Annotated in this window: 156 protein-coding genes, 2 tRNA genes, 2 rRNA genes, 3 pseudogenes and 1 riboswitch (1 of these 164 only partly in view); of the genes and pseudogenes, 64 read left to right on the forward strand and 99 right to left on the reverse strand. The window is 64.0% G+C overall.

Features of this window, described 5'->3' with window-relative positions:
* The 6 genes from H7F36_RS01670 to H7F36_RS01695 form a co-directional block, all read left to right on the forward strand.
* Positions 1–1,446, forward strand: the 3' portion of a protein-coding gene (locus H7F36_RS01670; RefSeq protein ID WP_187053049.1) for an autotransporter assembly complex protein TamA. 459 nt of this gene lie to the left of the window's left edge; only the last 1,446 of its 1,905 coding nucleotides appear in the window; its start codon lies off the left edge, out of view; it ends in the stop codon at positions 1,444–1,446.
* A gap of 23 nt (positions 1,447–1,469) precedes the next feature.
* Positions 1,470–5,609, forward strand: coding sequence for a translocation/assembly module TamB domain-containing protein (locus tag H7F36_RS01675; RefSeq protein ID WP_187053050.1), 4,140 nt, complete (start codon positions 1,470–1,472; stop codon positions 5,607–5,609).
* 58 nt (positions 5,610–5,667) lie between these two features.
* Positions 5,668–5,742: transfer RNA gene (locus tag H7F36_RS01680), tRNA-Arg, on the forward strand.
* 89 nt (positions 5,743–5,831) lie between these two features.
* Entirely contained in the window at positions 5,832–6,023 is a 192-nt protein-coding gene (locus tag H7F36_RS01685; RefSeq protein ID WP_187053051.1) for a hypothetical protein, read from the forward strand.
* A complete protein-coding gene (locus tag H7F36_RS01690; RefSeq protein WP_187053052.1) occupies positions 6,020–6,259 on the forward strand; it encodes a hypothetical protein in 240 nt (79 codons plus the stop codon). The genes H7F36_RS01685 and H7F36_RS01690 overlap by 4 nt, the downstream gene beginning before the upstream one ends.
* A gap of 110 nt (positions 6,260–6,369) precedes the next feature.
* Positions 6,370–7,467 carry a bifunctional nicotinamide-nucleotide adenylyltransferase/Nudix hydroxylase gene (locus H7F36_RS01695; RefSeq protein ID WP_187053053.1) on the forward strand — a complete coding sequence of 366 codons (1,098 nt, stop codon included), beginning with the start codon at positions 6,370–6,372 and terminating at the stop codon, positions 7,465–7,467.
* 6 nt (positions 7,468–7,473) lie between these two features.
* On the opposite strand, the gene H7F36_RS01700 is transcribed toward H7F36_RS01695, so the two are convergent.
* Genes H7F36_RS01700 through H7F36_RS01735 form a run of 8 tightly spaced genes read right to left on the reverse strand, consistent with a single transcriptional unit; the run spans position 7,474 to position 14,575 of the window.
* On the reverse strand, positions 7,474–8,766 hold the full coding sequence (locus tag H7F36_RS01700; RefSeq protein ID WP_187053054.1) for an MSMEG_0569 family flavin-dependent oxidoreductase: 1,293 nt from the start codon (positions 8,764–8,766) through the stop codon (positions 7,474–7,476).
* An 18-nt stretch (positions 8,767–8,784) separates the two neighbouring features.
* Entirely contained in the window at positions 8,785–9,069 is a 285-nt protein-coding gene (locus tag H7F36_RS01705; RefSeq protein WP_187053055.1) for an MSMEG_0570 family nitrogen starvation response protein, read from the reverse strand.
* A gap of 30 nt (positions 9,070–9,099) precedes the next feature.
* A complete protein-coding gene (locus H7F36_RS01710) occupies positions 9,100–10,320 on the reverse strand; it encodes an MSMEG_0565 family glycosyltransferase (RefSeq protein ID WP_187053056.1) in 1,221 nt (406 codons plus the stop codon).
* The gene (locus tag H7F36_RS01715; protein WP_187053057.1) at positions 10,313–11,326 is read right to left on the reverse strand and encodes a sll0787 family AIR synthase-like protein; all 1,014 of its coding nucleotides are present in this window, start codon (positions 11,324–11,326) and stop codon (positions 10,313–10,315) included. Before H7F36_RS01715 ends, H7F36_RS01710 begins: the two co-directional genes overlap by 8 nt.
* Positions 11,327–11,333: 7 nt before the next feature.
* Positions 11,334–11,939, reverse strand: a complete 606-nt coding sequence (locus H7F36_RS01720; RefSeq protein ID WP_187053058.1) for an MSMEG_0567/Sll0786 family nitrogen starvation N-acetyltransferase — start codon at positions 11,937–11,939, stop codon at positions 11,334–11,336.
* A gap of 30 nt (positions 11,940–11,969) precedes the next feature.
* A complete protein-coding gene (locus H7F36_RS01725) occupies positions 11,970–13,040 on the reverse strand; it encodes an MSMEG_0568 family radical SAM protein (protein WP_187054754.1) in 1,071 nt (356 codons plus the stop codon).
* The gene (locus H7F36_RS01730; protein ID WP_187053059.1) at positions 13,003–14,079 is read right to left on the reverse strand and encodes a Nit6803 family nitrilase; all 1,077 of its coding nucleotides are present in this window, start codon (positions 14,077–14,079) and stop codon (positions 13,003–13,005) included. Before H7F36_RS01730 ends, H7F36_RS01725 begins: the two co-directional genes overlap by 38 nt.
* Before the next feature lie 13 nt (positions 14,080–14,092).
* Positions 14,093–14,575: an MSMEG_0572/Sll0783 family nitrogen starvation response protein gene (locus H7F36_RS01735; RefSeq protein ID WP_187053060.1), complete on the reverse strand. Its 483-nt coding sequence runs from the start codon at positions 14,573–14,575 to the stop codon at positions 14,093–14,095.
* Positions 14,576–14,997: 422 nt separating this feature from the next.
* Here H7F36_RS01735 and H7F36_RS01740 point away from each other — a divergent pair, with 422 nt between their 5' ends.
* Positions 14,998–16,398 carry a PLP-dependent aminotransferase family protein gene (locus H7F36_RS01740; protein ID WP_187053061.1) on the forward strand — a complete coding sequence of 467 codons (1,401 nt, stop codon included), beginning with the start codon at positions 14,998–15,000 and terminating at the stop codon, positions 16,396–16,398.
* A 278-nt stretch (positions 16,399–16,676) separates the two neighbouring features.
* Here H7F36_RS01740 and H7F36_RS01745 read toward each other — a convergent pair whose 3' ends face one another.
* From H7F36_RS01745 to H7F36_RS01770, 6 genes are read right to left on the reverse strand one after another with little or no spacing between them, the layout of a single operon-like run.
* On the reverse strand, positions 16,677–17,420 hold the full coding sequence (locus tag H7F36_RS01745; RefSeq protein WP_187053062.1) for a lysophospholipid acyltransferase family protein: 744 nt from the start codon (positions 17,418–17,420) through the stop codon (positions 16,677–16,679).
* A 16-nt stretch (positions 17,421–17,436) separates the two neighbouring features.
* Positions 17,437–18,705 (reverse strand): dihydroorotase, encoded by a 1,269-nt coding sequence (locus H7F36_RS01750; protein WP_187053063.1) that lies wholly within the window; start codon positions 18,703–18,705, stop codon positions 17,437–17,439.
* The gene (locus tag H7F36_RS01755; RefSeq protein ID WP_187053064.1) at positions 18,702–19,664 is read right to left on the reverse strand and encodes an aspartate carbamoyltransferase catalytic subunit; all 963 of its coding nucleotides are present in this window, start codon (positions 19,662–19,664) and stop codon (positions 18,702–18,704) included. The genes H7F36_RS01750 and H7F36_RS01755 overlap by 4 nt, the downstream gene beginning before the upstream one ends.
* Positions 19,664–20,161: a bifunctional pyr operon transcriptional regulator/uracil phosphoribosyltransferase PyrR gene (pyrR, locus tag H7F36_RS01760; RefSeq protein WP_187053065.1), complete on the reverse strand. Its 498-nt coding sequence runs from the start codon at positions 20,159–20,161 to the stop codon at positions 19,664–19,666. Before pyrR ends, H7F36_RS01755 begins: the two co-directional genes overlap by 1 nt.
* Positions 20,158–20,613, reverse strand: a complete 456-nt coding sequence (ruvX, locus tag H7F36_RS01765; RefSeq protein WP_187053066.1) for a Holliday junction resolvase RuvX — start codon at positions 20,611–20,613, stop codon at positions 20,158–20,160. The genes pyrR and ruvX overlap by 4 nt, the downstream gene beginning before the upstream one ends.
* Before the next feature lie 11 nt (positions 20,614–20,624).
* Positions 20,625–21,224, reverse strand: coding sequence for a YqgE/AlgH family protein (locus H7F36_RS01770; RefSeq protein WP_187053067.1), 600 nt, complete (start codon positions 21,222–21,224; stop codon positions 20,625–20,627).
* On the opposite strand from H7F36_RS01770, the gene H7F36_RS01775 reads away from it, so the two are divergent.
* From H7F36_RS01775 to H7F36_RS01790, 4 genes are all read left to right on the forward strand, one after another.
* Positions 21,225–22,718, forward strand: coding sequence for a cryptochrome/photolyase family protein (locus tag H7F36_RS01775; protein ID WP_187053068.1), 1,494 nt, complete (start codon positions 21,225–21,227; stop codon positions 22,716–22,718).
* A gap of 159 nt (positions 22,719–22,877) precedes the next feature.
* Complete coding sequence (locus H7F36_RS01780; RefSeq protein ID WP_187053069.1) at positions 22,878–23,486, forward strand: helix-turn-helix transcriptional regulator; 609 nt, start codon at positions 22,878–22,880, stop codon at positions 23,484–23,486.
* Positions 23,487–23,570: 84 nt separating this feature from the next.
* Positions 23,571–25,772 carry a carboxypeptidase regulatory-like domain-containing protein gene (locus H7F36_RS01785; protein ID WP_187053070.1) on the forward strand — a complete coding sequence of 734 codons (2,202 nt, stop codon included), beginning with the start codon at positions 23,571–23,573 and terminating at the stop codon, positions 25,770–25,772.
* On the forward strand, positions 25,769–26,683 hold the full coding sequence (locus H7F36_RS01790; protein WP_187053071.1) for a hypothetical protein: 915 nt from the start codon (positions 25,769–25,771) through the stop codon (positions 26,681–26,683). Before H7F36_RS01785 ends, H7F36_RS01790 begins: the two co-directional genes overlap by 4 nt.
* 33 nt (positions 26,684–26,716) lie before the next feature.
* Here the strand turns inward: H7F36_RS01790 and H7F36_RS01795 are convergent, their stop codons facing one another.
* From H7F36_RS01795 to H7F36_RS01820, 6 genes are all read right to left on the reverse strand, one after another.
* Positions 26,717–32,896: an Hpt domain-containing protein gene (locus H7F36_RS01795; protein ID WP_187053072.1), complete on the reverse strand. Its 6,180-nt coding sequence runs from the start codon at positions 32,894–32,896 to the stop codon at positions 26,717–26,719.
* Between the two features lie 57 nt (positions 32,897–32,953).
* Entirely contained in the window at positions 32,954–35,308 is a 2,355-nt protein-coding gene (locus H7F36_RS01800) for a methyl-accepting chemotaxis protein (RefSeq protein WP_187053073.1), read from the reverse strand.
* Positions 35,309–35,343: 35 nt separating this feature from the next.
* Positions 35,344–35,877, reverse strand: a complete 534-nt coding sequence (locus tag H7F36_RS01805) for a chemotaxis protein CheW (protein WP_187053074.1) — start codon at positions 35,875–35,877, stop codon at positions 35,344–35,346.
* Between the two features lie 16 nt (positions 35,878–35,893).
* Complete coding sequence (locus H7F36_RS01810) at positions 35,894–36,259, reverse strand: response regulator transcription factor (RefSeq protein ID WP_187053075.1); 366 nt, start codon at positions 36,257–36,259, stop codon at positions 35,894–35,896.
* Positions 36,259–36,657: a PleD family two-component system response regulator gene (locus H7F36_RS01815; RefSeq protein ID WP_187053076.1), complete on the reverse strand. Its 399-nt coding sequence runs from the start codon at positions 36,655–36,657 to the stop codon at positions 36,259–36,261. Before H7F36_RS01815 ends, H7F36_RS01810 begins: the two co-directional genes overlap by 1 nt.
* 80 nt (positions 36,658–36,737) lie before the next feature.
* Positions 36,738–36,908, reverse strand: a complete 171-nt coding sequence (locus H7F36_RS01820; protein WP_187053077.1) for a rubredoxin — start codon at positions 36,906–36,908, stop codon at positions 36,738–36,740.
* A gap of 110 nt (positions 36,909–37,018) precedes the next feature.
* On the opposite strand from H7F36_RS01820, the gene H7F36_RS01825 reads away from it, so the two are divergent.
* Positions 37,019–37,999 carry a hydroxymethylpyrimidine/phosphomethylpyrimidine kinase gene (locus H7F36_RS01825; RefSeq protein ID WP_187053078.1) on the forward strand — a complete coding sequence of 327 codons (981 nt, stop codon included), beginning with the start codon at positions 37,019–37,021 and terminating at the stop codon, positions 37,997–37,999.
* 24 nt (positions 38,000–38,023) lie between these two features.
* Complete coding sequence (gene hemL, locus H7F36_RS01830) at positions 38,024–39,316, forward strand: glutamate-1-semialdehyde 2,1-aminomutase (protein ID WP_187053079.1); 1,293 nt, start codon at positions 38,024–38,026, stop codon at positions 39,314–39,316.
* 68 nt (positions 39,317–39,384) lie between these two features.
* Here the strand turns inward: hemL and H7F36_RS01835 are convergent, their stop codons facing one another.
* The 4 genes from H7F36_RS01835 to dusB all read right to left on the reverse strand — a co-directional run bounded on the left by H7F36_RS01835 (position 39,385) and on the right by dusB (position 42,816).
* A complete protein-coding gene (locus H7F36_RS01835; RefSeq protein WP_315971437.1) occupies positions 39,385–39,639 on the reverse strand; it encodes a c-type cytochrome in 255 nt (84 codons plus the stop codon).
* Positions 39,640–39,813: 174 nt separating this feature from the next.
* Positions 39,814–41,421, reverse strand: coding sequence for a bifunctional phosphoribosylaminoimidazolecarboxamide formyltransferase/IMP cyclohydrolase (gene purH, locus H7F36_RS01840; protein ID WP_187053081.1), 1,608 nt, complete (start codon positions 41,419–41,421; stop codon positions 39,814–39,816).
* A 52-nt stretch (positions 41,422–41,473) separates the two neighbouring features.
* On the reverse strand, positions 41,474–41,710 hold the full coding sequence (locus tag H7F36_RS01845; protein WP_187053082.1) for a Fis family transcriptional regulator: 237 nt from the start codon (positions 41,708–41,710) through the stop codon (positions 41,474–41,476).
* Between the two features lie 29 nt (positions 41,711–41,739).
* Entirely contained in the window at positions 41,740–42,816 is a 1,077-nt protein-coding gene (dusB, locus tag H7F36_RS01850) for a tRNA dihydrouridine synthase DusB (protein WP_187054755.1), read from the reverse strand.
* A 222-nt stretch (positions 42,817–43,038) separates the two neighbouring features.
* On the opposite strand from dusB, the gene H7F36_RS01855 reads away from it, so the two are divergent.
* A complete protein-coding gene (locus H7F36_RS01855) occupies positions 43,039–43,509 on the forward strand; it encodes a YqaA family protein (RefSeq protein ID WP_187053083.1) in 471 nt (156 codons plus the stop codon).
* A gap of 8 nt (positions 43,510–43,517) precedes the next feature.
* Here the strand turns inward: H7F36_RS01855 and H7F36_RS01860 are convergent, their stop codons facing one another.
* Together H7F36_RS01860 and ychF are read right to left on the reverse strand one after the other, a co-directional pair.
* Positions 43,518–44,192, reverse strand: a complete 675-nt coding sequence (locus H7F36_RS01860) for a glutathione S-transferase (RefSeq protein WP_187053084.1) — start codon at positions 44,190–44,192, stop codon at positions 43,518–43,520.
* 83 nt (positions 44,193–44,275) lie between these two features.
* Positions 44,276–45,367, reverse strand: coding sequence for a redox-regulated ATPase YchF (gene ychF, locus H7F36_RS01865; protein WP_187053085.1), 1,092 nt, complete (start codon positions 45,365–45,367; stop codon positions 44,276–44,278).
* A gap of 201 nt (positions 45,368–45,568) precedes the next feature.
* Here ychF and H7F36_RS01870 point away from each other — a divergent pair, with 201 nt between their 5' ends.
* From H7F36_RS01870 to rbsD, 6 genes are read left to right on the forward strand one after another with little or no spacing between them, the layout of a single operon-like run.
* Positions 45,569–46,522, forward strand: coding sequence for a sugar ABC transporter substrate-binding protein (locus tag H7F36_RS01870; RefSeq protein WP_187053086.1), 954 nt, complete (start codon positions 45,569–45,571; stop codon positions 46,520–46,522).
* A gap of 7 nt (positions 46,523–46,529) precedes the next feature.
* A complete protein-coding gene (locus H7F36_RS01875; protein ID WP_187053087.1) occupies positions 46,530–48,107 on the forward strand; it encodes a sugar ABC transporter ATP-binding protein in 1,578 nt (525 codons plus the stop codon).
* A gap of 19 nt (positions 48,108–48,126) precedes the next feature.
* Complete coding sequence (locus H7F36_RS01880) at positions 48,127–49,143, forward strand: ABC transporter permease (RefSeq protein WP_187053088.1); 1,017 nt, start codon at positions 48,127–48,129, stop codon at positions 49,141–49,143.
* Between the two features lie 14 nt (positions 49,144–49,157).
* Positions 49,158–50,174: a LacI family DNA-binding transcriptional regulator gene (locus H7F36_RS01885; protein ID WP_187053089.1), complete on the forward strand. Its 1,017-nt coding sequence runs from the start codon at positions 49,158–49,160 to the stop codon at positions 50,172–50,174.
* Complete coding sequence (rbsK, locus tag H7F36_RS01890) at positions 50,171–51,124, forward strand: ribokinase (RefSeq protein ID WP_187053090.1); 954 nt, start codon at positions 50,171–50,173, stop codon at positions 51,122–51,124. The genes H7F36_RS01885 and rbsK overlap by 4 nt, the downstream gene beginning before the upstream one ends.
* Complete coding sequence (gene rbsD / locus H7F36_RS01895; protein ID WP_187053091.1) at positions 51,121–51,519, forward strand: D-ribose pyranase; 399 nt, start codon at positions 51,121–51,123, stop codon at positions 51,517–51,519. Before rbsK ends, rbsD begins: the two co-directional genes overlap by 4 nt.
* 21 nt (positions 51,520–51,540) lie before the next feature.
* Here rbsD and H7F36_RS01900 read toward each other — a convergent pair whose 3' ends face one another.
* Positions 51,541–52,464 carry an MOSC domain-containing protein gene (locus H7F36_RS01900; RefSeq protein WP_261802466.1) on the reverse strand — a complete coding sequence of 308 codons (924 nt, stop codon included), beginning with the start codon at positions 52,462–52,464 and terminating at the stop codon, positions 51,541–51,543.
* Between the two features lie 90 nt (positions 52,465–52,554).
* On the opposite strand from H7F36_RS01900, the gene H7F36_RS01905 reads away from it, so the two are divergent.
* From H7F36_RS01905 to H7F36_RS01915, 3 genes are read left to right on the forward strand one after another with little or no spacing between them, the layout of a single operon-like run.
* The gene (locus tag H7F36_RS01905) at positions 52,555–53,673 is read left to right on the forward strand and encodes an FAD-dependent monooxygenase (RefSeq protein WP_187053092.1); all 1,119 of its coding nucleotides are present in this window, start codon (positions 52,555–52,557) and stop codon (positions 53,671–53,673) included.
* Between the two features lie 45 nt (positions 53,674–53,718).
* The gene (locus tag H7F36_RS01910; protein WP_187053093.1) at positions 53,719–54,447 is read left to right on the forward strand and encodes a DsbC family protein; all 729 of its coding nucleotides are present in this window, start codon (positions 53,719–53,721) and stop codon (positions 54,445–54,447) included.
* On the forward strand, positions 54,447–56,279 hold the full coding sequence (locus H7F36_RS01915) for a M61 family metallopeptidase (RefSeq protein WP_187053094.1): 1,833 nt from the start codon (positions 54,447–54,449) through the stop codon (positions 56,277–56,279). Before H7F36_RS01910 ends, H7F36_RS01915 begins: the two co-directional genes overlap by 1 nt.
* Positions 56,280–56,317: 38 nt before the next feature.
* Here the strand turns inward: H7F36_RS01915 and H7F36_RS01920 are convergent, their stop codons facing one another.
* Positions 56,318–56,782, reverse strand: coding sequence for a CopD family protein (locus H7F36_RS01920; RefSeq protein ID WP_187053095.1), 465 nt, complete (start codon positions 56,780–56,782; stop codon positions 56,318–56,320).
* Positions 56,783–56,915: 133 nt separating this feature from the next.
* On the opposite strand from H7F36_RS01920, the gene H7F36_RS01925 reads away from it, so the two are divergent.
* The gene (locus H7F36_RS01925) at positions 56,916–57,695 is read left to right on the forward strand and encodes an enoyl-CoA hydratase (protein ID WP_187053096.1); all 780 of its coding nucleotides are present in this window, start codon (positions 56,916–56,918) and stop codon (positions 57,693–57,695) included.
* A 39-nt stretch (positions 57,696–57,734) separates the two neighbouring features.
* Here the strand turns inward: H7F36_RS01925 and H7F36_RS01930 are convergent, their stop codons facing one another.
* Both H7F36_RS01930 and H7F36_RS01935 read right to left on the reverse strand, forming a co-directional pair.
* Positions 57,735–59,129 (reverse strand): hypothetical protein, encoded by a 1,395-nt coding sequence (locus H7F36_RS01930; protein WP_187053097.1) that lies wholly within the window; start codon positions 59,127–59,129, stop codon positions 57,735–57,737.
* Positions 59,126–59,806: a sigma-70 family RNA polymerase sigma factor gene (locus H7F36_RS01935; protein ID WP_261802467.1), complete on the reverse strand. Its 681-nt coding sequence runs from the start codon at positions 59,804–59,806 to the stop codon at positions 59,126–59,128. The genes H7F36_RS01930 and H7F36_RS01935 overlap by 4 nt, the downstream gene beginning before the upstream one ends.
* A 90-nt stretch (positions 59,807–59,896) precedes the next feature.
* Between H7F36_RS01935 and H7F36_RS01940 the strand changes: the two genes are divergently transcribed.
* The 3 genes from H7F36_RS01940 to H7F36_RS01950 all read left to right on the forward strand — a co-directional run bounded on the left by H7F36_RS01940 (position 59,897) and on the right by H7F36_RS01950 (position 60,916).
* Positions 59,897–59,973 (forward strand) — tRNA-Met (locus H7F36_RS01940).
* Between the two features lie 344 nt (positions 59,974–60,317).
* Positions 60,318–60,527 (forward strand): hypothetical protein, encoded by a 210-nt coding sequence (locus tag H7F36_RS01945; protein ID WP_187053098.1) that lies wholly within the window; start codon positions 60,318–60,320, stop codon positions 60,525–60,527.
* Complete coding sequence (locus H7F36_RS01950) at positions 60,524–60,916, forward strand: DUF4149 domain-containing protein (RefSeq protein ID WP_187053099.1); 393 nt, start codon at positions 60,524–60,526, stop codon at positions 60,914–60,916. The genes H7F36_RS01945 and H7F36_RS01950 overlap by 4 nt, the downstream gene beginning before the upstream one ends.
* 307 nt (positions 60,917–61,223) lie before the next feature.
* Here the strand turns inward: H7F36_RS01950 and H7F36_RS01955 are convergent, their stop codons facing one another.
* The 3 genes from H7F36_RS01955 to H7F36_RS01965 all read right to left on the reverse strand — a co-directional run bounded on the left by H7F36_RS01955 (position 61,224) and on the right by H7F36_RS01965 (position 65,108).
* Entirely contained in the window at positions 61,224–62,516 is a 1,293-nt protein-coding gene (locus H7F36_RS01955) for a solute carrier family 23 protein (RefSeq protein WP_187053100.1), read from the reverse strand.
* Positions 62,517–62,526: 10 nt separating this feature from the next.
* Positions 62,527–63,984 carry an NCS1 family nucleobase:cation symporter-1 gene (locus H7F36_RS01960; protein WP_187053101.1) on the reverse strand — a complete coding sequence of 486 codons (1,458 nt, stop codon included), beginning with the start codon at positions 63,982–63,984 and terminating at the stop codon, positions 62,527–62,529.
* A gap of 221 nt (positions 63,985–64,205) precedes the next feature.
* Positions 64,206–65,108: a LysR family transcriptional regulator gene (locus H7F36_RS01965; RefSeq protein WP_187053102.1), complete on the reverse strand. Its 903-nt coding sequence runs from the start codon at positions 65,106–65,108 to the stop codon at positions 64,206–64,208.
* 104 nt (positions 65,109–65,212) lie between these two features.
* Here H7F36_RS01965 and H7F36_RS01970 point away from each other — a divergent pair, with 104 nt between their 5' ends.
* A complete protein-coding gene (locus tag H7F36_RS01970; RefSeq protein WP_187053103.1) occupies positions 65,213–66,241 on the forward strand; it encodes an NAD-dependent epimerase/dehydratase family protein in 1,029 nt (342 codons plus the stop codon).
* A gap of 368 nt (positions 66,242–66,609) precedes the next feature.
* On the opposite strand, the gene H7F36_RS01975 is transcribed toward H7F36_RS01970, so the two are convergent.
* From H7F36_RS01975 to H7F36_RS02005, 7 genes are all read right to left on the reverse strand, one after another.
* Positions 66,610–67,851: a hypothetical protein gene (locus tag H7F36_RS01975; RefSeq protein ID WP_187053104.1), complete on the reverse strand. Its 1,242-nt coding sequence runs from the start codon at positions 67,849–67,851 to the stop codon at positions 66,610–66,612.
* 29 nt (positions 67,852–67,880) lie between these two features.
* Positions 67,881–68,630 carry a hypothetical protein gene (locus tag H7F36_RS01980; protein WP_187053105.1) on the reverse strand — a complete coding sequence of 250 codons (750 nt, stop codon included), beginning with the start codon at positions 68,628–68,630 and terminating at the stop codon, positions 67,881–67,883.
* A 29-nt stretch (positions 68,631–68,659) separates the two neighbouring features.
* Positions 68,660–69,235 (reverse strand): hypothetical protein, encoded by a 576-nt coding sequence (locus H7F36_RS01985; protein WP_187053106.1) that lies wholly within the window; start codon positions 69,233–69,235, stop codon positions 68,660–68,662.
* A gap of 6 nt (positions 69,236–69,241) precedes the next feature.
* Complete coding sequence (locus H7F36_RS01990) at positions 69,242–69,517, reverse strand: DnaJ domain-containing protein (protein WP_187053107.1); 276 nt, start codon at positions 69,515–69,517, stop codon at positions 69,242–69,244.
* Positions 69,518–69,886: 369 nt separating this feature from the next.
* Positions 69,887–70,201, reverse strand: a complete 315-nt coding sequence (locus tag H7F36_RS01995; RefSeq protein ID WP_187053108.1) for a type II toxin-antitoxin system RelE/ParE family toxin — start codon at positions 70,199–70,201, stop codon at positions 69,887–69,889.
* Entirely contained in the window at positions 70,198–70,485 is a 288-nt protein-coding gene (locus H7F36_RS02000; protein WP_187053109.1) for a YlcI/YnfO family protein, read from the reverse strand. The genes H7F36_RS01995 and H7F36_RS02000 overlap by 4 nt, the downstream gene beginning before the upstream one ends.
* 111 nt (positions 70,486–70,596) lie before the next feature.
* Positions 70,597–71,823, reverse strand: a complete 1,227-nt coding sequence (locus H7F36_RS02005; protein WP_187053110.1) for a PQQ-dependent sugar dehydrogenase — start codon at positions 71,821–71,823, stop codon at positions 70,597–70,599.
* Positions 71,824–72,091: 268 nt separating this feature from the next.
* Here H7F36_RS02005 and H7F36_RS02010 point away from each other — a divergent pair, with 268 nt between their 5' ends.
* The 5 genes from H7F36_RS02010 (at position 72,092) to H7F36_RS02030 (ending at position 75,373) form a co-directional block, all read left to right on the forward strand.
* Positions 72,092–72,664 (forward strand): DUF2239 family protein, encoded by a 573-nt coding sequence (locus H7F36_RS02010; RefSeq protein ID WP_187053111.1) that lies wholly within the window; start codon positions 72,092–72,094, stop codon positions 72,662–72,664.
* A 91-nt stretch (positions 72,665–72,755) separates the two neighbouring features.
* Positions 72,756–74,159: an MATE family efflux transporter gene (locus H7F36_RS02015; protein WP_187053112.1), complete on the forward strand. Its 1,404-nt coding sequence runs from the start codon at positions 72,756–72,758 to the stop codon at positions 74,157–74,159.
* Positions 74,160–74,172: 13 nt separating this feature from the next.
* The gene (locus H7F36_RS02020) at positions 74,173–74,451 is read left to right on the forward strand and encodes a GIY-YIG nuclease family protein (RefSeq protein ID WP_261802468.1); all 279 of its coding nucleotides are present in this window, start codon (positions 74,173–74,175) and stop codon (positions 74,449–74,451) included.
* The gene (locus tag H7F36_RS02025; RefSeq protein ID WP_187053114.1) at positions 74,448–74,795 is read left to right on the forward strand and encodes a hypothetical protein; all 348 of its coding nucleotides are present in this window, start codon (positions 74,448–74,450) and stop codon (positions 74,793–74,795) included. The genes H7F36_RS02020 and H7F36_RS02025 overlap by 4 nt, the downstream gene beginning before the upstream one ends.
* 191 nt (positions 74,796–74,986) lie before the next feature.
* Positions 74,987–75,373, forward strand: coding sequence for a hypothetical protein (locus H7F36_RS02030; RefSeq protein WP_187055161.1), 387 nt, complete (start codon positions 74,987–74,989; stop codon positions 75,371–75,373).
* Here H7F36_RS02030 and H7F36_RS02035 read toward each other — a convergent pair.
* Positions 75,292–76,089, reverse strand: coding sequence for an SDR family NAD(P)-dependent oxidoreductase (locus H7F36_RS02035; RefSeq protein ID WP_187053115.1), 798 nt, complete (start codon positions 76,087–76,089; stop codon positions 75,292–75,294). The genes H7F36_RS02030 and H7F36_RS02035 overlap by 82 nt on opposite strands.
* Positions 76,086–77,285, reverse strand: coding sequence for an MFS transporter (locus tag H7F36_RS02040; RefSeq protein ID WP_187053116.1), 1,200 nt, complete (start codon positions 77,283–77,285; stop codon positions 76,086–76,088). Before H7F36_RS02040 ends, H7F36_RS02035 begins: the two co-directional genes overlap by 4 nt.
* A gap of 155 nt (positions 77,286–77,440) precedes the next feature.
* On the opposite strand from H7F36_RS02040, the gene H7F36_RS02045 reads away from it, so the two are divergent.
* Complete coding sequence (locus H7F36_RS02045) at positions 77,441–78,376, forward strand: LysR family transcriptional regulator (RefSeq protein WP_315971438.1); 936 nt, start codon at positions 77,441–77,443, stop codon at positions 78,374–78,376.
* 114 nt (positions 78,377–78,490) lie between these two features.
* On the opposite strand, the gene H7F36_RS02050 is transcribed toward H7F36_RS02045, so the two are convergent.
* From H7F36_RS02050 to argE, 9 genes are all read right to left on the reverse strand, one after another.
* A complete protein-coding gene (locus H7F36_RS02050; RefSeq protein WP_187053117.1) occupies positions 78,491–79,210 on the reverse strand; it encodes an ABC transporter ATP-binding protein in 720 nt (239 codons plus the stop codon).
* Positions 79,207–80,001: an ABC transporter ATP-binding protein gene (locus tag H7F36_RS02055; protein ID WP_410003060.1), complete on the reverse strand. Its 795-nt coding sequence runs from the start codon at positions 79,999–80,001 to the stop codon at positions 79,207–79,209. The genes H7F36_RS02050 and H7F36_RS02055 overlap by 4 nt, the downstream gene beginning before the upstream one ends.
* On the reverse strand, positions 79,998–80,861 hold the full coding sequence (locus H7F36_RS02060; protein ID WP_187053118.1) for a branched-chain amino acid ABC transporter permease: 864 nt from the start codon (positions 80,859–80,861) through the stop codon (positions 79,998–80,000). The genes H7F36_RS02055 and H7F36_RS02060 overlap by 4 nt, the downstream gene beginning before the upstream one ends.
* A complete protein-coding gene (locus tag H7F36_RS02065; RefSeq protein ID WP_187053119.1) occupies positions 80,861–81,742 on the reverse strand; it encodes a branched-chain amino acid ABC transporter permease in 882 nt (293 codons plus the stop codon). The genes H7F36_RS02060 and H7F36_RS02065 overlap by 1 nt, the downstream gene beginning before the upstream one ends.
* Before the next feature lie 185 nt (positions 81,743–81,927).
* The gene (locus tag H7F36_RS02070; RefSeq protein WP_187053120.1) at positions 81,928–83,076 is read right to left on the reverse strand and encodes an ABC transporter substrate-binding protein; all 1,149 of its coding nucleotides are present in this window, start codon (positions 83,074–83,076) and stop codon (positions 81,928–81,930) included.
* Between the two features lie 69 nt (positions 83,077–83,145).
* Complete coding sequence (locus tag H7F36_RS02075; protein ID WP_187053121.1) at positions 83,146–84,159, reverse strand: ornithine cyclodeaminase family protein; 1,014 nt, start codon at positions 84,157–84,159, stop codon at positions 83,146–83,148.
* A 30-nt stretch (positions 84,160–84,189) separates the two neighbouring features.
* On the reverse strand, positions 84,190–85,194 hold the full coding sequence (locus H7F36_RS02080) for a threonine/serine dehydratase (protein WP_187053122.1): 1,005 nt from the start codon (positions 85,192–85,194) through the stop codon (positions 84,190–84,192).
* Positions 85,191–86,480 carry an MFS transporter gene (locus tag H7F36_RS02085; protein ID WP_187053123.1) on the reverse strand — a complete coding sequence of 430 codons (1,290 nt, stop codon included), beginning with the start codon at positions 86,478–86,480 and terminating at the stop codon, positions 85,191–85,193. Before H7F36_RS02085 ends, H7F36_RS02080 begins: the two co-directional genes overlap by 4 nt.
* Before the next feature lie 22 nt (positions 86,481–86,502).
* Positions 86,503–87,696 (reverse strand): acetylornithine deacetylase, encoded by a 1,194-nt coding sequence (gene argE, locus H7F36_RS02090; RefSeq protein ID WP_261802469.1) that lies wholly within the window; start codon positions 87,694–87,696, stop codon positions 86,503–86,505.
* A 41-nt stretch (positions 87,697–87,737) separates the two neighbouring features.
* On the opposite strand from argE, the gene H7F36_RS02095 reads away from it, so the two are divergent.
* On the forward strand, positions 87,738–88,352 hold the full coding sequence (locus H7F36_RS02095) for a helix-turn-helix domain-containing protein (protein WP_187053125.1): 615 nt from the start codon (positions 87,738–87,740) through the stop codon (positions 88,350–88,352).
* On the opposite strand, the gene H7F36_RS02100 is transcribed toward H7F36_RS02095, so the two are convergent.
* The 4 genes from H7F36_RS02100 to H7F36_RS02115 form a co-directional block, all read right to left on the reverse strand.
* Complete coding sequence (locus tag H7F36_RS02100; protein ID WP_187053126.1) at positions 88,353–89,237, reverse strand: UDP-2,3-diacylglucosamine diphosphatase; 885 nt, start codon at positions 89,235–89,237, stop codon at positions 88,353–88,355.
* A gap of 86 nt (positions 89,238–89,323) precedes the next feature.
* The gene (gene ruvB, locus H7F36_RS02105) at positions 89,324–90,385 is read right to left on the reverse strand and encodes a Holliday junction branch migration DNA helicase RuvB (protein ID WP_187053127.1); all 1,062 of its coding nucleotides are present in this window, start codon (positions 90,383–90,385) and stop codon (positions 89,324–89,326) included.
* Positions 90,386–90,478: 93 nt separating this feature from the next.
* Positions 90,479–91,051, reverse strand: a complete 573-nt coding sequence (ruvA, locus tag H7F36_RS02110; RefSeq protein ID WP_187053128.1) for a Holliday junction branch migration protein RuvA — start codon at positions 91,049–91,051, stop codon at positions 90,479–90,481.
* 36 nt (positions 91,052–91,087) lie between these two features.
* The gene (locus H7F36_RS02115) at positions 91,088–93,160 is read right to left on the reverse strand and encodes a trypsin-like peptidase domain-containing protein (protein ID WP_187053129.1); all 2,073 of its coding nucleotides are present in this window, start codon (positions 93,158–93,160) and stop codon (positions 91,088–91,090) included.
* A 94-nt stretch (positions 93,161–93,254) separates the two neighbouring features.
* On the opposite strand from H7F36_RS02115, the gene H7F36_RS02120 reads away from it, so the two are divergent.
* Together H7F36_RS02120 and ybeY are read left to right on the forward strand one after the other, a co-directional pair.
* Entirely contained in the window at positions 93,255–94,205 is a 951-nt protein-coding gene (locus H7F36_RS02120; protein ID WP_187053130.1) for a PhoH family protein, read from the forward strand.
* 1 nt (position 94,206) lies between these two features.
* Positions 94,207–94,659, forward strand: coding sequence for an rRNA maturation RNase YbeY (ybeY, locus tag H7F36_RS02125; protein WP_187053131.1), 453 nt, complete (start codon positions 94,207–94,209; stop codon positions 94,657–94,659).
* Positions 94,660–94,697: 38 nt separating this feature from the next.
* Here ybeY and H7F36_RS02130 read toward each other — a convergent pair whose 3' ends face one another.
* Positions 94,698–95,669: a cation diffusion facilitator family transporter gene (locus H7F36_RS02130; RefSeq protein WP_410003061.1), complete on the reverse strand. Its 972-nt coding sequence runs from the start codon at positions 95,667–95,669 to the stop codon at positions 94,698–94,700.
* Between the two features lie 113 nt (positions 95,670–95,782).
* On the opposite strand from H7F36_RS02130, the gene H7F36_RS02135 reads away from it, so the two are divergent.
* Positions 95,783–96,271: a FecR domain-containing protein gene (locus H7F36_RS02135; protein WP_187053132.1), complete on the forward strand. Its 489-nt coding sequence runs from the start codon at positions 95,783–95,785 to the stop codon at positions 96,269–96,271.
* The gene (locus tag H7F36_RS02140) at positions 96,268–96,876 is read left to right on the forward strand and encodes an OmpA family protein (protein WP_187053133.1); all 609 of its coding nucleotides are present in this window, start codon (positions 96,268–96,270) and stop codon (positions 96,874–96,876) included. Before H7F36_RS02135 ends, H7F36_RS02140 begins: the two co-directional genes overlap by 4 nt.
* Positions 96,877–96,912: 36 nt before the next feature.
* Here the strand turns inward: H7F36_RS02140 and tyrS are convergent, their stop codons facing one another.
* A complete protein-coding gene (gene tyrS, locus H7F36_RS02145) occupies positions 96,913–98,145 on the reverse strand; it encodes a tyrosine--tRNA ligase (protein ID WP_187053134.1) in 1,233 nt (410 codons plus the stop codon).
* Between the two features lie 161 nt (positions 98,146–98,306).
* On the opposite strand from tyrS, the gene H7F36_RS02150 reads away from it, so the two are divergent.
* Entirely contained in the window at positions 98,307–99,656 is a 1,350-nt protein-coding gene (locus H7F36_RS02150) for a M23 family metallopeptidase (RefSeq protein ID WP_187053135.1), read from the forward strand.
* A 41-nt stretch (positions 99,657–99,697) separates the two neighbouring features.
* Positions 99,698–100,822: an anhydro-N-acetylmuramic acid kinase gene (locus H7F36_RS02155; protein ID WP_187054761.1), complete on the forward strand. Its 1,125-nt coding sequence runs from the start codon at positions 99,698–99,700 to the stop codon at positions 100,820–100,822.
* Between the two features lie 94 nt (positions 100,823–100,916).
* On the opposite strand, the pseudogene H7F36_RS02160 reads toward H7F36_RS02155, so the two are convergent.
* From H7F36_RS02160 to rplM, 4 genes and pseudogenes are all read right to left on the reverse strand, one after another.
* Positions 100,917–101,123 (reverse strand): annotated as a pseudogene (locus H7F36_RS02160) (MFS transporter); the annotation flags it as partial.
* A 184-nt stretch (positions 101,124–101,307) separates the two neighbouring features.
* Complete coding sequence (erpA, locus tag H7F36_RS02165) at positions 101,308–101,688, reverse strand: iron-sulfur cluster insertion protein ErpA (protein WP_187053136.1); 381 nt, start codon at positions 101,686–101,688, stop codon at positions 101,308–101,310.
* 142 nt (positions 101,689–101,830) lie between these two features.
* Positions 101,831–102,223, reverse strand: a complete 393-nt coding sequence (gene rpsI / locus H7F36_RS02170; protein WP_187053137.1) for a 30S ribosomal protein S9 — start codon at positions 102,221–102,223, stop codon at positions 101,831–101,833.
* Positions 102,220–102,690: a 50S ribosomal protein L13 gene (gene rplM, locus H7F36_RS02175; RefSeq protein ID WP_187053138.1), complete on the reverse strand. Its 471-nt coding sequence runs from the start codon at positions 102,688–102,690 to the stop codon at positions 102,220–102,222. Before rplM ends, rpsI begins: the two co-directional genes overlap by 4 nt.
* Before the next feature lie 161 nt (positions 102,691–102,851).
* Here rplM and H7F36_RS02180 point away from each other — a divergent pair, with 161 nt between their 5' ends.
* Positions 102,852–103,748 (forward strand): 23S rRNA (adenine(2030)-N(6))-methyltransferase RlmJ, encoded by an 897-nt coding sequence (locus H7F36_RS02180; RefSeq protein ID WP_187053139.1) that lies wholly within the window; start codon positions 102,852–102,854, stop codon positions 103,746–103,748.
* Positions 103,749–103,787: 39 nt separating this feature from the next.
* Here the strand turns inward: H7F36_RS02180 and H7F36_RS02185 are convergent, their stop codons facing one another.
* From H7F36_RS02185 to ahcY, 4 genes are read right to left on the reverse strand one after another with little or no spacing between them, the layout of a single operon-like run.
* Positions 103,788–104,522 (reverse strand): septal ring lytic transglycosylase RlpA family protein, encoded by a 735-nt coding sequence (locus H7F36_RS02185; protein WP_410003062.1) that lies wholly within the window; start codon positions 104,520–104,522, stop codon positions 103,788–103,790.
* Positions 104,519–105,343, reverse strand: a complete 825-nt coding sequence (gene metF / locus H7F36_RS02190; RefSeq protein WP_187054763.1) for a methylenetetrahydrofolate reductase [NAD(P)H] — start codon at positions 105,341–105,343, stop codon at positions 104,519–104,521. Before metF ends, H7F36_RS02185 begins: the two co-directional genes overlap by 4 nt.
* Positions 105,321–106,163 (reverse strand): TlyA family RNA methyltransferase, encoded by an 843-nt coding sequence (locus H7F36_RS02195; RefSeq protein ID WP_187053140.1) that lies wholly within the window; start codon positions 106,161–106,163, stop codon positions 105,321–105,323. Before H7F36_RS02195 ends, metF begins: the two co-directional genes overlap by 23 nt.
* 6 nt (positions 106,164–106,169) lie before the next feature.
* Entirely contained in the window at positions 106,170–107,624 is a 1,455-nt protein-coding gene (gene ahcY / locus H7F36_RS02200) for an adenosylhomocysteinase (RefSeq protein ID WP_187053141.1), read from the reverse strand.
* A gap of 76 nt (positions 107,625–107,700) precedes the next feature.
* Positions 107,701–107,769, reverse strand: a riboswitch (S-adenosyl-L-homocysteine riboswitch).
* A gap of 103 nt (positions 107,770–107,872) precedes the next feature.
* On the opposite strand from ahcY, the gene H7F36_RS02205 reads away from it, so the two are divergent.
* The 4 genes from H7F36_RS02205 (at position 107,873) to H7F36_RS02220 (ending at position 111,770) form a co-directional block, all read left to right on the forward strand.
* Entirely contained in the window at positions 107,873–108,565 is a 693-nt protein-coding gene (locus tag H7F36_RS02205; protein WP_261802470.1) for a hypothetical protein, read from the forward strand.
* A gap of 169 nt (positions 108,566–108,734) precedes the next feature.
* Positions 108,735–109,205 (forward strand): phasin family protein, encoded by a 471-nt coding sequence (locus H7F36_RS02210; protein WP_187053142.1) that lies wholly within the window; start codon positions 108,735–108,737, stop codon positions 109,203–109,205.
* A 126-nt stretch (positions 109,206–109,331) separates the two neighbouring features.
* Entirely contained in the window at positions 109,332–110,960 is a 1,629-nt protein-coding gene (locus tag H7F36_RS02215; RefSeq protein WP_187053143.1) for a peptide chain release factor 3, read from the forward strand.
* A 12-nt stretch (positions 110,961–110,972) separates the two neighbouring features.
* The gene (locus H7F36_RS02220) at positions 110,973–111,770 is read left to right on the forward strand and encodes an HAD-IIB family hydrolase (protein ID WP_187053144.1); all 798 of its coding nucleotides are present in this window, start codon (positions 110,973–110,975) and stop codon (positions 111,768–111,770) included.
* A 77-nt stretch (positions 111,771–111,847) separates the two neighbouring features.
* Here the strand turns inward: H7F36_RS02220 and H7F36_RS02225 are convergent, their stop codons facing one another.
* The 14 genes from H7F36_RS02225 to H7F36_RS02290 all read right to left on the reverse strand — a co-directional run bounded on the left by H7F36_RS02225 (position 111,848) and on the right by H7F36_RS02290 (position 132,473).
* Complete coding sequence (locus H7F36_RS02225; protein ID WP_187053145.1) at positions 111,848–112,921, reverse strand: Fic family protein; 1,074 nt, start codon at positions 112,919–112,921, stop codon at positions 111,848–111,850.
* A 363-nt stretch (positions 112,922–113,284) separates the two neighbouring features.
* Positions 113,285–119,128: an excinuclease ABC subunit UvrA gene (gene uvrA / locus H7F36_RS02230; RefSeq protein WP_187053146.1), complete on the reverse strand. Its 5,844-nt coding sequence runs from the start codon at positions 119,126–119,128 to the stop codon at positions 113,285–113,287.
* Positions 119,129–119,275: 147 nt separating this feature from the next.
* Positions 119,276–120,952, reverse strand: coding sequence for an MFS transporter (locus tag H7F36_RS02235; protein ID WP_222620424.1), 1,677 nt, complete (start codon positions 120,950–120,952; stop codon positions 119,276–119,278).
* A gap of 180 nt (positions 120,953–121,132) precedes the next feature.
* Entirely contained in the window at positions 121,133–121,771 is a 639-nt protein-coding gene (locus H7F36_RS02240) for a 2-hydroxychromene-2-carboxylate isomerase (protein WP_187053147.1), read from the reverse strand.
* Positions 121,768–122,022, reverse strand: a complete 255-nt coding sequence (locus tag H7F36_RS02245; protein WP_187053148.1) for a DUF1289 domain-containing protein — start codon at positions 122,020–122,022, stop codon at positions 121,768–121,770. The genes H7F36_RS02240 and H7F36_RS02245 overlap by 4 nt, the downstream gene beginning before the upstream one ends.
* Positions 122,019–122,546, reverse strand: coding sequence for a YbaK/EbsC family protein (locus H7F36_RS02250; protein ID WP_187053149.1), 528 nt, complete (start codon positions 122,544–122,546; stop codon positions 122,019–122,021). The genes H7F36_RS02245 and H7F36_RS02250 overlap by 4 nt, the downstream gene beginning before the upstream one ends.
* Entirely contained in the window at positions 122,546–123,466 is a 921-nt protein-coding gene (locus H7F36_RS02255) for a hydroxymethylglutaryl-CoA lyase (protein ID WP_187053150.1), read from the reverse strand. The genes H7F36_RS02250 and H7F36_RS02255 overlap by 1 nt, the downstream gene beginning before the upstream one ends.
* Before the next feature lie 17 nt (positions 123,467–123,483).
* Positions 123,484–124,422 carry a 2-hydroxyacid dehydrogenase gene (locus tag H7F36_RS02260; RefSeq protein ID WP_187053151.1) on the reverse strand — a complete coding sequence of 313 codons (939 nt, stop codon included), beginning with the start codon at positions 124,420–124,422 and terminating at the stop codon, positions 123,484–123,486.
* A 2-nt stretch (positions 124,423–124,424) separates the two neighbouring features.
* Complete coding sequence (locus H7F36_RS02265; RefSeq protein WP_187053152.1) at positions 124,425–126,476, reverse strand: acetyl/propionyl/methylcrotonyl-CoA carboxylase subunit alpha; 2,052 nt, start codon at positions 126,474–126,476, stop codon at positions 124,425–124,427.
* Positions 126,469–127,140, reverse strand: coding sequence for a DUF4126 domain-containing protein (locus tag H7F36_RS02270; RefSeq protein WP_187053153.1), 672 nt, complete (start codon positions 127,138–127,140; stop codon positions 126,469–126,471). The genes H7F36_RS02265 and H7F36_RS02270 overlap by 8 nt, the downstream gene beginning before the upstream one ends.
* Before the next feature lie 24 nt (positions 127,141–127,164).
* On the reverse strand, positions 127,165–127,956 hold the full coding sequence (locus H7F36_RS02275) for an enoyl-CoA hydratase/isomerase family protein (protein WP_187053154.1): 792 nt from the start codon (positions 127,954–127,956) through the stop codon (positions 127,165–127,167).
* Positions 127,957–128,001: 45 nt separating this feature from the next.
* Positions 128,002–129,630, reverse strand: coding sequence for a carboxyl transferase domain-containing protein (locus H7F36_RS02280; RefSeq protein ID WP_187053155.1), 1,629 nt, complete (start codon positions 129,628–129,630; stop codon positions 128,002–128,004).
* Complete coding sequence (locus H7F36_RS02285) at positions 129,627–131,291, reverse strand: AMP-binding protein (protein ID WP_187053156.1); 1,665 nt, start codon at positions 131,289–131,291, stop codon at positions 129,627–129,629. The genes H7F36_RS02280 and H7F36_RS02285 overlap by 4 nt, the downstream gene beginning before the upstream one ends.
* A 9-nt stretch (positions 131,292–131,300) precedes the next feature.
* The gene (locus H7F36_RS02290; RefSeq protein ID WP_187053157.1) at positions 131,301–132,473 is read right to left on the reverse strand and encodes an isovaleryl-CoA dehydrogenase; all 1,173 of its coding nucleotides are present in this window, start codon (positions 132,471–132,473) and stop codon (positions 131,301–131,303) included.
* Positions 132,474–132,569: 96 nt separating this feature from the next.
* On the opposite strand from H7F36_RS02290, the gene H7F36_RS02295 reads away from it, so the two are divergent.
* A complete protein-coding gene (locus tag H7F36_RS02295; RefSeq protein WP_187053158.1) occupies positions 132,570–133,661 on the forward strand; it encodes an AraC family transcriptional regulator in 1,092 nt (363 codons plus the stop codon).
* 5 nt (positions 133,662–133,666) lie between these two features.
* On the opposite strand, the gene H7F36_RS02300 is transcribed toward H7F36_RS02295, so the two are convergent.
* The 8 genes from H7F36_RS02300 to H7F36_RS02335 all read right to left on the reverse strand — a co-directional run bounded on the left by H7F36_RS02300 (position 133,667) and on the right by H7F36_RS02335 (position 140,113).
* On the reverse strand, positions 133,667–133,999 hold the full coding sequence (locus H7F36_RS02300) for a thioredoxin family protein (protein WP_187053159.1): 333 nt from the start codon (positions 133,997–133,999) through the stop codon (positions 133,667–133,669).
* A gap of 55 nt (positions 134,000–134,054) precedes the next feature.
* Entirely contained in the window at positions 134,055–134,753 is a 699-nt protein-coding gene (locus tag H7F36_RS02305) for an HAD family hydrolase (RefSeq protein WP_187053160.1), read from the reverse strand.
* A gap of 14 nt (positions 134,754–134,767) precedes the next feature.
* Positions 134,768–135,187, reverse strand: a complete 420-nt coding sequence (locus H7F36_RS02310; protein WP_187053161.1) for a YchJ family protein — start codon at positions 135,185–135,187, stop codon at positions 134,768–134,770.
* Positions 135,188–135,254: 67 nt separating this feature from the next.
* Positions 135,255–136,385, reverse strand: coding sequence for an acyl-CoA dehydrogenase family protein (locus H7F36_RS02315; protein ID WP_187053162.1), 1,131 nt, complete (start codon positions 136,383–136,385; stop codon positions 135,255–135,257).
* A gap of 19 nt (positions 136,386–136,404) precedes the next feature.
* Positions 136,405–137,649, reverse strand: a complete 1,245-nt coding sequence (locus tag H7F36_RS02320) for a glutamate carboxypeptidase (RefSeq protein ID WP_261802471.1) — start codon at positions 137,647–137,649, stop codon at positions 136,405–136,407.
* A gap of 12 nt (positions 137,650–137,661) precedes the next feature.
* Positions 137,662–138,846: an acetyl-CoA C-acyltransferase gene (locus tag H7F36_RS02325; protein WP_187053164.1), complete on the reverse strand. Its 1,185-nt coding sequence runs from the start codon at positions 138,844–138,846 to the stop codon at positions 137,662–137,664.
* 120 nt (positions 138,847–138,966) lie between these two features.
* Entirely contained in the window at positions 138,967–139,677 is a 711-nt protein-coding gene (gene can / locus H7F36_RS02330) for a carbonate dehydratase (protein ID WP_187053165.1), read from the reverse strand.
* A 40-nt stretch (positions 139,678–139,717) separates the two neighbouring features.
* Positions 139,718–140,113 carry a MerR family transcriptional regulator gene (locus tag H7F36_RS02335; protein WP_187053166.1) on the reverse strand — a complete coding sequence of 132 codons (396 nt, stop codon included), beginning with the start codon at positions 140,111–140,113 and terminating at the stop codon, positions 139,718–139,720.
* 97 nt (positions 140,114–140,210) lie between these two features.
* Between H7F36_RS02335 and H7F36_RS02340 the strand changes: the two genes are divergently transcribed.
* The 4 genes from H7F36_RS02340 (at position 140,211) to H7F36_RS02355 (ending at position 144,453) form a co-directional block, all read left to right on the forward strand.
* Positions 140,211–141,293: an MBL fold metallo-hydrolase gene (locus H7F36_RS02340; protein WP_187053167.1), complete on the forward strand. Its 1,083-nt coding sequence runs from the start codon at positions 140,211–140,213 to the stop codon at positions 141,291–141,293.
* Positions 141,294–141,325: 32 nt separating this feature from the next.
* Positions 141,326–142,672 carry a leucine-rich repeat-containing protein kinase family protein gene (locus H7F36_RS02345; RefSeq protein WP_187053168.1) on the forward strand — a complete coding sequence of 449 codons (1,347 nt, stop codon included), beginning with the start codon at positions 141,326–141,328 and terminating at the stop codon, positions 142,670–142,672.
* A complete protein-coding gene (locus tag H7F36_RS02350) occupies positions 142,669–143,568 on the forward strand; it encodes a pseudouridine synthase (RefSeq protein ID WP_187055162.1) in 900 nt (299 codons plus the stop codon). The genes H7F36_RS02345 and H7F36_RS02350 overlap by 4 nt, the downstream gene beginning before the upstream one ends.
* A 114-nt stretch (positions 143,569–143,682) precedes the next feature.
* A complete protein-coding gene (locus H7F36_RS02355) occupies positions 143,683–144,453 on the forward strand; it encodes an SDR family oxidoreductase (protein ID WP_187053169.1) in 771 nt (256 codons plus the stop codon).
* Between the two features lie 9 nt (positions 144,454–144,462).
* Here H7F36_RS02355 and H7F36_RS02360 read toward each other — a convergent pair whose 3' ends face one another.
* The 7 genes from H7F36_RS02360 to H7F36_RS02390 all read right to left on the reverse strand — a co-directional run bounded on the left by H7F36_RS02360 (position 144,463) and on the right by H7F36_RS02390 (position 151,585).
* Complete coding sequence (locus H7F36_RS02360) at positions 144,463–145,425, reverse strand: M48 family metallopeptidase (RefSeq protein ID WP_187053170.1); 963 nt, start codon at positions 145,423–145,425, stop codon at positions 144,463–144,465.
* Positions 145,426–145,436: 11 nt separating this feature from the next.
* Complete coding sequence (locus tag H7F36_RS02365) at positions 145,437–146,189, reverse strand: lysophospholipid acyltransferase family protein (protein WP_187053171.1); 753 nt, start codon at positions 146,187–146,189, stop codon at positions 145,437–145,439.
* Positions 146,189–146,770, reverse strand: a complete 582-nt coding sequence (gmhB, locus tag H7F36_RS02370; RefSeq protein WP_187053172.1) for a D-glycero-beta-D-manno-heptose 1,7-bisphosphate 7-phosphatase — start codon at positions 146,768–146,770, stop codon at positions 146,189–146,191. The genes H7F36_RS02365 and gmhB overlap by 1 nt, the downstream gene beginning before the upstream one ends.
* Positions 146,767–147,141: a hypothetical protein gene (locus tag H7F36_RS02375; RefSeq protein ID WP_187053173.1), complete on the reverse strand. Its 375-nt coding sequence runs from the start codon at positions 147,139–147,141 to the stop codon at positions 146,767–146,769. The genes gmhB and H7F36_RS02375 overlap by 4 nt, the downstream gene beginning before the upstream one ends.
* Positions 147,142–147,226: 85 nt before the next feature.
* Positions 147,227–149,374 (reverse strand): glycine--tRNA ligase subunit beta, encoded by a 2,148-nt coding sequence (gene glyS, locus H7F36_RS02380; RefSeq protein ID WP_187053174.1) that lies wholly within the window; start codon positions 149,372–149,374, stop codon positions 147,227–147,229.
* 3 nt (positions 149,375–149,377) lie between these two features.
* Entirely contained in the window at positions 149,378–150,289 is a 912-nt protein-coding gene (gene glyQ, locus H7F36_RS02385; protein WP_187053175.1) for a glycine--tRNA ligase subunit alpha, read from the reverse strand.
* Positions 150,290–150,517: 228 nt separating this feature from the next.
* The gene (locus H7F36_RS02390) at positions 150,518–151,585 is read right to left on the reverse strand and encodes a type II asparaginase (protein ID WP_187053176.1); all 1,068 of its coding nucleotides are present in this window, start codon (positions 151,583–151,585) and stop codon (positions 150,518–150,520) included.
* A 220-nt stretch (positions 151,586–151,805) separates the two neighbouring features.
* Between H7F36_RS02390 and H7F36_RS02395 the strand changes: the two genes are divergently transcribed.
* The 8 genes from H7F36_RS02395 to H7F36_RS02430 all read left to right on the forward strand — a co-directional run bounded on the left by H7F36_RS02395 (position 151,806) and on the right by H7F36_RS02430 (position 158,814).
* On the forward strand, positions 151,806–152,444 hold the full coding sequence (locus H7F36_RS02395) for a TetR family transcriptional regulator C-terminal domain-containing protein (protein ID WP_187054766.1): 639 nt from the start codon (positions 151,806–151,808) through the stop codon (positions 152,442–152,444).
* A 115-nt stretch (positions 152,445–152,559) separates the two neighbouring features.
* Positions 152,560–153,147: an NAD(P)H-dependent oxidoreductase gene (locus H7F36_RS02400; RefSeq protein ID WP_187053177.1), complete on the forward strand. Its 588-nt coding sequence runs from the start codon at positions 152,560–152,562 to the stop codon at positions 153,145–153,147.
* A 61-nt stretch (positions 153,148–153,208) separates the two neighbouring features.
* Entirely contained in the window at positions 153,209–154,105 is an 897-nt protein-coding gene (locus tag H7F36_RS02405; RefSeq protein WP_187053178.1) for a creatininase family protein, read from the forward strand.
* Positions 154,106–154,172: 67 nt separating this feature from the next.
* Positions 154,173–155,177 carry an ABC transporter substrate-binding protein gene (locus tag H7F36_RS02410; protein ID WP_187053179.1) on the forward strand — a complete coding sequence of 335 codons (1,005 nt, stop codon included), beginning with the start codon at positions 154,173–154,175 and terminating at the stop codon, positions 155,175–155,177.
* 26 nt (positions 155,178–155,203) lie between these two features.
* The gene (locus H7F36_RS02415; RefSeq protein WP_187053180.1) at positions 155,204–156,037 is read left to right on the forward strand and encodes an ABC transporter ATP-binding protein; all 834 of its coding nucleotides are present in this window, start codon (positions 155,204–155,206) and stop codon (positions 156,035–156,037) included.
* Positions 156,034–156,954 carry an ABC transporter permease gene (locus tag H7F36_RS02420; RefSeq protein WP_410003063.1) on the forward strand — a complete coding sequence of 307 codons (921 nt, stop codon included), beginning with the start codon at positions 156,034–156,036 and terminating at the stop codon, positions 156,952–156,954. The genes H7F36_RS02415 and H7F36_RS02420 overlap by 4 nt, the downstream gene beginning before the upstream one ends.
* Before the next feature lie 10 nt (positions 156,955–156,964).
* Positions 156,965–158,326 (forward strand): FAD-binding oxidoreductase, encoded by a 1,362-nt coding sequence (locus H7F36_RS02425; protein ID WP_187053181.1) that lies wholly within the window; start codon positions 156,965–156,967, stop codon positions 158,324–158,326.
* Positions 158,327–158,331: 5 nt separating this feature from the next.
* A complete protein-coding gene (locus tag H7F36_RS02430) occupies positions 158,332–158,814 on the forward strand; it encodes a RidA family protein (RefSeq protein WP_187053182.1) in 483 nt (160 codons plus the stop codon).
* Here H7F36_RS02430 and lnt read toward each other — a convergent pair.
* The 3 genes from lnt to H7F36_RS02445 form a co-directional block, all read right to left on the reverse strand.
* A complete protein-coding gene (gene lnt, locus H7F36_RS02435) occupies positions 158,793–160,400 on the reverse strand; it encodes an apolipoprotein N-acyltransferase (RefSeq protein WP_261802472.1) in 1,608 nt (535 codons plus the stop codon). The genes H7F36_RS02430 and lnt overlap by 22 nt on opposite strands.
* 7 nt (positions 160,401–160,407) lie before the next feature.
* Positions 160,408–161,286, reverse strand: coding sequence for an HlyC/CorC family transporter (locus H7F36_RS02440; protein WP_187053183.1), 879 nt, complete (start codon positions 161,284–161,286; stop codon positions 160,408–160,410).
* An 86-nt stretch (positions 161,287–161,372) separates the two neighbouring features.
* Positions 161,373–162,101: a GNAT family N-acetyltransferase gene (locus H7F36_RS02445; protein ID WP_187053184.1), complete on the reverse strand. Its 729-nt coding sequence runs from the start codon at positions 162,099–162,101 to the stop codon at positions 161,373–161,375.
* Positions 162,102–162,249: 148 nt separating this feature from the next.
* Between H7F36_RS02445 and H7F36_RS22100 the strand changes: the two are divergent.
* The 5 genes and pseudogenes from H7F36_RS22100 to H7F36_RS02470 all read left to right on the forward strand — a co-directional run.
* Positions 162,250–162,382: pseudogene (locus H7F36_RS22100) on the forward strand (4-hydroxyphenylpyruvate dioxygenase); the annotation flags it as partial.
* 27 nt (positions 162,383–162,409) lie between these two features.
* On the forward strand, positions 162,410–163,243 hold the full coding sequence (locus H7F36_RS02455; protein ID WP_187053186.1) for a transporter substrate-binding domain-containing protein: 834 nt from the start codon (positions 162,410–162,412) through the stop codon (positions 163,241–163,243).
* Positions 163,244–163,330: 87 nt separating this feature from the next.
* A pseudogene (locus H7F36_RS22430) lies at positions 163,331–163,703 on the forward strand (phenylalanine 4-monooxygenase); the annotation flags it as partial.
* Positions 163,704–163,937: 234 nt separating this feature from the next.
* Entirely contained in the window at positions 163,938–165,509 is a 1,572-nt protein-coding gene (locus H7F36_RS02465) for a cryptochrome/photolyase family protein (RefSeq protein WP_187053188.1), read from the forward strand.
* On the forward strand, positions 165,496–166,695 hold the full coding sequence (locus H7F36_RS02470; RefSeq protein WP_187053189.1) for an FAD-binding domain-containing protein: 1,200 nt from the start codon (positions 165,496–165,498) through the stop codon (positions 166,693–166,695). The genes H7F36_RS02465 and H7F36_RS02470 overlap by 14 nt, the downstream gene beginning before the upstream one ends.
* Positions 166,696–166,772: 77 nt before the next feature.
* On the opposite strand, the gene rrf is transcribed toward H7F36_RS02470, so the two are convergent.
* A 5S ribosomal RNA gene (gene rrf, locus H7F36_RS02475) occupies positions 166,773–166,885 on the reverse strand.
* Positions 166,886–167,005: 120 nt separating this feature from the next.
* Positions 167,006–169,880: ribosomal RNA gene (locus H7F36_RS02480) — 23S ribosomal RNA — on the reverse strand.
* Positions 169,881–169,889: the final 9 nt, after the last annotated feature.

The following is a 169,889-nucleotide window of genomic DNA, read 5'->3' on the forward strand; positions in this document are numbered from 1 at the left end:
CAGATCGGCTTTGCCGGCCCTGTCGAAAACGACCCAACGTCGCAAGCGCAGCGCGACGCGGTACGGGTCGGTTGGTCGCTGCGTGCCGGGCAGCCGTTCAACCAACTGGCCTGGGACAACGCCAAGGCCGTGGCATTGCGCAACCTGACGGCCAAGCGCTACCCGACCGGCAGCATTCTGAAGAGCGTGGCCGATGTCGACGCCGACCGGCAGGAGGCGAAGTTGTCGGTTGAATACCAGTCCGGCCCGGCTTACCGCTTTGGCCCGCTGCAGGTGCGCGGAAGCGAACGCTACGACGCCGACGGCGCCCGCCGCATTGCCCGCGTGCCGACCGGCGCCGATTACGACCAGCAAAAACTGCTCGATGCGCAGCAACGTCTCGCCAGCAGCGGCTACTACGACTCGGTGTTCCTGACGCTCGACACCGAGTCATTGAACCCGCAGGCAGCGCCTGTGATCGCGCAGCTGCGCGAAGCGCCCCTGCAAAAGATCGTCCTCGGCGCGGGCTTCACCACCGACAGTGGACCGCGACTTTCCGTCGACCACATCGACAACAAGATGCCAGTGCTCGGCTGGCGTGCCGTGTCGCGGCTTTCGGTCGACCGCGAGACCCGCTCGCTGGGCTCGGAATGGAACAGCATCCCCGGCGACAACGGGTGGCGCTGGTTCGCGAGCGGTGAGCTCAAGCGTGAAACCGCCGGCACCTACGACGTGGACAGCGGCCGATTGCGCAGTGGCCGCAGCAAAGCAGGCGACCACATCGACCGCAGCTATTTCCTGCAATACGACTACGCACAAAACCGCGGCTACGACGCACCGCCGTCAGCTTCGGCGATCAGTGCCAACTGGGGATGGACCGGCCGCTACTTCGACAACAACACCGCACCTGCGCGCGGCCAGGCGCTGGCGCTCGAAGTCGGCGCCGGCTACACGCTGACCGGCGAACAGACGCCGTTCGTGCGTACGTATGCGCGGTGGCTTGGCATCGTGCCGATCGGCACGGTGCCAGAGGACGGCACGCAGGCACGTCGCAGCCGACTGCAGTTGCGGCTCGAAGGCGGCGTGGTCGCGGCCAAAGACAGCGCGCAGATCCCGTCGACGCTGCTGTTTCTGACCGGTGGCGACACCACGGTGCGTGGCTACAGCTACCGCCAGATCGGCACCGTACGCAGCGACGGCACCATCGTCGCCGGTCGCTATCTCGCGGTGGCCAGCGTCGAATGGCAACGCCCGGTCGTCTATGGCGGCAAGCTAACCGATTTCGAGAGCGTGACCTTCGTCGACGCCGGCGCCGTGGCCGACAAGCCCGGGTTGTTGAAAGCCAAGGTCGGCGTGGGTGCCGGCGTGCGCTGGCGCAGCCCGGTAGGTCCGGTGCAGGCCGACGTCGCGTACGGCGTCGACACCAAGAAGTTCAGGCTGCATCTGCGGCTCGGCTTTACCTTTTGAGATCGCGCTAGCCGACAAGCACGATGAGCAGCGAAGCCGAAACCCCTTCCTCAAACGCAACGACGGCCGCCTTGCCGCCCGAAGCGCCGGCGGTACGCCGCTCGCGCACCCGTCGTGCGCTGCGCGCGCTGGCGTGGAGCTTCGTCGGGCTGATCGCGCTGGTGCTCGTGCTGACCGCAGGCGCCTGGTGGTGGCTCGGGTCGAACCAGTCGCTGGCCTTCGCACTCACGCAAGCGGCGAATCATCTGCCGGCTGGCCAATCACTTGAAAGCCGCGACGTCAGCGGCTCGCTGCGCACCGGTGGGCGTATCGGCTGGCTGCGCTGGCAAGGCCCGACGTTGGCAGTCGAAGTGCACGGGGCCCAGATCGGTTGGGCACTCGCGCCACTCTTGAAACGCAAGGTGCAACTGGGTGAAGTTCATGCGGCGCAATTGCTGATCGAGCGTCGCGGTCCACCGAGCACAACGCCGACCGAACCATTGGAGCAACTGGCACTGCCGATCGATGTCGAGTTTCCATTTCGCATCGACGATTTGCGCTGGACCGGGCCACCTGCGCTTCAGGCCACGAATCTGTCGGGCCTCTACAAATACGCCGACGCGCAGCATGCGCTGGACGTCACCGGCGTCGACATCGCCGACGGGCATTACAGCGCCCGCGTTGCACTGCAAGGCCCGGCGCCGATGGCGATCGATGCGGCACTCGATGGTCGCGTGAAGGCGCCGCTGGCCGAAGGCCGCAGCATCGACGTGGCGGCCGATGCGACGATCAAGGGCACGCTGAGTGGCGCAGCCGCACGCCTGCGGGTGGGCGCGCAATTGAAGCCGGCCGATGCCACGACGCCTGTTGCGGGTGAGCTCATGCAAGCCGCCCTGCAAGCCCAGATCGCGCCATGGCAAACGCAGCCGGTGATCGATGCGCATGTCGATCTGCGAAACGTCGACGCCGCGAGCCTCTGGCCCGGCGCACCTCGAACACAGCTGACCGGCACCATCGCGCTGCAACCCGACGCCGCCGTCGGCCCAGCCGCATGGCAGGCGCGGGGCAACATCCGCAACGCGCTGCCCGGCGCCTGGGACCTCGGCAAATTGCCGGTCGAACAGGTGGAGGCCGACGTCGGTTTCGATGGCACCGCCTGGAAGATCGCCGACGCCACGGTGCACGCGGGCGGCGGTCGCATCGATGCCGAAGGCGCCTGGGCTCCTGCCCCGGCGCCATGGCGAGCCACTGCCACAGTGAGCGGCGTAAAGCCCGGCGAGCTGCATACCCAGCTGGCCGGCGCGCCCATCAATGGCCGCGTTACTGCCGAGCAAAATGGCGATGCGCTGACCTTCGACGTGGCGCTGCAAGCCGAAGGCGGCGCCGGTACCAACTCGCTCAAGGGCTTGAAGCTCGATCGCGCCGTGGCCCGAGGTCAGTGGCTCATTCAAAACCAGATACTCGACTTGCGCATGCTGCGCATCAATGCCGAGCGCGCGAGCGTCGACGGCAAGCTGCAATGGCGTGTGGCCGAGCAGGCGGGCAGCGGTAACCTGAACGTCGTCTTGCCAGGCGCCAGCGCGGAACTGCAGGGACGCATCGCGCCGAACCAGGGCGACGGCGAACTCAAGGCACGCATCGACGATGCGGCGACGCTGCAGAAGTGGATCGAAGGACTGCCCGGGCTTGCATCGGCTTTTGCCGGCAGCAGCGCGCAAGGTGCCGCACGTCTCGATGCCAGCTGGCAAGGTGGCTGGCTGGCCGTGCAACGGCGCTTGCAAAGCGCAACGACGCCGTCGCCGCGCGGCACTGCGGAGCCGACCGTGCAAGCCACGCTGATCGCGCAGAAGCTCGATCTTCGATTACCGGCGCCCGCTTCTGCTTCTGCTTCGCCGACCATTCAACTGCGCGGCATCCGCGCAGAGCTGGCCGGCAGCCTGGCGCAAGCCACCTTGTCGCTGCAAGGCGAGGCCAGCACCGGCACGCAAAAGATCACGCTCGACACACGCGCCAGCGGCGGCCTCGAGCGCGCCGATCAATGGCGCGCCACGATCGCCAGCGTGCATCTGCAGGCGCAGGACAGCACGCGGCCCGGCCCCTGGACGCTGGAGCTGAGCCGCGCCATCAGCGCCACCATCCGCAGCACGGCCGCGAATGGCAAGACGGCCGCGCGGCTCGACGTCGAAGCTTCGGCCGCAGGCGCGACGCTGCGCGGCCCGGTGCCGGGCACGGTGCGCATCGACTGGCAACCATTGCGCTTCAGCCAGAGCGGCACGTCGGCCAACCGCGTGTACCGCCTGCAATCGCAAGGCAAGCTGCAGGGCCTGCCGATGGCTTGGGCGAGCGCACTGGGCGCCAACACGGCACTGGCCGATGCCGGCGTCACCGGCGACTTGTTGTTCGACGGCGATTGGGACATCGACGCCGGCGACGCACTTCGCGCCCATGCGCGGCTTGCTCGGCAAAGCGGCGACATCCGCGTGCAGGCCGGCGAAGCGGCGCTCGTCACGCGCATCACGAGCCATGGCACCGGCACGGCCAGCGAGCGCACCATAACGGCGTCCGATGGCGACGCGGTCGGCCCCAGCACACCGGCTGGCCTACGGCAGGCCGAACTCAAAGTCGACGCACAAGGCGACGCGATCAAGGCGACGCTGGCATGGGACAGCGAGCGTGCCGGTCAGCTCAACGCCGAAGCGTCGAGCCGCGTGGTGCAGCACGACGGCGGCTGGCAATGGGCTGCCGACGCGCCCCTCGCCGGCCGGCTCACGGCCAAACTGCCGAGCCTGGGCGTGTGGTCGATTCTTGCGCCGCCCGGCTGGCGCGTGGCCGGCACGCTCGAGGCCGATGCCACGCTGTCGGGGAATCGCGAAGCACCGCGCTGGAACGGGACATTGAGCGCAGACCAGCTCGCCTTGCGCGCGCCCGTCGAGGGACTCGATTTGCGCGATGGGCGCTTGCGGGTCGCGCTCTCGGGCGACCGCGTCGAGATCACGGATTTCACGCTCAAGGGCGGCGCCGGCAGCACGGCACGCATCGCAGGCCAGAGCGGCAACCGAAGCACGGCCGCCAGCGAGGCAGCGAGCGATGGCGGCAGCTTGTCGGCCCGCGGCGAAGTCCGCTGGAGCAGCGACGCGACCACCTCAGGGTCTGGCATCCGCATGTCGGTGCAAGGCAAGTTGACGCGCTTGCGTGTGTTGGTCCGCACCGATCGACAGGTAACAATTTCCGGTGATGTGCAGTCGCGCCTCGATAACGGCCAGTTCACCGTGCGGGGCGACCTCAAGACCGATCGCGCAGTGATCATCCTGCCAGACGAGACCGCGCCAAGTCTCGGCAGCGATGTGGTGGTTCATTCAGCCGCCAAAGACCGCGAGGCGGCTGAGCAGCAAACCAAGCGCGACGCTGCCGCGCGCGCTGCCGAAACGACGGCGGCAAGCAACACCGCCCGACCGCAAACTGCCAAGCCACCCGACATCGCAGTCACCTTCGACCTCGGCGATGACTTCGCGGTCCAGGGCCGCGGCATCACGACGCGACTCGAAGGCAAGCTCGACATCCGCAGTACCTCGCTTACAGCGCCGCCGCGCATCACCGGCGAGGTGAAAACCGTGCGCGGCCGCTATCGTTCTTATGGACAGGAACTCGACGTCGAGAGCGGCCTGGCGCGCTTCAACGGTCCGTTCGACAACCCGTCGCTCGACATCCTGGCCATCCGGCCGAACATCACCCAGCGCGCCGGCGTGCAGATCACAGGCACTGCGCAATCACCGCGCGTGCGGCTCTATTCCGAGCCCGCGCTCTCCGACGCGGAGACGCTGTCATGGGTGATCCTCGGACGCGCCCAGGCCAGCAGTGGCGGCGAATCGCTGCTGCTGCAGCAGGCCGCGTTGGCGGTGCTCGGCGGGCTGGGCAAAGGCGGCACCGGCGGCAGCCTTGCCAGCCGCTTCGGACTCGACGAAATCGGCTTCAAAGGCCCTGGCAGCGGTGGCGACCTGCGCGAATCGGCGGTGACGCTCGGCAAGCGGCTGTCGTCGGACTTCTACGTGACTTACGAGCGCAGCATCGGAGGCACCTTCGGCACGCTCTTCATCTTCTACGACCTGACGCGGCGCCTGACCCTGCGCGGCCAGGCCGGCCAGAAGAGCGGGCTCGACCTGATCTACACGCTCAAATACGACTGAACTGTTAAAGTCGCCGCCGCTGCCCGAAGCCCCGAAACAAGCAAGTTTCGCGCGCTCAGTCCTCGTAGTTCAATGGATAGAACGGGGTCCTCCTAAGACTCAGATACAGGTTCGATTCCTGTCGAGGGCACCAAGGCCTCGGGCTTGAGATTTGTTTTTTTGTGTACTTAAGTGTGACCTAGTTCCTCCCGTCAAAAGGATGACGTAGGCACAATTGCTTACATGACACAGCGCGCACAAACCCCTCACGAATGGTGGAAAGACAAGTCCGATTCGACCGAAAGGGCTGCTTTTACCCAGTCTTACCGTTCCGGCCAACGCGAGCAGCACGCCGCTGGCTGGCGCCGCAACGTCATGCTCGGGTTCCTGGTTGTCGCCATTCCCGTGCTGATCCGCCTGTTGATCGCAACATGATGTTCAACGTTTCCCCTCGCCCCGAGCGCCTGAGCATCGAGCAGATTCATGGGCTCGCAGACTCACTGCGAAGCGAATCGGCACACGATGGCCGCACGGCAGCTGCCGTCGCCGACGCACTGGAATCGGTTGCCCGCGAACGCGCATGCCGGGCGGCGCGACTGCAGCGCCAGTTCGGCCTGCGAAATTCGGCGTCGGTCCGTCGTGTCGCCGAGTGGGCCGTCACGAACTTCTGAGGAGCTCCACCGCTCGGCCACCACGCGATCCAGCGCGCTGGCTACTTCACCGAACCCGCCCACTGGCGGGTTTTGCTTTTTGCGCTCCGCTCGGGCATTACATTCGAGCGATGCATCATCTCGCCGTCTTCGTCGGCCGCTTCCAACCCTTCCACAAAGGTCACCTCGCCCTGTTGCAGCACGCGCTCTCTGAAGCGCAGCGCTGCATCGTGGTCATCGGCTCGGCCTTTCACGCGCGTTCGCCGCGGCATCCTTTCAGCTGGCAGCAACGTGCCGAGATGATTCGACGCGCTTTGCCTGAATCGGATCGAGAGCGGGTCAGTTTTGTGCCGGTGCGCGATCACCACGAAGACGCGCCGTGGATCGCCGAAGTTCGCCAGGCGATAGCCAGCGCAAACAAGGCGAACACAGCGAAAGCGGCAACGACTTTCACGGCTGGTTCGACGGGCTCGACCGATGCGACCGGCTCCGCGCCGACCACGGTGCTGCTGGTCGGTCACCGAAAGGACGCGACCACCGCCTATCTCGACTGGTTTCCCGAATGGCAATTGACGACGCTGTCGGTCGCCTCGACCGCAACAGCCCGTGCGGCGCGAGACGCCTTGTTCGGCGCGACAGACGACGGCCCTCTGCGCGCAATGGTGCCGCTGCTGGCGTTCGACTTCCTGGCAATCTGGCGCAACGAGCCGACCTTCGCCGCGTTGCAAGAAGAGTGGACGATGCTGCGGGACTACCGTGCCACCTGGGCCGCGGCGCCCTGGCCGCCCACGCTGGTCACGGTCGATTGCGTGGTGAAGTGTCGCGGCCACGTGCTGCTGATTCGCCGCGGCGAAGCGCCGGGCAAAGGACTGCTCGCCGTGCCGGGCGGCTTCATCGAGCAGCGCGAGACCACGCATCGTTCCGCCCTGCGCGAACTGGAAGAAGAAACGCACCTCGACGTGCCAGACGCCGACCTGCGCGCCTGCCTGAGGGGCACTGCGGTATTCGACGCCCCCGATCGCAGCGAGCGCGGCCGCACGATCACGCACGCGCACTACTTCGACCTGGGCGATCGCCCTTTGCCGACGGTGCGCGCCGACGACGATGCGGCCTCGGCCAGTTGGACGCCCATCGCTGCACTCGTGGCGGAAGAAGCCCAGTTCATGGACGACCACTTCGCCATGCTGCACCACTTCCTGCGGTTCGACTTGCCCGCCCCGCCCACCTGACCCGTATCAGCTCACCGAAGCCAGGCTCTCTTCTCGCGACAGCGCCGAACCTTGCACGTTCTTGCGCCGCCCATCGATCTGCTCTGCGAGGTAGTGCGCGTCTCGCGCCACACCTGAGAACCGACCCGATCCCCAGGTGTGCAGCCACGGCAAGCCGAGGAAATACAACCCCGCCTGATGCGTCACGCCCCGCAGATGCACCGGCTCGCCCTTGCCGTTGAACACCGGCGCATCGACCCATGCGAAGTCCGGCAAAAAGCCGATGCACCACACCACGCTGGTGATACCCGAGGCACGCAGGCTGACTGTCGTGCGCTCCTCTTTCGGCTCCCACACCGGCACGTAGCGCTCCGGCGGCGGCGCATCGATGCGGTTGATTTCGATGTATTTGTCGATCGACGCGTTGATGCCGTTGTAGATCTTGTCGGCGTGGTCCAGGTGCTCGCGCAGGTTGGGCTGGAACTGCAGCGCATCGCCTTCCATGCCGGTCAGCAAACCATAGAGCTCCATGCCTTCGTTGGCGAACGCACGCAGGTCGATGTCGCGTCCACCGTCACGCCCGGTGAGGTAGTGGTTGGTGTTGTCGCGCACGCCTTCGCGCAACGGATGTGCAGTGACCGGCATGTCGTAGTACTTCATGTCGGCGAGCCAGTCGACCGCGTCCTTGCCGCGATAGAAGCGCGCGCAGCGCGGCGCGTTGCCCGTGGCGAGAAACACCTTGCGGCCGGCCAGATGCAGGTCTTCGGCGATCTGCGAACCCGACTGTCCGCAGCCCACCACCAGCACCGCACCCTCGGGAAATTGCGCGGGGTTACGGTATTGAGCCGAGTGGTATTGCACGATGCCGGCAGGCAGGCGCTCGGCCATCCGCGGGATCACCGGCTTGTGATAACCGCCCGACGCCACCACCACCTGGTCGGCAGTGAACTGGCCGGCGCTGGTGTCGACCGTGTACCGGTCGGACTCGCCCGCGCGCGACACCTTGTTGACCGTGACGCCTTCCAGCGCCGGCGCCTGCACCTGCTCGACGAAACCGGCCAGCCACGCGTTGATCTCGTCCTTGACCATGAATCCGTGCGGATCGGCGCCCTTGTACGGCCACCCCGGAAGATCGCACTGCCAGTTGGGCGTGACGAGGCAAAACGAGTCCCAGCGCTGCGTGCGCCAGCTGTGCACCAGGCTTCGTTTTTCGATGACCAGATGGTCGATGCCGCGCTGCTGCAAACAGTGGCTGAGCGACAGGCCGGACTGGCCGCCGCCGACGATGACGACGCTGTAGTGAGTGGTCTTGGTGAGCATGGTGTTTCTTTTATTCAATCAGTCGAAGGCGATGACGGTCACCTGCGCATCGGGTTGCGCGTCGAACCGGGTGGCGATGTGCTCGATCTCGGCCAGTTGGTCCATCGCCTGCGAACAGGCGAAGCCGTACTTGGCGCGCACGCGCTCCGACGCGATGCCGAGTGCGTCGCGCGTGCGCTGCATGAAGTCCGGTAGCGGGTAGCTTTGGCCGACGGCGAGGAAGTCCTCGACGACCAGCGACGGCGAGTAGCAGCGCGTCTCGCTGAGGTCGGGCCATCGAACATTGAAGTGCATCACGGGCATACGGATTTCCTTGTGGTGTCGAGCGATTGCTCAACAGGTCACGGCAGCGCGTTGCATTGCCGACGCCGGCTCGGCGGACAGGCCCTGCCGGTACAACGTCGCGTGTCGCTCGGCACTGGCGGCCCAGCTGAAGCGGGCGATGAGGCGCTCGGCGGAGCGGGCAATCGCAGCCGGGTCGCGGTTTTTCAGCGCGCGATCGATCGCGTCGGCAATCGATGACGGTTGCTCCGGATCGGCCCACTGGCAATCGGCCTCGGTGAGGTATTCCGTGAACGGCGCGATGCGCGACACCACCACCGGCGCGCCGCTCGCCAATGCTTCGAGCACGACCAAACCGAAACCCTCGTTGAGCGACGGCATGGCCACGACATCGGCCAGGCGATAGAGACCGGGCATGTCCGCATCGTCCAGCGGACCGGTCAGCACCACCGGCTGGTTGCGGCCGATGCGCAGTCCACTGGCATCGGCCAACGCCTTGAAGTCGCGCGTGTAGTGCGCGTGGTCGAGCAAGCTGGCACCGCCTGCGATCATTAGTTGCGCATCCGGCCTGCGCGCGCGCAGCAGCACGAAGGCTTCGAGCAGCCGCAGCGTGTTCTTGCGCGCTTCGACGCCGCCCACCGCCAGCACGACTGGCGCCCCCGTGCGCACGCCGAGCCGACGTGCCAGCGCCGCATCGGTGTCATGTGCGGTGGCGCTGAAGCGCTCGCTGTCGACGCCATTGCTCACCTCGGACGCATCGATGCCGTGCTGGCGCCGCAGGATGTCTTGCCACAACCGGCTCACGCAAAACACCTGGCGCGCACGACGAAAGCCGCGCGCCTGCCAGAACATCAACTGCGGCGATGCGAAGACTTCGAGGTGATGCACCGTCCGCGCGAAGCCATCGATCAGCCCTTCGTCCTGCAGGTTGGCCAGCGCGTTGCCGCCGATCGGGTCGTGCGTGTGCAGCACGTCGAACGGCTTCTTTTCGATCAGCGCAGACAAATGGGTGGTGAAGGCCTCGATGCGGCCGCCGACCATCTCGACCATGTCGTGGGGCGTGCCACCGACCGGCACGAGTTGCGTGGCGCATCGCACCGGCCTGAAGAAACGTTGACCCGGCGTCGCGGGTGCCATCACCGTTACGTCGTGGCCGGCATCGTGCAGGGCATGCGCCAACTCGATGGTGTGGACCACGCCGCCGCGCGGGTTCACCGAGTGCGTCAACAGGCCGATGCGAAGCGGCTTCTTAAAGTCGAACGCTTCACGCATGGGCCACCTGCACGTCGGACTCGGAGTCGGAGTCGGCAGCCTCGCAGATGAACGCGTCGCGCTGCAAGTCCCACAGCTCTTCGTGTTGCGAGCCCTGGCGCAACATGAGCTTGCGTGTGGCGTCGACATCGCCAACGACGGTAGCGGCCAGATCGCGCGCTGCAAAACGCGCGAGCACCGCGTCGACCTTGTCGGGCCGAACGCTGAGCACGAAACCGTAGCTGGGGAACGATGTCAGCCAGCGCAGCAGCGGCACGCCGGCAGGCCGCGGAATGGCATCGATGTCGATCGTCGCGCCGACGCCGGAGCATTCCAGCAGCATCAACGCCGTGCCGATGGCGCCGGCCATGCTGATGTCCTTGCCGGCCTCGCACAGCCCGTCTTCGGCCAGCAGCGGCAGGATTTCGAGATCGCCGCGCAGGCGCTCGCCGGGCGTCGCGGTCGAGGCATTCCAGTAGGGGAAAGGCTCTTCATAAGCGCCGCGCAAGTCGATCGCCATCACGAGGCGATCGCCTGGCCGCGCATCGAAACTCGTCAGTAATTTCTTCGCGCGACCAAGGATGGACACGGCCAGCTGGGGACGCTCGCTTCGGTTGTTGCTGTGACCGCCGACGATCGGCACGCCGTACTTCGCCGACGCCACCGCCATGCCCTTGAGCATTTCGTCCGCAGGCTGCATGCCCGCACTCCACAGCGCGTTGACGACGGCCGTCGGCCGGCCGCCCATCGCGTAAATGTCGCTCACGTTGACCATCACGCCGCAGTAGCCCGCGAACCACGGCATGCGGGTGATGAAGTCTTCGACCAGGCCCTCGATGGCGAAGAGAAGGTAGCCGCCATTGCCGTCGGGTATGGCGGCACAGTCGTCGCCGATGGGCACGGCTTGCGACAGGTCGGTCGTCCCGCCCGGAAGCGCCCGGCCGAGTGCGGTGACGATGTCGCTGATGTCGCGCTTGTGCGCGAAGCCGCGCGAGTCGCGCAATGCAGCAACGATGGCGTGCAGCATGGGGGCCCTATTCAAGGCTGCGGCCCTCACCCTGCCCTCTCCCAGACGGAGAGGGGGAAGACGGACGACCCGCGCGGGAGACGAAGCCGCTGACCGGGTCATGGCAGGGCGGATAAAAGCACAAGTCCGGCTGCATCTCCACATGGGGTCTTCCATGAATCATCAGCGCGCCCGTCGTATGCCAGTGCAGCTTCTGAAACAGCGCCTCGTTCTGCGACTGCACATGCGCCATGAACGTGTTGCACCCCTGCGCACGTGCGCGCGTCACCGCCAGCTTGATCAGCGTCGCGCCCAGATGGCCCTGGTTCCTGAACGCCGCGTGCACCGCAAGTCGCGAGCCCCACCAAACACCGGGCGATGCTTCATGGATGCGCACCGTGCCGACCACCTGATCCGGCATGCCACCGATGCACGACATCGCAACCAGCAACTGCGCGTGCTCATCGATGCCATCACGATCGTCGCCGATGAAGATGCCCTGCTCGATGCAAAACACGGCGCGGCGCAAGGCATGCGCCTCGTCGCGCTCCCAGCGCTGCGCAGCCTCGCGCACGAGGAATTCGACCGGCGCGTAGTGCACCACAGGGTCGACGATGTCATCGATGCAGCTCATGGTGGGCTCCTTCTTTCGAATGGTTTCGAGTCAGGACTCGTACACCGACAGCGAGGAGCAGGCGCCGCATTTTCCGCAGCCGGCCTTGATGTCGCTCGAACGCAGGTTGTGGGCAACGACGCGCTGGCCCAGCGGCTGGAGGATCGACTTCATGAACTCCGGCGTCGGCGCGGGATGGTCTTCCAACGGGGTGCCACTGATCGGCACGAACGGCACCACGAACGGGTACACGCCCATCGTGAGCAGCGTGTCGCAGATCTCGAGGATGGCTTCGCGCGTGTCGCCGAGCCCGGCCAGTATGTAGGTGCTGACCTGGCCACGCCCGAACACGCCGACCGCTGCCTCGAACGCGCTCATGTAGCGCGAGATCGGCACGCTGGCCTTGCCCGGCATGATCTTCTCGCGCACCGACTGCGTCACCACTTCGAGGTGCATGCCGAGTGTGTCGATGCCAGCCGCCTTCATGCGGTGGAACCACTGGTCGTCGTCCGGCGGTTCGCACTGACCCTGGATCGGAATGTCGACCGCGGCCTTGATCGCGAATGCGCTCTCGCACAGGATGGCCGCACCGCGGTCGGTCGCATTGGGCGTGCCCGTCGTCAGCACCATGTGCTTGACGCCGTCGAGCAGCACCGCGGCGCGCGCCACTTCGGCCAGCTGCTCGGGTGTCTTGCGCGCCACCGTGCGACCGGCTGCCAGCGACTGCCCGATCGCGCAGAACTTGCAGGTCTTCTTGCGGCTCTCGTAGCGGATGCAGGTCTGCAGCACCGTTGTCGCAAGGACGTCGGAGCCATGCAGCGTCGCGATGTGCGAGTAGGGCACGCCGTCGAAAGTCTGCATCGAATAGAAGCGTGGTTGCTTCGGGAAGCTGATGCTCGCGATGGGAATCGCACCGCGCGTGATGGTGCTCATACCCTGCGCGTCGGGTGCCTGCGCGGTGAAGGGCGAGTTCCACGCGGTCGACGTATGCACCGGCACCATGATCGTGTGACCGTCCACCGTGACGGCCTTGTGGTCCGATGGGCCGGCACCGCCGCGGCGGCTGGCCGCGCCGGCCGAAGGATCAACCAGCCGCAACCCGAAGGACTGCAACTCGGTCATCAGTTGCCGGCTCGACGGAGAGGTTGGCGTTGCGGTCGGTGTAGTCATGGCGATGTCCGGTGGAAGAAGAAGAACCGAAAGAACCGTTGGAAAGCTCGGCGGCGGCCGGCATGGCGAACGTGGTCGTGGCAGGACGCTCGTTGATCGCCAGGCTCAGCAGTTCGGGCCGCGCGTAGTGACCGACCGAATCCATCATTCGTTTGCGCTTGGTGATCAGCGCCATGTCGAGGTCGGCGATGACCATGCCTTCGCCGTCGGTCAGCGGCGCTGCGAGGTGCTTGCCTTCGGGCGAGACGATGGCCGTGTGGCAACCGCCGCGCAGCGCCTTTTGCAAACCGGTGTCGGGCGTGATCGCGACGATCTGTTCATCGGTCAGCCAGCCGGTCGCGTTCACCACGAAGCAACCCGACTCGAGCGCGTGATGGCGGATGGTCACTTCCATCTGCTCCGCGAAGATCGGCCCGACCAAGGAGCCGGGGAACTGCGCGCAATGGATTTCTTCGTGCTGCGCCATCAGCGCATAGCGAGCCAACGGGTTGTAGTGCTCCCAGCAGGCCAGCGCGCCGACGCGGCCGACGGCGGTGTCGACCACCTTGAGGCCGGCCGCATCGCCCTGGCCCCAGATCATTCGCTCGTGGTACGTCGGCGTGATCTTGCGGCGCTTGAGCGCGAGCGTGCCGTCGGCGTCGAACACCAGTTGCGTGTTGTAGAGGCTGCCATGGTCACGCTCGTTGACGCCGAGCACCACTACCACGCCGCGCGCCCGCGCCCGCTCCGCCACGGCCAGCGTGACCGGGCCCGGCACCACCACCGACCGCTCCATCAGCCGGATGTGCGCCGGCCCCTGCTGCACCGGTGGCTGCACGAAGGAGAAGTACGGGTAGTACGGCACGAAGGTCTCCGGAAAGACCATCAGCTGCACGCCCTTGCCCGCGGCCTCGTCGATCGCCTCGCACACCTTGTTCAGGGTGCCGTCATGGCTCTCGAAGTCGGGCGATATCTGTACCGCTGCGGCGCGGACGATGCGTGGCGATGTCATGGCAGCGCGACGCTTACAGGGTCCAGGTGTCGAGGATGAAGGCGTTGGCCTTGCGGTGCAGCAGCACGATGTCGAGCACGTCGAGCGGGCTGATCGGCACGATGCCCGGAATCAGCGAGCCTTCGCCATGGCCGTACAGGGCCTGCAGCGCAAAGCGGCAGGCGTAGACCTTGCCGCCCTCTTCCATGAACTTGGTGATCTGCTTGTTGAAGTTCTGATGACCGGGGAAAGCCTCGTCGCCCAGCGTCGGGAAACCGCGCTGCACGCCGAGCGTGACGCCGGGGCCGTACAGCAGGATGGTGGTGTCGAAACCCTTGCGCTTCAGCCGTGTGGCCTGCAGCAGATTGACGAAACCGATCGAGCCTTCGAAGGCGACGGTGTGGAAGGTGACCAGGGCCTTCTCGCCCGGTTCGGCCTTGACGTCTTCGAAGACTTTTTCTTCGTAGTCGACAAGGTGATCGCCAGTGACGTTCGGTGCTTTGGTGACTTTGGGCATGGTGTGTTCCGGTTGAAAAGTGGACTAAAAAACGAGAGGGACGATGTGCTGCTCGCCCTTCGAATTCGCACGCTTTGTGCCACTCGAAACCCGTGTGGATGCGATCAACCTGCAATCAATCAATCGCAGTGCGCCATCCGGGACCTCGAAAGAATTTCAGGCGCTCTTTTCAATGGCTGGGTGCGCCCTGCAGACAGCCTTCGAGGCCTCGCCATGCACACCGTTGATGCGCTTTCGATGCGATCAATGCACCCGATCAATGGACTTGAATGCACACGTTCGAGGCATTGATCGCTCGCCTGCGCTCCATACGGCTCGTTTTGGTCGGCACGGAACCTGCGTTCACCAATCGCAATCACCGATCGCATCCGATGCGATCAATGGATGCGATCAACTCACAGTGAACCCGCCATGAGCAACACATGACCAAACTCTCGCATCATTGGCAGCGCAAGCTCGACACGAGCAGCAAGCCCGCCTACCTGTTGCTCGCCGATCTGATTGCCGACGACATCCGCACAGGCCGGCTGACGGCGCGCGACCAGCTCCCCACGCTGCGCGACCTCGCGGTCGATTTGCGGCTCAACTACACGACGGTGGCGCGCGGCTACGCGGAGGCGCGCAAGCGCGGCCTCATCGACTCGCGCTCGGGCACCGGCAGCTTCATACGCGGCAGCAGCCCCGCGCTGCCCTTGCGCGGCGGCAGCGGTGCCGAGATGACGATGAACCTGCCGCCCGAGCCGCAGGACGCCGGCCTGCTCGGACGCATGCATGAGAGCGCCGCTCGCGTGATGGCCGATTCCGACCTGTGGGATCTGCTGCGCTACCAGGACTTCGGCGGCTCCGTGCGCGACCGCGAGGCCGGCATGCAGTGGCTGCGGCCGCGCGTACCCGATTGCCGGCTCGACCAGATGCTGGTATGCCCCGGCATCCACAGCGTGCTGGCGGCGGTGTTCTCGCAACTCGCACGACCGGGCGAACTGATCTGCGTCGAGGCGCTGACCTATCCGGGCGTGAAGGCGATCTCGACGCAGTTGGGCATCCAGCTGCATGCGCTGCAGCTCGACGAAGAAGGCCCGATGGGCGATGCCTTCGAGCACGCCTGCAAAACGCTCAAGCCCAAGGCGCTCTACGTCAACCCGACCCTCAACAACCCGACCACCGCGACGATCTCTCGCGCGCGTCGCGAAGCGCTGGCCGACATCGCCTTGCGCTACGCCATTCCGATCATCGAAGACGACGCCTACGCGATGATTCCGCGCCAGGTGCCACCGACCTTCGCCAGCCTGGCGCCCGACCTCACCTACTACATCACCGGCTTTTCGAAGACGCTGGGTGCGGGGCTGCGCAACGCCTACGTGCGCTCGCCGAACGCGCGGCAATCGCAACGCCTGGCTGGCGCACTGCGCGCCACCACGGTCATGGCGTCGCCCATCACCAACGCGCTCGCCACGCTGTGGGTCGAAGACGGCACCGCCGACGAAATGCTGGTCGCGGTGCGCAACGAATCGAACGCGCGCCAGGCGCTGGCGGTCAAGCACCTGGCCGACCACGGCATCAACGGCTCCGATCAACAGACCGAGGGCTTTCATTTGTGGCTGCCGTTGACCTCGGCGTGGAGCACCGTCGAATTCGCCTCGTATCTGCGCAGCCAGAACGTCGGCGTGGTCGCGAGCGCGGCCTTCTCTACCGATGGGGCGCCGCCGGACGCGGTGCGCATCTGCCTCGGCGGGCCGATGTCTCGCGAAGAGTGCGATCAGGCCCTGCGACTGGTCGCCGATACGCTGACGCATCCCCTGCATCCGCACGCAACGGTGACATGAGGCACGGACTCGCGCCCAGCCCTGACCGCCTGTAGGCACACGCCCACGTGCGCGAGATGCGTTATCCGGCAGCAAAGTCCCAGGGCAAACCATTAAGGTCATGACTCACCAACATACGGAGACCTTCATGAAAAGCATCATTCTTTGGCTGTGCGGCGTCCCGCTCATCGTCATCATCGGTCTGAAGGTTTTCGGCGTCTTTTGAGATTCGACAGGTTCCTCCTCCCGGCGCCTCTCTGGCGTCGTTCCATAGCGCCCTTCGGGGCGCTTTTTTTTGGTCAGAACGTTTCGCGACGAAGTTGTTGAACGTCTTCATGCAGCGACTTCGCCCAACTGCGCCGCTCCCGTCCGTACGCCGATTGCGGCTCGCCGAACCGGACGATGGCCAGCAACGGCGGTGCCGTCAGCGTGTTCCACAACGAGGTGACGAGGTTGTCGTCGTCGATGTAGCGCGGCGCCTGGCTGGTCTCGCCGGTGGCGGCATCGGCAAAGCGAATCGCAGCGGGCTGGATCGGCGCATCGGCTGAAATAGCGGCCTGCATGAGGTTGGCATGGAACGGCAACAGCCCGTGGCCATCGCTGGTCGTGCCCTCGGGAAAGATCGCGATCAGGTCGCCTTGGCGCAACGCGTCGGTCATGTGATGCACCACGCGCAGCGCGTCGCGTCGCCGCTCACGCTCGATATAGAGCGACCCCGCGCCGGTCGACAACATGCCGATGAGCGGCCAATGCCTGACGCCGGCTTTCGAGACGAAGCGCACGTGGCGTGCCGCGTGGATCGCGAGGATGTCGAGCCACGACAGGTGGTTGCACACCAGCAGCACCGGCCCGCCCGCAGGTGGCGTGCCCTGCACCGTGAGCTGCACTCCCATGAGTGCCAGCATGCGCGTTGCCCACTGCTGCACGGCCGCCTCGCGTTGCGCCGGGGTCATTGCCGGAAACTTGAAGCGGATAGTCCACCAGCCGCCGAGCGCATGGCCGACGGCGCGAAGCAATTTCCAGGAAGCGGAGAGTTGACGCATGCGCGAAGTCGGCGCTTCAGCCGTGAACGAGGCGACCGGCGACGAGCGTATGGCGCGCCCGTCCTCGCAGCGCGTAGCCGGCAAACGGTGTGCTCTTGCCATGGCTGCGCAGCGTCTCGGGCTGCACCTGCCATTCGATCTCGGGGTCGATCACGCAGACGTCGGCCACACCGCCGGTCGTCAACTGGCCGGCGCCGGCTGCAGTCAGCAGTCGGGCCGGCGCCGATGTCACGACACGCAACGCGCGCATGAGCCCGACACCACTCTGCTCACCCCATTGCAGCGCCAGCGGCAGCAGCAATTCGAGCCCGGTCGCGCCCGCTTCGCTCTCGGCGAAGGGCAGCGTCTTGGCATCGGCATCGACCGGAGTGTGGTCGGACACCAGCGCATCGATGGTGCCGTCGGCCAGCCCTGCCGACAACGCATCGCGGTCGCGTTGCTGGCGCAGCGGCGGGTTGAGCCGCGCGCGACTGTCGAAGTAGCCGATGTCGGTGTCTATCAGCAGCAGCGAATTGATGCTGACGTCGCAGGTCAGCGGCAGGCCGGCCGCCTTGGCTTCGCGCACCAGTTGCACACCGGCCGCACTAGAGAGCCGGCACAGGTGCACGCGTGCGCCGGTGCTCTTCATGAGTTCGACGATGGTGAAGATCGCGATGGTCTCGGCCGCCACCGGCACTCCGGCCAGGCCGAGCCGCGTCGCGAGCGGGCCGCTGGCCGCGACACCCTTGCCGAGGTCGCGGTCTTGCGGGCGCAGCCATACGGTGTAGCCGAAGGTGCTCGCGTAGAGCAACGCGCGCTGCAGCACTTGCGTGTCGGCCAGGGCCACGTCGGCCTGGGTAAAGCCGATGCAGCCGGCTTCGGTCAGCGCGGCCATCTCGGTCAGCACTTCGCCGGCCAGGTTGCGGGTGAGGGCGCCCAGCGGAAACAGGCGCGCGCCGTTTTGTTTGGACGCGCGAAACCGCAGCATCTCGATCAGGCCAGGCTCGTCGAGCACCGGGTCGGTGTCGGGCAGGCAGACCAGGCTGGTCACTCCGCCCGCGACCGCGGCGGCCATCTCGCTTCCGAGCATGCCCTCGTGCTCATAGCCGGGCTCGCGCAGGCGCGCTGCGAGATCGACCAGGCCCGGTGCCACGATGCAGCCTGCGGCATCCAGGATGCGATCGGCCTTGAAGCCGGAAACGTCGCCGATGCCGAAGACCTTGCCGTCGGCCAGCGCGACGTCGGCCCGCTGGTCGAAGCCCGCTGCCGGATCGATCACGCGGCCGTTTGTTATGAGGATGTTCACGCTTCATTGCCCGCGACGATGCTCATCACCGCCATGCGTACCGCGATACCGAAAGTGACCTGCGGCAGGATCACGCTCTGCCTGCCGTCGACCACAGCGGAGTCGATTTCGACACCGCGGTTGATCGGCCCCGGATGCATCACGATGGCGTCCGGCTTGGCCAGTCGAAGCTTCTCGGGTGTCAGTCCGTAGGTCTTGAAGAACTCCTGGCTCGACGGCAGCAGCGCGCCGCTCATCCGCTCGTTTTGCAGGCGCAGCATGATCACGACGTCGCAATCCTTGATGCCTTCTTCGAGCGTGTGGCACACGCGCACGCCCATCTGGGCCATGTCGTCGGGCACCAGCGTCCGGGGGCCGACCACCCGCACTTCGGCACAACCCAGCGTGGTGAGGCCGTGAATGTCGGAGCGCGCCACGCGCGAGTGCAGCACGTCACCGACGATCGCAACCGTGAGGTTGGTGAAGTCTTTCTTGTAGTGACGGATCGTGTACATGTCGAGCAGCCCCTGCGTCGGATGCGCATGGCGGCCGTCGCCGGCGTTGATCACATGCACATGCGGCGCGACGTGTTGCGCGATGAGGTACGGCGCGCCCGATTCGCCGTGCCGCACCACGAACAGATCGGCCGCCATCGCGCTCAGGTTGGCGATGGTGTCGAGCAGCGACTCGCCCTTGGTCGCCGACGAGCGCGCGATGTCGAGGTTGATGACGTCGGCGCTCAGTCGCTTGGCCGCGATCTCGAAGGTGGTACGAGTGCGCGTCGAGTTCTCGAAGAACAGGTTGAACACGCTCTTGCCGCGCAGCAACGGCACCTTCTTGACCTCGCGGTCGCTCACGCTGGTGAAGTTGGCGGCGGTGTCGAGGATGTGCGCAAGGATGCTCTTGGGCAGCCCTTCGATCGACAGCAGATGGATGAGTTCGCCGTTCTTGTTGAGCTGCGGATTGCGTTTGTAGAGCATCAGCGAGTGGCCTCTACTTGCAAGCTGAACACGCCCGATTCGCTGCGTGCCAAAGCCAGGAGTTGGGTGTCCGGCAACGTCAAATGCGTCGCTGCGAAGTCGGCTGCCACCGGCAGTTCACGCCCACCGCGGTCGACCAGCACCGCAAGCCGCACGCAAGCCGGACGCCCGAAGTCGAACAGCTCGTTGAGCACCGCGCGGATGGTGCGGCCGGTGTAGAGCACGTCGTCGAGCAGCAGCACATCGGCACCGTTCACTTCGAACGGCAACGCGGTTTGCGCGCTCGCAGCCAGGCCGCGGCGCGCGAAGTCGTCGCGGTGCATGGCCGACGAGATCACGCCGGGCGCGCCGGGCAGGCCCAGGTCCTTTTGCAGCCGCTCCACCAACCAGGCGCCGCCGGAAGTGATGCCGACCAGCCGCGTCTCGGGCCGCATCAGCTGCTTTACGCCGGATGTGAGCGCGGTGTAGAGCGCCTCGGCGTCGGGGATCGTGTTCAAGAAAGACTCCTCAGGAATTGCTCCAGGATGATGCAGGCGGAGGCGGCATCGGCATCGCGCGCGCCGGACGCAAGCGCCTCGGTCGTGCTGTAGCGCTCGTCGACTTCGTACACCGGCAGCTTGAAGCGTCCGTGCAGTTGGCGTGCGAACTTTTGTGCGCGGCGCGTGTTTTCGTGTGCTGCGCCATCGGGATGAAATGGCACGCCGATGACCAGTGCATCGGGCTGCCATTCGCGGATGCGGGCTTCGACCTGAACGAAGCGGGCATCGCCTTCGGCCTTGATGGTGGCCTGCGGCGACGCGGTCTTGAGCAGGCGATTGCCGGTAGCGACGCCTGTGCGCTTCAAGCCGAAATCGAAGGCCAGGAAGCTCTGAAAATGCGAGGGGACCGGGGCAGCAGAAGGAGCGGAAACGTCACGGGATGAGGCTGTGTTGGCTGGCTCGTTCGACATGACCAAAGCGCTCAGGCGTGACCGGCGTCGGGCGACAGCTTCCAGGCTTCCAGCCCCAGCAACAACAGCGCGCGGTCGTAGCGCTGCTCGATCGGCGTGTCGAAGATGACCGCCGGATCGGCATCGACGGTAAGCCAGCTGTTCTCGGCCAGTTCGGATTCGAGCTGCCCCTGCTCCCAGGCCGCATAACCGAGCGACACCAGCACCTTGCGCGGCCCGGCGCCGGTCGCCAGCGCTTCGAGCACGTCTTTCGACGTCGTCATTTCAAGGCCACCCGGAATCGTCATGGTCGATGCATAGACCGACTCCTCGGGCTTGTCGCCTTCCGCGAACACCGGCTCGTGCAGCACGAATCCACGTTCGGTCTGCACCGGGCCACCCTGGAAAACCGGCGCATCACCCAGTTCGGGTCGACTCAGATGCAGCTCGATCTTTTCGAACAGACCCTTCAAATTCATGTCGCTGGGCTTGTTGATCACGAGGCCCAGCGCGCCGCGTTCGCTGTGTTCGCACAGGTAGATCACGCTGCGCCTGAATGCCTTGTCTGCCAGACCGGGCATCGCGATCAGGAAATGATGCGTCAGGTTCATCGGGGCAGAATCAGAAGCCATATGCCTCCCATTTTACTGGCCGTCGACAAAGCCTATCCCAAAGGGCTGATGTGGTTCCGTCGCGATCTGCGCGTGGACGACAACGCAGCGCTCTATCACGCACTGCGCAGCTGCCGGCAGGTGCTGTGCGTGTTCATATTCGATCGGGCCATCCTCGACGCCTTGCCGAGCGCCGATCGACGGGTCGAATTCATCCGCGAATCGCTGGTGGAGCTCGATGCGGAGCTGCGTACCCTGGGCAGCGGGCTGATCGTTCGGCATGCGGTCGCGGCCGACGAAATCGCGGCGCTGGCCCACGCACTCGAAGTGCAGGCCGTGTTCGCGAATCGCGACGATGAGCCCGCAGCGCTCGAACGTGACGCCAAGGTGTTCGGCGCACTGGCCAACGCCGGCGTCACGTATCACACCTACAAAGACCAGACCATCTTCGAGCGCGACGAGGTGCTTACCAAGACCGGTCAGTCCTACACCGTGTTCACGCCCTACAAGCGCGCCTGGCTCGCCAAGCTCGAAGCTTTCTATCTGAGGCCGTATCCGGTTCGCCACTACGCCGATGCACTGGCACCGCCGCCCGAATCGCATCGTGCCGGCGTACCGACGTTGGAGGCCATCGGCTTCGAAAAGACCAACCTCGCCGAGCTCGAAATCCCCACCGGCACCCAGGGCGGCGCGGCGCTGTTCGACGACTTCTTTCAGCGCATCGACCGCTACGACGCGTCGCGCAATTTTCCGGCGGTGCGCGGCCCGAGCTACCTGAGCGTTCATCTGCGCTTCGGCACGGTGTCGATCCGGCAACTGGCCGGCGTGGCGCATCAACTCGCGCTGCAAGGCGACGTCGGGGCCGCGACCTGGCTCAGCGAACTGATCTGGCGCGACTTCTACTTTCAGGTGCTGGCGTTCAACCCGCGCATTGGCGAGGGCAAGAGCTTCAGGCCCGAGTACGACAAGATCATCTGGCATCACGGCAAGCATGCCGACGGGCTCTTCGACGCCTGGTGCCAGGGCCGAACCGGTTACCCGTTGATCGACGCGGCCATGGCGCAGATCAACCAGACCGGCTACATGCACAACCGGCTGCGCATGGTGGTCGCGAGCTTTCTGTGCAAAGACCTGGGGCTGGACTGGCGCCGTGGCGAGGCCTATTTCGCGCTACACCTGAACGACTTCGAGCTGGCGTCGAACAACGGCGGCTGGCAATGGGCAAGTTCGAGCGGTTGCGATGCGCAACCTTACTTTCGAATCTTCAATCCGGTCACGCAGAGCGAACGCTTCGACCCGGAAGGCAAGTTCATCCGGCGTTATTTGCCTCAGATTTCAAAGCTATCGAACACGTCGATCCACGCGCCATGGAATGCCACGCCAGTGGAGCTCGAAGCCGCCGGCATCGTGCTGGGCGAGGGCTATCCGAAACCCGTCGTCGACCACGCCGAGGCTCGCGAACGCACGCTGCAGCGCTACGGCGTGGTGCGCAGCAAGGCCACTGCCGCGAACTGAGGCAGTCAGAGGCAACCGGAGCCAGCAGAGCTGGTGGGTCGCCCGGCAAGGCCACCTCACTGTGTGCGGGTGCTTACCTATGTCGTACGAAAGATTGCATATCAGGCGATCCCAAGGTAATTTATCGGCCAGAGGAGATACAAAAACCGAGGAGATTTCATGGCGATGCTGTCCGCGTATCGACGCGCAGCGGCTGACCAGTGGCTGGCCTCCGCCGACGCGGCCTTCGGCGCACTCGACGAGGCCATTTGTCTGGTCAGCGGCAACGGCGCGCTCCTGCATCTCTCCGCCAAAGCGCGCGAGTGGCTGGAGCCGACGGGAGGCCTTCAAGTGCGGCAAGGTCGGCTCTGGCATCCAGTCGCAGGCATGCGCGACGCCTTGCAGGGCGCACTGCGACAGGTTGCAACGCGGCCCACCACCTCCCATCTCGCGACAACCGGAAGCCGCGACGGCGCATGCCTCCACCTGGACCTCGCGCGCGCCGATGTGAGCTTGCGCATGGGCGATGAATCCATGGTGTTCGTTCGCATGCGCCGCGGCCGTCCCTCTGCCCTTGCGAGTGCCGACGGGCTTTGCATGACCTTCAACCTGACGCCGGCCGAGGGCCGCGTGCTTGCAGCGCTGATCGATGGCGAATCGCCAGCCGACCATGCGCGCTCCTATGGCACATCCATCCACACGGTGCGAAAGCAGATCGCGGTGCTGATGGAAAAGATCGGCTGCACGCGCCAGATCGATCTGGTGAGGACCGGGCTGGGGGCTCTTTAGCTACGCATTCGGCGTCATCAGTTTGCGGGATGCCAGCGGCGGGTCGCAGCCCTAATGTGAGCCTCCCGACAAAGGAGAAGATGCATGACAACCGTTCGCCCTCTGGCCGCCTGTCCACGCGCGCCTGCCCGCTCTGATCGCTCCGGCGCCTTCGCCGAACCATCGCATCTCCGGCGCCTCGGATGGGCGGTCACCGGCGCTGCAGCGCTGGCAGTTTCCGGATGCGGCGGCGGTGGCGGTGGCTACAACTTCCCGGTGATCGGCGCGACGCCGGCACCCTCTCCTGCACCTTCGCCAGCTCCCGCACCGGCACCGGCCCCTGCCCCTGCCACGTCCAGCCTGAGCGGCGTTGCCGCCACCGGTGCCGCATTCGCCGGCGCGCATCTCACGGTGGTCGACAAGACCGGCACGACCGTGTGCGACACGACCACCACGCCGCAAGGCACCTACAACTGCACCCTGCCGGCGACGACGCAGGCGCCACTGGTCATCACCGCGCGACGCGGCGATCAGGTGCTCTACAGCGTGACCGCCAGCACCACGGGCGGCAATGCCAACGTGACGCCGCTCACCACCATCGTGGTATCGCGCCTGTCGCCTGCGGGGGATCCATCTCAATTGGCGGCGGCGATCAAGGCTGCCACCCGGGTGGTCGACGAGGCCAGCATCAAGGCCGGCGTTTCCGAGTTGCTTTTGTTGTTGAAGCCGCTGCTCGATGTGCTCGGCGACAAGATCGACCCGATCACCGGCGCATTCAGCGCCGACGGAACTGGGCACGACCGCGTGCTCGATTCCGTATCGGTTAGCGTTCGGCCCGACGGCACTGCGGCCAACATCGAGATTACGCTGCGGCTGGTGCCGACCGGCGGCACCGACGCGGCGCCGGTGTCGATCACCTTCCGCAGCAGCGACGCGACACCACCCACGTTGCCTCCCGTCACCCCGTCGCAACTGCCGACACCGGGCGTGGCCGAGGCCATCGCTTCGCTGCTGACGCGCTTGACCGCCTGCTACGCGCTGCCGCTGTCGCAACGTGTGAATGCACCCAACGACACGGCTGCAGTGACGGGTGGACCGGCCAACGTCATCGCGCCGGCGTGTCGCACCGTGTTCTTAGGCGACGACCCGGCCAGCTACCTCAGCGGCAGCAGCAAAGTCGGGCGCGACATCAATAACGCCGGATCGTTCGCGGGCCTGTTTCGCCCCGGTGCCACCGGCGTGGTGTTCGACCAGGGCGCCATCGGCTTCTACCGCCCCAACGGCGACGTGGTGCTGAAATACCACACGATTGACGTGCTGGGCAACGCGACCTTCGACACGCTGGTCGCACGCCCGGTCGGTGGTGTGCTGAAGCTCATCGGCAACCAGTATGTCTACAGCGCCAGCGTGCGGCCGTCCGTCGAAGACAGGGAGTTCATCAACTCGCCGGCCTTCGATTACGTGGCGACGGGCTACAACCTGTTCGTCGCCAACATCAACGACAGCGGTGGCAATCCACTGTTCGCCAAGGTGCTGGTCACCGCGCCCGATGGCCAGGTCTACACGCTGAAACCAACCGTCGGCAACTCATACCTGGGGCTGACAAACTCGGCGGGCGTCCTTGTCAGCGTGACCTCGATCCTGCGTCTGGCAGCGCTGTACAGGAACAGCGCAACGGCAGGCAATCCGGCGGACAGGGAAGGCAGTGTGTTCCTCGGCCCGGCGCAACTGAACGACGCGCAACTGGTCGCGCTGCGCGACGAAGGCGTGTGGTCGATGGAGTTCTTCCACGTCGATGCGACCAAGCCGAACGTGGTGCAGAGCTACCGCACCCTCAAGCGTGCGCCGACGCGGGGCGAAACCCTGCAGATCAGGTTCCTCGCGCTAACGCCGGAGGCGCGGTCCACGCTGGTGTCGATCACGTCGGTCAGCAAGTCGCTCACCTTCGGTGCAACCAGCGCGACGGTGCCCAACGTGTTCGACTTCAGCATCGCCGGACAACCCGCCTGGTCTGTTCCCGAAGGCAGCGTGCCAGCCATCAACTTCGCGATCTTTGGCCGCGCTCCGACCGTGGGCGGAGTAGCTGGCGCCCGATTCGACGATGGTGCAGGCCTAGCGTCCCAGGCACGCACGGCCAAGGTGCTCTGCACGCCGCAAAGCATTGGCGATCCACATTGCGATACCGCCGCCACCGGCGTATTGCAGTACGCGCAGGGCACAAGCTTCAACTACATGCAACTGAACTCGCGCAGTCGGGACCAGCTCGAGCTGTTCAAGGGCATCGCGTTCTATACGTACACACCATGAAAGTTGCCATGCGCGCACCTTCGAATTCACCGCTCCAGATGGCCGGCCTCGCGCTGCTGTGGGCGCTGGGCGCTGGCGCCGCAGCAGCGGCCGAACCAATCGTCAGCGCGCAGGAACTCATCGATAAAGGCGCTCTTCGGCTGCCGGCCGATGCGGTGAAGGCTCTACTGGCAGCAGGGGCGGGCATCGAAACGATCGCGCCGGCCAGCGGCAATACGCGGCGCTGGACCAACGAACCCGACGGCAACTTCGTTGCTTCGAGCAGGGGAAAGCTGGGAACGAACTCGACCGCCCAAGGGACCTGGAAGGTGACCGACGGCGGCCTCTACTGTGTCGAAATTGCGTGGAAGGGCGGCGGCGAGCAGTGGTGCCGTGCCGTCTATCGACTCGACTCCGCGACCTATCTGGCGCCAGCGGATCTGCCAAAGAACGCTGACAAACAGTACGGGATGTTGACGGTCGCTGGACAGGCCGGCGCGGTCGCTGCCGCAATGGCCAGCGCGCCCATCTCGGTTGCCGCGCCCATCTCGGTTGCCGCGCCCGTCGCGGTTGCCACGCCCGCCTCCACCGCACCGTCGGCCGCAGCAGCGGCCAAGGGCGCGCGAAGCTACCTGGACAAGGCACAGGTCGAACAGACATTCATCGGCAAGTCGATGGTCTTCAAACGCGGCAACGAAATGGTGCAATGGGAGCTGCGGGCCGACGGCCAGCTGTTCGCAACCAATCGCACACGCGGGAGCCGGGACGCAGCCGCATGGCAGCTCGCCGACGACGGCAAGCTGTGCGTCAAGTGGCGCGGCAGCTCGCAGGACGGCTGCCGCTACTACTACAAAGAGGGTGACAAGTTTTCGATCACCGAAACCAATCAGCCCAATGCCGCAGCCGTAGCCGAGATACAGGAAATTCAGTAGCCGCGGCCGAGGCCGGGCGACCCAAGCGCACGCTCAGACCGCACCCGCCAGCGCAGGCTCGCTGGTGTAGCTGCGCACCAGCCGCAGCAACTCGTCTTCGGAATATGGCTTGCCGAGGTAGTGATTGACCCCCAGTGTGCGAGCGTGGTCGCGGTGCTTCTCGGCGATGCGCGAGGTGATCATGATGATCGGCAGGTCGGCCAGCGACGCGTCGGCGCGAATGTTGCGCGCCAGGTCGAAGCCGTCCATCCGCGGCATCTCGATGTCCGACAGCACGACCGAGGGCCGCTCCTGCTGCAATCGTTCGAGTGCCTGCAGACCATCGGCCGCCAGCGCGACCCGATAGCCTTCGCGTTGCAGCAGGCGCTGCGTCACGCGGCGCACGGTGATCGAGTCGTCGACCACCAGCACCAACGGCACTTGCGCGGGTGCTTGCGGCAACATGACGACCTGCGCCGTACCGCCTTCGGCCGAGCCCGCCACACGGGCTGCTTCCGCACCGACGCCACCCGCAGCCTGCAGCTGCCGTGCCAGCTCGCCATGCACCGCCGCCAGCGCGACCGGGTTGTAGAGCAGCGCGACCGCGCCCGATGCCAGCACAGAGATGCCCGCCATGCCCGGCAACCGCGAGAGTTGCGGGCCAAGGTTCTTGACCACGACTTCCTGGTTGCCCAGCACTTCGTCCACATGCAGCGCCACGCGTTGCGCCGCGCTTCGCACGATGACGATGGTGTTGTGTTTGCCCGGCGCCCGCTCGCTGCGTGCCGACGATTGCAACAACGCACCCGCCCAGTAGAACGGCACCTGCTCGCTACCGAACGGGTAGCTCTGCGACAGGTAGGCCGACTCGACGTCGGAACCACTCACGCGCTGCACCAGTTCGACCAGGCTCGACGGCACGCCGATCGACACCGCGCCGGCCCGCATCATCACCACGTGCGTCACCGCGGTGGTGAGCGGCAGCACCAGCTTGAAGCTCGTGCCGGCGCCCGTCGCGGTGCGCGTTTCGATGCGACCGCCGAGCGCGGCGACATTCGCGCGAACCACGTCCATGCCGATGCCCCGGCCCGCCAGTTCCGACACCTGATCGGCCGTGGAGAAACCGGCCTTGAAAATCATCTCGGACGCTTGGTCCACCGTAAGCTGTTGGCCTTCCTCGATCAGGCCGAGTGCGCGAGCGCGAGCAGTGATGCGCTCGTGGTCGAGGCCCGCACCATCGTCCTTGAAGGTGACCGACACGTCGTTGCCTTCATGCTGCAAGTCGATGAGGATCAGGCCGCTGGCTTCCTTGCCGGCCTTTTCTCGCACGGCAGCGTCTTCGATGCCGTGGGCCACGCAGTTGCGCAGCAAATGTTCGAACGCCGGCGTCATCCGTTCAAGCACGCCGCGGTCCATCTCGATCGTGCCGCCGGTGATGTCGAGGCGCACCTGCTTGCCGGTGTCCTTGGAGGCCTGCCGCACCACGCGGTAGAGGCGGTCGGACAGACCCTCGAACTCGACCATGCGCGTGCGCAAGAGTCCGCGTTGCAGCTCGCGGGTTTGCCGTGCCTGCGCGCTCAGGTCGTCTTCCGTCGCCTGCACGGTTTTCTGCAGCGTGCGCTGCACCGTGGCCACGTCGTTGACCGACTCGGCCATCATGCGGGTCAGTTCCTGCACGCGGGTGAAGCGGTCGAACTCGAGCGGATCGAAGCCCTGTTGCGAATCCTTGGCCTGGGCCAAGCGAGACTGCATCTGGCTTTCGGCCTGCACTTCGATGTCGCGCAACTGCTGGCGCAGGCGGTCCAGGTTGCCGGTCAGGTCGCCGAGCGAACTGCGCAGCTGGCCCAGCTCGGCTTCCAGCCGCGAGCGCGTGATGATGACCTCGCCGGCCTGCGCGACCAGCCGATCGAGCAGTTGCGTACGGATGCGAACCTGCTGGGTCGACGAGGCGCGCAACGGCACCAGCGCAGACGGCGTAGGCAGTGCAGCCTTGGTTTTGGCGAGCGCAGGCGTTTCGACCGCATCGACCGCATCGACCGTATCGATTCCTTCGGAGAACAGATCCGCGTCCGCTTCCTCAGTTGCGTTCGGCAACGGCTCGGCGGGCTTGGCAGCGCTGACCAGCGGCATCGCAGCAGCGGTCGCGGCCTTCTGCGCGATCTCCGCCTGCGTTGCCGCATCGTCCGCGCGCAGGGCATCGAAGGTAGCTTGCAGACCATCGAAGCGACCCAGCAAACGCTCGACCGATGCGGTATCGGCGCCAGCGCTGCCGACGTACTCGATCTCCGATTCCATGCGGTGCGCGCGCTCGCCCAGGCGCATGGCGCCAGCCAGACGCGCGCTGCCCTTCAGGGTGTGCAGCGTGCGCAGCACCGACGCCCGCGGCGCCGTGTCTTCAGGCCGCTGAGCCCATTCGCGCAGCGCGGTACCGAGTTGCGGAAGAAGCTCTGCCGCCTCTTCTTCGAAGATGGGGAACAGGTCGACATCAACCGCGTCGGCCAGATCGATCGCGTCTTCCGAATCCTCCATCGCGACGTTGGGCACATGGGCTGCTGAGTCGGCTTCGGTCGAGGCCGAGAAGCCGGAGGGGCGATCGGCGTGCTCTGCTGGAGCCAAGACCTGTTCGACCCTGGCCTCAACAGGCTCTACCGACATCAGCGACTCGGCCACTTCGCGCAGCGCCTTGACGGTTTCATCGGCAGGCTCTTTGAGGAAGCCGGCAGCGAATTGATGAAGCAGGCGCCGGAGCTCTTCGGCCGCAGCGACCAGCACCGCGCCTTGTGCCTCGGTGCCGCTGCCTTGCATGTGCAGATGCTGCAACGCCGCTTCGAACAGGCGAGCCATGCCGGACAGGCTCTGAAAGCCGACGGTGGCCGAACTGCCCGCGAGCGAATGCGCCAATCCGATGGTCGAGTCGGCCACTTGCGTGTGCGGCTCCATCGCCCACTCGCCGACCTGGTTGGCGAGCTGGCGCGACCACTCGTCGGCTTCGTTCAGATAGACGTTGTAGAGCGCGATGCCGATGCGCAGCGGGCCGATCGCCTTGACCGCATCGTCGGCGCCCGAGGCATTGGCCGCATCGATATAGATGGAAGGCGGCACGATCTCAGGCAGCACCTCCGGCGCTTCGACCTCTGCCACGGGCTGGACGACCGGCTCGACTGGCAGCGCCATGGAGGGCTCGCCGGCCGACTTGAACAACGGCTCGTCGGACGGCCCGGACAGCAATGGACTGAACACGGGTTCGACGCCGCGCTCGAATTCCGCCGTCGATGATTCGCCGAACTCGCGGGGCGCCGAGAAAGCCGTCGTTTCGCGGCTCGGCTCCAGCGGCGACTGGGCTGTCGCGAAGAAATCGATCTCGTCGTTGCCGAGGAGGAAAGCCGGGTCGGCAACCCGATCGCGATCGCGATCGCGCTCTGGCGCCGGATCGAACTGCGTCGGCTTGGCGTCGAAATCGAGAAAGTCGGTGGATGCGAAGTCGTCGTCGGAGTGGTCGAGCCGCGGTGCAGCCGGATGATCTTCGGCGGCGTCCTTGGCTTCTTTGCCAGCTTCCTTGGCAGACGCAGGCTTCGAAAAATCGAACTCCGGCGGCGCGTCGTAGGCCGTCGTGAGGAAGTCGAGATCCGGCAATTCCGGCATCAATGCGTCGGGCTCGCTCGGCGTTGCTGTCGCTGCAGCCGGCGGCTCGGCAGCGATCTGTCGCGCCGCGATAGCCAGCGCATCGGCGTCGGCCGTACGCGTCGGCATTGCCGCGATCGGCTCGCCGGAACGCAGCGCCTCGGCCATCGTCCGGAAAGGAACAGCTTGCCAGTTGTGCGGTTCGCCGGAGGCAACGGCCTCGACCCACTTCGCGAAATCCTGCAGCGCCCTGCCGGTGCCTTCGATCAATTCCGGCGTTGCGGCGCGCTGGTCGGCGAGCCAGGTGTTCATCACCTGCTCGAAGGCCCACGCGGCTTCACCGAAGTCCATCAACCCGACCATGCGCGAGCTGCCCTTGAGCGTATGGAACGCACGGCGCAGCACTGTCAGCTCTCCGCCTTCGGCCGCGTCGCGGCGCAATGCAGACACCGCGGCCAAGCCGTTGTGCAGCACCTCGCGCGCCTCGTCCAGAAAGATGTTTTGCAGGTCTTCTTCTTCGAGCTCGGTCACCTCGGTGTCTGGCATCGAATGTTCGAGCGGCGCCGGTCCGGTGATCTTCGAGGTCCAACTGACGGTAGCGAGGCTGAACTCTTCGAGCGGGGAAACTTTCTTGCGGCTCGGCGCTGCGAGTGCGGCCAGTTTGGCCGCAATTTGTGCGTCCACTTCTTCCACGCTGAGCTTGGCGTCGTACGCGGCTTTGGCGGCGATCGGCGCTGCAGGAAGCGTTACGGAGGGCGTTGGCGAATGCGACGGAACGTCGTGCAGCACGGGCGCAGCAGCAGGCGCGATCGACACCGGCACCGGCGCTTCGGGCACCGATTCGGTTCCTTGGCGGCCCATCAACGGCTTCAGCTCGCCGGTTGCCGCGTCGAACACGAACAAACGCTTTGCCAGCGCCGGCTGGTAGCCCAGCATGTCGATCAGAAAACCGAGCGCGCCGAGGTTGTTGCCGAGCGAATCGAAGCTGCGCGTCTCTTCGGCCGACGATTCTTCGATGGTGGAATCGCGGGCCATCAGGTTGTCGACGTTGTCCCGCATGCGCTGCACGGTTTGCGCAGCCTGGTCGAGCCCGAGCACCGAGAAGACACCGCGCATTTGCAGCAGCTGGCTCGGCACGGTGCGCAACGAACTCTTGTCGCCCGGCCGACGGAAAAACTGGTCGAGCGATTTTTCAAGCTCGCTCAAATGGGAGCGCAACTCATCGACCACGGTGCCCATGGTCTGCCGATCGCTCACGCGTCGGTAGAGCTCTTCCATCCACGGTTCGAGCGGCTCCGAACGGCCGCCTTCACGCGCGCGGTCGATGCGACCTGCGAGCTGCACCGTGCGCGCGGTCAGTTGCCGATCATGCGGGTCGAGGTCTTCGAAAGCCGCTTCCAGGTACAGCACCGAGGTCGCGACTTCCATGGCGAGTTCGGTGGCCGGCGGTTGCCCGGCGCGGAGCGAATCTTCGACCGCGTTGTTCAGCGCCTGCACCATCGGTGCGCTGGGCGGATGCAGCTTGCCGAGCGACTCTCCCAACTGCGCGAAGGTGTCTGCCACCTGCCGCATGCGGGTCATGTCGCCGCCCGACAGGGCCGACCACATTTCCTTGGCGGCCTCGATGCGTTTGCGCGCCTGGACCAACACCAGCGGGTCGAAGCGACCGAACTGCTCGACGGTGTAGTCGACGTGTTGCTCGGCTTCAAGGCCCCAGGCCGCACGCACGGCGCGCAAGGTCAGGGCCTCGTCGCGGGCGGTGGGCACGGCCTGTCCGCAGAAAAACAGCAGGTCTTGCCCAAGTCGGTCCGACACGGTGTTGTCACCGCGGGCGAGCGTGGCGTACTGCAGCAGCACACGCGAGGCGGCGCGCTTGACGTACACATCGGCGGGCATCAAGGCCAGGGAAAGCGATTCGAAAAATGCGGCGGCCAACGTCCAGAAACTTCGGACGCGGGAAATGGTGGCGCCGCGCGCGAGCCCGAGGCACAGCGCACTCAAGCGACGCGCAGCAGCGTCGTCGCCGGTCTTGACGACCTTGAGCACTTCGCGGTCGAGCTTGGATCGCACCGCCGGGTCGTAAACCAGCGTGGGCTGCCGGTCGGACGCCTCGATGTCGACCCAGCGAAACGGCAGGCTCCAGAGGTCGGCCGGATGAACACGTTCGTTGCCCACCAATTCGAGCACGTCGCGGTATTGCGGAAACAGCGCGATCGGCGACACCGTCTTGCCCGACAACATGGCACTCAAAAAGTCGGTGACAGCAAAACCGGCCTTGTCGATTTTTTGTACCGCGGCTTCGTTGCAGCGCGTCGGCTCCGCGACGAAGCTCTGCACGGCGAACTCCATCGCGCCCAGCACCAGCGCCGGCGCGGCATGACCGACCATCTGCAACGCGCCCACGGCTTGATGCAGTTGCTGGCGTGCCAGCCGCAACGGCCCGGCATCGAGCTCGGGCACCGTGCCCGATTCGCGCGAGAAACGGCGCAGCGATTTGCTGACGCCGTCGATCGATTTCTGGATTTCACCCAGGACCCAGGCCAGCGGTCCAAGGTCTTCGGTGGCCGGCGCGTTGCCGGCGACATGAGCGGTGGCGGGGCTTAGAGTCGACACGATTTTTTCTCGGCGTGTATTTTTTTAACGGGCGTCGGACGTCGAACGTCGGACTGCTTAAGCGATCTTGAAACGCGACACCGACTGGCGAAGTTCTTCGGCCATGTGCGACAGCTCGCGCACCTGTTGCGCGGTGGTGCGCGTGCCTTCGCCGGTTTGCTCGGTCACCGCAAAAATGTGCTGGATGTTGGCAGCCACCACGTTGGCCGAATCGGCCTCGCGCGATGCCGATTGGGAGATCTGCTCGATCAGCTCGGCAAGGCGACGCGACACGCGGTCGATCTCCGACAGTGCGGTGCCGGCGTTGTCGGACAACTTGGCGCCTTCGACCACACCCTGCGTGGAGCGCTCCATGGCGCCCACGGCATCCTGCGTGTCGGTTTGAATCGCCTTCACCAGCGCCGAGATCTGACGCGTCGCATCGGCCGACCGCTCGGCCAGCCGCTGCACTTCTTCGGCCACTACCGAGAAGCCGCGGCCGGCTTCACCGGCCGATGCCGCCTGAATGGCCGCGTTGAGTGCCAGCACGTTGGTCTGCTCGGTAATGTCGGAAATCAGCTCGGTGATTTCACCGATCTCCTGCGACGATTCGCCGAGCCGCTTGATGCGCTTGGACGTTTCCTGGATCTGGTCGCGAATCGAGTTCATACCGCCGATGGCGTTCTGCACCGCCTGCAAGCCGGACGATGCAGCTTGCAGCGATTGCCGCGCCACCGTGGCCGACTCTTGCGCCTGCGCCGACACGCCGTTGATTCGCTCGGCCATCGTCAGCACCGACTGCCCGGTCTCGCGAATCTCGCGCAGCTGCTCGGTCGAAGCTGCCAGCAGTTCGGTCGACGTGCTTTCCACTTGCGACGTCGTTGCGGCCACGCGGGTCGCCGTGTTCTGCACGTTGCCCACCAGCAAACGCAGTTCTTCCACCGTGTAGTTCACCGAATCGGCGATGGCGCCGGTGATGTCCTCGGTCACCGTGGCTTCTTGCGTCAAGTCGCCCTCGGCCACCGTTTGCAGCTCGTTCATGAGCCGCAAAATTGCCGCCTGGTTGGCGGTGTTCACGCGGCTCGCGTCCTCGCGCATGCGCTCGGCCTCGACCCGTTCGTTCTCGGCCAAAGCAGCACGTTCGCGCCCTTCTCTCACTTGAACGAAACCGATCGCGCCAGCGAGCAGCAGTGCCGCCAGCGCCAGCACGAACAGCATTACCAGGGTGCCGGCGCCGAGGCCGGTGCGTTGCGACAGCTTGTCTTGCAGATCGCCGAGCGCGAGGCGCAGCGGTTCGCTGTCGGTCAGGATCATCGATTGCGCTTCGCGCGCCGCCACCAGGCCCTGCAGGTTTCCGAGAATGGCGCCGGCCTGGCCGCGCGTCTGCTCATACGTCTTCAGGATGGCTTCGAGTTGCTGGCGGGTCTGCGCATCGCGCGAGCCGGGCAAGCGTTGTTGCGCATTGCCGTCGAGCAGGCCGCGCGTAATTTCCTGGAAGGTGTTCAGGTCCTTGCCGAGCAGGAACACCGCATCGGGGCTCACGCCTTCGACCGTCAGAAATTCATTGGCAGACTTGCCGATCCGCTGCGTCAGCATGACCAGCTGACCGGCAGCAGAGATCTCCGGCACGGTCGCGTTCTGCTGCATCTTGAGCGACGCCACCGTCTCGGTCATTTCGAGCAAATCGGACGACTGGCGGTTGATGTTGCGAAGCGCGGCACCGACCTGCGTCAGGATCTGCTGCTGCGCCAGCACGGCTTTGGCGCTCTTGTCGGCGCGGTCGACCAGCGGATTGATTTTTTCGAGTTCGGCGTCGTACTGAGAACCGACACGCTCGAGCTTGAGCGAGTCGTCACCGGCCGTCAGGCCTTGTGCGCGACGCGCCAGATCGTCCGAACTTTCCTTCACTTCCGTGAAGGCCGGCACGTTCCCCACCAGCGCCTGCGAAACCGACTTGGCCAGACGCTGAGATTGCATCAGCGCCTGACCAGTCGAAGCCACCTGTTGCGCCAAACGCTCTGCGCGAAGAATGGCGGAACCCGCCACGAGAAGCAGCAGCAACACGACCGCCGCCAGCACGCCGGCCAGCACGCGCTGTTGGCGCTGCAGCCCACCGCGTGCCGCCAACGGCGCACCGGTGCCACTGCCCGCCGATGCCGCCAGGGGCTCAGGCACATCGTCGAAATTACGGCTGGGCGCAAAGTCGGCGTGACCATCCGGAGACACCACGGTATCCGGAGGTTCGGGCGCGTGTGCAGGCACCGCAGCCGCCTCGTTCGCGGACTCACGGCGCAACAGCACCGTTCGTTCTTCCGGCGGCTGAACCGTCTCGGTGTGCTCGAGCGACATGGCCGCGGCGTTGCTGGCGTGAACGGTCACGCCGTCTTCCCGCAAAGGTAGAAACTTCTTGAACTTGTCGGCGATCGAACTCACGGTCGGTCCTTCAGGTTGTTGTCTGGTCGACGCCCTCAGGCGCCAATGCTCAAAAACTGGGGTTGCTGCGACAGCGCCTGCAGGTTGACTTCCTGCCAGCGCTCTCCTGCAACGTCTGTGTACGCATGCCCGAGCCACGCGGGCGCGTCAGGCCCCGGCAACTCGGCAGCGGTAAATGCTTCAACGCCACGCAACCCGATCAGGCGGTCGACGAGCAATGCGCAATTGACTTCGAGCAACTCGTTCAAGGCCACCATGCGCGACTGCGCACGGGCCGATTCGGTAGCGGCCAGCGGCGTCGCAACGCCCGATGCAAAACTCGACAACTGCACCACGCCGTACAAACCGCCGCGCAAGTTGGCGACGCCGAGGAACCACGGCTCGGTATAGGGCACTGCTTGCGGTGGCGTCCAAGGAAAAATCTCGCCGGCATGGGAGAGGGGAAACAGGTACTTGCGGTCGCCTGCTTCGACTGCGAGCCACGAGGCAGACACACCCGATGTGCGCGCTGCCTGCAGACGACTGGCAAGGCGGGACTGGAAAGCGCGCAGGGCGTCGCGGTTGGCCATGGACTCGTCGGGACGATCAGGCCAGCGCGCTGATCTTTGCCATCAGTTCGGCCGCGTTGACCGGCTTCACGATGTAGTCGCGAGCGCCCTGACGCATGCCCCAGACGCGGTCCGTTTCCTGGTTCTTGCTGGTGCACAGAATGATGGGCACGGATGCGTATTGCGGATTGCGCGCAATGGCGCGGGTCAACTGGAAGCCGTTTTGACCGGGCATCACGACGTCCATCAGGATGAGGTCGGGTTGTTCTTCTTCGAGGCGGCGCATCGCGTCGTCCGCGTTCTCTGCGGTTTTGACGGCGAACCCATTCTTCTGGAGCAGGTCGGTCAAAAACAGCAACTCCGTCTTGGAGTCGTCGACGACCAGCACTTTGTGAATCGGCATTAAGGAGCTTCCTGTTGAACCAGACCGAACTGCTGCACGGCTTGCAGCAACTGGTCCTTGGTGAACGGCTTGGTGAGATAGTCCTGCGAGCCGACCATGCGGCCGCGCGCCTTGTCGAAGACGCCGTCTTTGGAAGACAGCATCACGACAGGGACGTTTGAGAAATGCGCGTTGCGCTTGATGATGGCGCAGGTCTGGTAGCCGTCGAGGCGCGGCATCAGAATGTCGCAAAAGATGAGGTGCGGCTTGTGGTCGTTGATCTTCGAGAGGGCATCGAAGCCATCTTCGGCGAGCAGCACTTCATGACCGCCTTGCTTCAGGAAGATCTCGGCACTGCGCCGAATGGTGTTGCTGTCATCGATGACCAGCACCTTGTAACCGGACCCGCTCGTGCTCATTCGCACTCCTCGTTGCACCCACACCGGGAAGACGACTGCGCCGACTTTTCAGCGCAGGAAGCACGACCCTATGCCATGCTTCACATCTCAACCATTTCGAAGTCTTCCTTGCGCGCCCCGCACTCCGGGCAAGTCCAATTCATTGGAACCTCTGCCCACGCCGTACCTGGCGCAATACCATCTTCTGGTACTCCCACCGCTTCGTCATAGATCCACCCGCAAATCAGGCACATCCAGGTTTTCGTATTCATCGCAGCTTAAAGTCCCTGTACATAGAATGCAACGATTGTATCTAGGCGTATCACGATTACACGTGACCAACGTCTCACATATGCCACCATCGCGTGACACCAAACGGCGTATGAAAACTTACTTACTACCGCCCGAGAACGCCCGCCTTAAGGACGATCTTAACGACCCTCCAACAACCGAAGAAGACGAGGGGCTGGAGGTCGAAGGCCTGGATCCCCCCTGCGTGCTGGTTTTTAACGCGAGCGACCCCAGCGGCGCGGGTGGATTGGGATGCGATGCACTCGCCATGGCCTCCGTCGGCGCCCACATGTTGCCGGTCGTAACGGGCGCCTACGCACGCGACACCGCCGAAATTTTCGATCACTTTCCGTTCGATGAAGAAGCCGTTGCCGAACAAACGCGTGCCATCCTGGAAGACGTCGAGGTGCAGCTGATCAAGGTCGGCTTCGTCGGAACGCCGGAGATCCTGAGCACAGTTGCCGAAACCGCGACCGACTATCCCGAGGTACCACTGGTGGCGTACATGCCCAACCTGTCGTGGTGGGACGAGAACCTCATCGAGCCGTACCTCGACGCTTTCCGCGAACTGCTGTTGCCGCAGACGACGGTTCTGGTCGGAAACCACAGCACCCTGTGGCGCTGGCTGTTGCCTGACTGGTCCGGCGACCGGCCACCCGGCGCGCGCGACATCGCCAAGGCCGCGGGCGAGTTCGGCGTGCCCTACACGCTGGTGACCGGCATCATGCTGCCCGACCAGCACATCGACAACGTGCTGGCGTCACCGCAATCGGTGCTCGCGAGCGAGAAATACGAGCGGCTCGAAGCCGTGTTCTCCGGTGCTGGCGACACGCTGTCGGCTGCGCTCGCGGCACTGCTTGCCAGCGGTACCGACCTGGTCGCAGCCACTGGCGAAGCGCTGAGCTATATGGATCGCTGTCTCGACGCAGGCTTCAGGCCGGGCATGGGGCACGTGATTCCCGACCGCCTGTTCTGGGCGCAAGAAGAAGAAGAAGAAGATCTCGACGACGACCCTCCCGAAGTCGGAGACGCCTCCGATTTCGGCCTGCCTCCGCATGACACCCGACACTGATCTCTGGCACTGAAAAGCACTGACATGGCTACCGACCTCAACGAAACCCTTTTCGAGCGCGCTCGCGCCGTCATCCCCGGCGGCGTCAATTCGCCGGTCCGCGCATTCAAGGCCGTGGGCGGCACGCCGCGCTTCGTCAAGCGCGCGCAAGGCGCTTACTTCTGGGACGCCAACGACAAGCGTTATGTCGACTACATCGGCTCGTGGGGGCCGATGATCCTCGGACACGGACACCCGGCAGTGGTCGAAGCGGTGCAAAAGGCCATGCTCGACGGCTTCTCTTATGGCGCACCGACCGAACGCGAAATCGAATTGGCAGAGGCCATCCTCGCGCTGGTGCCGTCCATGGAAATGGTGCGCCTCGTGAGCTCCGGCACCGAAGCGGCGATGAGTGCGTTGCGGCTCGCGCGCGGTGCCACCGGCCGCAAGTACATCATCAAGTTCGAAGGCTGTTATCACGGCCACGCCGACGCGTTGCTGGTCAAGGCTGGCTCCGGTCTCGCAACCTTCGGGCATCCGACTTCCGCCGGCGTGCCGCCCGAAGTCGTGCAGCACACGCTGGTTCTCGAATACAACAACATCACCCAATTGGAAGAGGCGTTCTCGCTGCACGGCCACGAACTCGCTTGCCTGATGATCGAAGCGATCGCCGGCAATATGAACTTCGTGCGCGCCACGCCCGAATTTGCGAAGCGCTGTCGCGAACTCTGCACTCAGCACGGCGCGCTGCTGGTGTTCGACGAAGTGATGACGGGTTTTCGCGTTGGCCTGCATGGCGCGCAGGGCGTGCTCGGCGTCACGCCCGACCTCACCGTGCTGGGCAAAGTGATCGGCGGCGGTATGCCACTGGCTGCGTTCGGCGGGCCGCGCGCCATCATGGAGCAGCTGGCGCCGCTCGGCCCGGTGTACCAGGCGGGCACGCTGTCGGGCAACCCGGTCGCCACCGCATGCGGTTTGGCGACGCTCAAGGAAGTGGCCAAGCCCGGCTTCTTCGAAGGGCTCGGCCGGAGGACGCGTTCGCTGACCGACGGCCTGCGCGCCGCTGCGAAGGCAGAGGGCCTGCCCTTCAACGCCGACAGCGAAGGCGGCATGTTCGGTTTCTTCTTGATGGATGCACTGCCGCAAAACTACGCGACGGTGATGACGACCGACAACGCCAAGTTCAACGCGCTGTTTCACGGCCTGCTCGACCGCGGCGTCTACATCGCGCCGGCTTTGTATGAAGCCGGGTTCGTCAGCGCGGCGCACAGCGAAGAAGACATTGCCGCGACCATCGCGTCTGCGCGCGAGATCTTCAAGACACTGGCAAATCGGTAAGCGCGCCAGCCGCTGCAGCTAAGCGCTGGCTCCTGTGCATCGGCCAACGGTGCCGATGTCCGCCTTGCTCACTGCTGCGACGGCTGCGACGGCTGCGACAGCACCCATTTTGCGAGGAGCGCCGCATCGGCTTCGCTCACCTGCGGTTGCCGCGGCATGATCAGGCGACCCCAGACACCGACGCCGCCGCTGCGAATCTTGGCAGCCAGATGCAAAGGTGCGCCTGCATCGTCGCGGTAGCGCGCCGCGACCTGCGCGAAGCCCGGGCCGACCTGCGTGTGGACCAGCCCGTGGCACGACAGGCAGCCGGATTTGTTGGCCAACGCCTGTCCTTGAACTGACGCGGTCGCGACCGTGGTCGCCGCTGTCTGCGCCCACACCGCCGACCCGCTGCCTGCCACCACAACTGCAACTGCAACCGCAACTGCGCCCCACCATCGCCCGGCTATCGGCCGCACTCGACACCCCCGCCAGTGGCGCATGTTTTCAATGCCGCTTCAATGCCGAAAGTGCCGCACGCCGCTGAGCACCATCACCACGCCGCGCTCGTCGGCTGCATCGATCACTTCCTGGTCGCGCATCGAGCCACCGGGTTGAATGACGCTGCTCGCACCGGCATCGACAACAACATCGAGCCCGTCGCGGAACGGGAAAAAGGCATCACTCGCAACCGCAGATTTCTTCAACGACAGCCCTGCATGCTCGGCCTTGATGCTCGCGATGCGTGCCGAGTCGAGGCGGCTCATCTGGCCCGCGCCGACGCCCATCGTCATGCCACCAGCACAGAACACGATCGCGTTGCTCTTGACGAACTTGGCGACCTTCCATGCGAACAGCAGGTCTTCGAGTTGCTCGGCGGTCGGCTGCTTCTTGCTGACCACCTTGAGTTCGCTCGCGGCGAGAACGCGGTTGTCGGCGGTCTGCATCAGCAGGCCGGAGCCGACACGCTTGACGTCGACCGCGTTGCGCCCATTGTCCCAATCGGTCGCGCCGCCCGGCGGCAGTGCGATCTCGAGCACGCGCACGTTGAGCTTGGCCTTGGTCGCCTGAAACACGGCGAGTGCTTCGGCCGTGTAGCCGGGCGCCATCAGCACCTCGACGAACTGCTTGTTGATTTCTTGCGCGGTGGCTGCGTCCACTGGGCGATTGAACGCGATGATGCCGCCGAAGGCCGAAGTCGGATCGGTCTTGAACGCCTTTGCATAAGCCTCGGCCGCATCCTTGCCGACCGCCACGCCGCAAGGATTGGCGTGCTTCACGATCACGCATGCAGGAACGTCGAAGCTCTTGACGCATTCCCAGGCCGCATCGGCATCGGCGATGTTGTTGTAGCTCAACTCCTTGCCTTGCAACTGCTTCGCGCTGACCAGCGATCCCGGCGCCGGGAACAGGTCGCGGTAGAACGCGGCCTGCTGGTGCGGGTTCTCGCCGTAACGCAGATCCTGCAGCTTGACGAAGCGGCCGTTGGTCTGCGCGGGGAACAGCGCACGCGTCGGCGCGGGCTGGCCGATGCTGGCGTCGAAGTCGATGGCAGAGAGATAGTCACTGATCGCGCCGTCGTACTGGCTGATGCGATTGAAGGCGGCCACCGAGAAAGCGAACCTGGTCTTGTCGGTCAGCTTGCCGTTGGCCCTGAGTTCGGCCAGTGCCTGCGGGTACTGCGCGGCATCGGTCAGCACGCCGACGTCTTGCCAGTTCTTGGCCGCGCTGCGCACCATCGCCGGCCCGCCGATGTCGATGTTCTCGATCGCGTCTTCCAGCGTGCAGCCGGGCTTGGCGACGGTCGATTCGAACGGGTAAAGATTGACCACCAGCAAATCGATCGCCTCGATGTCGTGCGCGTCGATGGCCGCCACATGCGCCGGCACATCGCGGCGCGCGAGCAAGCCACCGTGGATCTTGGGGTGCAGTGTCTTGACCCGGCCATCGAGCATCTCGGGAAAGCCCGTGTGGTCGGCGACTTCCGTCACCGGCAAGCCGGCATCGGCAAGAAGCTTGGCGGTGCCGCCGGTCGAGAGCAGCTTGATGTCGAGCGCGTGCAACGCCTGGGCGAATTCGAGGATTCCGGTCTTGTCGGAAACGGAGATCAGTGCGGTGAGTGCCATGAGGTGCTTTGTTGCTTCGTGTTTTTTCTTCTGCTACGGTGTGCTTGCGCACTTACTTAAGCAACTTGTGTTCGACCAGTTTCTTGCGCAGCGTGTTGCGATTGAGACCGAGCCACTGCGCGGCGCGCGACTGGTTGCCCTCGGCCCGCGTCATGACGACGTCGAGCAATGGCTTTTCGACCACGCGCACGAGCATCTCGTACATACCGTCGGGCTCGGTGCCGCGCAGATCGCGAAAGTAACTGTCGAGGCTGGTGCGCACGCAGTCTTCAATGTGTTTTTTGCTCATGCTTGTTCTCTGCTTCTCTTCTTCTCTTCTCATTCAGCGGTGGTGACCGCTTCCTCGTTCCCCATCGTCCCCATTGCGTCGGTCTGCCCTTCGGCAAGGCGGTACGTCGGCATGCGGTCCATGCGGACCCCAAGCTCATCGAAATATTCGCCGACCGCGCGCAGTTGCAATGCGCTGTCTTCGATCGTATTCATGCGGGCCCGGAACGCCTCGCCATCCGGCAGGCCGCGAACGTACCAGCCGATGTGTTTGCGGGCAGTGCGCACACCGCTGTACTCACCGTACAAACCATGGTGCTCTTGAAGATGGTCGAGCAGCAATCGCCGTACTTCGGCAACGAGCGGTGGCGCAAGGTGCGTTCCGGTTTCCAGGAAGTGCGCGATCTCGCGAAAGATCCATGGGCGGCCTTGCGCGGCGCGGCCGATCATCACCGCATCGGCACCGGTCGCTGCCAGCACGTCGCGTGCTTTCTCCGGGCTGGTCACGTCGCCGTTGGCAACCACGGGCACACGCACCGCGGCCTTCACTGCCGCGATGGTGTCGTACTCGGCGGCACCCTTGTAGCCCTGCTCGCGCGTGCGGCCATGCACCGTCAGCATCTGCACGCCGGCTGCTTCGAAATCACGCGCCAGCTTCACTGCGTTGCGACGATCGTCGCTCCAACCGGTTCGCATCTTGAGCGTGACGGGCACGCCATGCGGCGCTGCAGCAGCCACCACCGCTTCGACGATTTCGAGAGCGAGCGGCTCGTCGCGCATCAATGCGGAGCCCGCCCATTTGTTGCACACCTTCTTGGCGGGGCAACCCATGTTGATATCGATGATCTGCGCGCCGCGATCGATGTTGTATTGCGCTGCTTCGGCCATCATTGCCGCATCGGTGCCAGCGATCTGCACCGAGATCGGACCGGGCTCACCCACATGATCGGCACGGCGCGACGTCTTGAGCGAGCCCCACAGATCCCTTCGCGAAGTGACCATCTCGCTCACTGCATAACCGGCACCGAGTTGTCGGCACAGCATGCGAAACGGCCTGTCGGTCACGCCGGCCATGGGCGCGACGAACAGGCGGTTTTCCAGCGTGATGTTGCCGATCTGCATTGTCATGAAAGTGGAAGCGGGTGTGCTGTCGGCTGCTGAAAAATGAGGCACGATTGTAGCCATGCCGCGTTTCAGTGACTGAAACGATTTGCACGAATATTTGCCTCGGGTTTGCGAGCCCGTTCGCGACGTTGGTCGCCCGTTCTTCAGCCGTCCTGACCGGTGCCCGCCCGATCGCGCATTTTTCCCACAACGTGGACAAAGCACCGCTTCCTATACTGCGCGACCATGCAAGCCTGGCTCGACTCTCTTCTCGCACTGCTCGCGCTCCCGCAATACGGGCTGTCGACGCTTTTCATCGCCGCTTTCGTATCGGCCACGCTGGTGCCGGTCGGGTCCGAGCCGTTTCTATTCGGCCTTCTCAAGTTGAACCCGTCGATGTTCTGGCCGGCCATCGGCGTCGCGACCCTTGGCAACACTTTGGGCGGCGCCGTCGACTGGTGGATGGGTTATGGCGCTCACCAGGTCGCCGACAAGTATTCGAATTCCAAGCACCACACGCGCGTGCTCAAGTGGCTTGAAAAGCTCGGTCCCAAAGCGTGCCTCTTGAGTTGGCTGCCGCTGGTCGGCGATCCGCTGTGCGCGGTCGCCGGCTGGCTCAAACTTTCATTCTGGCCATGCGTTTTCTATATGGCGGTCGGCAAATTTGCGCGCTACATCACGATGACGGTCGCGCTGCTCTACATCTGGCCAGAGTAAGGAAGCGCTCAGCTCGCCAGGGCGTACGGCCCGCCCCGTTCGAGTGCGCGCTTGTATGCAGGGCGCGCATGGATGCGATCGAGATAGGCCATGAGCTTGGGGCGGGTCGCATCGAGGCCGCCGCGCGCTTTTGCAGCTTCGACCGGGAAACTCATCTGGATGTCGGCACCGGTAAAGTTCTCTCCAGCGAACCAGCGGCTCTTGCCGAGCTCGCCTTCCATGAAGTCGAGATGCGCCTTGATGTTCGGTGTGATGAAGCCAGCCTTGGCCCTGGCAGCGATGGATTTGGCGATCGGCTTCACGAAGAAAGGCATCTTGCCGTTCTCGATCTTGTCGAAGATCAACTTCAACAGCAGCGGCGGCATGGCAGAACCCTCTGCGTAGTGCAGCCAGTACCGATAACGCAGTGCTTCCGGCGTTCCCGCGGCAGGTGCCAATCGGCCTTCACCAAAACGCTCTATCACCGTCTCGACAATCGCTCCGGACTCTGCCAACGTCAACCCATCCTCGGTCGTCACGACGGGCGATTTGCCCAGCGGATGTACGGCGCGCAACTCGGGTGGTGCCAGCATCGTCTGCGGGTTGCGCTCGTAGCGAACGACTTCGTATGGCAGTGCGAGCTCTTCGAGCAGCCAGAGCACGCGTTGCGAGCGCGAATTGTTGAGATGGTGAACGGTGATCATGAGAGTCGCAAGATGCGAACGAATTCTGGAAGGACCGGCAGTCTAACGACGCTGCTGGCGTCAGGGCTCGCGTTCGATGCGACTCAGGAACTGAACAGGAAGTTCATCACGTCGCCATCCTTGACGACGTATTCCTTGCCTTCGCTGCGCATCTTTCCGGCGTCCTTCGAGCCCTGCTCGCCCTTGAAGGTGATGTAGTCGTTGAAGGCGATGGTCTGGGCGCGGATGTAGCCCTTTTCGAAGTCGCCATGGATCACGCCCGCCGCTTGCGGGCCGGTGTCGCCGATATGAATGGTCCAGGCGCGCACTTCTTTCACGCCGGCGGTGAAATAGGTTTGCAGGCCGAGCAGCTGGTAGGCCGCGCGAATCAGCCGGTTCAGGCCCGGCTCTTCCTGGCCGATTTCGGCGAGGAACATCTTCTTGTCCTCGTCGTCCATCTCGGACAGGTCGGCTTCGATCTTGGCGCAGATGGCCACCACCGGCGCCTTCTGCTTGTCGGCGTATTCACGCAGTCGATCGAGGTACGGATTGTTCTCGAAGCCGTCTTCGGCCACGTTGCCGACGAACATCGCCGGCTTGGCGGTGATGAGCGTGAACGACCTGACCAGCGGTTGTTCGTCTTTCGTGAATTCGAGCGCGCGCACCGGAATGTTTTCGTTCAGGGCGGCCTGGCATTTCTCGAGCAGGGCCACCAGCTTGATGGACTCCTTGTCGCCCGAACGCGCCGTTTTGCCGTGGCGATGCAGCGCCTTCTCTACCGTGGCGAGGTCGGCCAGGCACAGCTCGGTCTGGATCACTTCGATGTCGGAGATCGGATCGATCTTGCCCGCCACATGAATCACGTTGTCATCGTCGAAGCAGCGCACCACGTTCACCGTGGCGTCGGTTTCGCGAATGTGCGCCAGGAACTTGTTGCCCAGTCCTTCACCGGTGCTGGCGCCGGCCACCAAGCCCGCGATGTCGACGAATTCGACGATGGCCGGAACGATGCGCTCCGGCTTCACGATCTCGCTCAGTTGCGCCAGCCGCGGGTCGGGCACTTCGACCACGCCGACATTCGGCTCGATGGTGCAGAAGGGATAGTTTTCCGCTGCGATACCGGCCTTGGTCAACGCGTTGAAAAGGGTGGATTTACCGACGTTGGGCAGGCCGACGATGCCGCATTGCAAACTCATGGAGGTCCTCTGGAATCAACCCGCGATTTTAGGCGAGGACCTCGACGCTTCGACGTCGCGCAACTTCCGACGGATTCCGGGCGCTTCGCATGCCGCATAAGGGTAAAACCCGACGCGCAAACGTTTGCGCAAACGTTTGCTTTGACTACGATCGGAGTCCCGGCAACAGACCGGAGCCCATCCATTTTCAGGAGACACACCGTGAAATTCACTCGCCGCACCATTCAATCCACCGCCGTTCTGGCACTGCTGGGCGCCCTCGCCGCGACGCCTGCGCTCGCACAGGACAAGCCCAAGGTCGCATTGGTCATGAAGTCGCTGGCCAACGAGTTCTTCCAGACCATGGAAGACGGCGCCAAGGCGCATCAAAAAGCACACGCATCCAACTACACGTTGATGGCCAGCGGCATCAAGGACGAAACCGACACCGCCGCCCAGATCAAGATGGTCGAGCAGATGGTGGCGCAGAAAATCAATGCGCTGGTGATCGCCCCGGCCGACTCGAAAGCGCTGGTACCGGTGATCAAGGCAGCCATCGACAAGGGCATCCTCGTCGTCAACATCGACAACCAGCTGGACGCCGCCGCGCTGAAGGAAAAGTCGATCCAGGTGCCCTTCGTCGGCCCCGACAACCGAGCCGGCGCCAAGCTGGTCGGCGACTACCTGGCCAAGAGCCTGAAGGCCGGAGACAAGGTCGGCATCATCGAGGGCGTCTCGACCACGTTCAATGCGCAGCAGCGCACGCTCGGCTACCAGGATGCAATGAAAGCCGCCGGCGCCACCGTCGTCGGCGTGCAATCCGGCCAGTGGGAGATCGACAAGGGCAACACCGTGGCGGCCGGCATGATGCGCGAGCATCCCGACCTCAGAGCACTGCTGGTCGGCAACGACAGCATGGCGCTCGGTGCCGTGGCGGCGGTCAAGGCCGCCGGCAAGACCGGCAAGGTGCTGGTCGTCGGCTACGACAACATCGGTGCCATCAAGCCCATGCTGGCCGACGGCCGCGTGCTGGCCACAGCCGACCAGTTCGCAGCGAAGCAGGCGGTGTTCGGGATCGAGACCGCGCTCAAGGCGCTGGCCGCCAAGCAGCCCCAGTCCTCGATGCCCGCCGAGGTCAAGACCGACGTGGTGCTGGTCACCAAGACGACCAAGTAACCACGCCATGCCGCTGGCCGCCGTCGCACCGCTCCTGACGCTGGAGTCACTTGGCAAGGACTACGCCACGCCCGTGCTCGACGACGTGTCGCTCGCGTTGCACGCGGGTGAGGTGCTGGCACTGACCGGCGAGAACGGTGCCGGCAAGAGCACTTTGTCGAAGATCGTCTGCGGCCTGGTGACCGCGACGCGTGGGACGATGGCCCTGGACGGCAACGTCTTTTCACCGGCATCGCGGCGCGACGCGGAACGCCAGGGCGTCCGTATGGTGATGCAGGAACTCGGCCTGGTGGCAACGCTGTCCGTCGCCGAAAACCTGCTGCTCGATCGCTTGCCCCATCGCGCCGGCTGGGTCCGACGCAGCGAACTGCACGCACTCGCTGCGCGCCAGTTGGCCAAGATCGGGATGCAGGGCATCGATCCTGGCACGCCGGTCGCGCGCCTGGGCATCGGCCAGCAGCAAATGGTCGAGATCGCACGCAACCTGCAGGACGACACGCGCGTTCTGGTGCTGGACGAACCGACGGCGATGCTGACGCCGCGCGAAACCTCGCACCTGTTCGAACAAATCGATTTGCTCAAAGCACGTGGCGTTGCCATCGTCTATGTGTCGCATCGATTGGAGGAGCTGCAGCGCATTGCCGACCGGGTCGCCGTGTTGCGCGACGGCCGGCTGGTCGACGTGCGCGCGATGGCGGGTGTGCGTGAATCCGAACTGGTGCAGCGCATGGTCGGCCGCGCGGTCCATGAACACGAAGGACGTCCACGCCGCCCGGCCGGTCGGGTGCTGTTGCAGGCGACCGGCCTCGGCCGCGCGCAGACGGTGCGCGACGTCGATCTGACGCTGCATGCCGGCGAAATCATGGGGCTTGCCGGATTGGTCGGCTCGGGCCGAACGGAACTGGTGCGCCTGCTGTTCGGCGCAGACAAGGCCGACCGCGGCGAGATCGCCTTGCACGGCGAGACGCCGGCATCCGGCGGCACAGCACCGGTGCAGCACATCCGGCCCGGTTGGCGTTCGCCGATGCAGGCCATTCGCGCCGGCATCGGGCTCGTGACCGAGGACCGGAAATCGCAAGGGCTGCTGCTGCCGCAATCGATCCGCGTCAACATGACCTTGAGCGACCTGCGCGCCGCGTCGCGAGGCGGGTGGCTTCAGCCGGCCAAGGAACGATCGATCGCACAGCGGTGGGTCGACGTGCTGCGCATACGCTCGCGCAGCGTCGAACAGCCGGTGGCCACGCTGAGTGGCGGCAATCAGCAGAAGGTGGTGTTCGCGCGCTGGCTCCATCGCGAATGCCGTGTGCTGCTGCTCGACGAGCCGACGCGCGGCGTCGACGTGGGCGCCCGCGCCGACCTGTATACCGAACTCGACCGCATGACCGACGCCGGCAAGGCGTTGCTGATGGTGTCGAGCGATTTGCGCGAGCTGATGGCCATGTGCGATCGCATCGGCGTGATGAGCGCGGGCCGGCTCGTCGCGGTTTTCGAGCGTGGTCAGTGGACCGAACAGTCGTTGCTCGCTGCTGCGTTCAGCGACGCGACGGCAAAGCCCGTCACACAACCTTCCAGCCTGCCGGCTTGACCGGTCTTCCCTGAACGCCATGAATCCGATTGCATCCAAACCCGTTTCTGCGCCTGACGCGCAGCCCGCCGCCACGGCAGCGACCCGCGGCGCCACGCTGCGCGGCCAGCTCGGCACCTACCTCGGCCTCGCTGCGGTGCTGGTCGGCATGGTCGCCCTGTTCGGCAGCCTGAGCGAGTATTTCCTGACACGCGAAACCTTCATCACCATCGCCAACGAAATACCGGCATTGCTCGTGATGGCGGTGGGGATGACCTTCGTGCTCATCATCGCGGGCATCGACCTGTCGGTCGGCTCGGTGCTGGCGCTGAGTGCTGCGATCACCACCGCGGCGATCCTGCAATGGCACTGGCCCGTTCCGGCCGCTGCGGCGCTGGGGCTCTTCGCCGGTCTGGCCTGCGGCGCGATCACCGGCTCGGTCTCGGTCGCGTGGCGGTTGCCGTCGTTCATCGTCTCGCTCGGCATGCTCGAAGCGGTCCGCGGCGGCGCCTATCTGGTCACCAACTCGCGCACCCAGTACGTCGGCGATGCGATCTCGGGGCTCGCGACTCCCTGGATCGGCGGCATCTCGGCGGCGTTCGTGATAGCCGTGGTGCTGGTCGCGATCGCACAGGCGGTGCTGACGCGGACCGTGTTCGGTCGCTACGTGGTCGGCATCGGCACCAATGAAGAGGCGATGCGGCTGGCAGGCATCGACCCGCGGCCGATCCGCATCATCGTGTTCGCACTCACCGGGTTGTTCGCAGGTCTGGCAGGACTGATGCAGTCGGCCCGCCTCGAGGCCGCCGATCCGAACGCGGGCGTCGGCATCGAGCTGCAGGTGATCGCCGCCGTGGTCATCGGGGGCACCAGCCTGATGGGCGGTCGGGGGTCGGTGGTCAATACCTTCTTCGGCGTGCTCATCATCGCGGTGCTCGAGGCCGGGCTGGCCCAAGTAGGCGCGAGCGAGCCGAGCAAACGCATCGTCACCGGGTGCGTGATCGTGGTCGCCGTCATCATCGACACGCTGCGCCAGCGCCGCGCCGGCGCGGTCTGACGGCAGAAACGACCATGGCCACCATCAAAGACGTTGCGCTGCACGCCGGGGTATCGATCACCACGGTGTCGCACGTGCTGAACGACACCCGCCACGTCAGCGAGCAAGGCCGCGAACGCGTGCAGGCCGCCATACGCGCGCTGGGGTACGTGCCGAGCGCCGTTGCGCGCAGCCTGAAAAGCAACACCACCTCCACGCTCGGGATGCTGATCCCGAACAGCTCCAATCCGTACTTCGCCGAGATCGTGCGCATCGTCGAAGACCGCTGCTTCGCCGCCGGCTACACGCTGATTCTCTGCAACACCGACGATGAGCCGCATCGGCAGAGCGTGTACCTCAAGGTGCTGGCCGAACGACGTATCGACGGCCTGATCGTGGTGTCCACCGGAGACGACGATTCGCTGGTCACCCAACTGCGTGGCATCAGGTTGCCGATCGTGCTGGTCGATCGCGAGATCGCCGATCCGACGTGCGACCTCGTCGAGACCGCACACATGCAGGGCGGGTTGCTCGCCGTGCGGCATTTGCTGTCGCTCGGCCATCGGCAGATTGCCTGCATCGGCGGCCCAGCCGGCGTGATGCCGAGCGAGCAGCGCATCGAGGGTTGGCGCATGGCGTTGGCGGAGAGCGGTGCGGCGCCCGGCGCCACCACGCTGTTGTGGCGCGGCGGCTTCACCAGCCAGGGCGGCTACGAGGCGATGCATGCGATCCTGCGCACCGACCAGCCGCCTTCCGCTGTCTTCGCATGCAACGACCTGATGGCGATCGGCGCGTTGCGCGCCGCGCACGAGACCGGCGTCCGGGTACCGGACGAACTGTCGATCGTCGGCTTCGACGACATCGAACTGTCGGGCTACACCAGCCCGCCGCTCACCACCGTCGCCCAACCCAAGGATCACATCGGCGCTCTGGCGGTAGACATGCTGCTGGAGCGCGTCAGCCAGCGCCGACAGGAGCCACGCAAAGTGGTGCTGCAGCCCGAGTTGCGCGTGCGGGCATCGACGGCCCGGATGCAGGCCGGCCCGCCATGAATCCGACGTCATCCTCAGCACCACCGCGCATCGTCGTGCTGGGCAGTCTCAATATGGACCTGGTGGTGCGAGTGCCGCACGCGCCCGCTGCAGGCGAGACGCTGCAGGGCCGTTCGATCCACAGCATTCCCGGTGGCAAAGGCGGCAATCAGGCAGTGAGTTGCGCGCGCCAGGGTGCGCTTGTCAGCCTGGTCGGCTGCGTCGGTGCCGACGCGAACGGCGAGGCGTTGCGCCAGGCGCTGCACCTGGACGGCATCGACACCTCGGCGGTCACCACCGATGCCTCGGCGCCCACCGGCACCGCACTGGTCATGGTCGAGGACACGGGCCAGAATCGCATCGTGGTGATTGCCGGCGCCAATGCGCACGTCGAGATCGACGACATGGCGCTGGCAGCCCAGCTGCACGGTACGGCGTTCCTCATTGCACAGTTCGAGACCCCCATCGCGCAAGTCGCGCGTGCGATGACTGCGGCCCATCGCGCCGGTTGCCGCGTGCTGCTCAACCCGTCGCCGGTGCAACCGATCGATGACGCGCTGTGGCCGCTGATCGACACGCTGGTGGTCAACGAGGTCGAGGCGCAAACGCTTTCGGGCCGACTGGTCGAGAGCCCGCGCGATGCCGCCCTGGCTGGCGAGTCGATGCGTTCACGCGGCGTTGCACGCGTGGTCGTCACGCTGGGCGCCAGCGGCGCCGTGGCCGTCGATGCGGACGGTGCGCGCCACCATCCGACACTCCCCGTGGAGACGGTCGACACCACCGCAGCCGGCGACACTTTTCTAGGTGCGCTGGCGGTAACTCTCGCCTCCGGCGCGTCACTGGACGAGGGCGTTAGCCTGGGCATCCGGGCCGCAGCGCTGTGCATCGCGCAGCCCGGCGCTCAACCTTCCATCCCGCTGCGCAGCGCCGTGTTGCGCAGTGCCTTGCCACCCGCCTGGACACCACTTTGAAACGCACTTTGCTCCTCCATCCCGAACTGTCGCAATCGATCGCCCGCCTGGGTCATGGCGACATGGTCGTACTCGCCGACGCCGGTCTGCCGATTCCCGATGGCCCGCGCCGCATCGACCTCGCGGTCACACCGGGCGTGCCCCGACTCGCCGACGTGCTCAAGGCCGTGCTGTCGGAGATGCAGGTCGAGCGCGCCATGATCGCGCGTGAAACGATCGACGCCGGTGCAGGCCACGTGCTGCCAGCCTGGTGTGCCGGTCAATTGGCCATCGCGCCCGAAATGATCTCGCACGAGGAGCTCAAGCGCTTGTGTGCGCGTGCCAAGGTGGTGGTGCGCACGGGTGAGTGCACGCCTTACGCCAACATCGTGCTGTGTGCCGGAGTGACGTTCTGAGTGGTCGAGGCTGCGCCCGACCTATCCGAAGACGTAGTTGGCACCGACCGGCTGGCCCACTTTCAGCACCTGCTCGGCGCCCTCGGTCCCGCCCTGCAGCACGATGCAATTCATGCCGAAAGTGATGGCGCCGTCGACCCGGTCGTTTTGCCGGTAGGTCGATAGCGTGTCGACAACCTCGTGCGTCGACACGGCGGTGGCGGGATCGATGTCCGGAATGGGACAGCGCGGGCACGGCTTCGCGGGCTGCAGCAAGGCCTGCGCATCGGGTGCGGTAGCGACATGGAAAATGTCGACCCGGTCTTCGTCCTGCGCCTCGATGCCGGCCAGCACGATATTCGGGCGGAATCGCTCCATGCCGATCGCGCCATGCCCGGCGGCCACCAGCTTCTCGTTCAGTTCGGCAAGCGATGCTTCGCTGGTGATCAGCAGCGGGAAGCCGTCGGCGAACTGGTTGGTCGCTTCCACGCCTCGGGTCCACTTCATGTTGGACAGCCGCTTTTGCTCGGGGTCGAAGCGGACCATCCTGAGTTGCCGGGGCTTGCCGGGCTCCGACAGGAAGTCGCTGAACCACTGCGCAGCGATATCGCCCATGTCGTAGGCGGCCACCTCGTCGTTCCAGACCGTGACCCGCACCGGACCTTCGACCCGATCGAATGCGATGTGGAGTGCCAGCATCCCGGGGGCGCGGAGCACCATTTCCATCTGCTTCATCTGCGGCCTGACGAGCGCCATCCGCGGCAGCTCGCGCTGTGTGACGAACACACCGGCGGCATCGACCACCATCCAGGCGCGGTCGAATTCGAGTCCCGCTTCGGTAAGCAGGACTTCGGGGAGTTCGACGCCGGCACAGGATTTGATCGGATAGACGAACAGGCGCGAGATGGTGGCGCGAACGTCGAAAGCCGCCAGGTCGGCAAGCGGAGCGGCGTTGGGTGGAGTCACGGCGGTTTCCTTGAAAACGTCACGAAAAGACGCGAATCTGCGATTGTCCCGCAGCGCACGGCAGCGGGAGGCAACTCCTACAATCCGCCGATGTCTCTTCCCCCCGAAGTCTGTATTCGCGGCGCCGGCATCGTCGGCCGCACGCTGGCGCTGTTGTTGGCGCGCGAACGCGTCAGGGTGGCGCTCGTGTCGCCGCAACTGCCGAACCCCCACGAAGACGTGCGCGCCTATGCGCTCAATGCCGCCTCCCGGACCTTGCTCGAAGGACTCCGCGCCTGGCCCGATGCGCAGCACGCGACCGAAGTCCGCGAGATGCAGGTCAACGGCGACGCAGGTGGTCGCGTGCAGTTCAGCGCCCCGAGCCAAAAGGTCGATGCGCTGGCCTGGATCGTCGACGTGCCGGCGCTGGAACGCCAGCTGAGCGATGCGGTCCGCTTTCAGCCACGCATCGACGTCGTGGCCGAGCCGGTGCCGGCGGCGCTCACCGTGGTGTGCGAGGGCAAGGTCAGCACGACACGTGACGCACTCGGCGTGCGATATGAGGTCACGCGCTACCCGCAACATGCGATCGCCGCGCGACTCGAAGCCGAACAACCGCATGGGGAGATCGCGCGCCAGTGGTTCGACGACCGCGGCGAGGTGCTGGCATTGCTTCCGGTCGGCGGCTCCGGTAGTCGCTCGCTGGCGCTGGTCTGGTCGGTCGACCAACTGCGCGCGCCGGCGTTGCTGGCCCTGAGCGCAGACGACTTCGCCGCGGCGGTGCGCGAAGCCAGTCAAGACGCGTTGGGTGCTTTGACGCTCACGAGCGAGCGTGCCGCCTGGCCCCTGCAACGCGCCATCGCCGATCGCTGGAGCGGCACGATGGCCGACGGCAAGGCATGGGCGCTGGCGGGTGACGCGGCGCACACTGTGCATCCGCTCGCGGGCCAAGGCCTCAATCTGGGCCTGGCCGATGCGGCCGAACTGGCCTCGGTACTGAAGGGCCGCGAGTATTGGCGGGGCGTCGGCGATGCGCGTCTGCTGCGCCGCTACGAGCGCGCCCGTCGCACCGACGTGCTGTCGATGAGCCTCGCGACCGACGCGCTACAACAACTCTTCGCGCATCGCACCGAGCCGCTGCCGGCACTGCGCAACTGGGGCATGCGTGGCTTCGATCGCACGCGGTTCGTCAAACAGTGGATCGCCCGGCAGGCCATGGGCCTTCCCTGACGCCTTCCGGCATCACACTCACTCAACGATTTAAACGGTCCTCTCATGAAACTCGCTTGCAAACTTCTTGCCGTCTTCGGCTTCGGGGCTGCCCTGCTCACCAGCTTCAATGCGCTGGCCGGCGAAGCCGAAATCCGAAAGAACCTCGCGGCGCGCATTCCGCAGTTCGCGAAGATCGACGAGGTTTCCAAATCGCCGATCGCCGGCGTGTACGAAGTCCGCATCAACGGCGCCGAAATCTTCTACACCGATGAGCAGGGCAACTACCTGCTTCAAGGCAATCTCATCGATGTGAAGGCGCGTAAGAACCTGACCGAAGCGCGGGTCGAAAAGCTCAGCGAGGTCGCATTCGACAAGCTGCCGGTGAACGACGCTTTCAAGATCGTGCGCGGCAACGGCAAGCGCAAGCTCGCAGTTTTCGAAGATCCCAACTGCGGCTACTGCAAGCACTTCGAGCGTGACCTGAAAACGGTCGACAACGTGACGGTCTATCTCTTCCTGTACCCGGTGCTCGGTGCGGATTCGACTGCCAAGGCGCGCAATATCTGGTGCGCCAAAGACAAGGTCAAAAGCTGGAACGACTGGATGTCGAGCGAGGTCAAGCCCGATGCGGCCAGCGCGGATTGCGATGTCGCCGCCGTGCAACGTAATGTCGAATTCGGCCGCAAGTACAACATCACCGGCACGCCGACGTTGATCTTCAGCGACGGCTCGCGCGCACCGGGCGCGATTCCTGCAGCCCAGGTCGAGCAGAAACTCAGCGCAGCCAACTGATGGGCGCGCCCCGGAGCGCGGCAAATGCAACTGCAACTGCAACTGCAGCGGCCATTCACTATCGCGTCGAATGCGCCGACCGCAATGCACATCTGTTTGCGGTCACCCTCACCATCGATCGGCCGGCACCGCATCAACGCGTGTCGCTGCCGGTGTGGATTCCGGGCAGCTATCTGGTTCGTGAGTTCGCCAAGAACCTGCAAGGCCTCAACGCGAAGCAAGGTCGCCGCAACATCGGCATCGCGCAACTCGACAAGTGCACATGGGAAGTCGATTGCACGCCTGGTCAGCCATTGGTGCTTCGCTATGAAGTGTGTGCATACGACAACTCGGTGCGCACCGCGTGGCTCGACGTCGACCGCGGCTTTTTCAACGGCACGAGCCTGTGCCTGCGGGTCGATGCCCAGACCGATTCGGCGCATGCGATCGAAGTCGTGGCGCCCAAAGTGTTGCCGGGCCACGCCCGTTGGTCTTGCGTTACTGCACTCTTCGGCGCCAAGGTCGACAAACAGGGCTTCGGCGTCTACTGGGCTGCCGACTATGACGAGTTGGCCGACAGCCCCTTCGAAATGGGCGCGTTCTGGAGCGGAGAGTTCGAAGCCTGCGGCGTGCCGCACCGCTTCGTCGTCGCAGGCGCTACCGCTTCGTTCGACAGCGAGCGCCTCATCGCCGACACCAAAGCCATCTGCGAAACCGAGATGCGTTTCTGGCACGGCGACAAGGTCGGCAAGCGGGGCGGCGCGAAGCTTCCGTTCGACCACTACGTCTTTATGCTGAACGCGGTCGACGATGGTTATGGCGGCCTCGAACACCGGCACTCGACCGCATTGATCTGCACGCGCCGCGATCTGCCGCAACTCGGCGCGAAGAAGCAGCCCGAGGGGTACACCACGTTGATGGGGCTCATCAGTCACGAGTACTTCCACACCTGGAATGTGAAGCGCATGCGCCCCGCCGAGTTCGCGCGCTACGACTACACCCGCGAGAACCACACGCAGTTGCTGTGGCTCTTCGAAGGTTTCACCAGCTACTACGACGACCTGCTGCTGCGCCGCGCTGGCCGCATCGACGACGCGACCTATCTGCGCCTCATCAACAAGACCATCAACCAGGTCATGCAGACGCCGGGGCGACTGGTTCAATCGGTCGCGGACGCCAGTTTCGACGCCTGGGTCAAGTACTACCGGCAGGACGAGCAGACACCCAATGGCACGGTCAGCTACTACACCAAGGGCGCGCTGGTCGCGATGTGCTTCGACCTGACGCTGCGCAGCGAAGGCAAGGGCACGCTCGACGACGTGATGCGTTTGCTGTGGACGAAAAGTGCTGGCGGCCCGATCGAAGAAGCCGATGTGGCGAAAGCGCTCGAATCAGTGGGCGGCCGTTCGTATGCGAGCGAGATCGCGCAATGGGTGCACTCGACTGACGAGTTGCCGCTGTCGGGCTTGCTGCGCGCACACGGCATCGCCACGCTCGATGACCCGGCGCAACGCGCGCAGGAACTCGGCCTGCGCGTGACGGAGACCAACGGCAGCGTGCAGGTCAAGGTGGTGCTGCGCGGCGGCGCTGCAGAAGCCGCCGGCTTCGCGGCGCACGACGAATGGATCGGCATCGAATTACCGACGCGCAAAGGGCAGCCGACGCAGGCCTGGCGCATCACGAAGATCGAAGACCTGGCGCTCTACCTCGGGCCGCAGAAAAAGATGATCGCCATCGTCGCGCGTGACCGTCGCCTGCTGCGTCTGCCGCTCACGCTGCCGACAGGCGTGACGACATGGCGCCTCTTCGCCAAGGATGCCGCGTTGACGACGAAGTGGCTGACCGGAAACTAGGCGAACCGTCGACTTGAGTCGACCACGGCCAGCGTCGCCTACAAAACGCGGCCGACCACCGCGATCACGAACACGAGCACGCCCAGCGCGAGGTTGATCGCGACGAGCATGCGGATGGTGGCGAGCGCCTTGCCGGCGGCCGGCCAATCGCGTGACGCCACGAAACGCGCCAGCTTCGGAAATCCGGCGAAGCGGATGTGGCCGTACATCGCCATCATCACCAGCCCCAACGCCAGCATCGCGTGAACGCTCCAGTGCACCCGCGCGAAACCGCCGGCCATGGCGACCATCGCGAAACCGGTGAGCAGCAACAACACGATCGCGCCACCGACCCAGCCCAGAAAACGCTCGAGCGCTGCCGCCATGAACGGCAAGCGCAGCGGTGGTTCCAGCACGGCGACGGCGGCAGGACGGACGGCGAAGTGCATCGTCGCCATGCCGCCGACCCAAAACGCGGCGGCGAGAAGATGCACGCAAAGCAGGGAAGAAATAAGCAGGTTCATCGTGGGTCGGTCTTGGTTGCCGGAGTGGTCTGGCAGTGTCGCACCCCGCGCGCCTTCGCACCAATTTGCAGGGGCTTCGCTATAGTGAGCCGCAGCCATTTCCCAAAACTTTTTCATTGCCAACGGAGACACCATGAGCTACGAAAACATCGAAGTCCGCACCGAAGCCGGCAAGGTCGGCATCGTCACGCTGAACCGCCCCAAAGCCCTCAACGCGCTGAACGACGCGCTCATGACCGAACTCGGTGCTGCGCTCAAGGCCTTCGATGCCGACGAAGCCATCGGCTGCATGATCATCACCGGCAGCGAGCGAGCGTTCGCGGCCGGCGCCGACATCGGCGCCATGGCCAAATTCAGTTTCGTGGACGCCTACAAGGGCGACTACATCACGCGCAATTGGGAAACCATCCGCACCATCCGCAAGCCGGTGATCGCGGCAGTGAGCGGCTTTGCACTCGGCGGTGGCTGCGAGCTCGCGATGATGTGCGACTTCATCATCGCGGCCGACAACGCCAAGTTCGGTCAGCCTGAAATCAAGCTGGGTGTGATTCCCGGCGCGGGCGGCACGCAGCGTCTGCCGCGGGCGGTCGGCAAGAGCAAGGCGATGGACATGGCACTGACCGGCCGCATGATGGACGCGACCGAAGCCGAGCGCGCCGGGCTGGTAAGCCGCATCGTGCCGTTCGACAAGCTGGCCGACGAAGCACTCGGCGCCGCGTTGGTCATCGCCGATTTCTCGCAGATCGCGGTGATGGCAGCCAAGGAATCGGTCAATCGCGCTTTCGAGAGCGGGCTGTCGGATGGCGTGATGTTCGAGCGCCGACTGTTCCATGCGCTGTTCGCGACGAACGATCAGAAAGAAGGCATGGACGCCTTCGTCGGCAAGCGCAAGGCCGACTTCAAGAACGCCTGAAGTCGGTACCGCCCGCGCCCGAAGCCAGTGCTCCGCCGCTTATCGCGGCGCTTCCGCTGATGTCGCACCGGGCGGTGACCCTGCCGCAGGAGCAGCCGGAGGTGCCGGATCGGCTCGCGGCGCTGGCGCAACCGCCTCCGCTAATGAGCGCACCAATGCCGCGAGCGACCCTGCCGACGGCGCACCCGTGGCCGGTGGTGCCGTACCTTCACGCCAACGCACCTGCTCTCGGGCGAGTTCGAGCACCGCCAATACTTTGCCGTCACGCTCGAACGTCAACCGCCACTCGGCCCCACCAACGAATCGCTGCGCGCCCACGGCAGTGATCGCCGCAGAGCCGATCAGCGGCAGCAACTCACGTCCTTCGGCGCGCGACAGGCTGTGCGTTTCGCCACCGCTTTGCGCGATGGTGAGCCGCGTCCACTGCGACAGCGCGGCGAAGGTCGGCGGGTCGGTGGCTTCGGTGCGTACGGTCGATGTCGGTGCGGCTTTGGCCGCGCGTGCGGGAGGCGCTGCGGCTGCACCGGGCGTACCGGGCAGCCCGGGTGCTGCTGCACCGGCAGGCGGTGAGGCGCCTGCCGCCGGCTGATCGGCGGCGCTGGAATCCCGTGACTTCGCGGCAGCGGCAGGTGTTGCTGTTGGTGCAATGGATTGCGCCGGTGCCGTCGGTATCGGCTCCAGTTTGAGCACCGAGCGCGGCGGCGCTTGCTCAGCCTCCGCGCGCTTGGACGAACTCTCAAGGTCGGCCGCCGCCGCTTTCGGCTCGCGAGCCCGCTCCGGTGCGGGTGCGGGTGCGGGTGCCGGTGCCGGTGCCGGTGCCGGCGAAGCTTCGACTTTGGGTGGCGCAACGACTGCAGGCGCAGGCTCGGAAATCGCTGGTGGCGCAGGCGTCGCATTTGCTGCGGCCGTCTCGGTCGCCGTGCCCGGCGTCGGGGCCGGAACAGACGTCGTCGAAGGCTCCTGATGCGCCTCGACCGTGGGTAGCGCGGGCGCCGCGTTGCGAGGCTCCAGTCCCGGCATCGGCGTGGTGTCTATGGGCTCCGGTGGAAGCGTGTTTGCAGCTTCACGGGCCGTCGGCGCCGCACTCGACTGCGCTTCGCTATCGAGCCGCGCCTCGGGCACCGGCTCGTGCTGCCACAGCGCCGTCACGATAACGCCCACCAGCACGGTCGCGAACGCCGCATTCCACGGCATGCGGCTGCGACCGCTTTCGCCACCGATACCCAGCAGGCGCTTCCACAGCGGAACCATCGGCGCCAGCGAAATGTCTTCGTCGCGCGGCTCGACCGCCTCCCGCGCGCGCTGCTGAATGGTCCGGCGAATGCGCCAGTCCGGCGCGACAGCGGCATCGGGAGCGTTCTGCAGCGCACGCCGGAGCACCGGATCATCGAACTCGTCGGGGAAGGCCACATTGCCCATCGGTTCGTCGCTCATTTGCGAACCCTCAGCACGGACAAGTAGCGCTCCATGCACTCCCGCAATTTCTTGATGCCATAGCGCAATCGACTCTTCACCGTTTCGAAATGCGTGTCGAGCGCATCGGCCAGCGCCTCGACCGTGAAGCCATCTTCGTGATGCAACAAAAACGCAGCGCGCTGATCGTCGGGCAACTCATCCAGGCAGGCCAGCAGACGCCGGCCCGCAGCACGCCAGAAAGCGATTTCTTCGGCCGACGGATGGGCCGCATCGGACGGCGACGCACCTTCGTTCAGCAAGCCGCGGCTGAACAGCCGTCCGGCTTCGAGGCCATCACCGTCTTCGTCGTGGGCATAGAACTGCACCTCGCGTCCGCTCACGCGCAAGCGGTCCATCGCGAGGTTGTGGGCGATGGTGAAGGCCCAGGTACGCCACGCCGCGCCTTGCGGAGAAAAGCTGGCGCGCGCCGTCACTATCCGCAGCCACGTGTCTTGAAACACCTCGTCGACCTCGGCCGACAAACGCAACCCCAGCAAGCGCTTGACGAAGCGATACAGCGCGTTTTCATGACGTGCATAGAGCATGTCGAAAGCGGCCGCGTCGCCTGCCGCATAGGCGAGCATCAATTGATCGTCCCCCATGGCGTCGGGGGTGGTCGGGGTAGCGGGGTCCGCTTCGAGGGTGGGAGCGAGCATCGGGCGATTTTCACCTGAGCTTGTACGGACGGCGATGCCGTTCGGGGTCGATTGTCGAAGAGTTCACGGGCCGGCTATAATCTTGGGCTCGGCTCTTTAGCTCAGTCGGTTAGAGCGATGGAATCATAATCCACAGGTCCGCGGTTCGAATCCGTGAAGAGCCACCAGACCCAGCAACGGAAGCCCGCTATCGAACTGATAGCGGGCTTTTTTATTTGCGGACGCTTGTAGGCAATCTGTAGACGACGTCCAAGCGTCTCCTTGAAGGGACGATCACGTTTTGGCACCGTCTATTGCAGCGGACTCACATTCATGGGGCAGGCAACCTGGTATCTGCCCGATGCGGCGTTCACCGGCACAGCCAGCTTCGGCCAAGGATTGGCATCGACGGAACGCCTTTGGCATCCAAACTGCCGCCCGTGCACTGCGAACCGTGTGAACCACAGGTCTTTAGCGTGGCGATCCGGCCGCCAGCCTGCAAGCCTGCGCGCCCTCGGGCAGACTAGAAAACATGCCACGACGCAATTCCCCAAACGACATCCGCGACCTCGATGACCTGAGCCGCCTGGCCGACGTGGTGGTCGACAAACGCCAGGGTCAGCGCGCCGCGGCGAAGAAGAACCGCCGCAACCGGCACTACGAGAAGCAGTTCACCCGCAATGCGCTCGCACATCTGCCTAGCGGTAAGGCTGTTGCGGACCATGGCGCCGAACCCGCATGATCCAGGCGCTGGCGGTTCTCACCACGGCCCTGCTGTTCGGCGGCATGGCTCTGTATTCGTTCGGCTTCGCGGCCTTCCTGTTCACGGCCTTGCCCCCCGACGTTGCAGGCGCCACATTGCGGCGCGCGTTTCCAGCGTTCTATCTGTTCGTGATTGCGGCCGCGGCAATCGGCGCGGGCCTGCTGTGGCCTCTGGATGCGGTGGCTGCCGGGCTGATGGCGGCCATTGCCATCACGACAGTGCCCTCGCGCCAGTTGCTGATGCCAGCTATCAATGCCGCCACCGACCAAGGGATGCGCCAGCGCTTCAAGTGGCTGCACGGCATGTCTGTAGTAATTACGCTGGCGCACATCGTGGCTGCTGGCGCTGTGCTGGTGCGGCTGGTCTGAGTGAATCACGCCCTCAGAACTGATGGACGAAACGCTCATGCAGCTGCGCGAGATTTCCACGCGCAATGACGGAGTGGTCGCGCCTCGCTCCAGACTTCGATTTCGAAGGGCCGCAAGATCTTAATGACGACCGCGGCCAACCAGTGCGACACCAGTACGGTGACCAGAATACCTATGCCCGCCCGCCGGACGGCACGCAGCCAATCACGTGAATCGACACGTGCGCGGGCCGGCCAGAACTGGGCGATGAACTCACGGACTTGATCGGAGAACGACCTGCGGCGCGGTCCCAAGGCGCGGCTCGACTTCACGCATTGCGCGCGCGACCAAGCAATGCATACAGCAGGATCGCGCCGAAGGTCGCCGTACCGATCCCGCCCAGCGCGAACTGACCAAACTTCAAAGTGAAATCACCGGTGCCGATGATCAAAGTAATGGCCGCGACGATCAGATTGCGGTTCTGCGAAAAGTCGACCTTGTTGTCGACCCAGATCTTGGCGCCGGCCACCGCAATCAACCCGAACACCACGATGCTCACACCGCCCATAACCGGCAACGGAATCGCCTGGATCAGCGCGCCGAACTTCGGCGAGAAGCCCAGCAGCAGCGCGATCAGCGCGGCCACCACGAACACCGCCGTCGAGTAGATGCGCGTGGCCGCCATGACGCCGATGTTCTCCGCATACGTCGTGACGCCGGTGCCGCCGACGGAGCCGCTCACCACGGTCGCGATGCCGTCACCGATGAAAGCGCGGCCCATATAGCGGTCGAGATTACGACCCGTCATGGCGGTCACGGCCTTCAGGTGGCCGAGGTTCTCGGCGACCAGGATGATCGCAACCGGCGCGATCAGCAGCATGGCGTTGCCGGTAAACACCGGCGCAGTGAACGCCGGCATACCGAACCACGCCGCGCTCGCGATGCCGCTCAAGTCCACCGGCTTGCCCAGACCCAAACCATTGGTCAGAACGGCATAGACCAGCGTGGCGAGCACCAGCCCCGCGAGGATCAACAGGCGTTGCAGCATGCCGCGCCCGAACACCGCGACCAGTCCGACGCACAGGAAGGTGGCGGCCTGCATCCACGCATCGAAGTTGCCCGCCGCCATGTTTTTGATCGGCACGCTGGCCAGGTTGAGCCCGATGACGGCGACCACGGCGCCAGTGACGACCGGTGGCATGAAGCGCTCGATCCAGCCGGTGCCGACCCATTGCACCAATGCGCCGATAGCGATGTAGACGACGCCGCACGCAACGATGCCTCCGAGCGCGACGGCGAGATTGTCGTTCGGGCCCTTGCCTGCGTAGCCGCTGGCCGCGATCACCACGCCGATGAAGGCGAAGCTCGAGCCCAGGTAGCTCGGCACGCGCCCGCCGGTCACGAAGAAAAAGATCAGCGTGCCGACACCGCTCATCAAGATCGCGATGTTCGGGTTGAAGCCCATCAGGATCGGCGCCAGAACGGTGGCGCCGAACATGGCGATGACGTGCTGCACGCCCATGGCCGCGGTTTGCGGCCACGGAAGACGCTCGTCGGGCGCGACGACGCTGCCGCTGATGGCCTGGACTTCGCGCCAGCGCGGAAAGTAGGAATCGGACATACGGTTTCCTTCAAACGAGCACGGTCGCCACGGCGGCTCGTGGACGCAGTGTCGCCATGATCAGATACGTGCCGCCACCGATGAGCACCCCGAAGAACCAGCCGTACGTGTTCCACCAGGCCGGCAGCAGATTGGTGAAGTTGGGCAGGATGGTCGAGAAGATCGAACCGATCGCCACCGCCACAAGAGCGTTCACGTTCCAACCGCCCTCGTAGCGGTATTCGCCAAACTCCTGATAGAGCGCCGCCACATTGATGTTGCCCTTGGCCACGAGGTAATAGTCGACCAGGATGATGCCGAGCAGCGGGCCCATCGTGGCGCCGATGGCATTCACGAAGTGCGCTGCATTGCCTTCCCACGGTGCGAAGGGATACAGCACGAGCGCGATGGCGGCAGCGATGTAGCCGCCCTTCTTGAAGTTGATCTGCTTGGGGAAAACGTTGGAGATGTCGAACGCGGCCGACACGAAGTTGGCCACCACGTTGATGCCGAGCGTCGCGACGGCGAACGTCATGGCAGCGATCAGCGCCAGCACCCAGCTGTCGAACTTGGCTGAAATCTGCTCCGGGTGCAGCAGCACTTCGCCGTAGACCTTGAAAGCCGCGATGGTGGTCACGCCAGCGACCAAAGAGAAAGCGATCAGGTTGACCGGCAGGCCCCAAATGTTGCCCTTCTTCACCGCATCCTTGTTCTTCGCGTATCTGGAAAAGTCGCAGAAGTTGAGGTAAAGCGCTGCGAAGTAAGTGATCCACGTGGCAGCGACCGCCATCAACGCCCAGAACGAACCGGGCTCGCCGTTGACGCCGGCGTCCTTGGTCTTGGCCAGCAAGACATCCATCGGAATGCCGTGGTCGAAAGAGAAGCCTCCCGCTTTCACGCACAGGCCGATCGCCAGGATCAGCATGGCAACCCACACGGCCGGCCCCGCCCAGTCCTGGAACTTGCGAACGGTTTCCATCCCACGCTGGATGATGAGCAGTTGCAACGCCCAGATCACCACGTAGCAAATCACCTCCAGCCCCGAATGGCCGAGGAAGTGCGTGCCCTTGTGAAATTCCATCAGGGCGTCGCTGCGGATCAGCAGTGCGACCATCGCGCCCGAGGCTGCAGCGGTTTGCGCGCCGTACCAAAAACAGGCGACCACCGCGCGCACGACGGCAGCCAGGTTGGCGCCCCATACCCCGAACGAGGCGCGCGCCAGCACCGGATACGGCACCCCCGTCTTCTCGCCCGCATAGCCGATCAGGTTCATAAGGGCGAAGATCACCAGCGAGCCCAGCCCGATCGCTACGACGAAGTTGACGAAGCTGCCACACAAGAGAAAAAGACTTGCGGCAAGGTAGTACCCCCACAGGCTGTGCACGTCAGACGTCCACACGTTAAAGATGCTGAAAGCACCCCAGTTGCGCTCTTTGGCCGGCGCCAGGTCCTCGTTGTAGAGGCCTGGGGAAGGGTTCTTGATTTCCATGGTGGCGGCTCCTTTGTTTTTGCCAGCGCAATGCCACTCACGCTGATATGCAAGAACTGTATGCACTTTTGCATGGAATCATGAACAGGGTTTTTCCGGGTTCTGGAAAAAGCGTCGGTCGCCATCAGCAAGAGGCAGCTTCGATGGCGCACTCGCAGGCTTCTAACGACAGCGATCGAGCGAGCACCAGTCGTTCAGACGGGTAACCGAGGCAATGGAGTTCAAACGTTTGCGTAAGCCGCCATGCCTTCGACTAGCGCGTCGAAGGTGACGCGGCAACGTGGGCTGCCACGCAAGTCTTCATGCATCGTCACCCAGGTCTCGAGCGGCAGCGAGAACACCTTTGGCATCACGCGGACCAAAGCGGGATCTCGTTTGGCCAGCGGCACCTGGCACATGCCGATGCCTGCACCAGCGCGAATCAGCGCCAGTTGGGCAAGGTTGCTGTCGCTTCGCAAAGAAAATTGGTCACGTCGCAATCCCTTGAGCGACTTCTCGGCCTGGCGCAGATAGCCCGTCATCTGGTCGTAGCCGATGGAGGAATGACCGTGCAGCTGACCGACGTTGCGAGGGGTACCGTGGCGGTCGAGATAGTCGCGTCGGGCATGCAGGCCGAGCTCGATCCGGCCGATGCGCCGTGCCACCAACTGCTCTTGTCTAGGCGCCGCCATCCGCACAGCGATGTCGGCCTCGCGCAGCAACAGGTCCTGCACCCGATCTGTCAGCACCAGTTCGATCTTCAGGTCGGGATGTGATTCGCGCAGCCGGGCCAGCACCGCCGGCAGCACCTCGACCCCCACCACGTCGCTGCAACTGACCCGCACGATCCCTTTGATGGCGACTCCGTCTCCGCCCTGGCTCCCGGCCGCACGCTCGAGTGCCGCTGCCGTGCTTTCCATCGCCTGCGCATGGCCGCGCAACGAGGTAGCCGTCTCGGTCGGCAGGAGGCCTGCCTGCGACCGGGTGAACAGCACCACGCCGAGCGCCTTCTCCAGCGCCGCAATGTGACGCCCGACGGTAGGCTGCGTGATGCCGAGCGTGCGCGCCGCTCCCGACAGCGAGCCTTCCGTCAACACGCCCAGAAACGAACGATAGAACTCCCAGCCGATGGTCGTCGAAGTCATACGTAAATGTATGGCCGTTGGGCGATGCTGGCTAATTCCATTTGTACCGACCTCCGCTCAGACTTCGCTCATCGACGAACAATCGTTGAAACAAGGAGCACGAAATGGGCAACGACAGCAACAACGGCATGACGGCTCTGGTACTGGGGGCGACAGGAGGCATCGGGGGCGAGGTAGCCCGGCAGCTTCGAGACGCAGGATGGAGAGTTCGCGCGCTGACGCGAGGGACCGCTGGCACCGCACCTCGCGATGAAGGTCTGACATGGCTGAACGGCGATGCCATGAGCCATGAGGACGTGATGCGGTGCGCCGAGGGTTGCAAAGTCATCGTGCACGCGGTCAACCCGCCCGGCTACCGCAACTGGGAGACGTTCGTGCTGCCGATGCTCGACAACACGATTGCCGCCGCCGCGGCGCACGGCGCCACCATCGTCCTGCCAGGAACCGTCTACAACTTCGGACCGGACGCATTTCCGCTCCTCGACGAAGAGTCTCCGCAGCATCCGGTGACACGCAAGGGCATGATTCGCGTCGAGTTGGAGCGGCGCCTGGAGGCGGCGAGCCGACGGGGTATCCGCTCCATCATCGTGCGCGCCGGTGATTTTTTTGGGCCCAAGCCCGGCAACAGCTGGTTTGCTCAAGGCTTGCTGAAGTCCGGTCAGCCGGTTGCCTCGATCGCCAACCCTGCCGAAGCAGGCGTTGGTCACCAGTGGGCGTACCTGCCGGATGTAGCACGGACCATGGTTGAACTGTTGGCCCGCCGCGAGGCACTGGGCGCCTTTGAGCGCTTCCACATGGCGGGACACTGGGACGCCACCGGATTGCAGATGGCACAGGCAATTCAGCGCGTCGTCGCACGCCGCACCGCAAAGGCTCCGCCCATCAAAAGAACGCCATGGTGGCTGATGCGGGTGGCCGCGCCGTTCGTACCGACGCTGCGCGAACTGCTGGAGATGCGGTACTTGTGGAAAGAGCCGGTACAGATGGTCAACAGCCGGCTGGTCCAAGTACTGGGACGCGAGCCGCACACGCCCCTGGATCAGGCGGTCGAGGCTTCGCTGATCGGCATGGGTTGCGTGCACGTCTCGTCATCACCGGGCGTGCAGCCCGTCAGTTGTCCAGATGCTGTGTGAGGGGGATACAGTCGCGAAATATTGAATGCTGTCGCGGGCCATCAGGGCTTGTCGATCTACGCCATTGCCAAGCTCGCGGATGTGCCGTACCGGCGGGCCCACGCCCACCTTGGCGGGTTGATTGATTGAACGACAACTATCGGGCGGCTGATTCACCGGGTTGATGCAGCACACTGTCTGCGCCGGTTGAATCTTGACCCACCGGGGATGCGGATGAAGTCTTGGACTGTCAGGAGGTGAACTGACTTCCAAGAGTTGGACAAACTTCAAGGGGAGCGCTGTTGCGAAGTCTTTATGCAGCAAAGGGCAGGACAAATTCAGATGTTGCGATGGTCTGACATCCATCAGCCAGCGCCCTCGCTCTATGCCTACTCAGTGATATTGCACTCTTGGCGCAGCAGCGCCAACGCATCCTCGGTGGCTTGCACCCCGTCGCTGCGCAGCACAGGCTCGGCCTCGTCGATGAAGGCGTTCCACAGGTGCAGGTAGTCGCGCCGCAGCGACACCGGGGCGTGCTGCAGCACGAACTGCCGGGGCAGATCGGCATCCAGGCCTGAGGTCCGGATCTTCTTGACCAAGGTTGCTGCGGTCTTTCTGGTCAGCAGCGTGGCGTGTTTGCCATGCGTGGCGATGCGCAGGAACAGTGTCAGCAGCGAACTGTCGTCGCTGTGGCCCGTGGTGGCCTTCTGCCACAAGAGGCTGTCGCTGCGCTCGAAATGGTCCAGGTCAGCCATGGTGTCCTCGGACCAGAAATAGCGGCCCAGGAGGGCCGGCGTCTGGTCGAAGAGCTTGCGCACGCTGAGCGTGGTATCCAGAATCCGGGGCATGTCCTGCACGACAGAAGCTCGCACGGACTGCACCACCGCCAGGTACTTCGCCGGCAGGTCTTTGGGCAAGCCCATGGAGACCGGCGCCGCCTGGTCATCGGCCCGCGACGCGTATTTCGTACGCAGGCCCAGCACCATTTTCTCGAACGCGGTCCAATCCGGCATGGCGCTGCGCCGGCATGCGCGCACCAGCAGCGCTGTGCGCATTACGGCCTCCGCGTCCTTGCCGGCATCCTCCAGGTCATCGGCATCCAGGCCCAGCTGGGCCGCCATCCAGACGGCTGCTTCCACCAAGGTGGTAGCGAGACTGCGCGCGGCGCGCTCGGCCTGGTACTCGGGCAGGCTGCGCAGGGACCATTTGGCAAGCAAGGGGATGTGCTTGTCCTTGAAGACTCCGTGCTCCTGCATGCCGAAATGGCTGCTCTGGGGCATGGCGATCAGCGCCTTGAGCATGTCTGAGCCGCCCTTGGAGCGCGACAGCAAACTGTGGTCGCGCAGGGACTCGGCGGCCTGAGTCAGGTCGCCGCCGGTCGAATGTTCCAGGTACAAGCTCACCAGGTTGATCAGCCGGTCCCTGGCTCTTTCCAGGTCGGGACGCAGGTACTCGGTGCCGAAATAGCGCGCGATCTGCACCATGCCCTTGGGCGCTTCCTGGGACATGGCGGCCAGCTTGGCGGACGCGATGATGCCGTGGCGCACGCCGTGCTGCAGGGCCTTCTCGAAGAAGGGCCGCTCGTCGAACAGAGCGACGGGCTGGGGAGCGGTGTGCGAGGGCGTGGACATCGTGGATTCAGGCGCTGTGGATGGGGCCGTCAGATCGCCGACTCTTCCTCGTCGTCGCGCGCCGCCGGTGTGCCGTGGCCGCGGTCGGTGTCGCGGGTCTCCACGCGCGTATCTTCATCATCAGCCTCTTCTTCCTCGTTCCCCACGCCGAGGTTGTGGGCGCGTGCCTGTGCACGCAAGACGAGCAAGGTCTCGGTGAACAGGTCGGGGCACTCGTAGCGCATGCGCCAGGCCAGCTCCATCCAGTCCTGGTCGGCCACCTCGTCCAGATGGACCCTGGGGTTGAGGTAGGCCGACGCCAGCAGCTCGGACTCGGACATCATCTCGCCGTCTTCTTCATCGGTGTCGAAGTTCCCGCTGCGGGCGAAGGATTCGATGCGCGCCCACTTCTCGGCGAAGTAGTTGGCCATGGCTTCGCTGCCGCCCTCCAGATCGCCCACGGCGGTCAAGAACGCCACCGGGTCCGCGTCCTCCCGGAAGACGATGGCGTTCACCATGCCGCGCAGGTGCGTGTGGGTGAGATCCTTGTAGCGCTTCTCAATGACGATGGCGTGCGCGAACTGCGCGGGGGTGACCAGCAGGCTCACAACCGACTCGCGGGACGGGTCGTACTCGCGCATCACTGCCAGGATGTCCTTGGGCTCCAACTGGTCCAGCACCACCATCAGTGCGCTGTCGCCCTCGGTGTCGGCCAGTTCGGTGAGAGCGGACTCGGCGCCGGCAATGTCGCCTGCGGCAATCAGGCTCTGGGTCTTCGTGATCAGGGCGAGGTGGTTCATTGCGGTGGGTGCTTTGCGCGCGGGGCCATTCAGTCTTTGCGGTCGAAGCCGCGCTCGGCCATCCAGTCAGCGCGGGCGTCCTCGCGGGTCTGGCCATCGGCGTCGTCCAGGTCATCGGCCGACAGCGGATGGCGATCGTCCGTGTCGTGCTCGGCATCGGGGTTGTCCGCGTCTTCTTCGCTGTCGTCCTGGTCGCCTGCAAGGACTGGCGCATGCCGAGTGCTGCCCGCCATGTATTCCAAAGCGGCTGCCACGCTCAGGAAGTTGTCACCGGCGGCCTGCTCACGCAGCAATTGCACGGTGGCCTTGGCCCAGGGGGCGATGTCGATGCTTTCCCGCAGGCTCTCCCACGCGGTCAGGTCTCCGGACTCGCAGGCCAGCAACTGGTCCATAGCCGGCGTGGACGTGAAGTGGAAGGCCTTGTGCAGCAAGACCGCCACCATCTCGGGAGCGACTTCAAGCATGTTGACCAGGAACGCCATCTCGCTGCGCCGCTCGGCCAGCCGCCGGTCCAGCACGAACTGCCCATCGGAGTCGTGGCGCATGTCGTCGAGTTCTGCCAGGTAGGAGGAATGCAGATTGCGGAAGAAGGGAGATACGTGCATCGAGGCCTAAATGAGCCGTTGGAAATAGTCTGACCAGATCCCGCGCGCCGTTTCCATCGGATCGTCGAGAAGATTACGCTTGCGGTTGTTGTCGTAGGTCTCACGCTTGGCCTGGTCGCCGAGGATTTCATAAGCCTCCTGTACAGCGCGGAAACGCGTAGCGGCATCCGGCGCAGAGTTGCGGTCCGGGTGGTGCCGGGCGGCTTGACGGCGGTAGGCCTTCTTGATGTCCGCCAGACTCGCGCTGCTACTGACACCCAGGGCGAGATAGTGGTCTTGCATGCGGTGCGCTCCTGCGTTACGGGTGTGACGGCGAACCGCAAAAGGCGACGATTCTGCATGATCTTTGGTCAGAAGCCCGGTGCTGGGTGACACGGCATTGGCTTCCCCTTGATGCCAGGCCTTCTTTCAAGGTCCATTGATGCCTCGGTCTCGCGGATGCGCTGGCGACGCTCGTCGGTCGTCGACCCGATAGACCGCGGAGGTATCGCAGGCTGGGTTCGGAGGTCGGTACAGCTGGTGAAGTTAAAAAATCAGTCGCGAGGGCGATGAATTCACCTGCTGAACCCTTTTGAACAGAACCTGGCAGGTCTGGAAATTTGCCAATTTCGACGCCGGTTGGACGCTTGCCGGCGGGACGGTGGCGGAGCGTCAGTGATAGTCATCTTCGCGCTGGTGCCTGATGGCAGCGATCACCACCGAGTCGCTCGCTTCGATCTCGAACAGTGCGACGTACCCGCTGCCACCAAAAGGAATCACCAGCTCACGAACGAACGGATCGTCGCTCGCCTTGCGGCACGTGAATGGAGAGAAACTGAGCATCGCGATCGCATTTCTGATCGCGGCCAACGCGCGGTCTGCCACGGCGAGGTCCCCGTTTCGACTCAGTTCGCGCTCGAGGATGAAATCGAAAAGACGCTCCAGATCGTCAGCAGCTTGCTGCGTGAACCTTATCTGATAGCTCACCCGTGCGCCGCTTGCGCTTTGGCCCTTGCCTTTGCACCTGCCAACTTCGCCTCGAGGCGGTTCAGCACCATGGTCGCATCGACGTAGACGCCGCTTTTCTTTGCGTCTGCCAAAGAGCGCTTGCCGCGTACCAGAAACTCGGCTTGGTCGCGCCGCTGACGCACCGAAGCGCGTAGGGCCGACTCAACGAATTCGGAGAGTGACTCGCCCTCGCCAAGCACCTGCTCGACCTCGCTTCGGAAGGCAGGATCCACGCGGACAGATGGGATGGTTGCTGTCTTCATGATCAAACTGTATCGCATTTGCGCTACAACACTAACGGCTGTCGTGGTCAAGAACCTGTTTGGTCACAGGAAGAAACAGCGTTCTCCACGCGCACCATTGCTTTGGCATGACTACTTCGGAGTCAGCCGGTACAAGCCGCCCGCGTGGTCGTCCTCAATCAACCACAGCGCGCCATCCGGCGCCTGCTCGACGTCGCGGACACGGAAGCCGACTCCCCAGTGCTCGGCCGGTGTCGCGATCGCGCCGTGCACCTCGATCCGGTGCAGGGCGCGGCTTACGAGGCCGCTTGCGAAGGCAGAGCCCTTCCAATTCGGGAACATCGCGCCGCTGTAGAACATCAGGTTGCCGGGCGCGAGGACGGGTGTCCAATAGATCACGGGTTTGGCAAGGTCGGCGCGCGTGTCGGGGCTTGCAATGGGTACGCCGTCGTAGTTCACCGCATAGGAGACAAGGGGCCAACCGTAGTTCTTACCCGGCTCGATCAGGTTGAGTTCGTCGCCGCCGCGCGGCCCGTGCTCGAGTTCCCAAAGCCGGCCATCCGGCGCGAATGCGAGGCCGTAGGGCGTGCGATGCCCCGAGGTCCAAGTCTCGGAAGGCGTCAGATTGGGGCCGTCGAAAACATAGGTGCCCACGACCGGCGCGGTTTTAGCGGACTCCGTATCTCTTGGCGGATCGATCACTGGGACCGACCGTGCGCCGGTCTTGCCCTCCATCGGGTTGCCGGGTGCGGGCTTGCCGTCCAGGGTCAAACGCAGGATCTTGCCTGCCGGTTGGTTCGGGTCCTGGGCGGGAGTAAATCGCTGTCGATCGCCCGCTGTGAGGAAGAGAAAGGTCTGGTCCGGCGAAAAGGCCACAGCGGCGCCGACCTGGCCCCCCCTGCCCTTGATCGGGTCGCGCCAGACAACCTTCAGGTCCCCCAGCGAGGCGGTGCCAGCGCCAATCTTGAGCGTCGCGCGGGCGAGCGCCAGGCTCGAAGTCCCCGGGTCCTGACCGGGCTCTGAATAGGTCAGGTAGATCGCCCCATTGCTGGAATATGCCGGGGCCAAGTAGACGCCGAGCAGGCCGTTCTGCCCTTCGTGCAGCACGGGCGGCACGCCAGTGACTTCGAGCTTCTGCCCGGATTGGGTCACGAGAAAGAGCTTGCCGCTCTTCTCGGTGATCAGCATGCGTCCGTCCGGCAGAAATGCGATGCGCCACGGCAGATCGAATTGCGCGAACTTCGTGAGCTTGAACGGAGGTGATGGGGTGGGAGGCAGAGATCCGGCGTTGATCTGCGCCACAACGGGCGTTGCACAGACGATCAACCAGGGGATGAGTCCGAACTTCGGGAATTGCATGCTTCGCTCGCCAGTGGCCAAGCAGGAGAGTATCCGGCGGGCGTGAAAGCAGCGCCGTGCACCGGGCTATCGGCGCGATGAGCGATGAGCCGTTCATCAACACCAGCGTGTGTTGCCAAGCTGCCGTGTCGTGCGCCGGCTCCAGACTGATTGCAGACGTTCAATCGCAGGATGCCGCTACTGTGCGAGCGATGGAAGGTCCGTGTTGCCAAGTTAATTTACCCGGGTGTTATTGACCCTTTAATTTAACCCGGATAAAATTCTCGGCATGGATCCCGCGAAACCACTCACTTACACAGCCTTCCTGGAGGGGCGCCGCCTAATTACCGGGCCCTTGCACGAGGTCGCCGTGGCCGTTCTACGGGCGCAGCAGAGGCAACCTGACGGACATCCACTGGTTTTTAACGATGCCAGCGGTCAGTCTGCCGACCTCGACCTGCGCGGCGACGAAGAAGCCGTCGCGGCGCGCTACACGATGGCTGCGCCGACCCCAACACCCAAAGGCCGCGGTCGGCCGAAGCTCGGCGTGGTCGCGCGGGAAGTGACACTGCTGCCAGAACACTGGGACTGGCTTGCCGCGCAACCGAGCGGCGCCTCAGTGGCCTTGCGTAAGCTCGTGCACGAAGCGCGGCGCAACGGCGGCGAACGGGACCGGACGCGCCAGGCGCGTGACCGCGCGTATCACGCCATGTCCACACTGGCCGGCAGCCTGGCCGGCTTCGAGGAAGCATCGCGGGCATTGTTTGCCGGTGACCACGAGCGGCTGGTGACGCAGATGGCCGCATGGCCAGACGACGTGCGGGGGTACGTGCTGGAACTCGCCGAACCTGCACCCGGCTAAGCCGGGCCTCTTTCCCATTTTTGCAATCAACGCGCGGCTCCTGGCCGCTGCGCTGCGGGCATACGCACGCCCGCAATCCACCAGAGCCCTCATGAACACGCCAGACACGACAACCCCCGACGGACCGGTGCCCGCGCTGCGCGCGCACTACCTTGCGCTGCTGACGCCTTTGATCCTGACGCACATGCTGCAAAGCGCGGGCGGCTTGCTCGATGGCTTCTGGCTCGGGCATCTGCTGGGCGTGCGTGGTATCGCGACAGCTGCGTCGTTCTATCCCGTGTTCTTCTTGCTGCTCTCACTGATCATCGGACTGGGGGCCGGCTCGACCATCCTTGCGGGACAAGCATGGGGGGCACGCGATGTGGCGCAGGTGCGCCGGGTCGGTGCGACGGCCTTTCTGGCTTCACTTGGTATGGGGCTTGCGGTCGCGCTGGCCGGTGCATGGTCTTCGCCGTGGTTGATGCAAGCTCTCGGTACGCCGCCAGACATCTTGCCGACGGCAATAGGCTATGCGCGCGCCATGTTTCTGGTGATGCCCCTTGTATTCGTTGTGTGGGCGGGCCTGTCCCTGAGTCGTGGCACCGGCGACGCGCTCTCGCCTATGTGGGCGTTGCTGGCCGCGACGCTGGTTGGCGCGGTTTGCACACCGCTGCTCGTTGCAGGCACGCCCTTGGGCGCGGCTGGCGTGGCAGTTTCAGCCCTCGTCGCACAGTTGGCCGCGCTAACTGTGTTGATACGGCGCTGGCGTCTGCATGACCATCCGCTCGCCCCTGGCGCGGGTTGGCAGGACTGGAAACCGAGTGCGACCATCGCCAGACGCATGTTGCGCATCGGCCTGCCGGCCTCCTTGCAGATGCTGGCGATGGCGCTTGCGGAGATCGTGCTGCTAAGCCTGGTGAACCGCCACGGGTCGAGCTCGACTGCTGCCTATGGTGCAGCGATGCAGGTCCTCAGCTGGGTGCAGTTCCCGGCAATGAGCCTGGGCATTGCCGCGGCGATCTTGAGCGCGCACGCAGTTGGGGCAGGACGACGCGATCGGCTGCCGGCGATCGTGCGCACGGGCTTGCGCTTGAACGCACTGGTGACCGCGCTGTTCGTCGCCGCGGCGCATCTGCTGGCGCCATTCGCGTTGCGCGTGTTCCTGGAGCCAGGCCCTGTCCTGGAGCAGGCAGTCGCCGTCGTGCGCACCGTGGCATGGGGTGTGGTGTTGCTTGGATGGAGCAACGTCTTGGTGAGTGCCATGCGCGCGAGCGGCGCGGCGCTGGTGCCGGCGCTCCTGAGCATGGCCGCCATCATTGGCATCGAATTGCCGGTGGCCGTGGCGCTGGAAGCGCGCTTCGGTCTGGCCGGTGTGTTCTGGGCCTGTCCGGCCGCGTTCCTGGCCATGCTGGTACTGCACGGCCTCTACTACCGTCACAAGGAGAAAAAAGATGGACTCTTCCGCCAACCAAGCGTCGCGATCGGCGCGGCGGGCGATCGCGCGCCAGGCGCGTGACGCCTTCCCGCCCATGGGCATCTATGCCATCCGCGACCACGCGAGCGGTCACCTGCTGCTCGGCGCGAGCCGCAACGTGCACGCGGCGCTGAATCGCGCCCGCTTCGAGCTACGCATGGGCAAGCAGGCAGACCGCGTGCTGCAGGCCGCGTGGGATCGAAGCGGTGTGGAAGGACTCGACTTCGAAGTGCTGGAACTCTTGAAGGAACGAGCGGATGCGCACTTCGACTATGCGGGCGAACTGAAAGCGCTGGAGCAGATCCATCGCGAACTGCAAGGGCTGGCGCCATGAGCAAAGAAGCCTTGCAGGCCTGCGTGGACCGGCACCTGGAGCACGCGGCGATGGTGTTCATCCTCGACGACAAACTTGGCACCCACCACGGCCTGTCGTGGGCCGACTTCGTGCTGCTGACAATGCTGGATGCCGCCGGCGGCGCTGTGCTCGCGACGGAACTCGCGCGCACCTTGCGCACGCCGGCCTCGCGCTTACTCCAGCGACTGCTGCCCCTGGAAAAGATCGGGCTGGTGGAGCGCGCTGCCGATGGCGACTGCAAGCGCCGCATCACGTTGCGCCCGCAAGGCTGGCGACGGCTGCACGAGGCACGGGAAACGGCCGCGAACGCATGTGGAACCTGATGTCCACGCGGCAGGTAGGCATCGTGGAGCGAACCCGAGCTGACCTACGAAGTAATTGCCAACGACCATGCAACGGAGGTCAGCATTTGACCGATCAACGCCGCTGACGAAACCGCAACCAGTGGCGGATTTCACGGGTCGACGCAACGGATTCGCTGAACATCTCAGCGGGCCTCTGGAAGCCGAGCGTCTTGCACGGCCTTGTTTCCAGCGTGAACCTGCATGCGTCGCCGCAGCCGGCGAGCAAGCTGATGCAAGCGTCGCAGCACGTCGTCATGGGCCAGTCGTCGCCACGCTTCGTGGCGCAATTCAAGGACGGGCAATACACCGTGTGGACGCACTCGCAAGGCGTGTTCCCGTTGCGCAAGGCGCCGGCTGAAATGGTGGCCTTGCCGGCATGTGCATCGGCCGGAGCGGCTGCGGCATCGACCGGCCGATCCTCAAATGCCAGCGCGGGTTTGAGCAAGCTCACAGCTGCGGCCGAGCCCTCCGGTCATCAGCCGATCGACCGCACGATGCCACCATCGACCCGCAACGCGGCGCCCGTCGTCGCCGAGGCCTGCGTCGAGCAGATGTAGACCACCATGTTCGCCACCTCCTCGGTGGTCGCGAAGCGGCCCAGCAGCGAGCTCGGGCGCTTCGTGTCGACGAAGTCTTTCTGCACTTGCTCAAGCGTCTTGCCTTGTTCGCGCGCCACCGGCTCAAGCCAGTTCGCGAAAATCTCCGAGCTGGTGGGCCCCGGCAAAACGGAATTGACCGTCACCCCGGTTCCGGCGACGGTTTCGGCCACGCCCCGGGAGATCGCGAGCTGCGCCGTCTTCGTCATCCCGTATTCGATCATGTCCTTCGGGATGTGCAGACCGGATTCGCTGCTGATGAAAACCACGCGGCCCCAGCCCCGATCCACCATGCCCTGCAGGTATCGGCGCGTCAGGCGCACGCCGCTCATGACATTGAAGTTGAAGAGGTTCAGCCAGTCGTCGTCTGTAAGTTCGCCGAAAGTCTTCGGAGCGCCGGCGGTGCCGAGGTTGTTGACCAGGATGTCGGCGTGCGTCACGCGTTCGGCGAGCGTCGCTGCGCCCGCTGCGGTAGACAGGTCCGCGGCGACGCCGTCGAGATCGGCCCCGGGCACCGTGCCGCGAATGTCTTGAATGGCGTGCTGGACGCGCGCCTCCGTGCGGCCGGTGACGACGACGCGTGCACCGGCAGCGGCGAGCCCGCGCGCGATAGCGAGGCCGATGCCGGCGGTGGATCCGCTAACGATCGCGATTTTGCCGTTCAGGTCGATGTTCATTGGATTGTCCTTTTGTTGAGGTTGGAGTGATTGGATGTTGATGGGAGTACCGCGTCCCAGGTTGCGTGGGCCGCCGACAGGCTGGCTGCCGCCAGCAGGGCGAGCACAGCCCAGGGCAGCGACGCGGCGCCAAACGAGGACAGGAGCGCAGCGCCGAGAAGGCCGCCGCCCGCCATGCCCGCGTTCCAGACGGTGACCAGCATGGACTGCGCCAGATCCGGCGCTGCGCTGGCGGCTCGCGCCGAGGCGGTCTGGAACAGCGTCGCCGTCCCACCGAAGGCCAAGCCCCAGAAAGCGATGCACGCCAACAGGACGGCAGCCGAGTGCCCCAGCAGACCGGCCACGAGGGCCGCAGCGCCGAACACGACGATGCTCATGCGGATGAGAACGGTCAACCACCGGTCGACCAGCATCCCGGTGAGCCAGATGCCGCCCAGCGCTGCCAGGCCGAACACGAGCAGCGTCACGTCGACTCGCACCCCCGATTGCAGATAGGCCAGCCAAGGTGCGATGTAGGTGTAGAGCATGTTGTGCGCGAGCACGTACAGGACGGTCAACGCCAGCACAGGGCGCAGTCCCGGCATCCGAAGGACCTGGCCGACGCCCTGTGCGGTGCCGTTCGGCTTGCCCGGAAAGTCCGGCACGCCGAGGCGCACCCAGGCGAGCAAGGCCGCCGCCAGCAGCGACATCACGCCGAAGGACCAGCGCCACCCGACCAGCCCGCCCAGCAGGGTGCCGGCCGGAATGCCGATCGACAAGGCCAAGGGCGTTCCCACCATGGCGACCGCTAGGGCTCGTCCCTGCAACGCCGGCGACACCATCCGGCTGGCATGCCCGGCCAGAAGCGCCCACAAAAGGCCAGAGAACACGCCTGCGCCGAACCGCGCGACGAGCGTCAACGCGAAGGACGTCGACAGCGCAGTCACCACGTTGACCGCGCAGATGCCACCGATGGCCATCAGCAACAGGGGACGCCGATGCCGAGCCTGGGTCGCCTTGACCAAGGGAATGACGGCGAGCACCGAGCCCAGGGCGTACAGCGTCACCAACTGTCCGGCGCCACCGACGGAAACGCCCAGATCCGTGGCGATGGCCGGGAGCAAGCCCGCCGGCAGCGCCTCGCTCAGGATGGCGACGAAGCCCGCCGCTGCCAGCGCCAGCAGGCCGGACCATGGGAAACGGTTGGCGTCACGCATGGTCGCCCTCGCGGGCCGGCCGCCGGTCGGCGACGCGGTCTGTCTTCGAAAGTCCGTGGAACGTGGCCTGCATCATCTCGCCTATCAAAAAGGGAAGGCTTTGACGATAGGCAAGGCTTCACTCCGGATAAAGGGGGGTAGATTTCCGATATCTCATGACTGAAATGTCCGCAATGAAGCCATTGATGCTCGACAGCCTGGACGATTTCGCCGTGTTCGTGCAGGTTGCGGAAACGCGCAGCTTTGCGGAAACGGCGAGGCTCACCGGCGTCTCGGCCTCGGCCGTCGCCAAGCGGATGGCCCGTCTCGAAGAACGCTTGAAGGTGCGTCTCCTGCACCGAAGCACCCGTAGCGTCACGCTGACTGCCGAGGGCGGAATGTTCCTCGCTCGGTGCCGCCGCGTGCTGGATGAAGTTCAGGGCGCCGAACACGAGCTGTCGCGGGCCTCGGGAACGCCGCGGGGTCGTCTGAAGGTGAGCCTGCCGATGGTTGGCACACTGTTCCTGCCGTTGCTCGCCGAGTTCATGCGGACGCACCCCGCCATCGACCTCCATCTCGATCTGAGCGACCGCATGGTCAACATCGTCGAGGAGGGGTTCGACGCGGTACTCCGGACCGGCGAGCCCGACAGTTCAGCGCTCAATGCCCGCTCGCTCGGAAGCTGGCCACTGCTGCTGGTGGCTTCGCCGGCCTATCTGTCCCTGAGGGGCCGGCCCGAGCGGCCGGCGGATCTTGCAGGGCACAGCTGCCTGCATCACTGCTTCAACAGCACCGGCAAGCTCGAGCGCTGGCCGCTGGCCTGGAGCGGGGACGAAGAGGAAGTCCCCCTGCCGGTGTCGATGGTCTCCAACAACCTGGAGGGACGGCTGTGTTTTGCAGAGAACGGCCTGGGCATTGCCTGCCTTCCCGAGTTCTGCGTTCGCGACGCGCTGGCTGCGGGCAGGCTCGAGATCGTGTTGTCCGCTTTCACCGAGCTTCGCCAGACCACTTTCCGCATTTTCTGGCCCTCGTCCCGCCATCCGTCGCCGAAGGTCAGGGCACTGGTCGACTTCCTCGCCGAGCAGATCAAAGTCGAGCGAAATGAACGTTGAACCGCTGAGTGCGATCAGCCCGTGCCGAGGCGTTCCCCCATCGCGGGGTGCCACTTGTTGCAAGGCATTTTTCGTTTTTCGGAGCGATGCTGGCGGTTCAGCAATTGCAGCCTGCTAGCCGCCCAGATAGGCGTCTTGCACCTTCGGGTTACCGAGCAGCTCGCGCCCGCTGCCGGCCAGCACGATGCGGCCGGTTTCGATCACGTAGGCACGGTCGGCGATCTTCAGTGCCTGACGCACGTTCTGCTCGACCAGAAAAATCGTCAGCCCGTTCTTGTTGATCTCGCGGAGCGTCCGGAAGATGTCCTGCACGATGATCGGCGCCAGCCCCATGGAAGGCTCGTCGAGCAGCAGCACGCGCGGCCTGGCCATCAAGGCGCGACCGATGGCCAGCATTTGCTGCTCACCACCCGACAGGTTGCCCGCCAAGCCATCGGCACGGTCTTTCAGCACCGGGAACAGCGTGAAGATGCGGTCGAGGTCGTCGGCACGCTGTGCACGGCCATCGCGCCGCGTGTAGGCGCCGAGTTCGAGGTTCTCGCGCACGCTCAGCGTGGTGAGCGTCGCGCGCCCTTCCGCCACCTGCACCATGCCCGCGGCGACGATCTTGTGTGGCGGCAGCGAGGTCAGGTCTTGCCCTTGCAGCTCGACTTTGCCCGCCGCCTTCTTGACGAGGCCCGACAACGCCAGCAGCGTCGTCGACTTGCCCGCGCCATTGGCGCCGACCAGCGTCGTGATCTGCCCTTCGTGCAGTTCCAGGTCGATGCCCTTGACGGCTTCGATGTGGCCGTAGGCGACCTTGAGCCCGTCGACCTTGAGAAGCACGGCGCTCATTGCTCAACCTCCATGCCGGCTTCGTCTTCTTCGCGGCCGAGGTAGGCCTCGATGACCTGCGGGTCGTTGCGGATCTGGTCCGGACCGCCGCGCGCGATGATGCGGCCGAAGTTCAGCACGGCGATGTGCTCGCACAGGCCCATCACGAAGCGCATGTCGTGTTCGATCATGAAGATGGTGTAGCCGCGTGCGCTGATGTTGCGAATCTCGACCATCAGATCGGTCTTCTCGGTGCTGTTCATGCCGGCGACCGGCTCGTCGAGCAACAGCAATGTGGGGTCGGTCGCGAGCGCGCGTGCCAGCTCGAGCTTGCGCTGTTCGCCGTAGGAAAGGTTGTCCGCGATGTCACTGGCCTTGTGGTCCAGCTTGACCCACGACAGCAACTCGCGCGCACGGTCCCGCGCACGGCGCTCTTCGCTTCGAAAGAGTCCCGACGAGGTCAGCAGCCCGAACGCACCGTAGCCCAGGTTGGCGTGCATGCCGACCATCACGTTCTCAAGCAGCGACATTTCCTTGAAGACGCGGATGTTCTGAAACGTCCGCGCAATGCCGGCACGCGTGATCTCGTGCGGCTTCATGCCGGCGAGATCGTTGCCCTGGAAACGGATCGTGCCGCCGGTCACAGGAAGCAAACCGGTCGTGAGATTGAACACCGTCGTCTTGCCCGCGCCGTTCGGACCGATGAGGCCGAACACGCCGCCCTTCGGCACATCGAGGTGCACTTCCTGCAGCACCCTCAGGCCGCCGAAGTGACGCGAAACGCCATCGAGTGTCAGCAGGCCCGCGCTCATGCCACCACTCCCTTGCGACCGAACCAATTCCGGATGCGCGCCGGATCCCATATGCCCTTGGGCAGGAACAAGACGATCAACACGAGGATGATTCCGTTCAGCACCAGGCGGAAATCGCCGAAGGCCCGCAGCGATTCGGGGAGGATCGTCAGGATGACGCCGCCGAGCACGGGCCCGGTGAGTCCATTGATGCCGCCGAGCACCGCCATCGTCAGGATGTCGACGCCGCGGTCGAAGCCGAACTCGTTCGGTCCGATAAAGAAGGTCAGGTGCGCGTTGAGCGTGCCGGCCAGACCCGCGATGGCTGCGCCGAGCACGAAGGCCAGCATCTTGTGGGCGCCCACGTCGATGCCCATAAGCCCAGCGGCCGTCTCGTCTTCCTTGATGGCTTCGAACGCGCGGCCGATCTTCGAGTGCCGCAAACGCCAGAGTGCCGACAGCACCAGCACCACCGCGAGCAGCACGTGCCACCACTGCGTCGAGGGCGGAATACCGTTCAAGCCGAGGGCACCGCCGGTGAGCGATTCGGCATTGAGGATCACGATGCGCACCACTTCGCCGAAAGCCAGCGTTGCCATGGCGAGGTACACGCCCGACAGCCGCAGCGTCGGCTTGCCGATGATGAAAGCCATCAATGCCGGTGCCGCCATGCCGGCCGCGATCGCGACCGGAAACGGCGCGCCGTAATTCATCGTGAGGATGGCCGAGGTGTAGGCGCCGATGCCCATGAACGCTGCGTTGGCCATCGCCAGCATGCCGCACGACAGCGTGAGCCAGATCGACAACGCCAGCAGCGCATTGGTGCCGAGCGACAGCACCACGTTGCTGTAGACCGACCAGAAGTTGGCGAGCGAGTCCATCAGACTTTGCGTTCCTGCAAAGTGCCGAACAAGCCTTTGGGGCGCACCAGCAGCACGAGGAACAACAAGCCGAAAGCGACCGCGTCACGCATCGTCGAGCCGATATAGGCCACCGACAGCACTTCGGCAAAGCCGAGGAAGAGTCCCCCCAGCAGCGCGCCGCGAATGTCGCCCATGCCGCCGAGAATGATGACCGCGATGCCCTTGTGCAGCATCGGCTGGCCCATCAGGGGAAACACCGCGTTCGAATAGAGCCCGATGAGTACGCCCGCCAAACCACCCAACGCTGCGGCAGCGAACGAGGTCATGAAGAACAGGCCTTCGACGTTCACGCCGACAAGGTACGCAGCTTTCGGCGATTCAGCGATGGCGCGCAGCGCGCGGCCGAGCTGCGTGCGCTTGAGCGCCAGCAGCAGCACCGCCATCAAGGCGAACGACAGCAGGATGATGCCCAGCTCGAGCGCCGTCAGATGAATGCCGCCGAGGCTCAACGACTGGTCCGAAATCACGCCTTGCGGAAAGCGGATGTTCTGCGCACCGAATATGCCCTGAATGCCGTTGTTGATGATGATGGCCACGCCGATGGTGGCGATCATCGGGATCAGGTGCGGTGCGTTGCGCGCGCGCAGCGGCTTGAGCACCAGAAAGTCGATCAGCAGCCCGAGCGCACCGCAAAAAACGAAGGCGAAAAGCATGCCCGCCCATAGCGGCAGCGCGAAGCGCGCCATGACCTCGACCGCCGCGTAAGCGCCGACCATGAAGACCGCGCCATGCGACAGATTGATGACGCCCAACACGCCGAAGATGAGCGTGAAACCCAGCGCGAAAAGCGCGTACACGCAGCCCAGCGACAGGGCGTTGACGAGTTGCTGTTCGAGCAAAGTGAAACCTCCAAGCCCGCGACAAGGCAGGCAAAACAGACGCTGAAGTAGCGGTCGACAACAGGCCGTCGGCATCGCCTCTTCAGGTGAGACACCGAGGAACCGGCTTTGCCGGACCTCTGGTGTCGCCCCCGGCAGGGGGTGGGAGTCGCGACACGCAGTGCGCAGCGACCTGGGGGCGAGTTCTACTTCTCGATGACGAACTCAGCGCCCTTCGTCACGCTGACGATCGGGACTTGTTGCGCGTCGTAGCCAGCCGGCTTGCCAGCCTTGTCTGTGGCACGGCGAAACTGGAATGCACCGGTAGCGCCGGTCCACTTCACCGCCGGCAGCGCGTCACGCAAAGCGGTGCGATCGGCCGCCAGGGTGCCCGACAGCTTCACGGTCTTGATGGCCTGCGCCGCGATGTACATCGCGTCGTACGCCTGCGCCGCGAACTGGTCGGGTGCCACCTTGTACTTGTCGTTGTAGCCCTTGATGAACTTGCTGTTCTCGGGCGTCGCATTGCTCAACGACCAGGGGCTGCCCACGTAGAGGTTGTCGGACTGGCCCTTGGCCAGATCGAACACCTTGGCCGAGTTCATGCCGTTGCCGCCGATGAAGGGCACGGCGAGGCCGAGCTGGCGCGCCTGCACCATGATCGGGGCGCCTTCGGCCAGCAAGGCCGACAGCACGATCGCATCGGCACCGCTGGCCTTGATCTTGGTCAGTTGCGCCTTGAAGTCGACGTCGCCCTTGGCAAAGGTCTCGGTGGTCGTCACCGGAATCTTCAGGTCGTCGAGCGCCTTCTTGAAGTTGTCGTAACCGCTCTTGGTAAAGACGTCGTCGTTGCCGTAAAGCACCGCGACCTTCTTGATGCCGGCCTTTTTGACCGCCATCTTGATGGTCTCGGGCAGCACGTCGGCTTCCGTCACCGAGTTGCGAAAGACGTAGTCGCCGATCGAGGTGATGCCGTCGGCCGTGTTCGATGTGCCGAAGGCCACCGTCTTGCCTGCTTGGGCGATCGGGTCGCCAGCCTGCGCCGAATTGGACAAGGTCGGGCCGAACACCATCAGGACCTGGTCCTGAAAAATCAGCTTCTTGAAGACGTTGATCGCTTCTTCTTTCTTGCCTTGCTCATCGGCGACGATGAGCTGGATCTTGTCGCCGTTGATGCCACCGGCGGCATTGATCTCATCGGCGGCCAGTTCAAGGCCGTTGCGGATCGCGACGCCGTACTGGGCGGCGCCGCCAGAGAGGGCTTCGGCCACGCCGATTTTCAGGTCGGCGGCCTGCGCCGTGGCGCAGAAAGCTGCGAAAGCCAACAGCGTGGCCTTGAATGGAAGTTGTCTCATTTGGAGTCTTTCGGGGGGAAAAAACGAGCGCCAAGCATAAATCAGCTTGGGGCCGGGCATTTGCTCGGGCTACATCGGCAGCCAGGTTCCAACTCGTGCCGCCTTCGCGCGGAGGTACAAAAGGTGCGCCGTCGCGACATCTTCGAGAGCCATGCCGAGCGACTTGAAGAGCGTCACTTCGTTTGCACCGCCGCGCCCCGGGTGCGCACCGATCACCAGTTCGCCGATTTCTGCACGCAAGCTCGCGGGGCTCACGAGGCCAGCACGCAATGCGTTCAGATAGTCGCCCGATTCGGCAAGCGTCGACTCGCGCCGATCGACGAACAGCGACGCCCGGCCCATCAGCGCCGGCTCGATCTCGCAATAGGCCGGCGTGCTGGAGCCGACCGCGTTGATGTGCGTGCCCGGCGCGATCCAGGCATCGAGAAGGATCGGCTCGCGCGCATTCGTGACGGTGACGACGATGTCTGCGTCGCGCACTGCGGCCTCGGCAGACCCGACCGCTTCCATGGCAAACCCGTAGGCGGGCTGCTGGACCGCCACGAACGCCCGTGCGCTGGCCAGACTGCGGGCGGCGACCTTGACCGAAGTGAGCGGCCGGGCAGCCGCCACGGCCTGCAACTGCCAATGCGCCTGATGGCCGCTGCCGATCAAGGCGAGCTGCGAAGCGTCGGGCCTCGCCAGCAGGCGCGTGGCAAGGCCGGTCATCGCCGCGGTGCGGATGCCGGTGACTTCCGAGGCCGACATCACCGCCATCAATGCGCCGGTCTCGCCGCTGAACAGCAGTACGCAGCCCTGGTGCGGGTCCAGCCCGAGCGCGCTGTTGCCGGGGAAGAAGCCACCGGTCTTGGCGCCGTAGACCGGGTCGGCCCCGCCGATGTAAGCGGGCATCAATCCCAGCAGACCTTTTGCGCCGGGCGCACTGACGATCTGACGCAAGGGCTGATGCACTTCGCCCCGCGCCAGTGCGGCCATGGCGTCCGACATCAGGTTGATGCAGTCGGCCACGCTCAGGAGTCGGGCGACCTCCTGCTGGGCAAGAAACAGTACAGGCTCGACGACGTCGACCGCACTGGCAGTCATGCCTGATTCATCCAGGACGCGTGCCGCGAATCATCCATGAGCGCGGGCCGCGTCAAGATGCTTCGTCAACGTCGGAAGATCAGTGTTGGTGCCGCACAGCAGCACGCCCACGCGTTGGCCTTCGAGCTCCTCGCGCAACGGGCCGAGCAAGCCGGCGGTGGCGGCCGCGCAGGCAGGCTCGGGCGACAGTTTGAGTTCTTCGAACAGGTGCAGCATGGCCCTGCGGATCTGGTCGTCGGACACTGTCACGAGCCGGTCGATGCTGCGACTGCAAAGCTCGTAGCTGTAAGCCTCCGTATGCGGCGCCATCAGGCTGTCGGCGATGCCTTGCATCGGGCCCATCTTGATCGGGTGGCCGGCCCTGAAGCTCTGCGCCATGCCGTCCGCGCCTTCGGGCTCGACTCCGTAGACCTTGCAGTCGGGCTGCACCAGTTTGAAAGCCGAGGCCACGCCAGCTGCCAGACCACCGCCGCCGATCGGCAGGATGACCGCGTCGAGCGCAGGCGCCTGGGTCGCCCATTCGTAGCCGAGCGTCGCGGTACCGAGCACCGTGCGGTAGCCGTTGAACGGGTGCACGAAGAAGCGCCCTTCTTCCTGCTCGATCTGGCGCACGCGCTCGAACGCCGCCGCGCCGTTGTCGGCCATCACGACTTCAGCGCCGTACTGGTGGCACAGCGCCACCCGGAACGGGCTAGCGGTCTTGATCATCACGACCTTGGCGCCGATGCCGAGCTTCATGGCGGCGTACGCCACCGCCACCGCATGGTTGCCGGCGCTCACGCAGGTCACGCCGGCCTGCCGCTGCTTGTCGTCAAGCGTCAGCATGTTGGAGAACGCGCCACGTGCCTTGAAGGTGCCGCTGGCTTGCAGCAGTTCGAACTTGAAGTTGAGGCGCGTGCCGGCGAGGTCGGCCAGCGCGTCCTTGTCGAGCACCGGCGTCCTGAAGACGTAGGCCTCCAGCGCGGCGCTCAACTCGCGGATGGCTGCGAGCGTGGGTACGGGTTGGCCGTCGATCGTCGTTTCTTCGATCGTCATTTAAAACCCAGCCTGCTGCGCGTGAAGAGCAAGGCAATGATGCTGACGATGGCGGCAAAGATCAGGTAGTAGCTCGGCGACAGCTTGTCGTGCGTCACGCTGATGAGCCAGGTCAGGATGAAGGGCGCGAAGCCGCCGAAGATCGTCACCGCCGTGTTGTAGCTCAACGAGAGTCCGGTGGTGCGGGTCTGGGTCGGAAACAGTTCGGACAGCAGCGCCGGTACTGGCGCGAAGTACGCCGTCATCAGGCAACCGAACACGATCTCGACCAGCAGCAGCGTGCCGAAGCTCGGGCTCGCCACCAGCAGCGCGAACATCGGATAGATCAGCACCAGCAGCAGCACCGCGGCGGTCAGCATGATGCGCACGCGCCCGACGGTGTCCGACAGATGACCGATGACGGGCGCGAAGAACATCTGGATGATGCCGACCATCATCGTGGCCGTGAACACGACCGACGCCGGCAGGCCGAGCTGCTTCACGCCGTAGGTCGGCATGAAGAGCACGAGGTAGGTCGCGACCGTGCCGAGGATCACGATGCCGATCGCGAGCAGCAGGCGTTCCTTCTGGTGCGCGAAGGTGTCGCGGATGGGGGTCGTCGTCGCTTCGATCTTCGCGAACTCCGGGCTCTCGTCGACATTGCGGCGGATGTAGTACGCCACCGGGCCGATGAGGAGGCCGAAGATGAACGGAATGCGCCAGCCCCACGCCGCCATCTGGTCACCGGTGAGCGTAGTCGTGAGCACCGCGCCGAAGCCGGCCGCCAGCAAGGTCGTGAGGCCCTGGCTCGCGACTTGCCAGCTTGAGAAAAAGCCGCGGCGCTTCGGTGCATGCTCGGCGAGAAAGGCTGTTGCGCTGCCGAATTCGCCGCCAGCCGAGAAGCCCTGGATCATTCGCGCCACCACCAGCACCGCGGGCGCAAACAAGCCGATGCTGCTGTAGGTCGGCACGATAGAAATCATCAGCGTGCCGGTGAACATCAGCACGATCGACAAGGTGAGCGCCGCCTTGCGCCCGGCGCGGTCGGCGTAGGCGCCGATGACGATGGCACCGAGCGGCCGCAGGAAGAACGACACGCCAAAAGTACCGAGCGTGAGCAGCAGCGACACCGTGTCGTCGCCCGTCGGAAAAAAGAGCTTGGAGATGGTCGCGGCGAAGAAGCCGTAGACCACCAAGTCGAACCATTCGAGCGCATTGCCGATCGATGCGGAGATGACGGCGCGCCAAGGAGGCGCTTCGGTGGTCGGGGCGGGGTGGCGCAGCACGCCGTTGGTTGCCTGGCTCATGTTGTTGTTCTTTCCTAAAAATTCAAGCCGGCAGCGACATGCTCCGGATCAGCTTGCGCATGAAGGATTCGCACCGTTCGATCTGCTCCAGCGTGACGAACTCGTTCGCCTTGTGCGCGTCTTCGATGCTTCCGGGCCCACACACGACGGAGGGGATGCCCAACTGCTGGAACAACCCAGCCTCGGTACCGTAGGCGACCTTGCGCACGTCGCGGTCGCCGGTCAGCGCGCGCACCAGTTGGGTGATGGCGGCCTGCTCCGATGCATCGAGCGTGGGCGCCGTGGCCAGCAGTTCAAAGTCGATGGCAGCGCCGGCATGCTCGCTCTTCATTCGCGGCAGCAGCGTGTTGGCGGCGTAGTCCTTGATTCGCTCGATGATCGGCGCGCTGTCGACGCCCGGCAGGTTGCGGTATTCGAATCCAAACTCGCACTGCGAGGGAATCGTGTTGATCGCAATGCCGCCGCTGATGGTTCCGGTCTGTAGCGTGGTGAAGGGCACGTCGAACGCGTTGTCGAAAGGCCCATCGCGTCGATACTGATCGGCCTGGTCGCGGATGAAGCAAATCAGCCGTGCGGCGTACTCGATGGCGTTGAGGCCATGCGGCGTCAACGACGAATGCGCCGCATGCCCGTGCACACGGCAGCGGTACGCGTTGATGCCCTTGTGCGCCACGATGACGCGCATGTCGGTCGGCTCGCCGACGATGCACCCATTGGCATGGATACCGCGCGCCTTCAAGTCGGCGAGCATGTAGGGCGCGCCGACGCAGCCAAGCTCTTCATCGCACGAGAAGGCGAAGTGGATCGGCTCCTTGAGCTGCGCGGCTTTCATCTCGGGCAGTAGCGTCAACGCCACGCCGATGAAGCCCTTCATATCGCAGGTGCCGCGGCCAAAGAGCTTGCCTTCGCGCACCGTGGGCTCGAACGGGCCGCTGTCCCATTTCTGACCTTTGACCGGCACCGTGTCGGTGTGCCCCGAAAGCACGATGCCGCCTTGCGTCGAACCGTCGGCCGCAGGCAATGTCGCAAAGACATTCGCCTTCTTGCCGGTGGCTTCGTAGGTGAGCGTCGACCTGGCACCGTGTCGCTCGAGGTCATCGCGGACCGTCTCGATGAGGCCCAGATTAGACTCAAAGCTCGTTGTGTCGATGCGGATCAACTTCTCGATCCAGTGAAGAGAAATCGGCGGTGGGGTGGGGTCGTTCGAGGTGGTCACAGAATTATCATATGCGAAACTTTTCAGATAAGAAAAAGAAAATGCAAGCATCCGATGCTGTTGTTCTCGACAAGTCGGAGCTCGGTGGTCGGCTGCGCAGCGCCCGGCTGGCACAGCGCTTGACGCTTTCCGACCTGGCAGCGAAATCGCAGGTTTCGGTGGCATCGATCTCGAAAGCGGAGCGTGGGCTGCTGGCGCTCAGCTACGAGAAATTTGCAGCATTGGCGGCGGCGCTGCACCTTGATTTGTCGACGCTGTTCGGCACGCAACCGTCAGGTTTCCTGTCGGGTAGCGTCGTCGTCACACGCAGCAAGGACGTGGTCGAGTACCACTCCGAGCGCTACCTCTACGGCATGCTCGCAACGCAGGTCACATCGAAGAAAATGACACCGATGATGGGGCGCATCGAAGCCGATTCGGTCTTGCGGCCGGGCCAGTTCAGCAAGCACCCGGGCGAGGAATTCATCTTCGTGCTCGACGGTGCGCTCGAGATGCACTTTGCCGACGGCCGCGTCGAAAGGCTCGAGAAGAACGACAGCATCTACTTCGACAGCGGCCTCGGCCACCTCTACGTGAACGGCGGAAAAGAAGGCGCGCAGATCCTCGTGGTGTGCTGCAACGAACCCGGTCATCCGTCGATCGACGGCAGTCGCTGATCAGGCCGCGATCGCCGGTTCCGGTGCGAGCTGCGTCCCGGCAATCGTCTGCGCGCCCGATGGCATGTGCTGCGCCCATTCGATGATTTCGAGTCGCCCGTCGGCGTGCTCCGCCAGCGCAGTCAGGCTCTCCACCCAGTCGCCGTCGTTGCAGTAGAGGATGCCGTCAATGTCGCGCATCTCGGCATGGTGGATGTGCCCGCACACGACACCCTGCACGCCGCGCTTGCGTGCTTCGCGCGCAACGGCGACCTCGAAGTCACCGACATAGCTCACGGCCCGCTTCACCTTCTGCTTCAGGTACTTCGAGAGCGACCAGTACGGCAGCCCCATGCGCGCGCGCAGCGAGTTGAGGTGCCGGTTGAGCTTCAGCGTGAACTCGTAGAGCGAGTCGCCGACATGCGCGAGCCACTTCGCGCACTGAATCACGCCGTCGAACAGGTCGCCGTGCATCACCCAGAGCTTGCGGCCATCGGCCATCTCATGAATCCATTCGTCGGCGACGTCGATGCCGCCGAAGTTGTGGTTCAGATACTTGCGCGCGAACTCGTCGTGGTTGCCCGGAATGAAGATCACGCGCGTGCCCTTGCGTGCCTTGCGCAGCAGCTTCTGGATCACGTCGTTGTGCGCTTGGGGCCAGTACCAGTGCCGCTTGAGTTGCCAGCCGTCGATGATGTCGCCGACGAGGAACAGCGTCTCGCATTCTGTGTGTTTCAAGAAGTCGAGCAGCGCACGTGCCTGGCAGCCGGGCGTGCCCAGATGCAGGTCAGAGATCCACAGCGTGCGAAAGCGTTGCGACGGCCGCGTTGCGTCATCGTCGTCCGGCGCCGAAGTGCCGGTTGCGTTGTCGCGCCATGCGCGGAGAAAAGCATCGTCGCGTTGCATGGGTGCGTAGCGTCGTGGTGCTGCGTGACGTCCGCATGGCAACGGCAAGACGGTTCGGTGACAACGGCTCAGCAGCCGCAGGCGCGTCAGATCAGCAGATCACTGTCGCTCGATCGATGTGACGGCGGAACGACCCCGAGATGCCGATACGCCGCCAGCGTGGCGATGCGGCCGCGCGGGGTGCGCTGCAGGTAGCCTTGCTGGATCAGGTAGGGCTCGATCACGTCTTCGATCGTGTCGCGCTCTTCGCCGATGCTGGCCGCCACGTTGTCGAGGCCGACCGGGCCGCCGTCGAAACGATGGATCACCGCTTCGAGCAGCTTGCGGTCCATCAGGTCCAGGCCCTGGGGATCGACGTCGAGCATCGCCAGCGCCTTGTGCGCGATGTGTTCGGTGATGCGCCCGTCGCCCTTTACCTGCGCATAGTCGCGCACCCGCCGCAACAGTCGGTTGGCGATGCGTGGCGTGCCGCGCGAACGGCGCGCTAGCTCGAAGCCACCGGCCTCGTCCATCTCGACTTTGAGCAGCCCGGCACTGCGGCGCACGATGCGCGCCAGTTCCTCGGGTGTGTAGAACTCGAGCCGTGCCACGATGCCGAAGCGATCGCGCAGTGGGTTGGTCAGCATGCCAGCGCGCGTGGTTGCGCCGACCAGCGTGAAGGGCTGCAGATCGAGCTTGATGCTGCGCGCCGCCGGGCCTTCACCGATCATGATGTCGATCTGGTAGTCCTCCAGTGCGGGATAGAGAATTTCTTCGACGACCGGCGAGAGCCGATGGATCTCGTCGATGAAGAGCACGTCGTTGCGCTCCAGGTTGGTCAGCAGCGCGGCCAGGTCCTTTGGTTTTTCGAGCACCGGGCCGGAGGTCTGGCGCAGGTTGACGCCCAACTCGGCCGCGATGATGTGGCTCAGCGTGGTCTTGCCCAGGCCGGGCGGCCCGAACAACAGCACGTGGTCGAGCGCCTCGTTGCGCATGCGCGCCGCGCCGATGAAGATTTCAAGCTGCTCCCGCACCTTCGCCTGGCCGACGTATTCGTCGAGCAGCTTGGGGCGCAAGGCGCGCTCGATCGCCTCTTCGTTCGGCGAGGCGGGCGCCGCGGACACCACGCGTTGCGGGGCCGGGGCGAAGTCGTCGGTCTGGATGGTCATGGGCTGTTGGCTGGAAAGGCAGTTTAGTCGGCCCAAGTGCGCTATGCGCGCCCGATAATTGCGGCGACGCAGGGCGCGCCTCGCGCCGGTCGACTACCGGGCTAATGCCTTCAGCGCCAGCTTGATGCCGTCGCCCACAGCCACATCCTTGGGCAGTGCCTTCAATGCTGCGGCTGCTTCTTTGTCGCTGTATCCAAGTGCCACCAGCGCCTGGAGGATGTCGCCCTGGGCGTCATTGGCAGCATGCGCTGGCAGCGCGATGTCCGCGCCGAGCTTGCCTTTGAGTTCCAGCAGCAGACGCTCCGCTGTTTTCTTGCCAACGCCCGGAATCTTCACCAGCCGGCCCGTGTCCTGCAGCGTGACCACCTGCGCCAGCTCGCTCACGCTGAGCCCCGACAGCACACCCAGCGCCATGCGCGGGCCAACGCCTGATATTTTGATCAGCTGTCGAAACGCCATGCGCTCCTCGGCGGTGCCGAAGCCGTAAAGAATCTGCGCGTCTTCACGCACCACGAAGTGCGTGAGCAACGAAACGCGCTCCCCCGTCGGCGGCAGGTTGTAGAAGGTGCTCATCGGCACGTCGACCTCGTAGCCGACGCCGTTGCAGTCCACTACGATCTGCGGCGGGTTGCGTTCGGCAAGAATTCCCGTGAGCTTACCGATCATTTGATAGCCGGATTTGGGCCCGGGTGTGCGATTTGACTAGGGTCCAGTCCAAGCGTAATAGCCGACGCCCTCAAATGAATATTGCGGATACCGCTGCAATATGGTGTCGCGCTCTGTTGCATTGATTGTGTAGAAGTGAGTGCCGTTTTGCGTGTTGAAGAATCGGTACATCGCACTGGTCTGTTTGCCAGAAGCGATGTTGGCATACCAACTTGGCCCTTCAAAAGAAAGCCACGGAATGGTGGCCTTGATGTTGTCACGCTCGGCAGAATTGATCGTATAGAAGTGCTCACCAGTGTGTGCATCGTAGAAACGGAAGACCGTGTCGCTGGCGGTACCGGCTGCCCCATAGGCATAAAACGCGATTCCGTCATAGCTGTAGTCCAGGGAGTGCTGGATAGCATTGTCACGCTCCGCGGGATCAGCCGTGTAGAAATGGCTCTGCGCTCGGCGGTTGTAGAGGCGATAGATCGGGACACGCACGATGCCCGACGTTGCGCCGAGCCATTGCGACAACCCCGCTTGATACGCTTTGTCGAATCGACCATAGTAATCATTCCCCAGGGGGGTTTGGCAGGATCCGTAACCACCAAAAAGCTGTCCGACCAGATAGTCCTTTCTGTTGAGCTTGACAAAGAGTCCAGAGCCGCTACTTCCTCCCTCGGTCGCGCCCTGCGTCCACCGGACCCGCAGGAATTGGGCATCCGAAGCGGACGATGAGGCGCATGTTCCGCCAGTGCATTTGCCCGTGCCCAGGTAATCGCCAAGGGTGTATTTCTGCAAATCGCCTTTGGGGTGACTGACCCCATACACGTCGTCGTAGTAGCCGAGCGGGAAGGCGCTCGATCCTGCATAAACAGTGCCGGCCGGTGGCGTCGAATTGAGTCGCATGAAAGAGGTGTCTGTATCAGCGCTGGCGTACAGCAACGTGGCGCCCGAGACCATGGCTGCAAGCTTGGGGTCCACCTGCGTGCTGTTGCACGAAGCAGATTTGTAGAACCACAGTGTGTACAACGTGGATGCCACCGTTTGGTTCGAAATGCAGTGATTGGCGCTGAGAAAATAAGGTGTCCCCGAAGACGACCGGTCATTCAGCAGGGTGCCAGTGCAAACATAGTCGTCCCCGCTGTCGACGAAGTCCATCATCGCGACCGACTTGCTCAATTCGTTGTAAGTCGACGAGCAAGACACGTCCATGGTGCAAGAACCCGCCTCGCCAACTTTTGCGATGGAGTCGAGTTTGCGGATGTCCGCGAGCACATGCGACAGCGATGGCACCGAAATTTGGACCGCGTCTGTCGGCGCTCCCGGCGGTACTTCAATCTCCACCGTAATAGCCTCGCCTCCCATATTGGGGGACCAGTAGGTGTGCGCGGCATCGCTCGAATCTCCGGCATCTACGTTTTGCTGAATCGTCGTCAGGATTTCCTGGCCCGAAATTTCGTAAATTTTGCCGGCACTGTCGGCATAGAAGCGAACAGTGGCGCCGAGAGGAAAGCTCTTGATCAGCAGTCCGAGCCGCACTCCTTTTGCATCTGGAGAGACGAAACGCATTGCCGAGACCTTGTCGCCATTCAGCAGCGCGGTCCAACCCATCAACGCAGCGACCTGCGGTCGACTCGCCGTGTCAGAAATAGGCCGAGCCACGCCAATTTTTGTCGGCAGCCCAACATGCGCAAGCGCTGACTTTTGGACCGTCGGAGCTTGAACAGTGAGCGCACCCAGGCTGATTTGCACCGGAGTGGGCGCCATACCGGCCGCCCTCATCTTGAACCGTTCAACTTCATGGCTCCCGCCAACGCTTGTCTTGGCCTCGATGAGAATCGGGTCCTTGGAAGGCTCTGCGGGCTGCATGACGGCTTCTGCTGGGGCGGCCGCTTTGCTTGAAGTCTGGGCTGTGGCTACGGGCAACGCAACTGTGCCGCCACCACCGGACCCGCCAGAACCGCCGCATCCGGCGACAGAAATCAGTAGCGCGCAGGCAAGCGCGCCCAATAGACGAATAGCTTTAATTTTTCTCTCCCTTTTGACCACCTTGAATGCTCTGCATTCTGTCGCCAACCGATAGATTGCGCACTGGTTTAGTCGGCCATAAAAGTCGTACGCCACCGACTACGTCACAGTCGATTCATTTGATTTGGCCGCGTGTACCGCGTCAGCCACGCCTATGATTCAAAGCCCAATCTTCCAGCCTGGTCACGCCTTGCTCCTTCGACACACCTTCGCCCCTCCCAACAACACACGCCTCGGCCACCTGTGCGGCCCGCTCGATGCGCATCTGCGCCGCATCGAAGAGGCGCTCGACGTGAAAATCGCGCACCGGCACGAGCAGTTCAAGATCGACGGCCCCAAGGTCAACGCACAACGTGCGATGGATGTGCTGCAGGCCCTGTACGAGATCGCGCAACGACCCATCGATGCGGCGGTGGTGCAGCTCACGCTGGCAGGCGACAGTTCGATGGACGAAGCCGACGACGAAGGGATGACGCTGGTCACGCGCCGCGCCGACTTGCGTGCTCGCACGCCGACGCAAAGCCTTTACCTCGAAAACATCGCCAACCACGACATCACTTTTGGCATCGGGCCGGCCGGCACCGGCAAGACCTATCTGGCGGTGGCCTGCGCGGTCGATGCGCTGGAACGCAGCAGCGTGCAGCGCATCGTGCTGACCCGCCCCGCCGTCGAGGCCGGCGAGCGGCTCGGCTTCCTGCCGGGCAATCTGAGCGAAAAAGTCGACCCGTACCTGCGTCCGCTGTACGACGCGCTTCACGACCTGATGGGCTTCGACAAAGTGCAGAAAGCCTTCGAGCGCAACGCGCTGGAGATCGCACCGCTCGCTTTCATGCGCGGCCGGACGCTCAACAACGCCTTCATCATCCTCGACGAGGCGCAGAACACGACGCCCGAGCAAATGAAGATGTTCCTCACGCGGATCGGCTTCGGCGCCAAGGCCGTAGTGACGGGCGACGTGAGCCAGATCGATTTGCCCAAGACGCAGCTGAGCGGACTCGTCGACGCCGAGCGCGTCATGAAACGGGTCAAGGGCATTGCGGTAACGCACTTCACCAGCGCCGACGTCGTGCGGCACCCGCTCGTGGCGCGCATCGTCGACGCCTACGACAGCCAGCGCAAACGCGCGACGCCGGCGCGCTGACATGGCGCTCGCCGCCCTCTCACTGTCGTTGCAGTTCGTGCCGTTCAAAGGCGTCGAACGCCATCGCGCGGCCTTGCCCCGGCACAGCGTGACGCGCTGGATTCGCCACGCGCTCGATGTCGACGGCGAGCTCACGGTGCGCATCGTTGATGCCGAAGAAGGCCAACGACTGAACCGCGAGTTTCGCGGCAAGGACTACGCCACCAACGTGCTCACCTTCGACTATGCGCAAGAGCCGATGGTGATGGCCGACCTGGTGCTGTGTGCGCCGGTGGTCGCGCGCGAGGCGAAAGAGCAGCGCAAAACGCTGGCTGAGCACTACGCCCATCTGCTGGTTCACGGCACGCTGCACGCGCAGGGCTGGGACCACGAAACGGGCGAAGTCGACGCTGACGAAATGGAAGCGCGCGAGATAGAAATCCTCGCGGGACTCAACATTCGCAACCCGTACTAGCGCCCTGTCAGCAGGCCAGCGCGGTCGTCGAGCATCCGTCACGCACCCGGCGCCATCTGAACGGCGCGCGCTTCCATGTTGAGCGGCAGCAGCTGGATGGTCACCCGAAGACCCGGCACGTTGTCCATCAGCGCCTGCTCGAGTTCATCACGCAGAGTGGCTGCACGTTGCAACGGCCAGTCACCCGGCACATGCATATGCAGGTCGGCGAAGAGCCGTTGCCCCGCGCGCCGGGTCGCGATGTCGTCGAAGCGGATCGGCCCGGCCTTGACCGCACCAGCGCCACCACCGGCGCGCTCCAGAAAACCGTCGAGCGTGGCTTGCACCGCAGCCATGGATTCGGCCGGCATGGCCTCGTCCATCAGCCCTTGCGAGGAGCGCCAAACGAGTTTGCCGCCTTCGAAAATGATGTTGAGCGCCACGCCGATGCCCAGCAACGGATCGAGCCACAACCAGCCGGTGAAATGCACGGCGACGATGCCGACGACGACTGCGACCGAAGTCCACACATCGGTGACGAGGTGCCGCCCATCAGCTTCCAGTGCGATCGAACGGTGCTCGCGTGCCGCCCTGAAGAGCGCCCACGCCAATGCGCCGTTGAAGCCTGTACTGACGATGGACAGCGCCAGCCCCCAGCCCAGCTGCTCGATCGGTCGCGGCGCCATCAAGCGCTCGATCGAGACCCACATGATCGCCAGCGCTGCGCCGATGATGAGGATGCCTTCAAAGCCCGATGCGAAGTACTCGGCCTTGTGATGGCCGTAGGGATGGTCTTCATCGGCCGGCCGCGCGGCAATAGTCACCATGGCGAGGGCGAACATCGCGCTCGCGAGATTGACGAACGACTCCATCGCGTCGGAAATAAGCCCCATCGAATGCGTGATGTAGCCTGCCATTCCCTTCAGCACGATGGTGACGAGCGCCACCGCGATCGACAGGCGCAACAACACCTTTGGGGTCAGTAGACTTTGTATCGAAGAAGAGAAAGAGGGAGAAGGCAAAAGAGGCACCGAGCTTCAGCAACGCCGACGGGAGGTCAGCGGGGCGCAGGAATTATGGACGGCTCATGCTCGGAGCACGTCGCGTACCATCGGGCGCTCACCTTGATTTAGAAGAGGCCCGGATGAGATTCAGACCTTGGACGCGGCTGAGCGCCCTGCTGCTTATGGCGGCCATCGCGTCGATCGCGTCGGTCGCGCCGGCGGCAGCACAAGCCACCCCACCGCCAGAACGGGCTGGTTTCGTCAAAAGCGTGCGCGGCGACGTGCAACTGCTCAGCGCCACCGGCGTCATGCGTACCGCACATGCCGGCGACGAGGTTGCGCCCATCGAACGTATCGTGACTGGCGCGGACTCGGCCGCGAGCCTGGTGCTCCGCGATGGCACCGTGCTCGTGCTCGGCCCTTCGTCGCGACTCGACATGAAGGAGTTCAGCTTCGATCCGACCGCCCAGGACGGCGGCCTGTTGATCTCGCTGCTGCGTGGCTCGCTGCGCATGATTTCCGGCCTGATCGGAAAAGCCCATCCGGACGCGGTCCGCATCGAGACGCAGACCGCGACGATTGGCATCCGTGGCACCGATTTCATCGTTCAGGCGGATCCGCAACCATGAACATGCCACGCTGCGTCATCTGCTTTTCGCTCCTGTCAGCCGCGCTGCTCGCGGGCTGCTCGACGCCCGCCACGCACGTCGTGTTGCTGCCGCAACCGGACGGGCGACCCTCCGCGGTGGTGGTCGGAAGTAACGGCGGCGAAGTTACGCTGGACAAGCCTTACCAGCGCGCCACCGTGAAAGCAGGTCGCACCGGCGCGCCTTCGCTCGACCAGACCGATGCAGCACGGGTCCGCAGCGACAACACCATGCTGTTCGACCTCGTTCCGCCCGCACCCCAGCGCTACGCGGTGTACTTCGACGCAGGCAACACGTCGCTTATGCCCGAATCCCAACGCGAGATGACCACCGCGTTAATGGTGGCAATGGCACGCGCCGGCAGCGACATCGTGATCACCGGCTACACCGACACAGTTGGGGCAGTCGTGTCTAACGACGAGTTGTCGATGCGCAGGGCGCAGCAAGTGCGTCAGATGTTCATCGACAGGCAGTTTCCGGCGGCACGCATCGAAGCGGTCGGCCGCGGCGAACGCGAACTCGCGGTACCGACCGCCGACGAGACGCCGGAGCCGCGAAATCGACGGGTGACGATCGAAGTGCGCTGAACGGCGGGCGGGGCTCGAACCCGGCGCAGCCTTTGCTCAGCGCAAGGTCAAGCGGACGAACTTGCGCTTCCCGACCTGCACCACATAACTGCCCGCGGGCAGTTTCAGCGCCTTGTCGTTGACGACGACCGAGTCGAGACGAACACCGCCGCCTTCGATCAGGCGGTTGCCCTCCGAGGTCGACGGCGCCAGCCCGGCCTGCTTCAGCAGTTGGGCGATGCCGAGCGGCGCGCCTTCCAGCGTCAGTTCAGGAATGTCGTCGGGCACGCCGCCCTTGCTGCGGTTGACGAAATCCTGCTCCGCCGCGTCGGCTGCCGCGGCACTGTGAAAGCGCGCGGTGATTTCCTTGGCGAGCGCGACCTTGGCATCTTTCGGGTTGCGCCCGCCGTCGATCTCGGCCTTCAGCGCCGCGATCTCGGCGAGCGATTTGAAGCTCAGCAAGGTGTACCAGCGCCACATCAGCACGTCGGAAATCGACAGCACCTTTGCAAACATGGTGTTTGGTGCTTCGCTGATGCCGATGTAATTGTTCTTGCTCTTCGACATCTTTTCGACGCCGTCGAGACCTTCCAGCAAAGGCATAGTGAGTATGCACTGCGGCTCCTGGCCATACTCTTGTTGAAGGTGCCGCCCGACCAAGAGGTTGAACTTCTGGTCGGTGCCGCCGAGCTCGAGGTCCGACTTGAGAGCCACGGAGTCGTACCCCTGCATCAGCGGATACAGGAACTCGTGCACCGAGATCGACTGGCCAGCCTTGAATCGCTTGCTGAAATCGTCGCGCTCCATCATCCGGGCGACGGTGTATTTGGCCGCCAGCTGGATCATCCCGCGCGCGCCCAACGGGTCGCTCCACTCGGAGTTATAGCGAACCTCGGTTCTGGACGGATCGAGCACCAGGCTGGCCTGACGGTAGTACGTCTGCGCGTTCGCCTCGATTTGTTCGCGCGTGAGCGGCGGCCGGGTCGTGTTGCGTCCGGACGGGTCGCCGATCGTCGTCGTGAAGTCGCCAATCAAAAAAATGACGGTGTGGCCCAGATCCTGCAACTGCCGCAGCTTGTTCAGCACCACCGTATGACCGATATGAATGTCCGGAGCCGTCGGATCGAGGCCGAGCTTGATGCGCAGCGGCTGGCCGGTGGCCTCGGCACGCTGAAGCTTTTTGATCCACTCATCCTGGGGCAGCAATTCGTCAGCCCCACGCAGCGAGATTTCGAGAGCTCTTCCTACGCCATCGGAAAGGACTTGGGATGTAACAGAACCGGCATTCATTGGGCTTTTGTGGCTGATTTGGGTATTGCCGAAGCTATACTGAGCTCGACTTTGCAAGCGCCGAATTCTAAGCGGCGCTTTTTTCCGCGCCGTGTTGCCGCCTCCGTCTTGAGGCCTTCTGCTTCACGGATTCGCCGAAACCTGATCTGGATTTTTGAGCTTTGATTGACAGATTTCTTGCCGCAGAGGAGCTGTTTGCTTCCCGTGTGGCCTACACATTCCGGACGTACCCAAGGCAGATCACTGCAGTGATTGCAGCGGTCTTGATGTCCGCAGGCGGTGGTGCATTCGCGGTTGCTTCGCTTGGCCCCGACGCGGCCAAGATTCCGGTAAAGCAGGTGCTTGAAACGGTGACGCCGCTTGCTGTTTCAACACAGACCGAGGCGCTGGACGCTTTCAGCTTCACCCTGTTCCGCAGCGAAACCACGCGCTCGAGCGATACCGCTGAAGCGCTGCTCGGGCGCCTCGGCGTAAGCGATCCGGCCGCATCGGCGTACATCCGCGGCAACGCCGAGGCGCGCTCCGCGCTGTTGAGCCGGCCCGGCCGTACTGTCACTGCCGAAGTGACGCACGAAGATCGGCTCAAGAAGCTGAGTGCACGCTGGATTCCTGACGGCGACGGCTTCAAGCGCCTCGTCGTCGAAAGCGCGGGCGTCGGCTTCATCATGCGTTCCGAAGCCGACACACTGACCGCCGGTACACGCCTGGCGAGCGGCGTAGTCCGGACGTCGCTCTTTGCGGCAACCGACGATGCCAACATTCCCGATGCTGTCGCGAGCCAGTTGGCCGACGTATTCGCGGGAGATGTCGACTTCCGTCAATTGCGCAAGGGCGATCGATTCGCTGTCGTCTACGAAACCTTCGAAGCCGACGGCCAGTCGATGCGCAGCGGCCGTATTTTGGCGGCGGAGTTCGAAAGCGGCGGCAACATCCACCAGGCGCTGTGGTTCCAGGAGCCGGGCCGCAAGGGTGGCTACTTCAGGCCGAACGGCGACAGCCTGCGTCACGCGTTCCTGAGTTCGCCGGTCGAGTTTTCGCGCATCTCCAGCGGTTTCGCGATGCGGATGCACCCGATTTTGAACACCTGGCGTCAACACAACGGCATTGACTTCGCGGCACCTTCGGGCACGGCGGTTCGAGCCGTCGGCGATGGCGTTGTCGAATTCGCTGGGCAGCAAAGCGGCTACGGCAACATCATCATCGTCAAGCACCGAAACGACCTGAGCACCGTGTATGCGCATCTGAGCCGCATGGACGTCAAGGTCGGGCAGAGCGTGGCCCAGAGCCAGTTCATCGGTGCTGTCGGCAGTACGGGCTGGGCGACCGGTCCGCATCTGCATTTCGAGTACCGGGTGAACGGTGAATACACCGACCCGGCGGTCATCGCCAAACAGGACGGCGACATGACGCCGATCGCGGCAGCATCGCGTCCCGCGTTCGAGAAATTGGCGGTCGCATCGCGCACCGAATTGGCAGCCGCGTTCTCTGTGGTCCAGGCCAGCGCAGACTGACCGACCGCACCATCGAACACAACAAAATGGCCGATCTGCAGATGGCCAACCTGTTCATCGGCTTGATGTCGGGCACTTCGCTCGACGGCGTCGACGGCGTCATCGCCGATTTCTCGGCCGGCGGCATTGCGGTCAAGGCGCATGCCACGGCGCCGTTTTCGGTCGGACTGCGCACCGAATTGCTGGCGCTGAACACACCCGATGGCGTCAACGAGCTACACCGTGCGGCGCTTGCAGGCAACGCGCTGGCGCGGGTGTACGCAGCGGTCACGCAGGATTTGCTCGACCACGCTAATGTAGGTGCCGAAGCCATTGCCGCCATCGGGGCCCATGGCCAGACTGTGCGCCATCGGCCAGGCGAATTCGACGATATTGGCTACACGCTTCAGCTCAACAACCCCGCGCTGCTCGCCGAACTGACCGGCATCGACGTCGTTGCTGAATTCCGGACCCGCGATGTCGCAGCCGGCGGTCAGGGCGCACCGCTGGTGCCAGCGTTCCATCGCGCGCTGTTCTCGCTAGAAAATGACGCCGTTGCTGTCCTGAATCTCGGTGGTATTTCCAACCTCAGTTTGCTGCCCGCCACATCGGGCGAAGCGATCACCGTGCTCGGCTTCGATTGCGGCCCCGGCAATGCGCTGCTGGACCACTGGTGTCAAACCCACCTGGGCCAGCCATATGACGCTGGCGGCGCTTGGGCTGCCAGTGGGCGAGTGCTACCCGACTTGCTCGAGCGCCTGCTGCGCGATGCCTACTTTGCCAAGGCGCCTCCGAAAAGCACCGGGCGCGACCGATTCAATCCCACTTGGCTCGCCGCGCAGTTGCAGCACGCCAGCAGCGCTGATGCCGCGGATGTGCAGGCAACGCTTGCCGAGCTGACCGCCAGTTGCTGTGCCGCGGGCGTGATCCGCTACGGCATCGACAGCAAGACCTTGATCGTGTGCGGCGGCGGAGCGCTGAACGACCACCTGCTCGCCCGGTTGCGCGCACTTCTCCCCGGTGTCGAGCTGAAGTCGTCGGCTGAACGGGGCCTGCCACCACAACAGGTCGAAGCGGCAGCATTTGCGTGGCTGGCCCGTTGTACGGTGCGCCGAGAGACGGGCAACCTTGCCAGCGTGACCGGCGCCAAGGGCGCGCGGGTGCTGGGCGCCATCTACCCTGCTTGACTGGAGGCCTGCCTGGCCTGGACTTGCTGGTGGACCCAAGCGGCGGCGTGGCGGGTAGCTTGTGCTGGTCGCTGGTCGCAGCAGTCGGCGCTTCAGCCCCGAGAAAGAACAACAAGATGGCGGAGAAGAAGACGCGGCGCGTACCAAAACGGTCGGCGATCAAGCCCGAGGCTGGGATCAGCACCGCCATCGTGAGCGCATAGGCCACCACGACCCACTGCATGCGCAATGGGCTTTCTCCCAGGCTCGCCGCCATGGCGGGCAATGCGGTGTTGATGATGGTCGCGTCGAGCGTCTGCATGAAAAAGCCGATGGCGACGAGCCAGAGCAAACTTTTGCGATAGCCCGGTGCTGGCGCCGAAGAAGGCACCGGAGAAATGGGCGTTGAATTAGATCTGACAGGAAGCGTCATCGAAAAAACTCAGGCAACAAAAAAGCCGCCCTTAGGCGGCTGTTCGAACAAACGCGAAGAACTTCTGCAAATCTCAAGCTGAGAAGCTGGAGCCGCAGCCGCAAGTGCTGGTCGCGTTCGGGTTCTTGATGACAAATTGCGCGCCCTGCAAATCTTCCTTGTAGTCGATCTCAGCGCCCACCAGATACTGGTAGCTCATGGCGTCGATCAGCAGCGAGACACCGTTCTTGGTCATCGTGGTGTCGTCTTCGTTGGCGATCTCGTCGAACGTAAAACCATACGAGAAACCAGAACATCCGCCACCCTGCACGAAGACACGCAGCTTGAGTTCAGGGTTGCCTTCTTCGGCGATCAGATCAGCCACCTTCGCGGCGGCGCTGTCAGTAAACAAAATCGGCTCCGGCATTTCCGGAACAGGCATTTCAGAAACGGTATTTTCGGCAACGGCGCTCATGTGAGTACTCCTGTAAGTGCGGCCAAACGTGCGGGCACGTGCAGCCAATGGAGGTGATGCTACTGCAACAAGCAAAAAACCGCCCGAAGGCGGCGTTTTGACTGCGAGGGCAGTAAGCCCAAACAGCAGCTCCAAAAGCGAATTAACGCTTTGAGAATTGCTTCCGGCGGCGAGCAGAGTGCAAGCCGACCTTCTTCCGCTCGACTTCGCGCGCATCGCGCGTCACGAAGCCAGCCTGGCTCAACACCGGCTTGAGCGTCGCGTCGTAGTCGATCAGTGCACGGGTGATGCCGTGGCGCGCCGCGCCGGCCTGGCCCGATTCGCCGCCGCCATTCACGTTGATCATGATGTCGAAAGCTTCGACGTTGTTCGTCAGGAACAGCGGCTGCTTCGCGATCATGATGGACGTTTCGCGGCCAAAGTAGGCCTGAATATCCTTGCCATTGATCGTGATCTTGCCGGTACCCTTTTTCATGAACACACGGGCGACGCTCGATTTGCGACGGCCGGTGCCATTGTTCCATTCACCGATCATTTGGCGGCCTCACGTTGGGCGTTGGTGGACAAGCCTGCAATTTCCAGCACTTTGGGCTGTTGCGCGGTATGCGGGTGCTCTGCGCCACCGTAGACCTTGAGCTTCTTGATCATGGCGTAGCCGAGCGGGCCCTTGGGCAGCATGCCCTTGACGGCCTTTTCCAGCGCGCGGCCGGGATGCTTGGCTTGCATGTCGCGAAAGTTCGTAGCCGAAATACCGCCCGGGTAGCCCGAGTGACGGTAGTAGATCTTGTCGATCGGCTTGGCACCGGTGACACGAAGCTGGGCTGCATTGATGATGACGATGAAGTCACCGGTATCGACGTGAGGCGTGTAAATGGCCTTGTGTTTGCCGCGCAAACGGAGAGCAACTTCGCTGGCTACTCGTCCGAGGACCTTGTCGGTCGCGTCAACCACAAACCACTCGTGCACCACGTCAGCGGGTTTGGCGCTGAAAGTTTTGGTCATGAGATTCTCTTTAAAAGAGGGTTTGGCGGGCCCTTTTCCACGGTCGGCGTTCCTCTGACGGGAATCTCATAGGTGGGGTTCAGGCTTCGCCGCGGGGCCACAAAAGCGCTGCGAAGCCTTCGATTATATAAAGATTCGGCGCTGGCGGGTACCATCGACCCATGTTCAGTTACCGCCACGCCTTCCACGCCGGCAACCACGCCGACGTGCTCAAGCACACGGTGTTGATCGCCACGCTCACTCATTTGCTCGAAAAAGACGCGGCGCTGACCGTGGTGGACACGCATGCCGGCGCCGGGCTATACCGTCTGGATGGCGACTACGCCGACACCAGCGGGGAGGCGGCAGAAGGTCTGTTGCGACTGATGGCAGCCAAGCCGAAAGGCGGCGCACCCCTCGCGGACGCCATCGCCCGCTACCTCGGCGTCATCGCCGACTTCAACCCGAAGGGCGGCGCCAAGATCTATCCTGGCTCGCCTTTCATCGTCCAGCACCTGTTGCGGGACCATGACCGGTTGAAACTGTACGAGTTGCATCCGACCGATGCCAAAACCCTCGGCGCCAACATCGCGCAACTCGATGCAGGTCGGCAAATTGCCGTCCTGCGCGAAGACGGTTTCTTGAGCGCCAGCAAATTCTTGCCCCCCCCATCGCGTCGCGCATTGGTGCTGATGGACCCAAGCTACGAGATCAAAAGCGACTACGGCCGCGTGCTCGAGTTCGCGGCCGAAGCGCTCAAGCGATTCGCCACCGGCACCTACGCCGTCTGGTATCCGATCATTCCGAGGCCTGAAGCGCACGATTTGCCGCGGCGACTCAAGACGATGGCGACCAAGGCCGGCAAGTCGTGGCTGCACGCGACGCTCACCGTAAAGTCCAGCAAGCTGACATCCACGCCCACTGGCGAGACCAAGCGACCCGGCCTGCCAGCCAGCGGCATGTTTTTGATCAATCCGCCATTTACCTTGAAACCGCAATTGGCCGCGGCGTTGCCTCAGTTGGTAGAGCTTTTGGCGCAAGACCGCCACGCGGCGTTTTCGCTCGACAGCGGCGGCTGAGTTCCGGCGCTTCTGCGGCCGTTCATTCAACGCCGATATCTAGCGGCGTTTGCGATTCGATGATTTGACCGGTACCTTCCGCGTGCTTGAAGGCGACGCCGCAGAATCACCCGCCATCGGCGCAGCGGCGAAGTCGACGGCCGCGCCGCTGCAACGCATGTCTTTCTTGTCGATCACCGACAACGCAACCTGCTTGATCCCCATTGCCGTCAGCCCGATCTGATCTGCTGCGGCGCGGCTCAGATCGATGATGCGACCCAGCGCATAGGGCCCCCGATCGTTAATGCGCACCAACACCTCCTTGCCATTCACCAGGCTTCGCACGCAGACACGCGTGTTGAACGGCAGTGTCTTGTGAGCGGCCGTGAATGCGGTCATGTCGAAGCGCTCTCCGTTGGCAGTCTTTCGCTGGTGAAACTGGATGCCGTACCAGGATGCGCCACCGCGCTCGAAGATTTCGCGAGGGCCTTCGTCACCGGGGACGCCATCGTCCGGCGAGAGTTCGCCAGTTCCTGAGATGGAGAGGTCGTAGCGCACCGACGGCACTTGCGAACGTGGGGCGGCACCGGCCGGCACCGCAAGCTCGCGTGGCAACGGCCGTAGCCGAGAGCGCCCCGATGAATCCGCTGACGCGTCAGCTTTGGGCGCAGTGGCATCGGGCGGCGGTGTGCCGCAGGCCGCAAGCAGACACAGCAAACCGGCCAGCGCGCCTCGCAGCGCGCGACGCGATCCGGTCCACCCCGCATGGCGGGCGGCCGGGCACGCGACATTCACTCGATGCGCTCCAGAACTCCCAAGGTCGCAGCAGCCTGGTTCATCGTGTAGAAATGAAGGGCAGGTGCGCCGCCGTCTCGCAGACGCACGCACAGGTCGGTGACGACATCGAGCCCGAACGCCTTGATCGACGCCGTATCGTCACCAAAACCCTGCAGCCGCAGACGAATCCAGCGAGGAATCTCGGCGCCACAGGCGTCCGAGAAACGCATGAGCTGGGTCGAGTTGGTGATCGGCATGACGCCCGGCACGACAGGCACGTCGAGCTTCAACTTGCGGGCTTCATCCACAAACCGAAAGTAGGCCTCGGCACTGAAAAAATACTGCGTGATGGCCGAATCGGCGCCCGCTTCGACCTTGGCCGCATAAGCCCGCAAGTCGGCCTCGGGCGAGCGCGATTGCGGGTGCACTTCAGGGTAGCAAGCGACCTCGATATGAAAGTCGCGACCCGTCTCTTCGCGAATGAACGAGACCAGATCGCTTGCGTACAAAAACTCGCCGCCAACGCCGTAGCCGCTGGGCAAATCGCCACGCAATGCGACCAGCCGCTTGACGCCCATCGCCTTGAGTTCGGCCAACTGCATGCGCACGGTTGCCTTGGTCGAACCGATGCACGAGAAGTGGCTCGCCGCATCAACGCCCTCGCCCAGAATTTCACGCACCGTGTTGAAGGTGCCGTCGTGCGTCGAGCCTCCGGCGCCATACGTCACCGAGCAGAATTCGGGCTTTCGCGTGTAGAGCTGCTGCCGGATTGCACGCAGCTTTGTCGCGCCCTCGACCGTCTTGGGCGGAAAAAATTCAAAGCTGAGCGGAAGGCCCATCGCCGACTCCTGGAGCGCCGTCGGCACGAACGGCGTGAATGAAAAACTCATGGTTGCCATCGCCGCCGACGATCGGGCTGTCGAACCACTGCACAACACGCAATCCCAGCGCAGCGCAGGCTTCGCGCAAGCGTGCCTCCACGATCGGGTACATCGCCGCATCGCGCACGATGCCGCCCTTGCCGACCTGGCCCGGCTGCAGTTCGAACTGCGGCTTGACCAGCATCAGCATGCGGCCATCGGCTGCTAGAAAAGGCACCACCGCCGGCAACACCAGCGTCAGCGAAATGAACGAGAGGTCACCCACGATCAGGTCGAAGCGCGGCTCGAATTCGATTTCCATCGTCTCGGGGTCGTCTTCGGCGTCGACACTCGAAGCGATCAGGTCGACTGCGGTCAGCGCTCGCGCATTGACCTTTTCGACCGCGATCACACGCTCGTCTTCGCGCAGCTTCGCGTGCAACTGGCCGTGACCGACGTCGACCCCGACCACCTTCGCCGCACCGTGCTGCAGCAGGCAATCGGTGAAGCCTCCGGTCGACTGGCCGAGGTCGAGGCACTGCAGCCCCGTCACATCGATTCCTGCGGTATTCAAAGCCCCTTCGAGCTTGAGTCCCCCGCGCGAAACGTAGCGTGCTTCGGCGCCGTCGACCAGGTCGAGCTCGGCCGATTCAGGCAGGTCGTCGCGGTTCTTGACCACGTCACGCCATGCGTCGCTGCTGCCCGCATCGCGCCAGCGCAAACCGCCCGCAATCAAGCGAACGGCCTGCGATCGGGACGCGGCCATGCCGCGCTCCACCAACAATTGATCAGCGCGCATGCGCTATCAATAGCGGTAGGTGTCAGGCTTGTAAGGGCCGTTTTTATCGACACCGATGTAGGCCGCTTGCGCCGGCGTCAGTTCGGTCAGCATGGCGCCGACCTTCTTCAGGTGCAGGCGCGCGACCTTCTCATCGAGGTGCTTGGGCAGCACGTAGACCTTGCCGGCTTCATACGCGTCGGGCTTGGTGAAAAGCTCGATCTGCGCGATGACCTGATTGGCGAACGACGACGACATCACGAAGCTCGGGTGGCCCGTGCCGCAGCCCAGGTTCACCAGGCGACCCTTGGCCAGCAAAATGATCTTCTTGCCGTCCGGGAAGGTGATGTGGTCGACTTGCGGCTTGATCTCTTCCCACTCGTACTTCTCGATCGACACGACATCGATTTCGTTGTCGAAGTGACCGATGTTGCAAACGATGGCCTGGTCTTTCATGGCGACCATGTGGTCGTGCGTGATGACGGACAGGTTGCCGGTCGCCGACACGAAGATATCTGCCTTGTCGGCAGCGTATTCCATGGTCACGACCTTGTAGCCTTCCATTGCAGCCTGGAGCGCATTGATCGGATCGACCTCGGTGACCCATACCTGCGCCGACAAGGCGCGCAGCGCTTGTGCCGAGCCCTTGCCCACGTCGCCGTAGCCCACGACGACCGCCACCTTGCCGGCGATCATCACATCGGTTGCGCGCTTGATGGCGTCGACCAGAGATTCACGGCAACCGTACAGGTTGTCGAACTTGCTCTTGGTGACCGAATCGTTCACGTTGATGGCGCGAAACTGCAGCGTGCCGTTCGCCGACATCTCGTTCAGGCGATGAACGCCCGTGGTGGTTTCTTCGGTCACGCCGATGATCTCGGCGGCTTTGCGGGTGTACCAGGTGCTGTCGATAGCGATCTTGGCCTTGATCGCGGCGTAAAGGATGCGCTCTTCTTCGCTGGTCGGGTTCGCGAGAACGCCCAGGTCTTTTTCAGCGCGCTGGCCCAAATGCATCAGCAACGTGGCGTCGCCGCCGTCGTCCAGGATCATGTTGGGGCCTTCGCCCTTCGAGCCCTTGGGTCCGAAGTCGAAAATGGCGTGGGTGTAGTCCCAGTAGTCGGTCAGCGTCTCGCCCTTGACGGCGAACACTGGCGTGCCAGCGGCTGCGATGGCGGCGGCTGCGTGGTCTTGCGTCGAGAAGATGTTGCACGATGCCCAGCGGACGTCGGCGCCGAGGGCTTGCAGCGTTTCGATCAGCACCGCGGTTTGAATCGTCATGTGGATCGAGCCGGTGATGCGCGCGCCCTTGAGCGGGTGCGACTTCGCGAACTCGGAGCGAATGGCCATCAGGCCCGGCATTTCGGTCTCCGCGATGCGGATTTCCTTGCGGCCCCAAGCGGCCAGCGTGATGTCGGCGATGGCCTGATCGGTCAATTTGAGAGGGATTGCGACGGCGGATGCGGATTCGAGAACAGCGCTCATAAGAACTCCAAAGCAAGTTTGAGAATTGCCGCCGCGCTCGGGAAGGTAGACCTATAGATCGACTCACCGCGAGAACAGCGGTTGAGCGTGGTTGCGATGTGGTCCGAGCCTCACGCCTGATGGCGCTGCAACGCTCCTCGGAACGACGAATTTTAGCGCAGACGCCCGATTGCGTGCGTCACCGCCCGGAAGGGTCGGCGTCACCGCCGACAAACCGAAATTCCTGCGGCGCATTACCCTCGTGCGATATGAACACACCCTCCACATCGTCTTTCCGCAGGTTCTCGCCGCTTGCGTCTGTGCTTCTGGCGTCGGCCACGCTGTTCGGCGCAGCCGTCCTGCCGCTCGCCGCCGCTGCGCAGAGCCCGGCGGCCACGCCATCTGCCGCTCCCGCCGCCCCGACCGTCCGAATTCGCGGCACCGTCGTCTACGTAGACCAAAGCAAGGTGGTCGTGAAGGACCGCAGCGGCGAAGTCGTTTCGCTTGCAAGGGTCGCCGACATGCCGATCTCCGAGGTGTACCGCATCAAGCTGAGCGACATCAAGCAAGGCAGCTTCATCGGCACTGCAGCCATGCCGCAGGCAGACGGCACGCAAAAGGCGCTCGAAGTTCTGGTGTTCCCCGAGGCCGCGCGTGGAACCGGCGAAGGCCATTTCCCATGGGACTTGCAGCCGCAGAGCACCATGACCAATGCGACGGTGGCCGACCTCGCCGCGGCGCCGAAGAACGTGCGCGGCGGCCAGCAACTCAAACTCAGCTACAAGGGTGGCGAAAAGACCCTGATCGTTCCGCCGAACGTTCCTGTCGTGACCTTCAAGCCAGCCACCGATGCCTTGCTGGTGCCCGGCGCCAACGTGCTGATCAATGCGCAAGAGCGCAACGGCACACCGACCGCGCTGCGTGTGCTGGCCGGCCGCAACGGCTTCACGCCGCCGATGTAATCGCTGAGCCGAACGGGTCGCGCCGCATACGCTGCGCGACCCAAGGGAAATCCCGCAAGTAATTTTGCGAAGAGGATCACCGCAGCAGCGTTGTCGGGGCGTATCGTGGCGACGGATTTCCGCCGCTTGCAGGCGTGTTGTCCGCCATCCTCAACCTCAGGAGATTCCCATGGCCACCGCCAAGAAAGCCGCTGCAAAGTCCACTGCCACGCAGGGCGGCACAAAGATCCCCAGCCCGGCCGACATGCTCAAGGGCATGGCCGAGCGGCTGCAAAACGTCAACCTGACCGGCGCCGGCAGCAAGTTGCTCGACACCGGCCGCAAGGATCTCCAGGCCGTGATGCAGGCCAACGAAAAGTCATACCAGGGCCTGCAAACGGTGGTGCAGCGGCAGACCGAAATGATCAAGAGCGCCATCAGCGAATGGCAGTCGGCAGCGAAGGCGATGCCCGGTAAAGACCCGAAAGAAAATCTTGCCAAGCTCGACGAACTAGGCCGCGCCTCGTTCCAGCGTGCCATCGACGACATCAAGGAGCTGGCCGACCTGGCGGCCAAGTCGCAGAAGGACGCCTTCGAAGTCGTGCGCCAGCGGGTGCAGGACAACGTCGACGAAGTGACCAAGCTGCTGCAGCGCAAGTGATTGGTGCTGCCGGCGCGCTCGACGCGACCGGCATGACCACGGCTTTGTGGCGTCGCGCTAGCCCCGTGCGAGAGAAGCCAGGAGCGCATCCGTAAAATCGGGCAATCCCCCCGCAGATTGCCCACTTTGTCTTTCGCCTCCGAAACCCGTCGCCGTCGCACTTTCGCGATCATCTCCCACCCAGACGCCGGCAAGACCACGCTCACTGAAAAGCTCTTGCTGTTCTCAGGAGCGATTCAGATTGCCGGATCGGTCAAGGCGCGCAAGGCCACGCGGCATGCCACATCCGACTGGATGGAGATCGAAAAGCAGCGCGGCATTTCGGTCGCCTCATCGGTCATGCAGATGCTGTACCGCGACCACGTCATCAACCTGCTCGACACGCCCGGCCACAAGGACTTTTCAGAAGACACCTACCGCGTACTCACCGCGGTCGACTCGGCCCTGATGGTGATCGACGCGGCCAACGGCGTCGAAGCCCAGACGCGCCGCCTGATCGAAGTCTGCCGGCAGCGCGACACGCCCATCATCACGTTCGTCAACAAGATGGACCGCGAAGTGCGCGAGCCGCTGGACATCATGGACGAGATCGAACGCGAGCTCGGCATGCCCTGCGTACCGATGACCTGGCCGGTCGGTCAGGGCAAATCCTTCGGCGGCATCATGAATCTGCGCACGCAGACCATGACGGTGTTCGACTCCGGCAAGGAGCGACTGCCGCAGGAGTTCGAGACGATTCGCCTCGACAACCGCGCCGAGCTCATCAAGCGCTTCGGCAGCGAGTTCGAATCTGCCGAGCAGAGCATGGAACTGGCAACCGGTGCCTCGCCGACGTGGGACCGCGAAGCCTTTCTCGCCGGTAAGCAGACGCCGGTGTTCTTCGGCTCTGGCGTCAACAATTTTGGCGTGATGGAGGTGCTCGATGCACTGGTCGACCTGGCGCCACCACCGCAGTCGCGCACCAGCACCACGATGGTCAATCGCCAGCCGGTGGTGAAAGAGATCCAGCCGGAAGACAAGGACTTTGCCGGCGTCGTGTTCAAGGTGCAGGCCAACATGGATCCATCGCACCGAGACCGCATCGCCTTCGTGCGCATGGCCTCGGGCAAGTACACGCCTGGCATGAAGCTCAAGGTGCAGCGCACGTCGAAGGAACTGCGCCCGACCAGCGTCGTCACTTTCATGAGCCAGCGCCGCGAGGCGGTCGAAGAAGCCTATGCCGGCGACATCGTCGGCTTCACCACGCATGGCGGCGTGCAACTCGGCGACACCATCACCGATGGCGCCAACCTGATGTTCACCGGCCTGCCCTTCTTTGCGCCCGAACTCTTCATGACGGTGATTTTGAAGAATCCGCTGCGTACCAAGCAGCTTCAACAAGGCCTGGCGCAACTCGGAGAAGAAGGTGCGATCCAGGTCTTCCGCCCGGAGATCGGCGGGCCGATGTTGCTCGGCGCTGTCGGCCAGCTGCAGTTCGAAGTGGTGCAGCACCGGTTGAAGGGCGAGTACGACGTCGACGTACGGCTCGAAGGTTGCCAGTACACCGGCGCCCGCTGGATCACTGCCGACACGCCGGCGGAACTTAAAGACTTCGTCAACGCTTACCCGGCACGCATGGCGCTCGACGCGGCCAACACGCTTGCGTACCTGTGCACGTCGCCGTACGACGTGCGGCTCGCGCAGGAGCGTTTTCCGAAGATTCATTTTCATCCGTTGCGCGAGCACGCAGGGCTGGCGCTGCAAAGCGCCGGCTGAGTGCAGCGCGCCATGCTGCCGCTTGCCGATTGGCCCGCCGACGCGCGGCGCCATCTCATCGGTGTCTTCACAGACATCGACGACACGCTGACGACCGAAGGCGCGATCACGGACGACGCGCTGCAGGCGTTGCATGACTTGAAGGCAATTGGCATGAACGTCGTCGCCATCACCGGACGGCCGGTCGGCTGGAGCGCGCCCTTCGCAGCTGCATGGCCGGTCGATGCGATCGTTGCCGAGAACGGTGCGGTGGCGCTGATTGCCGACCACGCGGGCGTGTTAATCAAGCGCTACCAGCAAGACGCCACTACGCGCGCCGTCAACTTCACGTGCATGCAAGGCGTGCTGGCGCGCATCGAGCACGAAATCCCCGGCGCGCAGCGCGCCACCGACTCACCGGGGCGTGAGACCGACATCGCCATCGACCACAGCGAGCTTGCGCAGTTGGACGAGGTGCAAATTGCCGCCGTGGTCGCGCTGATGCGCAGCGAAGGCCTGCACGCGACGGTCAGCAGCATCCACATCAACGGCTGGTACGGCAACCACAACAAGCTGGTCGGCGCGCGCTGGATCGTGCGCGAACTGTGGGGCCGCGCGCTGGACCCGGAGATCAACCGCTGGGCCTACGTCGGCGATTCGACCAACGACCAACTGATGTTTGAAGCCTTTGCGCACAGCATCGGCGTGGCGAATGTGCAGCGCTTCGTGCCCAAGCTGACGCACCTGCCGCGCTACATCACGCAGGGGGAGCGTGGTGCGGGGTTTGCCGAAGTGGCGCGGGCGGTACTGGAAAGTCGCGTCGTGCGCTGAGGTTCGGACTTGGCCACACGGCGAGCCGAGTCAATCGAGCAAGCCGGGACTTGTTGAGCGCACCGCGGCTTTGGCGTTCACGCACCGTCGCCCTGCAGGATCGCGGTGAGCGCCAGATTGACGTAGTAGTTGCTGCGACCGACCTTCTGCTTGCGTACGAACCCGCCCTCGGCCAGGGCGTCCAGGTACTTGGTCGCGGTCAGGCGTGACAGCTGCAAGTCCCGCTGGATGAATTCGATCTTGGTATACGGATGCATGAACAGGTTGTTGATCAAATCCTGGCTGTAGAACTTGTAGCCCGCGCGGATGCGTTGCTTGTAGTCGGCCAGTGCGGCCTTGATCGCGTTGATGGTCCCAATGGTTTGCGCCGCCGTCTGTTGCACCGCCTCCAGCAGGTACAGCACCCATTCTTCCCATCGGTTTTCGGTGCGCACCGTTTGCAACAAGCGGTAGTAATCGGCCTTGTTGCGCATGATGTAGCTGCTCAGGTAGAGCACCGGGCTATCGAGCAGCCCCTCCTTGACCAGGTAGAGCACGTTGACGATGCGCCCGGTGCGGCCGTTGCCGTCGTAGAACGGGTGAATGCTCTCGAACTGATGATGGATCAGCGCCATCTTGATCAGGGGATCGACAGCAAACAAGTCGGGCTCGTTGATGAAGCGCTCCAACCCACGCATCAGCGCGACGATCTCGGCCGGGTCTTGCGGCGGCGTGTAGACGGTGCGGCCGGCGCCATCTTTCAGAGCCGTGCCCGGCAGCTTGCGAAAACCGGCGTTGTTGCGCTCCAGTTCCGATTGGATCTCGACGATCTGATTGGAGGTGATCAACCCGCTGCTGCGCACCAGATCGAAGCCGATCCGTAGCGCCTGGCGATAGCGCAGCACTTCCTTGGCGGCCGGGTTGGCAAAGGCCTCGGGCAGCACATCGTCCTTGAACAGTTCATCGTGCGTCGTGATGATGTTCTCGATCTCGGAGCTGGCTTTGGCTTCCTGGAGGCCCAGCGTGTTGATCAGAATGTCTTGATTCGGGATCGCCGCCGCGATGCCTTTGAGTTCGGCAAGTTGGCGGCTCGCGCTGGCGAGCTTTTTCAGGATTGCCGGCGTGTCAAAACGCCCGGCATCGAGCTGCTCAAGGGGCGGGAGGCTGTGCATCAGACTGGATTAAAGTTTTCTTGCATGTTATCTCCAACATGCATAGAAAACTTGAATTTCTATACACGTTGGCGCCGACGTGTTTAAAGAACGGCTAAAGTTATGCACGTAACGCCCCCCCCTACTGCCCCTTCGCCAGCCCCAGTTTCTCGATCAAGACCTTCTCCCGCGCCATCGTGTCCTGCGCAAATTGGGTGTACCGGGCCGAGGACATGAGGGAGACTCCTTGACTGGGCCCAAATTGGACCGAGCCAGCTTCCGGCCAGCAATCGGGAAGTCCCGCCCGCGACGTGCGCACCCTGATGCGCAGCGGCAGGTACGCCGCCGGCGCAAACCCCTCCAGCGCAGCGCCACCCAACGCGCCTATGCCCGCGCCAGCACAGGCCCCAACGCCACGCCGGTGTGCGTGCCCAAACGCACCACTTCTTCCGGCGGCGCCGCCGCCACGACGCGCCCACCGGCGTTACCACCTTCAGGCCCAAGGTCGATGACCCAGTCGGCCTCGGCGACGACATCCAGATCGTGCTCGATCACCACCACGCTATGCCCGCCGTTCACCAGCCGGTGCAGCACATGGATCAGCTTCTCGACATCGGCCATGTGCAGCCCGACGGTCGGCTCGTCCAGCACGTACAACGTGTGCGGCGCCTTCTGACCGCGCCGTGTGATGTCGTCGCGCACCTTGCTCAGTTCGGTCACCAGCTTGATGCGCTGCGCCTCGCCGCCGCTCAGCGTCGGAGACGGCTGGCCCAACGTCAGGTAGCCGAGCCCCACGTCTTTCAGCAACTGCATTGGATGGCTGATGTTCGGCATGGCCGCGAAGAATTCGACGGCATCGTCTACCTCCATCTGCAGCACTTCGCCGATGCTCTTGCCGCGCCAGCTCACCGCCAGCGTCTCGGGATTGAAGCGCGCGCCGTGACACACCTCGCACGGCACCTTCACGTCGGGCAAAAAGCTCATCTCGATAGTGCGCACACCGGCACCGTCGCATCCAGCGCAGCGGCCTTCTCCGGTGTTGAAGCTGAAGCGCGCCGGACCGTAGCCGCGGGCCTTGGCTTCCAGCGTGTCGGCGAACAGCTTCCGGATGGTGTCCCAGAAACCGATGTAGGTGGCAGGGCAGCTGCGCGGCGTCTTGCCGATCGGCGTCTGGTCGACTTCCAGCACGCGGTCGATGGTTTCGTAGCCCTCGACCGCGCTGCAGCCGGCCCACCTGGCGCGCTTGCCTGCGGCATCGTTATCGCGGCCGGCCTTGGTCATTCGCTGCACCACGATCGCATACACGTTGGCCAGCAGCACGTCGCGCGCCAGCGTCGACTTGCCCGAGCCGCTGACGCCGGTGACCGCCACCAATCGATGCAACGGCAACGACGCCGTCACCTCCTGCAGGTTGTGCAGATTGGCACCGCGCACCGTCAACCAGCCGGGGGCACCCACTTCGGGCGCCGGCACCGGGCGGCGCTCCTGCAGCGGATGCTTGATGGCATCGCGCAGATAGCGGCCAGTCTGCGAATCGGCCGCTGCCTCGATGTCGGCGACCGAGCCCTCGGCCACGAGTCGCCCGCCGCGCTTGCCCGCGCTCGGGCCGATGTCGATGATGTGGTCGGCGCGCCGGATCGTGTCTTCGTCGTGCTCGACCACCACCAGCGTGTTGCCTTTTTCGCCGAGCTTGTGCAGCGCGTCGAGAAGGATCTGGTTGTCGCGTGCATGCAGTCCGATGGTCGGCTCGTCGAGCACATAGCAAACGCCCTGCAGGTTGCTGCCGAGCTGCGCCGCCAGGCGAATGCGCTGGGCCTCGCCGCCGCTCAATGTGGGCGCGCCACGGTCGAGCGTGAGGTAGCCGAGTCCGACTTCCTTGAGGAATTCGAGGCGGCTCTTGATTTCCGGTACCAGGTCACGCGCGATCTCCGCTTCGCGCCCGACCAGCTGCAGTGTTTCGAACCACTCGCGCACTTCGATCACGCTCATGCGCGCGAGTTGCGTGATGCCGATGCCGCCCAGGCCGAACGGGTTCACGGCGCCTGTGGCCGGTGCGTCGGGCGCGGCTCCGAACAGTACGGCACGCGCGATCGCATTCAGCCGCGTGCCTTCGCAGGTCGGGCAGGCCACGTCACCGACGTCTTCGGCCTCCGGCTCCGCAAAGGTTTGCTCGCGGCCCTTCTGGTCGGCGCCGAGCACCGAGTCGTCGAACACCTTGCGTTGGTCCTTGTTCAGCTTGACGCCGGTGCCGACGCAATCGGGACACCAGCCGTGCTTGCTGTTGTACGAGAAGAGCCGCGGGTCGAGTTCGGTGTAGCTGGTGCTGCAGATCGGGCAGGCCCGCAACGTAGAGAACACATGCACGTGGCCGATGCCATGGGTCGGCGCGTTGGCCATCATCGCGGCGCGCAGGCCGGTGAGTTCGCTCAACACATGAACGACGCCCTTGCCATGTTCCAGCGCGCGGCGCAGCGCGTCGCGCAACTCGGCTTCGTTCTCCGGCAGCACATCGAGACTCGCCACCGGCAGTTCGATGCTGTGCTCCTTGAAACGGTCGATGCGAGGAAAACCGGTCGTCGGCAAGAAACCGCCGTCGACACGCAAATGCGTGAAGCCACGCGGACGGGCCCAATCGGCGAGTTCGGTGTACACGCCCTTGCGATTGCTCACCAACGGCGCCAGCAAACCGATGTGCTGCCCACGGAAATTCTTCAGCAACTGCGCCGCGATGCTGTCGGGCGTTTGCGGCTGCACGGCTGCACCGTCGTTGACGCAATGCTGGATGCCGAGCTTGACGTACAGCAGCCGCAAAAAGTGCCACACCTCGGTGGTGGTGCCGACCGTGCTCTTGCGGCCGCCACGCGACAGGCGCTGCTCGATCGCCACCGTGGGTGGAATGCCATACACCGCGTCGACCTCGGGCCGACCCGCCGGCTGCACGATGCTGCGCGCATACGCGTTCAGCGATTCGAGGTAACGGCGCTGCCCTTCGTTGAAGAGGATGTCGAACGCGAGCGTTGACTTGCCAGAGCCGCTGACGCCGGTGACCACGCTGAACTTGCCGCGCGGAATGTCGACGGAAAGGTTCTTCAGGTTGTGCTCGCGCGCGTTCACGATCTGGATCGCGTTGCTGCCCGGCGCCTTGGTTTTCGTCTTGCCCGAATAGCGGCGCGCATTGCGCTCGGCCACCTTGTAGGCGTCGGGGCCGATCGCCAGTTCATAGTCGGCCAATGCTGCGCCGGTGAGCGATGCGCGGTCTTCGCGCAAGGCCTCGGGCGTGCCGGTCGCCACCACTTGGCCACCACCCTCGCCGCCTTCGGGGCCGAGGTCGATCAGCCAGTCGCTGGCGCGGATCACGTCCAGGTTGTGCTCGATCACGACCAGCGAATGACCGGCGTCAAGCAGTTTGCGCAGGGCCCGCATCAGCCGCGCGATGTCGTCGAAATGCAGGCCGGTGGTCGGCTCGTCGAACAGGAACAGCGTGCCCTTGCGCGCCACCGCCTGCTTGCTCGATGTCGCGCTCTTGGCAGCTTCGGCCAGGAAGCCGGCGAGCTTGAGCCGCTGGGCTTCGCCGCCCGACAAGGTCGGCACCGGCTGGCCGAGCTTCACGTAGTCGAGCCCCACGTCGATGATGGGTTGCAGCACGCGAAGCACTTCGCGGTCGGCCGCGAATACCGATGCGGCTTCGGCGACGGTCAGGTCGAGCACGTCGGCGACGTTGTAGTTCTTGCCGCCACGCTCGACCGTCACTTCGAGAATCTCGGGCCGGTAGCGTTTGCCGTCGCAATCGGGGCAACGCAAGTACACGTCCGACAGGAACTGCATCTCGACGTGCTCGAACCCCGAGCCGCCGCAAGTCGGGCAGCGCCCATCGCCTGAGTTGGAGCTGAACTTGCTGGCCGTGTAGCCACGCTGGCGCGACAACGCCGCCGTCGCGAAGATCTCGCGGATGGCATCCCACGCGCCGACATAGCTCGCAGGGTTGGAGCGCGCGGTCTTGCCGATGGGCGATTGATCGACGAAGACCACATCGCTCAGGTAGTCCGCGCCGAGCATCCGATCGAACGCTCCGGGCGTTTCGGTGGTCTTGCCGAAGTACCGCATCAACGCGGGCGCGAGCACGTCCTGCACCAGCGTCGACTTGCCCGAACCGCTGACGCCGGTGATGCACACCAGCCGCTGCAACGGCAGCTCGACCGTGATGTTCTGCAGGTTGTGCTCGCGCACACCTTCGAGGATGAGCCGGTGCGTGTTCTCGCTCACCAGGCGCTTGAAGCCCATGCCGATCTTCTTGCGACCGCCGAGGTAGTTGCCGGTGAGCGTGTCGGCATCGCGCAGCTGGTCGGTCGTACCGTCGAACACGATCTGGCCGCCGCGAATACCGGGGCCCGGCCCCATGTCGATCACCCGATCGGCCGCCAGCATCACGGCCGGGTCGTGCTCGACCACCACCAGCGTGTTGCCCGCGTCGCGCAGCCGCAGCATGGCCTCGGTGATGCGGTTCATGTCGCGCGGATGCAGCCCGATGCTGGGTTCGTCGAGCACGAACAAGGTGTTGACCAGCGAGGTGCCGAGTGCCGTCGTCAGGTTGATGCGCTGCACCTCGCCACCGCTCAGCGTGCGGCTTTGCCGATCGAGCGTGAGGTAACCGATGCCGACGTCGTGCAGGTAGCGCAGGCGGGTGGTGATTTCTTCGAAGAGCAGCTTCAATGCCTGGGCGTCCCCTTGACTTGCTCCTTCCTCCTTTGGGGGAAGGTTGGGATGGGGGCGCTCAGCCGAGGGCTGCTGCCCATCGAAGAACCGCCGCAGCCGCTCGATCGACAGCATCATCAGATCGTGCAGGCACAGCCCCGGCAGCGACTCGAGCTGCGCGCGCGACCACTTCACGCCCATCGGCATGAAGCGCTTTTCGGGCGGCAACACGGCGTCGGCATCGGCCTTGCTACCGATGCGCCACAACAGGCTGTCGAGCTTCAGCCGGGCGCCGGCGCACGTCGGGCACTGCGTGTAGCTGCGGTACTTCGACAACAAGACGCGGATGTGCATCTTGTAGGCCTTGCTTTCCAGATAGGCGAAGAAACGTTTGACGCCGAACCACTGCTGGTTCCACTTGCCCTTCCAGTTGGGCGAGCCTTCGATGACCCATTGCTTCTGCTCGTCGGTCAGTTTGTTCCACGGCGTGTCGCGCGGAATGCCGGCGGCTTCGGCGTGGCGCATCAGATCGTCCTGCGCCTCTTTCCACGCGGGCGTCTGGATGGTCTTGATGGCACCCGCACGCAGCGTCAGCCGGTCGTTCGGAATGACCAGCCCGAGGTCGACGCCGATCACCCGGCCGAACCCGCGGCAGGTTTCACAGGCGCCCACAGCCGAGTTGAACGAGAACATCGACGGGATCGGGTCGGTGTAACGAATGTCGCTCTCGGGGCAATGCAGGCCGGTGGAGAACTTCCAGATCTCTTGCGCCGGCTCGGGAACGACAGCGCCTTCGACGACGCCATCTGCCGCGAGGACGGGCGCGGGCAGCGATGCATAAACCGTCAGCCGTCCCGCGCCGCGTTTGAGCGCAGTCTCGATGGCTTCCAGCACGCGCGCCCGTTCGGCACCGGCGATGCGAAAGCGGTCGGCCACCACGTCGAGCACCTTGCGCGGGCCGGTCGGCGTTGCCACTTCGCGCTCGGCCTGCACGCGGGTGAACCCGCTGGCCGACAGCCATTGCGTCACTTCTTCGGTACTGGTCGCCGCCGGCAGTTCGACCGGAAACGTCAGCACCACGCGCGGGTCGCCAGCAGCGGCCGCGCGCACGGCCAACGCGGTGTAGATCGAGTCGGGCGAATCGTGCCGCACCGGCAACGAAGTTTCGCGGTCGAACAACTGCGACGCGCGCGCGTAGAGCAGCTTCAGGTGATCGTTCAGCTCGGTCATGGTGCCGACCGTCGAGCGCGACGACCGCACCGGGTTGGTCTGGTCGATGGCAATGGCGGGCGGCACGCCCTCCACCTTGTCGACCGCCGGCTTGTCCATGCGGTCGAGGAACTGGCGCGCATAGGCAGAGAAGGTCTCGACGTAGCGGCGCTGCCCTTCTGCATAGAGCGTGTCGAACACCAGGCTCGACTTGCCCGAACCGCTGGGGCCGGTGACCACCGTCATCTCACCCGTGTGGATGTCGATGTCGATGTTCTGGAGATTGTGCTGGCGTGCGCCGCGGATGCGAATGGAGCCCTGTGTCATTGCTTGCCTGGAGGTGGGGCAAACATTATGGGCAGCGTGCCGTGGCAGCGCCGTGGCAGGGTCTTGCGCAGGCTGCTGTCAGCCCCGACGCCATAAAAAAAGCCCCGCGGCCTTTCGGTCGCGGGGCTCTCGCGCATTCAGCGTGAATCAGTCGTTCGCGTAGATGTCCACGTCCTTGGTTTCGCGGACGAATATGACGCCGATCACCAAGGTGATCAAAGCGATCACGATCGGATACCAAAGCCCGTTGTACATATTTCCCGTCTGCGCCACGATCGCCAGCGCCGTGGCCGGCAGCAGGCCGCCGAACCAGCCGTTGCCGATGTGGTACGGCAGGCTCATCGAGGTGTAGCGGATGCGGGTCGGGAACATCTCCACCAGCATGGCAGCGATCGGGCCGTAAACCATCGTCACGTAGATCACCAGGATGGTGAGCAGCAGCACGATCATCGGCTTGTTCATCTTCTCGGGGTCGGCCTTGGTCGGGTAGCCATGCTCCTTCAATGCAGCGCCGATGGCGGCCTTGAAGTCGGCGTCCTTCTTCTTGGCTTCGTCGGCCGGCAGGCCCTTGCTGGCGTAAGACTCGATGACCTTGTCGCCGATCGAGATCTTGGCCGTGCCGGTGCCGTCAGCCGTGTCGTAGCTCACAGAACGCGTGGCCAGCACCTGCTTGGCGATGTCGCACGAACTGGTGAACTTGGCCGTACCGGTCGGGTTGAACTGGAACGAGCATTCGCTCGGGTCCGCGGTCACGACGACCTTCGATGCGGCTTGCGCTTTCGCCAGATCCGGATTGGCCGCTTCGGTCAGCATGCGGAAGATCGGGAAGTACGTCACCGCGGCGATCAGCAGGCCGGCCATGATGATGGGCTTGCGGCCGATCCGGTCGGACAGCGAACCGAAGATCAGGAAGAAAGGCGTGCCGATCAAGAGGGACAGTGCCACCAGCACGTTGGTCGTCGCACCGTCGACCTGCAGCGAGCCGGTCAAGAAGAACTGCGTGTAGAACTGGCCGGTGTACCAGACGACCGCCTGGCCCATGGTCAGACCGACGAGCGCGAGGATGACGATCTTCAGGTTCTTCCATTCGCCGAACGATTCCGACAGCGGCGCCTTCGAGGTCTTGCCCTCGGCCTTCATTTTCTGGAACGCCGGCGATTCGGAAAGCGACAGGCGAATCCACACCGATACGGCGAGCAGCAGCACCGACACCAGGAACGGGATGCGCCAGCCCCAGGCAGCGAACTCAGGCTCGCCGAGCACAGTGCGCACGCCCAGGATCACCAGCAGCGAAAGGAAGAGTCCCAGCGTCGCAGTGGTTTGAATCCACGATGTGTAGGCCCCACGCTTGCCGTGCGGCGCGTGCTCGGCAACATACGTTGCAGCACCGCCGTACTCGCCACCGAGCGCCAGGCCCTGCAGCATGCGAAGCGCGATCAGGATGACCGGCGCGGCAACGCCGATGGTGCCGTAGCTGGGCAGCAGGCCGACGATGAAAGTCGACAGGCCCATGATCAAAATCGTGATCAGGAAGGTGTACTTGCGGCCGATCATGTCGCCCAGCCGGCCGAACACGATGGCGCCGAACGGACGCACCAGGAAACCGGCTGCAAAGGCGAGCAGCGAGAAGATGACTTGCGAGTTGGGGTCGAGGTTCGAGAAGAACTGGCGACCGATGATGGCCGCCAATGTTCCGTACAGATAAAAGTCGTACCACTCGAACACCGTGCCAAGGGACGAGGCGAAGATCACCTTGCGTTCCTCGGGAGTCATGGGCCGGGGGGCCGGATGCGGAACCCCCTTCGAATCCAGTGTGGCTGCCATTGCGTCGTCTCCTGTTTGAAATTCGGATGCGGCCTCCTCACGAGACCGCACCGCATTCTTGAAGCGACGACTGACCCGAGACTTTCACCAAACTGAACCGACGCTGACAGTTCGAGGGGAAACCCGTGGGGTCGGTTTCAGGATGCAAGAAAACACGCCTCTGCGGCGCCCTTCACGCTTTTATTTCGCGCGGACGATCCCGGGCCGGTCAGCCGCATCGCGCCATGCCGCGCTGTCGAACCAGGGGTCGCCCTCGACCATCGCGCGCAGCATCGGCAAGCTGTCGAAGCCCCACACCGCCTGCCCCTCGACCGAATACGCGGGCACGCCGAACACACCGGCAGTCGCCGCCTCTTCGGTATTGGCACGCAACTGAACCTTGGCCTCCTCGCCTCTGCTGTCTCGCACCAGCGTCAGCCGCGATGCCAATGAAGCCAGGCGTACCGGGTCCGCCGCATCGCCACCACCGCGCCACACGTCATGAAAGATCGTCTCTGCCACATAGCGACTGATCTCGCCTGTGTGCGTCGTTGCCAGCGCGAGCCGCAGGTGCGGCAGCGGGTTGTACGGATGGCTGGCCGGCATGTCGATGGGAATGCCGTTCGCGCGGCCGAGCCACAGTGCCTGCCGGTAGACCCAGGCGCGCTTGGACGGCACGTCGGCAGGCGCCACGTGACCGTGGTGCATGAACAGCGCGCCGAGCAGCAGCGGCTTGTAGCTGACGCTGTAGCTGAGCCCTTCGAGCGCGTCGGGCAGTCGCTCGAACGCCAGATAGGCATAGGGCGAAATAAAGTCGAGATAGAAAGTGATGTGCTTCATGTCGATGTCTTGTCCTTCTCGTTCTCTTTTGCTTTCACTTCTGCTTCTGCTTGCGTCCGCGTTCCCGAGGAGCGTCGATCGATGAGTCCCCACACGGCGCACTTCTCGACGTCGCTCATGTGCCGCCACCCAGCGATCTCTGGAATGGTCCGAAAGCATCCTTCGCAGAGTGCCGTCTCGGTCACCATGCGACAGACCGAAACGCAGGGCGAAGGCACGACCGGCTCAGGCAGCACTTCGCGTACTTTCATTGCGCAGGCGCCGCCACATCCACCGCCGTCACCTGCACCGTGACGTCGGCCACTGGTGCACCGGTGAAGCGCTCGATGTCTTTCGGTGCCAGTCGCACCACCGAATGCGGATGACCCGCGGCCGCCCACACTTCGTCGAAGCGAAACAACTCGCGATCGATCAACGTCACGGACGGCGTGGCATGCGCGAAAGGCGACACGCCGCCGATGGAGAAGCCGGTCTTCGCCTTCACGAAATCGGCATCGGCACGCCCGGTCTTGCCGACGATGGCGTCGACCTTTTTCTCGTCCACCCGGCGATCGCCCGAGGTAATGATCAGCACCGCTGCATCGTCGCTTTTGCGCCGGAAGATGATGCTCTTCGCGATCTGCCCGACCGCGATGCCGAGTGCGTCGGCCGCTTGTTGCGCGGTGCGTGCAGCGTCGTCGAGCATCTGTGGCGCGTGCGCGTGACCGGCGTGCTGCAGCACCCGCGCGACGCGCTGTACCGACTCGGGCAGCGCGTGCAGTTCAGAGCCGCACATCAGGCTTCCCGCTTTGTACGGATCGCCTTGGACGCCCGCGAATTCGGCTCTCGCCCCAGCGCCTGGCTGATGTACACGCCGGCATCGATGAGCTTGTCCAGATCGATGCCGGTATCGATGCCCATGCCCTGCAGCATGTAGACCACGTCTTCGGTCGCGACATTGCCGGTGGCGCCCTTGGCATACGGGCAACCGCCGAGTCCGGCCGACGAAGTGTCGAACTGCCACACGCCCATCTCCAGACTGGCCAGCGTGTTGCCGAGTGCCTGCCCATAGGTGTCGTGAAAGTGCCCGGAGATGTCGTCGATGCCGTAGTGCTGCAGCGTCGCCTCGATGGCGCGCTGCACCTTCACCGGCGTGCCCACGCCGATGGTGTCGGCCACGCCGAGGTGCTGCACGCCGATGCCACGCATCAGCCCGGCCAGGCGACCCACCGCCTCGGGAGCGACATCGCCTTCATAAGGGCAGCCGACGGTGCACGACATCGCACCGCGTACATAGATGCCGTGCTCGCGCGCAGCCGCCACCACCGGCGCAAAGCGCTCGATGCTTTCGGCAATCGAGCAGTTGATGTTCTTCTGGCTGAAGGCTTCGCTGGCCGCGCCGAACACCACGATCTCGTCGGGCCACTCGTTGCGGGGGGCTGCGATGGCGGCCTCGAAGCCTTTCATGTTGGGCGTCAACACCGAGTAACGCACGCCGGCCTTGCGCTGGATGCCGTGCATCACCTCCGCGTTGTCGGCCATCTGCGGTACCCACTTCGGGCTGACGAAACTGGTGACCTCGATCTCGCGCACGCCGGCGTCTTGCAGGCGATGAACAAGGCCGATCTTGACCTCGGCCGACACCGGGTTTTTTTCGTTCTGCAAGCCGTCGCGCGGGCCGACATCGACGATTTTCACTTTGGGGGGAAGCTTCATGGGATCTCCTGGAAAAGTCAGTATCCGCGTTCGAGGTCGACCACGCCCGCCATCCCGTCAAAGCCCGCACCCCCTTCGACGGCACGGATTTTCGAGACGATCTGCGCGATAGATTCTTCGCGCAACGTGCGCGCCGACGCATGGGGCGTCACGGTGATCTTCGGATGCCGCCAGAACGGATGGTCGGCCGGCAGCGGTTCGGTCTCGAACACGTCGAGCGTCGCGCCGTCGAGCTGCCCGGCGTCCAGCAGCGGGATCAGGTCGGCCTCGACCAGATGCGCGCCGCGTGCAACGTTGATGACGTAGCCGCCCGGCGCGCCGCCGTTCAGCTTGGTCAACGTCTCGCGCCGCAGGATGCCGCGGGTGTCGGGCGTGACCGGAAGCAGGCACACCAGCACCCGGCTCTCCGCCAGAAACGCATCCAGACTTTGGTGCCCGGCGAAGCTGCGAATACCGGCGATGTCCTTGGGCGAGCGGCTCCAGCCGTTGACCGGAAAGTCGAATTGCGCCACGGCCTTGGCGACCCGCTCACCCAGCACGCCGAGCCCCATGACGCCGACCGGAAATTGCGAGCGCAGACGCGGCGCCCGATAGCCCCAGCTGCCTTGTCGTGCATCGACCTCGTAGGCATCGAACTCGCGAAAGTGACGAATCAGCGCGTGGCAGACGTACTCGGCCATCTGCACCGCCATGCCCGCATCTTCGACCCGCACGATGCGCGTGTGCAGCGGCATCCTGAGCTTGAGCAGTGCATCGACGCCGGCCCCGATGTTGAAGAGGCCTCGCAAGCCGGGCTGCTCGTCGAGCATGCGCTGCGGCGGTGACCAGACCACGGCATGGTCCGCCGGCGGCGCACCGGGTTGCCAGACGGAAACGTGAGCCTCTGGAAATTCGTGTTGCAGGCCCGAGACCCATGCGTCGGGTTTGAGATCGGTGAGGCAGACGGTGATGTGCATGATCAGGAAGCCACTGCGGCGACGATGCGCAGCAACTCCGACCCTTCGGTCACCTGATCACCCGGCGCATACAGGAGCTCTTCGACCGTGCCATCGGCCGGTGCCGCGATGGTGTGTTCCATCTTCATCGCCTCCATCACGGCGAGCGGCTGGCCCTTGGTGACCCTGTCGCCCGCTTTCACGGAAAACGACACCACCTTGCCCGGCATCGGCGCGGTCAGCCGGCCGCCTTCGGCCTGCGTTTCGCCAGCATGCGCCAATCGGTCGACGCTGGTGATCTTGCTGGCGCCCTGCTGCGCGAACACGTGCGCCGTGCCTTGACTCTCGTACACATTCAGCGTGTGCCGTCCGCCGTTGAATTCGACTTCGAACTCGCCGGTTGGAAACTGGCCGATGACCAGCGCGCCTTCGACGTCGCCGACTTTCAGCCAGAGGCTGCCATCCCGCTTGTAGGTCACTAAGGCCGACGTGTCTTCACCCCGAAACTCGAAATCGAAGTGACGCGTGTATTCGCCCAGCGCGCGCCAGCCATCGCGGCGCGCAAACGGGTCGGGCATCTTCGACGGCCATTCGCCGATCAACGTGCGCGTGATCGCCGCAGCGGCGGCCAAGGGCAGGCCAAGCGGTTCACGGTCGAACAGCACGGCGCGTTCTCGCTCGATCAATGCGGTATCGAGCTTGGCGTTGGCGAACGAATCGGTCGCCAGCACACCGCGCAGGAACTGCACGTTGGTCGCCACGCCGACGATGTGCACCTGCGCCAGCGCTGCATCGAGACGCGCCAGTGCTTCGGCACGGTCCGCGCCATGCACGATGAGCTTGGCGATCATCGAGTCGTAGAACGGCGAGATCTCGCCGCCTTCGCGCACGCCGTCGTCGATGCGGACCGCGACACTGGGGTCGCTCAAGTTCGTGCGCTCAAACGCAGTCGCTGGCGGCTTGCGATAGACCAGCAGCTTGCCGGTCGCGGGCAAGAAGTTGTTGTCCGGGTTCTCGGCGCAGATGCGCGCTTCGATCGCATGGCCATGAATCTTGAGTTCGCTCTGCTTTAACGGCAACGGCTCGCCCGACGCCACGCGCAGTTGCCACTCGACCAAATCGAGGCCGGTGATGGCTTCGGTCACGGGATGCTCGACTTGCAGCCGCGTATTCATCTCCATGAAGAAGAAGTTCATTTCGCCCGCGGACGTGCCGTCCGCTGCCTGTTCACCGCGTTGCTCGACGATGAACTCGACCGTCCCCGCGCCGACGTAGTTCACCGCCCTGGCAGCCGACACGGCGGCCGCGCCCATCGCTTTGCGCATCGCTTCGGTCAGGCCGGGCGCGGGCGCTTCTTCCAGCACCTTTTGGTGGCGCCGCTGCACAGAGCAGTCGCGCTCGAACAGGTAGACGCAATCGCCGTGCGTGTCCCCGAACACCTGGATCTCGATGTGGCGCGGGCGCTGCACGTATTTTTCGATCAGCACGGCGTCGTTTCCGAAGCTGTTGATGGCTTCGCGCTGGCACGACGCCAGCGCAGCCGCGAAGTCTTCGCCCTTGTCGACCACGCGCATCCCCTTGCCGCCCCCGCCCGCGCTGGCCTTGATCAGCACCGGGTAGCCGATGCGATCGGCTTCGCGCTGCAACAGCGTCGGGCTCTGGTCGTGGCCGTGGTAGCCGGGCACCAGCGGCACGCCGGCCTTCTCCATGAGCTGCTTGGATTCGGCCTTGAGCCCCATCGCCCTGATGGCCGAAGGCGATGGGCCGATGAAGACAACGCCGGCCTCCGCGCACGCCGTGGCGAACGCATCGTTCTCGCTCAGAAACCCATAGCCGGGATGGATCGCTTCGGCACCCGTGGCCTTGGCCGCTTCGAGGATCTTTTCCCAGCGCAAGTAGCTGTCTTTTGGCGCGCTGCCGCCGATATGAACCGCCTCGTCGCAGGCCCGTACATGGTTGGCGTGCGCGTCGGCATCGGAGTACACGGCGACGGTGCGGATCGCCATCCGGCGCGCGGTGGCGGCGACGCGGCACGCGATCTCGCCTCTGTTGGCGATCAGGATCTTTTTAAACATGGGGGCTGTCTTCCGAAGGTTTCTTCTTGAACTGAAAAGCGGAAGTCACGCCCGGATCGGGCCGACCGCTGAAGATGCGCGCGACGCGATTGAAGAGCGAACGCAAGAAGCGCCAGCTCTTGCGAATGAGCCACACGCTCCCGATCAGCACGATGACGAACACCACGCCGAACACCAGCGGATGCGCGACGGCGAGCCAGAGACCGGTCGGCACCGCAGCGTCTTCGACGAGCGACGCACCGACATTGCTGAAGGGTTCGGGCGAGGTGTTGATGGCGGCGCGCGTCGTCGCCTTGGCGGTGTGCGCTGTGGCAGCCAAACCGCCGCCCACGAGCGCTGCGACCAGCGCCATGGCGGTGTGGTCGGCGCCAAAAACGCCGGCGGCCAATGCAGCGCCAGCCGGCACGCGGATGACCGTGTGAACCATGTCCCAGAGCGAATCGAGTCCCGGAATCTTGTCGGCAAAAAATTCCACGAACACCATGAAGCCGCTTGCGGCAAGCACCACCGGATTCGCCAGCAATTGCAGTCCGCCGGGCAACGGCATCCAGCCGAAGTAGCCGGCGAGGCCGACCAGCAGGATCACGAGATAGAGCCGTATGCCGCTGGCCCAACCGATAGCGCCCGCGAGTGCAAGCAGCTGAGGCATGTCGAGTGCGTTCATTCGGCTCGCTTCAAGTTGTGGTGTTCACGACGCAGGCAGCCAACTCGGCTTGCGCTTTTGCAGAAAAGCTTGCACGCCCTCGCGCCCCTCTTCGCTGGCGCGGATGTCGGCGATGCCCTCGACGGTGCGGGCGATCAGCGCAGCGTCGATGTCGCGACCCGCCACATCGGCGATCAGTTGCTTGCCGGCGCGCACGGCGGCCGGGCTGGCGCCGACCAAGGCCTTGAGCAACTCGTCGACCTTGGCATCGAGCGCGTCGGCCGCCACCACCTCGTGCACGAAGCCGATGCGATGCGCCTCGGCAGCGCTGAAACGCTCGGCCGTCAGGAAGTAACGCTGCGCCGCGCGCGTGCCCATCGCGCGAATCACGTACGGGCTGATGGTCGCGGGGATCAGGCCGATCTTGACTTCGCTCAGGCAATACCAGGCGGTGTCGACACTCACCGCCATGTCGCAGGCCGCGACCAGTCCCATGCCGCCCGCATACACATCGCCCTGCACCCGCGCGATGGTCGGCTTGGGGCACTCCGCTATCACGCGCAACATCTCAGCCAACTTGCCGGCATCGGCGACGTTTTCATCGCGCGAGTAGTCGGCCATGCGGCGCATCCAGTTGAGGTTGGCGCCGGCGCAGAAAGCGGGTCCGTTGGCACCGAGCACGACGGCCTTGATATCCGCCATCGCACCGGCTTCGGCGAAGGCTTGCGTCAGCTCGGCGATCACGATGTCGTCGAAGGCGTTGCGCGTGTCTGGCTGGTCGAGCCAGATGCGGGCGATGGGGCCGTCTGTCGTGAGGGTCAGTTTGGTGAAGGTCATGTCTGGAAATTCAAGGACGTGTGCGATGAAACGCAGGTAGTCGTCTCACATCCGGAAGATGCCGAACTTCGGTTCCGGTATCGGTGCATTGCGTGACGCCGCAAGTCCCAATGCGAGCACACGCCGCGTATCCGCCGGATCGATGATCCCGTCGTCCCAGATACGCGCGGTCGCGTAGTAAGGATGGCCCTGCACTTCGTACTGCTGGCGGATCGGCGCCTTGAACGCCTCTTCTTCTTCCTTGCTCCACGCGCCGCCCTTCAGTTCGATGCCGTCGCGCTTGACGGTCGCCAGCACGCTCGCGGCTTGCTCGCCGCCCATCACGCTGATGCGCGCGTTCGGCCAAATCCACAGGAAGCGTGGCGAGTAAGCGCGGCCGCACATGCCGTAGTTGCCGGCGCCGAAACTGCCTCCGATGATGATGGTGAACTTGGGCACATTGGCGGTCGCCACCGCCGTCACCATCTTGGCGCCGTGGCGCGCGATGCCTTCGTTCTCGTACTTGCGGCCGACCATGAAGCCGGTGATGTTCTGCAGGAAGACGATCGGCGTCTTGCGGTGGCAGCACAGCTCGATGAAGTGCGCACCCTTCTGCGCCGACTCGCTGAACAGGATGCCGTTGTTGGCGATGATGCCGACGGGCATCCCTTCGATCTCGGCGAAGCCGCAGACCAGCGTCGCGCCGAAGCGCTGTTTGAACTCGTGGAACTCGCTGCCGTCGACCACGCGCGCGATGATCTCTCGCACGTCGAAAGGCTTGCGCGTGTCGGTCGGGATGACACCGTAGAGCTCTTCGCGCGGGAAGTCGGGTGCACGCGCGGTGGCCGGTTCCGGCATCGCGGGTCGCGCTGCTTTCGAGTTCAGGTTGGCAACCGCCGATCGCGCCAGCGCCAACGCATGCAGGTCGTTCTGCGCCAGATGGTCGACCACGCCCGACAGCCGCGTATGCACATCACCACCGCCGAGGTCTTCAGCCGTGACGACCTCGCCGGTCGCAGCCTTCACCAGCGGCGGGCCACCCAGGAAGATCGTGCCCTGGTTCTTTACGATGATCGATTCGTCGCTCATCGCCGGCACATACGCGCCGCCCGCAGTGCACGAACCCATGACCACGGCGATCTGCGGGATGCCCTGCGCGCTCATCTGCGCCTGGTTGTAGAAGATGCGGCCGAAGTGGTCGCGGTCCGGAAACACCTCGTCCTGGTTCGGCAGGTTGGCGCCGCCGGAATCGACCAGGTAGATGCACGGCAAGTGGTTCTGCTCGGCGATCTCTTGCGCGCGCAGATGCTTCTTCACCGTGAGCGGGTAGTAGGTGCCGCCCTTCACGGTCGCGTCGTTGCAGACCACCATGCAGTCGACGCCGTTCACTCGGCCGATGCCGGCGATAAGGCCGGCGCCGGGGGCCGACTCGTTGCCCTTGGCGTCGAGGTACATGCCGTACGCGGCCAGCGGTGCGATCTCCAGGAACGGCGTGCCGGGGTCGAGCAACTCGGCGACGCGGTCGCGTGGCAATAACTTGCCGCGAGCGACGTGCTTGGCGCGTGCGGCTTCACCACCGCCGGCTTCGACTTTGGCGAACTGTGCGTGCAGGTCGTCGACCAATGCGCGCATCGCGACGGCGTTGGCCTGAAAGTCGGCGGAGCGGGCGTTGAGTTTTGTTTCTAACTTGCTCATGCGGTCTTTTCTTCGTTGAGTCCGAGCCGCGCTTTCATCTCGTCGCGGATCTTGAACTTCTGGATCTTGCCGGTGACGGTCATCGGAAACTCGGTGACGAACTGGATGTACTTGGGCACCTTGTAGTGAGCGATCTGGCCTTTGCAGAAGTCGCGAATCTCGTCTTCGGTCGCGCTCTGGTTCGGCTTCACGATGACCCACGCGCACAGTTCTTCGCCGTAGCGCTTATCGGGCAGGCCGACCACCTGCACGTCCTGCACCTTCGGGTGCCGGTACAGAAACTCTTCGATCTCGCGCGGGTAGATGTTCTCGCCGCCGCGGATCACCAGGTCCTTGATGCGACCGACGATGTTGACGTAGCCCTCGTCGTCCATCACGGCCAGGTCGCCGGTATGCATCCAGTGCTCGGCGTCGATGGCTTCGCGGGTTCTGACCTCGTCTTCCCAGTAACCGTGCATGACCGAGTAGCCGCGCGTGAGCAATTCGCCCGAGATGCCACGCGGCACCGTGGCACCCGACTCCGGGTCGATGATCTTGACTTCGATGTGCGGCTGCACCGTGCCCACGGTCGAAACGCGCTTGTCTTGCGGCGTGTCGGTGCTGCTCTGGCAACTCACCGGGCTGGTTTCGGTCATGCCGTAGGCGATGGTGATTTCGCCCAGGTGCATCTGGTCGACCACGCGCTTCATGACTTCGGTCGGGCACGGCGAGCCGGCCATGATGCCGGTGCGCAAGCTCGACAGGTCGAACTCGGCGAAGCGCGGATGGTCGAGCTCGGCGATGAACATCGTCGGCACGCCGTGCAGGCCGGTGCACTTTTCAGCCTGAACGGTTTCAAGCACCGTGAGCGGATCGAAGCCGTCGTTCGGATAAACGATCGTCGAGCCGTGAGTCAGCGCTGCCAGGTTGCCCAGCACCATGCCGAAGCAGTGGTACAGCGGAACCGGAATGCACAGCCGGTCGTGCGGAGTGAGCTTCATGCATTCGCCGATGAAGAACCCGTTGTTCAGGATGTTGCGGTGCGTGAGCGTCGCGCCCTTGGGGAAGCCGGTGGTACCGCTGGTGAACTGAACGTTGATGGGGTCGGTGGCCTTCAACGTCTCGGCGATCTGCGCGATGCGCGGGTCGTCGGGGTTACCGCTGGCGAGCAAGTCTGAGAAGCGCTGCATGCCGGGTTGATCGGCATCGCTTGACTTGTCGATCCACACGGTGTGCTTTAGCAATGGCAGCTTGGCCGACCCGAGTTCGCGCAGCATGCCCAGGTAGTCGCTGGTCTTGAACTGCGCCATCGTGACCAGCGCCTTCACGCCCACCTTGTTGAGCGCGTATTCCAATTCCGACGTGCGGTAGGCCGGGTTGATGTTGACGAGGATGAGCCCGACCTTGGCGGTCGCGATCTGCAGCAGCACCCATGGCACGTTGTTGTGTGACCAGATGCCGATGCGGTCGCCCGGCACCAGGCCGAGGTTCAGCAGCGCGCTGGCGAGGCGGTTCGATTCGGTTTGCAGCTCGCGGTAGGTGAAGCGCCGGGCTTCGTGGCGGCTGACGAGGGCTTCGTGGTCTGGCTGCGAAGCGGCCATGTCGTCGAAAAAGGCGCCGATGGTTTGCTCGATCAACGGGACGTCGGTGGCGCCTTTGGCATAACTCAGGCTTGAGGTCATGGCCAGCCCTCAGGAGGTCTCGGCAAACAGTTCACGCCCGATCAGCATGCGCCGGACTTCAGAAGTGCCCGCGCCGATCTCATACAGCTTGGCGTCGCGCCACAGTCGCTCGACCGGAAAGTCTTTGGTGTAGCCCACGCCGCCGAGCGCCTGGATCGCTTCGCCGGCCATCCAGGTCGCCTTCTCGGCGGAGTACAAGATCGCGCCGGCCGCATCCTTGCGAAAGGTGCGCGCGTGGTCGTTGCGGTCGCAGGCCTTGCCGACCGCGTAGACATAGGCGCGCGTGGCCTGCCAGGTCGAGTACATGTCGGCCAGCTTGCCCTGCATCAACTGGAACTCGCCGATGCTCTGGCCGAACTGCTTGCGGTCGTGGATGAAGGGCAGCACCGCGTCCATGCACGCAGCCATGATGCCGAGCGGGCCGCCGGACAATACCGCGCGCTCGTAGTCGAGGCCGCTCATCAGCACCTTGGCGCCCATGCCTTCGCCGCCCAGCACGTTCTCGGCGGGCACTTCGCAGTTGTCGAAGAACAGCGGGTAGGTGTTGCTGCCGCGCATGCCCAGCTTGTCGAGCTTGGTGCCGGCGCTGAACCCCTTGAAGTTCTTCTCGACGATGAACGCCGTCATGCCGCGTGCGCCCATCTCGGGCTCGGTCTTGCCGTAGATGACCAGCGTGTCGGCGTCACCGCCGTTGGTGATCCACATCTTGCCGCCGTTGAGCACGTAGTAGCCGTCCTTCTTCTCGGCCCTGAGCTTCATGCTGATGACGTCGGAGCCAGCGTTGGGCTCGCTCATCGCCAGCGCGCCGACGTGCTCGCCGCTCACCAGCTTGGGCAGGTACTTGTTCTTTTGAAAGTCGGTCCCGTTGCGGTGGATCTGGTTCACGCACAGGTTGGAGTGCGCGCCATAAGAGAGGCCAACGGACGCCGACGCGCGCGAGACTTCCTCCATCGCAACGATGTGCGCGAGGTAGCCGAGTTCGGTGCCGCCGTATTGCTCTTTGACCGTCATGCCGTGCAGGCCGAGAGCGCCGAGCTTTTGCCACAGGTCGTGTGGAAAAAGGTTCTCGCTATCGATGGCCGCGGCGCGCGGCGCGATCTCGGCGGCGGCGAACGTCTGGATGGCGTCGCGCAGCGAATCGATGGTGTCGCCCAGGTCGAAATTGAGGCCGGGATCGTGCATGGGGTTTGTCTCCTGTGACACCGCAGCTTACGCCCGCCCGATCCGCAATTGGCGCCACAATGGTTGCAAATCGTGCCACATGAACGCATCCGCACCATGTCCTCCCCTTCGTTCCTGAGCCCCGCCCGTGCCGCCACGCCAATGGCTTTCGTGCGAGCGATCGTACGAGGCTACGAGCGCTATGGCGTCGACTCGGCGGGCGCCCTGCGCGCGGCACAGATCGCGCCGCGCGATGTCGCCAAACCAGGTGCCCGCGTCACCGCAGTGCAGTTCGAAACGCTCAACGCGCACGCGATGCAGGAGCTCGACGACGAAGCGCTCGGCTGGTTCACCCGCAAGCTGCCCTGGGGTAGCTACGGCATGCTGTGCCGCGCCTCGCTGAGCTCGCCCGACTTGGGCCTGGCCATCAAGCGCTGGTGCCGCCACCATCGGCTGCTGACCGACGACATCGCGCTCGACCTGCAGGTTATGGGCGGCGTGGCGACCTTGTCGATCACCGAACAGCGGCCGCTGGACAAGGCTTTCCGCGAGTTCTGCCTGGTGTCGAGCCTGCGCTTCCTGCATGGCTATGCTTGCTGGGCGATCGACTCGCGCATCTCGCTGCGCCACGCGACCTTTCCTTTCGCAGCGCCATCCCACCGCGACGCCTACGCGTTGATGTTCGCTGGAGACGTGCGGTTCGATGCGGCGCGTGCCAGCTACAGCTTCGACGAGCGCTACCTTGCGTTGCCCCTGCAACGCGACGAGCGCGCGCTGCGCACCATGCTCAAGCGTGCGCTCCCGCTGACGGTGCTGCAGTACCGGCGCGACCGGCTGCTGGGACAGCGCGTGCGCGAGCTGATGCGCGGGCCGGCCGATAGTGAAGCGGGATCGCACGCTACGGCGCCGCGTGCTGAATCGAACACCGCCGACGCGCTGGCATCCGCGCTCAACGTATCGGCCCGCACCTTGCATCGCCAGTTGAAGGACGAAGGCACGTCGCTGCAGTCGATCAAGAACGAGGTGCGTCGCGACGAGGCACAACGGCAACTGCGCCGCACGACAAAGCCGATCAAGCAGATCGCGCTGGCAGTGGGCTTTCGCAACGAGAAAAGTTTCGCGCGCGCTTTCCGCGACTGGACCGGCATGACGCCGGGAGCGTTTCGGCGACCCGGCGACCCGGCGAATAGTCGGATCACTCCGGCCTGATGCCTTCAGGCGATCGGGTCGATGCCGGCGAGCGCTTCGGCGATCGGTTGCGCCTCGGTCGGCCGCACCAGTCGCGCCACTTCGCGTCCGTCCTGCAGAAAGATCAGCGTCGGCCATAGCCGGACGTTGAACGAGCGGCCGAGCGGCCGGCCGCTGCCGTCTTCGACCTTGATGTGTTCGACATGCGGATGGCTGGAAAACGCTTCGACGATGACCGGCTGCGCCGCCTTGCAGATGCCGCACCAGTTGGTACCGAACTCGACGACCGCAGCGCCCTTCAGCGCATCGATGGCGGTGCGCTCGGGTTGTTCGGTCTGGTAGGCGACGGGGCTGGTCATGACGGTCCTTTCTGGCAATGAACTCATTGCACCAGAAAGGCCGGGGCTCCGCACGTCAGCGGGGTGCCCGCCAGGCGGCCAGCACATCGGGTAATTGCAACATGTCGGTGAACACCACGCTGGCGCCGACGGCGCGCATCGCGTCGGGGTCGCTGTGGCCGAGCCCCGCCATGCCGGGCGGGCTGTAGCCGAACACGGTGGCACCGGCCGCGACGCCCGCGGTCACGCCGGTGACGGTGTCTTCGACGACGGCGCAGCGGGCCGGGTCGGCGCCCAGCGCGGCCGCCGCGGCCAGGTAGACATCGGGGAACGGCTTGCTGCGCGGCGTGTCGTGGCCGCTGAAGACGTAGCCGGCGAAGAAGTCGTGCAGACCGACCTTGACCAGCTGGAACTCGACCTTGTGCAGATCGGCCCCTGAAGCGCAGGCGATACGCCCGCCCGCCAGCGCATGCACCCGGCGCACAGCATCGACAGCGCCGGGGATGGCGAGCAGATCGGCATGCAGCGCGACGTTGCGGCGCTCGCGAAAGCCTGCGAGCCATTCGGTCGTGATGGCGAAGCCGGTGCGCGCCTCGATCAGTGCGGCTTCATCCCTGACGGCCTTGCCAGTGAAAGTACGCATCGATTCTTCGGTGCTGAGCTTCCAGCCCAACTCGCCGAGCATTTCGGCGAGTACGCGATTGGTGATGGGCTCGGAGTCGACCAGCACGCCGTCGCAGTCGAACAGCACCGCATCGAAGGGGAGGTCACTCATGGAGCGATGACCGATCAATACCGCGTGCCGTCGACGTAGTACCAGCGCTCTTCCTCGCGAACGAAGCGGCTGCGCTCGTGCAAACGGGTGGCGACGCCGGCAGCGTCGCGCTGGCGCGCCACGAACTCGACTTCGGCATGGTCAGCGTCGAGCACGGAGCGCGAGCGCACGTCGAGTCCGAGCCATTTGACGCCGGGCTCGAAGGTGACTTGCGACGGCCGGTGGCCCTGCGCCCACGTGGCGAGCAGGTAGTCGGCGCGTTCGTTGACGAACGCGGTGTAGCGCGAGCGCATGAGCGATTCGGCGTCGGGCGCGGGCGTGTTGTCGAAGTCGTCGAGGTAGCGCCCGCAGCACAGGGCGTAGGTAAACGGCTTCTCGCGGCGGTCGCGACGGCCGCAAGGACAGGGGGCGGGAGGGGGCGTGGTGGCGCTCATGAGGTCCTCCATTGGAACACCCCGCGCGCCCTGCTCGCCAGCCACCCCGTCGGGTGCCCGTTAAAGCTCAGGCCAATGCCCGCTGGATGATCAGCTTCTGGATGTCCGAGGTGCCTTCGTAAATCTGGCAAACGCGCACGTCGCGGTAGATGCGTTCCAGCGGAAAGTCGTTCACATAGCCGTAACCTCCGAGCGTCTGGATGGCCGCGCTACAGACTTTTTCGGCCATTTCGCTGGCGAAGAGCTTGGCCATCGCGGCTTCTTTCAGGCACGGCAGGCCGGCGTCGCGCAGGCTCGCGGCGTGCCAGATGAGCTGGCGCGCGGCTTCGAGCTGCGTGGCACATTCGGCCAGCCGAAAGCCCACGGCCTGCTGTTGGAAGATGCTGCCGCCAAAGGCCTGGCGATCCTTGGCATAGGCCAGCGCCACGTCGAACGCGCTTCGCGCCATGCCGACGCTCTGCGCGGCAATGCCGATACGTCCACCTTCGAGCCCGCCCAGCGCGATCTTGTAGCCCTCGCCTTCTTGCCCGATGAGGTTTTCAGCCGGGATGCGGCAGCCGTCGAAATTGATCTGCGCCGTGTCGCTGGAGTGCTGGCCGAGCTTTTCTTCGAGCCGCGCGACGTTGTAGCCCGGCGCATCGGTCGGCACGATGAACGCGCTCATGCCGCGCTTGCCGGCACCCTTGTCGGTGACCGCGATGACGATGGCCACCTGGCCGTTCTTGCCGCTGGTGATGAACTGCTTGACGCCGTCGATCACGTAGCCGTCGGCATCCTTGCGCGCGGTGGTGCGCAGGCTCGACGCGTCGCTGCCAGCCTGCGGCTCCGTCAGGCAAAAGGCGCCGAGCATGTGGCCCTGCGCCAGTGGCTGCAGCCACTTCTTTTTTTGCTGTGCGTTGCCGTAGCGCATGAGGATGGCGTTGACCGGGCAGTTGGTCACGCTGATGGCGGTGCTGGTGCCGCCATCGCCAGCCGCGATTTCTTCGAGCACCAAGGCCAGCGTGACGTAGTCGAGCCCGGCGCCGCCGTCTTCTTCGGGCACGCAGATGCCGTAGGCGCCGAGTGCGGCGAGGCCGGCGTGCGCCGCCTTGGGGAAGGCGTGCTCGCGGTCCCAGGCAGGCGCGTGCGGCCACAGTTCGGCCTGCGAAAAATCGCGTACCGCGTCGCGGATCGCTTCCTGGTCGGGGGTCAGCAGCATGTCGTGTCTCCGAGATCTGTTATTTGCCCGCGCCGAGATCCATGATCATCCGCGCGGTCATGTAGAGCCGGCGCGGGATGGCGTCGATCATCACGTACTCGGCCTTGTCGCTGTGATACCCGGAGCCTGGCAGTCCCATGCTTTCGATCACCGGCTTGCTCGACAGCGCTGCGTAGGCCGCATCGGTGCCGCCGCCGGTACGCTCTTCGATTTCGACCATGCCGCCAGCTTCACGATAGAAGCCGACAGCCTTGTCGACCAGCTTCTTGCCGCCCTCGCCCGCATTGAACGCCGGGCGGCCGCGGGTGACGACGATTTCAACCTCCGAGCCGGACACCTTCTTGTTCTGCGCCCGCTCTTCGAGCGTCTTCATCGCCGCTTCGAAATCTTCGTTGCGCGCATAGCGCACGTCGGCATTCAGCGTGGCGCTGTCGGGGATGACGTTATTGACGGTGCCGGCCTTGGCGATGGTCCAGTTGAAGCGAAGGCCTCTGGATTTGTCGTCGATGTCCATCGTGCGCAGCACCAGGTCCGATGCCTCGACCAGCGCATTGACACCCGCTTCGGGCGCCTCGCCCGCGTGCGAGGTCTTGCCCTTGATGTTGGCCTGCACATAGGCGATGCCCGAGGTGCCGAGCGTCATCTTTTCGACCTCGGCGCTGGTCGGCTCGAACGACAGCACGTAGTCGGCCAGCCGCGCCTCCTGCTCGATCAACTCGCGCGACCCGAAGGAGCCTTTTTCTTCGTCGGTATTGAACAGCACGGTGATGGTGCCGTAGTCGCGCACGCCATAGTCCTTCAGCAGCTTGAGCGTGTGCAGGATGACAGCGGTGCCGCCCTTGTCGTCGGCGATGCCGGGGCCATAAGCGCGCGCGCCTTCAAGGCGAAACGGCGACTTGGCCAACGTACCTTTCGGGTAGACGGTGTCCATATGCGAGAGCAGCAGAAGGTTCTTGCCGCCCTTGCCTTTCAGCTTGCCGACGAGGTTGTCACCGACCACGCCAGCGGCCGCCTTGCTGCGCGTCACGCTGAAACCCAGCGCTTTCAGTTCGCCTTCGAGCAGATTGCCGACCGCGGCGATGCCCTGGGCATCACCCGTGCCGGTCTCGATGTTGACCAAGCGCTGCAAGGTCTTGAGCACAGCCTGCTGCTCTGCCGTGGCGGCATCGAACAGTACGTTGTCTCGCCTCTGCGCGAACGCCGTTGTCTGCACGAACACGCCCGCAAGCACGATGGCGAGGATGGCGGCCAGGCTTCGCTTCAAGCACGAACCCATTCAGATCAGTTCGATCGCGACCGCGGTGCCTTCGCCGCCGCCAATGCACAGCGTCGCGACGCCGCGCTTCTTGCCGCGCGATTGCAGCGCATGGATGAGCGTGACCATGATGCGAGCGCCGCTCGCGCCGATCGGGTGGCCCAGCGCGCAGGCGCCGCCGTGCACGTTGACGATGTCGTGCGCCACGTCGAGCTCTTTCATGAGCGCCATCGGCACCACGGCGAAGGCCTCGTTCACTTCCCACAGATCGACGTCTTTCACGCCCCAGCCGGTCTTCTTGAAAAGCTTGGCGACAGCACCGACTGGTGCGGTCGAGAACCACTCGGGTTGCTGTGCATGGGTCGCGTGACCGACCAGCCGTGCGATCGGCCTGGCGCCGTTCTTCTTCGCATGCGACTCGGTCATCATGACCAGCGCCGCAGCGCCGTCGTTGATCGAAGAGCTGGATGCGGCGGTGATGGTGCCGCCGTCTTTCTTGAAGGCCGGCTTGAGCGTGGCGATCTTGTCGAGCTTGACCTTGCCCGGGCCTTCGTCGATGGCGACGATCGTTTCACCGCTGCGGCCCTTGACCGTTACCGGTGTGATCTCGGCCTTGAACAAGCCATCGGCCGTGGCGTGGCGCGCGCGCTCCACGCTGGCGGTAGCGAAGGCATCCTGCTGCTCTCGGGTGAAGTTGTACTTGGCTGCGCAGTCTTCACCGAAGGTGCCCATCGAGCGACCCGGCTGGTAGGCGTCTTCCAGGCCGTCGAGCATCATGTGGTCGAAGATGCGGTCGTGGCCCATGCGATAGCCACCGCGGCCCTTGAGCATCAGGTAGGGCGCATTGGTCATGCTCTCCATGCCGCCCGCGACCATGACGTCGTGCGTGCCGGCCAGCAGCATGTCGTGCGCGAACATCGCGGCCTTCATGGCCGAGCCGCACATCTTGCTGAGCGTGACGGCCCCCGCGCTATCGGGCAGGCCGCCCTTGTAGGCCGCCTGGCGTGCCGGTGCCTGGCCTTGGCCAGCCATCAGGCAGTTGCCGAAGAGCACTTCACCGACCGTGGCGGCGTCGATGCCGGCACGCTCGACAGCTGCCTTGATGGCGGCACCACCAAGATCGTGCGCGGCGAGTGAAGAAAAGTCGCCTTGAAAGCCGCCCATGGGGGTGCGGGCGGCGCCGACGATGACGATGGATTCGGACATGAGGATCTCCTTGGAGGAACGGCCAGCCAGCCGCGGGTTGGTGGATCGGGTAACAGGCCGCGTCGCGCTGATCGGCAGGATGCGGTCAGACGAAAGAGCGCGAGTGCGTCGGCCGGCGGATCAGCCGGTCGCCTTGGCCGTGTCGGGCGCCGGCGCAGTGCTGGCCTCCGGCGGCCTGCTCCACTTGTAGCGAATACGCTGCACCGCAGCGCGGTACTGATTGTCGAGTGGCTTGCTGCCGTCGACGTCGAAGCCCAGGTCTTGCAGCAAGCCGTCGTGCACACCGAAGGTCCAGCCATGCACCCGCACCGACTGGCCGCGGCTCCAGGCGTCGACCATCACGGTGCTGACCGACACGTTGACCACCTGTTCGGCGACGTTGAGTTCGCACAGCGCATCGGCCCGGACTTCCGGCGGAAAGGTTTCGAGCATCACGCGGTGCCGGTCGCGCACGTCCTGGATGTGGCGGATCCAGTTATCGGCAATGCCGATGCGCGCGCCTTCGAGCGCCGCCTGCACACCCGAACAGCCGTAGTGGCCCACCACCATGATGTGCTCGACCTTCAGGCGCTCAACGGCGAACTGGATGGCCGACAGGGCGTTGAGGTCGGAGTGCACCACGATGTTCGCGACATTGCGGTGCACGAACACTTCGCCGGGCTCCAGTCCGGTGATCTGATTGGCGGGCACGCGGCTGTCGGAGCAGCCGATCCACATGTAGCGCGGCGTTTGCTGCTTCACCAGGCCGGTGAAAAAGCCGGGCCGGTCGCGCTCCATTTGCGCAGCCCAGGACCGATTGTGGGCAAAGAGGTCTTCGAGTGATTCAGGCATGGCGGTATTGTGGCGAAGGTGAGGGTTCAGCGGGTGACGTTCAACGGGCGACGACCTTGCGGGAGCGCGCCAGCGTGGCGCGCGCCTTTTTCTCGTGGGCACGCACCTCTTCGAGGTTGGCCTGCAACTCCCCCAGTTGGGATTCGAGCTGCTGCCGGTGGCGGCCCAGCACACCGAGAAATTTTTCGAGCTGCGCCTCGGTGTCGCGCGGGCTGTCGTACATGTCGAGGATGTCCTTGGCCTCGGTCAGGCTCAGGCCGAGTCGCTTGGCGCGCAGCGTGAGCGTGAGCCGGGCCCGGTCACGCGCGCTGTAGATGCGTTGCAAGCCGGAGCGCTCCGGCGCGAGCAGGCCCAGGTCCTCGTAGAAGCGGATGGCGCGCGTCGTGAGGTCGAACTCCTTGGCGAGCTCGCTGATGGTGAAGGTCTGCGTCGGCATGAAGAGAAAAGGACGTTCCGGCGGCGACAGCGGGATGGTCGCGCACTGCCTACAATGTGGCGTCACATCATGACGTTTACGTAAACGTCAATCTTACATGAACCTCCTAGAACGCGAACTCCATTACACCCTGGGCGACACCCTCCCCGAAGTTGGCGAGGCGCTCTCGGTGGCGCCCGGCGTGCGTTGGATTCGCATGACGCTGCCCTTTGCGCTCAATCACATCAACCTCTGGCTGCTGCGCGATTCCATCGACGGCGAGCACGGAAAAATACAGGGCTGGACGGTGGTCGATTGCTGCATCGCGCGAGACGAGTCCCGCGCGCAGTGGGAGCAGATCTTCGAGACGCAGTTGCAGGGTATGCCGATCCTGCGCGTCATCGTCACGCACATGCACCCCGACCACATCGGTCTGGCCGACTTCATCTGCAAGCGCTGGAACGCGCCGCTCTGGATCAGCGCCACCGACTACAACGTGGCCCGCTTGCTCACGAGCAAAACCAGCAGCGACAGCGGTGCGGGCGGCGACATGGCGGCTGACTTTCTCGTCATGCATGGCGTGACGAATGCCGAAGTCATCGCAGAGATTCGCAGTCGCAACAGCTACTACGCCGACATGGTGCCCGCCGTGCCCGACACCTACGTGCGGATGATGGACGGCGACACCGTGATGATCGGCGGGCACGCATGGCGCTGCATCAGCGGTTACGGCCACGCGCCGGAACACATCGCGCTGTACTGCGCCGACCTCAACCTGCTGATCGGTGGCGACATGATGCTGCCGCGCATCTCGACCAACGTCAGCGTGCATGCGGGCGAGCCGGACGCGAATTCGCTACGGCTTTTTCTGGACAGCATTGCCAAGTTCAACGCCCTGCCGGCCGACGCGCTCGGCTTGCCCTCGCATGGCAAACCGTTCACCGGCATCCATCGCCGTGTCGAGCAGTTGCAGGAGCACCACCGTGACCGGTTGGCCGAGCTGATGGAAGGGTGCGCGGTGCGCCCGCTGAGCGCGGCCGAGGGCATGCTGATCATGTTCAAGCGCGAGCTCGATTCGCACCAGATGACCTTCGCCATGGGCGAGACGGTGGCGCATCTGAACCTACTGATGTTCGAAGGCCAGCTGAAGCGCACGCGCGGTGCCGACGGCGTCTACCGCTTCGGGCTTCCGACCACTTGAGTCCGCGCAACGCAGCCACCTAAACTCGCGGCATGGACACGCTTGCTCAGCTGCGCGCGGGCCGGCTGGCAGGTGCGCAGCGGCTGGCTTTGCCGTGCGGACTCACCGAGTTTCCGCGCGAGATTTTTGCGCTTGCCGATTCGCTCGAAGTGCTCGACCTGTCGGGCAATGCGCTCGATTCGCTGCCCGACGACTTCGGGCGGCTGCACAAGCTTCGGGTGCTCTTCTGTTCGAACAACCGCTTTACGACGTTGCCGGAATCGATCGGGCAATGCCGCCAGCTCGACATCGTCGGCTTCAAGGCGAACCGCATTCGAGCGGTCCCCTCGAATGCGCTACCCCCCTCGCTGCGTTGGCTGATCCTGACCGACAACGCGATCGAGGCGCTGCCCGTTTCGCTCGGCGCCTGCGCCCGCATGCAGAAGCTGATGCTGGCGGGCAATCGATTGAGTGCGTTGCCCGATTCGATGGCGTCGCTCCAGAGCCTGGAGCTGCTGCGCATCTCGGCCAATGCGTTCGAGACGGTGCCGTCGTGGTTGCTCTCGCTACCGCGTCTGTCGTGGCTGGCTGTTAGCGGCAATCCATTCTGCGAGCGTGCCGAGCATGACGTGGCGGCGAGCACTGCCATTCCGCAGGTCGACTGGCGCCGCCTGGCGCTGGGTGCCAAGCTCGGTGAAGGCGCATCGGGCGTGATCTACCAGGCCGCGCTCGGCGCCAAAGACGGCGAAGGCCAAGACGGCGAAGGCAACGGCCGAAAGCGACCCGTCGCGGTCAAGCTCTTCAAGGGCGCAGTCACCAGCGACGGCTGGCCGCACAGCGAGATGGCGGCATCCCTCGCCGCAGGCTTGCATCCGAATCTTGTTTCTGCTCAGGGGCAGATCAAGGGACACCCCGATGGCACCGACGGATTGTTGATGGCGTTGGTCGATCCGGCGTTTCGCAACCTTGCCGGCCCGCCGAGCTTCGCTTCCTGTACGCGGGATGTGTATTCACCAGATGCCAAGTGGTCGCTGCCGGCCGCGCACCGGATGGCACAGGGCATCGCGTCGGCGATGGCGCATCTGCACGCGCACGGCATCGTGCATGGCGACCTGTACGCGCACAACATCCTGTTCGAGGCTGATGGCACGGCGCTGCTCGGCGACTTCGGCGCAGCGGCCATGACCGGCAGCCTGGGTGTGGCGCAATCTCTCGCGCTGCAACGACTGGAGGTGCGCGCCTTCGGCTGCCTGCTCGAAGAGCTGGCCGAACGATGCGATGCGGCCGGTCCCTTGCCCGACGGCTTGCAGAAGCTCGCAAAGCGTTGCTTGCAGCTCGACGTCGGCGCGCGGCCATCGTTCAGCGAACTGGAAACAGCACTCGCCGGGGCGAGCGTGTGAAGCCCGCATTACCGCTGCCCACGCGCGACGGCGTCGGCCCGAGTTGTGTCGGTTTGCCGACCGGCACGTGGCCGACCATCACCGACTTTCTGGTCGAACGTTTTCCTGCCATCGACCGCGCGACATGGCTGGCGCGAATGCGGGACGGTACGGTCATCGATGAACACAGCGTGCCGGTGACGCCTGACCGGCGCTATCAAGCGCCGCTCCGCGTCTATTACTACCGCGCGCTCGACATCGAGCCGCGCATTCCATTCGACGAGGTCGTGCTGTTTCAGGACGCCCATCTGGTCGTCGCCGACAAGCCGCCCTTTTTGCCGGTCACGCCGGGCGGCAAGTTCCTGCAGGAGAGCCTGCTGGTCCGGCTCAAGCGCAAGCTGGGCATCGAGGATCTGGCGCCATTGCACCGCATCGACCGCGGCACGGCGGGGCTGGTGTTGTTCTCTGTGCAACCGCCAACGCGCGCGGTGTACACGAGCCTGTTCGCCGATCGCGCGGTCGAAAAGCGCTACGAGGCGATCGTGACGTGGCCCGCAGGCGCATCGGTGCCAAGCGTGTATCGCAGCCGGCTGGTCGACGACGACGACCACTTCATGCGCGTGAAAGAAGTCGAAGGCGAGCCGAATTCCGAGACACATCTATCACTGCGCGAAGTGCGTGGCGAGCGCGCTTTGCTCGACCTCGCCCCCGTCACCGGCCGCAAGCACCAGCTGCGGGTGCATTGCATGGCGTTGGGCGTGCCGATCGTCAACGATCCGATCTACCCGAAGCTGCTGCCGGCCGACAGCGACGACTTCGACAAACCGCTGCAGTTGCTGGCCCGGTCGGTGGCGTTTCTCGATCCGTCGACCGGCGAAGCGCGCCGCTTCGAGAGCCCGCGCAGACTGACCTTGTGACCGCGGCGCCGATCAAGGCGATCGATGCCGCTGGCGCCAAGGTGACGGTACGTCGACGCGGCTCGCACTAAGCTGAACGGCGAATTTTTCCACGTCAGCTCAGGAGACAAACCCATGGACACGACCCAACTCTTTTCGCTCAAGGGGCGCACCGCGCTCATCACCGGCGGCTCGCGCGGCATCGGCCGCATGATCGCGGAAGGCTATCTGGCCCAGGGCGCACGCGTCTATATCTCGGCGCGTAAAGCAGCGGCTTGCGACCAGACCGCCAAGGAGCTTTCGGCCTTCGGCACCTGCATTTCGCTGCCCGCCGATGTGTCGACACTGGCCGGCGCGCAGGCTCTGGTGGCGGCTTACGCCAAGCACGAAGGGTCGCTCGACATCCTGGTCAACAACGCCGGCGCTGCCTGGGGCGCGCCTTATGACGAGTTCCCCGAGAGCGGCTGGGACAAGGTGGTCGACCTCAACCTCAAAGCCCCGTTCTTCCTGACGCAGGCGCTGACGCCGATGCTGAAGAAGGCCGCGACCGACCACCTCGCCAAGGTGATCAACATCGCGTCGATCGACGGCATTTCGGTCAACCCGCAGGAGACGTACTCTTATGCAGCGAGCAAGGCCGGCCTGATCCAGTTGACGCGTCGCATGGCATTGCGGCTCGCTCAAGACCGCATCGTCGTAAGCGCGATCGCGCCGGGCGCGTTTGCATCGGACATGAACAAGGATGCGCGTGACCACGGAGACGAGGTAAAGGGGCGCATCCCGGCCGGTCGCATCGGCACGCCGGAAGACATGGCGGGCGCTGCGATTTATCTGGCCTCGCGCGCCGGCGACTACGTGATGGGATCGACCCTGGTCGTCGACGGAGGCGTCACTCACGCCCGGTAGCCATAGGCGCTAAAGACGAGGGATCGTCTCGTCTTTGAGGTGCCGGCGAAGCTGCTGGTAGTCGGGCATGACGCTCTCGACCGTCTCCCAGAAGCGCTGGCTGTGGTCCATCACGCGCAGATGACTCAGCTCGTGTGCGACCACGTAGTCGATCACGGGCAGGCGGAAATGGATGAGGCGCCAGTTAAGGCGGATCGACCCGTCGCTGCTGGCGCTGCCCCATCTTGTCGCAGCATTCGACAGCGACAGCTTTTTCCACCGCACACCGAGCTTCGGCGCGTAGGCATCGAGGCGCTCGGTGAACAGGCGGCGCGCCTGGCGCGTGAGCCACGCTTGCGCCGCGTCGCGGATCTGATCCGGATTGGCGTTGTTCGCCACCGCGAGACGCAGAGTTCGCGCGCCGTTCGCATCGAGTTCCGCATCGAGCACGGCGCCCACACCTTTGAAGCCGTGGCGCGGGTCGAGTTTCACCACAACAGGCTCGCCTAGAAACGGAAAGGTCGCACCGTCTTTCCATTCGATGCGCGAAGCTTCGACGCGCGCGTGACGCTCTTGCGTTTCAGCCAGCTTGCGGACGATCCATTCGGCTTTTTCCAGCACAGCCGCATCGACATCGCGCAGCGTGACCCAGCGCGGCGCGCGCACCGACAGTCCCTCGGCGCCGACCACGAAACCGATGGTGCGGCGCTTGCCACGGGTGAACTCGTAGCCGACGCGCGCATGGCCGACTACCACTTCGCGCGTGGCGCGCGGGTGAATGAAACGGGCCTGGGACAACACGTCCCGGAGCGGCACAGAGGGAGCGGCCGGTGCGTGTGGCACCGAGTTCGACTGCGACTGCGACAGTGGATGCAGCGGTGTGGAGTGCTGCAGCTTCGGCGGTTGCGCTGGCGGCAAGTCATCGACAACCAGATCGACGTCCGCCTCGGGCACGTTGAACAAATCGAGCGTGAACTGCAGGAGGCCGCGCATGGAGGTTCTTGTCAGGCGGCGGCTACGGCTGCGGCGTACGCTTCCGGGTCGAGCCGGCGCATCTCGGATTCGATCCAGGCCTCGACCTCGCGCATCAGCTCGTCGGGCTTGCGGCCGACGCTCGGAATGGCCGGGCCGATCGACACATCGACAATGCCGGGCCGCTTGATGAAGGCCTTGCGAGGCCACACCCTGGCCGAGGTGACGGCCACCGGAATGACTGGAACGCCAGTCTCACAAGCGAGTCGGGTGCCGCCGTTTTTGTAGGTACCCTTCCGGCCTCGCGGAATGCGCGTGCCTTCCGGGAACATGATGATCCAGATGCCTTGTGCCAACAGCACGCGCCCCTGGGTCACGACCTTGTTGAAGGCCTGCGTCTTCTGGCTCCGATCGATGTGGATCATGTCGAGCCGCGCCATCGCCCAGCCGAAAAATGGCACGTAGATCAGCTCTTTCTTGAACACGAAGGCGAGCGGATGCGGCATCAGCGTCGGCATCAAAAACGTCTCGAGCGTCGACTGGTGCTTGACCAGCAACACGGCGCCGGCAAGCTGGTCGGTCGGCAGGTTTTCCATGCCGGTGACGCGGGTGCGAATGCCCAGCAAAACCCGCGCTCCGCCGATCGCCCAACGCAGCCAGCGCTCGGCCATCCAGTACAGCGGAATGCCGCGCTTCCACAGCGAGCTGACGCACATGATGATGCCCCAGGGGACGACGGTGACCAGCATCCAGAGGGCATGAAGCAGGGAGCGAACGAAAGCCATCAGATCGCCACCTGCAGTTCAGCCTGCTTCTTCGCTTCGCGCACCAGCAGGAAGTCGACGAAGGCGGCGAGATCGTCGTGCACCATCGTCTTGGCCGGGTACTCCGGCGGCAGCTGGACGCCGCGGCACGCAGCGCCCATGCCGGTCAACACCAGGTGCGGTTCGCAGCCGACCGACGCGCCGGCTTGCAGATCGCGCAGGCTGTCGCCGCAAGTCGGCACGTTGGCCAGGTCGACGCCGTAACGGTCGCCGATCTGCCGGAACAGACCCGCCTTGGGCTTGCGGCAATTGCAGTTTTCGTCCGGGCTGTGCGGGCAATAGAAAACCGCATCGACACGACCGCCGACACTGGCCAGCATCTTGTGCATCTTGGCGTGCATCAGGTTGAGCGACGCCACGTCGAACAGACCGCGCCCCAGACCCGACTGGTTAGATGCGATCACCACATGCCACCCAGCGTGGTTGAGCCGCGCCACCGCTTCGAGCGCGCCAGGCAGCGGCGTCCATTCGACATCGCTCTTGACGAAGTCGTCGCGGTTCACGTTGATGGTGCCGTTGCGGTCGAGGATGACGAGTTTCATGGGTTGGCTTTCGCCTCGCTGTTACGCCGGTCGATCCAGACGCCGATGTGTTCAAGAGGATATTTGGCGCTGTCGAGCAGCGCGAGACGCTCTTTAAGGATCACGGCCGAAAGCAAATCGCTTCTCGGAAGTTCGCGAACGAAGTCAGCATCCTTCTCTCGACCGGCGACGCATTTGGATAGCGCCAGGTCGTGAAGGTCCGGAGTCTCTGGCCCGACACCGTCGGCGAAATAGCCGAAGGTTTCATGAAAGCTCGAATGCATGCCGATCGCGCCGTCGATCAGGTCGGCACGCTCCGGATGCATGGCAGGGTAAAGGTCTACCTCGCGTGAAATCAGCAAGGCCGCCGGCGTCGGATCGGCACGCAGCACATCGATGGCGCGCCTGTGCAAAGCGAGCGAAAAGTGGTCGAGTTGTAGTTGACGGTTCATCGAAACGATTATCGAACGCTCAGCTCTAAGCTGCCAACCGTTCCAGTTGCGCCACCCGGTTCATTGCCTCGTGCAGCGACTTCAACAGGCCGAGCCGGTTGAGGCGCAGGTCGGCTTGCTCGGCGTTGACCATCACGCCATCGAAGAAGGCATCGACCGGTTCGCGCAGTGCGGCCAGCGTCTGCAATGACGCGGTGTAGTCGCCTGCATCGAACTGGGCGTTGGCTGCCGGGACGACGTTTGCCATGGCGGCGTAGAGCGCCTTTTCTGCGGGCTCCTGCAGCAACAACTCGCTGACGTGCGCGTCTGCGTCCGGCGCCTTCTTCAGGATGTTGCCGATGCGCTTGTTGGCGGCGGCGAGTGCGGGGGCCTCAGGCAGCGCGGCGAAGGAGCGGACGGCAGCGAGCCGGGTGGGAATGGTCGACCACTCGCCGAGCTTGTGCGCGTGCAGCGCGGCGTCGACCTCGACCGCTGTGTAGCCTTCATCCCTGAAGTAGCCCTTGAGCCGTTCGATGATGAATTGGTCCAACTCCACCGAACGGTCCTCGAGCAAGCCGGGCTTGAATACAGCGAATGCGAGCCGCGTCAATTCGTAGAAGTGCAACGGCAATGCGCGCTCGACCAACATGCGTCCGACACCCAACGCATGCCGCCGCAGCGCGAACGGATCGCGGTCGCCGGTGGGCAAATTACCGATGCCGAACATGCCGACCAACGTCTCCAGCTTGTCCGCCAACGCGACCACTACGCCAACGTCACCGCGCGGCAGCGTGTCGCCGGCAAAACGCGGCTTGTAGTGGTCTTCGATGGCGTCGGCCACCGATGCGTCGAGTCCGTCGTGCAGCGCGTAATAGCGTCCCATCGTGCCTTGCAACTCGGGGAACTCGCCGACCATGTCGGTGACCAGATCGGCCTTGGCCAAGTGGGCGGCCTGCACCGCGCGTGCCGGCAACGTGGCGTCGCCGGTCGATGCAACGAGCAGCTCGGCAATGCCCTCAGCGATCTGCATCACGCGCTCGACTCGCTCGCCCTGCGTCCCGAGCTTGTTGTGATAGACCACTTTGCCCAGCGACTCGACGCGAGAGGCCAGCGACTTCTTGCGATCCTGGTCGAAGAAGAACTTGGCATCCGCAAGCCGCGGGCGAATCACGCGCTCGTTGCCTTGCACCACCGCGCTCGTGTCGTCCGGGCTGATGTTGCTGACGACGAGAAATTTGTTCGTCAACTTGCCGGCGCCATCGAGCAGCGGAAAGTACTTTTGGTTGGCCTTCATCGTGAGGATGAGGCACTCCTGCGGTACGTCGAGAAACTCCGGCTCGAAGCTGCAGACCAGCACGTTCGGCCGCTCGACCAGGGCCGTCACTTCATCGAGCAGCGCGTCGTCGTCGATCGGCACCGAGTCGCTGCCGACCTTGACGGCCGCTGCGGCGAGTTGTCGCGCGATCTCGGCGCGGCGCTGGTCGAAGCTGGCGATGACCGCGCCTTCTTCGGCCAACTGTGGCGCATAGCTGTCGGCATCACGCAAGACAACCGGATCGGTCGAGGCTTCGAAGCGATGGCCATGCGTGTCGCGGCCGGACTTCAGGCCCAACGCTTCGACTGCGACGACATCGGTGCCATGCAACGCAACCAGCCCGTGCGCCGGGCGCACGAAGCTGACGCTGGTCCAGCCCGGCATCGCGCTGCCTTCTTTGAGCTGGTAGCTCATGACCTTGGGGATCGGCAGCTTGGCGATCGCTTCGGCCAGTGCCTTTTGCAGACCTTCGGCCAGGCTCGCACCCTTGGCGGTGCTTTCGTAGAACAGCGCTTCAGCCTTGCCGTCGACCGCGCGCTTCAATCCCGCCACGGCGGACGCGTCGGCGCCCAGCGCGGCGAGGCGCTTCAGCAGGGCCGGTGTGGCATTGCCCGCTGCATCGATGCCGACCGCGACCGGCATCAGCTTCTGCGAGACAGCCTTGTCGGCGGCCACCGCGGCCACCTGCGTCAAATGCGCAGCAAGGCGGCGCGGCGAGGCGTAAGCCGTCAGGGTCGAAGCTGCGTCCGCCAAGCCCTGCAAGAGCAGTTGATCGCGCAGCACGCCGGCGAACGCATCGCCAAGCTTCTTCAATACTTTCGGCGGCAGCTCCTCGACGAACAGTTCGACGAGCAGATTGCGTTTGTTGTCAGCACTCATTGCTCAGGCCGCCTTCTTCAGGACGGGCATCTGCGCAACCCATTCACGCGGCGCCATCGGAAAACCGAGCCGCTCGCGACTCTCGTAATAACTCTGCGCCACGCTGCGCGCGAGGTTGCGAATGCGGCCGATGTAGGCCGCGCGTTCGGTCACGCTGATGGCGCCGCGCGCGTCGAGCAAATTGAAGCTGTGTGCGGCCTTGAGCACTTGCTCGTAAGCCGGAAGCGCGAGCTGTTCTGTCATCAGATGTTTCGCCTGCTTTTCGTGCGCGTCGAATGCGGTGAACAAAAAGTCCGCATCGCTGTGCTCGAAGTTATAGGTCGACTGTTCGACCTCGTTCTGCTTGTAAACATCGCCGTAGGTCAATCCATCGATCCACGTCAGGCTGTAGACGTTGTCGACGCCTTGCAGGTACATCGCGAGCCGCTCCAGCCCATAGGTGATCTCGCCGGTGATCGGCTTGCAGTCGATGCCGCCGACCTGCTGGAAGTAGGTGAACTGCGTCACCTCCATGCCGTTGAGCCAGACCTCCCAGCCCAGGCCCCAGGCACCGAGCGTCGGGTTTTCCCAATCGTCCTCGACGAAGCGAATGTCGTTTTTTTTCAGGTCGAAGCCGAGAGCGGTCAGCGAGCCCAAGTACAGCTCGAGGATGTTCGACGGCGCCGGCTTCAGCACGACCTGGTATTGGTAGTAATGCTGCAGCCGATTCGGGTTTTCGCCGTATCGACCGTCCTTCGGCCGCCGGCTCGGCTGCACGTACGCGGCCTTCCATGGCTCCGGCCCGAGCGCCCGCAAAAACGTGGCGGTGTGCGAGGTACCGGCACCGACTTCCATGTCGAGCGGTTGAAGCAACGCACAGCCTTGGTCGGCCCAGTACGACTGCAGTTTGAGAATGATTTGTTGGAAGGTCAGCATGTAGAACCGAGGCGCCCCGCGCGGTTGCGCAAGCAGCCGCAGATTTTACGGGCCGGGCCAAACCGCGCCCGCCAAGCAAAAAGCCGCAGCGCCATCGCGCTGCGGCTTTCGTCAATGCGGCATGTGCCAAGGACACCGCAGGACCGGCTTCGCCGGACTGCTGGTGTCGCCCCCCGGTCAGGGGGGTGGGCGCTGTGACACGAAGTGCACAGCAACCTGGGGGGCGAGCTAATACTCCCAGAAGATGCGCTGCAGTTCCTTGGTGTCCGTGGTCTTGGTCATCGCGACCATCGCCAAGATTCGCGCCTTCTGTGGGCGGAGGTCGTGCGCGACGACCCAGTCGTATTTGTCGTCCGGCTGCTCGGCATTGCGGATCACGAAACCATCGGGCACGCGAGAGGACCGGATCACGACGATGCCGTCGGAGCGCACCTTTTGCAGGTACGGCACGATGCGGTCGGCAACCGAGCCGTTACCCGGACCGCCGTGGATCAGCGCCTTGATTCCGCTCTTCCCGAGCGCTTCGATGGCGGTCGGCGACACGCCTTCGTAACCCATGGCGATCTCGACATTCGGGATCGTCGTGATGGCGTCGATGTCGAACTCGGAGTTCATCGTGTGGCGCTTGACCGGCGCTCGAAACCAATAGTTCTTGCCTTCGACCACCATGCCGAGCGAGCCCCATTGGCTGACGAATGCGCTGGGCTTGATGTTGAAGTTCTTGCTGACGTCGCGACCGCTTTCGATGCTGTCGTTCATCGTCAGCAAAACGCCCTTGCCCATCGCGTCCTTGCTGCCCGCCACGCTGACCGCGTCGTACAGGTTGAGCGCGCCATCGGCCGACAGCGCGGTTCCCGGACGCATCGAGGCGACCATGACGATCGGCTTGTCGGTGTGAACGGTAAGCGTCAGGAAGTAAGCCGTTTCTTCCACCGTGTCGGTGCCGTGCGTGATGACGATGCCATCGACATCGGCTTGCTTGGACAGCGCCGACACGCGCTTGGCGAGCGTGACCAGGTTCTCGTTGGTGAGGCTTTCGGAAGCCACCTGGAAGACCTGTTCGCCACGAACATTGGCGATCTTCGACAGTTCCGGCAAACCGGCGATGAGCTTGTCGACGCCGACCTTGGCCGCCGCGTAGGTCGCACTGTTGACGGCCGATGCACCCGCCCCGGCGATGGTGCCGCCGGTGGCGAGGATCACGACGTTGGGGAGTGCCTGGGCCTGGACAAGCGCGCTGGCTGCGAGCAGCGCAGTGCCGGCCGCGAAGGCGCGGATTCGGGAAGACAGGTACATGAGTTGGCTCCTTGGACGTTGCAGAGTTGCGAAGCAGATTTGACGGCCAAAGCGATACGGAAAGCGTGCCAATGGCGCGCGCGGCCCATGCCGGCGTCGCATGCCGCCATGCGTGGCACCGACGGATCAATCGGGGGCTTACCATCGCCGTGGTCAGGCCGCAGCCACCATCCCAATGAACCCGGAAATTGCCAATTCAACCGCCGTCGGCACGCAGCAGATGCCTGCGCCCGAAGGCCCGCTGTCGCGTGCTCGGCCGGGACGCGAGCGGATCATGTCGGCGATTCGCGAGGCGGCGGTGGCCGAGTTCAGCCTGCACGGACTCAAGGGCACGTCGACGCAAGCCATCGCGGCGCGCGCCGGGCTGACCAAGCCCCAGTTGCATTACTACATCGCCGGCAAGGAAGAGTTGTACGAAGAGCTGTTGATGCAGGTGCTGCACGACTGGAAGGTGGTGTTTGCTTTCGAGGACCATGCCAAGGACCCGGGGTCGGTGCTCTGCGACTACATCCGCAAGAAGCTCGACCACGCCTTCGACAATCCGGAGATCTCGCGCATCTTCACGCGCGAGGTGCTCGATGGCGGGCGCAATCTCGATCGCTACTGGCCCAACGCCCGGGCCTGGACGCAAAAAAAGATCGACATCATCAACGGCTGGATCGCACGCGGCCAGATGCGCCCACTCGATGCACGGCTGCTGCTGATGCACATCTGGGCGATGACCCAAAGCTATGCCGACTACGCACTGCAAACGCGCGTGATGCTGGGTCTGCCGCCAGATGCGCCGATCGATCGGGAGCCGATCGCACGCGAGCTGGTGGCGTTCGTCTTGCACGGTTGCGGCCTGAAAGAGACTTAAAACCCCAGGGCTCGGGGCTCGTCAGCCTGGCGCTTGCCCCGCTTCGGTGCGCTCATCCTGGCACGGTGTTTGCGTAAACCTGACCGATTGCTCTGATTAATCGGTCAAATTCACGATGCGCGTGCTTGTCGTCTATTGCCACCCTGTCGAAACCAGCTTTCATGCGGCCCTGCACCAGGAGGTTCTGAAGAATCTGCGCGCAGGCGGGCACGAAGTCGATGACTGCGATCTGTATGCCGAGCGGTTCGATCCGGTGTTGTCGCGCGAAGAGCGGCTCGGCTATCACGAGGTGCCGAGCAACCAGTTGCCGCTCAAGCGCTACGTCGAGCGACTGCAGTGGGCGGAGGCCATCGTTTTCTGTTTCCCGACCTGGTGCTTTGGTCTGCCGGCCATGCTGAAGGGTTACTTCGACCGGCTCTTCATGCCAGGCGTGGCCTTCGACATCAGCGACCCGGCCAACGTGAAGCCGATGCTGACCCACATCAAGCGGATTTCAGCCGTCGTGACTTACGGACGGCCACGCTGGGTCGCCTGGTACATGGGCGATCCGCCACGCAGGATCGTCACGCGCTACATGAAGCGGCTGACCGGCCAGCAGGCACGCATCGACTACCACGCCCACTACCACATGAACGTGGCGACCGAGCCCCAACTCAAGCGTTTCATGGCGCGGGTCGGAAGCGCTATGGCTCGCTTCGCCTGAGGCTTGCAACGATCCGAGATCACATGCCCTTCTTCAAATTTTCGACACCAGGACAGTCACCATGCTGCACGGCTACATCCCTCCCCATCGATTCCTGCCCTACCTGAGCTGGACCCAGATCAATGCGTTGCCGGACCGCGAGAACACGGTCATCGTGCTGCCTTGCGGCGCCATCGAGCAGCACGGGCCGCACCTGCCCTGCTCGGTCGACAGCGTGATCTCGTCGGGCGTGATGGGCAAGGCGCTGGAGCGCCTGCCCGCGGAGGTGCGCGCCTTCGCGCTGCCCACCATCACCTATGGCAAGTCGGAAGAGCACCTTCACTTTCCCGGCACCATGACGCTGACGGGCCCGACGCTGCTCGCCACGGTGACCGAGATCGGCGAGTCGGTGTATCGCTCCGGTTTTCGCAAGCTGCTGTTCGCCAACGGCCACGGCGGCCAGCCGCAAGTGCTGGAAATGGCAGCGCGCGAACTGCGCTTGCGCCATGGCGACTTCGTGGTGGTTCCGCACGGCGTGTCACGCCTGCCCAATGCGTCGAGCAAGCAGATCAGCGACCAGGAAAAGCGGCTGTCGATGCACGCCGGTCATTCCGAAACAGCGTTGATGCTGGCGTTGGCGCCCGACACCGTGCACATGGAACATGCGGCGGCCAATTACCCGCCGCCCTTCCCCATCAAGCTCCTGTCGCCCGATGGCCGTCCGGCCTGCGCCTGGACCGCGCGCGACTTCGGTCCGAGCGGCGTGATCGGCGACCCGACCAGCGCCACCCGCGAGCAAGGTGAAGAGATTCTCGACACGCTGGCGGCAAGTTGGGTGCAGGCGCTCACCGAGCTGTACGCATTGCGCTGGGTGGTGCGCGAAGAGGCGACCTGGGGCCGCGGCCACGAGCAGGGCTTCATTCAGTCGACGCCCCCGTCGATGGCACCTTCCGCTTCGTCGCTCGCTCACGCGCTCTGAGGCGCATTCCTTGCATTGCAGATTCGCTTCAAGTCCGCTTTTTTTCCACGCTCGAGAGGTTCACACCATGCGCAAGCAAATTACCTTCCGTTCCGCATCGCTCGCCGGCGCCATCGCGCTGGCTGTCTGCGGCTTTGCCAATCCCGCGCAGGCGCAGGCCACCGAACCGTTCACCTACATGACCAACTGGTACGCGCAGGCCGAGCATGGCGGCTTCTACCAGGCGGTGGCGCAAGGCATCTACAAGAAGTACGGGCTGGACGTGACCATCAAGATGGGCGGTCCGCAGGTCAACATCACGCAGATGATGGCGGCCGGCCAGGCCGACTGCATCATGGGTTCCAGCGACATCCAGATGATGCAGACGCGCGAAGGCGGCGTGCCGGTGGTCAATGTGGCGGCCTTCTTCCAGAAGGACCCGCAGGTACTGATCGCGCACGAAGACGTCAAGAAGTTCGAAGACTTGAAGGGCAAGACCATCCTGATCGGCGCGCAGGCCAACCGCGGCTACTGGCCGTGGCTCAAGACCAAGTTCGGCCTCACCGACGAGCAGACCCGGCCTTACACATTCAACATTCAGCCCTTCGTGGCCGACAAGAACACGGCCCAGCAGGGTTACCTGACCTCCGAGCCGTACGCCATCCAGAAGGCAGGCGTGAAGAGCACCGTTCTGATGTTCAGCGACTTCGGATTTCCCGCCTATGCGACCACCGTGTCGTGCATGGAAAAAACGGTAAAGGACCGCAGCAAGCAGGTCGCCGCCTTCGTGAAGGCATCGGCCGAAGGGTGGAAAAGCTACCTCGCCGATCCGGCACCTGCCAATGCGCTCATCAAGAAAGACAACCCCAACATGACCGACGACCAGCTCGCCTACAGCGTGGCCAAGCTCAAGGAAATGGGGATGGTCACCGGTGGTGATGCAGCCACGATGGGCATCGGCGTGATCACCGACGTGCGCGCCAAGGCGAGCTACGACTTCCTGGTGAGCACCAAGTTGCTCGACCCGACCAAGGTCGAGCTGTCGAAGACGTACACCACCAGTTTCGTCAAGGATGCCAAGGTGCTTCCCTGAACGGGGCGCGTGCGGCAATGAAAGACATGTCCTCGACAGCTGAAGCGGCAGCGGTAACGACTGCAATACCGACTGAGGTCCCGGCGGTGGAAATCCTGTCCGCCGAAAAGACGTATCCGAACGGCACGCAGGCGTTGTTGCCGGTCGACCTGACGATCGCCGAGGGCGAGTTCGTGACCCTGCTCGGTCCGTCGGGCTGCGGCAAGAGCACGCTCCTGAAGATGGTCGCCGGCATGCTCGAACCCAGCGACGGTCGCTTGCTGGTCTGGCGCAAGCCGGTGGCGCAAATCGATGCGAGCGGCCGCAAGATGGCTTTCGTGTTTCAGGCGCCGACGCTCATGCCCTGGGCCAGCGTGCAGACCAATGTGCGGCTGCCGCTCGACCTGGCGGGCGTGTCGCGCCAGGAAGCCGACGGCCGCGTGGCCGAGGCGCTCGCGCTGGTCGGGCTCGACAAGTTTGCCGGCGCGTTGCCGAGGGCGCTTTCGGGCGGCATGCAGATGCGGGTGTCTATCGCGCGGGGCCTGGTCACGCAGCCCGACCTCCTGTTGATGGATGAGCCCTTCGGCGCGCTGGACGAGATCACGCGGCACCGCCTCGATGCCGATCTGCTCGAGCTGTGGCGCAAGAAAAAGCTCACGGTGATCTTCGTGACGCACTCGATCCACGAAGCGGTGTTTCTGTCGAGCCGCGTGATCATGATGGCGGCACGGCCAGGCCGGGTAGTGGAACAGTTCGAGATCGACGAGCCCTATCCGCGCAATGCCGACTTCATGGTGTCGCCACAGTTCAGCCGTCACGCCAAGCGGCTGCAAGACAGCTTGCTGCGTGCCAGCCAGGCGCACGAGGAGCTGGCGCCATGAGCGCGGTCATCAGCGAGTCTTCGACTGCGGGCAAGACCACGCCAGCGCCTGCTGCCGCCGCGTCGCCGACCTCGCGGGCAAGTGCCGCACCGCCCGCTCGCAAGGCGGTGCCGCTGCGGCGCGTGCCCCTGCTCCGGCAACCGCGGGTGCAGCGGGTGTTCTATCCGTTGCTGGTGGGCGTGGCGCTGGTCGCGCTCTGGCAATGGCTCGTGACGGCGATGGAGCTGCCGGCCTATCTGGTGCCCTCGCCGTTCCTCATGATGCAGACGCTGGTGCACGACTGGGTGCCGCTCGGCATGGCGCTGCTGGTCACGTTGAAGATCACGGTGCTGTCGTTTATCGTGGCGACCATTGCGGGCGTTTTGATCTCGTTTCTGTTCGTGCAGAGCAAGCGAATCGAGACCGCGCTGTTCCCGTATGCGGTGTTGCTGCAGGTGACGCCGATCGTGGCGGTAGCGCCCCTCATCATCATCTGGGTCAAGAACCCGACCGCGGCGATGACGGTGTGCGCGGCCCTCGTGGCGCTGTTTCCCATCATCGCCAACACGACGCTCGGCTTGCGCAGCATCGACCCCGATCTGCAGAGCTACTTCAAGCTGAATCGGGCGACGCGCTGGCAGCAACTGGTGCGGTTGCGCATTCCGAGCGCACTGCCGTACTTTTTTGGCGGCTTGCGCATCTCCAGCGGTCTCGCGCTCATCGGCGCGGTGGTGGCGGAGTTCGTCGCAGGCACCGGCGGCTCGGGTGCCGGACTGGCCTACCAGATCCTGCAGGCCGGGTTTCAACTCAACATCCCCCGCATGTTCGCGGCGCTCCTGCTGATCTCGCTGACCGGCGTGGCGCTGTTCGCCCTCATGGCCTGGCTCAGCAAGCTGGCGTTGGGCTCGTGGCACGCGAGCGAACTTTCTCAAGATTGAAGTGACCACCATGAACGCCCCTGTCTCCGCTGTCGAACAACTGTTGTTCACGCTGCCCGACCTCGACTGGATCACCGACGAGAGCCGCGTGGCGCGCTTGTCGCAGGACTTCGCCTGGTTCAGCCCGGTGCTGAACCGGCAGCTGAAAGACAAGCGCGCCGATGCCGTCGTGCGGCCGCGTACCGAAGACGAATTGCGCGCCCTGGTGGGCGCCTGCGTACAGCGCAACGTGCCGATCACGATTCGCGGGAGCGGTACCGGCAACTACGGCCAGACCACGCCACTGGCCGGCGGCGTCGTGCTCGACATGACGAGCTACAACGCGCTGCAGTGGGTGCGGCCGGGCGTCGCTCGGGCGCAGGCCGGTATGCGGCTCGGCGAGCTCGAAAAACACACTCGCCCGACCGGACAGGAACTGCGCTGCATCCCGTCGACCTATCGCAGCGCCACGCTCGGGGGTCTCTTCGGCGGTGGCTTCGGTGGCATCGGCTCGATCAACTACGGCCCTTTTGGGGCGCCGGGCAACGTGCTCGGCGTGCGGGCGATGACGATCGAGGCCGAGCCGCAAATCGTCGAGCTGCGTGGCGCCGAGGCGCTGCGCATGCACCATCTGTGGGGCACCAACGGCCTGGTGCTCGAGCTCGAAGTCGGATTGGCGCCAGTACACCCCTGGCTCGAAACGCTGGTCACTTTTTCAGACTTCGACAAGGCGCTGGCGTTTGGCAACGCATTGGCGCATGCGCCCGGCATCGTCAAGCGCGAGGTGGCCTTCTTTGCCAGCCCCATACCCGACTATCTGACGCAATTGGCCGAGTATTTGCCGAAGGGCTGCCACGCGGTGCTGTCGCTCGTCGCCGAATCGAGCGAAGAAGCGATGCACGAACTTGCCGCCCTGCACGCTGGCTCGATCACCTATCGCAAGACCGCGGCCGAAGTGCAAAAGAGCAATCGCACCCTGATGGAGTTCACCTGGAACCACACCACGCTGCACGCGCTCAAGGTCGACAAGACGCTGACCTACATTCAAAGCAGTTTCGTGCCCGGCAAGCAGGTCGAGCAGATCACAGAGATGGAGCACCTGCTCGGCGGCGAGGTACTGATGCATGTCGAGTTTCTGCGCAACCTGGACGGGCTGATCGCCTGCAGCGCGCTGCAACTGGTTCGGTTCACCAACGAAGAGCGACTGGACGAAATCATCCGCATACATCGGGAACGCGGTGTGCGCATCAACAACCCGCACACCTTCATCGTCGAAGACGGCAAGGCAGGGGGGGCTTTGCCGCCCGAGATCATCGCCATGAAAAACCGCTTCGACCCGCATGGTCTGCTTAATCCGGGGAAGCTGCGCGACTGGCCGGTGGTGCCCCGGTGAGCGTCATGATCGATACGACAGCGAGCGCGACGATGGGTGCGCCGATGGCCAATTACGCCGCGGCCAGGCGCGTGGGCGATTTCGTCTTTATGAGCGGCGTGGTTGCGGTCGACCCTGCGCGGCGTCAGGCCGTGACCTCTTACGGCGACATTCCCAAAGCCGCGCGTGACGCCCTGCGGCCGCTCGGCTATGTGACCGGCCAGATGTCGGTCGACGTCTACGAAGCGCCTATCGTCGCGCAGAGCTGGTTCGTGCTCGAGCGCATCCGCCAGCTGGCCGTCGAACATGGCGGCACGATGGCCGACGTGGTGAAGCTGGTGCAGTACTTTCGCGACATTCGTCACTACCCCGCCTACAACCGCGTGCGCGGACTGTTCTATCCGGGTGCGCCGCCGGTGAGCACCGTTGTGGAGGTATCGCGCTTCTTGCCGGGCGACGCGCTGGTGATCGAGGTCGAGGCGACCGCCTATTTGCCGTTGCCGCGCTGACTGCCGCGACGGCGGTGCAGCACGATCGTGCAGGCGATCATCAGCAGCGACAGTCCCCAGAGCGGCCAGAGTCCGAAACGGGACACCCACCACGCATAGGGCGTAATGCCGCCGCGTCCTTCGACCTCGGCGAGCAGCACACCGCGCGTGAGGCGCGGCAGCGATTGCGCAACGCGGCCACGGTGGTCGATGACCACCGTGGCGCCGGTGTTGGTCGCACGCACCATCGGCCGCTGGAACTCGAGCGCGCGCATCCGCGAAATCGACAGGTGTTCGTCGATAGCAACCGAATCGCCGAACCACGCGATGTTGCTGACGTTGAGCAGGATGGTCGGCGCATTGCCGGCATCGCGAAAGTTCGCGCCGATCTCGTCGCCGAACAAGTCTTCGTAGCAAATGTTGGGCGCGATGCGCTGGCCTTGCCAGACGAACGGCGGCTGCGCGAGCCCGCCACTCCTGAAATCGCCCAGCGGGATGTTCATCAGGTCGGTGAACCAGCGGAATATCGATGGCACGAATTCGCCGAACGGCACGAGGTGATGCTTGTCGTAGCGGTACGTGGCAGACGCACCCGGTTGAAACCCCAGCACCGCATTGCTGTAGGTGGTGCCGTTGCCGATCGGCAGGCCCACGATGGCGGCCCGTGTGCCGGTGGCGTACCGCGCGGCGATCGATTCGAGGTAGCCCGGCGGCAACTGCGAGGGCAACAACGGGATTGCCGTTTCGGGCGTGATGGTGAGCGAGGCTTTCGGGTCGTTGAGCTGCTCGCCGTACCAGCGCAGCGCTGTCGCGACGCCACCGCCCGGGATGAACTTCTCGTCTTGCGGGATGTTGCCCTGGAGCAGCGCGACATCGAGCTTGCCGCGAGCCAGTTCGGGCTTGTCGACGGCGTCTCGTGAGGCGCCCAGCGCCCATGCGGCAATCAGAACAGCAACGGCGGACACGAGCGGCGCAAATCGTCGGAAGGTCGAGCGACCCAGTGGCTTCGTGCCGACGATAGCGGTTGTGATGACGGTCATGGCGGAGGCTGCTGCTGCTGCGAGCGCAGCGGCAATCGCCCCGACGCCATAGACGCCGACCCACGGAGCAGCCACGGCCAACGGCCCGTCGACATGCGCATAGCCAATGGCGCCCCACGGGAACCCGGTGAACCAGCTGCCGCGAAGCAATTCGGCCACGGTCCAGAGCGAGGCGAACAGCACAGCCGCTGCGAATCGGTTGACCGGTGCAAATCGGACGAACAGGCCGCATGCCAGCGCGTAGTAGAGCGCGAGCGCCGCTGCCAGCGCCAACACGGCGCTCACGGCCAGCGACGCAGCCAGACCGCCATAGGTGTGCAGCGAAATGAAGAGCCACCAGAACGTGCCGCAAAGCCAGGCCGTGGCAAAGAGCCAGCCGAACCCGAAAGCGTGATGTGCGGACTTCGATGCGCTGCCGATGCGGATCGCATCGAGCTGCCACACCAGAAAAACCATTGGAACAAGCTGCAGCCACCACAGCGGTTGACCGCTCCACGGCGCGGCAATCGACAGCGATTGAGCGAACCCGGCGGCGGCGAAGCCCAGCCCTCGCCAGAGCGTCTTCAAGGCAGGTTCAATCCGACGCGCCGTTGCCACGCGCCGGCGACACCTTGAACCAGCGCACGGCGCCGCCCTTGGTGTGCAGCACCACGAAGTCGAACCCGCCGAGCGCGTGATGCTCGCCGCGCTTCGGTACGTGGCCCATCTCGTGCGCGACCAGGCCGCCGATGGTGTCGAAGTCTTCGCTGAGCTGCTCTTCGTCGAAGGTGATGCCAAAGGCTTCGGCAACGCGCTCGATGGGCGTGTCGCCGCTCACACGGTAGGTGTGGTCTGCCAGACCGAAGATGTCGCCCTCGTCTTCGGCGATATCGAATTCGTCTTCGATCTCGCCGACGATTTGCTCCAACACGTCTTCAATCGTGATGAGCCCGGCCACACGGCCGAACTCGTCGATGGTGATCGCCAGATGATTGCGGTTGCCGCGAAATTCGCGCAGCAAATCGTTCAGGCCCTTGCTCTCGGGCACGAAGGTGGCGGGCCGCAGCAAGGCGCGAATGTTGAGACCCGGCGCACGCTGCAGCTTGAGCAGATCTTTCGCGAGCAGGATGCCGATGATGTTTTCTTTTTCGCCCTCGTACACCGGAAAACGCGAGTGCGCCGTGTCGATGACGACGTGCAACAGCGTGTCGTAGGGCGCGTCGATGTTGACGAGGTCCATGCGAGGTGCGGCCACCATCACGTCACCAGCGGTCATGTCGGCCATGCGCAGGACACCTTCGAGCATCACACGCGACTCTGCGCCTATGACGTCGTTGTCTTCGGCATCTGCGAGCGTTTCGATCAGCTCGTCGCGGGAGTCCGGTCCGGGATGGATGAATTCGGCGAGCTTTTGCAGAAAACTGCGTTTGTCTTCCCGTTCGACGGGGACGCGTTCAGAGTGAGGGTCGGCCACTGCGGCGAGGCGGAGTTAGGGAAGCACAAGGATAACCGGATGTAGCGCGCACCCGGTATCGCCGTGACAGCGCGATCACCAGAGATTCACTGCGCCGTGCGGTCACGCGCGTCGCGAACGCCACGCCGGATTTCCTGCACGCCTGCAAGAAATCCCCAAAACTGCTTGGCGCGCGTCTTGAGTTGGAAGTCGACTTCGGCAAAGTGATCGAGCGCGATCTCGCTCATTCGGCTGTCGAACGTAGCAGCCGGCAGCTGCAGGTGAGCCTCCGATTCGGAGCCGCTGCGAACCACCGTGGCGCCGGCATTGCGCGCGATCTTGAGCATGGCCGCGTTTTCGCTGAGCGCATGGATGAAAAGTGCGCCGACGCCTTCGTTGCGGGCCGTGACCATCGCGCGCTCGAACAATCGCGCGCCGTAGCCGCGGCTGCGTGCATGGCGCGAGACCGACACGCCGAATTCAGCGCAGTCGCTCAGCTGTCCGGCTGGCGCGAAGGCCACATGCGCCATGGCGATGAGTTCGAGTCGACGGTTGTAGATGCCGAACAATTCGTCGCGCTCGAAGTCCAATCCGTCGACGTAGCGCTGCACTTGCTCGTCCGAGGCCGCATAACCGAAGCGCAAGTAGCGATCATGCTGCTCGAGGGCAAGCAGATGCGTGGCGATGCGCACGCGCTCGCCGGGACCGATCGCACGAATCGGCACCAGTACAGGCTGCGGCGCCGTAATGGAGCGGGGCTGCGCTTCGACCATCGGCGCCTTCAAGAAAGAGCCGACGCCGAGCGAGGCTTTCAAGAGAGCTTTGGCATTCATCATGGTCCGAATTTAAGGGTTTTCCCTTAGCAGACAAGCCTGCGGGTCTTTCGGCTTCGTCATTTAGCGAATAAGGACCAACGCCCGTGGCATGAACGCAACCAACTGTTGTCATACCGAAGAGGGGTGGGAACAAGCCGGCCAGATTGGGCTAGGTCCGATCTTCTTCGAATTCATCCAGCGCAAGGGTGACGAAGGCTTCGGCAACGGCAACTTGAAAGCGTTTTTTTGAGAGCATTGAGCTCTTCCAGATGCGCCGTGGCGTGTTGCGCGCGCCACAATAAACGAACTCTTCACTCTTGGGGTTCGGCATGCGTCCTTTGTTTTTGAATCGATTGGCATTGAACGTGGGATCGACTGCGGCGGCCGTATTGTTGGCCGGTTGTATGACAGCGCCGGTGCCGGTCGCAGTGGTGCAGTCCCCGTCTGCATTTTCTTTGCCGTCACATCTGGATGCTGTGCAAAAGGCTGCCACGCTGCGGATTTGCACGCCGGGAGACTACAAGCCATTCAGCTTCCAGAAGGCAGATGCCAGTTACGAGGGCATCGATGTCGATCTGATGGCGAGCTTCAGTGCGAGCCTGGGGGCGAAGCCGGAATGGATCAAGACGACGTGGGCCAATCTGTTGCCCGACCTAGCGGCGGGCAAGTGCGACATTGCTGTCGGCGGTGTGTCTGTGACCACGGAGCGCCAAAAGCGCGCATTTTTCAGCGCGCCGTACATGGTCAATGGCAAGGTGCCGATCGCGCGTTGCGTGGACGTCGCGAAGTACCAGACGGTTGCCGACATCGACAAAACCTCGGTGCGTGTGATCTTCAATCCGGGCGGCAGCAACGAGCGCTTTGCTCGCGCCAACTTCAAGCAGGCCAAGCTGATTCTGCATGGCGAGAACGTCACGATCTTTGATGAGCTCCTGGCGAATCGTGCCGACGTGTTCGTTACTGAATCAGCCGAAGCGCTGACGCAGCAAAAGCTCAAGCCGGGACTGTGTGCCGTTAATGCAGACAAGCCGTTGCAGTACGGTGAGATGGGCTGGATGCTGCCGCGTGACGATGTAGCGTTCAAGTCGTATGTCGATCAGTGGCTGCACCTGTCGCAAGCCGGCGGCGAATTTCAGCGAGTGATGGACCGCTGGCTCAAATAGGCGGGAATTCTTCCTCTGTTGCGACGCCCGCGGTGTAAGGCGCGTCGGATCGGCCGCCGGGGGTGACTACGCGCGCGCTGGTGCTTTGTACCAATGCTGTCCAACCTGGCCTTTGCCTACTACGTTCAGCAATAGGGCGAAGGCGGACTGAAGGCGCACTCGCTCGGCGCGTGCGACATGTTGGAGCGGGCATCCTGAGCTCGTTGGCGAACTCAAGCATGCACGCGGCCAGACGCCCTATCGTTTGCCACTCGACCTGGTGCGCGCCATGCGGACGCGCTACAAGATCGATACCTACCAGGCCAACGACTTCGTCATCGACAGCTTTGCGCAACTGTTCAAACGTACCGCACCAGACTTCACGCCGCTGTACGCTGCGCTGATGACGCAGCCGGACATCGACGCCGGTGTGCTGCTGCTTGGCAAGAGCAATATCGGCCATGACGCCCGGTCTTTCTAGGCGGCTTCCCAGAAGAACTGCTGGCGGTTACGCCCATCGAGAAGCTTTTGCCCGCCAGTAAAAACCAACCCCGCCGAATCCGTCGAAAAACTCGGTGAAGGACTGCGGTTTCCAAGGGCAAGCTCCTTGTGCAGCTTGCACGTGGGTACCTTTAGGCTACGCTTTGTCGGGCAAGACGGCCCGGCACATGGCGCGTGGATGCTTGCAGAGTCCAACAAGCGAAAAGAAAAACCCATGGCTAAGACCACACGGCGCCAAGCGTCCCTGACTGGCAACATCCGCCATCTCGTCATCATTTTAGGTGACCAATTGGATCAAGAATCTTCTGCCTTGGAAGGCTTCGATCCATTGCAAGACCTTGTCTGGATGGCTGAGGTAGCAGAAGAGTCGACCCATGTCTGGTCTGCCAAACAGCGCATTGCGGTGTTTTTGAGCGCGATGCGCCACTTCGCCGATCACCTGCGCGGGCAAGGACTGCCCATGCACTACACCCGCCTCGACGACGCTGACAATCTGGGCACACTGGCACTCGAAATCGATCGGGCGATCAAACAAGTCAAGCCCGCTGGACTGGTCCTGACTGCACCGGGTGACTGGCGGGTGCTGCAAAGCATTCGCGCCATTGCCGCCCAACACCAGTTGCCGCTGGAGTTGCGTGACGACACGCATTTTTTCAGCACTGTACGGGACTTTGCCGCTCACGCAAAAGATCGAAAGCAACTGCGACTCGAGTACTGGTACCGCGAACTGCGACACAAGAACGGCATCTTGATGGAGGGCTCGAAACCAGTGGGTGGTCAGTGGAACTTCGATGCGGACAATCGTGAGTCCTTCGGAAAGGCGGGGCCGCAAAACGTCCCACCACCCACACGCTTCGAGCCGGACGTCACCACGCAGGAAGTGATCGCTTTGGTCAACACCCGGTTCGCAAGCCACCCGGGTACGCTCGTAAGTTTTGGCTGGCCAGTCACGCGGATCCAAGCGCTGCAGGCACTGCAGACGTTTATTGCGGAGCGGCTTCCGCTATTCGGCCAATACGAAGACGCCATCTGGGCCGGCGAGGCCTGGCTTTATCACTCCCACCTCAGCAGCGCACTCAACCTCAAGCTTTTGAACGCGCGCGAGGTGGTGCAAGCGGCCGAAGATGCCTGGCGTGCAGGTCACGCACCGCTGGCCGCGGTGGAGGGGTTCGTTCGGCAAATTCTGGGTTGGCGTGAGTTTGTGCGTGGTGTTTACTGGACGCAGATGCCCGACTACATCGATCGCAACGCACTGAATGCCCAAGGCGACTTACCAGCCTGGTACTGGACCGGCGAAACCGAGATGGCGTGCCTGAAAGACGCCATAGGTCAGACGTTGGAACACGGTTACGCGCACCACATTCAGCGCCTGATGGTGACGGGCCTGTATGCCCTGCTTCTTGGAGTCAAGCCACAGGCGGTACATGCTTGGTACCTGAGCGTGTATGTCGATGCAGTGGAATGGGTCGAGTTACCGAACACGCTGGGTATGAGCCAGTTCGCTGATGGTGGGTTGATGGCCAGCAAGCCCTATGTGGCTACCGGCAAATACATTCAGCGAATGAGTAACCACTGCAAGGGGTGCAAGTACGACCCCGCGCAGTCGACTGGCGATAACGCTTGCCCGTACACCACGCTGTACTGGGATTTTCTAATTCGCCACGAGGTTTTGCTGAAGAAAAACCCGCGTATGGCGATGCAGCTCAAGAATCTCGCACGGCTGGACCTACCTGCTCGCGTAGCCATCGAAAGCCAAGCTACAGCACATCGCAATGCCCAGCTTTGAACCGACGCTGGATGCGGCGCACGCGCGGCTCGCGGCTGTGAGCCCCGACGACTACGCCCGCACGCGCAACGCACTGGAGGGCGCGGTCACCCGGCTGTCGCCCTACCTGACCCACGGCTTTCTGAACTTGGCCGATGTATTTGCGGCCGTGAATGCGCGCCGCCCCTTGAACGACAGGCACAAGTTTGTTTTCGAGCTCGGCTGGCGCGCCTATTACCGTCATGTGTGGGCGCACGTTGGCGATGGTATTCACCTGTCGCTGCACGGCGGGCTGCTGCCCGATGACGTCTACAGCCGCGACTTTCCAGCTGATGTGGCGCAGGCGCGTACCGGTATTCCCGTGATCGACTTGGCAGTACGCACCTTGTACGGGACGGGCTACTTGCACAATCACGCCCGCATGTGGCTGTCCAGCTACCTCGTGCACATTCGCAAAGTGCACTGGCACACTGGTGCGCAATGGATGTTGAGCCACTTGCTGGACGGTGACTTGGCCAGCAACCACCTGAGCTGGCAATGGGTGGCGGGAACCGGCAGCAGCAAGCCCTATCTTTTCAATGCCGAGAATGTAGCCAAGTACGCTCCCGAGGACTGGCACAGCCCCGGCACGGTGTTGGACACCAGCTACGAGGCACTGAATGAATTTGCCCGCGACTCCCGCTTGAATTCCGCCGGGGATGTGCTGTCGAACCCAACGGCAGGAATGGATGAGCCAGTTCGACGGGCGGTGCCACCACCTCACACCGGTTGGTCAACGCCCGATAACGCCACAGTCTCTGGACGCGATGTCTGGCTCCAGCATCCTTGGTCGCTCGGTGTTAGCTCACACGCTCTGCCCGCGGGTGCGCTGCGAATCGGTGTGGGTTTCGATGTTTCTCATGCTGCGTCACCGTGGAGCGAACGGCGTTGGGACTTCGTCACGCGTGGATTAAGGAAGCAAACAGCGTATCTTTGGTGGGGCAAGGTTGAACAGTTGGCGCTCGCCCTGCAAAGTGCCAAATCCGTGCATTGGCAGTGCGACCCACACGCAGACTCGGCGCTCGAAAGTCTTCGATCCCGACTTTGCGCCTCAATGCAAAATCCACCTGCGTCACACCAGCCGCTGTGCCTATTCGACCCGGTTGACATTTATTGCGGCAGCTTTTCTGAATGGTGGAAGCGGACCCGAATCAGCCGCGCGAGATAGCCGACATTTTCAAACCAACCGAATCGCAGAACAAAAAAAAGCCCAACCTTTCGGCTGGGCTTTTTTAGGCTGTAAGAGCCTGACAATGACCTACTTTCACACGGGAACCCGCACTATCATCGGCGCTGACGCGTTTCACTTTCCTGTTCGGGATGGGAAGGAGTGGTACCACGTCGCTATGGTCATCAGGCATAACTGGTTGTCGTCTTGACAAGTCAAGACAACGAATTCATAGAGTTTGGAATCAGCTTGAGCTTATTTTGAATGCGTCAACTTGGCATAACACCCTGATCGATTAGATCAAAGTTATAGGGTCAAGCCGCACGAGCAATTAGTATCAGTTAGCTTAACGCATTACTGCGCTTCCACACCTGACCTATCAACGTCCTGGTCTTGAACGACTCTTTAGGGGGCTCAAGGCCCCGGCAGATCTCATCTTGAAACGAGTTTCCCGCTTAGATGCTTTCAGCGGTTATCTCTTCCACACTTAGCTACTCGGCAATGCCACTGGCGTGACAACCGATACACCAGAGGTGTGTCCACTCCGGTCCTCTCGTACTAGGAGCAGGCTTCCTCAAATCTGCAGCGCCCACGGAAGATAGGGACCAAACTGTCTCACGACGTTTTAAACCCAGCTCACGTACCTCTTTAAATGGCGAACAGCCATACCCTTGGGACCGGCTACAGCCCCAGGATGAGATGAGCCGACATCGAGGTGCCAAACACCGCCGTCGATATGAACTCTTGGGCGGTATCAGCCTGTTATCCCCAGAGTACCTTTTATCCGTTGAGCGATGGCCCTTCCATACAGAACCACCGGATCACTATGTCCTGCTTTCGCATCTGCTCGACTTGTCAGTCTCGCAGTTAAGCACGCTTATGCCATTGCACTATCGTCACGATGTCCGACCGTAACTAGCGTACCTTCGAACTCCTCCGTTACGCTTTGGGAGGAGACCGCCCCAGTCAAACTGCCTACCATGCACTGTCCCCGATCCAGATAATGGACCTAGGTTAGAACCTCAAACACACCAGGGTGGTATTTCAACGTTGGCTCCACAAGATCTAGCGACCCTGCTTCAAAGCCTCCCACCTATCCTACACAGATCTGTTCAAAGTCCAATACAAAGCTACAGTAAAGGTTCATGGGGTCTTTCCGTCTTTCCGCGGGGAGATTGCATCATCACAAACATTTCAACTTCGCTGAGTCTCAGGAGGAGACAGTGTGGCCATCGTTACGCCATTCGTGCAGGTCGGAACTTACCCGACAAGGAATTTCGCTACCTTAGGACCGTTATAGTTACGGCCGCCGTTTACTGGGACTTCAATCAAGAGCTTGCACCCCATCATTTAATCTTCCAGCACCGGGCAGGCGTCACACCCTATACGTCCACTTTCGTGTTTGCAGAGTGCTGTGTTTTTAATAAACAGTCGCAGCCACCGATTTTTTGCAACCCATTCATGCTTCGTTGTTCACTACACACTAATAGGGCACACCTTCTTCCGAAGTTACGGTGTCAATTTGCCGAGTTCCTTCTCCTGAGTTCTCTCAAGCGCCTTAGAATACTCATCTCGCGCACCAGTGTCGGTTTGCGGTACGGTCGTTGTTAGCTGAAGCTTAGTGGCTTTTCCTGGAACCTCGTTCAGTTACTTCACGGGCAAGCCCGCTCGATCAATGGCCTCGGTATATGTGCACCGGATTTGCCTAATGCACGCCTACATCCATCTAAACCGACATATCCAACAGTCGGATAACCTATTAAGATCCGTCCCCACATCGCACTAACAATCGGTACAGGAATATTGACCTGTTTCCCATCAGCTACGCATCTCTGCCTCGCCTTAGGGGCCGACTCACTCTACGCCGATGAACGTTGCGTAGAAAACCTTGCGCTTACGGCGAGGGGGCTTTTCACCCCCTTTAACGCTACTCATGTCAGCATTCGCACTTCTGATACCTCCAGCGTGCTTTACAACACACCTTCACAGGCTTACAGAACGCTCTCCTACCACTTGCAATAAATTGCAAATCCGCAGCTTCGGTAACTGGCTTAGCCCCGTTACATCTTCCGCGCAGGACGACTCGATCAGTGAGCTATTACGCTTTCTTTAAATGATGGCTGCTTCTAAGCCAACATCCTGACTGTTTTAGCCTTCCCACTTCGTTTCCCACTTAGCCAATTTTAGGGACCTTAGCTGGCGGTCTGGGTTGTTTCCCTCTTGAGTCCGGACGTTAGCACCCGGTGCTCTGTCTCCCAAGCTGTACTCGTCGGTATTCGGAGTTTGCCTTGGTTTGGTAAATCGCCATGATCCCCTAGCCAAAACAGTGCTCTACCCCCGACGGTAATACTTGAGGCACTACCTAAATAGTTTTCGGAGAGAACCAGCTATTTCCAAGTTTGTTTAGCCTTTCACCCCTATCCACAGCTCATCCGCTAGTTTTGCAACACTAGTCGGTTCGGACCTCCAGTACCTGTTACGGCACCTTCATCCTGGCCATGGATAGATCACTTGGTTTCGGGTCTACACCCAGCGACTGATCGCCCTATTCGGACTCGATTTCTCTACGGCTTCCCTATTCGGTTAACCTTGCCACTGAATGTAAGTCGCTGACCCATTATACAAAAGGTACGCAGTCACCCCTTACGAGGCTCCTACTTTTTGTAAGCACGCGGTTTCAGGATCTATTTCACTCCCCTCCCGGGGTTCTTTTCGCCTTTCCCTCACGGTACTAGTTCACTATCGGTCAATGATGAGTATTTAGCCTTGGAGGATGGTCCCCCCATGTTCAGACAGGATTTCTCGTGTCCCGCCCTACTTGTCGTTAACTTAGTACCACACAGGTCATTTCACGTACGGGGCTATCACCCGCTATGGCCAGTCTTTCCAAACTGTTCCGTTATGTCTTGTGCTATCACTAACAGGCTTCTCCGATTTCGCTCGCCACTACTTTCGGAATCTCGGTTGATGTCTTTTCCTCGAGCTACTGAGATGTTTCAGTTCACCCGGTTCGCCTCGCATAGCTATGTATTCACTATGCGATACCTTTGCAGGTGGGTTTCCCCATTCGGAAATCTCCGGATCAAAGCTAATTTGCCAGCTCCCCGAAGCTTATCGCAGGCTATCACGTCCTTCGTCGCCTATCATTGCCAAGGCATCCACCACGTGCTCTTATTCACTTGACCCTATAACTT

The sequence above is a fragment of the Variovorax sp. PAMC28562 genome (assembly GCF_014303735.1).
GTDB lineage: Bacteria > Pseudomonadota > Gammaproteobacteria > Burkholderiales > Burkholderiaceae_C > Variovorax.

Excerpts from the sequence above, each read along its gene's own strand:
- H7F36_RS01675 (WP_187053050.1), top strand. The coding sequence starts at position 1,470 with ATGAGCAGCGAAGCCGAAACCCCTTCCTCAAACGCAACGACGGCCGCC.
- H7F36_RS01685 (WP_187053051.1), top strand. The coding sequence starts at position 5,832 with ATGACACAGCGCGCACAAACCCCTCACGAATGGTGGAAAGACAAGTCC.
- H7F36_RS01690 (WP_187053052.1), top strand. The coding sequence starts at position 6,020 with ATGATGTTCAACGTTTCCCCTCGCCCCGAGCGCCTGAGCATCGAGCAG.
- H7F36_RS01695 (WP_187053053.1), top strand. The coding sequence starts at position 6,370 with ATGCATCATCTCGCCGTCTTCGTCGGCCGCTTCCAACCCTTCCACAAA.
- H7F36_RS01700 (WP_187053054.1), bottom strand. The coding sequence starts at position 8,766 with ATGCTCACCAAGACCACTCACTACAGCGTCGTCATCGTCGGCGGCGGC.
- H7F36_RS01705 (WP_187053055.1), bottom strand. The coding sequence starts at position 9,069 with ATGCCCGTGATGCACTTCAATGTTCGATGGCCCGACCTCAGCGAGACG.
- H7F36_RS01710 (WP_187053056.1), bottom strand. The coding sequence starts at position 10,320 with ATGCGTGAAGCGTTCGACTTTAAGAAGCCGCTTCGCATCGGCCTGTTG.
- H7F36_RS01715 (WP_187053057.1), bottom strand. The coding sequence starts at position 11,326 with ATGCTGCACGCCATCGTTGCTGCATTGCGCGACTCGCGCGGCTTCGCG.
- H7F36_RS01720 (WP_187053058.1), bottom strand. The coding sequence starts at position 11,939 with ATGAGCTGCATCGATGACATCGTCGACCCTGTGGTGCACTACGCGCCG.
- H7F36_RS01725 (WP_187054754.1), bottom strand. The coding sequence starts at position 13,040 with ATGACCGAGTTGCAGTCCTTCGGGTTGCGGCTGGTTGATCCTTCGGCC.
- H7F36_RS01730 (WP_187053059.1), bottom strand. The coding sequence starts at position 14,079 with ATGACATCGCCACGCATCGTCCGCGCCGCAGCGGTACAGATATCGCCC.
- H7F36_RS01735 (WP_187053060.1), bottom strand. The coding sequence starts at position 14,575 with ATGCCCAAAGTCACCAAAGCACCGAACGTCACTGGCGATCACCTTGTC.
- H7F36_RS01740 (WP_187053061.1), top strand. The coding sequence starts at position 14,998 with ATGACCAAACTCTCGCATCATTGGCAGCGCAAGCTCGACACGAGCAGC.
- H7F36_RS01745 (WP_187053062.1), bottom strand. The coding sequence starts at position 17,420 with ATGCGTCAACTCTCCGCTTCCTGGAAATTGCTTCGCGCCGTCGGCCAT.
- H7F36_RS01755 (WP_187053064.1), bottom strand. The coding sequence starts at position 19,664 with ATGCTCTACAAACGCAATCCGCAGCTCAACAAGAACGGCGAACTCATC.
- ruvX (WP_187053066.1), bottom strand. The coding sequence starts at position 20,613 with ATGTCGAACGAGCCAGCCAACACAGCCTCATCCCGTGACGTTTCCGCT.
- H7F36_RS01770 (WP_187053067.1), bottom strand. The coding sequence starts at position 21,224 with ATGGCTTCTGATTCTGCCCCGATGAACCTGACGCATCATTTCCTGATC.
- H7F36_RS01775 (WP_187053068.1), top strand. The coding sequence starts at position 21,225 with ATGCCTCCCATTTTACTGGCCGTCGACAAAGCCTATCCCAAAGGGCTG.
- H7F36_RS01780 (WP_187053069.1), top strand. The coding sequence starts at position 22,878 with ATGGCGATGCTGTCCGCGTATCGACGCGCAGCGGCTGACCAGTGGCTG.
- H7F36_RS01785 (WP_187053070.1), top strand. The coding sequence starts at position 23,571 with ATGACAACCGTTCGCCCTCTGGCCGCCTGTCCACGCGCGCCTGCCCGC.
- H7F36_RS01790 (WP_187053071.1), top strand. The coding sequence starts at position 25,769 with ATGAAAGTTGCCATGCGCGCACCTTCGAATTCACCGCTCCAGATGGCC.
- H7F36_RS01805 (WP_187053074.1), bottom strand. The coding sequence starts at position 35,877 with ATGGCCAACCGCGACGCCCTGCGCGCTTTCCAGTCCCGCCTTGCCAGT.
- H7F36_RS01810 (WP_187053075.1), bottom strand. The coding sequence starts at position 36,259 with ATGCCGATTCACAAAGTGCTGGTCGTCGACGACTCCAAGACGGAGTTG.
- H7F36_RS01815 (WP_187053076.1), bottom strand. The coding sequence starts at position 36,657 with ATGAGCACGAGCGGGTCCGGTTACAAGGTGCTGGTCATCGATGACAGC.
- H7F36_RS01820 (WP_187053077.1), bottom strand. The coding sequence starts at position 36,908 with ATGAATACGAAAACCTGGATGTGCCTGATTTGCGGGTGGATCTATGAC.
- H7F36_RS01825 (WP_187053078.1), top strand. The coding sequence starts at position 37,019 with ATGAAAACTTACTTACTACCGCCCGAGAACGCCCGCCTTAAGGACGAT.
- hemL (WP_187053079.1), top strand. The coding sequence starts at position 38,024 with ATGGCTACCGACCTCAACGAAACCCTTTTCGAGCGCGCTCGCGCCGTC.
- purH (WP_187053081.1), bottom strand. The coding sequence starts at position 41,421 with ATGGCACTCACCGCACTGATCTCCGTTTCCGACAAGACCGGAATCCTC.
- H7F36_RS01845 (WP_187053082.1), bottom strand. The coding sequence starts at position 41,710 with ATGAGCAAAAAACACATTGAAGACTGCGTGCGCACCAGCCTCGACAGT.
- dusB (WP_187054755.1), bottom strand. The coding sequence starts at position 42,816 with ATGACAATGCAGATCGGCAACATCACGCTGGAAAACCGCCTGTTCGTC.
- H7F36_RS01855 (WP_187053083.1), top strand. The coding sequence starts at position 43,039 with ATGCAAGCCTGGCTCGACTCTCTTCTCGCACTGCTCGCGCTCCCGCAA.
- H7F36_RS01860 (WP_187053084.1), bottom strand. The coding sequence starts at position 44,192 with ATGATCACCGTTCACCATCTCAACAATTCGCGCTCGCAACGCGTGCTC.
- ychF (WP_187053085.1), bottom strand. The coding sequence starts at position 45,367 with ATGAGTTTGCAATGCGGCATCGTCGGCCTGCCCAACGTCGGTAAATCC.
- H7F36_RS01875 (WP_187053087.1), top strand. The coding sequence starts at position 46,530 with ATGCCGCTGGCCGCCGTCGCACCGCTCCTGACGCTGGAGTCACTTGGC.
- H7F36_RS01880 (WP_187053088.1), top strand. The coding sequence starts at position 48,127 with ATGAATCCGATTGCATCCAAACCCGTTTCTGCGCCTGACGCGCAGCCC.
- H7F36_RS01885 (WP_187053089.1), top strand. The coding sequence starts at position 49,158 with ATGGCCACCATCAAAGACGTTGCGCTGCACGCCGGGGTATCGATCACC.
- rbsK (WP_187053090.1), top strand. The coding sequence starts at position 50,171 with ATGAATCCGACGTCATCCTCAGCACCACCGCGCATCGTCGTGCTGGGC.
- H7F36_RS01905 (WP_187053092.1), top strand. The coding sequence starts at position 52,555 with ATGTCTCTTCCCCCCGAAGTCTGTATTCGCGGCGCCGGCATCGTCGGC.
- H7F36_RS01910 (WP_187053093.1), top strand. The coding sequence starts at position 53,719 with ATGAAACTCGCTTGCAAACTTCTTGCCGTCTTCGGCTTCGGGGCTGCC.
- H7F36_RS01915 (WP_187053094.1), top strand. The coding sequence starts at position 54,447 with ATGGGCGCGCCCCGGAGCGCGGCAAATGCAACTGCAACTGCAACTGCA.
- H7F36_RS01920 (WP_187053095.1), bottom strand. The coding sequence starts at position 56,782 with ATGAACCTGCTTATTTCTTCCCTGCTTTGCGTGCATCTTCTCGCCGCC.
- H7F36_RS01925 (WP_187053096.1), top strand. The coding sequence starts at position 56,916 with ATGAGCTACGAAAACATCGAAGTCCGCACCGAAGCCGGCAAGGTCGGC.
- H7F36_RS01930 (WP_187053097.1), bottom strand. The coding sequence starts at position 59,129 with ATGAGCGACGAACCGATGGGCAATGTGGCCTTCCCCGACGAGTTCGAT.
- H7F36_RS01935 (WP_261802467.1), bottom strand. The coding sequence starts at position 59,806 with ATGCTCGCTCCCACCCTCGAAGCGGACCCCGCTACCCCGACCACCCCC.
- H7F36_RS01945 (WP_187053098.1), top strand. The coding sequence starts at position 60,318 with ATGCCACGACGCAATTCCCCAAACGACATCCGCGACCTCGATGACCTG.
- H7F36_RS01950 (WP_187053099.1), top strand. The coding sequence starts at position 60,524 with ATGATCCAGGCGCTGGCGGTTCTCACCACGGCCCTGCTGTTCGGCGGC.
- H7F36_RS01955 (WP_187053100.1), bottom strand. The coding sequence starts at position 62,516 with ATGTCCGATTCCTACTTTCCGCGCTGGCGCGAAGTCCAGGCCATCAGC.
- H7F36_RS01960 (WP_187053101.1), bottom strand. The coding sequence starts at position 63,984 with ATGGAAATCAAGAACCCTTCCCCAGGCCTCTACAACGAGGACCTGGCG.
- H7F36_RS01965 (WP_187053102.1), bottom strand. The coding sequence starts at position 65,108 with ATGACTTCGACGACCATCGGCTGGGAGTTCTATCGTTCGTTTCTGGGC.
- H7F36_RS01970 (WP_187053103.1), top strand. The coding sequence starts at position 65,213 with ATGGGCAACGACAGCAACAACGGCATGACGGCTCTGGTACTGGGGGCG.
- H7F36_RS01975 (WP_187053104.1), bottom strand. The coding sequence starts at position 67,851 with ATGTCCACGCCCTCGCACACCGCTCCCCAGCCCGTCGCTCTGTTCGAC.
- H7F36_RS01980 (WP_187053105.1), bottom strand. The coding sequence starts at position 68,630 with ATGAACCACCTCGCCCTGATCACGAAGACCCAGAGCCTGATTGCCGCA.
- H7F36_RS01985 (WP_187053106.1), bottom strand. The coding sequence starts at position 69,235 with ATGCACGTATCTCCCTTCTTCCGCAATCTGCATTCCTCCTACCTGGCA.
- H7F36_RS01990 (WP_187053107.1), bottom strand. The coding sequence starts at position 69,517 with ATGCAAGACCACTATCTCGCCCTGGGTGTCAGTAGCAGCGCGAGTCTG.
- H7F36_RS02000 (WP_187053109.1), bottom strand. The coding sequence starts at position 70,485 with ATGAAGACAGCAACCATCCCATCTGTCCGCGTGGATCCTGCCTTCCGA.
- H7F36_RS02005 (WP_187053110.1), bottom strand. The coding sequence starts at position 71,823 with ATGCAATTCCCGAAGTTCGGACTCATCCCCTGGTTGATCGTCTGTGCA.
- H7F36_RS02010 (WP_187053111.1), top strand. The coding sequence starts at position 72,092 with ATGGATCCCGCGAAACCACTCACTTACACAGCCTTCCTGGAGGGGCGC.
- H7F36_RS02015 (WP_187053112.1), top strand. The coding sequence starts at position 72,756 with ATGAACACGCCAGACACGACAACCCCCGACGGACCGGTGCCCGCGCTG.
- H7F36_RS02020 (WP_261802468.1), top strand. The coding sequence starts at position 74,173 with ATGGGCATCTATGCCATCCGCGACCACGCGAGCGGTCACCTGCTGCTC.
- H7F36_RS02025 (WP_187053114.1), top strand. The coding sequence starts at position 74,448 with ATGAGCAAAGAAGCCTTGCAGGCCTGCGTGGACCGGCACCTGGAGCAC.
- H7F36_RS02035 (WP_187053115.1), bottom strand. The coding sequence starts at position 76,089 with ATGAACATCGACCTGAACGGCAAAATCGCGATCGTTAGCGGATCCACC.
- H7F36_RS02040 (WP_187053116.1), bottom strand. The coding sequence starts at position 77,285 with ATGCGTGACGCCAACCGTTTCCCATGGTCCGGCCTGCTGGCGCTGGCA.
- H7F36_RS02045 (WP_315971438.1), top strand. The coding sequence starts at position 77,441 with ATGACTGAAATGTCCGCAATGAAGCCATTGATGCTCGACAGCCTGGAC.
- H7F36_RS02050 (WP_187053117.1), bottom strand. The coding sequence starts at position 79,210 with ATGAGCGCCGTGCTTCTCAAGGTCGACGGGCTCAAGGTCGCCTACGGC.
- H7F36_RS02055 (WP_410003060.1), bottom strand. The coding sequence starts at position 80,001 with ATGAGCGCGGGCCTGCTGACACTCGATGGCGTTTCGCGTCACTTCGGC.
- H7F36_RS02060 (WP_187053118.1), bottom strand. The coding sequence starts at position 80,861 with ATGGACTCGCTCGCCAACTTCTGGTCGGTCTACAGCAACGTGGTGCTG.
- H7F36_RS02070 (WP_187053120.1), bottom strand. The coding sequence starts at position 83,076 with ATGAGACAACTTCCATTCAAGGCCACGCTGTTGGCTTTCGCAGCTTTC.
- H7F36_RS02075 (WP_187053121.1), bottom strand. The coding sequence starts at position 84,159 with ATGACTGCCAGTGCGGTCGACGTCGTCGAGCCTGTACTGTTTCTTGCC.
- H7F36_RS02080 (WP_187053122.1), bottom strand. The coding sequence starts at position 85,194 with ATGACGATCGAAGAAACGACGATCGACGGCCAACCCGTACCCACGCTC.
- H7F36_RS02085 (WP_187053123.1), bottom strand. The coding sequence starts at position 86,480 with ATGAGCCAGGCAACCAACGGCGTGCTGCGCCACCCCGCCCCGACCACC.
- H7F36_RS02095 (WP_187053125.1), top strand. The coding sequence starts at position 87,738 with ATGCAAGCATCCGATGCTGTTGTTCTCGACAAGTCGGAGCTCGGTGGT.
- H7F36_RS02100 (WP_187053126.1), bottom strand. The coding sequence starts at position 89,237 with ATGCAACGCGACGATGCTTTTCTCCGCGCATGGCGCGACAACGCAACC.
- ruvB (WP_187053127.1), bottom strand. The coding sequence starts at position 90,385 with ATGACCATCCAGACCGACGACTTCGCCCCGGCCCCGCAACGCGTGGTG.
- ruvA (WP_187053128.1), bottom strand. The coding sequence starts at position 91,051 with ATGATCGGTAAGCTCACGGGAATTCTTGCCGAACGCAACCCGCCGCAG.
- ybeY (WP_187053131.1), top strand. The coding sequence starts at position 94,207 with ATGGCGCTCGCCGCCCTCTCACTGTCGTTGCAGTTCGTGCCGTTCAAA.
- H7F36_RS02135 (WP_187053132.1), top strand. The coding sequence starts at position 95,783 with ATGAGATTCAGACCTTGGACGCGGCTGAGCGCCCTGCTGCTTATGGCG.
- H7F36_RS02140 (WP_187053133.1), top strand. The coding sequence starts at position 96,268 with ATGAACATGCCACGCTGCGTCATCTGCTTTTCGCTCCTGTCAGCCGCG.
- tyrS (WP_187053134.1), bottom strand. The coding sequence starts at position 98,145 with ATGAATGCCGGTTCTGTTACATCCCAAGTCCTTTCCGATGGCGTAGGA.
- H7F36_RS02155 (WP_187054761.1), top strand. The coding sequence starts at position 99,698 with ATGGCCAACCTGTTCATCGGCTTGATGTCGGGCACTTCGCTCGACGGC.
- erpA (WP_187053136.1), bottom strand. The coding sequence starts at position 101,688 with ATGAGCGCCGTTGCCGAAAATACCGTTTCTGAAATGCCTGTTCCGGAA.
- rpsI (WP_187053137.1), bottom strand. The coding sequence starts at position 102,223 with ATGATCGGTGAATGGAACAATGGCACCGGCCGTCGCAAATCGAGCGTC.
- rplM (WP_187053138.1), bottom strand. The coding sequence starts at position 102,690 with ATGACCAAAACTTTCAGCGCCAAACCCGCTGACGTGGTGCACGAGTGG.
- H7F36_RS02180 (WP_187053139.1), top strand. The coding sequence starts at position 102,852 with ATGTTCAGTTACCGCCACGCCTTCCACGCCGGCAACCACGCCGACGTG.
- metF (WP_187054763.1), bottom strand. The coding sequence starts at position 105,343 with ATGGGCCTTCCGCTCAGCTTTGAATTTTTTCCGCCCAAGACGGTCGAG.
- H7F36_RS02195 (WP_187053140.1), bottom strand. The coding sequence starts at position 106,163 with ATGCGCGCTGATCAATTGTTGGTGGAGCGCGGCATGGCCGCGTCCCGA.
- ahcY (WP_187053141.1), bottom strand. The coding sequence starts at position 107,624 with ATGAGCGCTGTTCTCGAATCCGCATCCGCCGTCGCAATCCCTCTCAAA.
- H7F36_RS02205 (WP_261802470.1), top strand. The coding sequence starts at position 107,873 with ATGAACACACCCTCCACATCGTCTTTCCGCAGGTTCTCGCCGCTTGCG.
- H7F36_RS02210 (WP_187053142.1), top strand. The coding sequence starts at position 108,735 with ATGGCCACCGCCAAGAAAGCCGCTGCAAAGTCCACTGCCACGCAGGGC.
- H7F36_RS02220 (WP_187053144.1), top strand. The coding sequence starts at position 110,973 with ATGCTGCCGCTTGCCGATTGGCCCGCCGACGCGCGGCGCCATCTCATC.
- H7F36_RS02225 (WP_187053145.1), bottom strand. The coding sequence starts at position 112,921 with ATGCACAGCCTCCCGCCCCTTGAGCAGCTCGATGCCGGGCGTTTTGAC.
- uvrA (WP_187053146.1), bottom strand. The coding sequence starts at position 119,128 with ATGACACAGGGCTCCATTCGCATCCGCGGCGCACGCCAGCACAATCTC.
- H7F36_RS02235 (WP_222620424.1), bottom strand. The coding sequence starts at position 120,952 with ATGGCAGCCACACTGGATTCGAAGGGGGTTCCGCATCCGGCCCCCCGG.
- H7F36_RS02240 (WP_187053147.1), bottom strand. The coding sequence starts at position 121,771 with ATGAAGCACATCACTTTCTATCTCGACTTTATTTCGCCCTATGCCTAT.
- H7F36_RS02245 (WP_187053148.1), bottom strand. The coding sequence starts at position 122,022 with ATGAAAGTACGCGAAGTGCTGCCTGAGCCGGTCGTGCCTTCGCCCTGC.
- H7F36_RS02250 (WP_187053149.1), bottom strand. The coding sequence starts at position 122,546 with ATGTGCGGCTCTGAACTGCACGCGCTGCCCGAGTCGGTACAGCGCGTC.
- H7F36_RS02255 (WP_187053150.1), bottom strand. The coding sequence starts at position 123,466 with ATGAAGCTTCCCCCCAAAGTGAAAATCGTCGATGTCGGCCCGCGCGAC.
- H7F36_RS02260 (WP_187053151.1), bottom strand. The coding sequence starts at position 124,422 with ATGCACATCACCGTCTGCCTCACCGATCTCAAACCCGACGCATGGGTC.
- H7F36_RS02265 (WP_187053152.1), bottom strand. The coding sequence starts at position 126,476 with ATGTTTAAAAAGATCCTGATCGCCAACAGAGGCGAGATCGCGTGCCGC.
- H7F36_RS02270 (WP_187053153.1), bottom strand. The coding sequence starts at position 127,140 with ATGAACGCACTCGACATGCCTCAGCTGCTTGCACTCGCGGGCGCTATC.
- H7F36_RS02275 (WP_187053154.1), bottom strand. The coding sequence starts at position 127,956 with ATGACCTTCACCAAACTGACCCTCACGACAGACGGCCCCATCGCCCGC.
- H7F36_RS02280 (WP_187053155.1), bottom strand. The coding sequence starts at position 129,630 with ATGAGCAAGTTAGAAACAAAACTCAACGCCCGCTCCGCCGACTTTCAG.
- H7F36_RS02285 (WP_187053156.1), bottom strand. The coding sequence starts at position 131,291 with ATGACCTCAAGCCTGAGTTATGCCAAAGGCGCCACCGACGTCCCGTTG.
- H7F36_RS02290 (WP_187053157.1), bottom strand. The coding sequence starts at position 132,473 with ATGCACGATCCCGGCCTCAATTTCGACCTGGGCGACACCATCGATTCG.
- H7F36_RS02295 (WP_187053158.1), top strand. The coding sequence starts at position 132,570 with ATGTCCTCCCCTTCGTTCCTGAGCCCCGCCCGTGCCGCCACGCCAATG.
- H7F36_RS02300 (WP_187053159.1), bottom strand. The coding sequence starts at position 133,999 with ATGACCAGCCCCGTCGCCTACCAGACCGAACAACCCGAGCGCACCGCC.
- H7F36_RS02305 (WP_187053160.1), bottom strand. The coding sequence starts at position 134,753 with ATGAGTGACCTCCCCTTCGATGCGGTGCTGTTCGACTGCGACGGCGTG.
- H7F36_RS02310 (WP_187053161.1), bottom strand. The coding sequence starts at position 135,187 with ATGAGCGCCACCACGCCCCCTCCCGCCCCCTGTCCTTGCGGCCGTCGC.
- H7F36_RS02315 (WP_187053162.1), bottom strand. The coding sequence starts at position 136,385 with ATGCTGCTGACCCCCGACCAGGAAGCGATCCGCGACGCGGTACGCGAT.
- H7F36_RS02325 (WP_187053164.1), bottom strand. The coding sequence starts at position 138,846 with ATGTCCGAATCCATCGTCATCGTCGGCGCCGCCCGCACCCCCATGGGC.
- can (WP_187053165.1), bottom strand. The coding sequence starts at position 139,677 with ATGCCTGAATCACTCGAAGACCTCTTTGCCCACAATCGGTCCTGGGCT.
- H7F36_RS02335 (WP_187053166.1), bottom strand. The coding sequence starts at position 140,113 with ATGCCGACGCAGACCTTCACCATCAGCGAGCTCGCCAAGGAGTTCGAC.
- H7F36_RS02340 (WP_187053167.1), top strand. The coding sequence starts at position 140,211 with ATGAACCTCCTAGAACGCGAACTCCATTACACCCTGGGCGACACCCTC.
- H7F36_RS02345 (WP_187053168.1), top strand. The coding sequence starts at position 141,326 with ATGGACACGCTTGCTCAGCTGCGCGCGGGCCGGCTGGCAGGTGCGCAG.
- H7F36_RS02355 (WP_187053169.1), top strand. The coding sequence starts at position 143,683 with ATGGACACGACCCAACTCTTTTCGCTCAAGGGGCGCACCGCGCTCATC.
- H7F36_RS02360 (WP_187053170.1), bottom strand. The coding sequence starts at position 145,425 with ATGCGCGGCCTCCTGCAGTTCACGCTCGATTTGTTCAACGTGCCCGAG.
- H7F36_RS02365 (WP_187053171.1), bottom strand. The coding sequence starts at position 146,189 with ATGGCTTTCGTTCGCTCCCTGCTTCATGCCCTCTGGATGCTGGTCACC.
- gmhB (WP_187053172.1), bottom strand. The coding sequence starts at position 146,770 with ATGAAACTCGTCATCCTCGACCGCAACGGCACCATCAACGTGAACCGC.
- glyS (WP_187053174.1), bottom strand. The coding sequence starts at position 149,374 with ATGAGTGCTGACAACAAACGCAATCTGCTCGTCGAACTGTTCGTCGAG.
- glyQ (WP_187053175.1), bottom strand. The coding sequence starts at position 150,289 with ATGCTGACCTTCCAACAAATCATTCTCAAACTGCAGTCGTACTGGGCC.
- H7F36_RS02390 (WP_187053176.1), bottom strand. The coding sequence starts at position 151,585 with ATGTACCTGTCTTCCCGAATCCGCGCCTTCGCGGCCGGCACTGCGCTG.
- H7F36_RS02395 (WP_187054766.1), top strand. The coding sequence starts at position 151,806 with ATGCCTGCGCCCGAAGGCCCGCTGTCGCGTGCTCGGCCGGGACGCGAG.
- H7F36_RS02400 (WP_187053177.1), top strand. The coding sequence starts at position 152,560 with ATGCGCGTGCTTGTCGTCTATTGCCACCCTGTCGAAACCAGCTTTCAT.
- H7F36_RS02405 (WP_187053178.1), top strand. The coding sequence starts at position 153,209 with ATGCTGCACGGCTACATCCCTCCCCATCGATTCCTGCCCTACCTGAGC.
- H7F36_RS02410 (WP_187053179.1), top strand. The coding sequence starts at position 154,173 with ATGCGCAAGCAAATTACCTTCCGTTCCGCATCGCTCGCCGGCGCCATC.
- H7F36_RS02415 (WP_187053180.1), top strand. The coding sequence starts at position 155,204 with ATGTCCTCGACAGCTGAAGCGGCAGCGGTAACGACTGCAATACCGACT.
- H7F36_RS02420 (WP_410003063.1), top strand. The coding sequence starts at position 156,034 with ATGAGCGCGGTCATCAGCGAGTCTTCGACTGCGGGCAAGACCACGCCA.
- H7F36_RS02425 (WP_187053181.1), top strand. The coding sequence starts at position 156,965 with ATGAACGCCCCTGTCTCCGCTGTCGAACAACTGTTGTTCACGCTGCCC.
- H7F36_RS02430 (WP_187053182.1), top strand. The coding sequence starts at position 158,332 with ATGATCGATACGACAGCGAGCGCGACGATGGGTGCGCCGATGGCCAAT.
- H7F36_RS02445 (WP_187053184.1), bottom strand. The coding sequence starts at position 162,101 with ATGATGAATGCCAAAGCTCTCTTGAAAGCCTCGCTCGGCGTCGGCTCT.
- H7F36_RS02455 (WP_187053186.1), top strand. The coding sequence starts at position 162,410 with ATGCGTCCTTTGTTTTTGAATCGATTGGCATTGAACGTGGGATCGACT.
- H7F36_RS02465 (WP_187053188.1), top strand. The coding sequence starts at position 163,938 with ATGGCTAAGACCACACGGCGCCAAGCGTCCCTGACTGGCAACATCCGC.
- H7F36_RS02470 (WP_187053189.1), top strand. The coding sequence starts at position 165,496 with ATGCCCAGCTTTGAACCGACGCTGGATGCGGCGCACGCGCGGCTCGCG.